This is a genomic window from Bacillus sp. SIMBA_031 (assembly GCF_046535225.1).
Taxonomy (GTDB): Bacteria; Bacillota; Bacilli; order Bacillales; family Bacillaceae; genus Bacillus; species Bacillus velezensis.
Map to the genome: position 1 here is coordinate 1 of NZ_JAWRXC010000004.1, position 230686 is coordinate 230686.

The 230686-nt window shown below is 45.2% G+C and carries 212 protein-coding genes, 4 tRNA genes, 5 pseudogenes and 4 riboswitches (1 of these 225 cut by a window edge); of the genes and pseudogenes, 159 read left to right on the forward strand and 62 right to left on the reverse strand.

Annotation, left to right across the window (positions count from 1 at the left end):
• Positions 1-287: 287 nt before the first annotated feature.
• The 7 genes from gyrA to dnaA form a co-directional block, all read right to left on the reverse strand.
• Positions 288-2747 carry a DNA gyrase subunit A gene (gene gyrA, locus SB724_RS12720; protein ID WP_032875298.1) on the reverse strand — a complete coding sequence of 820 codons (2460 nt, stop codon included), beginning with the start codon at positions 2745-2747 and terminating at the stop codon, positions 288-290.
• A 215-nt stretch (positions 2748-2962) separates the two neighbouring features.
• Positions 2963-4879, reverse strand: coding sequence for a DNA topoisomerase (ATP-hydrolyzing) subunit B (gene gyrB, locus SB724_RS12725; protein ID WP_007409911.1), 1917 nt, complete (start codon positions 4877-4879; stop codon positions 2963-2965).
• Positions 4880-4935: 56 nt separating this feature from the next.
• Positions 4936-5181, reverse strand: coding sequence for an extracellular matrix regulator RemB (remB, locus tag SB724_RS12730; RefSeq protein ID WP_004392908.1), 246 nt, complete (start codon positions 5179-5181; stop codon positions 4936-4938).
• Between the two features lie 17 nt (positions 5182-5198).
• Positions 5199-6311: a DNA replication/repair protein RecF gene (gene recF / locus SB724_RS12735; RefSeq protein WP_007409910.1), complete on the reverse strand. Its 1113-nt coding sequence runs from the start codon at positions 6309-6311 to the stop codon at positions 5199-5201.
• Positions 6312-6326: 15 nt separating this feature from the next.
• Complete coding sequence (rlbA, locus tag SB724_RS12740; RefSeq protein WP_004392910.1) at positions 6327-6542, reverse strand: ribosome maturation protein RlbA; 216 nt, start codon at positions 6540-6542, stop codon at positions 6327-6329.
• A gap of 134 nt (positions 6543-6676) precedes the next feature.
• On the reverse strand, positions 6677-7813 hold the full coding sequence (gene dnaN, locus SB724_RS12745) for a DNA polymerase III subunit beta (protein WP_069006958.1): 1137 nt from the start codon (positions 7811-7813) through the stop codon (positions 6677-6679).
• 184 nt (positions 7814-7997) lie between these two features.
• Positions 7998-9338 carry a chromosomal replication initiator protein DnaA gene (gene dnaA, locus SB724_RS12750; protein WP_007409908.1) on the reverse strand — a complete coding sequence of 447 codons (1341 nt, stop codon included), beginning with the start codon at positions 9336-9338 and terminating at the stop codon, positions 7998-8000.
• Between the two features lie 620 nt (positions 9339-9958).
• On the opposite strand from dnaA, the gene rpmH reads away from it, so the two are divergent.
• The 10 genes from rpmH (at position 9959) to SB724_RS12800 (ending at position 19328) form a co-directional block, all read left to right on the forward strand.
• Positions 9959-10093 (forward strand): 50S ribosomal protein L34, encoded by a 135-nt coding sequence (rpmH, locus tag SB724_RS12755; RefSeq protein WP_003178075.1) that lies wholly within the window; start codon positions 9959-9961, stop codon positions 10091-10093.
• Positions 10094-10247: 154 nt separating this feature from the next.
• On the forward strand, positions 10248-10598 hold the full coding sequence (gene rnpA, locus SB724_RS12760) for a ribonuclease P protein component (protein ID WP_004392944.1): 351 nt from the start codon (positions 10248-10250) through the stop codon (positions 10596-10598).
• 160 nt (positions 10599-10758) lie between these two features.
• Entirely contained in the window at positions 10759-11508 is a 750-nt protein-coding gene (spoIIIJ, locus tag SB724_RS12765) for a YidC family membrane integrase SpoIIIJ (protein ID WP_007409906.1), read from the forward strand.
• Entirely contained in the window at positions 11505-12146 is a 642-nt protein-coding gene (jag, locus tag SB724_RS12770) for an RNA-binding cell elongation regulator Jag/EloR (protein ID WP_017418434.1), read from the forward strand. Before spoIIIJ ends, jag begins: the two co-directional genes overlap by 4 nt.
• Before the next feature lie 289 nt (positions 12147-12435).
• Positions 12436-13815: a tRNA uridine-5-carboxymethylaminomethyl(34) synthesis GTPase MnmE gene (gene mnmE, locus SB724_RS12775; protein WP_007409903.1), complete on the forward strand. Its 1380-nt coding sequence runs from the start codon at positions 12436-12438 to the stop codon at positions 13813-13815.
• Between the two features lie 16 nt (positions 13816-13831).
• Positions 13832-15718, forward strand: a complete 1887-nt coding sequence (gene mnmG, locus SB724_RS12780) for a tRNA uridine-5-carboxymethylaminomethyl(34) synthesis enzyme MnmG (RefSeq protein ID WP_007615086.1) — start codon at positions 13832-13834, stop codon at positions 15716-15718.
• A 13-nt stretch (positions 15719-15731) separates the two neighbouring features.
• Complete coding sequence (gene rsmG, locus SB724_RS12785; protein WP_007409901.1) at positions 15732-16451, forward strand: 16S rRNA (guanine(527)-N(7))-methyltransferase RsmG; 720 nt, start codon at positions 15732-15734, stop codon at positions 16449-16451.
• Between the two features lie 121 nt (positions 16452-16572).
• Complete coding sequence (gene noc / locus SB724_RS12790; protein WP_007615083.1) at positions 16573-17424, forward strand: nucleoid occlusion protein; 852 nt, start codon at positions 16573-16575, stop codon at positions 17422-17424.
• Between the two features lie 298 nt (positions 17425-17722).
• Positions 17723-18484: a sporulation initiation inhibitor protein Soj gene (soj, locus tag SB724_RS12795; RefSeq protein WP_007409899.1), complete on the forward strand. Its 762-nt coding sequence runs from the start codon at positions 17723-17725 to the stop codon at positions 18482-18484.
• Complete coding sequence (locus tag SB724_RS12800) at positions 18477-19328, forward strand: ParB/RepB/Spo0J family partition protein (protein WP_265972459.1); 852 nt, start codon at positions 18477-18479, stop codon at positions 19326-19328. Before soj ends, SB724_RS12800 begins: the two co-directional genes overlap by 8 nt.
• 29 nt (positions 19329-19357) lie before the next feature.
• Here the strand turns inward: SB724_RS12800 and yyaC are convergent, their stop codons facing one another.
• Both yyaC and SB724_RS12810 read right to left on the reverse strand, forming a co-directional pair.
• Positions 19358-19972, reverse strand: coding sequence for a spore protease YyaC (gene yyaC, locus SB724_RS12805; protein WP_004392969.1), 615 nt, complete (start codon positions 19970-19972; stop codon positions 19358-19360).
• 173 nt (positions 19973-20145) lie between these two features.
• Positions 20146-20649, reverse strand: a complete 504-nt coding sequence (locus SB724_RS12810) for a GNAT family N-acetyltransferase (RefSeq protein WP_410571396.1) — start codon at positions 20647-20649, stop codon at positions 20146-20148.
• A 143-nt stretch (positions 20650-20792) separates the two neighbouring features.
• On the opposite strand from SB724_RS12810, the gene SB724_RS12815 reads away from it, so the two are divergent.
• The 12 genes from SB724_RS12815 to SB724_RS12870 all read left to right on the forward strand — a co-directional run bounded on the left by SB724_RS12815 (position 20793) and on the right by SB724_RS12870 (position 30144).
• Entirely contained in the window at positions 20793-21818 is a 1026-nt protein-coding gene (locus tag SB724_RS12815) for a YkvI family membrane protein (RefSeq protein WP_088005468.1), read from the forward strand.
• 85 nt (positions 21819-21903) lie between these two features.
• Entirely contained in the window at positions 21904-22110 is a 207-nt protein-coding gene (locus tag SB724_RS12820; RefSeq protein WP_004392973.1) for a DUF951 domain-containing protein, read from the forward strand.
• Positions 22111-22156: 46 nt separating this feature from the next.
• Complete coding sequence (locus SB724_RS12825) at positions 22157-24160, forward strand: molybdopterin-dependent oxidoreductase (protein WP_410571398.1); 2004 nt, start codon at positions 22157-22159, stop codon at positions 24158-24160.
• A gap of 126 nt (positions 24161-24286) precedes the next feature.
• The gene (gene ychF / locus SB724_RS12830) at positions 24287-25387 is read left to right on the forward strand and encodes a redox-regulated ATPase YchF (RefSeq protein ID WP_004392975.1); all 1101 of its coding nucleotides are present in this window, start codon (positions 24287-24289) and stop codon (positions 25385-25387) included.
• Positions 25388-25498: 111 nt separating this feature from the next.
• Positions 25499-25786, forward strand: coding sequence for a 30S ribosomal protein S6 (rpsF, locus tag SB724_RS12835; protein ID WP_004392977.1), 288 nt, complete (start codon positions 25499-25501; stop codon positions 25784-25786).
• 39 nt (positions 25787-25825) lie between these two features.
• Positions 25826-26344: a single-stranded DNA-binding protein SsbA gene (gene ssbA / locus SB724_RS12840; RefSeq protein WP_004392979.1), complete on the forward strand. Its 519-nt coding sequence runs from the start codon at positions 25826-25828 to the stop codon at positions 26342-26344.
• A 43-nt stretch (positions 26345-26387) separates the two neighbouring features.
• The gene (gene rpsR / locus SB724_RS12845) at positions 26388-26627 is read left to right on the forward strand and encodes a 30S ribosomal protein S18 (RefSeq protein ID WP_029325793.1); all 240 of its coding nucleotides are present in this window, start codon (positions 26388-26390) and stop codon (positions 26625-26627) included.
• Between the two features lie 188 nt (positions 26628-26815).
• Positions 26816-27397 (forward strand): bifunctional transcriptional activator/DNA repair enzyme AdaA, encoded by a 582-nt coding sequence (locus SB724_RS12850; RefSeq protein ID WP_410571401.1) that lies wholly within the window; start codon positions 26816-26818, stop codon positions 27395-27397.
• A complete protein-coding gene (locus tag SB724_RS12855) occupies positions 27394-27951 on the forward strand; it encodes a methylated-DNA--[protein]-cysteine S-methyltransferase (protein ID WP_088461949.1) in 558 nt (185 codons plus the stop codon). The genes SB724_RS12850 and SB724_RS12855 overlap by 4 nt, the downstream gene beginning before the upstream one ends.
• Positions 27948-28706, forward strand: a complete 759-nt coding sequence (gene xth / locus SB724_RS12860) for an exodeoxyribonuclease III (protein ID WP_038464547.1) — start codon at positions 27948-27950, stop codon at positions 28704-28706. The genes SB724_RS12855 and xth overlap by 4 nt, the downstream gene beginning before the upstream one ends.
• Positions 28707-28768: 62 nt before the next feature.
• The gene (locus SB724_RS12865; protein ID WP_410571403.1) at positions 28769-29707 is read left to right on the forward strand and encodes a LacI family DNA-binding transcriptional regulator; all 939 of its coding nucleotides are present in this window, start codon (positions 28769-28771) and stop codon (positions 29705-29707) included.
• Between the two features lie 56 nt (positions 29708-29763).
• Positions 29764-30144, forward strand: coding sequence for a VOC family protein (locus tag SB724_RS12870; protein WP_032875338.1), 381 nt, complete (start codon positions 29764-29766; stop codon positions 30142-30144).
• A gap of 31 nt (positions 30145-30175) precedes the next feature.
• Here the strand turns inward: SB724_RS12870 and SB724_RS12875 are convergent, their stop codons facing one another.
• Positions 30176-31507 carry an MFS transporter gene (locus tag SB724_RS12875; protein ID WP_032868218.1) on the reverse strand — a complete coding sequence of 444 codons (1332 nt, stop codon included), beginning with the start codon at positions 31505-31507 and terminating at the stop codon, positions 30176-30178.
• 214 nt (positions 31508-31721) lie between these two features.
• Between SB724_RS12875 and SB724_RS12880 the strand changes: the two genes are divergently transcribed.
• Positions 31722-32618 (forward strand): CPBP family intramembrane glutamic endopeptidase, encoded by an 897-nt coding sequence (locus SB724_RS12880; protein ID WP_410571406.1) that lies wholly within the window; start codon positions 31722-31724, stop codon positions 32616-32618.
• Here SB724_RS12880 and SB724_RS12885 read toward each other — a convergent pair.
• The gene (locus tag SB724_RS12885) at positions 32615-34684 is read right to left on the reverse strand and encodes a thioredoxin domain-containing protein (RefSeq protein ID WP_410571408.1); all 2070 of its coding nucleotides are present in this window, start codon (positions 34682-34684) and stop codon (positions 32615-32617) included. The genes SB724_RS12880 and SB724_RS12885 overlap by 4 nt on opposite strands.
• 149 nt (positions 34685-34833) lie before the next feature.
• Positions 34834-35745 (reverse strand): DMT family transporter, encoded by a 912-nt coding sequence (locus SB724_RS12890; protein ID WP_410571410.1) that lies wholly within the window; start codon positions 35743-35745, stop codon positions 34834-34836.
• A 128-nt stretch (positions 35746-35873) separates the two neighbouring features.
• Between SB724_RS12890 and pdxR the strand changes: the two genes are divergently transcribed.
• The 4 genes from pdxR (at position 35874) to SB724_RS12910 (ending at position 40149) form a co-directional block, all read left to right on the forward strand.
• Positions 35874-37322 (forward strand): MocR-like pyridoxine biosynthesis transcription factor PdxR, encoded by a 1449-nt coding sequence (gene pdxR / locus SB724_RS12895; RefSeq protein ID WP_410571412.1) that lies wholly within the window; start codon positions 35874-35876, stop codon positions 37320-37322.
• Between the two features lie 285 nt (positions 37323-37607).
• Complete coding sequence (locus SB724_RS12900) at positions 37608-39056, forward strand: NAD(P)/FAD-dependent oxidoreductase (RefSeq protein ID WP_410571414.1); 1449 nt, start codon at positions 37608-37610, stop codon at positions 39054-39056.
• 14 nt (positions 39057-39070) lie between these two features.
• On the forward strand, positions 39071-39499 hold the full coding sequence (locus tag SB724_RS12905; RefSeq protein WP_265972512.1) for an NUDIX domain-containing protein: 429 nt from the start codon (positions 39071-39073) through the stop codon (positions 39497-39499).
• 2 nt (positions 39500-39501) lie between these two features.
• A complete protein-coding gene (locus SB724_RS12910) occupies positions 39502-40149 on the forward strand; it encodes an HAD family hydrolase (RefSeq protein ID WP_265972513.1) in 648 nt (215 codons plus the stop codon).
• Positions 40150-40369: 220 nt separating this feature from the next.
• Here SB724_RS12910 and SB724_RS12915 read toward each other — a convergent pair whose 3' ends face one another.
• Positions 40370-41155 (reverse strand): 3-hydroxybutyrate dehydrogenase, encoded by a 786-nt coding sequence (locus tag SB724_RS12915; RefSeq protein ID WP_410571417.1) that lies wholly within the window; start codon positions 41153-41155, stop codon positions 40370-40372.
• A 118-nt stretch (positions 41156-41273) separates the two neighbouring features.
• Here SB724_RS12915 and SB724_RS12920 point away from each other — a divergent pair, with 118 nt between their 5' ends.
• Positions 41274-42182 (forward strand): LysR family transcriptional regulator, encoded by a 909-nt coding sequence (locus SB724_RS12920; RefSeq protein ID WP_410571419.1) that lies wholly within the window; start codon positions 41274-41276, stop codon positions 42180-42182.
• A 104-nt stretch (positions 42183-42286) separates the two neighbouring features.
• Complete coding sequence (locus SB724_RS12925) at positions 42287-42688, forward strand: carboxymuconolactone decarboxylase family protein (RefSeq protein WP_007615035.1); 402 nt, start codon at positions 42287-42289, stop codon at positions 42686-42688.
• Between the two features lie 181 nt (positions 42689-42869).
• Here SB724_RS12925 and SB724_RS12930 read toward each other — a convergent pair whose 3' ends face one another.
• Positions 42870-43736, reverse strand: coding sequence for a DUF1259 domain-containing protein (locus SB724_RS12930; RefSeq protein WP_012118923.1), 867 nt, complete (start codon positions 43734-43736; stop codon positions 42870-42872).
• Positions 43737-44092: 356 nt separating this feature from the next.
• Complete coding sequence (locus SB724_RS12935; protein WP_032875371.1) at positions 44093-44524, reverse strand: GNAT family N-acetyltransferase; 432 nt, start codon at positions 44522-44524, stop codon at positions 44093-44095.
• A 116-nt stretch (positions 44525-44640) separates the two neighbouring features.
• Between SB724_RS12935 and SB724_RS12940 the strand changes: the two genes are divergently transcribed.
• From SB724_RS12940 to SB724_RS12960, 5 genes are all read left to right on the forward strand, one after another.
• The gene (locus tag SB724_RS12940; protein WP_007615031.1) at positions 44641-45093 is read left to right on the forward strand and encodes a MarR family winged helix-turn-helix transcriptional regulator; all 453 of its coding nucleotides are present in this window, start codon (positions 44641-44643) and stop codon (positions 45091-45093) included.
• A gap of 168 nt (positions 45094-45261) precedes the next feature.
• On the forward strand, positions 45262-46140 hold the full coding sequence (locus SB724_RS12945; protein ID WP_265972516.1) for a YitT family protein: 879 nt from the start codon (positions 45262-45264) through the stop codon (positions 46138-46140).
• Between the two features lie 111 nt (positions 46141-46251).
• A complete protein-coding gene (locus SB724_RS12950) occupies positions 46252-46713 on the forward strand; it encodes a MarR family winged helix-turn-helix transcriptional regulator (RefSeq protein ID WP_169510223.1) in 462 nt (153 codons plus the stop codon).
• 13 nt (positions 46714-46726) lie between these two features.
• A complete protein-coding gene (locus tag SB724_RS12955; RefSeq protein ID WP_004393039.1) occupies positions 46727-47365 on the forward strand; it encodes a nitroreductase family protein in 639 nt (212 codons plus the stop codon).
• A 30-nt stretch (positions 47366-47395) separates the two neighbouring features.
• A complete protein-coding gene (locus SB724_RS12960; protein ID WP_265972517.1) occupies positions 47396-47764 on the forward strand; it encodes a DUF1304 domain-containing protein in 369 nt (122 codons plus the stop codon).
• Between the two features lie 183 nt (positions 47765-47947).
• Here SB724_RS12960 and SB724_RS12965 read toward each other — a convergent pair.
• Positions 47948-48072: pseudogene (locus tag SB724_RS12965) on the reverse strand (LysR family transcriptional regulator); the annotation flags it as partial.
• 226 nt (positions 48073-48298) lie between these two features.
• Between SB724_RS12965 and SB724_RS12970 the strand changes: the two are divergent.
• The 4 genes from SB724_RS12970 to SB724_RS12985 all read left to right on the forward strand — a co-directional run bounded on the left by SB724_RS12970 (position 48299) and on the right by SB724_RS12985 (position 52363).
• A complete protein-coding gene (locus SB724_RS12970; RefSeq protein ID WP_410571422.1) occupies positions 48299-49441 on the forward strand; it encodes a delta-aminolevulinic acid dehydratase in 1143 nt (380 codons plus the stop codon).
• Between the two features lie 102 nt (positions 49442-49543).
• Entirely contained in the window at positions 49544-50494 is a 951-nt protein-coding gene (locus tag SB724_RS12975; protein ID WP_095271394.1) for a DMT family transporter, read from the forward strand.
• Between the two features lie 91 nt (positions 50495-50585).
• Entirely contained in the window at positions 50586-51803 is a 1218-nt protein-coding gene (locus SB724_RS12980; RefSeq protein WP_410571425.1) for an MFS transporter, read from the forward strand.
• A 50-nt stretch (positions 51804-51853) separates the two neighbouring features.
• Positions 51854-52363, forward strand: coding sequence for a DinB family protein (locus SB724_RS12985; protein WP_410571427.1), 510 nt, complete (start codon positions 51854-51856; stop codon positions 52361-52363).
• Between the two features lie 77 nt (positions 52364-52440).
• Here SB724_RS12985 and SB724_RS12990 read toward each other — a convergent pair whose 3' ends face one another.
• The 5 genes from SB724_RS12990 to SB724_RS13010 form a co-directional block, all read right to left on the reverse strand.
• Positions 52441-53103 carry a GntR family transcriptional regulator gene (locus SB724_RS12990; protein ID WP_410571429.1) on the reverse strand — a complete coding sequence of 221 codons (663 nt, stop codon included), beginning with the start codon at positions 53101-53103 and terminating at the stop codon, positions 52441-52443.
• A 79-nt stretch (positions 53104-53182) separates the two neighbouring features.
• Entirely contained in the window at positions 53183-54727 is a 1545-nt protein-coding gene (locus tag SB724_RS12995; protein WP_410571431.1) for a glycoside hydrolase family 32 protein, read from the reverse strand.
• Positions 54728-54800: 73 nt separating this feature from the next.
• Positions 54801-56222 (reverse strand): glycoside hydrolase family 68 protein, encoded by a 1422-nt coding sequence (locus SB724_RS13000; RefSeq protein ID WP_032875393.1) that lies wholly within the window; start codon positions 56220-56222, stop codon positions 54801-54803.
• Between the two features lie 347 nt (positions 56223-56569).
• A complete protein-coding gene (locus tag SB724_RS13005; RefSeq protein ID WP_323054509.1) occupies positions 56570-57487 on the reverse strand; it encodes an EamA family transporter in 918 nt (305 codons plus the stop codon).
• Positions 57488-57669: 182 nt separating this feature from the next.
• Positions 57670-58599, reverse strand: coding sequence for a manganese-dependent inorganic pyrophosphatase (locus SB724_RS13010; RefSeq protein ID WP_004393053.1), 930 nt, complete (start codon positions 58597-58599; stop codon positions 57670-57672).
• A gap of 206 nt (positions 58600-58805) precedes the next feature.
• Here SB724_RS13010 and SB724_RS13015 point away from each other — a divergent pair, with 206 nt between their 5' ends.
• Entirely contained in the window at positions 58806-59177 is a 372-nt protein-coding gene (locus tag SB724_RS13015; protein ID WP_007615010.1) for a winged helix-turn-helix transcriptional regulator, read from the forward strand.
• Between the two features lie 36 nt (positions 59178-59213).
• Here the strand turns inward: SB724_RS13015 and SB724_RS13020 are convergent, their stop codons facing one another.
• Positions 59214-59699, reverse strand: coding sequence for a spore coat protein (locus SB724_RS13020; RefSeq protein ID WP_082998551.1), 486 nt, complete (start codon positions 59697-59699; stop codon positions 59214-59216).
• Between the two features lie 133 nt (positions 59700-59832).
• Here SB724_RS13020 and SB724_RS13025 point away from each other — a divergent pair, with 133 nt between their 5' ends.
• From SB724_RS13025 to SB724_RS13070, 10 genes are all read left to right on the forward strand, one after another.
• A complete protein-coding gene (locus tag SB724_RS13025; RefSeq protein WP_004393059.1) occupies positions 59833-59985 on the forward strand; it encodes a hypothetical protein in 153 nt (50 codons plus the stop codon).
• A 243-nt stretch (positions 59986-60228) separates the two neighbouring features.
• Positions 60229-61164 carry a YybS family protein gene (locus SB724_RS13030; protein ID WP_109567348.1) on the forward strand — a complete coding sequence of 312 codons (936 nt, stop codon included), beginning with the start codon at positions 60229-60231 and terminating at the stop codon, positions 61162-61164.
• A 30-nt stretch (positions 61165-61194) separates the two neighbouring features.
• The gene (locus SB724_RS13035; RefSeq protein WP_007407911.1) at positions 61195-63174 is read left to right on the forward strand and encodes a DHH family phosphoesterase; all 1980 of its coding nucleotides are present in this window, start codon (positions 61195-61197) and stop codon (positions 63172-63174) included.
• Entirely contained in the window at positions 63171-63620 is a 450-nt protein-coding gene (gene rplI, locus SB724_RS13040) for a 50S ribosomal protein L9 (protein ID WP_004393063.1), read from the forward strand. Before SB724_RS13035 ends, rplI begins: the two co-directional genes overlap by 4 nt.
• A gap of 6 nt (positions 63621-63626) precedes the next feature.
• On the forward strand, positions 63627-64325 hold the full coding sequence (locus SB724_RS13045; protein WP_410571434.1) for a kinase: 699 nt from the start codon (positions 63627-63629) through the stop codon (positions 64323-64325).
• 87 nt (positions 64326-64412) lie between these two features.
• On the forward strand, positions 64413-65069 hold the full coding sequence (locus SB724_RS13050) for a PIG-L deacetylase family protein (protein WP_007407908.1): 657 nt from the start codon (positions 64413-64415) through the stop codon (positions 65067-65069).
• Positions 65066-66400 (forward strand): glycosyltransferase family 4 protein, encoded by a 1335-nt coding sequence (locus SB724_RS13055; protein WP_410571436.1) that lies wholly within the window; start codon positions 65066-65068, stop codon positions 66398-66400. The genes SB724_RS13050 and SB724_RS13055 overlap by 4 nt, the downstream gene beginning before the upstream one ends.
• A complete protein-coding gene (locus SB724_RS13060; protein WP_007614989.1) occupies positions 66390-67577 on the forward strand; it encodes a carboxylate--amine ligase in 1188 nt (395 codons plus the stop codon). Before SB724_RS13055 ends, SB724_RS13060 begins: the two co-directional genes overlap by 11 nt.
• Complete coding sequence (locus SB724_RS13065) at positions 67570-68625, forward strand: phosphotransferase (protein ID WP_410571438.1); 1056 nt, start codon at positions 67570-67572, stop codon at positions 68623-68625. Before SB724_RS13060 ends, SB724_RS13065 begins: the two co-directional genes overlap by 8 nt.
• Positions 68626-68647: 22 nt before the next feature.
• Positions 68648-69940, forward strand: coding sequence for a glycosyltransferase family 4 protein (locus SB724_RS13070; RefSeq protein WP_410571440.1), 1293 nt, complete (start codon positions 68648-68650; stop codon positions 69938-69940).
• Positions 69941-70019: 79 nt separating this feature from the next.
• Here SB724_RS13070 and SB724_RS13075 read toward each other — a convergent pair.
• Together SB724_RS13075 and SB724_RS13080 are read right to left on the reverse strand one after the other, a co-directional pair.
• Positions 70020-70245, reverse strand: a pseudogene (locus SB724_RS13075) (mannosyltransferase YkcB-related protein); the annotation flags it as partial.
• An 81-nt stretch (positions 70246-70326) separates the two neighbouring features.
• Complete coding sequence (locus SB724_RS13080; protein ID WP_014306172.1) at positions 70327-70470, reverse strand: YycC family protein; 144 nt, start codon at positions 70468-70470, stop codon at positions 70327-70329.
• Between the two features lie 118 nt (positions 70471-70588).
• On the opposite strand from SB724_RS13080, the gene SB724_RS13085 reads away from it, so the two are divergent.
• Positions 70589-70798 (forward strand): hypothetical protein, encoded by a 210-nt coding sequence (locus SB724_RS13085; RefSeq protein ID WP_015418617.1) that lies wholly within the window; start codon positions 70589-70591, stop codon positions 70796-70798.
• Positions 70799-70828: 30 nt separating this feature from the next.
• On the opposite strand, the gene SB724_RS13090 is transcribed toward SB724_RS13085, so the two are convergent.
• The gene (locus tag SB724_RS13090) at positions 70829-71026 is read right to left on the reverse strand and encodes a DUF2188 domain-containing protein (RefSeq protein WP_007407900.1); all 198 of its coding nucleotides are present in this window, start codon (positions 71024-71026) and stop codon (positions 70829-70831) included.
• Between the two features lie 170 nt (positions 71027-71196).
• Between SB724_RS13090 and dnaB the strand changes: the two genes are divergently transcribed.
• The 20 genes from dnaB to SB724_RS13190 all read left to right on the forward strand — a co-directional run bounded on the left by dnaB (position 71197) and on the right by SB724_RS13190 (position 90672).
• Positions 71197-72561: a replicative DNA helicase gene (gene dnaB, locus SB724_RS13095; protein ID WP_004393100.1), complete on the forward strand. Its 1365-nt coding sequence runs from the start codon at positions 71197-71199 to the stop codon at positions 72559-72561.
• Positions 72562-72678: 117 nt separating this feature from the next.
• Positions 72679-73092 (forward strand): VOC family protein, encoded by a 414-nt coding sequence (locus SB724_RS13100; RefSeq protein WP_044802318.1) that lies wholly within the window; start codon positions 72679-72681, stop codon positions 73090-73092.
• 238 nt (positions 73093-73330) lie between these two features.
• Entirely contained in the window at positions 73331-74623 is a 1293-nt protein-coding gene (gene purA, locus SB724_RS13105; RefSeq protein ID WP_012118894.1) for an adenylosuccinate synthase, read from the forward strand.
• A 202-nt stretch (positions 74624-74825) separates the two neighbouring features.
• Positions 74826-74901, forward strand: a tRNA-Lys gene (locus SB724_RS13110).
• 8 nt (positions 74902-74909) lie between these two features.
• Positions 74910-74981: transfer RNA gene (locus tag SB724_RS13115), tRNA-Glu, on the forward strand.
• A gap of 84 nt (positions 74982-75065) precedes the next feature.
• Positions 75066-75142: transfer RNA gene (locus SB724_RS13120), tRNA-Asp, on the forward strand.
• Positions 75143-75178: 36 nt separating this feature from the next.
• Positions 75179-75251, forward strand: a tRNA-Phe gene (locus tag SB724_RS13125).
• A 337-nt stretch (positions 75252-75588) separates the two neighbouring features.
• Positions 75589-76296 (forward strand): cell wall metabolism DNA-binding response regulator WalR, encoded by a 708-nt coding sequence (gene walR / locus SB724_RS13130; RefSeq protein WP_004393104.1) that lies wholly within the window; start codon positions 75589-75591, stop codon positions 76294-76296.
• Positions 76297-76302: 6 nt separating this feature from the next.
• Positions 76303-78138 (forward strand): cell wall metabolism sensor histidine kinase WalK, encoded by a 1836-nt coding sequence (gene walK, locus SB724_RS13135; RefSeq protein WP_004393106.1) that lies wholly within the window; start codon positions 76303-76305, stop codon positions 78136-78138.
• Positions 78128-79486, forward strand: a complete 1359-nt coding sequence (yycH, locus tag SB724_RS13140; RefSeq protein WP_015418614.1) for a two-component system activity regulator YycH — start codon at positions 78128-78130, stop codon at positions 79484-79486. Before walK ends, yycH begins: the two co-directional genes overlap by 11 nt.
• Positions 79473-80312: a two-component system regulatory protein YycI gene (locus tag SB724_RS13145; RefSeq protein WP_160222781.1), complete on the forward strand. Its 840-nt coding sequence runs from the start codon at positions 79473-79475 to the stop codon at positions 80310-80312. Before yycH ends, SB724_RS13145 begins: the two co-directional genes overlap by 14 nt.
• A gap of 14 nt (positions 80313-80326) precedes the next feature.
• On the forward strand, positions 80327-81121 hold the full coding sequence (locus SB724_RS13150) for an MBL fold metallo-hydrolase (protein ID WP_007614969.1): 795 nt from the start codon (positions 80327-80329) through the stop codon (positions 81119-81121).
• 86 nt (positions 81122-81207) lie between these two features.
• Positions 81208-82404 (forward strand): S1C family serine protease, encoded by a 1197-nt coding sequence (locus SB724_RS13155; RefSeq protein WP_410571444.1) that lies wholly within the window; start codon positions 81208-81210, stop codon positions 82402-82404.
• 487 nt (positions 82405-82891) lie between these two features.
• Positions 82892-83104: a winged helix-turn-helix domain-containing protein gene (locus tag SB724_RS13160; protein ID WP_032875422.1), complete on the forward strand. Its 213-nt coding sequence runs from the start codon at positions 82892-82894 to the stop codon at positions 83102-83104.
• A complete protein-coding gene (locus tag SB724_RS13165; RefSeq protein ID WP_265972528.1) occupies positions 83101-84519 on the forward strand; it encodes a sensor histidine kinase in 1419 nt (472 codons plus the stop codon). The genes SB724_RS13160 and SB724_RS13165 overlap by 4 nt, the downstream gene beginning before the upstream one ends.
• A 231-nt stretch (positions 84520-84750) precedes the next feature.
• Positions 84751-85758 (forward strand): ThiF family adenylyltransferase, encoded by a 1008-nt coding sequence (locus SB724_RS13170; protein ID WP_410571447.1) that lies wholly within the window; start codon positions 84751-84753, stop codon positions 85756-85758.
• The gene (locus tag SB724_RS13175) at positions 85755-87077 is read left to right on the forward strand and encodes an ABC transporter substrate-binding protein (RefSeq protein ID WP_410571449.1); all 1323 of its coding nucleotides are present in this window, start codon (positions 85755-85757) and stop codon (positions 87075-87077) included. Before SB724_RS13170 ends, SB724_RS13175 begins: the two co-directional genes overlap by 4 nt.
• 18 nt (positions 87078-87095) lie before the next feature.
• A complete protein-coding gene (locus SB724_RS13180) occupies positions 87096-88286 on the forward strand; it encodes an MFS transporter (protein ID WP_014306161.1) in 1191 nt (396 codons plus the stop codon).
• Between the two features lie 27 nt (positions 88287-88313).
• Entirely contained in the window at positions 88314-89939 is a 1626-nt protein-coding gene (locus tag SB724_RS13185) for an ABC-F family ATP-binding cassette domain-containing protein (RefSeq protein WP_007614956.1), read from the forward strand.
• Between the two features lie 13 nt (positions 89940-89952).
• Entirely contained in the window at positions 89953-90672 is a 720-nt protein-coding gene (locus SB724_RS13190) for a cupin-like domain-containing protein (RefSeq protein WP_007407887.1), read from the forward strand.
• A 40-nt stretch (positions 90673-90712) separates the two neighbouring features.
• Here SB724_RS13190 and SB724_RS13195 read toward each other — a convergent pair whose 3' ends face one another.
• On the reverse strand, positions 90713-92128 hold the full coding sequence (locus SB724_RS13195; RefSeq protein WP_007614954.1) for a sigma-54 interaction domain-containing protein: 1416 nt from the start codon (positions 92126-92128) through the stop codon (positions 90713-90715).
• 174 nt (positions 92129-92302) lie between these two features.
• Between SB724_RS13195 and SB724_RS13200 the strand changes: the two genes are divergently transcribed.
• From SB724_RS13200 to SB724_RS13235, 8 genes are all read left to right on the forward strand, one after another.
• Complete coding sequence (locus tag SB724_RS13200) at positions 92303-92590, forward strand: autorepressor SdpR family transcription factor (protein WP_032875437.1); 288 nt, start codon at positions 92303-92305, stop codon at positions 92588-92590.
• Entirely contained in the window at positions 92587-93222 is a 636-nt protein-coding gene (locus SB724_RS13205; protein ID WP_326155455.1) for an SdpI family protein, read from the forward strand. Before SB724_RS13200 ends, SB724_RS13205 begins: the two co-directional genes overlap by 4 nt.
• Positions 93223-93451: 229 nt before the next feature.
• Positions 93452-94657, forward strand: a complete 1206-nt coding sequence (locus SB724_RS13210) for an ornithine--oxo-acid transaminase (RefSeq protein WP_004393130.1) — start codon at positions 93452-93454, stop codon at positions 94655-94657.
• Positions 94658-94880: 223 nt separating this feature from the next.
• Positions 94881-96281 carry an amino acid permease gene (locus tag SB724_RS13215; protein WP_012118885.1) on the forward strand — a complete coding sequence of 467 codons (1401 nt, stop codon included), beginning with the start codon at positions 94881-94883 and terminating at the stop codon, positions 96279-96281.
• A gap of 73 nt (positions 96282-96354) precedes the next feature.
• The gene (gene rocF, locus SB724_RS13220; RefSeq protein ID WP_007407883.1) at positions 96355-97245 is read left to right on the forward strand and encodes an arginase; all 891 of its coding nucleotides are present in this window, start codon (positions 96355-96357) and stop codon (positions 97243-97245) included.
• A gap of 130 nt (positions 97246-97375) precedes the next feature.
• Positions 97376-98491 carry a response regulator aspartate phosphatase gene (locus SB724_RS13225; RefSeq protein WP_265972533.1) on the forward strand — a complete coding sequence of 372 codons (1116 nt, stop codon included), beginning with the start codon at positions 97376-97378 and terminating at the stop codon, positions 98489-98491.
• Positions 98478-98612 (forward strand): hypothetical protein, encoded by a 135-nt coding sequence (locus tag SB724_RS13230; protein WP_007407881.1) that lies wholly within the window; start codon positions 98478-98480, stop codon positions 98610-98612. Before SB724_RS13225 ends, SB724_RS13230 begins: the two co-directional genes overlap by 14 nt.
• 47 nt (positions 98613-98659) lie before the next feature.
• A complete protein-coding gene (locus tag SB724_RS13235; protein WP_265972534.1) occupies positions 98660-99133 on the forward strand; it encodes a GNAT family N-acetyltransferase in 474 nt (157 codons plus the stop codon).
• A gap of 29 nt (positions 99134-99162) precedes the next feature.
• On the opposite strand, the gene SB724_RS13240 is transcribed toward SB724_RS13235, so the two are convergent.
• Positions 99163-100143, reverse strand: coding sequence for an aldo/keto reductase (locus tag SB724_RS13240; protein ID WP_265972535.1), 981 nt, complete (start codon positions 100141-100143; stop codon positions 99163-99165).
• 181 nt (positions 100144-100324) lie between these two features.
• On the opposite strand from SB724_RS13240, the gene SB724_RS13245 reads away from it, so the two are divergent.
• The 4 genes from SB724_RS13245 to rlmH all read left to right on the forward strand — a co-directional run bounded on the left by SB724_RS13245 (position 100325) and on the right by rlmH (position 103621).
• Positions 100325-101074 carry a hypothetical protein gene (locus tag SB724_RS13245; protein WP_410571454.1) on the forward strand — a complete coding sequence of 250 codons (750 nt, stop codon included), beginning with the start codon at positions 100325-100327 and terminating at the stop codon, positions 101072-101074.
• Between the two features lie 10 nt (positions 101075-101084).
• Positions 101085-102248, forward strand: coding sequence for a hypothetical protein (locus SB724_RS13250; protein WP_410571456.1), 1164 nt, complete (start codon positions 101085-101087; stop codon positions 102246-102248).
• Positions 102249-102890: 642 nt separating this feature from the next.
• Positions 102891-103061 (forward strand): CxxH/CxxC protein, encoded by a 171-nt coding sequence (locus SB724_RS13255; RefSeq protein ID WP_004393147.1) that lies wholly within the window; start codon positions 102891-102893, stop codon positions 103059-103061.
• 80 nt (positions 103062-103141) lie between these two features.
• Positions 103142-103621 (forward strand): 23S rRNA (pseudouridine(1915)-N(3))-methyltransferase RlmH, encoded by a 480-nt coding sequence (gene rlmH, locus SB724_RS13260; protein ID WP_062623600.1) that lies wholly within the window; start codon positions 103142-103144, stop codon positions 103619-103621.
• A gap of 141 nt (positions 103622-103762) precedes the next feature.
• Here rlmH and SB724_RS13265 read toward each other — a convergent pair whose 3' ends face one another.
• Complete coding sequence (locus SB724_RS13265) at positions 103763-104584, reverse strand: hypothetical protein (protein WP_410571458.1); 822 nt, start codon at positions 104582-104584, stop codon at positions 103763-103765.
• Positions 104585-105477: 893 nt separating this feature from the next.
• On the opposite strand from SB724_RS13265, the gene SB724_RS13270 reads away from it, so the two are divergent.
• Positions 105478-106332 (forward strand): hypothetical protein, encoded by an 855-nt coding sequence (locus SB724_RS13270; RefSeq protein WP_410571460.1) that lies wholly within the window; start codon positions 105478-105480, stop codon positions 106330-106332.
• Positions 106333-107117: 785 nt separating this feature from the next.
• Here the strand turns inward: SB724_RS13270 and SB724_RS13275 are convergent.
• Positions 107118-107405 (reverse strand): annotated as a pseudogene (locus SB724_RS13275) (fructose-bisphosphatase class III); the annotation flags it as partial.
• Positions 107406-107550: 145 nt separating this feature from the next.
• Here SB724_RS13275 and SB724_RS13280 point away from each other — a divergent pair.
• The 6 genes from SB724_RS13280 to SB724_RS13305 all read left to right on the forward strand — a co-directional run bounded on the left by SB724_RS13280 (position 107551) and on the right by SB724_RS13305 (position 113892).
• Entirely contained in the window at positions 107551-108567 is a 1017-nt protein-coding gene (locus SB724_RS13280; protein ID WP_410571462.1) for an FUSC family protein, read from the forward strand.
• Positions 108568-108636: 69 nt separating this feature from the next.
• Positions 108637-109653: an XdhC family protein gene (locus tag SB724_RS13285; RefSeq protein WP_410571464.1), complete on the forward strand. Its 1017-nt coding sequence runs from the start codon at positions 108637-108639 to the stop codon at positions 109651-109653.
• Complete coding sequence (locus tag SB724_RS13290; protein ID WP_410571466.1) at positions 109650-110270, forward strand: NTP transferase domain-containing protein; 621 nt, start codon at positions 109650-109652, stop codon at positions 110268-110270. The genes SB724_RS13285 and SB724_RS13290 overlap by 4 nt, the downstream gene beginning before the upstream one ends.
• Positions 110271-110275: 5 nt before the next feature.
• A complete protein-coding gene (locus tag SB724_RS13295) occupies positions 110276-112606 on the forward strand; it encodes a xanthine dehydrogenase family protein molybdopterin-binding subunit (protein ID WP_410571468.1) in 2331 nt (776 codons plus the stop codon).
• Entirely contained in the window at positions 112593-113435 is an 843-nt protein-coding gene (locus tag SB724_RS13300) for an FAD binding domain-containing protein (RefSeq protein ID WP_410571470.1), read from the forward strand. The genes SB724_RS13295 and SB724_RS13300 overlap by 14 nt, the downstream gene beginning before the upstream one ends.
• Entirely contained in the window at positions 113428-113892 is a 465-nt protein-coding gene (locus tag SB724_RS13305; RefSeq protein ID WP_265972548.1) for a (2Fe-2S)-binding protein, read from the forward strand. Before SB724_RS13300 ends, SB724_RS13305 begins: the two co-directional genes overlap by 8 nt.
• A gap of 52 nt (positions 113893-113944) precedes the next feature.
• On the opposite strand, the gene fbp is transcribed toward SB724_RS13305, so the two are convergent.
• Entirely contained in the window at positions 113945-115870 is a 1926-nt protein-coding gene (gene fbp / locus SB724_RS13310) for a fructose-1,6-bisphosphatase (RefSeq protein WP_095284508.1), read from the reverse strand.
• A gap of 298 nt (positions 115871-116168) precedes the next feature.
• Positions 116169-116249: riboswitch (glycine riboswitch) on the forward strand.
• Between the two features lie 145 nt (positions 116250-116394).
• On the opposite strand from fbp, the gene SB724_RS13315 reads away from it, so the two are divergent.
• Together SB724_RS13315 and SB724_RS13320 are read left to right on the forward strand one after the other, a co-directional pair.
• Positions 116395-117741, forward strand: a complete 1347-nt coding sequence (locus SB724_RS13315) for an amino acid permease (protein ID WP_265972550.1) — start codon at positions 116395-116397, stop codon at positions 117739-117741.
• Positions 117742-117880: 139 nt separating this feature from the next.
• Complete coding sequence (locus SB724_RS13320) at positions 117881-119113, forward strand: Fic family protein (protein WP_007407860.1); 1233 nt, start codon at positions 117881-117883, stop codon at positions 119111-119113.
• Between the two features lie 45 nt (positions 119114-119158).
• Here the strand turns inward: SB724_RS13320 and ahpF are convergent, their stop codons facing one another.
• Positions 119159-120688 (reverse strand): alkyl hydroperoxide reductase subunit F, encoded by a 1530-nt coding sequence (gene ahpF / locus SB724_RS13325; RefSeq protein ID WP_007614902.1) that lies wholly within the window; start codon positions 120686-120688, stop codon positions 119159-119161.
• Between the two features lie 13 nt (positions 120689-120701).
• Entirely contained in the window at positions 120702-121265 is a 564-nt protein-coding gene (gene ahpC / locus SB724_RS13330) for an alkyl hydroperoxide reductase subunit C (protein ID WP_004393188.1), read from the reverse strand.
• A gap of 590 nt (positions 121266-121855) precedes the next feature.
• Between ahpC and SB724_RS13335 the strand changes: the two genes are divergently transcribed.
• The 3 genes from SB724_RS13335 (at position 121856) to SB724_RS13345 (ending at position 124530) form a co-directional block, all read left to right on the forward strand.
• Complete coding sequence (locus SB724_RS13335) at positions 121856-122767, forward strand: restriction endonuclease (protein WP_265972551.1); 912 nt, start codon at positions 121856-121858, stop codon at positions 122765-122767.
• A 148-nt stretch (positions 122768-122915) separates the two neighbouring features.
• Complete coding sequence (locus SB724_RS13340; protein ID WP_022554016.1) at positions 122916-123806, forward strand: M48 family metalloprotease; 891 nt, start codon at positions 122916-122918, stop codon at positions 123804-123806.
• Positions 123807-123843: 37 nt separating this feature from the next.
• A complete protein-coding gene (locus tag SB724_RS13345) occupies positions 123844-124530 on the forward strand; it encodes a VOC family protein (RefSeq protein WP_410571474.1) in 687 nt (228 codons plus the stop codon).
• 36 nt (positions 124531-124566) lie between these two features.
• Here the strand turns inward: SB724_RS13345 and SB724_RS13350 are convergent, their stop codons facing one another.
• The 3 genes from SB724_RS13350 to SB724_RS13360 all read right to left on the reverse strand — a co-directional run bounded on the left by SB724_RS13350 (position 124567) and on the right by SB724_RS13360 (position 126648).
• Entirely contained in the window at positions 124567-125022 is a 456-nt protein-coding gene (locus SB724_RS13350) for an RDD family protein (protein ID WP_410571476.1), read from the reverse strand.
• 69 nt (positions 125023-125091) lie between these two features.
• Positions 125092-126258, reverse strand: a complete 1167-nt coding sequence (locus tag SB724_RS13355; RefSeq protein WP_410571478.1) for an MFS transporter — start codon at positions 126256-126258, stop codon at positions 125092-125094.
• A 78-nt stretch (positions 126259-126336) separates the two neighbouring features.
• Positions 126337-126648 carry an ArsR/SmtB family transcription factor gene (locus SB724_RS13360; protein ID WP_265972557.1) on the reverse strand — a complete coding sequence of 104 codons (312 nt, stop codon included), beginning with the start codon at positions 126646-126648 and terminating at the stop codon, positions 126337-126339.
• A 142-nt stretch (positions 126649-126790) separates the two neighbouring features.
• On the opposite strand from SB724_RS13360, the gene SB724_RS13365 reads away from it, so the two are divergent.
• Positions 126791-127210 carry a DUF5391 family protein gene (locus SB724_RS13365; RefSeq protein ID WP_265972559.1) on the forward strand — a complete coding sequence of 140 codons (420 nt, stop codon included), beginning with the start codon at positions 126791-126793 and terminating at the stop codon, positions 127208-127210.
• A 125-nt stretch (positions 127211-127335) separates the two neighbouring features.
• A complete protein-coding gene (locus SB724_RS13370) occupies positions 127336-128562 on the forward strand; it encodes an outer membrane protein assembly factor BamB family protein (protein WP_265972561.1) in 1227 nt (408 codons plus the stop codon).
• A gap of 37 nt (positions 128563-128599) precedes the next feature.
• On the opposite strand, the gene SB724_RS13375 is transcribed toward SB724_RS13370, so the two are convergent.
• Positions 128600-129937, reverse strand: coding sequence for an aldehyde dehydrogenase family protein (locus SB724_RS13375; protein WP_265972562.1), 1338 nt, complete (start codon positions 129935-129937; stop codon positions 128600-128602).
• Between the two features lie 141 nt (positions 129938-130078).
• Between SB724_RS13375 and SB724_RS13380 the strand changes: the two genes are divergently transcribed.
• From SB724_RS13380 to SB724_RS13395, 4 genes are all read left to right on the forward strand, one after another.
• Positions 130079-131236, forward strand: a complete 1158-nt coding sequence (locus tag SB724_RS13380) for a TetR/AcrR family transcriptional regulator (protein ID WP_265972563.1) — start codon at positions 130079-130081, stop codon at positions 131234-131236.
• A gap of 247 nt (positions 131237-131483) precedes the next feature.
• Entirely contained in the window at positions 131484-132533 is a 1050-nt protein-coding gene (gene desA, locus SB724_RS13385) for a Delta(5) desaturase DesA (RefSeq protein WP_265972564.1), read from the forward strand.
• A 118-nt stretch (positions 132534-132651) separates the two neighbouring features.
• Positions 132652-133794: a sensor histidine kinase gene (locus SB724_RS13390; protein WP_265972565.1), complete on the forward strand. Its 1143-nt coding sequence runs from the start codon at positions 132652-132654 to the stop codon at positions 133792-133794.
• A complete protein-coding gene (locus SB724_RS13395; protein WP_007614886.1) occupies positions 133791-134390 on the forward strand; it encodes a response regulator transcription factor in 600 nt (199 codons plus the stop codon). The genes SB724_RS13390 and SB724_RS13395 overlap by 4 nt, the downstream gene beginning before the upstream one ends.
• 56 nt (positions 134391-134446) lie before the next feature.
• On the opposite strand, the gene SB724_RS13400 is transcribed toward SB724_RS13395, so the two are convergent.
• On the reverse strand, positions 134447-135268 hold the full coding sequence (locus SB724_RS13400; RefSeq protein ID WP_014419300.1) for an SDR family oxidoreductase: 822 nt from the start codon (positions 135266-135268) through the stop codon (positions 134447-134449).
• A gap of 127 nt (positions 135269-135395) precedes the next feature.
• Between SB724_RS13400 and SB724_RS13405 the strand changes: the two genes are divergently transcribed.
• On the forward strand, positions 135396-135644 hold the full coding sequence (locus SB724_RS13405) for a hypothetical protein (RefSeq protein ID WP_105937126.1): 249 nt from the start codon (positions 135396-135398) through the stop codon (positions 135642-135644).
• Between the two features lie 171 nt (positions 135645-135815).
• Positions 135816-137696 (forward strand): molecular chaperone HtpG, encoded by a 1881-nt coding sequence (htpG, locus tag SB724_RS13410; RefSeq protein ID WP_007614881.1) that lies wholly within the window; start codon positions 135816-135818, stop codon positions 137694-137696.
• A gap of 42 nt (positions 137697-137738) precedes the next feature.
• Here htpG and SB724_RS13415 read toward each other — a convergent pair whose 3' ends face one another.
• The 3 genes from SB724_RS13415 to SB724_RS13425 all read right to left on the reverse strand — a co-directional run bounded on the left by SB724_RS13415 (position 137739) and on the right by SB724_RS13425 (position 141013).
• Positions 137739-139127, reverse strand: a complete 1389-nt coding sequence (locus SB724_RS13415; protein WP_032869301.1) for a sugar porter family MFS transporter — start codon at positions 139125-139127, stop codon at positions 137739-137741.
• A gap of 120 nt (positions 139128-139247) precedes the next feature.
• Entirely contained in the window at positions 139248-140180 is a 933-nt protein-coding gene (locus SB724_RS13420) for an aldo/keto reductase (RefSeq protein WP_044802350.1), read from the reverse strand.
• 77 nt (positions 140181-140257) lie between these two features.
• Positions 140258-141013, reverse strand: coding sequence for a DeoR/GlpR family DNA-binding transcription regulator (locus tag SB724_RS13425; RefSeq protein WP_007614879.1), 756 nt, complete (start codon positions 141011-141013; stop codon positions 140258-140260).
• Between the two features lie 445 nt (positions 141014-141458).
• Between SB724_RS13425 and iolA the strand changes: the two genes are divergently transcribed.
• The 10 genes from iolA (at position 141459) to iolJ (ending at position 152736) form a co-directional block, all read left to right on the forward strand.
• Positions 141459-142922 carry a methylmalonate-semialdehyde dehydrogenase gene (iolA, locus tag SB724_RS13430; RefSeq protein WP_045209395.1) on the forward strand — a complete coding sequence of 488 codons (1464 nt, stop codon included), beginning with the start codon at positions 141459-141461 and terminating at the stop codon, positions 142920-142922.
• Between the two features lie 73 nt (positions 142923-142995).
• Positions 142996-143811, forward strand: coding sequence for a 5-deoxy-glucuronate isomerase (gene iolB / locus SB724_RS13435; protein WP_265972570.1), 816 nt, complete (start codon positions 142996-142998; stop codon positions 143809-143811).
• A 23-nt stretch (positions 143812-143834) separates the two neighbouring features.
• On the forward strand, positions 143835-144827 hold the full coding sequence (gene iolC, locus SB724_RS13440) for a 5-dehydro-2-deoxygluconokinase (protein ID WP_410571485.1): 993 nt from the start codon (positions 143835-143837) through the stop codon (positions 144825-144827).
• Between the two features lie 24 nt (positions 144828-144851).
• Positions 144852-146765, forward strand: coding sequence for a 3D-(3,5/4)-trihydroxycyclohexane-1,2-dione acylhydrolase (decyclizing) (gene iolD, locus SB724_RS13445; RefSeq protein WP_410571487.1), 1914 nt, complete (start codon positions 144852-144854; stop codon positions 146763-146765).
• A 15-nt stretch (positions 146766-146780) separates the two neighbouring features.
• Positions 146781-147677 carry a myo-inosose-2 dehydratase gene (gene iolE / locus SB724_RS13450; RefSeq protein ID WP_410571489.1) on the forward strand — a complete coding sequence of 299 codons (897 nt, stop codon included), beginning with the start codon at positions 146781-146783 and terminating at the stop codon, positions 147675-147677.
• A 12-nt stretch (positions 147678-147689) separates the two neighbouring features.
• Positions 147690-148985: an MFS transporter gene (locus SB724_RS13455; RefSeq protein ID WP_039063850.1), complete on the forward strand. Its 1296-nt coding sequence runs from the start codon at positions 147690-147692 to the stop codon at positions 148983-148985.
• 22 nt (positions 148986-149007) lie between these two features.
• Positions 149008-150042, forward strand: a complete 1035-nt coding sequence (iolG, locus tag SB724_RS13460; RefSeq protein ID WP_410571492.1) for a bifunctional inositol 2-dehydrogenase/D-chiro-inositol 1-dehydrogenase — start codon at positions 149008-149010, stop codon at positions 150040-150042.
• Positions 150043-150061: 19 nt separating this feature from the next.
• The gene (locus tag SB724_RS13465; protein ID WP_032875540.1) at positions 150062-150931 is read left to right on the forward strand and encodes a sugar phosphate isomerase/epimerase family protein; all 870 of its coding nucleotides are present in this window, start codon (positions 150062-150064) and stop codon (positions 150929-150931) included.
• A gap of 87 nt (positions 150932-151018) precedes the next feature.
• Positions 151019-151861 (forward strand): 2-keto-myo-inositol isomerase, encoded by an 843-nt coding sequence (gene iolI / locus SB724_RS13470; RefSeq protein WP_012118841.1) that lies wholly within the window; start codon positions 151019-151021, stop codon positions 151859-151861.
• A 2-nt stretch (positions 151862-151863) separates the two neighbouring features.
• Positions 151864-152736 (forward strand): 6-phospho-5-dehydro-2-deoxy-D-gluconate aldolase, encoded by an 873-nt coding sequence (iolJ, locus tag SB724_RS13475; protein WP_410571494.1) that lies wholly within the window; start codon positions 151864-151866, stop codon positions 152734-152736.
• A 255-nt stretch (positions 152737-152991) separates the two neighbouring features.
• Here the strand turns inward: iolJ and SB724_RS13480 are convergent, their stop codons facing one another.
• From SB724_RS13480 to SB724_RS13490, 3 genes are read right to left on the reverse strand one after another with little or no spacing between them, the layout of a single operon-like run.
• Positions 152992-153726, reverse strand: coding sequence for an ABC transporter permease (locus tag SB724_RS13480; protein ID WP_410571496.1), 735 nt, complete (start codon positions 153724-153726; stop codon positions 152992-152994).
• Positions 153727-153742: 16 nt separating this feature from the next.
• Complete coding sequence (locus SB724_RS13485; protein ID WP_410571498.1) at positions 153743-154501, reverse strand: ABC transporter permease; 759 nt, start codon at positions 154499-154501, stop codon at positions 153743-153745.
• A complete protein-coding gene (locus tag SB724_RS13490; RefSeq protein ID WP_007614842.1) occupies positions 154498-155409 on the reverse strand; it encodes an ABC transporter ATP-binding protein in 912 nt (303 codons plus the stop codon). The genes SB724_RS13485 and SB724_RS13490 overlap by 4 nt, the downstream gene beginning before the upstream one ends.
• A 242-nt stretch (positions 155410-155651) precedes the next feature.
• Here SB724_RS13490 and SB724_RS13495 point away from each other — a divergent pair, with 242 nt between their 5' ends.
• From SB724_RS13495 to SB724_RS13525, 7 genes are all read left to right on the forward strand, one after another.
• Entirely contained in the window at positions 155652-156374 is a 723-nt protein-coding gene (locus SB724_RS13495) for a response regulator transcription factor (RefSeq protein WP_007614840.1), read from the forward strand.
• Entirely contained in the window at positions 156371-157810 is a 1440-nt protein-coding gene (locus tag SB724_RS13500; RefSeq protein WP_410571500.1) for a sensor histidine kinase, read from the forward strand. Before SB724_RS13495 ends, SB724_RS13500 begins: the two co-directional genes overlap by 4 nt.
• A gap of 149 nt (positions 157811-157959) precedes the next feature.
• Positions 157960-158649: a two-component system response regulator YxdJ gene (gene yxdJ / locus SB724_RS13505; RefSeq protein ID WP_032875556.1), complete on the forward strand. Its 690-nt coding sequence runs from the start codon at positions 157960-157962 to the stop codon at positions 158647-158649.
• Positions 158646-159623 carry a two-component system sensor histidine kinase YxdK gene (yxdK, locus tag SB724_RS13510; RefSeq protein WP_410571503.1) on the forward strand — a complete coding sequence of 326 codons (978 nt, stop codon included), beginning with the start codon at positions 158646-158648 and terminating at the stop codon, positions 159621-159623. The genes yxdJ and yxdK overlap by 4 nt, the downstream gene beginning before the upstream one ends.
• Before the next feature lie 144 nt (positions 159624-159767).
• Positions 159768-160541: an ABC transporter ATP-binding protein YxdL gene (gene yxdL, locus SB724_RS13515; protein ID WP_410571505.1), complete on the forward strand. Its 774-nt coding sequence runs from the start codon at positions 159768-159770 to the stop codon at positions 160539-160541.
• The gene (gene yxdM / locus SB724_RS13520; protein WP_410571507.1) at positions 160516-162384 is read left to right on the forward strand and encodes an ABC transporter permease YxdM; all 1869 of its coding nucleotides are present in this window, start codon (positions 160516-160518) and stop codon (positions 162382-162384) included. Before yxdL ends, yxdM begins: the two co-directional genes overlap by 26 nt.
• A 13-nt stretch (positions 162385-162397) precedes the next feature.
• Positions 162398-162745 carry a YxeA family protein gene (locus SB724_RS13525; protein WP_004393256.1) on the forward strand — a complete coding sequence of 116 codons (348 nt, stop codon included), beginning with the start codon at positions 162398-162400 and terminating at the stop codon, positions 162743-162745.
• 40 nt (positions 162746-162785) lie between these two features.
• Here SB724_RS13525 and SB724_RS13530 read toward each other — a convergent pair whose 3' ends face one another.
• Positions 162786-163748, reverse strand: coding sequence for an iron-hydroxamate ABC transporter substrate-binding protein (locus SB724_RS13530; RefSeq protein ID WP_410571510.1), 963 nt, complete (start codon positions 163746-163748; stop codon positions 162786-162788).
• A 129-nt stretch (positions 163749-163877) separates the two neighbouring features.
• Here SB724_RS13530 and SB724_RS13535 point away from each other — a divergent pair, with 129 nt between their 5' ends.
• Positions 163878-164270: a hypothetical protein gene (locus SB724_RS13535; RefSeq protein WP_007407824.1), complete on the forward strand. Its 393-nt coding sequence runs from the start codon at positions 163878-163880 to the stop codon at positions 164268-164270.
• 50 nt (positions 164271-164320) lie between these two features.
• Here SB724_RS13535 and SB724_RS13540 read toward each other — a convergent pair whose 3' ends face one another.
• On the reverse strand, positions 164321-164683 hold the full coding sequence (locus tag SB724_RS13540) for a hypothetical protein (protein WP_004393264.1): 363 nt from the start codon (positions 164681-164683) through the stop codon (positions 164321-164323).
• 160 nt (positions 164684-164843) lie between these two features.
• On the reverse strand, positions 164844-165230 hold the full coding sequence (locus SB724_RS13545) for a hypothetical protein (RefSeq protein WP_061861682.1): 387 nt from the start codon (positions 165228-165230) through the stop codon (positions 164844-164846).
• A gap of 111 nt (positions 165231-165341) precedes the next feature.
• On the opposite strand from SB724_RS13545, the gene SB724_RS13550 reads away from it, so the two are divergent.
• The 7 genes from SB724_RS13550 (at position 165342) to SB724_RS13580 (ending at position 171530) form a co-directional block, all read left to right on the forward strand.
• Positions 165342-165761, forward strand: a complete 420-nt coding sequence (locus SB724_RS13550) for a lipocalin family protein (RefSeq protein ID WP_038464446.1) — start codon at positions 165342-165344, stop codon at positions 165759-165761.
• Positions 165751-166275 carry a hypothetical protein gene (locus tag SB724_RS13555; RefSeq protein ID WP_038460439.1) on the forward strand — a complete coding sequence of 175 codons (525 nt, stop codon included), beginning with the start codon at positions 165751-165753 and terminating at the stop codon, positions 166273-166275. Before SB724_RS13550 ends, SB724_RS13555 begins: the two co-directional genes overlap by 11 nt.
• Before the next feature lie 68 nt (positions 166276-166343).
• The gene (gene yidA / locus SB724_RS13560) at positions 166344-167156 is read left to right on the forward strand and encodes a sugar-phosphatase (protein WP_326155495.1); all 813 of its coding nucleotides are present in this window, start codon (positions 166344-166346) and stop codon (positions 167154-167156) included.
• A 70-nt stretch (positions 167157-167226) separates the two neighbouring features.
• The gene (deoR, locus tag SB724_RS13565) at positions 167227-168168 is read left to right on the forward strand and encodes a DNA-binding transcriptional repressor DeoR (RefSeq protein ID WP_410571513.1); all 942 of its coding nucleotides are present in this window, start codon (positions 167227-167229) and stop codon (positions 168166-168168) included.
• Positions 168169-168258: 90 nt separating this feature from the next.
• Positions 168259-168927 carry a deoxyribose-phosphate aldolase gene (gene deoC, locus SB724_RS13570; protein WP_410571515.1) on the forward strand — a complete coding sequence of 223 codons (669 nt, stop codon included), beginning with the start codon at positions 168259-168261 and terminating at the stop codon, positions 168925-168927.
• 92 nt (positions 168928-169019) lie between these two features.
• Positions 169020-170201 (forward strand): NupC/NupG family nucleoside CNT transporter, encoded by a 1182-nt coding sequence (locus SB724_RS13575; protein ID WP_004393280.1) that lies wholly within the window; start codon positions 169020-169022, stop codon positions 170199-170201.
• A 27-nt stretch (positions 170202-170228) separates the two neighbouring features.
• Entirely contained in the window at positions 170229-171530 is a 1302-nt protein-coding gene (locus SB724_RS13580) for a pyrimidine-nucleoside phosphorylase (protein WP_007614811.1), read from the forward strand.
• Positions 171531-171568: 38 nt separating this feature from the next.
• On the opposite strand, the gene SB724_RS13585 is transcribed toward SB724_RS13580, so the two are convergent.
• The 6 genes from SB724_RS13585 to hutP all read right to left on the reverse strand — a co-directional run bounded on the left by SB724_RS13585 (position 171569) and on the right by hutP (position 179026).
• Positions 171569-172987, reverse strand: a complete 1419-nt coding sequence (locus SB724_RS13585) for an amino acid permease (RefSeq protein WP_007407815.1) — start codon at positions 172985-172987, stop codon at positions 171569-171571.
• A 70-nt stretch (positions 172988-173057) separates the two neighbouring features.
• Positions 173058-174008, reverse strand: coding sequence for a formimidoylglutamase (gene hutG / locus SB724_RS13590; RefSeq protein ID WP_410571517.1), 951 nt, complete (start codon positions 174006-174008; stop codon positions 173058-173060).
• Entirely contained in the window at positions 174001-175266 is a 1266-nt protein-coding gene (hutI, locus tag SB724_RS13595; protein WP_410571519.1) for an imidazolonepropionase, read from the reverse strand. Before hutI ends, hutG begins: the two co-directional genes overlap by 8 nt.
• Position 175267: 1 nt before the next feature.
• Positions 175268-176932 (reverse strand): urocanate hydratase, encoded by a 1665-nt coding sequence (gene hutU / locus SB724_RS13600; protein WP_410571521.1) that lies wholly within the window; start codon positions 176930-176932, stop codon positions 175268-175270.
• A complete protein-coding gene (gene hutH / locus SB724_RS13605; protein ID WP_410571523.1) occupies positions 176929-178467 on the reverse strand; it encodes a histidine ammonia-lyase in 1539 nt (512 codons plus the stop codon). The genes hutU and hutH overlap by 4 nt, the downstream gene beginning before the upstream one ends.
• A gap of 112 nt (positions 178468-178579) precedes the next feature.
• A complete protein-coding gene (hutP, locus tag SB724_RS13610; protein ID WP_004393292.1) occupies positions 178580-179026 on the reverse strand; it encodes a histidine utilization transcription antiterminator HutP in 447 nt (148 codons plus the stop codon).
• A gap of 241 nt (positions 179027-179267) precedes the next feature.
• On the opposite strand from hutP, the gene abnB reads away from it, so the two are divergent.
• The 3 genes from abnB to SB724_RS13625 all read left to right on the forward strand — a co-directional run bounded on the left by abnB (position 179268) and on the right by SB724_RS13625 (position 184138).
• On the forward strand, positions 179268-180674 hold the full coding sequence (gene abnB / locus SB724_RS13615; protein ID WP_410571526.1) for an arabinan endo-1,5-alpha-L-arabinosidase AbnB: 1407 nt from the start codon (positions 179268-179270) through the stop codon (positions 180672-180674).
• Between the two features lie 123 nt (positions 180675-180797).
• On the forward strand, positions 180798-183527 hold the full coding sequence (locus SB724_RS13620; RefSeq protein ID WP_410571528.1) for an AAA domain-containing protein: 2730 nt from the start codon (positions 180798-180800) through the stop codon (positions 183525-183527).
• A 221-nt stretch (positions 183528-183748) separates the two neighbouring features.
• Positions 183749-184138: a (deoxy)nucleoside triphosphate pyrophosphohydrolase gene (locus SB724_RS13625; protein ID WP_021494688.1), complete on the forward strand. Its 390-nt coding sequence runs from the start codon at positions 183749-183751 to the stop codon at positions 184136-184138.
• Here SB724_RS13625 and SB724_RS13630 read toward each other — a convergent pair.
• Positions 184127-187258: a DUF3427 domain-containing protein gene (locus SB724_RS13630; protein ID WP_410571530.1), complete on the reverse strand. Its 3132-nt coding sequence runs from the start codon at positions 187256-187258 to the stop codon at positions 184127-184129. The genes SB724_RS13625 and SB724_RS13630 overlap by 12 nt on opposite strands.
• Before the next feature lie 251 nt (positions 187259-187509).
• Between SB724_RS13630 and SB724_RS13635 the strand changes: the two genes are divergently transcribed.
• From SB724_RS13635 to SB724_RS13700, 14 genes and pseudogenes are all read left to right on the forward strand, one after another.
• Positions 187510-187956 (forward strand): universal stress protein, encoded by a 447-nt coding sequence (locus SB724_RS13635; protein ID WP_021494690.1) that lies wholly within the window; start codon positions 187510-187512, stop codon positions 187954-187956.
• A gap of 147 nt (positions 187957-188103) precedes the next feature.
• Positions 188104-189015, forward strand: coding sequence for a DMT family transporter (locus SB724_RS13640; protein WP_021494691.1), 912 nt, complete (start codon positions 188104-188106; stop codon positions 189013-189015).
• A gap of 141 nt (positions 189016-189156) precedes the next feature.
• Positions 189157-190221, forward strand: a complete 1065-nt coding sequence (locus SB724_RS13645) for a polysaccharide lyase family 1 protein (RefSeq protein ID WP_410571533.1) — start codon at positions 189157-189159, stop codon at positions 190219-190221.
• Positions 190222-190382: 161 nt separating this feature from the next.
• Positions 190383-197342, forward strand: a complete 6960-nt coding sequence (locus SB724_RS13650; RefSeq protein WP_410571535.1) for a DNRLRE domain-containing protein — start codon at positions 190383-190385, stop codon at positions 197340-197342.
• 14 nt (positions 197343-197356) lie between these two features.
• On the forward strand, positions 197357-197803 hold the full coding sequence (locus tag SB724_RS13655; protein WP_015418541.1) for a hypothetical protein: 447 nt from the start codon (positions 197357-197359) through the stop codon (positions 197801-197803).
• Positions 197804-197999: 196 nt separating this feature from the next.
• Positions 198000-198303, forward strand: a pseudogene (locus SB724_RS13660) (WapI family immunity protein).
• A gap of 51 nt (positions 198304-198354) precedes the next feature.
• Positions 198355-198762, forward strand: a complete 408-nt coding sequence (locus tag SB724_RS13665; RefSeq protein ID WP_410571537.1) for a YxiG family protein — start codon at positions 198355-198357, stop codon at positions 198760-198762.
• A 59-nt stretch (positions 198763-198821) separates the two neighbouring features.
• The gene (locus SB724_RS13670; protein WP_326150810.1) at positions 198822-199301 is read left to right on the forward strand and encodes a hypothetical protein; all 480 of its coding nucleotides are present in this window, start codon (positions 198822-198824) and stop codon (positions 199299-199301) included.
• A 42-nt stretch (positions 199302-199343) separates the two neighbouring features.
• Positions 199344-200171, forward strand: a complete 828-nt coding sequence (locus SB724_RS13675) for a hypothetical protein (protein ID WP_410571539.1) — start codon at positions 199344-199346, stop codon at positions 200169-200171.
• 102 nt (positions 200172-200273) lie between these two features.
• Complete coding sequence (locus tag SB724_RS13680; RefSeq protein WP_410571541.1) at positions 200274-200435, forward strand: hypothetical protein; 162 nt, start codon at positions 200274-200276, stop codon at positions 200433-200435.
• Positions 200429-200794 (forward strand): YxiJ family protein, encoded by a 366-nt coding sequence (locus SB724_RS13685; RefSeq protein ID WP_410571543.1) that lies wholly within the window; start codon positions 200429-200431, stop codon positions 200792-200794. The genes SB724_RS13680 and SB724_RS13685 overlap by 7 nt, the downstream gene beginning before the upstream one ends.
• A gap of 16 nt (positions 200795-200810) precedes the next feature.
• On the forward strand, positions 200811-201050 hold the full coding sequence (locus SB724_RS13690; RefSeq protein WP_410571545.1) for a DNA-binding protein: 240 nt from the start codon (positions 200811-200813) through the stop codon (positions 201048-201050).
• Between the two features lie 77 nt (positions 201051-201127).
• The gene (locus tag SB724_RS13695) at positions 201128-201352 is read left to right on the forward strand and encodes a hypothetical protein (protein WP_410571547.1); all 225 of its coding nucleotides are present in this window, start codon (positions 201128-201130) and stop codon (positions 201350-201352) included.
• 54 nt (positions 201353-201406) lie between these two features.
• Positions 201407-202846: a DEAD/DEAH box helicase gene (locus SB724_RS13700; protein WP_007407785.1), complete on the forward strand. Its 1440-nt coding sequence runs from the start codon at positions 201407-201409 to the stop codon at positions 202844-202846.
• Between the two features lie 30 nt (positions 202847-202876).
• Here the strand turns inward: SB724_RS13700 and SB724_RS13705 are convergent, their stop codons facing one another.
• Positions 202877-204127, reverse strand: a complete 1251-nt coding sequence (locus SB724_RS13705) for an MFS transporter (protein WP_410571595.1) — start codon at positions 204125-204127, stop codon at positions 202877-202879.
• Between the two features lie 155 nt (positions 204128-204282).
• Between SB724_RS13705 and SB724_RS13710 the strand changes: the two are divergent.
• Together SB724_RS13710 and bglS are read left to right on the forward strand one after the other, a co-directional pair.
• Positions 204283-204375 (forward strand): annotated as a pseudogene (locus SB724_RS13710) (CAT RNA binding domain-containing protein); the annotation flags it as partial.
• A 217-nt stretch (positions 204376-204592) separates the two neighbouring features.
• Positions 204593-205324, forward strand: a complete 732-nt coding sequence (gene bglS / locus SB724_RS13715) for a beta-glucanase (protein ID WP_032875626.1) — start codon at positions 204593-204595, stop codon at positions 205322-205324.
• 41 nt (positions 205325-205365) lie between these two features.
• Here bglS and citH read toward each other — a convergent pair whose 3' ends face one another.
• Positions 205366-206646: a citrate transporter CitH gene (gene citH / locus SB724_RS13720; protein ID WP_014419246.1), complete on the reverse strand. Its 1281-nt coding sequence runs from the start codon at positions 206644-206646 to the stop codon at positions 205366-205368.
• Positions 206647-206846: 200 nt separating this feature from the next.
• Between citH and SB724_RS13725 the strand changes: the two genes are divergently transcribed.
• From SB724_RS13725 to SB724_RS13735, 3 genes are all read left to right on the forward strand, one after another.
• Positions 206847-208898, forward strand: coding sequence for a catalase (locus tag SB724_RS13725; protein ID WP_410571549.1), 2052 nt, complete (start codon positions 206847-206849; stop codon positions 208896-208898).
• A gap of 251 nt (positions 208899-209149) precedes the next feature.
• Positions 209150-209458: a hypothetical protein gene (locus SB724_RS13730; RefSeq protein WP_015418528.1), complete on the forward strand. Its 309-nt coding sequence runs from the start codon at positions 209150-209152 to the stop codon at positions 209456-209458.
• Positions 209459-209598: 140 nt separating this feature from the next.
• Positions 209599-210273 (forward strand): DUF3298 and DUF4163 domain-containing protein, encoded by a 675-nt coding sequence (locus SB724_RS13735; RefSeq protein WP_265972627.1) that lies wholly within the window; start codon positions 209599-209601, stop codon positions 210271-210273.
• A 45-nt stretch (positions 210274-210318) separates the two neighbouring features.
• Here the strand turns inward: SB724_RS13735 and SB724_RS13740 are convergent, their stop codons facing one another.
• Positions 210319-211512 (reverse strand): NupC/NupG family nucleoside CNT transporter, encoded by a 1194-nt coding sequence (locus tag SB724_RS13740; protein ID WP_014419242.1) that lies wholly within the window; start codon positions 211510-211512, stop codon positions 210319-210321.
• Between the two features lie 135 nt (positions 211513-211647).
• Positions 211648-211748: riboswitch (purine riboswitch) on the reverse strand.
• Between the two features lie 362 nt (positions 211749-212110).
• Here SB724_RS13740 and SB724_RS13745 point away from each other — a divergent pair.
• Positions 212111-212992, forward strand: coding sequence for a methyltransferase domain-containing protein (locus SB724_RS13745; RefSeq protein WP_410571554.1), 882 nt, complete (start codon positions 212111-212113; stop codon positions 212990-212992).
• 35 nt (positions 212993-213027) lie between these two features.
• On the opposite strand, the gene SB724_RS13750 is transcribed toward SB724_RS13745, so the two are convergent.
• The 4 genes from SB724_RS13750 to pepT all read right to left on the reverse strand — a co-directional run bounded on the left by SB724_RS13750 (position 213028) and on the right by pepT (position 216969).
• A complete protein-coding gene (locus SB724_RS13750) occupies positions 213028-214164 on the reverse strand; it encodes a 5-methyltetrahydropteroyltriglutamate--homocysteine S-methyltransferase (protein ID WP_265972630.1) in 1137 nt (378 codons plus the stop codon).
• Positions 214165-214242: 78 nt separating this feature from the next.
• A riboswitch (SAM riboswitch) is annotated at positions 214243-214329 on the reverse strand.
• A gap of 84 nt (positions 214330-214413) precedes the next feature.
• Positions 214414-214890 carry an LURP-one-related/scramblase family protein gene (locus SB724_RS13755; RefSeq protein WP_012118790.1) on the reverse strand — a complete coding sequence of 159 codons (477 nt, stop codon included), beginning with the start codon at positions 214888-214890 and terminating at the stop codon, positions 214414-214416.
• A gap of 102 nt (positions 214891-214992) precedes the next feature.
• Entirely contained in the window at positions 214993-215160 is a 168-nt protein-coding gene (locus SB724_RS13760) for a hypothetical protein (protein WP_003150808.1), read from the reverse strand.
• 576 nt (positions 215161-215736) lie between these two features.
• Complete coding sequence (gene pepT / locus SB724_RS13765) at positions 215737-216969, reverse strand: peptidase T (protein WP_025285494.1); 1233 nt, start codon at positions 216967-216969, stop codon at positions 215737-215739.
• Between the two features lie 210 nt (positions 216970-217179).
• Between pepT and galE the strand changes: the two genes are divergently transcribed.
• The gene (galE, locus tag SB724_RS13770; protein ID WP_410571556.1) at positions 217180-218196 is read left to right on the forward strand and encodes a UDP-glucose 4-epimerase GalE; all 1017 of its coding nucleotides are present in this window, start codon (positions 217180-217182) and stop codon (positions 218194-218196) included.
• 46 nt (positions 218197-218242) lie between these two features.
• Here galE and SB724_RS13775 read toward each other — a convergent pair whose 3' ends face one another.
• Positions 218243-218782, reverse strand: a complete 540-nt coding sequence (locus SB724_RS13775) for a DUF4352 domain-containing protein (RefSeq protein WP_119834765.1) — start codon at positions 218780-218782, stop codon at positions 218243-218245.
• Between the two features lie 347 nt (positions 218783-219129).
• A riboswitch (guanidine-I (ykkC/yxkD leader) is annotated at positions 219130-219231 on the forward strand.
• A 65-nt stretch (positions 219232-219296) separates the two neighbouring features.
• Here SB724_RS13775 and SB724_RS13780 point away from each other — a divergent pair.
• The 4 genes from SB724_RS13780 (at position 219297) to SB724_RS13795 (ending at position 223352) form a co-directional block, all read left to right on the forward strand.
• Complete coding sequence (locus SB724_RS13780) at positions 219297-220133, forward strand: YitT family protein (protein WP_003150818.1); 837 nt, start codon at positions 219297-219299, stop codon at positions 220131-220133.
• 166 nt (positions 220134-220299) lie between these two features.
• Positions 220300-221193 carry a PucR family transcriptional regulator gene (locus SB724_RS13785; RefSeq protein WP_410571558.1) on the forward strand — a complete coding sequence of 298 codons (894 nt, stop codon included), beginning with the start codon at positions 220300-220302 and terminating at the stop codon, positions 221191-221193.
• Between the two features lie 116 nt (positions 221194-221309).
• A complete protein-coding gene (locus SB724_RS13790) occupies positions 221310-222410 on the forward strand; it encodes an ABC transporter ATP-binding protein (RefSeq protein ID WP_029325758.1) in 1101 nt (366 codons plus the stop codon).
• A 99-nt stretch (positions 222411-222509) separates the two neighbouring features.
• Positions 222510-223352 (forward strand): polysaccharide deacetylase family protein, encoded by an 843-nt coding sequence (locus SB724_RS13795; protein ID WP_061861669.1) that lies wholly within the window; start codon positions 222510-222512, stop codon positions 223350-223352.
• Positions 223353-223386: 34 nt separating this feature from the next.
• Here the strand turns inward: SB724_RS13795 and cimH are convergent, their stop codons facing one another.
• Complete coding sequence (gene cimH / locus SB724_RS13800; protein ID WP_410571560.1) at positions 223387-224730, reverse strand: citrate/malate transporter CimH; 1344 nt, start codon at positions 224728-224730, stop codon at positions 223387-223389.
• Between the two features lie 502 nt (positions 224731-225232).
• Between cimH and SB724_RS13805 the strand changes: the two genes are divergently transcribed.
• The 4 genes in view from SB724_RS13805 to cydC are tightly spaced (each overlapping or abutting the next) and all read left to right on the forward strand, a layout consistent with a single transcriptional unit that may run on beyond the window.
• Positions 225233-226639, forward strand: a complete 1407-nt coding sequence (locus tag SB724_RS13805; protein WP_410571562.1) for a cytochrome ubiquinol oxidase subunit I — start codon at positions 225233-225235, stop codon at positions 226637-226639.
• The gene (cydB, locus tag SB724_RS13810) at positions 226623-227639 is read left to right on the forward strand and encodes a cytochrome d ubiquinol oxidase subunit II (RefSeq protein ID WP_410571564.1); all 1017 of its coding nucleotides are present in this window, start codon (positions 226623-226625) and stop codon (positions 227637-227639) included. Before SB724_RS13805 ends, cydB begins: the two co-directional genes overlap by 17 nt.
• Positions 227639-229342 carry a thiol reductant ABC exporter subunit CydD gene (gene cydD, locus SB724_RS13815; protein ID WP_265972635.1) on the forward strand — a complete coding sequence of 568 codons (1704 nt, stop codon included), beginning with the start codon at positions 227639-227641 and terminating at the stop codon, positions 229340-229342. Before cydB ends, cydD begins: the two co-directional genes overlap by 1 nt.
• A protein-coding gene (gene cydC, locus SB724_RS13820) for a thiol reductant ABC exporter subunit CydC (RefSeq protein WP_039253327.1) crosses the window boundary here: on the forward strand, positions 229339-230686 show its 5' portion. 383 nt of this gene lie beyond the right edge of the window; the window shows 1348 of its 1731 coding nt (coding positions 1-1348); its start codon is at positions 229339-229341; the stop codon falls past the right edge of the window. Before cydD ends, cydC begins: the two co-directional genes overlap by 4 nt.

Sequence of the window (230686 nt, forward strand, 5' to 3'; positions counted from 1 at the left end):
GACTACGCACATCGCTGTGCGATTTATTTAAAACTTTGAATTAACAGGTACGTTTTGTCTTGTTTAGTTTTCAAAGAACTTTTTTCACTTCTCTCGAAGCGACCTCTTAATCATAACATTTTTAGTTTGCTAGGTCAATACTTTTTTAAAAAATATTTTCGCTAGGCTTGCCTTTCTATTAAAAAGACAACAAAAATGATTATATCAGCATCATCACTATGTGTCAAAGCTTTTTTTCATTTCTTTATATAGTAAAAGCGCAGCTGTAACAGGCTGCGCTTTTACGTTTATACTTCTTCCGTTTCTTCCGGCTCTTCTTCATTCTTTTCTACAAGCGCCACAGTGGCTACATGCTCTTGATCAGACATGCGGATCAGACGGACGCCTTGTGTTACGCGTCCCGTAGTGGAGATATCATTAATATCCATTCTGATTAACACGCCGCTTGCCGTAATAATCATTAAGTCCTCTTCGCCTTTTGTTGCTTTCACAGTTACTAACGGACCGTTGCTGTCAGTGATTTTACATGTTTTAAGGCCTTTTCCGCCCCGGCTTTGAACTCTGTATTCTGAAGCCGGTGTGCGTTTGCCGTAGCCGTTTTCTGTCACTATGAGGACGTGGGAGTCTTCTTCAAGAATCTCCATGCCTACAACGACATCATCGTCTGTCAGCGTGATGCCTTTAACACCCGCAGCTGTGCGTCCCATTTGTCTTACATCTTCTTCAGGGAAACGGATCAGCAAACCGTTCTTCGTTCCGATGATGATTTGTTTCTTGCCGTCAGTCAGGCGGACGGCCATCAGTTCATCATCTTCCCGGAGACCTAGGGCGATCAGCCCGTTATTCCGTATATTCGCAAACTGGGACAGTGCCGTACGTTTCGACACCCCTTGTTTGGTCGTAAAGAAGAGGTATTGCTCTTCATCAAACGTGCTGACCGGAATAATGGCATTAATCCATTCGCCTTTTTCAACTTCCAGAAGGTTAATAATCGGAATGCCTTTTGCCGTACGGCCGTATTCAGGGATTTCATAACCTTTAGAACGGTAGACCTTCCCTTTATTAGAGAAGAACAGGATCGTATCGTGCGTTGATGTGGAAATTAAGTGTTCCACAAAGTCATCTTCATTCGTTCCCATTCCCTGTACGCCTTTTCCGCCCCGTTTTTGGCTGCGGTATGTGGACGCCGGGAGACGTTTAACATAGCCGTTATGGGTCAGTGTGATGACGATATTTTCTCTCTCGATAAGATCTTCATCTTCAATTGTTTCAAGACCGGACGTCACGATTTCAGTGCGTCTCTCATCATTGAAACGCTCTTTGATTTCATTGAGCTCTTCACGGATGATCTCAAGAACTCTTTCTTCATTGGCTAAAATATCTTTCAGCTCGGCGATAAGCGCAACAAGTGATTGATATTCCTCTTCAATCTTTTCGCGCTCCAGACCGGTTAATCGCTGAAGGCGCATATCCAGAATGGCTTGCGCTTGTTTTTCAGTCAGTGAGAATTGTTCGATCAAACCTGTTCTCGCAATTTCAGCCGTCTGGGAACTGCGGATAAGAGAAATAACAGCATCTAAATGATCGAGAGCGATTCTTAAACCTTCCAGAATGTGAGCTCTCGCTTCCGCTTTGCGAAGTTCGTAAGCCGTTCTGCGCCGGATCACAATCTTTTGGTGATCAAGATAATGCTCCAGACATTGTTTCAGGCTTAGTACCTTCGGCTGTCCGTCAACGAGCGCCAGCAGGTTGATTCCGAAAGACGTCTGCAGGGCCGTTTGTTTGTACAGGTTATTCAAAATGACGTGAGCATTGGCGTCACGGCGGATCTCAATGACGATTCTCATTCCGTTACGGTCGGATTCGTCACGCAGATCGGTAATTCCTTCGATTTTTTTGTCCCGGACAAGATCTGCGATTTTTTCAATTAATCTCGCTTTGTTCACCTGATAAGGAAGTTCTGTGACAATAATTCTTTCTTTTCCCGATGATGTCTCTTCGATTTCAGCCTTAGCCCGGATTGTGATGGATCCCCGTCCGGATTCATATGCCTTGCGGATGCCGCTCCGGCCCAAAATCTGACCTGCAGTCGGAAAATCCGGGCCCGGGATGTATTCCATCAGCTCCTGGTTTGTAATCTCAGGATTCTCACTTACGGCAAGCACGCCTTCAATGACTTCCCCAAGCTGATGCGGAGGAATATTTGTCGCCATTCCGACCGCAATACCGGCAGCTCCGTTTACGAGCAGATTCGGAAATCTCGAAGGCATGACGACAGGTTCTCTTTCTGCGCCGTCATAGTTATCTTGATAATCAATCGTATCTTTCGTAATGTCCCGGAGGATTTCCATTGCGATTTTTGACATTCTCGCTTCTGTGTAACGCATCGCGGCCGCTGAGTCGCCGTCAACCGAACCGAAGTTGCCGTGTCCGTCAACAAGCATGTAGCGGTAGTTAAAATCCTGCGCCATTCTGACCATTGATTCGTAAACCGCTGAGTCACCGTGCGGGTGGTACTTACCGATAACTTCACCGACGATACGGGCAGATTTTTTATATGGTTTGTCACTGGTCATGCCTAAATCATTCATTGCGTACAGAATCCGCCTGTGAACCGGCTTCAGACCGTCACGCACATCCGGAAGCGCCCGGGATACGATAACGCTCATTGCATAGTCCAGGAAGGATGTCCGCATTTCCTGACTGATATTGACTTCACGTACTTGTGGTGTGTTTTGTTCACTCATTAAAAAAACCTCCCTGAAGTATCACATGAAATAATGTGGGAGTAGATTGTCCATTATGATCTTCAATACGATTTCACTATTCTCCATTATATCAATAAACTTGTGTTTATACACATTAATTTAGTAGAATATACGGGTTTTGCGGGTTTTCAGAGGCTTTAGAAGCCGCTTTGAGAAAAAAGCCTTATTTCTTAACGAAAATAAGGCTTTCTTGGTTAAATATCAAGATTTTTCACGTATCTGGCGTTTGCTTCTATGAAGTTTCTCCGCGGTTCTACTTTGTCACCCATCAGCATTTCAAAAGTCTCGTCAGCGTCCATTGCATCTTCAAGATTGACTTGCAGAAGCGTTCTGGTCGCAGGGTCCATTGTCGTTTCCCAAAGCTGAGTCGCGTTCATTTCTCCAAGACCTTTATAACGCTGGAGGCCGGGCTTAGGTGATTGCGGAAGTTCTTTTAACAGCTCATCAAGCTGCTTATCATTATAAGCGTATTCCACCCGTTTTCCCTGCTGCACTTTATAAAGCGGCGGCTGGGCAATGTAGACATAGCCGTTTTCGATGATTTCCCGCATGTATCTGTAGAAGAACGTTAATAAAAGCGTTCTGATGTGGGCGCCGTCAACATCGGCATCCGTCATGATGACCACTTTATGATAACGCGCTTTTTCAAGATTAAAATCTTCTCCGATTCCTGTTCCGAGGGCCGTGATCATTGATCTGACCTCATTGTTTGAGAGAATCTTATCAAGTCTGGCTTTCTCAACGTTCAGAATCTTACCGCGCAGCGGCAGAATGGCTTGGAAATGACGGTCCCGTCCCTGTTTAGCTGATCCGCCCGCAGAGTCACCCTCTACGATATACAGCTCGGAAATGCTCGGATCTTTAGAAGAACAGTCCGCCAGTTTGCCCGGCAGATTGGAAATCTCAAGCGCACTTTTGCGGCGGGTCAATTCCCGCGCTTTTTTCGCTGCCATCCGCGCTCTTGCGGCCATTAAACCTTTTTCAACGATTTTGCGGGCTGAGTCCGGATTTTCAAGAAGGAATGTTTCCAGCGCAGAAGAAAACAGCGTATCAGTGATCGTTCTCGCTTCGGAGTTGCCGAGCTTCGTTTTCGTCTGCCCTTCGAATTGCGGATCAGGGTGCTTAATTGAAATAATGGCAGTCAGCCCTTCTCTCACATCATCCCCGCTTAAATTCGGGTCATTTTCTTTGAAAATCCCTTTTCTTCTTGCATAGTCGTTTATGACACGGGTCAGACCGGTTTTAAATCCGGCTTCGTGCGTGCCGCCTTCGTATGTGTTGATATTGTTTGTGAAAGAATAAATATTGCTTGTATAGCTGTCGTTGTATTGCAATGCAACTTCAACCGTTATGCCGTCTTTCTCGCCTTCGATATAAATCGGCTCTTCATGAACGACTTCTTTGGAACGGTTTAAGTACTCAACATAGCTTTTGATTCCGCCTTCGTAGTGGTACTCGTTTTTCCGTTCTTGTCCTTCACGTTTGTCTTCAATCGTGATGTTTACGCCTTTTGTCAGGAAGGCCAATTCCCGGACACGGTTTGAAAGCAGGTCATAGTCGTATTCGGTTGTTTCTTTGAAAATTTCCGGATCCGGAACGAAGTGCGTAATCGTTCCGGTCTTATCAGTATCACCGATTACTTCAAGATCGGCCACAGGTACACCGCGCTCGTACGCCTGATAGTGGATTTTTCCATCACGATGAACCGTAACATCAAGAGTAGTCGACAAAGCGTTTACGACAGACGCCCCTACACCGTGAAGACCGCCGGATACTTTATATCCGCTTCCGTCAAATTTACCGCCGGCGTGGAGAACGGTCATGATGACTTCAACCGCAGGGCGGCCCATCTTCTCCTGGATACCGACCGGAATTCCGCGCCCGTTGTCCTTAACGGTAATGCTGTTATCTTTTTCAATCTCGATGTTAATATCTGTACAATAACCGGCCAGGGCTTCGTCAATACTGTTGTCGACGATTTCCCACACCAAGTGGTGAAGGCCTTTGCTGTTAGTTGATCCGATGTACATCCCCGGTCTCTTTCGAACAGCTTCCAAACCTTCTAATACCTGTATCTGATTCTCATCATAACTATTTTGCTGCTGTTCCATAGCCATGCACATTCACCTACACTTTTCTTAAACGATATATTCATTGTAAAGATCCGCTAAGAATCTATTTCTAACATAAATTGCGCACGTTTCTTCAGTGTGCCGGAAGATAAGGGAGAGTAATATATATTCTCAGTCGTGACTACGATAGACTTTGGCGTGCCGTTTACGGACGGCACTACTTTTTCTTTCTGTCTGTCCAGAAATTCTTCAACGATCGGCGATACATTGACCTTGCAGTCAAAAATGCCGACGATATCGCGTGTTGAAACGACAAAGTCGTCACCTAAATGAATATACAATCGCTCACCTCATTTCTTCACTTCACTAACGTACCGTTTTCCACACGGAACATTCCTGCTTGATGTAAGGTATCGTGGTCAATGCCATCCACGCTTGTCGTGGTGACAAATGTCTGCACACGGCCTTGGATCGTATGAAGCAAATGGGACTGTCGGTAATCATCCAGCTCGCTTAGTACATCATCCAAAAGTAAAATGGGGTATTCTCCGATTTCTTCATGAATCAAATCTATTTCGGCCAGCTTCAAAGACAAAGCCGTCGTACGCTGCTGTCCCTGCGAACCGTACGTCTGCACATCGCGTCCGTTCACATAAAAAAGGACATCATCCCGATGCGGTCCGAATAATGTGACGCCTCGTTCTATTTCTTTTTCTTTTAATTTCGAAAAAGACTCCTGGTAGCTGTTACCTATTTTCGACAAATCTTTGGGATCTGATACATCAAGCGCCGTGTGATACTTAAGCGTCAGTTCTTCAAGTCCCCGGGAAATGCCGGAATGGATCGGCTGCGCCCATTTTTCAAGCTGCGCCGTAAACTGCAGACGTTTGGCGACAACTTTTGCGGCTGCTTCAATCAGCTGATCAGTGAGAACGTCAAGCATGGTCCGGTCAGTCTGTTTCCGGCTTTGCAGCTGTTTCAGAAAATGATTCCGCTGTGAAAGGATTTTTTGATAAAGAGATAAATCATACAGATAAACGGCAGAAACCTGCCCGATCTCCATATCGAGAAATCTCCTCCTCACCTGAGGGCTTCCTTTGACGAGATTTAAATCCTCAGGGGCAAACATAATGGTGTTCAGCGCTCCGACATACTGACTGAGTTTTTGCTGCTCTATATGATTGACCTTGCCCTTTTTACCTTTTTTGGAGATGACAAGCTGCATCGGGATGTCCCCGTTACGCTTCATCACTCTTCCTTCTATTTTAGCATAGTCTTCGTCCCACCGTATAAGTTCTTTGTCATTTGAGGTGCGGTGTGACTTTGCCATCGAAAGGACATAGATGGCTTCCATCAGATTGGTTTTGCCTTGGGCATTTTCCCCGATGATCACATTCACCTTGTTTTCGAATTGAAGCTCAGCGCGCTCATAATTACGGTAGGATGTTAATTCTAAATTTTGGATATACAACCGCTGTCACCCGCTTTAATTGACGACTTGAAATGAACCAAATCCTTCAATCGCGACCACGTCTCCAACGTAAAGCTTTCTGCCGCGGCGATTGTCAGGTTCATTGTTGACAGTCACCTCATGCTCGCTCAGAAACCACTTCGCCATGCCGCCGGACTGAATCACATCGGCTAATTTTAAAAACTGGCCAAGCGTAATCATTTCTGTATCAATCGAAATCGGATTTGCCATATTATCGACCTCTTTCAAATATCACTAATATCTAATTGTACTAAAAAATCCTGAAATAAGGAAAGGGAAAACTTGAGGGAGCGGCTGATGAATAGAAAAGCTGCCGAACTAAGCCGGCAGCACATTCTGTTTGATTAATACGTTCTGACCGGAAGGATGAGCTGAACGATGGTTTCATCATTCGGCGTACGGATAAGAAACGGTCTCATCGCTCCCGTAAAGCTGATACGGATGTCCGCTCCTTCAAGTACTTTCAGTGCGTCCATCATATATTTTGGACTGAATGAAATATTTAATTCCTCGCCGTCAATCTGGTCAGCCATCACAGCTTCGACCACTTTTCCGATTTCCGGAGAATTTGATGAAATTTCAAGCGAATCCGCCGGTTTGGCAGAAAGCTTTACAACGTTGTTGCGGCCTTCTCTCGCCAATAAAGAAGCACGGTCTATCGCCTGTAAAAATTCCTTCGTGTTCACGACGATTTCCGTTTTGCTTTCCTGCGGAATTAAGCTGGTCGTGTCCGGATAGTTTCCGTCAAGCAATCTTGAGAAGAACAATACGTTTTTCGCTTTGAACAGCACTTGGGTTTCTGTAATCACGATATCAACCAGTTCTTGGTTGTCATCAAGAATTTTGCTCAGCTCGGTTAAGCTTTTCCCGGGAATGACCACGTTATAAGAGCTGTCTTCCGGAATATCAAGCTTCGCCTTTCTTAAAGCGAGTCGGTGGCTATCCGTGGCAGTGCATAATAATTCACCGTTTTCGACTTTCCAGTTTACACCTGTCAAGATAGGGCGTGTTTCTGAGGCGGACACAGCGAACACGGTTTGGCGGATCAGGTTTTTTAAAAGATCCGTCGGAATCTGAATGGCATGATGCTCTTCGATTTGCGGTAGATGCGGATATTCATCTGCATCAAGGCCGTTTAAATTAAATTCGGCTTTTCCGGAACGGATAATCGTTAAATATTGATTTTGAACTTCGATTTCAACAGTCGCCATCGGCAGTTTTTTAACGATTTCACTGAAGAAACGCGCTTGCAGTACGATACTTCCCGGCTGATCGATCGTCACGATTTCTTTATCATCATCTTCTTTCGGAATGAATGACTCGATTGAAATATCAGAGTCACTTCCTGTGAAAGATACACCTTCATCTGAGGCGACGATCTTAATACCAGTGAGAATGGGAATTGTGGTTCTGGATGAAACGGCTTTTAGAACGTCTTGTACACTTTCGACTAAACGATCTTTTTGAATCGTAAATTTCATGTTTATCCTCCTAACGGATAATATAATTAATATATTTTAAAAATAGCAGTAGTAATAGTAGGGCCTGTGGATTTGTGGATAAGTTGTGAAAAAGACAGGAAACACAGCCTATCCACGTGTGGACAGACTGTGTATGGCTATGAAAAAGTTATTCACACTTTCCCCGATTCATCCGAGGACACTATTATTTAAGAAGTTCTTTTATTTCTTTCACCTGCTGCTGAAGCTGCTCGTCATCAATCAGCAGTTTTGAAATCTTTTCATGGGCGTGAATGACGGTTGTATGGTCTCTGCCGCCAAATTCTTCCCCGATTTTAGGCAAAGAAGAATCTGTCATTTCTCTTGAAAGATACATCGCGATTTGTCTTGGGAACGCCACGGATTTCGTACGCTTTTTCGCTTTGAAATCTTCAAGCTTAATGTTGAACTGCTGTCCGACAATCCGCTGAATCTCTTTTATCGTAATGACCTTCGGCTTAGAAGACGGAATAATATCTTTCAATGCTTCTGCAGCCAGGTCTGCGTTAATGTCTTTATTGATTAAGGATGAATAGGCGACAACCCGGATTAATGCCCCTTCCAGTTCGCGGATGTTACTGTCAATCTGATTCGCGATGTAAAGCATGACCTCGTTCGGAATATCAAGGCCTTCCGCCTTCGCTTTCTTTCTCAGGATGGCAATCCGCGTTTCCAGATCCGGCGGTGTGATATCCGTAATCAATCCCCATTCGAACCGCGAACGCAGGCGGTCTTCAAGGGTCGGGATCTCTTTCGGCGGTCTGTCGCTGGAAATCACGATTTGTTTGCTTTCTTCATGAAGCGTGTTGAATGTATGGAAAAACTCTTCCTGTGTTTGTTCTTTTCCGGCTAAAAATTGAATATCATCTATCAAAAGTACATCAACGTTCCGGTAGCGGTTGCGGAAATCAACGGCTTTATTATCGCGGATTGAGTTGATGAATTCATTTGTGAATTTTTCAGAAGATAGGTACACCACTTTGGCTGAAGGATTATGATCAATGACATAATGGCCGATCGCGTGCATTAAGTGGGTTTTTCCTAAGCCGACTCCCCCGTATATAAATAAAGGGTTGTACGCTTTAGCGGGTGCTTCCGCCACAGCCAGTGATGCTGCATGGGCGAATCGGTTTCCCGATCCGATGACGAATGTGTCGAATGTATATTTCGGGTTGAGCATGCTTTGGGGAAAATCAGACGGTTCCTCTTTTGCCGCTTTTTTCACTTGCGGTTTCGGTAAAAAGTTTTCTTCGTCCTGATTTTGAGGAATGACAAATTTGACGCTCAATTCTTCCCCGGTTAATTCGTATATGGTATCTGCAATGAGATGTAAGTACCTGGACTCCAGCCAGTCTCTGGCAAATTCATTGGGAGCGGTGATGGTTAAGGTATCCCCTTGCAGCGAATGGGCTTTCGTCGACTTCATCCAAGTTTCGAAACTCGGTTTGCTTAGCTTTTTCTCAATTTGAGCTAGAGCTTGATTCCAAAGATCTAATATATTCTCCATTATCCGGCACAGCCCTCCTTTTCTTTAAAAATCAGCGCCCTTTCCCTGTTATAGAACACAAAAAAAGAGCATATGGCTCTGACCATTCGTACACACGAAATGTTGAAAACATATAGTATAGTAGAAAAACAGCTTTTCGACAAATTCCACAAGTTGTGGACAACAATCTACACAAGCTGTGTGAAAACAATCCACAACTTATCCACAGTTTGTGGATAAAGAGAATGGGCTGGATAAGTAATTAAGAGTTAAAACACAAATATAATATCAAATTAAGCGAGGACTTGCAATGGTTCTCGTAATCTTATCCACAAACCTGACAACTTGTTGAAAAATCTTTGTCCACAGGGGTTAGCAATGTGAAAATGTTGTCGATAACAACTGTGGATATTAAAAAAAGGCAAAAAAATTATCCACATGTCGTTTTTTCGGGGGAGCGCGGCTTTTTTTTGCGTTAAAAAAAGGAATATGAAAAATAAGGTTTCTAAACTGGTTAAGGTATGTTATCCTATTATGGTTGTAAGAAATAAAAGCACTGCTAAAGTTGACAATGAATAGGCAGCACAAATATAATAAGTAAGACTGTCTTTAACAGCTATTCCTCGAGGGAGGTGTCATAAATGAAAAGAACATTCCAACCGAATAACCGTAAACGCAGTAAAGTTCATGGCTTCAGAAGCCGTATGAGTTCAAAAAACGGTCGTCTAGTATTAGCACGCCGTCGCCGCAAAGGCAGAAAAGTATTATCAGCTTAGGCCACTGAATAATGTCAGTGGTCTTTTTTCACATTAAGAGAAAAGTGATGTCATGCGTCGCCCGGTACTGGAGAAATTTCTTCAGTATTCCGGCGGCCCGTTTTTTTTAGATAGAAATAAAAGTTTCTGCGAGTGAATATCGGAGTGAATTAAAGTGAAGAAGCGAAATCGGTTAAAGAAAAATGAAGATTTTCAAAAAGTGTTTAAACGCGGAACGTCTATGGCAAACCGCCAGTTCGTGCTGTATACGCTTGATCAGCCGAAACAGGAAGAGCTCCGGGTAGGGCTTTCTGTCAGTAAAAAAATCGGCAATGCCGTCGTGCGCAATCGGGTGAAGCGGTTAATCAGACAGGCTGTTCAGGAGGAAAAAGAGCTGCTCAAGCCGAAAGATTTTATTATTATCGCAAGAAAACCCGCCGGCGATCTCAGTTTTGAAGAAACGAAAAAGAGTCTGCAGCACTTATTCAGAAAAACCTCATTATATAAGAAATCTTCGTCAAAATAGCTCATATTTTGTTTTCTTCACGTTTTTAAAAGCGCTTCCTTTTATTTGGCGAAAAATGAACGCCATTTGAAACTGAAAGATGCTAAAATACATACAAGGTTCATAAAGATTGGTATAGGAGGAAACGTTCTTGAAAAGGAGAATATGGTTACTACTGAGTATGGTCGGTATGCTCGTGCTGCTGGCCGGGTGCTCGAGTGTGAAAGAGCCGATTACGGCGAATAGTCCGCATTTCTGGGACAAATATGTTGTGTATCCATTGTCAGAAGTTATTACGTACGTAGCGAAACTGACGGGCGATAACTATGGTTTATCGATCATCATCGTTACGATTTTAATTCGTCTGCTGATTCTGCCGCTGATGATCAAGCAGCTTCGAAGCTCAAAAGCAATGCAGGCGCTGCAGCCTGAAATGCAGAAGCTCAGAGAAAAATACAGCTCTAAAGATCAAAAAACGCAGCAGAAGCTTCAGCAGGAAACGATGGCCCTGTTTTCAAAGCACGGGGTAAACCCGCTGGCGGGATGTTTCCCGATCCTGATTCAAATGCCGATTTTGATCGGATTCTACCACGCCATTATGCGTACGCAAGCCATTTCACAGCACAGCTTTTTATGGTTTGACCTAGGAGAGAAGGATCCTTACTATATTCTTCCTATCGTTGCGGGTGTGGCCACTTTTGTCCAGCAGAAGCTGATGATGGCCGGAAATCCGACTCAGAATCCTCAAATGGCAATGATGGTATGGATTATGCCGATCATGATTATCGTATTTGCGATCAACTTCCCGAGCGCGCTTTCTCTGTATTGGGTAGTCGGAAACCTGTTTATGATTGCTCAGACATTCCTTATTAAAGGACCTGACATTAAACACGATCCGGAAACGCAGAAAGCGGGAGGAAAGAAAAAGTGAAGAAGGTGACTGCTGCGGGACGGAATGTCGAAGAAGCAGTTCAATCAGGCCTTCAGGAACTTCAACTGACGAAAGATCAAGTAGAAATAACGGTGGTGCAAGAAGAATATAAAGGGTTTTTGGGTATTTTCGGGAAAAAGAATGCGATCGTAGAACTGGAAGAGAAAAGAAATCCTGTTCAGGAAGCGAAAGCGTATTTGGAAGAAATCATCCATTCCATTGCCGGGCCTTCTGAGATTGTTACGGAAGAAAACAAGAAAACAGTCTGTTTTCACATTAAAGGTGAAAAAGCGGCGCTGCTTATTGGCAAAAGAGGACAAACACTCAATGCCCTGGAAACATTGACGCAGCTTGTTTTGAACCGCGGCTCCGGCCAGTATCGCCAAGCTGTTGTCGACGCTGAGAATTATCGGCGGAAAAGAAGAGAAATTCTGGATCAGCTGGCAAACAGGCTGGCCAAGCAAGTGTCGAAAACGAAAAAAGATGTGCATTTAGAACCGATGCCGTCAGGTGAAAGAAAAATCATCCATGACGCGCTGTCAAAGCATCCAAATATCAAAACGTTTTCTACCGGTGAAGGCCGGTACCGCCATCTCGTTATTTCCCATAAAGATAGCAGAAAACCGAAGTCCGGGTAAAATCGGAACTTCGGTTTTTTTATTGGTAAAAATGGCTCTATTCCTAAGCAGAATCGCATTTTTTGCGTTTAAGTTTTTTCTTTTTCGGTCTATGCTGTTGATAAAAAAGGTTTTAGGAAATAAAATTAATTGTTATTCACATGTGGATAAGTTAAAGTAATAAGGGATGAATTTCTGCCTTTGTGGATAACGTATCTTCCACTTCAAACCAAACTATGTTATCTTTTAATTTTGGCGTAAATAAAATTTTTTATATAGATGGAAACAGAGATAAAGAGAGGTGAACAGCATGGATACAATTGCAGCGATTTCAACTCCGATGGGTGAAGGCGCGATCGCGATCGTTCGGCTGAGCGGCCCGGAAGCCGTAAAGATCGCCGACAAAATGTACAAGGGTCCGAAAGGCAAAACGCTCAGTTCGGCAGAATCGCATACCATTCATTACGGGCATATCGCGGACAGCACGACGGGACGGATTATTGAGGAAGTCATGGTGTCTGTTTTAAGAGCGCCCAGAACATTCACAAGGGAAGATGTCATTGAAATCAATTGTCACGGAGGTATTGTGACGGTTAATCAGGTGCTCCAGCTTGCTTTAAGAGAAGGTGCGAGACTGGCAGAACCCGGTGAGTTTACGAAGCGCGCATTTTTAAACGGACGGATTGACCTATCACAGGCGGAAGCGGTGATGGATCTGATCAGGGCCAAAACGGACCGTGCCATGAATGTCGCCATGAACCAGATGGAAGGACGGCTTTCCGCGCTTGTCCGCCGTCTGCGTGATGAGTTGTTAGAAACACTTGCCCATGTTGAGGTTAATATAGATTATCCGGAATATGATGACGTCGAAGAAATGACGCATCAGCTTTTAGTGGAGAAGGCAAGCGGCGTGAAGAAAGAAATCGAGGCGCTGCTCCGTACGTCTGAGCAGGGGAAAATTCTGCGTGAGGGACTGTCTACCGTGATCATCGGCCGTCCGAACGTCGGAAAATCCTCTCTGCTTAACAGCCTTGTCCATGAAACGAAGGCGATCGTAACCGATATTCCGGGAACGACGCGTGATGTGATTGAGGAATATGTCAACGTGCGAGGCGTGCCGCTTCGGCTTGTCGATACCGCGGGAATCCGTGAGACAGAAGACATCGTCGAAAGAATCGGTGTGGAACGGTCACGGCAGGTTCTGAAGGAAGCGGATCTCATTTTGCTTGTGCTTAACCACAGCGAAGAGCTTTCTGAAGAAGATGTGAAATTGTTTGAAGCGGTTGAGGGAATGGACGTCATTGTGATTATGAATAAGACGGACCTTGAGGCTAAGATTGACGCTGAGCGCGTCAAGGAACTGGCGAAAGGCCGGCCTGTCGTCACGACCTCATTGCTGAAAGAAGAAGGCATTCAAGATTTAGAGGAAGCGATTCAGTCGCTATTTTATACAGGAGCGATCGAAAGCGGAGATCTCACCTATGTCAGCAACACCCGTCATATCTCGATTCTGCATCAGGCAAAGCAAGCGATTGATGATGCGCTGAACGGAATTGAACAGGATGTTCCGATTGATATGGTCCAAATTGATTTGACAAGGTGCTGGGAACTGCTGGGCGAAATCATCGGTGATGCCGTCCACGAAAGCTTAATTGATCAGCTCTTTTCACAATTTTGTTTAGGTAAATAAAAGGGAGGAAAAAACCATGGGGTATGAAGCAGGCCAATACGACGTGATTGTCATCGGCGCCGGGCATGCCGGTGTTGAGGCTGCCCTCGCATCCGCGCGCCAGGGAGCCAAAACGCTTGTTTTGACGATTAATCTTGATATGGTTGCGTTTATGCCATGTAATCCGTCTGTCGGCGGCCCCGCGAAAGGGATTGTCGTCCGCGAAATTGACGCGCTCGGCGGAGAAATGGCTAGAAATATAGATAAAACTCATATTCAAATGAGAATGCTGAATACAGGAAAAGGTCCGGCCGTACGGGCGCTGCGTGCGCAGGCGGATAAATTCCAATATCAGCACGAAATGAAGCATACGCTGGAAAAAACACCGAATTTGACACTTCTTCAAGGGATTGCCGAGCGTTTAATCATTGAAGACGGAGAGTGCCGCGGTGTCATTACGCAAACCGGTGCTGAATACAAGGCAAAAACGGTCGTGCTGACAACCGGAACGTATTTAAGAGGGCGGATCATTCTCGGTGATCTGTCTTACTCAAGCGGCCCGAATAACCAGCAGCCGTCTATTAAACTTTCTGAGCACTTAGAGGAGCTCGGTTTTGATCTCGTCCGTTTTAAAACGGGCACGCCTCCTCGTGTCTCAAGCGATTCCATTGATTACAGCAAAACAGAAATCCAGCCGGGGGACCCGGTTCCGCGCGCTTTCTCATATGAAACGGTTGAATACATTACCGATCAGCTGCCTTGCTGGCTGACTTACACGAGTCCTGAGACTCATGAGATCATCGACAGCAACCTGCATCGTTCGCCAATGTATTCCGGTATGATTAAAGGAACGGGACCGAGATACTGCCCTTCGATTGAAGATAAAGTCGTTCGGTTTAATGATAAACCGCGTCATCAGATTTTCCTTGAGCCGGAAGGCAGAAATACGCAGGAAGTATACGTTCAAGGTTTATCCACGAGTCTTCCTGAGGACGTGCAGCAGCGGATGCTGGCGACCATTCCGGGACTGGAAAAGGTGCAGATGATGAGAGCCGGATACGCGATTGAGTATGACGCAATTGTACCGACACAGCTCTGGCCTACACTGGAGACGAAAAAAATCCCTAACCTGTACACAGCCGGTCAAATTAACGGTACATCAGGTTATGAGGAAGCAGCCGGGCAAGGAATTATGGCAGGGATCAACGCAGGCCGCAAAGCGCTTGGAAAAGAAGAAGTGATCCTCAGCCGTTCCGATGCTTATATCGGTGTATTGATTGATGATTTGGTAACGAAAGGAACCAATGAACCGTACCGTCTGCTGACTTCACGGGCGGAATACAGACTGCTGCTCCGTCACGACAACGCGGATCTTCGTCTGACGGAAATCGGCCACGATATCGGCTTAATTTCTGATGAGCGCTATGAAGCGTTTGAGAAGAAAAAAGCGGCGATCGAGGCAGAGAAAAAACGTCTCTGGTCTGTTATTATCAAGCCGTCTCCTGAGAATCAGGAATATATCCGTTCACTCGGCGGAAGCGAGCTGAAAGACGGAGTGCGCGGCACAGATTTAATGAAACGTCCGGAAATGAACTATGAAACAGTGACAAAACTTGCGCCTGCAGATTCTCCGGTTCCGCAAGATGTGGCGGAACAAGTGGAAATTCAGGTGAAATATGAAGGATATATCGAAAAATCCTTGCAGCAAGTGGAAAAGCTGAAGAAAATGGAAAACAAAAAAATCCCTGATCGGATTGATTATGACGCCATTAAAGGAATTGCTACTGAAGCCCGTCAAAAGCTGAAAGAAGTGCGTCCTTTATCAGTTGCTCAAGCGTCCCGTATTTCCGGCGTCAATCCGGCAGACATTTCAATCCTGCTGGTATACCTGGAGCAGGGCCGTATTGCCAAGGTAGCTGAATAGAAAGGATGACGGCATGAATATAGAGGAATTTACATCCAGTTTAGCGGAGAAAGGGATTTCCCTTTCTGACCGCCAGCTGGAGCAATTCGAGTTGTATTACCGGATGCTTGTGGAATGGAACGAAAAAATGAATCTGACATCCATCACTGAGAAAAAGGAAGTTTATCTCAAGCATTTTTATGATTCGATAACGGCGGCATTTTATATTGATTTTGAAAAGGTCACCACTCTTTGTGATGTCGGCGCCGGCGCCGGTTTTCCAAGCCTGCCCATCAAAATCTGCTTCCCGCATCTGCATGTCACCATCGTCGATTCACTGAATAAGCGGATTACGTTTTTGGAAACTCTCTCTGATGCTTTACAATTAGAGCATACGACATTTGTCCATGACAGAGCGGAGACATTCGGACAGCGGAAAGACGTCCGGGAAAGTTTCGATCTCGTGACGGCCCGTGCGGTGGCGCGTCTGTCGGTCCTGAGTGAGCTTTGTCTGCCGCTGGCCAAGAAAAACGGCGTATTTGCGGCACTAAAAGCAGCAGCAGCTGATGAAGAGCTGAAAGCGGGGCAAAAGGCGATTAAAGTATTGGGAGGAGAGCTTGAACAAGTTCATTCCTTTACACTTCCTGTTGAAGAAAGTGAACGGAACATTATGATCATTCGCAAGACGAAAAGCACTCCGAAAAAATATCCGAGAAAACCGGGTACTCCAAATAAATCGCCAATTGAAGGGTAATTTAGACAGCCTGATGTGACAATTCCATCATATTTTCTGCAAAATTGATGAAGATACAGCAGGAAAAACCATGAGAAAATAGAATTATAAAAATGGCAGTTTTTAAAGGTGGTGTAGGTACATGAAGCATTCATTCTCTCGTTTCTTCGGGTTTGGTGAGAAGGAAGAGGAACCGGAGATAGCTGAGCATGATACAAACAAAGAAGAGATACTCGAAATACCGGTACATGCTATCGTTCCCAACCGTTTTCAGCCACGCACCATTTTCTCAGATGAAAAAATCAAAGAGTTAGCAATGACTATCCATACACACGGCATCATTCAGCCGATTGTTGTCAGACATACAGAAGATGAAGGACAATATGAGCTCATTGCGGGTGAAAGGCGCTGGAGAGCGGTACAGACGCTTGAATGGGAGAAGATTCCCGCAATTATTAAAGATTTTTCTGATACGGAAACAGCATCTGTCGCTTTGATTGAAAACCTGCAAAGGGAAGAATTGTCCTCCATTGAGGAAGCTCATGCGTACGCAAGGCTGTTAGAACTTCATGATTTAACACAGGAAGCCTTGGCGCAGCGCTTAGGAAAAGGCCAGTCAACGATTGCGAACAAGCTCCGATTGTTAAAGCTCCCGGAACCCGTCCAGGATGCGATTATGGAGAAAAAAATTACGGAACGTCATGCAAGAGCACTGATTCCGCTCAAACAGCCGGAGCTTCAGGTCACATTGCTTGCGGAAATCATTGAGAAAAGCTTAAACGTTAAGCAGACGGAAGACAGAGTGGTGAAAATGCTTGAACAGAATAAGCAGAAACCAAAGCCGAGACGCAAAGCGTTCAGCAGGGATACAAGAATTGCGATGAATACGATTCGTCAGTCACTGTCTATGGTAGAAGACAGCGGAGTCAGACTGAATACTGAAGAAGAAGAATTCGAAGAGTACATCCAGCTTACCATTCGGATACCTAAATAAAAACTCTCCTGATCAGCAGGGGAGTTTTTATTTTAATCAAAAAACTATTTTGAGATAATGATAGATTTATTGTGCACTATACATTGTATATGTAAAATTTTATCTTTTTGTGTCGTGAATTGTCTTTTCACAGTCAAAAAAGTCACTTTATCGGAGAACTTATATTAGAAAGTGTCTTTTTCGTTTACATTTTTTTCACTTGCTGATAAACAAATTATGAAAAAAATAAAACGCTTTACTCTTTTTTTGATAAGATAGAAACAAGACAGTACATGTTCATGTGAAGGTAGGTGACATCGTGGGAAAAATCATAGCAATTACGAACCAAAAAGGCGGAGTCGGGAAGACAACGACTTCTGTTAATCTGGGGGCTTGCTTGGCTTACATAGGTAAAAGGGTTCTTCTTGTTGATATTGATCCGCAGGGCAATGCAACGAGCGGATTAGGGATTGAAAAAGCCGATGTGGATCATTGTGTGTACGACATTTTAGTAGATGATGCAGATGTTACAGATATTATTAAACCGACTTCAGTAGAGAACTTAGATGTCATTCCGGCCACGATCCAGCTTGCGGGAGCGGAAATCGAATTGGTTCCGACGATCTCACGGGAGGTCAGGCTGAAAAGAGCATTAGAATCTGTGAAACAAAATTACGATTACATGATTATTGATTGTCCTCCGTCTCTCGGGTTATTAACGATTAATGCGCTTACCGCTTCAGATTCAGTCGTTATCCCGGTTCAGTGCGAATACTACGCTCTTGAAGGATTGAGTCAATTATTAAATACAGTTCGGCTTGTGCAAAAACATTTAAATACCGACTTAATGATAGAAGGAGTGCTTCTGACGATGCTTGATGCCAGAACGAATCTCGGCATTCAAGTGATAGAAGAGGTAAAGAAATACTTTAGAGATAAAGTGTATCAAACCATTATCCCTCGCAATGTCCGTTTAAGTGAGGCGCCGAGTCACGGCAAGCCGATCATATTATACGATCCGCGTTCGAGAGGTGCGGAAGTATATTTAGATTTAGCAAAGGAAGTGGCAGCGAATGGCTAAAGGCGGGCTCGGAAAAGGGATTAACGCGTTGTTTAATCAGGTTGATTTGTCTGAAGAGACAGTGGAAGAGATTAAAATCAGTGATTTACGTCCCAATCCTTATCAGCCAAGAAAACAATTTGATGATGAGTCATTAGCTGAACTGAAGGAATCCATCATTCAGCATGGCATTCTTCAGCCCATTATCGTGAGAAAATCATTGAAGGGCTATGATATTGTAGCCGGCGAACGCCGTTTCCGCGCCGCAAAACTTGCCGGTAAAGAGACAGTGCCGGCTATCGTGCGGGATTTATCTGAATCGCTGATGCGGGAAATCGCTCTTTTGGAAAACCTTCAGCGTGAAGACTTATCACCGCTTGAAGAAGCTCTGGCATATGACTCACTGCTGAAGCATTTGGATTTAACCCAGGAACAGCTCGCTAAACGGCTCGGGAAAAGCAGGCCTCATATTGCCAACCATTTAAGACTGCTGACGCTGCCGGAAAGCATCCAGAACCTCATTGCAGAAGGTACGTTATCCATGGGACACGGCAGAACCTTGCTTGGTTTGAAAAATAAAAACAAGCTTGAACCGCTTGTGAAGAAAGTGGTTGAAGAACAGCTGAACGTCCGTCAGCTTGAGCAGCTGATTCAGCAGTTAAACAGCAATGTTCCACGTGAAACAAAGAAAAAAGAACCTGTTCAAGATGTTGTGTTAAAAGAGCGGGAATCGTATTTGCAAAATTACTTCGGAACAACAGTAAATATTAAGAGACAAAAGAAAAAAGGGAAGATTGAGATTGAGTTTTTCTCCAATGAAGATCTTGAACGTATCCTGGAACTATTGTCTGAAAGAGAAGCGTAAAAACCATCTTTTTATAAAAAGATGGTTTTTTATATACGTCTTGTCAGCTTATGAAACGGACTGAGCCGTTCCTGCCGGCCTTCTGATTTATCTGTCAGCTGTAACCCCTCTGCTAAAACATTTGCCATGCTCATAACAAGATGAAGCCTCGTATTCTGCAGGACAAAATACTCCATAAACCCGCTGACATTGACGATTCCGTTGATATGGACGTCACCGATTTCAGGAAGGTCTTTTTGAACACCTGCTCCGGGCTTCAGCGGCCCATCGCCGATTTGAAATGACCCTACGCTTTTGACGCGGCCTAAACAAGCATCAACCGCTATAATAAACGGATTTTTATGTAGATGTTGAATATCTTTCAGCTTGTCTTTCATATTGACGGCGTGAACAGGATCTGACAGCGTGCCGTAAACGTGCAATCTGCCTAAATTCATTTTTTCTAACTTTGTTCCTACGAGCGGACCTAATGAATCTCCGGTCGACCGATCTGTACCGATACACACGGTGACTAACGGTCTGCCGGCTGCTTTACGTAAAGATGAAGTAAGGATCGCTTGTATTTGATTCGCAGCAGAAGAATCCGTATGAGAAACATATTGTTTTGCCCGTTCTTGAGAAAAAAGCCCGCCTTTTCGATTCATAAGGTTCACTTCCTTGTCATGTCATACGAGTAATACATTGTTGTTTTTGGTGTTGTATGGTTGTTTACAGTATATCCAGCGCTGCCTTTTTTTATGCTTATGTCATGATGCCATGCCGGTTGTTTGAAAAGAGCGGGATAGAAAAAAGAACTCAGAGCAGTTATTCTCTAAGTTCATGAAAGAAATAAGACCATTTGATCTACGTCGACATATTGCTGATGATCTAATTTCAGCGCTCTTTTTTCTGTAGAGAAGAGGATAAATCCTAACTGAGCGTAGAGTTTTTTTGCGGGTTCATTTGTTGAAGTAACAGAGAGATGGAGCTGTTCTGTGTCTTTCATCTTTTTTGCCTGGCTGATGGCTTCTGTCAATAAAGCTTTTCCCGCGCCTGACCCTCGGTGTTTGGGAGAAATATACATAGAACCGATAACCGCAATGTGTCTTAGTTTAAACAGCGGATGCTTGGAGATCTTGAGGATTCCTATCAGTCTGTCTTGTTCAAAGGCGCCAAGCACGATAGCATTGCCGGCTTCAAGCCTGGCTTTGAATTTTTCGGACGGCCATTCTTTCTCCTCCTCATAGCTGACGGCGAATGCGTCGGGGTGATCTTTTAAAGCTTTGAGCCTGATATCTGAGTAAGGCTGGGTATCACTTGCGGTTAAACGCCTGATGTACATGATTTGAGCTCCTTATATAAATAAAATTTTCTGAATAGTTAATCGTCGTTATCATACCATATTTGTCCCATTTGTATGAATGTTTGCCGCTGTCACTCAATATAGTAGCAATATGCGGAGATGATCAGAAATTTTATGAGGTGATGAGGGTGTGGAGAGCCGGGATGAAGTGGATGCTGCTCATATTAAGCAGCCAGATTGGGGCTGGATATGCAAGCGGGCAGGAAATATGGCAGTTTTTCGGTGTCGAAAGCGGACTGGCTATTGTATTGTTTACAGTCATGTTTACGATTTCGGCTTATATTGTGTTGAAGATCAGCTATCGGGTTCAATCAACGCACTTTTTACCTGTGCTTGAGCATCTGATGGGGCCGGCTCTTGCTAAAGTCTATGATGTGCTTATTATGTTTTATTTGTTTTCAATGACGATGGTTATGATTGCCGGCGGCGGTGTGACGCTGCAAATGTACAAGCTGCCGTTTTGGATCGGTATTTTTCTTCTTTGCATTGTGACCGTCGGTTTATTCTTTTGGGATATAAAAGGAATATTATCTCTGAATAGTATTTTGATACCGATTCTTGTAGCGGGGCTGTTATATGCATTGGTCTTTTTTCAGACAACCCATCATTACACCTGGACGATAGATTTGACCCGCCAGTATAATTGGCCGGCAAGCATTACCTTCACGTCCTTAAACATCCTTTCTGTTGTCGCTGTTCTTTCTTCAATCGGGAAAGATATGAAGGGACTGGGAGAAGCGAAAATCGCAAGCGTTGCAAGCGGACTGATTTTCGGTATGATTTCATTTGTTTACAATGAAACGCTTGTACAGCTTTCAGGCAGTCTTACACAATATGAGATTCCTCTTTTCGCCGTTCTTGAAGGCGCTCCTTATCCGTTATTTCTTTGTATGGCCGCCGTGCTTTTTTTAGCCATCTATACGACAACCGTGACCGGTCTGTTCGGGCTGTCCAGCCGCATGCTTGCATTTGTGAAATTGCCGAGATGGACGCTCGTATCTCTTCTTTTAGCTGTGATGGTGCCTTTTACGACAATCGGTTTTTCAGATTTGATCGCCATTTTATATCCCATTTACGGGCTTTTAAGTCTTTATTTGCTGGTATGTCTTCTTCTTTACCCTATTTTAGGGAGATGGAAAAAAGTATAATGCTCATTTTGAGTGCGGCCGTTGCTCTTATCCTGTCTTTTTTTGTACAATAAATAAAGCAGTCTATGGAGAGAGGTGAAGGGTCTTGGCGGATAAAGACTTTGGCCTGAATGATATTGTTGAAATGAAGAAACCGCATCCTTGCGGTGAAAACAGGTGGAAAATCATTCGGATGGGAATGGATATTCGGATCAAATGCACGGGTTGTTCCCACAGTGTCATGATTCCGAGAAGAGATTTTGAGAGAAAGCTGAAAAAAGTACTCGTCAAGCATGAGGAGCCTACATCATAAAGGCTGGCGCTCATGCTTTTTCATATAGAGGAGAGGAAGAGGCCCGATGAGCAAAGTGCATCAGTCAGCGTGCCCGCTGAATTGCTGGGACAGCTGCGGCTTTTTGGTGACAGTTGAGGATGGAAAGGTGACGAAAGTAGACGGAGACCCGAATCATCCCATTACAGAAGGGAAAATTTGCGGCCGTGGCAGAATGCTGGAGACGAAAACGAATGCGCCGGAACGGCTTCGTTTTCCTTTAAAAAAGAAAGACGGCGAATTTGTCCGCGTTTCCTGGGAGCAGGCGTTAGATGAAATCGCTGAAAAAATGGCGGTGATTAAGGAGACGTTGGGCACTGCCGCAGTGCTGCACAGTCATGATTACGCCAATAACGGTCTTTTGAAGGCGCTCGACCAGCGTTTTTTCAATGGATACGGCGGTGTGACGGAGATTGCAGGCAGCATTTGCTGGGGTTCCGGCATTGAAGCGCAGCGCTGGGATTTCGGGCGTTCTTACGGGCATGGACCGCTTGATATTTATCACAGCAAGCATGTGATCGTATGGGGCAGAAACGTGTCCCGGACGAATATGCACCTCTATCATCATCTGCAGCAGGTGAAGAAAAAAGGAGCGACACTGACGGTCATTGACCCTATTTTTAACCCGACTGCAAAGCTTGCCGATCGGTATATATCCGTCAAACCTGGTATGGATGGCTGGCTTGCGGCGGGTGTTTTAAAAATATTATGCCAAATCGGCAGAACCGATTCTGATTTCATTCAAAGGCATTCGGTCGGTTTTGAAGAAATAGAAAAGCTTCTGCAGACGATTTCTTTTGAGGAGATCATTGAGAAAACAGAAACGTCTTTAGAAGTGATTGAATATCTTGCTGATTTATATGCTGACGGTCCCGCCTCCACTTTTATGGGTCTTGGGATGCAGAGATATAAAAACGGGGGCGGGACGATACGGTGGATTGACGCTTTAGCTGCGGCGAGCGGAAATGTCGGTATCAAAGGCGGCGGCGCAAACTTCGGAAATGTGCAAGTCGGTGAAAGCTTTGCAAAGGCCGAGCTCACCCGTCCTGATCTGAAGAAAAGTTCGAGAACGTTTTCGATGATGACTCAAGCCGAAGAGGCGCTGAATGCAGCCGATCCGCCGATTGAGATGATCATCGTGACGTGCGGCAATCCGCTGACACAGGTGCCGAATACAAAAAAAGTGAAGGAAGCGTTTGAAAAAACACCGGTCACAGTGGCCATTGATTCGGTCATGACCGATACGGCGAAGCTCTGTGACTATGTGCTGCCGACGGCCGTTGTTTTCGAAGAGGAAGATATTTATTATTCCAGCATGTATCATCACTATGTTCAATATGGCAAGAAGCTTGCGGAACCGCAGGGAGAGGCAAAATCAGACCGCTGGATCTGGACGGAGCTCGCAAAGCGTCTCGGATTCGGGGAACTCTTTGATTACAGTACGGAAGATTTCTTGAAAATGGGGCTCTCTTCTTTGGAGAAAGAAGGAATCACCCTTGAGCAATTAAAGGAAAAAGGACATATGCCGCTTCCGGTCAAACAGGTTCCGTGGAGTGATTTTCAATTTTTAACCCCGAGCGGAAAATTTGAATTCGTCTCGTCACTGGCAGAAGAGAAAGGATACAGCGGCCACCCTCAATTGGAAGTGCCGGAGGAGTCTGTTTATCATGACGCCGGACTGGCCGGGAAATATCCGTATACGCTGCTGTCCATTCACCCGCAGCGCTCCAATCATTCACAGCACGTGCCGTTTATTGAAAAGCTTCAGCAGATTCAGGTGGATCTGTCGCCGGATATCGCCGAGGAGCTTTCACTTCAAGACGGAGATACGGCAGAGGTATACAATGACCGCGGCCGTCTGCGCGGCAGGGTAAAAATCATGAAGCAGGCTCACCCGAAGACGGTGAATATAGATGAAGGCATGTGGGCGGCATTCGGAGGCTCCGTCAACATGCTCACAAAGGATTCAAATTCCGATAATGGAATGGGAAGTACGCTTTTTGACTGTCTGGTAGCGGTTAAAAAAGGATAATCTAAGGAGAGAGAGGGCGGGAAATGCTTTTTTCTCAGCTTGTCTTTTCCTATGAACCTCCTTATAATTGCTCTAGGTTTACAATACGTTTATACGATGATGGTTTGATATAGAGGAGATGAAAGAATGGCTTTAACTGCTGGAATTGTCGGTTTGCCGAATGTCGGAAAATCGACGTTATTTAATGCAATTACCCAGGCTGGTGCCGAATCAGCCAACTACCCGTTCTGTACAATTGATCCGAACGTGGGGATCGTGGAAGTGCCGGATGAACGTCTGCAAAAGCTGACTGAATTGGTGAATCCGAAAAAAACGGTGCCGACTGCGTTTGAATTCACTGATATCGCGGGGATCGTAAAAGGCGCATCTAAAGGTGAAGGACTCGGAAATAAGTTTCTTTCTCATATCCGTCAGGTTGATGCGATCTGTCACGTTGTACGCGCGTTCGCTGATGACAATATTACGCACGTGTCAGGGAAAGTCGATCCGATTGACGATATTGAAACGATCAATCTTGAATTGATTCTTGCCGACATGGAGACAGTCGAAAAACGCATCACGCGTGTAAGCAAGCTTGCTAAGCAAAAAGACAAAGAAGCGGTTTTTGAATTTGACATTCTGTCTAAATTAAAAGAAGCTTTCGAACAAGAAAAGCCTGCCCGTTCCGTTGAATTTACGGAAGAACAGCAAAAGCTTGTGAAGCAGCTTCATTTGCTTACGTCAAAACCCGTGCTTTATGTGGCAAATGTAAGCGAGGATGAAGTGGCTGATCCTTCAGATAATGAATATGTTGCGAAAATCCGGGAGTACGCCGCGGGTGAAAACGCCGAAGTTATCGTCGTCTGCGCGAAAATTGAGTCTGAAATTGCTGAATTGGAAGGCGAAGAAAAACAAATGTTCCTTGAGGAGCTCGGCATCGAAGAATCAGGTCTTGATCAGCTGATTAAAGCGTCATACTCTCTTCTCGGCCTTGCGACATACTTTACAGCGGGCGAACAGGAAGTGCGCGCATGGACATTCAGAAAAGGCATGAAAGCTCCTGAGTGTGCGGGTATCATCCACACTGACTTTGAACGCGGCTTTATCCGCGCTGAAACGGTTGCTTATGAAGACCTTTTGGCAGGCGGCGGAATGTCCGGAGCGAAAGAAGCCGGAAAAGTGCGTCTGGAAGGTAAGGAATATGTAGTCCAAGACGGAGATGTCATTCATTTCCGATTTAATGTATAGGACACAGTTGTAAAGGGACAAGAGCTTTGGTATAATATAAACTTGTGAGTAATAGAATTATTGCTCCTTGCCCATTATAGGGCCGCTTAGACCAAAAGGAGGTGCAAACAGATGAAAAAGTACGAAGTTATGTACATTATCCGTCCGAACATTGACGAAGAGTCAAAGAAGGCAGTTATCGAGCGTTTCAACAACGTATTAACTTCTAACGGAGCGGAGATCACTGGAACAAAAGATTGGGGTAAACGTCGTCTTGCTTACGAAATCAACGATTTCCGTGACGGTTTCTACCAAATCTTAAACGTTCAGTCTGAAGCTGCAGCGGTTGCTGAATTCGACCGTTTAGCTAAGATCAGTGACGATATCATTCGCCACATCGTTGTTAAAGAAGAAGAATAAGCAATTTGAAATATATAATGTTAAAAGGTGGTCTTTCATATGCTTAACCGAGTTGTATTAGTCGGAAGACTGACAAAAGACCCAGAGCTTCGTTATACGCCAAGCGGTGCGGCTGTCGCCACGTTTACTCTTGCTGTGAATCGTACATTCACGAACCAGTCCGGAGAACGTGAAGCCGATTTCATTAATTGTGTCACTTGGAGAAGACAAGCCGAAAACGTTGCAAACTTTCTTAAAAAAGGAAGCCTTGCCGGCGTAGACGGCCGACTCCAGACAAGAAATTATGAAAACCAGCAGGGACAGCGTGTCTTCGTGACAGAAGTCCAAGCTGAAAGTGTTCAATTTCTTGAGCCTAAAAACAGCGGCGGTTCTGGATCAGGCGGATACAACGAAGGAAACAGCGGCGGAGGCCAATACTTTGGCGGAGGCCAAAATGATAATCCGTTCGGCGGAAATCAGAACAACCAGAGACGAAATCAAGGGAACAGCTTTAATGATGATCCATTTGCCAACGACGGCAAGCCGATTGACATCTCGGATGATGATCTTCCGTTCTAATAGATTATCGCTATATTCATAACGAGAAAGGTGGGAAATGACAATGGCAGGAGGACGCAGAGGCGGTCGTGCGAAACGCCGTAAGGTTTGTTACTTCACTTCTAACGGCATTACGCACATCGATTACAAAGATGTAGATCTTCTTAGAAAGTTTGTTTCTGAGCGTGGTAAAATCTTACCTCGCCGTGTAACTGGAACACATGCGAAATACCAACGTAAATTGACTATCGCGATCAAACGCGCACGTCAAATGGCTTTACTTCCATACGTAACTGGCGAGTAAGCCGAAAGAAAAGAGCAAGAGCCTGCGGGCTCCTGCTCTTTTTTTATATCAGTCTCCCTCCATCCTGCCGAAATGTTTCACATGAAACATGGAAGTGCTTCTTACACCTTTGTTATCTTGCTCCTCTATTCAAAAACGCGTACTTATGCAATGAATTTGTTTATACTGAAAAACAGGGGGTGGCTGAGATGGAGACAGACAGAAATATCCTGACTGATGAAAAGTGGAGCGCAATCATACACAATGATGCTTCTTATGACGGGGCATTTTATTATGCAGTAAAAACGACGGGAATTTTCTGCCGGCCTTCTTGTAAATCGAGAGTTCCGAATAAAGAAAACGTACTGGTGTTTGATACGGCTGATGCAGCGCTCGATAAACATTTTCGTCCCTGTAAAAGGTGCCGGCCGAACGGTCTTCGTCTTCCTGATGAAGAATGGATTGCTCAAATCATTGAATACATTGAACGCCATTATCACGAATCCCTGACTCTGAGTGTACTGGCCGAAATGTGTCACGGCAGCCCCTATCATTTACAGCGGACATTTAAAAAAATCAGGGGAATATCCCCGATTGAGTATATACAGAAAATAAGATTGTCGAAGGCGGAACACCTTTTAAAGCATACTGATATGACAGTCATGGAGATCGCTCTGACTGTCGGAACTCCAAACACAGCGCATTTCGCGACTCTTTTTAAAAAGAGAACCGGGAGTTCGCCCACAGAATACCGAAAAACCGCCAAAATGGGACAGGGAGGTTTAATATGAGTAAAGAGCCTATGATCTATTGGACACTCTTCACACGGAATGATTGGAGCCTGTATACAGCCGCCACATCTAAGGGGCTTTGCTTTATAGGTTCAAATCATGGAAGCTTTGAAGAGCTTGAGCAGTGGGCAAAAAAATCACTGCCGCAATACCGATTGGCACGTGATGATGAAAAGCTGGCGCCTTACACGGCAGAGCTGTCCGAGTACATTGAAAATGGCAGATCAGCTTTTTCAGTGCCGGTAGATCTTTACGGAACAGAATTTCAGCTTGCTGTATGGAAAGCGCTTATGGACATACCGTACGGCGAGACATACTCCTATTCGGATATAGCAGAAATGATTCAGAAACCGGCAGCTATAAGAGCCGTGGGCGCAGCGATTGGAAAAAATCCGGTATTGATTACGGTTCCGTGCCATCGCGTCATCGGAAAAAACGGGAAACTGACCGGATTCAGAGGCGGTTTAGAAATGAAAAAGCAGCTGCTGGCGTTAGAGGGCGGAAACATTGAAACACTGGAATACCGGCTGAGCCGGACAGGAGGGATCACATGAAACTGATTTCTTGGAATGTAAACGGCTTGCGTGCCGTGATGAAAAAGATAGATATCAATACTTACGTTCAGGAAACGGAAGCCGATATTCTATGTCTGCAAGAAACAAAAGTACAGGACGGACAAGTATCATTACAGCCTGAAGGATATCACGCCTATTGGAACTATGCGGTGAAAAAAGGCTACTCAGGCACGGCTGTTTTTTCGAAAGAAAAGCCGCTGCACGTGTTCTATGGACTGGGGATTGACGATCATGATCAAGAAGGACGGGTGATCACGCTTGAATTTGAGAACGTGTTTGTCGTCAACTGTTACACGCCGAATGCCAAACGCGGATTAGAGCGAATTGATTACCGTCTTCAATGGGAAGCCGATTTTAAGGATTATCTGCAGAAGCTTGACCGGAAGAAACCCGTGATCTTATGCGGCGATCTGAATGTCGCACACAGGGAGATAGACTTAAAAAACCCGAAAGCCAACCGGAAGAACGCCGGTTTCTCGGAGCAGGAGCGGGAAGCGTTCAGCGCCCTGCTGAACGCGGGATTTACCGACTCATTCCGCTATTTATATCCTGATCGGGAAGGCGCCTATTCCTGGTGGTCTTACAGGACGAACGCACGTGAGAAAAACATCGGCTGGCGGCTTGATTACGTCATTGTTTCAGACAGACTGAAGCCGCGGATCAGCGAAGCGGCCATTTGTGCCGATATCATGGGTTCTGACCATTGCCCGGTTGAAATGACAGTGGATTTATGATGAGATAGCAGTAAGAGAAATCCACTCTTGCTGCTTTTTTATCACCGAAAATGGAGGAGCACATGGCAAATATAAAAGAGATTGCGAAACTGGCGAATGTGTCGGTGGCCACCGTATCACGCGTATTAAACCGACACCCGTACGTATCTGAGGAGAAAAGGCGTCTTGTGAATCAAGTGATGAAGGAGCTGGATTATACCCCTAATCGAACCGCCATTGATCTGATTCGCGGAAAGACCAATACAATCGGTGTGATTTTGCCGTACAGCGACCATCCCTGCTTTGACAAAATTGTAAACGGTATCACGAAGGAAGCGTTTGCCCATGATTACGTGACAACCCTTCTCCCCACCAACTATGACCCCGCTATAGAGATGACCTATTTCGAACTGCTGAAAATGAAAAAGATTGACGGACTGATTGTCACGTCCCGCGCGAATGAATGGGAAACCACCGTGCCTTACCTGGAATACGGCCCCATTGTCGCTTGTGAATATACACAGCATCAAGAGATTCCCTGCGCTTATAATGACAGGCAGGAAGCATACAGAGAAAGCTTTTTGTATTTGAAAAACCGCGGACATCAAGACGTTGCTTTTACATGTGTACGGGAAGCGGAAAAAAGCCCGAGTACGGCCGACAAGGTAACTGCATATAAGGCCGTTTTCGGCTCTCTTGATGAAACCCGCATTCTTGTCGGGTGCCATGATATGGATGACGGAAAGCGGGCGGGTGAGCACTTCTGGGGTTTCGACAAGGCGCCGACGGCCATCTATGCCCACAGTGATGATGTGGCTGCCGGCTTGTACCAGTTTGCGAAAGAACAGAAATGGGACGCGGAGATCATCGGCGAGGGAAATCTGAGCGTCAGCCGGGCATTGAATATTCCATCTCTGGAACTTCATTTGGAACGGGTCGGAAAGGAAGCATTTTTATTGTTTTTTCACGAAGAAACGGCTAAAAAACAAATTATGCATCAATTTCAGCGGAAAAAGTCTTGAGCTGAAATGGGTTTCATGCTTTATAAATAGATTGAGAAAAAAAGGGAGGCGGACATATGCGAATTGAACATGCAGCGATATGGGTGAAAGATTTAGAACGAATGAAAGAATTTTATGAGAAATACTTCGGCGCCAAGGCCAATGACCTTTATCATAATGAGAAAAAAGATTTCAAATCGTATTTTCTGACATTTGACTCCGGATGCAGGCTGGAACTTATGAAAAAAGGCGGCATTGATGAAGTTCCGTCACAGAATATGACCGGATGGGCGCATCTCGCATTTTCTACAGGCAGCAAGGAGCGGGTGAATGAATTGACGGAGACGTTTAAAAACGACGGATTTCAGGTTGTAAGCGGCCCGCGCGTGACGGGTGACGGATATTATGAGAGCGTGATAGAGGATGGGGAAGGCAATTTGATAGAAATCACAGTGTAACAGTGCGGGGGAACCCGCACTGTTTTATTGATTAAATTTGCTGTGCATTTGTTTTCGGGCCGAAGAGGATTAACAAAACGGAACATAAAAGCCAGCAGCCGCCAATGAACAAAAAGACGCTGATGTAGCCGAGCTTAACGGCAATAAATCCGACGAGCAGGGAGCCGAATATATTGGAAAAACGGCCGAGCCCGTACGCCAGCCCGCTCCCGGCCGAGCGATATTCCGTAGGATACGGCTCCGATGTATATGCGTATAGATTTGAGGTGAAGATCCGTTCCGTGACGTTAACGACAAATCCAAACACAATAATCATGACGGGAATAAACGTCATGCCGTATAACAGTCCGGCAATGGCAGTCAGAAAAGCACTTGCGGCCAGAATCCATTTCCTTTGGAACGTCTCGGATATCATGGAACCGAGCAATGCGCCAAGCGGTGCGCCGACAGAGTGAAGCACATTATACCACAGCGTTTTTTCCATGGTGATGCCGTTGCTTTTCAGCAGGCTGGGCACCCATGAAGCAAAGCCGTAAAAGCCAAAGGTTTCAAGAATCCATACCGCTGACAGGATGATGGTGATCTTTAAATTCCTGCCCTGAAACAGCCCTAAGTAGCCTGCGCGCTTCACTGTATGTACTTCTGCCGCCTCTTTTGGCGCGGGAAGCGGGCCTTTTTCTTTCTCTGCACGTGCTTCAAGACGGTTCATAATGGCGTTTGCCTGATCATATGCGCCCCGATTTTCGTGCCAGCGCGGCGATTCCTCAAGCCGGCGGATAAAAAAGAAATAAATGAGACCGGCCGCCCCCCATACGAATACGAGCCGCCACCCCCATGAGCCTAAAGGGATGACAAAAGCGGAAACAACGTTTGTGACGGGAACGCCGATCAGTCCGATCATGGCGCAAAGGGAGATGTATTTTCCCCGTACGGAGGATGGAAAAAATTCCGCCAAATAGCTGTTGGTCACAATCATGGCGGCTGCGACGCCGAGCCCGGTCAAGAATCGGAAAATCATTAAGGACGGAATGTCCCATGCCAGCGCATTCAGAAAAGATGAGATCGAAAAGACAAGGACAAAACAATTCAGCGCTTTTTTCCTGCCGATCCGATCGGACAGCCTTCCGCCGATGGAGGCGCCTAAAAACATGCCCAGGAAGGATGCGGCCGTGATGTCGGCAATGGTGGACAGCTTCACGCCCCAATGCTCAATCAGCGCCGGAGCCACGTTGCTGAGCGTAAACAGATCAGCGAGATCAAAAAAATAGATGATTCCGAGAGCGGTTAATACTTGATAGTGCACACGTGAAATGGGGAGACGGTCTAATCGGTTCGCTACATTTGAGAATGTCTGATGTTTCATAAAAAACCCCCTGACTTTGCAATTGTGATCAGAAAATACTGTAAATTTATCTGACGAATACATTATAAAGGTCTTTTTTTGGCAAAAACAGAGTGTAAATAACCAGAGCCAAAGGAAACGGCATAGCGCTTTCTTCTTAAAATATATAACATTTCCTATATCTGTTTTTGTTTATATTGTAAAATGTTGAAGGAAAGGAAGTTGATGCATAAATATGAATACGTTTGTACGCCCAGCAGAGGGAAGAAATAGCGTATGGAGATATCTTCTTTCTCTGTTGGTCATTGTGGGTTTGTTCTTTTTCGGAAGCATACTGACCGTGTTTTATATGTTTCTCACGTCCGCTTTCAATCCTTCACTGACGATAAATTGGGATGAGGGGGCATTAAGTGACCCGCTGGCGGATATTTATTTACAGCATATCGTCTATTTCATTGCGATTCCGGGCATTTGGATAGCGGTTCGTTTCATTATGAAAAGGCGGTTTTTATCCATCATCACACCGAATCAGTCGCTGAACTGGAAGAGGATTTTCTTTGGATTCGGCACATATGTTGTGCTGATGTTTGTCGCGGGGCTGATTGATTTTACAATTCATCCGGATCGTTTCATGCTTCAGGAATTCCATGCTTCACGTTTTCTGCTGCTGTTAGCGGCGGCCGTCTTGTTGGTGCCGATTCAAACCTCTGCGGAGGAATTTCTCTTTCGCGGTTTTCTGCTTCAGTTCGCCGGAAAATTGACAGCAAACGCGGTAGTTCTGACGGTCATTATCGGCGGATTATTCGGCGCACTTCATTTCGGAAATCCGGAGATGGAAAATGGAGCTCTCTGGGCGGGAATCGGATATGTCACCATCGGCATGATCTGGACCTTTATCACGATTAAAACGGGCAGTATGGAGATGTCCCTTGGCGGTCACGCTGCCAATAATATGTTTTTATTTATCTTTCTCACAGAGGATCATTCGGTGTACGGCGGCATTCCGTCGATATTTACAACAGCAGCCGGCGGCTATGAAATATATGATTGCATATCGACTCTGGTGATCAATATCATCTTCGCATGGCTCGCGTTCCGTTTTGTGAAAAAAGAAAAGCAGCAGGCCGCCTAGGCTCTGCTGCTGATTTGTAAGGTGTTCATCGCTTCATCAATATCCGTCGTCGGCCTCCGGCAGGCGAAATTCTCGCAAATGTAGACCGTTGTCTTCCCATCGATCATTTGATAACCCGCGGCAAAGTCAGAAATGCCAGCAAGCTCTTCCGGATGTTCTGCGGCGAGAATCGTATAGGCGGGAGTGAAATGCTCCTGAAGCGCCTCAATGAAACGTTTTCTGTCCGGGTCATCTTTCCTTCCGAAAACAACAATTTCTTTTTGGGGCATTGTATGTGCCAGTACGCTTTGCATGAAGAAAGCGTTGCTGCTCGGATAGGCCTCTATTTCCCGTTTGAACACGGAAAACATCGCTTCGGCTTTTTCAATCAGTGATATGTCACCCGTCAGGCGGCCGAGCCGAAGCAGCTGTATGGCAGCCGCGCTGTTTCCGGAAGGCACGGCCCCGTCATAAACCTCTTTTTCCCTGACAAGAAGGGTCTCAGCATCATTCCCCGTAAAGAAGAAACCTCCGTGCCGTTCATCCCAGAACAGCTCCAGCATGCTTGTACATAACGTTTTCGCTTTCTGCAGATAAGACGGATTAAAACCCGCTTCATACAGTTCAAGGTAAGCCCAGATGAGAAAAGCGTAATCATCGATAAACCCTTTATTTTTCACTTCGCCCTCGCGATAGCGGACCATGACGCGCCCGTCCGGCATGAGGTGCCGTTCGAGAAAGCGGATCGCTGTTTCCGCCATGCTGAGAAAGTCAGGCTCGTGAAATACCTTTGCGGCTTTTGCCAGCCCGGCAATCATGAGCGCGTTCCATGAGGTCAGCACTTTGTCATCTGTATGCGGATAGCTTCTGTTTTCACGGGCCTCCAGCAATTTTGTTCTTGCCTCTTCAAGGCGTTCGGCCAGCTCATGTCCGGTGAGGCCGGTCTCTTCGAGGATGGCCTCACGCCGCGTGAAAATGAGGTGCGGGATGTTTTCGCCTTCAAAATTGCCTTGATCTGTAATGTTATACACCTTGCAGTAAAGCGGGCCGAGTTCATCACCGAGAAGGTTCATGATTTCTTTTTTAGACCATATGTAATATTTCCCCTCCCGGCCTTCGGTATCAGCGTCTAAAGCTGAGAAAAAGCTGCCGTCTTCGTGTATCATTTCCCGCTGAATAAACGTTACGATCTGCATCGCAATCTGCTTATAGCGCTCATTATCCGTGACTTGATAGGCTTCCGTATAGGCGGTCAGGAGAAGGGCGTTGTCATACAGCATTTTCTCAAAATGGGGCACGAGCCATTCATTATCAGTCGAGTAGCGGGCGAATCCGAACCCGATGTGGTCAAAAATTCCGCCGTTCGCCATGCCGTCAAGTGTCTTGGTTACGCCGGCCAAAGCCTGTTCCTTGCCCGTATAGCTGTAGTAGCGAAGCAGAAACATGAGCATATGCGGCATCGGAAATTTCGGAGCCTGGCCGAACCCGCCGTACACCGTATCAAACCCGCCGGCCAGCTGGCGATACGTGTCATGAACCGCCTGTTCGCCAAGCATGCCCTCAGCCGGGTGAACCTTGACTTCAAGATGAGCGGCGGCGTTTTCGGCGATATCCTCGACATGCTGCCGGTCATTCGCAAACGTTTCGGACAGATGTTCAAGCACATCGATAAAGCCCGGACGGTTAAATTTGCTCGTCTTCGGAAAATACGTCCCCGCATAAAACGGCTTTTGATCTGGTGTGACGAACACGTTCAGCGGCCACCCGCCCTGCCCCGTCATCAGCTGGCAGACTCTCATATACACGGAATCCACATCAGGCCGCTCTTCACGATCAACCTTGATGGCTATGAATTTATCGTTTAACATACCGGCGATCTCTTCGTCCTCAAAAGATTCGTGGGCCATTACGTGGCACCAGTGACACGTCGAATAGCCGATGCTGACAAGAACTGGCTTGTTTTCGCGTTTCGCTTTTTCAAAGGCTTCTTCTCCCCAAGGGTGCCAGTTTACGGGGTTGTAGGCGTGTTGAAGTAAGTACGGTGACTTCTCTGTGATTAAGCTGTTGGGTTTGCTATTGTTTGGCATGGGCTCACCTGCTTTCTATTCATATTTGTACGTTTAACATACCACAATCTTCTAAAAAAATTCAGACACTCAACTTTGTGAACCAAACCCAAGTCATTAAAAAGGAGAACTGCTTATGACTCTATTTTCAGGGTTAAACTTCATCTATCTTATTGCTTTTTAGATAAGAAGTAAGGATTTAAAATCTTTATCATTTTATTTACTGTTAGATAAGTGAAACACACCCCGGCGACTGTGACCATCCCGCCTGTCAGTGCAATAAACGTAGGTACCTCACCTAACCACACCCAAGAAATGACCAAGGTTATAGCGGGAGTTAGGTAAAGTGAAATGGCTGCTTCTGAAGCACCGACGAGTGAAGTGACGTATGCAAGTGCAAAGTAAGGCACAACCGTTGGTAATAAGCCTAAGTAAACGATAGACAATGTTGAGTTCATTGAAGCGTTCAAAAACTCTTCCCCTAAGCCAGGCAGAAATACAAGCATAGGTACTGTCCCGCCCCAAATAGTGAATGTAACGAATGGAATAAATCCATATTTTTTTATATAGCGGGTTTGAAAAACGAAATAAATACTCTCCGAAAAAGCTGCCAGCAGGATTAACAAAATGCCGTTCACTGAATTTGTATAGTTTCCTGCCCCAAATGAAATGATCGACACACCCAATAAACTTATGATAGAGCCAATCCATTTATAAAGCCCAAAATGTTCACCAAAAAAAAGACGAGATAACATTGCAGAAAAAATAGGTGTCATGGTCACGAGTAAGCTTGCTACCCCTGCGCTGACTGTTTTTTCTCCGATATTCAGCAAAATGTGATATAGTGCAAAACCTAAAAATCCTAAAGATAAAATAGCAGGGATATCCTTCATGTCAGGTAAACGCATATGAGTCAAAACAGCAAAAACCAGCAGTGCCATTGACCCAATCAACAAGCGAAACAAAGCGAGGTGTTCCGGCGTGTAACTCTCCAAACCCGCGCGAATTCCCGGGAAAGCTGATGCCCACAATCCAATCATCAGGCTGTAAGAAATGCCGATTCGAACTGTTTTCTTTCGCATCTTTCTCACTCCTCTTTACAAAAACCAACCAGTTATTTAATGTGTTTCTATATTAATAAAGATTTGATGATATGACTTCAACCAGTTAAATAGATTTTGACCCAACCACTTTAAGGAGGATACTTTTTATGAGCGCTCCAGAAGAAAAAAAGATGAGAAAGCTTCCTAAGTACATACAAATCATTCAATTTATAAAAGAGAAAATAGGAAATGGAGAATGGCCGATTGGAAGTAAGATTCCAAGCCAGCGCACGCTTGCCAAACACTTTGAGGTGAACAGGAGCACAGTCATTACAGCTTTAGAGGAACTGATGGCGGATGGATTAATCGAAGGCAGAATGGGCAAAGGGACAGTTGTTACGAACAATACATGGACACTTTTGGCTAAGAATTCCGCCCCTGATTGGGATCAGTATGTAACCTCCGGAATCCAGCAGCCAAGCCAAAAAATCGTTCAAGAGATCAATAAATCAGAATCAAACTCCGATCTTATACAGCTCAGTAAAGGAGAACTTTCAAAGGAGATTTTTCCTTTAGCTGCTATGAAAGAGATGATGGGAAAGGTATCTCAAAACATAGAGGCATTCGGATATGAGGAACCAAAAGGATATTTGCCTTTGAGAGAGGCATTAAGCGGCTATTTAAGAACAATCGGCATTCAAGCTTCTCCTTCTTCCATTCTTATTGTTTCGGGCGCACTGCAAGCCTTACAGCTGATATCAATGGGGCTTTTGCAAAGGGGATCGACCGTATTTCTCGATCAGCCGTCTTATCTTTATTCGCTGCATGTATTTCAGTCAGCCGGGATGAAGCTGACTGGAGTTCCTATGGATAATGATGGACTTTTGCCTGAACATATCCACATGGCAAGGGGGGAGCGGGGGAGGGCTATCTTATATACAAATCCCTGTTTTCATAACCCGACAGGCATTTTAATGTCAGAACGGCGACGAGAAGAAATCCTTGCGGCAAGTGAGAATGCACAGCTTCCCATTATTGAAGATGACATTTATCGTGAGTTATGGATAGATGAGATTCCTCCAGATCCTATTAAAACAATTGATAAAAATGGGCATGTGCTTTACATAGGCAGTTTATCGAAAACATTAAGTCCGGGTTTGAGGATTGGATGGATCGTCGGTCCGGAACCAGTGATTGAACGTTTATCCGACATAAAAATGCAAACAGATTACGGCTCCAGTTCGTTATCCCAGAGAGTAGCGGCAGAGTGGTTTACATCCGGTGAATACCAGCAACATCTAGAACAGGTGAGAAGTCAATTAAAGGTGAGAAGGCAATTGGTCATGAGTCTCTTAGAAACCAATTTGAAAAATGTCGCTACATGGAATATGCCGAAGGGAGGATTCTTTGTCTGGGTAAAAATATTGCCTTCACTATCTATGAAATTACTTTATACAAAAGCTTTGACAAAAGGGATACTTCTCAATCTCAGCAGTATCTATGCTCAAGAAAAAGGGAACTATATTCGCTTATCATATGCTTATGCATCTCTTGAAGACCTTCAAAAGGGAATTTATGAATTGGGTTTGATGATTAAGGAATTGGCAAGCAGATAAATATATAATGATTACTATCTTAATAAAATGATTCAAATTTAAAAGCAGCCGGAACGCGGTATAAAACTTAGCGGCATCACTTAGTAATTTACATATAAAGTAATTCAGTTCGTTTAAATCCTGACTTAAGTGCTTGTAAATAAGGCATCTTTATTCTCCAAAAAGAAGAAAATATGTCGATTTTAAGTCGAATATAATCCTCTTATGTAAAAATATAGAATTTAATAATCGTTTTTGGTATTATATGGTTTGTAAATTCTAAACATACAATCGGGAGGAATTTTCATGTGCAACGAACATTTTGATGTGGCTATTATAGGTGCAGGACCGGCTGGTTTGTTTTTGGCGAAAGAAATTCTGGAGAATTCAAATCAAAAAGTTGTTTTGATTGATAGCGGACCTTCTATCAAAAAAAGACATTGTCCTCTCATTCAAAAAGGTAACTGCACGAAATGTCCTACGTGTCATGTAGTAGAGGGAGTCGGGGGAGCGGGAATGTATTCAGACGGTAAATTATCTTCTTATCCTGCTGGAAGCGGCCTGGTTGAGCTATTAGGCAGTGAAGAGAAAGTAATTGAAATCAACAATTATGTATTAGAATCTTTTCTGTCAGGGATGAGTGCACAAAACATCAAAGAGACAAAGGCCGATAAAATCCAAAGCTCTGGAATGCAAAAAAATGCTGCAACTCAAAATTTAAATTGGAAAGGCTATGATGTCTATCATATTGGAACAGAAGGTATTATCGAATATTGTATTCAACTGGAAGAGCAGCTGCTGACCATGGGTCTACATCTTTTAACAAACCACAAGATGGTTAATATTGAGAAATTCCATAATATATTTACTTTAACTTTAGAAAATAAGAGAAAAGGGACATTTCATATCTCTTCAGACAAGGTAATTATGGCTACCGGGAAGGACTCAGGGACCTTTTTAAGGAATGTGATGAATAAGCTTGGTGTTAATTACGGATTTAATGAAATTGAGCTGGGTATAAGAGTGGAGACAAAGAGGGAAGGTATTATCGCATTATCAGAAACGCACCTGGATGCTAAAATTAAACAAAAAATAAGTGAAGATGTAGAAGCAAGAACCTTTTGTATGTGTAATGGAGGATTTTTGGTAAACTGTTATTATGATACTTATCTTCCAAACGAGAAGATTGCGACCATTAGCGGCTTTTCATATAGAGACAAAAAATCTCCAAACGCAAATTTTGGTGTATTGATTCGAAGAAAATTTCCTGATCATATTGATCCTATCGCTATGCAGCTGGGTATCATACAAGCAGTTAATCAAGCCTCCGGTCATGGGGGAACGATTGTCCAGCGTTATGAAGATTTCGTTGCCAGAATACCAACAATTGAAGAAAAATTGAAGCAGAATAGCATTAAATCTACTCTGCCGGATGCAGCGCCAACAAATCTGCATTGGGTTCTTCCTCAATATGTAACAGAAGCAGTGGAGGAATTTTTAAATCATTTGTCTTTATTATCTGAAGACCTAATTAATGGTGATACCTTACTGCACGCTCCGGTATGGGAACTATGCTGGGATCGTGTTCAAGCAGAAGAGGGTCTTCGTACCAATGTACCTGGATTCTATGTTGCCGGAGATGCCATTGGATGGGCACGCGGAATTATTCAAGCAGCGACTACTGGAATCGTTATTGCAAGAGATATTCTTAATGGTAAAAAACCTTGCGATAAGGAGCTGACATCTACTGTCTAAAAGGAGGACTAACAGTGGAAAAAACAGAGCACCCAAGAGTGGGAGTCGGAGCATTTATTCTGAATGAGGAACAGGAATTACTATTAGTTTTACGAAAGAAGGACCCTGAAGCTAATCATTGGAGTATACCCGGCGGTAAAGTTGAGTGGATGGAAAAGGCAGAAGATACAGTTATCCGTGAAATTAAAGAGGAAGTAGGGGTCACTATTCAGGTTGATTCTTTACTTTGTGTCACAAACCATATTTTACATGATGAGGAGACTCATTGGGTATGTCCGACGTATCAATGCAGTATTCAAACTGGGACTGTAAGAAACTGCGAGTTAAATGCAATAATTGATGTTGGCTGGTTTTCTCTTCAAAATTTACCTGCTCCCTTAACGTTAACTACTAAAAATGCTTTAGAGAGTTATCTTAATAAATTTGAAAGTCAGAGAAAATAAAAATGCATACAATTTTATTCGATTTAGATGGAACCTTGGTAAATAGTGAATGGTTGGCAAAAGAGGCTTATAATCATGGAATTGAAACAGTATTAAAGAGAAAATTAACGAATGAAGAGAGAGAGTCTCTTGTCGGTAAGCCTATTGCGGTTTTTTTGAGAAGATTTCCAAACGAGGCAGAGCAAATACGTTCCTCGATATTGCAGTATTTCGAAAATAAAATCCATCAAATCAGACCGTATCCGGGTGTTATCTCTTTGCTGGAAAGTTTAAGTGAAAGAGGATATGGTTTGGGGATTGTGACCTCACAATTGAAAAAATTTGCTTATGGCGAGTTAATCAATAATAAATTAGATGGGTTTTTTAAAGTCGTTCTCACGGCTGAAGATTGTGATGAGTACAAACCGAGTCCTAAGCCATTACTAACAGCGATAAATCACTTAAATGCAGATGTAAGCGATTGTTTATATATTGGAGATCAAATGACAGATATTGAGGCAGCTCATGCTGCTGAGATGAAAAGTGCGGGCACATTATGGGGAGAGGGGAATCTTACACACTTATCTGCAGCTTCACCGACATACTTTGTAAAAGAACCCCAACAACTTCTTCGCATTCTGCAAGACAACAACTATTCCGCTGCTTTTTAACATTCTCACATTTTAGGATTCAGGATAAAAAAGCCGCCAACAAAGCGGCTTTTCTTAAGTTAAGATGCAAAATGTTAAAAAAAGGTTAATCTTTGCCCTCCTTGTTTTATTCAAACTTCAATCTGTATGGCTATGTCTCTCCTAGAAGAACAGCGGCTTGGTTCTTGAAGAGTAAATCATTTAATCCAAAGCGCTATGACTCCTGCAGATGAAATTTAGATTATTGGGCTGTATAACCGCCGTCCATTACGACTGCCTGCCCTGTAACTCCTTTAGCTTTGTCACTGGCGAGGAATACTGCGTAATCAGCGATTTCTTGCACGGCTAACAAACGTTTTTGAGGAACCAAGGGGTAAATGACTTCTTCAAACACCTTTTCTTTAGAAATGCCTCTAGTCTCTGCAATATCTTTTAACTGGTTTTGCACCAATGGAGTGTCGATATATCCCGGACACAAGGCGTTCACAGTAATTCCGTATTCCGCTCCTTCTAATGCTGATACTTTAGTTAAACCGATCAAACCGTGTTTAGCGCTGCAATAAGCTGCTTTCCCTGCAAAACCAATTAAACCATTTATGGAAGCCATATTGATGATACGGCCAAATTTTTGTTTTTTCATCAAAGGGAATACTCTTTTTGTCGCACTAAAAGGAGCAGTAAGCATTAATTTCAGCATAAATTCAAATTTATCAGTCGGGAAGTTTTCTATATCCGACACATGCTGAATCCCCGCATTGTTTACCAGAATATCCAATCGTCCAAAGGTTTCAAGTGTCTTAGAGAAACTTTTTTCAACTTGTTCTTCGTTTGTTACATCACAAACCGCAGAGAGGACTTCATATCCTTGTCCCTTAAGTTCCTCAGCTGCATGATGCACGGCTTTTTCGTTCAAATCGGAAATTACCACTTTTGCGCCTTCTATAGCGAATTCACGTGCAATTTCTAACCCAATTCCGCTAGCCGCGCCTGTAACAAGAGCAACTTTACTTTCTAATAATTTACTCATAGTAACCCCTCCAGGAAACATTTTGGTCTCCTAAAAGTTTACACCCGGCAATTGTATAAGTAAAATGAATAAAAAGAATATAATGTATTCGTTAAACTTATGGAATGGAGATCATACGATGGATATACGCCAAATCACTTACTTTCTTGAAGTTGCTAAATCCAACAGTTTTACTAAGGCATCAGAAAATCTGCATTTGTCACAGCCTGCCTTAAGTAAGATGGTTAAAAGTTTGGAAGAGGAATTAAAGGTTGAGCTCATTGATCGATCCGCTAGACAGATCGCATTGACAGATGCAGGCGAAATTGTATTTGAACAAGGCCAAATGATTATGAAGTCAATAGATGACTTGTCGACGAACTTATACGATCTTTTACATTTAAAAAAAGGAAAAGTGAAAATTGGAATACCGCCGCTTATCGGTGTCTTGTTTTTTCCTAAAATCATTAAAGGATTTAAACAATTGTATCCTGATGTGAACATCAAGCTGATAGAACATGGGGGAAACAAGGTGAAACAGGAGGTTGAAGATGGAGTACTGGATCTTGGCGTGGTTATTGAACCAGTGGACAAAGAGCAGTTTGATATCATTCCATTGCTTAATGAAGAACTGATGCTCTTCGTTCATTCCGCTCACCCGCTTGTTCATAAAGAGATTGTGGAAATGCAAGACTTGAAAAATGAACCTTTCATCCTGTTTAGTGAAGACTTTTCTCTTCACGATCGGATTATTCAAGAGTGTATTAGAGCCGGTTTTCGTCCAAATATTGTTTATGAAAGTTCTCAATGGGATTTTATCAGCGAAATGATTGGAGAAGAGCTAGGTATCTCCATTTTCCCTCAGTCTATAGTGAAAAAGACTGATCAAAGTTTAGTTAAGGCAATTTCCATTGTCAATCCATCAATTCCTTGGAAAGTGGCGATTATTTTAAAAAAAGGTAAATACGTTTCACACGCAGTACGCGAATTTATCCGGTATATTTCATCTTTTTGTAAGAGTAATTACGTGAACCAAGATCACTCATGAAAAAAATGAATGGTTTTTATAGTTTTTATGTATTTTACGGTTAGAGAGGGCTGCGATATATTATCTTATGTCAGAAAATAAGTACCTTTCAGGAGGAAATTCAAATGGATCAGAGCCGTTACCAGCAAGGTTTAGACAAATTAATGGAGTACACTTTAACAAGCGATGATAAAATCTCTACGCATTTAAAGATTTCTGAAGACTTGAAAGATATCGCTCCAGATGTAAGTAAGTACATTATAGAATTTGCTTACGGAGATATATATTCACGGCCGGGATTAACCAATCAACAACGTGCGCTTGTTACCATTTCATCCCTTGTAACGCAAGGAACCGAGCCGCAGCTTGAACTTCATATCAATACAGGGCTTACATCCGGATTAACACCGACTGAGATTGTAGAGAGTATCACCCAATTGGTTCCTTATACAGGCTTCCCGCGTGTACTTAATGCTCTTTCAGTGGCTAAGAAGGTGTTTGCACAACGACATGTAGAAAGCCATTGAGAAATAAAGAGCTTGTATGGAATGCGGGGTGAAGTAGTATAAACTCATCAATAGAATATACGCAAAACGACAGCCTATAAGGCTGTTTTTTAACATTAAAATGTCTGACCTCTTTTTTGTTTTTCGGTTGATCATATGTAAAAGCGATTATATTAATCGCTTTTTGATACTTCAAAACATGCTAAGCTTTGACCTCTTTATCAGTAAGCACTTTTAAAGCATCTCTCACTTTTAAGGCGAAGTTGACAGGTTTATCAATCGCTTCGAAATGAATATACATCAGTCTCGGTTTGTCAAACAGCCAGTGATTGTGAAGTGATGTTACAATCAGATCATGTTTCCGAAGGACGCTGATAAATGGATTGATTTCTTTTTGCAGAATTACAGTTTCTCCGCTGCAAAGAGCACGGCCGTCTTTTGTCATTGATTCAAATGAAAACATTTGCGGAATGAGCAAAAATGATCTTCCGGGCCGTCCCAGTACAACCGGTTTTATATTTGTTCGTGATCTCATTACTGTACAAATTCCATTTTCAAACGTATGCATGGTTCCGCCTAGAATATCGTTGAATTCGTCACAAAGACCATGCCGTTCAATCATTTCCCCGTCAGTTTTTGGTACCGCACGCACAGTTTTAGTAGTTAGAACTCTCAGAGCCTCTCTCACTTTTCTTGCAAAATTGAGAGGTTTATCAATTGATTCAAAATGCATAAACATCAGACGCGGTTTATCAAACAGCCAATGGTTATGAACGGCCGTTACGATGATACCGAATTTGCGCAGCTCACTCATTAACGGGTTCACTTCTTCTTGCAGTAAAACAGTCTCACCTAAACATAAAGCTCTGCCTTCCCGATCCATGCTTTCAAATGAAAAGGCCTGAGGAATAAAAGGAAATGCCTCGGCTCTCCTCCCGAGTACCACCGGATGAATGTTGCTTCGAAATCTTGTCGCCGTACATACGCCATTTACGACACTGGGCGTTGAATTGAGAATTCTAGCAAATTCTTTGCAGAGCCGTGATGGCTCCATACTCGTTTCTTCCACTTCATATCTCCTCCTGGAATCTATTTATAACGTACTTAGTATTAAAGATATGTGAAGATAGAAAGAATGTAACGCGTCAGGAGTCCATATCAGAGAGAATCAGCTTTTTCCACAATCTCTTTAACTGTTAATTTTTAATAGATTAAAAGCTTTTGATCGGACTATTTAAGAAATGAAAACATTATAAATTGGTGGTTTTATTCCAGCTTTGATTTTTTTGTGGCGGCCATTTGTGACAAGCACCGGCTGCGCACACATACCTTTTAGTTGTGAGTTTCAGAATATGAAAAAAAGCCTTTATACAAGGCTTTCGGTAAATAATTCATACAGCCGTTTGGCAGCTCATTAGTGACAGCTCACAGCTCTTTTGTCATCAAGACATGCGGGATGCCGTCTTCCATAAATTCCGGTGAATCTGTCTGATAGCCCAGTTTGTGATAAAAGCCTTCCGCATGTGTTTGTCCATGCAGTTTACATTGGGTGATGCCTTTTTCTTTTACCATGTTTTCTAATTCGCTTATGATTACTTTGCCCAACCCGTATTTGCGGTAAGGCTTCAGGATGCAGATTCGTTCGAGCTTGCCTGTATGGTTTACAATGCGGACGCGTCCTGTGCCGGCAGGCTGACTTTCATGATAAACCAAGACATGCCCGCACTGTTCCCCAAGCGTATCGAACTGATCAAATTCATCGGATTCAGGTACTTGCTGTTCCTCAATGAATACTGCTTTTCTAATCTCAAGCGCTGCTTGCAAATCAATTTCCGTTGTTATTCTTTTTATCCTCATGATCAATCAATCCTTTTCACATATTAGTCTGGACTGCACGGCTTGCTTGTGGTCTTATAGAAGTAACGATAAAACAATTATATTGCAAATCAAAAATACGAAGGGTTTGAAAAGATATGACTGATATTTTGCGGGAAATCGGCATGATCGCACGGGCACTGGATTCCATCAGCAATATTGAATTTAAGGAATTAGACTTAACAAAAGGGCAGTATCTCTACCTTGTGCGTATTTGTGAAAATCCGGGAGTGATACAGGAAAAAGTGGCGGAAATGATTAAAGTTGACCGAACAACAGCGGCGAGAGCAATCAAAAAACTGGAAATACAAGGGTTTATTGAAAAGCGTCCTGATGATCAAAATAAAAAAATAAAAAAACTGTTCCCGACCGAAAAAGGGAGAAAGGTTTATCCGTTATTACAAAGAGAAGGAGAGCACTCTGCGGAAGTAGCCCTGTCCGGCTTTACGTCTGAGGAAAAAGAAACCATTTTCAGCCTTCTTCAGCGGGTGAGAAAAAATATAGAACATGATTGGGAATATGTGAAGAAGGGGAATAAAAGAGATTATTGATGGTTATTAATTCCTTTTGGTGAATGATTAAAGTCATAAATGGATACGTTATCTGTGAAATCTCCGTCCTCGGTTCCTGCTTCAACATAGCCGATAGGCTTATTTTTAACGAAAAGTATCAATTATGGTATATTTAAATAAGAAAAAATAATTGAAGCGGGGAATGATATGAGTACAATCGAAAAACAAAGACGTAAGAAATTCAGAGTGAAATCAATCGTACGGGCCATCATGGTCATCATCGGCGGAATTATTGCCGCGTATGGACTGGAAACCGTATTGATTCCGAATAGTGTATCTGACGGCGGTGTAACCGGACTCAGCATTGTCGGTTCACAGCTGTTTCATTTGCCTCTTGGGATCTTAATTGCGGTGATCAATATACCGTTTGTCTGGTTGGGATATAAGCAAATCGGGAAAGGTTTTGCGTTTCTATCCATTATCGGTATTGTCTCACTTGCCGCGGGCACGAGTTTTTTCCACCACACACCGGCTATCATCGAGGGAGACACCCTGTTAATCACCGTTGTCGGCGGGATTATTCTCGGCTTTGGAATGGGATTGGCATTGCGCAACGGCGGCGCATTAGATGGAATTGATATGCTGGCTGTGCTTCTGTCACGGAAATTGCCGTTTGGCACGAGCGACCTCATTTTATTTTTAAACATGTTTGTGTTTATTTTTGTTTCTTTTGTATTCGGGCTGCAAGGCGGATTGCTTTCCGTCATTGCTTACTACATTGCATCTAAGGTGATTCATGTGGTTGAGGAAGGCTTAAGCGGTTCTAAAACATTTCAGATTATCACCAATGAGCCTGCATTAATGGTAGAGACCATTCGTGAAGAATTGGGCCGGAGCGCTACTTATAAAGAAGCATACGGCGGTTTTTCTCATGAAAAATTCCAAGAAATCACATGTGTCATCAACCGTTTGGAAGAAACCAAACTGAAAGAAATTATTAATGACATTGATAAACAAGCCTTTGTGACGGTATATGATGTCGCAGAAGTAAAAGGCAGTAATTTCAGAAAAGTCCATAATCATTAAGAAGCGAGCTGCCGTTAATCGGCAGCTTTTTTTAAAAAAGGAGAAAAAACTTGCAAAATTAGAATGAAGGCTGTATATTGTTGATATATCAAACGTTGACTAGTCAATTAATTGCGCAAAAGAAAGTGGGGATGGGTTTTGACAGCATGTTGTTCAGAGGAAGGCGAGATTTTATATCAGCTCCAATCACTGCATAAAGTGATCGGCACGAAGTTTGAAGCGTGCACCGGAATCAGCCAATCCCGCCTTGAGCTTCTCGCCGTGCTTTTTTACGTCGATGAGATCAGCCAAAGCGATCTTCAGAAAAAGGTGAATATTGATGGCGCAGCCGTGACAAGACACTTGAAACAGCTTGAAGCCAAAGAAATGGTCACAAGAAGGCGGAAGCCCGAGGACAACCGAATTATACTTGTCCGGCTTACTGAACAGGGGCGGGAGAGAATTGAGGCTTCCAAAAAGGAGAAGGAGCGTTTCATAAAGGAAATGCTTGCCGGTGTCAGCGAAGAAGAACGCAGTATGTTAAAAAACGTATTGTCACAGATGCAGAATAATATAGAAAATATGAAAGCATAGGAGTGTTTTACACATGAAAACAGAACTGAAAACAAACGACTTTATGGACATTATGAAAGGCCGCCGTTCCATTCGGAATTACGATCCGGCTGTTAAAATCAGCAAAGAAGAAATGACTCAAATCCTGGAAGAAGCAACGACAGCGCCGTCTTCAGTCAACGCGCAGCCGTGGCGTTTTCTCGTCATTGACAGCCCTGAAGGAAAAGAAAAACTCGCGCCGCTTGCCAGCTTTAACCAAACACAAGTCAGCACATCATCTGCGGTGATCGCGGTTTTCGCAGATATGAACAGTGATGACTATTTAGAAGAAATTTATTCAAAAGCGGTCGAACTGGGCTACATGCCGCAGGAAGTAAAAGACAGACAAATCGCTGCGTTGACGGCGCATTTTGAAAAACTTCCGGAGCAAGTGAACCGTGAAACGATTCTGATTGACGGAGGACTCGTTTCCATGCAGCTGATGCTTACGGCACGCGCGCACGGCTATGACACAAACCCGATCGGCGGCTACGATAAAGAAAAGATTGCCGAGGTTTTCGGAATGGATAAAGAGCGTTATGTACCGGTCATGCTGTTATCAATCGGAAAAGCGGCAGACGAAGGATATGCGTCCTACCGTCTTCCTATCGAAACAATCGCACAATGGAAATAAATTTGAAGTGAAGCTGAGAGGAGAGGGACAGTGGACATGATAGCAGCTGTTTTCGTCGGAATTGTAGCTTTAGAACATATAGTTATCATGATACTTGAAATGTTTTTTATTAATTCGAAGGCAGCCAAGCGGTCCTTCAAATTGCCGAAGCATTTAGAAGGTGATCGGAATGTAGCGGTCATGTTTGCAAACCAGGGTCTGTATAATGGATTTCTGGCTGCCGGCCTCATTTGGGGGCTGATCCTCGGAGCTGATCCGATTGGCCATATGATTCAAATGTTTTTCGTCATCTGCGTGGTCATCGCGGCCATTTTCGGAGGCTTTACTTCAAACAAATCAATTATCGTAAAACAAGGACTTCCGGCTGTTTTAGCGCTTATTTTTCTTTTATTGGCGTAGGCAGAACGGAGTGAGGGCTTCCGGAATGGGAGCCCTCTTTTTTTATTCTGTTTTGAAAAACAGTTTCGGCCGCCGCGGCTTTTGTATCCCTTGTTCTTAGTCGTTTGATATTTAATGATGTTTAGTTTAGTTTGAAAGCCGATGCTTGCACGCATCGGCTTTTTTTCGTCAAGACGGCATTGTTCAGCCGAAATGTTCAATCACATGCTGTTTGAACGTTTCAGCAGCAGGAGATAAAAATCTGCCCCTTTTATCCAGGCGATGCCCATCACGCGCTGGCATTTTGGCCAGCTGATGCGTATTTTGCTATGACGCTGATTTCTTTATTTCATTGAAGCCCGGAAGCTCTTTAAGCAGCATGAGTATTTGCTGATTTGCCTGAAAACAATAATGCCACTGACTAAATGCTCTTAGGGAATACCTTATACCCAAAAAGGACTTGCACTAATAAAATTCATACCATTCATCGGTTATTATTTTTTCGAATAATTCTATAATTTGTTTTATCAAATACGTAGAGAGGGTGCTTTAACCATGATAGAATTATTTGAACACTCGGAATTTGGTAAATGGGATCAAAGGAGAACATCGAGAAGATTGACTCAAGATTTTGAGGTTGAGGTAAGTGCGGATAAATTATCACAACCGATTGATGTTGATGTTTATTTACAGGGCGACACCACCAGGGAAATGAAAAATATGGATGATTATCCTTATCGTTCTGTTGAAAATTCAATTGAATTTATAAAAGAGGTAAGATCTCATGGGATTTATTCGATAACTCTCCGTCTTGTCGGAAAGCCCTCTGATAACTGCTGGGATATATATGATGTCTTAAAGGACCATGTTGATGCGTTTAAGACAATACGAGCACGTTATCCTAAGGGGACTCTCCATATCACAGTGGATCCATTCAGTATTGGATTAAATGAGGACGGAACATGGGGGATTAAACACAGTTCCGGTCAATTAGATTACCTGCAGACCATTGAATTAATTTCTAATATTACTATGAGTTTCAGTCAAGCAGGAACTGACTCTATTTTAACTTTGGGAAGAATTGAAGGTGAGGTCGAAGTAACAAAAAGAGTATTAGAGAAAGTTGGTGCAGACACCACAATCACCTCGTTTTCACAAAATACAGAAACCAAAAATGCTTATATGTATTTAGAAAATACACCAGCACGCTTGGACACGGGTCAAAAAATTTTAGTCGGAAACATCACAGAGATGAACTTACATACGCTTATTGATATTTACGAAGGGACAAATACAGTTATTATAAAACCTATCGAGAATTTCCATTTAATCACATTTACATCTTTGTTTTTGAAAGATAAATATGAAATCATAGATTTTCTAACCGCTGAAAAAGTAAAAAAAGCACTAAGTAGTCATCCTTCTATGAGAGAGAAAGTTGTAGACATTCTTTTTAATATTGATGATTTTTTTGCAAAGTGCAAGAAAGTCAAAATAGGCGGTTACACTGTTTCAGGAACCTATTATTTACAAAAAAACTTTGAAAATGAGAAAGGAAAGTATTTTTCATTTGGCGTTATTGATGAATTGTTAAAAAATGCTGTTTCCGCTTCAGACTCCAGTATTTCTAAAATTATTGATAGAAATGCATTATGGTATATAAAACAAAAAGGGAAACTGCTTACAGAATCGAAATAAATAATATTAAATTAAATGTATGATAAAAAGAATAACCTTGAGCACCTTGCGCTATGAGCCAGGGTGTTTCATTTCTTTCATACTAAGGAAAGGTGTAAATCTATGAGCAAAATCGAAGTGAATACTCCGCCAAAACTAAACCATCCGTTTCTCGCCGGAATGTTGTTTATGATTGTTGGTACGCTGTGTTTTGCCTCAAAGTCGATCTTTATTAAGTGGGCTTACACATTCGGAGCCACCCCGGAGTCAACGCTATTTTTCAGACAAATGATTGCAACCCCTCTTTTTTGCATCATTTTTCTTATGTATCGTGCAAAATTATCTGAAAAACCGGCAAAGGCTGATATAGTCAGAGCAGGGATCACGGGTCTGCTCGTTTTTTTTCTATCACCGCTGTTGGACTTTATCGGGCTGCATTATGTTTCAGCTATTGTAGAAAGGATGCTCGTTATGAGTTATCCGATTTTTGTCATGATTATCTCTTTTTTTGGAAAAATGGAGAAAATCACCGCTTCAGACATCATTTCAGTCGTTGTGGTCAGCATAGGAATCTTTTTTTCCATTGGCGGCTGGAATCTGCACGAATTGAGTGCTAATATATTTGGCGCTTTTCTCGTTCTTCTGTCGTCCGCGGTTTACGGACTTTATTTGGTCTTATCCGGTCAGCTTGTTCGCAAAGTAGGGAGTATCCGTATGAATGCATATGGGATGTCCTTAGCAAGCATTGCTATGGTGCTTTTTTTAATCGCAAGAAAGGGTTTTGGCTATCAGACAGAGCTATGGTCGTTTCAGCCACCCGTATATTTCCTTTTTTTAATCATTGCTGTATTTACAACAGTCGTTCCTTTTTTATTTATGCTGGAAGGTATCAAACGGATTGGGGCAGTAAGAGGGTCTTTGATTTCAATGATGGGCCCGATCATCACAATCATCTTTGGCGCTTTTTTCTTGGGAGAGCGCTTAACATGGATACAGTGGATAGGCTGTTTCATTGTCCTAAGCATGATTACTTTTTCGGAAGGCAGGAAGATCAAATTAAAGGTGAGAGCCTGACATACGAAAGCCTCCCACTAAGGAGAGAAAGTAAACGAAAAAATAAGCCGATGCCTGCACGCTTCGGCTTTGGGGAGTGAGGTTGCAGAGGATGAATATGAAGAGGGCGTATTATGCTATTTTATACAGCCAGACCGCTATCAACTTGGGGTTCTCACTATATACGATGGCTGTCATCTTGTTTTTGTTTACAAAAACCGGTTCGACGGCGATGGCCTCTCTTATGACGTTCGTCAGCATTGTATGTCGTGTATTGGGCAGCGCCGTTTTGCCGCTGGTCACCGGCCGGTTCACGCTTCGTTCTTTGTTAATCGGTTCTCAATTGATACAGATCACACTGTTAGTCTGTTTGTTTTTTGTCATCCAAACCGGTTCATCCGCATTCTTTTTTCTGCTATTTTGTCTGATCGGAGGCATTTCTTTTTGCAACGGATGGTTTGCTCCGATAAAAAGCGCGCTGATTGGGGAAATCATTCCTCCTGATCGAAGGGCGAAAGCGAACGGTTTATTATCTGCGGCGGATCAGACCGTTCAGTTTGCGGGGTGGTCTCTCGGCGGCGTCATCATAGCGTTCTTGGGAGAGAGCGATACAATGATCATCACTGTCATGTTATTGGTTTCTTCGGTTTTGGGCATCATTCTGTTTCTTCAAGTACGCATGTGTGCGCCGGCAGCAGTCAGGGAACGTTCCTTTTTTGCAGATGCGGCAAGCGGCTGGGTGTATTTATTTCAGCAAAAACAGCTCAGGGTTCTCATTGTGATGGATGTGATCGAATCGTGGGCAGGCATGATATGGATCGGGTCTGTGTCCTTGACTTATGTGCATGAGGTCCTTCATAAAGGAGAGGCTTGGTGGGGGTATGTCAACGGAGTCTATTATGCGGGGACGATGATCGGCGGACTGATCATCTATAAGTTATCCGGTAAGTTTCAGCATCATCTCATTCCGCTTATGCTGACGGGAGCCTTGGCATATGGAATGTTCACGTTTATTTATGGGTTGATCACAAGCGCCGTTACGGCCCTTTTTCTGGTGCTGTGTATGGGGCCGGCTTGTGTATTACGAGATCTCACGCAGGAAACATTACTGCAAAACATCACGACCGAAAAGACACGGGTCAATATATTAGCGGCGAGATCAGCTTTAGTTCAGTTCATTTTTATGTTTTCCATTATTGGAACGGGGGTCATCTCGGATGTATTCGGCGTGCGGTTTATTTATATTGGCGCAGGCCTTCTCTTATTAATTTCGGCTTTTATCGGATTTTCTCAGCTGCGAATGAAGAAGATGGTACAAAGCCGCATGTAGTGTAGTATAATTAGGAACATACGTTCTATATCGAGAGAGGAGAGGGTTATGTGGAACATCTGGCACTGCAATTGTATGATTATCATCTTTGGGCAAATCAGCAAATATTCACCCGGCTTAAAGAGCTTCCGGGGGATGTGTACCGTAAGGAGATTCAAAGTGTCTTTCCGTCGATAGCCGGTGTATTGACTCATGTGTATCTGTCGGATAAGGGGTGGTTTGATGTGTTCTCCGGAGAGCGTCTGGAGGATACGCTGAAATCAGCTGAACAGCAAAAAGAGGACATCTTGTCTAAAGAGATAGAAGAGCTGGAAGATATGTTCTCGGAATTATCAGACCGGTATCAATTATTTTTGCAAAAGGAAGAAAATATCAGCCGCCCCCTTGAAATAGAGCATCCGTCAGGTGACATCATGAAAACCGCAGCGGCCGATATGATCCTCCATGTTGTGAACCACGGAACGTATCATCGCGGGAATATAACAGCCATGCTCAGACAGATGGGGTATGCTTCTGTGCCGACGGATTACGGTATGTATTTATATATAAACAAAAAGTAAATAAGACAGCCAACGCGGCTGTCTTGTGATATCAGTAAAAAAGCCAAATCATATGAGTGATTTGGCTTTTTCGTTTGCTATGCCATGTTCTGCAGCCGTTCTAAACTGTTTTTCCAATTCGCTTCAAGCGCTGTAAAAGCAGCGGCGGCATCTTGCTGTTCTAATGCGTGAATGATATCAGAGTGTTCATTATATGATCTGTTTAAAGCGCCGTTTTCACTGAAATAGCGGATTTCCATTCTCTGAATTTTGACTTTCAGGCTTACAAGCAATTTGTGAAGTTCGGCGTTGTCCGCAAGCAGAATGATGCGATGGTGAAATGCATTGTCCGCTTCCAGGATGGCCGGTTTATCGCCCTCTTTCATTGTTTGAAGAAGATTTTCATTCAGTTGTTTCAATTCCTGAATCACGGCATCGTCCACATGCGGGAGAGCTTGCTGCAATGCGAGTTTTTCAAGCGTCCAGACGATGGAATACAAGTTTTCCGCTTCTTTTAACTCAATCGGAGCGACAAGCGTCCATCTGTTCGCTTTTGTTATCACCAAGCCGTCATCTTCCAGCCGCAATAAGGCTTCCCGTATCGGGGTGCGGCTGATTCCCAATGTTTCCGACAAATCCTTGTCCTTTAACTTTGTTTCCGGTTTGAGCTTGCCCGTTATGATCCAATTTCTGAGTGTGCGATACACTTCGTCCCGCATGATGGTTCTTTTCAGCACAGGTTCTTTGTTTTGATTATCCAATGGAACACCTCATGAATCGTAGTATACATATTTGCATTTTACCACAGTCCGGGCGCCGGTTAGAAATGAAGAGGGACGTCTAAGAATGAATCGAACCGAGATGCTTCATCTCAATATGCTGAAAGTCAGCGGAGCCGCCTTCAGAAAAGAGCGTGATTCCCTGATCTTCGTGTTTTGGGAACACTTCATTTGTCAGAACGGTTTTTCCGTCGTCTGCAAATACTTCAATACTTGTTTTGTCCACGAGAATTTTCAGGTGGACGCGCCCTTTGTCTCCGTCAAATGGGGCTTTGCTTTCGGCGTATGCGCCGGTTTTATCAGGCTGGTCTGTAAACGATCTGTTCACATAGGCATTGCCGTCTTCTGCTGAAATACCGACATCAATATGCCGGCTTTGGTCTGCTGATTCTCTGAGTCTGACGCCTGCATTTTTGATATCTGACCAAGCGATGTCCATATCAAGCTGATATATATCACCTTTGATCGGCAGTGTCTCTGAACCGTTCACCTGTTTGTGTTCTATGCTGTCAGTTGAAGATGTTAATTGGTTCAATGCTACAACCGGCTCTGACACAAGGCTGTATGTGCCGCCGTCCTGCTTCTGAAGGCGGATTTCACGGACGATAGAATCCGTACCGTTAAAGCCGTTTTTTAGTGTCGGTGTTTCATTCGGATAATCCCAATTGTTCATCCATGCCAGCGCATAGCGTTTTGTCAGCGGATCTTCGCTATTACCGTCTTCAAATGTGACGCCGCCGTACCAGTCAAAGCCGTAATCGAGCCATTGCGGTTCTTCTTGATCGGCGGTAAATTCCTTCCCGTCAAAGTTTCCGGTCCAATACGCGTACGTATTCGGTTTGCCTGCGGGTTTGCCGTTTGCGCTTGCGCCTAGAACCCACTTGGCTGTTCCGTCATCTGCACGCATCATATAAAGGTCGGGGCATTCGACGAGGCCGATCTGCTGAGTGATAAAACCGCCCGTGTATGTCCAATTTTTTAAATCGGGTGATTCATAAAAACCGATTTTTTCGCCTTCGGCCATGGCCATCACCCATTTGTCATCCTGTTCATCCCAGATCACTTTCGGGTCCCGGAAATCCTTAGTTCCCGGGTTTTTCATCACGGGCTGATCACTATAGGAAGTAAACGTTTTTCCTTTATCCGTGCTGTACCATAAATATTGTTCCTGGGCTTTTGTTTTGGCTGTCGGCTGCGTTGTGACGGCGACCAGCGCGTTTTTGCCGAAGCCCGCGGTGTTGTGTTTATCAATGACGACAGAACCGGACCATATATCGCCGTTTTCGTTGGTGTATTTCGGAATAGCCGTGCTTTCGTCCGTCCAGTGCACCAAGTCCTCTGATACGGCGTGCCGCCATTCTGTGCCGTTGCCGTTTGGGTAATCCCGATTATAAAGATAGTAGTAATGATATTTCCCCTCGAAAAAAATGGGCTTTTGAGGGTCGTTTTTCCATTTGTCCGGGGTCGTAAAATGATACGCCGCCCGGTAATCTTTCTTATGCTCCGTGTATGTGTCAGAGGAATTGTGGCTTTTGTGCGGCAGTAAGCCGACAAACAGGAACGCACCCAAAAAGATCAATATTACAATGGGCCATTTTCGTGCCATGATTGAATTCACCATCTTGTTTAGAAATAAAAGAAAATGCCAATGAAGTATCGGCATTTTCTTTTTGTTGTTATTAGTTGTTAACCGTAAGCTGTCCTTGTTCAAGGATGCTGTTTTTAACAACGGATGTTTTCTTGTTTTTGATGTTCAATAAGAAGCTTGGCGCAAATGTTGCCTTTTTATCCTCAAAGAAGCCTCTGTTTGTCATGTAGCTTGTGATCACGACATTGTTGCCTTTGGCTTGCGGCACTGCGAAGTGAGAGTAAGTGAACGTCACATCGTTAGGATCAAGACCCATTTGCAGTACAAGACCAGTTTTGTTCAGCGGCTTGTAAGGACCTGTTAAAGAGTTTGATACATAACCAAGCATGTAAATATCGTTTGAGTTAATACCGTCGATCGTCATTTTTGAACCGCGTGAATCAGTGAACAGGTACCATTTGCCGTTCATTTTGAAAACATTCGCGCGCTCGATTTCATCAGTTACCGTGTTTGAAGTGATCAGCGGCTTCATGACTTTTTTCAATGTGTAGTCATTGTTTAATTCTACGATACCGAGGGCGCCGTTCGCTAATTCAGCATCGCGTTTTTTAGCACTTTGCTGAAGCTTCTGACTTTCTTTACGGAAGAAGTTTGTGCTGCCGCCGTAGTATGCTTTGTTAAATAAAGATTCTTCGCCTTGGTATCCGTTATCTGTTCCCGTGTTGGCTTCGAATACAAGGTATTTATGGCCTTTGTCTTCAACGTAGTGAGGGTCTCTCAGCGTATGGTTGTCGCCGGATGTATAGTTCCCTTCATCGATAAACTGCTGAACGTTTTGGTATGTTTTTCCGTCACCGTCAAAAATCGTTTTATGATCTTCCACTCCGTTGATCTTGAGCGTGTCATCAGATTTTGACACATTTACCTGCGCCGTTGTCAGGCTTTGTTTGCCGTAATGTGTACCGGAAAAGTCAGTGTAGAATAAACGGATTTTTCCGTCAGATGTAAAGGTTGCAGAACCGGACCATTCTTGTGTCTGTTCTTTCAGGATTTCATCGTTGGCGTCGAACTTATCGCTGTCTTTAAAGACACGGCCCGCGTTTTTCCAGCTGTCGATCGAGTTGTCGCCGACTTTTTGATAAAACATGTAGATGGATGTGTCATCAGCGTCTTTCGGGCTTCCGGCAAGAGCAAACACGACGTGATAGCCGTTGTATTCAGCTACTGTTCCGTCAGCGTTTTGGAGCGGCCAGCTGTCCCACACATCCAGTCCTTTTGCGGACTCGATATTTTTAATTGTTGATTGGTCGAATTGAGGCACTTGGTATTTTTCACTTTGCTGCTGTTTAGGGATCTGCAGCATATCATGGCGTGTGATGTGAGAGACGCCGTACGTTTCTTTGTAAGGTTTTTGGGTATTTTCTTTCGCGAAGGCTTGAGTCGCTCCTCCTGCCAGAAGTGCAGTCGTAAAAGTTAGAACTGTGGCTCGTTTTGCAAATTTTTTGATGTTCATGTTCATTTCTCCTTTTGTATGTACCTTTTTTTGCGATCTGCCGATTCGATCCTCCTGCATTCATGGATGGCAGGTTTGTTACAGAAAAAAAGACCTAAAATATGTAAGGGGTGACGCCAAAGAATACACTTTGCCCTTAACACATTTTAGGTCTTGCCTGCTTTATCAGTAACAATCCTGCATGATTTACTTGTCGACATCATTCTATTAGACTCTGATTCTATTGACAACTGGTCTATTTTCCTCTTTTGGATGATAGTAAAATGAAAAAAGACCTTTTAATATATGGGTAATTGAGACTAAGGGGTGCTCTGGGCCTAGGAAAAAACCTCTCTAAAAAAGAGAGGTTATTTTTTCTTGATAGATAATAAAGCGATGGTGGCTAAAATCAGCAAAGTACCCAGCCATTCTGATATTCCGAAGGGAACATGCAGCCAGATAACAGCTAAAAAAGCTGCCGACAGCGGCTCTGCACAGGCGAGCAGGCTGGTTTCAGAGGCACTCAGATATTTCAGGCTTTCCAAGTAGCAATAAAAAGCGATGAGCGTTCCGAAAATGATGATAAACACAATCGCGGCGTATGCCGGCAAGGACCACTCGCCTTCAAATGTCCAGGGCGGGCGGATCAAGCTGAGGGCGGCCCCGCCGATCAGCATGCCCCATCCGACAATAATGGCCGATCCCCATTTCTTCAGCAGACGATGCGGCTGAAGGGTGTAAAACGCCAGTGCAAACGCCGAACTGATGCCCCAAAAGACGGCCAGACCGGATATGGACAGGCTTCCGACATTCCCGTGCGTGACCAAAATGAATGTGCCGGCAACCGCCAATAAGACGGCCAGAAGCTCTTTTGCTGAAGGAATTCTCTTTGCGCGAATCGCTAAAAAGCATGTAATGATCGCTGGCCCTAAATACTGAAGAACGGTAGCAGCGGCCGCGTTGCCGTACTCAATTGCCGCGAAGTAGGTGTATTGAACGCCTAACATTCCGAAAATCCCGAATAAAAGAAGGGGAATTCTGTCCTGTCTGTCTTTCCAAACAGCCCATATCCGTCCTTTTTCTTTACGGTACGCGATGCTGAGCAGAAGCGCCCCTGACACCAGAAGGCGCACCGAAGTCAGCCATTCTGTATTAAAATGGCGGTGCTGAAACAGATACTGGGCAACCGTTCCCGCGACCCCCCATAAGATAGCTCCTGTCAGCACAAGCCAAATGCCTGTTGTTCGTGAATAAGAAAGAGCAGCGTGTTTTTCCAGGATAGACACCCCCGATTCTGATGTTGCGACATTAACTTACAATAATTAGAAAATGAACGTCTTCCATGTGATATATTATATATTACATATTAGTTTTCGTCAAAATGATTTTCGTAGAAAGCGCTTACGAAACGGCCGTCTGATGAATGAGCAATAAAAAAACACCCCGGCGGGTTTCCGGGGTGTGTTGGTTATTCTGCAATCGCGTCTGTTAAAACAGGAACGACTTGTTTCTTTCTGGATACGACGCCTTTTAAAAGAGCCGTGTTGTTTTCTAAAGTCACGTTGAATGCTTTTTCCACTTTTGACGCTTGATCACCGATGGCAAGCGCAAGGGAATCGTTTTCCAGAATATCCGTAATCACGAGAAGGAACAGGTCAAGGTTCTTCTCAGCAATTACTTTTGAAAGAGCCGCTTCTAATTCCGGCTGCCGCTTTTTAACATCTTCAATATCAACTGTGTTGACTTGGGCGATTTCGACTTTTTTGCTGCCGAGCGTGAACTCTTTCGCATCAAGAGAAATCAGTTCTTCCACAGTTTTTTTGCTTAAGTCGGCGCCCGCTTTCAGCATGTTTAAGCCGTACTCTTCCGCATCTACGCCGGCAATTTCAGCAAGCTCTTTTGCCGCTGCGATATCTTGCTCCGTGCAAGTCGGAGATTTAAATAACAGAGAGTCAGAAATGATTGCTGACAGCATGAGGCCCGCAATTTCTTTCTCGATTTTCACGTTATTTTCTTTGTACATTTTGTTTAAGATCGTAGCCGTACAGCCGACCGGCTCAGCACGGTAGTAAAGAGGTTCCGCTGTTTCGAAGTTGGCGATACGGTGGTGGTCGATAACTTCAAGAACCTGAACGTCTTCGATATCCTTGATGCTTTGCTGGCGTTCATTGTGGTCAACAAGGATGACGCCGTTTACTTCGTTTGCGGCTGTTTCCACCAAACGCGGGCTTTCCTGTTTGAAATAATCAAGCGCGTATTGTGTTTCGCCGTTGACTTGTCCAAGGCGGACGGGCTCAGCATTGAAGCCGAGTTTATTTTTTAGATCAGCGTAGGCAATGGCAGAGCAAATGGTATCTGTGTCTGGGTTTTGATGTCCGAAAATAAGAATTTTTTCCATAATAACTCCTTGTCCTTTTTTGTAGTGTAAACAATCTTTTTATAGTTTAACACGTCTTGAGGAGGGTGTAATCTTCAAAACCTTAAAAATTGATGTGAAAAAGAAGCATTTTTGTTGAGAGTTGGGGAGGGTTGCGAGTAAAATACTGGGTAAGTCAGATGCTAATCAGCATATAGTATCAAAAAAGGTACTATGGAGGATGAAAAATGAACATATATCCGAATAAAGAAGGTTGTCCCGTTGAACTGACGCTTTCCGTTATCGGCGGAAAGTGGAAGGGTATTTTGTTTTATCATATGATCGGCGGAAAAAAGCGGTTTAATGAGTTTCGGCGCATTTGCCCCAGCATTACGCAGCGTATGCTGACGCTTCAGCTTCGCGAGCTTGAGGCGGACGGCATCGTGCATCGCGAGGTATATCAGCAGGTGCCTCCAAAGGTGGAGTATTCTCTTACCGAATTCGGCAGGTCGCTGGAACCGATCGTTTTGCAAATGAAGAAATGGGGAGATGCCAACCGGGAGTTTCTCGAGGCATACCGGGAAAAAACGTCTCCTCAAGATCAGTCCGCTCAAAAATAAGAAGCAGCAAAGGATTAAATTCCTTGCTGCTTTTTTTTATTTCATCGCGATGGCCTTTCTGGCGTTGCGCACGTCATTCTTCAGCAATTCGCTCAGGTTGTAAGCCGGATATTGACCGCGTTCTTCCATATACTCAAAGACCATTTGATGCCACTTGATGGCCGTGTTTAAGTGCTTGACGAAAACGTGTCTTAATTGAGGTGTGGCCGTCTCTGTAATGGCTCCGGCGTAATTGCGGACAGATGTTTTGGCCAGGATGAGCAGGCCGCCGCTGTAAAAGGAGGAATCAGCGCGCTCTTCTGTTTCATCCTCACGAAAAGCGGGAGCTTCAGGGAAGAAAGGAAGCAGTTCACGCAGATTTTGTTCCAGCGAATGGATGGAAAATCTGTAAAGCTGTTTTAATCTGGCATCGCTTACGTCCCGCTCTGTTCTTTTTAATTTCACAAGTCCGTTTGCCTGGAAAGCGACTAACTCATGCAGTTCTAACGTTTCATGCCATGCTAATGTTCTCCGCTCAGTCATGGTGTAAGAATCTCCTTTATCCTTCATTTTCACTTTCAGCATATGCCCCGGTCCCGATGTTGTTCCTGATGTTTTGAAGTTTCCAGAAAGGGAAACTCAATGTAAAGGAAATACGAAATAGAGGTGAAACTATATGTGGGACATGATAAAGAACTTCTTCCTTTTCAGCAGCGGGGTTTTGCAGGCGACCACTCTCTTACTTATCGTTATCGTCTTGTTATATGTACGAAAAACCAAAAAGAAAAACAGAGATACTTCTGGTTTCATGGATGATCAGGATCACTGATACAACGGGCATTCTTTCACTGGGATGTCCGTTTGTCTGTTTTCATGTTTCACATGGAACATTGCGGCTGTCCGCGCTCATTTTACTTGCGATTTCGACTTATGTTAAAATATATACGTGTATTTTGGAGAGTTTATGGAAAATTCAGGTCTTGAAAGAGACATTGCGGCGTCAAAAGAGCAGTCGTCTAAGCTGCTCTTTTCTATTCGTATGTTCGAATGATACAAGGTTTGAGGTGAGTAAGTGAAAAATACAAGGGCTCTAATAGAAGGCGCCATTTTGATCAGTATTTTTGCAATCATTTCCCTTTTGGTCGTGTACCTCCCTTTACTGGGGGCAATTCTTCTCTTTGCTTTGCCGCTGCCGATCATTCTTTACACCATTCGGCACGGTCTGAAGCCCGGGGTATGGATGGGGCTTGCCAGCCTTCCTGTCAGCTTTATTGTAGGTTCGTTTACCGGGCTTACAGGCGCTTTTACGGCAGCCTGTACGGGAATCGCCATGGGATATTATTTTAAAAAGAAACAGCCCGGCTATGCGGTTGCTGCCGGCGCTATGGCGTATGTGCTGTGCGGCGTCGTTTTTTTTGTGGTCAGCATCGTGTTTCTTAATATGAATGTGGTTGATACCGCCATGTCCCAGCTTCGGGAGTCGCTGTCTTTAGCAGAAACCATGTCAAAGCAGCTGGGTTATGGAGACCAGTTCGGGAAGCAGATCAAGCTGATGGAAAGTCAGCTGAGCACGGTTCAATATCTTTTTCCGACAGTGCTCGTATTGACCGGCATCGTTTTTTCTTTCCTCAGTTATGCTATGGCAAGGCCGCTTTTACGGCGATTTTCCCCTGATCTTCCGAAGATGAAGCCTTTTAGAGAGCTCAAACTCCCGCAAAGCGTTGTCATTCTGTATTTTATTGTGACGATATTAGGGTTTCTGCCTTTAGAAAAAGGGCATATGCTGTATTCGGTTTCATTGAATGGGGGATTTATTCTCAGCTTGCTGATTTGTATTCAAGGATTAGCGTTTATTTTTTTCTATTGCCGCGAAATGGAGATGCCGAAAGCCGTTCCTGTATTAGCAATTGTGCTGGGGGTGCTTTTTCCGCTTATCTTGTCCGTGTATCTCCTCTTAGGCATCATTGACATAGGCTTTAACATAAGAAATAAGGTGACGCGAAATTGAGTGTGACTTACAGGTGGGGAGTTGATAGAAATGCCTAGTTTTTATGAAAAACCGTTGTTTCGGTATCCCATCTATGCATTGATTGCATTGTCAATCATCATAATCCTCATCAGCATTTACTTTAACTGGCTGATAGGAGCCATCGGCGTTGTGCTGCTCGCCGTGATCTTGTTTTTCATTAAGCGTGCGGATTCTCTGATCAGAAAAGAAATTGACGATTATATCTCCACGTTATCGTATAGATTGAAAAAAGTAGGCGAAGAGGCATTAATGGAAATGCCTATCGGGATTATGCTGTTTAATGATCAATATTACATTGAGTGGGCGAATCCGTTTTTGTCTTCCTGTTTTAATGAAAGCACGCTCGTCGGACGCTCGCTGTATGACACATGCGAGGCCGTCGTGCCGCTGATCAAGCAGGAGGTCGATTCGGAAACGATCACCTTGAATGAGCGGAAGTTTAAAGTAGTGATTAAAAGAGATGAGCGCCTGCTTTATTTCTTTGATGTGACAGAACAGATTCAGATTGAAAAGCAGTACGAAAATGAGAGAACCGTGCTGGCATATATCTTTTTAGATAACTATGATGACGTCACACAGGGGCTGGACGACCAAACGAGAAGCACGATGAACAGCCAGGTCACCTCATTATTAAATGCGTGGGCGCAGGAGTACGGCATTTTTCTGAAACGGACGTCCTCGGAGCGGTTTATCGCGGTGTTAAATGAACACATTTTAACGGAGCTTGAAAACGCGAAATTTTCGATTTTGGATGAAATCCGAGAAAAAACATCCGTTCACACTGTATCTTTGACCCTCAGCATCGGGATCGGCGCATCGGTTTCTTCCTTGAAGGAGCTTGGAGATCTGGCGCAGTCCAGCCTCGATTTGGCTCTCGGCCGCGGAGGCGACCAAGTGGCGATCAAAATGCCGAACGGCAAGGTGAAATTTTACGGCGGCAAAACGAATCCGATGGAGAAGCGCACAAGGGTGCGCGCCCGGGTGATTTCTCACGCGCTCAAGGAAATTGTCTCAGAAAGCAGCAATGTCATTATTATGGGGCACAAATTTCCTGATATGGACGCGGTCGGAGCCGCAATCGGAATATTGAAGGTGGCGCAGGCCAACGGCAAAGAAGGCTACATCGTCATTGATCCGAACCAGATCGGATCAAGCGTTCAGCGCCTGATTGAAGAAATTAAAAAATATGAAGAGCTGTGGTCGCGGTTCATCACGCCGGAAGAGGCGATGGAAATTTCAAATGATGACACGCTGCTTGTCGTCGTTGATACACATAAACCATCCCTTGTGATGGAAGAGCGTCTCGTGAACAAAATCGAGCACATCGTTGTGATTGACCACCACCGCAGAGGCGAGGAATTTATTAAAGACCCGCTGCTCGTTTATATGGAGCCATACGCTTCATCCACCGCAGAACTCGTGACGGAGCTGCTTGAATACCAGCCGAAGCGGCTCAAAATCAATATGATTGAAGCGACGGCCCTGTTAGCTGGTATAATAGTGGATACGAAGAGCTTTTCCCTTCGCACGGGCTCGCGGACGTTCGACGCCGCTTCTTATTTGAGAGCGAAAGGCGCAGATACGGTTCTGGTGCAGAAAGTTCTCAAAGAATCCGTCGGTTCTTATATCAAACGGGCGAAGCTGATCCAGCATACGTCTCTTTATAAAGAACATATCGCGATTGCTTCTCTTCCTGAGAACGAAGAGGAGTACTTTGACCAGGTGCTGATTGCGCAGGCGGCTGATTCCCTCTTATCGATGAGTGAAGTGGAAGCTTCATTTGCGGTAGCCAGACGGGATGAGCATACGGTGTGCATCAGTGCGAGATCGCTGGGCGAGGTCAATGTGCAGATTATTATGGAGGCGCTGGATGGCGGAGGGCATTTAACCAATGCGGCAACCCAGTTATCGGGCATTTCTGTCTCAGAAGCGCTCGTCCGGCTGAAGGAAGCCATTGATGAATATTTTGAGGGAGGCGTTCAGAGATGAAGGTTATTTTCTTACAAGATGTAAAAGGTAAAGGAAAAAAAGGCGAAATGAAAAACGTAGCAGACGGTTATGCACATAACTTTCTCATTAAAAAAGGCCTCGCTGTCGAAGCAAATGCGACAAACATCAGCGCATTGAAAGGACAGAAAGAAAAAGAGAAAAAAGAAGCGATTGCCGAGCTTGAAAGAGCGAAAGATTTGAAAGAAACGCTTGAACAGCTGACTGTTGAGCTGAGTGCCAAATCCGGTGAAGGCGGCCGTCTATTCGGATCTGTCACAAGCAAACAAATTGCAGAAGCGCTGCAAAAAACGCATAAGATTAAAGTGGATAAACGGAAACTGGAGCTCCAAGACGGTATCCGCACACTGGGATATACAAACGTCCCTGTAAAGCTGCACCCTGAAGTTCAGGCTGTGCTGAAGGTTCACGTAAAAGAAGAAGCGTAATACCCAATGAAAAACCCGCCGATCCGGCGGGTTTTTTTCATGTCAGCAGACGGTGCAGCGCAAGAAAATGATGAGATTGTTTCATTGCCGATCATCACCAGAGTGCATATTATATTACATCATAACGAAGGATGTGTCGGTATGAAACGATTTTTTTCTGAAACATATTTTAATAATCCGGAGAATAAAAAGGCGCTGGAGCACTATCCGTTGATCGGTGACGGAAAAGACGGGGAAGTCTATCGCTTAACACACAACAAATGCGTAAAGTACTTCTTTGAAAAAGGGACATGCAAGAAGGAATTGGCAGCTTTAAAGACCGGACAAGGTTCCCCGGTGATTCCAAGATTGTATGAATACGGAGATCGTTATATTGTGATGGAATATGTCCAAGGCACCTCTCTTGCCCGCCATATCAAACAAGAAAAATCCCTGTCCGTCAAGCTGACTGCTGATATTTTAAATATGCTGGATGAATTAAAGAAAATCGGTTTTACCAGATGGGATGCCGAAATCAGGCACATTCTGATCAATGAATACGGCAATCTTAAAGTTATCGACCATAAAAGAGCTTTTTCCGCCATTACCCGGTTTCCCGTAAAACTATTAAAAGGACTGGACAAATACGGCTTGGCGGATGAGTTTTTGAACACTATAAAAAAATTAAATCCGTCACGTTACCTGGAATGGCAGCCGCACATGTAAGTTTCTGAAAATCCGCACATGTAAGTTTCCTTTTTTTAGGGTCGTCATATGATATTTGTAACATTTGTTTGGTGGAGTGTGGAAAAAATGGCAGAATACATTATGGTTATCGGCGCTCATCCCGATGATGAACTATTGGGATCAGCGGGCACCATAAAACGGCTGATCAATGAAGGATATAAAGTGATTTCCGTTATTACGGCATTAGGAAGAAAAGAAGAAGCTCATCATATTAAACAATTAGGCGAACGCGCGAATCAAGAGCTTGGAATTGAGAAAGTCATCTTTTTGGAGCACACGAATTTAGAGCTGGAATGTATCCCTCTTCATAAGCTTGTTAAAGAATTAGAGCAGCTCATTCGCGTCTATCAGCCTGATAAAATCTTTACACATCATTACGGCGATATCAATATGGACCACCAGAGAACATTCCAAGCAGTTTTAACAGCCGCCAGACCGCTTCCGAATCAAAAGCCTATCGAACTGCTTACGTTTGAAACGCTATCTTCAAGCGAGTGGGAGAGAAATACGGCTGATAAACTCTTCAAGCCTAATTACTTCGTTAACATCACAGACACAATGGATGCCAAACTCGCGGCGCTTCACCACTATGACGTAGAAATGAGGGATTACCCTCATCCCCGTTCATATGAAGGCGTAAAACATTTAGGAAAAGTCAGAGGGATGACGGCGGGTGTGGAATACGCTGAAGCTTTTGAAGTCGTGCGGAGGATCTGGAAATGAACAAGACATTTTCCGTCCCCTACCCGTATATGATCCAGACGCTTGACCGCTACTACGGGGTCAAAACGCGCCCGCAAAAACAGAAAGCCATAAAGACACAGATGAAACATGCAGATCAAATTCCGCCGGTATACAGGAAAAAAAAGAAGTTATCCATTTTGATTGCCACGTTTTGGGACTACCCGCACACGGGCGGTTTATCAAACTATATTAAAACGCTTAGTGAAGGCCTGAAAAAGAGAGGTCATAAGGTGGATGTCATATCCCCTAATCTGTTTCCGTCCGCACAGGTAAAAGAACTGCGGGCGGCTGTTGTTCCGAAATTAAAAGATTTCTTTAAAGACAGATATGGGGATTATAACGATCATATTTTGAAAAATAGTCGGCTGATGTTTATATACGAGCAAATGCTTCAGAAGATTCATTTGGAAAGATATGATGTGTTCCACGCTCAAGATTTATTTACAGCCAATATGTTAGGCAGGTTCAATCAAATCTATAAAAAACCTTTATTTTTCACACCGCATGGCATGTTCACTTTCAACAGACTTAAATTTCACATCTTTAAAAAAGGCTCGGTAGAAGAGATTTATTATAAAAAATTAGAGATGAAAGCGATTGAATACGCAGATCGCCTGATTATTATCAGCGATACGTTCCGCAGCCCGCTCATGAAGCTCGGAGCCGAACAGGAAGACATGACAACGGTGATCACAGGAATCGATTACGATGCCAAAACAGGCGGGAAAAGAAAAATCCCGGTACCGAAAAATAAGCTCATCATCTCGTGTATTGCAAGATTAGGCCCGAGAAAAGGTCACAAATATTTACTGGACGCACTTTCGAGAATTCCATCTGATGTACTTGAGCATGTTGAAGTGCTGATCGCGGGCGACGGAGAGATGAGGAGCGCCTTAGAGGAACAGGCTCGAAAGCTGAATCTGTCTATGGTTTCCTTTTTAGGAAAAAGAGATGATGTTCCCGCTATTTTGAATATGACGGACATATTCGTACTGCCGACCATTAATGATAGTCTGCCTATTTCGATTATTGAAGCGATGTTCAGTGGCACGGCTATCATCGCGACCGATTGCGGGGGTATTCCGGATCTGATCCGCCATAACAAAACGGGGCTTATTGTCGAGCCGGGAAATGCAAAGGTTCTTGCCCGGGCTTTAGCGTTTTTTATCACTAACAAATCTGCGCGGAAGATAGCTGCTTCAAACGCAAAGGCCTACGCGGAGAAATATTTAAGCAGTGAGACGATGATAAAAAATATCGAATCGATTTATCAAAATACCAACAGCTCGGAGGGAGATCATGAAACATGAACATGCAGCCGTTGTACTTGATTTCAGTGCAAACGGGATTGGGATCATTCGCAGTCTGGCCCGAAGAGGAATCGATGTTTACGCATTTGACACGGAGGGACCTTATCGTATCGGAAAATCAAGATTGGCAGATTGCGGGATATGTCCCAGCCCTTTAACACAAGAGGAAGAACTGCTGACATTTCTGACTGATTTCGGGAAGCGATTCCAAGCAAAGCCGGTTCTGTACGCAGGATCTGATGATTATGCGGGATTTATATCTAAATTCCGCGAGACATTAGCCGGTTTTTTTTTATTTTTGCTTCCGAGCCACTCTCTGTTAGAAACGGTTTTAGATAAAAGCAAAGCATATGAATTAGCGGTCAAGCATAACATCCCCTGCCCGAAAACCTTTTTTCCGAACAACCAGGATGAGCTGGAAGAGGCCATCGCCAATATTGACTTCCCGTGTATTTTAAAACCGGTGGCCGGCCATGAATACAGAAAAAAAGTAAACAAAAAAGCAATTGTAATGAAGGATGCCGCACAATTGCGCAAGGAGTTCAGCTCCTACAGAGAAAATGGAGAACTGCTCGTGCAGGAGATCATCCCCGGAGACAACCAGTGTTTCTATAAAGTCGCCACTTTTTATGATGACCAAATGAAATTAATGGGCTTATTCTCTCTGCAAAAGAACCATCAATTCCCTGCAGATTTTGGCGCGGGGGCCCACGTCGTCAGCAAACGGCTTCCTGATTTAATCGAGAAGACCCTGCCGTTTTTTGAAGCGATTCAGCTGAAGGGAGTAGGCATGGCGGAATTTAAAAAGGATCCCCGGGACAATGTTTACAAGTTTATCGAAATTAATCCGCGCTTTTGGCTCAGCCATAGCCTGACAGAACCGGCAGGCGTTCATTTCGTTTACATGTACTATCTGTATTTGACCGGACAACATGTGAAGCCCCAGCTCGAACAAAAAGACGGAATCAACTGGATTTATGAGGTGCGTTACTTCTTAACGTTTTTGAAGAAACGAAAAAGAGGAGAAATGACGTTCCGGGATTTTTGGAAAGGGTGTAAAGGAAAAAAAGAGTACGCTCTTTTTGCTTGGAATGACCCGATGCCATTTATCAGAAACACTTGGTCTCATCTCAAAAACAGCTGGAAACGGAAGCGGAAGGAAGATCGGCATGTATGAAAAGGAGATTTTGTATGGCGCATTTCAAAAAATGAGAATTGACGAAAAACTGTCGTATTCGTTCGGTGAAAGGGCCGCGGTGAATCCGGATGACATCACGTGCCTGAAATCGACGGACAGAAGCGCCATTTATAAACTGTCTGTAAAGAAAAAATCCGGCACTGTTCCGCTGATATTGAAGGTATATAAATCTTCCCGTGAAAAAAATAAGGTCGAGATTAATATATACGGGAAAGCCCGTTCTGTTTTAGGGGATTTGCTGCCGGACATCTATCATATAGAAGAAAGTGACCATGAAACGTGGATATTTATGGAGTTTGTCAGTCAGATCAGGGGACAGCTTACATTTCACCCGAAGCATTTCAAGTATATTATTCCTTCTGTCGCAGAACTGCACAGCCGCACCTTTGAAAACAAGAATATTTCTGACGGTAAATGGCGGTCGTGGCTGCCGGTATACAAATCGGAAACCATGAGAAAAGGGAGTAAAAAGCAGATCAAAAAGACAGCGGAATTTTTGGATAGAGCTCTTAAAGATGAGCGTACAAAAGATATCGTGAAGCCTCATTATCGGCAAATCACAAACTTGCTTGAGCAGGAGGGGCCGGATTTTTTCCCTGAATTGATACAAAACGGCTCAGCCATCACACACGGTGATCTTCATATGCAGAATATCTGCACCCACGATGCGTCCGGACATGAACCGTGGGATATTCAATTCATCGATTGGGAATCCGCAAAATACGCGCCGGTTTGGTTTGATATGACGGTGCTGGTCGAAATTCTGCTTGGCTTCAGAAAAGATTGGAGCCGGCATGCAGAAGATATTCGGACGTATTGCGTAAAAGTGTATACGAAAGAAATGAAAAAGCGGGGCATTCATTTTCAGACCCCTCCTATGACGCTTTATAAAATGGCTTATTTGCAGAGAACACTTGAGAAAGGGCTTCATACCCAATTGCGGAGAATCTTCGACAATCGGGGAGGGGAACTGCTGCCGTATCATGTTGACAAAGTGTCAAAATGGGGACGGGAATTAGGATTATAAGTTTGAGAGAGGGGGAGCGGATTTGAGAGAAGAGATCGGCAAGCCGAACGGTCTGGTGCCTCCAGCCTTATTGCGCGTCATGGATCAATTTTACGGGATCGAACATCAAAGTGAGCCAGAGATGCTGTATTCGTTCTGTGCGGAAGGAAAAAGCTCCCCCAAACGAAAAAAGCCATTGCGTATTCTGTACGCAACCTTTCTCCGTTACCCGAATGTCGGAGGGTTGGCGAGTTATATCACGTCAATTAAGACCGGTTTTGAGCGCATCGGTCATCAGGCGGATGTCATCTCGCCGCTCCAAATGCCGCCAACTTTTTTTCAGGAAGATATCCCGCGGGCCGCTGACGAGATCAGAGCGTTTCTTGTTGGCAGATACGGCGCCGTAAATGAAAAGTTTGTGAAGAATCTCAGCTATTTACATGTCTTTCAAAGATTTTTGAAGGAGAAAGACTTAGAACAATATGACCTGTTTCACGCGCAGGATTTATTTGCGGTATTTTTGCTGGGATACCTTAATCAAACGTATCGGCGTCCTCTTTTTTTCACGCCGCACGGACATTTTACGAAAAGCCGGATGAAGTTTCATAAAATCCAAAAGGGTTCAATAGAAGAGGCATATTTCAGTGAAATAGAAAGGCAGGGTATTCGGGCTTCGGATAAAATCATTACAATCAGCAACTCCTTTCACGAGCCCTTGCTGGAGTACGGAGCGAAGGAGACTCAGCTGACGACTGTTCATACCGGTATTCACATTCAGGATGCCCCTGAGCCAAAGCGTGCTGAAAAGCTCGTGATTGCGTGCGTTTCCCGTCTGACCGAGCGAAAAGGACATGATGTGCTGCTGGACGCTCTCGCACACATCCGGCACCATTTATCCGGAGTCGATATATGGATCATCGGAGACGGCAACATGAGAGGGTTTCTGGAAGAAAAGAAACGGAAACTGGGCCTCTCGAATGTGTTTTTCCTCGGAAAACGACGTGATGTGCCGGCGCTTTTGGCTGAATCATCTATATTTGTCCTGCCGACATTGAATGATAATTTCCCTATAGCGATCATTGAAGCGATGTTCTCAGGTCAAGCCATTGTTGCAACTGACTGCGGAGGAATCCCTGAGATGATCCGGCATGAGGACACAGGGCTTATCTGTCAGCCCGGCAACAGCCGCGAGCTTGCTGATGCTCTCGTAATGCTGATTACGGATCAGTCTCTCAGGGAACGGCTTGGAAAAGAAGCGCGCTCTTATGCGGGCCGGCATCTGCGTCAGGAACTGATGGTTTCAAAAATAGAAAGGATTTATCAATCATTTTTCTGAATGATACCTGCGCCGCATGGCAGGTGCTTAAAGAGCAAAATAAAGAGGCCGGTGTTTAACTATCCAGCCTCTTTCCGAGCTATTTTTTCATCTCATACAGAGTCTGCTGACTTTGTCCGCCCGGGCCGCCTGTCATTCCTTGCCGGGCTGAGCTTGTTTTTTTCGGTGCTGTATTGGTCAGCTGAGATTTTTGTGCCGTTCTTTTTAATCCATGAGACAAGCTTTGTGTTGCCTGAATTGTTTCCGGATAATAAGAAATATTTCACTTTTCCTTCGTCAACAAGTTTTTTCAGCTGTGAGACTGTTTTACCAAAAATTTCTCCACGAAAAAAGAGGCGGAAAGCCATCGCTTCCGCCTCCCGCACATATATATGAGAGAGCAGCCTTTATTTGTGATCGTTCTCTTTTTGGATTTCAGCTAATTTGGCAAGCAGAATGTGCTGAGGCATGTGCATGATTCTCTCAAGCGGCATATTCAGTGATTCTGCGAGTTTTTGCGCCGTTTCGGCGGAAATTTGCAGCGGTTTCATGTGATCACTCCTTCCGTTTCTTTATTGTACTAAAATCAGAAATCTATCGTAAGAGGATATGACAAAGGAATGGAGGTTTGAAAAGCGGGGCTTTATAACAGAATGGGGGAGGTTTTTTATGCAATCGCCATTGATGTTATTACAGCTGAAGCTGGCTGATTATCAGAAAAAAGCCGCAGAACTGCGGACAATTGACGAATTTATCATACTGAAACAGACATTGCAGGACATGATGAAAGTATTCGCCGCCTGTGAAGAATGGGAGCTGTATCAAAAAACGGCCGATCTCATGGCGCAGACGGTGCTGCACATCCGTTTCATTGAATAAGAAAAGCCCTCGCTCGGGCGAAGGCTTTTCTTAAAAGGACCGTTCTTCTTCAATGTTTTTATGCTGATCATAAATGACAAGCTTAGACGGGCTGTTCTCTTTAGCCGTCTGCTCCGCTTTCTCGATCGCCGCGTCCTTCGATGTATAAAGAGCCGTCGGCGCCACATTTTCCACCTTCACAAACCATCCGTCCGCATCAACACTGGGTGTTACTGCATATGTTTTCATCCTTCTTACCTCCCGGTTTCGATTTATTTATCAGTTTCCCGGCATTCGGAATGGTGAAACACGCAGCCGCCGTTTGACAAATACAGGGAAAGTGATATTTTTCTATTCTTTTTCATGAGAAATGGTAAAATGGAGTTTGGATATTTTTTAAGGAGAGGACGGTGCTTAGCATGACAGACCTTCTGAATGATCGGCTGCCGCCGCAAAACATAGAAGCTGAGCAGGCCGTGTTAGGTGCTGTTTTTTTACAGCCGTCTGCGTTGACACTGGCTTCTGAAGTGTTGATTCCGGATGATTTCTACAGAATGTCACATCAAAAAATTTACAATGCCATGCTCGTGCTCGGAGACCGCGGTGAACCGGTTGATTTGGTCACGGTAACGTCAGAGCTTGCGAATACCGATTTGTTAGAAGAGGTGGGAGGCGTCTCTTACCTGACGGACATCGCGAATTCCGTTCCGACAGCGGCTAATATAGAATATTACGCGAAAATCGTTGAGGAAAAATCCATTCTCCGCCGTTTAATCAGAACGGCGACCTCGATTGCTCAAGACGGGTATACGCGCGAGGATGAAGTTGAAGATTTATTAAGCGATGCGGAAAAAACGATTATGGAGGTCGCGCAGCGAAAAAATTCGGGCGCCTTCCAAAATATTAAAGACGTGCTTGTGCAAACATACGACAACATTGAGCAGCTTCACAACCGGAAAGGCGATATTACCGGGATTCCGACCGGTTTTATCGAGCTTGACCGGATGACAGCGGGGTTTCAGCGGAATGATTTGATCATTGTCGCGGCCCGTCCGTCTGTGGGGAAAACGGCGTTCGCCTTAAATATTGCGCAAAACGTGGCCACCAAAACGGATGAGAGCGTCGCGATATTCAGTCTTGAGATGGGTGCCGAGCAGCTTGTCATGCGTATGCTCTGCGCCGAAGGGAATATTAATGCCCAAAATCTCAGAACGGGAAATCTGACGGAAGAAGATTGGGGCAAGCTGACGATGGCGATGGGAAGCCTGTCAAACAGCGGTATCTTTATAGATGACACCCCCGGCATCCGCGTCAGCGAAATCCGTTCAAAATGCCGCCGGCTGAAGCAGGAAAACGGATTGGGCATGATTTTAATTGACTACTTGCAGCTCATTCAGGGAAGCGGCCGTTCAAGCGACAACCGCCAGCAAGAGGTATCGGAAATTTCACGGGCGCTAAAAGCGCTGGCGCGGGAGCTTGAAGTCCCGGTCATCGCTCTGTCTCAGCTCTCCCGGGGTGTTGAGCAGCGGCAGGATAAACGTCCGATGATGTCAGATATCCGTGAGTCGGGAAGTATTGAGCAGGATGCCGACATCGTCGCCTTCCTGTATCGTGATGATTACTATGATAAAGAATCCGAAAACAAAAACATCATCGAGATCATTATCGCCAAACAGCGTAACGGCCCGGTGGGCACCGTCTCACTGGCTTTTGTGAAAGAATACAATAAGTTCGTAAACCTGGAAAGGCGCTTTGATGACGGCGGTGTTCCGGCAGGTGCGTAAAGCCTCAAGCAATGTCTTGAGGCTTTTTTTCATTCGAAAGAATGAGAGAATGCCGTCCGTTCGGCAGACGAAAAAAAGAAAGCGCTTTTATATAATGGGATTAAGGGAGGGATGATGATGACAATTGAATTTCCGCAATTTCAAGCGGCGCAAATCCGGATTGCCCGGCCGACCGGACAGCTCAAAGAAATCATCAGGTTTTATGAAGAGGGCCTCGGGCTGAAGAGGGTCGGCAGCTTTTCCGGACATAGAGGCTACAGCGGTGTCATGTTCGGCCTGCCCCATACGCAATATCACTTAGAATTCACCGAAGAAACCGGCGCGTCTCAGCCGGCGCCCGTTCCGCACGGCGACAGCCTGCTTGTCTTTTACATCCAGGATCAGCAGGAGGTCATTCGCATCAGCACGAAATTAAAGCAGATGGGATATGAGGAGAAAGCACCCGAAAACCCGTACTGGGAAGAAAAAGGCGTGACCATCGAAGATCCTGACGGCTGGCGGGTCGTCCTGATGAATACAAGCGGCATATAAATGACTGTCTGAAGAACCCTGATTACGGGTTCTTTTTCTTGTTAAAGCATGAAAGTTTCAGGAGTAATAGATAGTAAATGAAAGAGAAAACGCTTTTAATCATGTTTAAGGCGAACAAATATAGATTGATAAGATTTTAATGTTCGGATTTACGATTGACTTTCTGTTTCGGCACTGATACACTTAATTTGTTTGAATGAGATATCGTTTTGAAAGGTTAACGGAGGTGCACGGATATATGTCTTCAGTAGTCGTAGTAGGTACGCAGTGGGGCGATGAAGGAAAAGGTAAAATTACAGACTTCCTATCAGAAAATGCAGAAGTGATCGCACGTTATCAAGGCGGAAACAATGCAGGACATACCATCAAGTTTGATGGCGTCACGTACAAGCTTCATTTAATCCCATCAGGAATTTTTTATAAAGAAAAAGCGTGTGTCATCGGGAACGGAATGGTTGTTGATCCGAAAGCGCTCATAACGGAGCTTGCGTATCTTCATGAACGCAATGTGAGCACGGATAACTTGAGAATCAGCAACAGAGCCCACGTCATTCTTCCATACCATCTGAAACTGGATGAAGTAGAGGAAGAACGCAAAGGGGCCAACAAGATCGGCACAACGAAAAAAGGCATCGGACCTGCTTATATGGACAAAGCGGCGCGGATCGGCATCCGGATCGCAGACCTGCTAGATCGTGACGTGTTTGCAGAAAAGCTTGAACGGAACCTTGAAGAGAAAAACCGTCTGCTTGAAAAAATGTATGAAACGGAAGGCTTCAAAATTGAAGATATTCTGGATGAGTATTATGAATACGGCCAGCAGATTAAAAAGTATGTATGCGATACATCCGTCGTCTTAAATGACGCGCTGGATGAAGGCCGCCGCGTTTTATTTGAAGGCGCTCAAGGGGTTATGCTTGATATTGACCAAGGGACATACCCGTTTGTCACTTCATCCAACCCGGTCGCCGGAGGGGTGACGATCGGTTCAGGCGTAGGCCCGACAAAAATCCAGCACGTCGTCGGTGTATCTAAAGCGTACACAACCCGTGTCGGTGACGGTCCTTTCCCGACTGAGCTGAAAGATGAAATCGGGGATCAAATCCGTGAAGTCGGACGCGAATACGGCACAACGACAGGCCGTCCGCGCCGTGTCGGCTGGTTTGACAGCGTTGTTGTCCGCCATGCCCGCCGCGTCAGCGGAATCACAGATCTTTCTCTGAATTCAATCGATGTGCTGACTGGCATTGAAACATTGAAAATCTGTGTCGCTTACCGCTACAAAGGTGAAGTGATTGAAGAATTCCCGGCAAGTCTGAAAGCTCTCGCAGAGTGTGAACCGGTATATGAAGAAATGCCTGGCTGGACGGAAGATATCACAGGCGCAAAAACATTAAGCGATCTTCCTGAAAATGCGCGCCATTATCTGGAACGCGTATCTCAGCTGACAGGTATTCCGCTTTCTATTTTCTCTGTCGGTCCCGACCGTTCACAAACGAACGTCATCCGCAGTGTATACCGCGCTAACTAAGAATTTGCAGCAAACAAGCCTCCGGTCACGGAGGCTTGTTTTTTTATGTAGGAAAAAAATAATAGATTTTTTTCAAAAAAGTAGTTGCCACTTTCGAATGTTCTATGATATTATAAATCTCGTTGTTACGGAACAGCTTCAATAGAGTACTGCAAGAAAGCTTTTGTCTGAATGCTCTATGATACATAATCCGACACATCAAGAGCCATTAGCTCAGTTGGTAGAGCATCTGACTTTTAATCAGAGGGTCGAAGGTTCGAGTCCTTCATGGCTCACCACTTTTTATGGCCCGTTGGTCAAGCGGTTAAGACACCGCCCTTTCACGGCGGTAACACGGGTTCGAATCCCGTACGGGTCATTGATTTACTTTAGCGTTATTGCTAACTCCTTATTTGTCCTCGGAGGGCCGCCACGATACGGCTCTCCGGACAAATTACTGTAAGGTCCGGTAGTTCAGTTGGTTAGAATGCCTGCCTGTCACGCAGGAGGTCGCGGGTTCGAGTCCCGTCCGGACCGCCATTTTACTTTACTTTATAGTATAGAAAAGAAACATCTGGCTCGGTAGCTCAGTTGGTAGAGCAACGGACTGAAAATCCGTGTGTCGGCGGTTCGATTCCGTCCCGAGCCACTTACCCAAACGCATCTGCAATAGTAGGTGCGTTTTTTCTTTTGTTATAAAAAAAGGGAGAGCCGGCTTTTCAGCCGGCCCAGAAGAAGACGTCAAACACTAGACGGCGTTTTTTTTCGTGAGGTTTCAAAAAAATATTATTTTTTAAAAGAAAATAAAAAACATGACAAAAGGATGGCAGTTCAATACGTTTTTGCGCTGTTCTCTTTAATTTTTTTATCTTTTGACCTGAAACCGTTATAATAGACGGGGAACGTTTTTCACGATCCGAATTGTGATCATCATGAAACATCAATAGATGAAATGAAGTCATTCTGGCAGGAGGAAAATCAAGATGATGGATAAGAAAATCCTTGTAGTCGATGATGAAAAACCGATTGCAGATATATTAGAGTTTAATTTAAGAAAAGAAGGCTATGACGTGCATTGTGCGTACGACGGAAACGAAGCCGTGGAAATGGTGGAGGAGCTTCAGCCTGATTTAATTCTTTTAGATATTATGCTTCCGAATAAAGACGGAGTTGAAGTGTGCCGGGAAGTCCGGAAAAAATATGATATGCCGATTATTATGCTGACGGCAAAAGACTCGGAGATTGACAAAGTCATCGGGCTTGAAATCGGAGCGGATGACTATGTCACGAAGCCTTTCAGCACGCGTGAGCTTCTGGCTCGCGTCAAAGCGAACCTGCGCCGCCAGCTTACGGTTGCGCCGGCTGAGGAAGAATCAGCTTCTAATGACATTCATATCGGTTCTCTCGTCATCTTCCCTGACGCTTATGTCGTATCAAAAAGAGAAGAAACGATCGAGCTGACTCATCGTGAGTTTGAATTGCTTCATTACTTAGCCAAACATATCGGACAGGTTATGACGCGTGAGCATCTGCTGCAGACTGTGTGGGGCTATGACTATTTCGGTGACGTGAGAACGGTGGATGTAACAGTGCGCCGCCTTCGCGAGAAAATCGAGGATAATCCGAGCCATCCGAACTGGATCGTCACAAGACGGGGTGTCGGTTATTACTTGAGAAACCCTGAACAGGACTAACCGGCGATGAATAAGGTTGGTTTTTTTCGGTCGATTCAGTTTAAGATCACGCTGATCTATGTGCTTCTCATTATCATCGCCATGCAGATTATCGGCGTGTACTTTGTGAAACAGGTGGAGAATTCTCTTCTCAAGTCCTATGAATTATCGTTAAATCAGCGCATTGACAATCTATCCTATTATATTGAGCAGGAATATAAAGGAGATAATGACAGCACCGTCATTAAAGATGACGTCAAACGGATTTTGAATGATTTTACGAAAAACAATGAAATACGGGAGATTACATTTGTTGATAAAAGCTATGAGGTCGTCGGTTCTTCGAGGCCTTATGGCGAGGAAATAGCGGGGAAACAGACGACTGACCCGATTTTTAAACGGATTTTCTCAACAAAACAGGCCTATTCAAAAAAATATTATGATCCTAAAAGCAAAAACAGAGTGCTGATTTCAGCAAAACCTGTCGTCACAGAGAATCAGGAAGTTGTCGGCGCGATTTATGTCGTGGCCAGTATGGAAGATACCTTTAACCAGATGAAAACCGTCAACTCGATTCTTGCTTCAGGAACAGGCTTAGCCCTTGTTCTGACGGCTCTTCTCGGTATATTTCTCGCCCGTACCATTACCCATCCGCTCTCAGATATGCGTAAGCAGGCGATGGAACTGGCAAAAGGGAATTTCTCCAGAAAGGTGCGGAAATACGGGCATGATGAAATCGGTCAGCTCGCAACGACGTTCAACCATCTGACGAGAGAGCTTGAAGATGCCCAAGCCATGACGGAAGGGGAGAGAAGAAAGCTTTCTTCCGTTATCGCGTATATGACGGACGGTGTCATCGCTACGAATCGCAACGGGGCTATTATTCTTTTAAACAGCCCTGCGCTTGAGCTGCTGAATGTTTCACGTGAAACGGCTTTAGAGATGCCGATTACGTCTTTATTGGGCATAAAAGAGAACTTTACATTTGAGGATTTAGTAGAACAGCAGGATTCAATGCTGCTGGAGATCGAACGTGACGATGAGACGACTGTACTGCGGGTGAATTTTTCCGTTATTCAGAGAGAGCACGGAAAAATCGACGGTTTAATCGCGGTTCTTTATGATGTCACCGAACAGGAAAAACTCGATCGGGAACGCAGAGAGTTCGTTGCCAACGTGTCTCATGAGCTGCGGACACCGCTGACGACCATGCGAAGCTATTTAGAGGCGCTTGCAGAGGGCGCGTGGGAAAACAAAGATATCGCTCCGCGTTTCTTAATGGTGACCCAAAATGAGACTGAGCGCATGATCAGATTGGTGAACGACCTGCTCCAGCTTTCTAAATTCGACAGCAAAGATTATCAGTTTAATCGGGAGTGGATTCATATGATCCGCTTTATGTCACTGATTATCGATCGTTTTGAAATGACGAAAGAACAGCATGTCGAATTTATCCGCGAGCTTCCGGACAGAAATCTGTACGTGGAGATTGATCAGGATAAAGTGACGCAGGTTCTCGATAATATCATTTCTAACGCACTGAAATACTCACCGGAAGGCGGACATGTGACTTTCTCAGTCGATGTGAATGAGAAAGAAGAGCTGCTTTATATCAGCGTAAAAGATGAAGGTATCGGCATTCCGAAAAAAGATGTGGAAAAAGTCTTTGACCGTTTCTACAGAGTGGATAAAGCGCGCACAAGAAAACTCGGCGGCACCGGGCTCGGCCTTGCGATTGCAAAAGAGATGGTTCAGGCTCACGGCGGAGACATTTGGGCCGACAGTGTAGAAGGCAAAGGAACGAAGATTACATTTACTCTTCCATATAAAGAAGAGCAAGAGGATGATTGGGATGAGGCGTGAAAATATAAAAACAGTCATACTGTCAGTGCTGGTCGTCATTAGTCTTGTTTTAACATGGGGAATTTGGACATTCCAGCCCAATTTTTCAGAAGGCACGGCCTCAACCAAATCGACTGTCCGGGAAAAGCATAAAATTGATAAAACGAGCCAAAAAGTGTCGCAAACGGTAAAACCCCGGGATATGTTTATTCATACAAACGGCTCTCATTATAAAGTGGATGATGAGACGCTCTTTAATGACCTGTGGGCGGATTTGCCGCAATGGGAAGTAAAAGGGATGAAGGATATTTCCGATCAATACGACAAGCTCGGTTTTAAAAATTGGCTTTACGGCAGAAACGGCAACTCGGCAAAGCTCGATCTGCAATTCAATGACACTATTCCGATTGATTTCTTCCAAACGATGTTTAAATGGTCGAATCCGTCAATGGAATACAGCTCCTTTGACCATATTGTCATTCCGTTTAATGAGAATAAGACAAATAAGAAGATTTACATGGTCTCATACAGCAAGCAGCTGATTTTGGAAGTGACTGTGGAATCGGCGAATTACCGCAATCTGATGAATGAGCTGTACAGCAAAAAGTCGAGTATGCCGTTATACCACCTCTATTCGGTCGGAAAAAGCAAAGAATTTCTCATGCCGAATGCGCGGTTTAATATGAAGGAAAAAGAATTTATCACTGAAACCATTAAGACGAACCTGTTTAAGCAGACGCTTTTTAATGATCCGAGCACGGTCAGAGAAGACCCGAATTACAATCGGAATGTGCTGACTGACGGAATCAGCCGTCTGGAAATCAATTCGACACAGCGGCAGATTCAATTCCAGCATCGGAACCTGGCACAAAGCGCTTCTTATCAAACAGGGGAGCTGATTAAGAAAAGCTATAAATATTTAGAGGATACGGGAAGCTGGACGGATCATTATCAATTTTTCAATGTGAGTGATAACCAGCAGCTGAGTTTCTACATGTTTAAAGACCAAATGCCCGTGATCAACAGCACGTCTAAGCCTTTCGGATCCGGACCTGTTTTGACCCTTCAATGGGCCAATGACGAGGTTCTCAGCTACAAGCGGCCGAACTATGTTCTCGGACCGAATCCGATTAAAACAAAAGACGTAAAAATGATGAACGGCAATGAGGTTGTGTCTCTGCTGGAGCAGCAGGATAAATACGACGTGAATAAAATCGACCAGATCTTCCTGTCCTATCAAATGGTCTCTTCATCAACGAATGATCTCGTTGAGCTGGAACCCGTCTGGAGTATGAAAATCAACGGGAAGATCGTCCCGATTACGAAAGATCTGCTGGGGAAGGAGGAGGACGATAATGGAGTGGAATAAGACAAAAACGATCTTCATCATTGCCTTCCTCATCCTCGATATTTTTCTCGGCTATCAGTTTTTTGAAAAACGCTCGAGCAGTGAATACGAAGTGATTAAAAATTCAAATGTGGAAAAAGACATGGAGATGGATCATATCACTTTCGGCAACCTGTCTTCTGATTCCGCGACGGGCTACCGGCTGACGGCGGGCCAAAAGGTATTTACCGCTGAAGATATTGATGCTTTGAAAGATCAAAAGCCTTTAATGGAGATGCCGGCGGATGATCACAAGGTTACGACGCTGAAAATGAAATTTACCGATCCGGTCGGTTTATCGAAGCAAAAACCGCAGGAGGATGCGGAATCGCTCGTCAGCTCTAAAATAACCGGCGGTGAAAAATATAAACTGTGGAAAGTCGACAAGGATAAAAAACAGATCATTTTTTACCAGATGTATGACGGCCAGTTGATTTATCAGGATTTTGACTCGTCCACGGATGCGATCGGACAGGTGATTCTGCATCTGAACGATAAAAACGAGGTCGTATCTTACGAGCAGACCATGCTGGAGTCATTCAAGCGAATCCAGACGGAGAGCCTGATTCCTGAGCTTGATGCGGTCGAATTATTGTATTCTCAAAATTACTTAAAAGCGAATTGCGCCGTTAAAAGCGTTAAGTTCGGCTATATTGCCCAATATCCGCTGACAAGTACGCAGGTGCTGGCGCCGGTATGGAGAATTACAATCGAAGATAAGTCAAAAGGGACGAAGAAAAAGACACTGCAAACGTACACTGTGAATGCATTGGAAAGTACAGTCATTGATAACAATCAAAATAAATAATGGAGTGAGACACAATGGGCTTGCAATTTAGCGTGCTTGCGAGCGGGAGTACCGGAAACGCGTTTTATCTGGAGACAGATGAGCACTCTTTTCTGGTGGATGCCGGCCTGAGCGGTAAAGCGATGGACGGGCTGATGGAGAGAATCGGCCGCAAGATAGACGACGTCGACGGCATTTTTGTCACTCACGAGCACAGCGACCATATTAAAGGGCTCGGCGTCATTGCGAGAAAGTACGGACTTCCCGTCTACGCCAATGAAAAGACGTGGAAAGCGATGGAAAATCAGATCGGCAAGCTGGATACCGGACAAAAGTTTTTGTTCCCGATGGAAAGCGTGAAATCCTTCGGCGGGCTTGATGTTGAGTCATTCGGCGTCTCTCATGACGCGGCCGAGCCGATGTTTTATGTTTTCCACTACCAAGGCAGAAAGCTCGCGCTGATGACGGACACCGGGTATGTGAGCGACAGAATGAAAGGCATTATCCGTTCGGCCAATGTGTTTGTGTTTGAAAGCAACCATGATGTCGGCATGCTGCAAATGGGCAGATACCCATGGAGCATTAAGCGGCGGATTTTAAGCGATGTCGGCCACGTCTCCAATGAAGACGCGGCGCTCGCCATGACTGATGTCATCGGCGACGGCACATCGCGCATCTATTTGGCGCATCTGAGCCAGGACAACAATATGAAGGAACTGGCGAGAATGTCCGTGCAGCAGACATTGGCTGCGAAAGGATTTGTCGCCGGGGAAACGTTTCAGTTATTTGATACCGATCCGAAAATCCCGACGCCGCTGTGCGCCGTGTAATTTTTCCAAATGAATCATGATTATTAATCCGCGATCTGACCCACACTATAAGCAAATCGAGTACTCTTGAAAGGATTTGAGATAGGGTGGATTATAATCGCGATGATGAACAGTACGCCTCCGAACAGCCCCGCTGCAGCAAGAGAGGGTACTTTCTATCAAGTCTGATCGGCGTCATCGTCGGGGCCGCGCTCATGGCATTCCTGCTGCCGTACTGGACAGGCGGAGACCATGGGGAAAGCAGCAAAAGCACCAGCCAGCGTCTCGGCAGCGAACAGGTGAAAACAGTCAACGTAAATGTCAATGACGCTGTCACGAATATGGTCAGCCGTGTATCGGATTCGGTAGTCGGCGTTCTCAATATCCAAAAGACCGATATTTGGGGAGAGGGCGGCGAAGCGGGAAGCGGGTCCGGCGTCATTTACAAAAAGAACGGAAACACTTCTTATATCGTAACCAATCACCATGTCATTGAAGGTGCGACTGAGATTGAGATCAGCCTGAAGGATGGCTCACGCGTGCCTGCTGAGCTGATCGGGAGCGACCGTCTGATGGATCTCGCCGTGCTGAAGGTGAAATCTGATAAAATCAAATCGGCCGCCCAGTTCGGCAATTCCGATCAAGTCAAAGTCGGAGAACCGGTCATTGCGATCGGAAATCCGCTCGGGCTTGAATTTGCGGGATCAGTGACACAGGGGATCATTTCAGGCACGGAAAGGGCGGTGCCCGTTGACTCAAACGGCGACGGACAGCCGGATTGGAATGCGGAAGTGCTGCAGACCGATGCCGCGATTAACCCCGGCAACAGCGGCGGCGCTTTAATGGATATATCGGGCAAGGTGGTCGGCATCAACTCAATGAAGATCGCTGAATCCGCCGTTGAAGGAATCGGCCTGTCCATCCCGTCAAAGCTTGTCATTCCCGTTATTCAGGATATAGAAAAATACGGAGAAGTCAGACGGCCTTTTCTCGGTATTGAGATGAAATCCTTAACGGATATTGCGAGCTACCATTGGAGCCAGACGCTGAAACTTCCGAAAGGCGTTAAAACCGGGGCGGTCATTATGGGTGTCGACGCGTTTTCACCGGCGGGAAAAGCGGGTTTGAAAAAACTCGACGTGATTACCGGGTTCGACGGACATAAGGTCAATGACGTTGTGGATCTCCGTGAGCGCCTGTATCGCAAAAAGATCGGCGACCGTGTGAACATCACGTTCTACCGTTCGGGAAAGAAAAAAACAGCGGAAGTCAAACTGACAGAAGCGGATCGATTACAGAAATAAAAAAACAGCCCGGACATCCGGGCTGTTTTTTATTGATTTATTTGTTAATATTATACTATTATGAAACAGGGAGGTGAAACACATGAAAACGGCTGATGTGATCATCGTATTGAATGAAATTGAAGGTGAATGTGAAGGAAGAATTATTTTAGAATGCAGAATTTAAGAACATGAAACATGTCATATCAAACGTCCTTTTTCAGGGCGCTTTTTTTATGCCTTTTTTCAGAAGCCATAAAAAAGAACTGAACGCGGGTCACAACACGTTCAGTTGGAAATGGGTATATTTAGAAAAAGGCAGACATGAACTTAGAACTTTGTGATTGAAACAGACTGGTGCTGCTGAATTGAAGCGGCAGATGAAACTGCTGGCAGCTTTTTGTTGTTATTTGCAGATGGCTCCGTTTTGTTTCAGATAAAAGCGAATAATAGAAGGGGAAGCGAAAAAAATAAACACAGGCTGATACATCTAAGGAGAGACTGCATCATGGAGAAGTTGAAAGGCATCAAGCTGCTGAGTGCAGACGGCGAGTCTGCACTCATTGATTCTTTAACGATGGGGCTTCATCACGGAACGGTCCTCGGAGAAGACAATATCGTCGAGGTGTACATCCGTTCTTTGCGCGAAAAGCTGAAGGACAAAGAACACAAGGTGATTCGCACGGTTCGGGGAGCCGGGTACAGGGTGGATCTGGCATGAAGCGGCTGTACAGAACCCTGCGATTCCAGCTCCTGTACAGGTCACTGGCGATTTTGGCTTTGCTGTTATGTTTTATCGGCGGCACTCAGTACATGTTTATGACACGGACGATGTATGAAAATCAGGCGATCAGCATTCAGAGTGATATCAATTCAATGGATCAAAGCGTATGGAGGTCAATCAAAACCCTTGCCCGTTCCGAAACACCGGCTCATCCGAATTTGATTTACCCCGGGGTGACGGTTGCTTTTATCAATCCATCATACAAGATGTCTGTTTTATCAGAAGACCCGCACGCGGGGGCCGCTCCTTCTTTTCCGAAAAACGTGTATCAGGATGCGCTGACAGATACAACGGCGCTTCACTATCAGGTGGCTCACAATAAGGCGGGTGAGGAAATCATCGTCGTGTTTCAGGCGATTTCCGTTGACGGAAGGCCGGCGGGAGTTGTGCAGATGAGCACGCTGACCCAGCCTCTGAATGATTCGCTTTTCCGCCAGATCAGCATTTTCGCGGTACTTTCCTTTGCGGCTTTGGTCATCGGACTGTTTGTTTTCCTGCCGGTGATCCGGCTCACACTCAAGCCGCTGTCCCGCATTGTGCATATGATGGGTGACATTCATGCCGGCAGTCTCGATAAACGGCTGCCGATCGATAGGAAGCAGGCCGAAATTGAGTCATTGGGCATCTCTATCAATCAGATGCTGGAACGGATTGAAACCTCTTTTCAGGCGGAAAAAGAAGCGAAGGAACGAATCCGGCAGTTTGTATCAGACGCATCACATGAGCTGAGAACGCCGCTTACCTCCATTCATGGCTTTATCGAAATATTAATGCGCGGAGCGGCGGAAAAGCCGGAGCAGAAAGAAAAAGCGCTTCAAAGCATGTACGCGGAATCCGCCAGGGCGAATAAGCTGATAGAGGATCTTCTGTTTCTCGCGAAGATTGACCGGGTGCCGAGCTTTGAAATGAAAAAAGGCGCATTGGGAGACGTCATTTTGGAAATGGAGGCTCAGCTGAAGCTGCTCGCGAGAAACCGGAAGCTCGAGTTCTTTGTCGATCAAAAGATAGAAGCCATTTTTGACAAAGACAAAATGAAGCAGGTCATTCTCAATCTCTTTTACAATGCGGTGCAGCATACGGATGAAGACACGGGTGTCATCACCGTCTCCCTGCAGAAAGACGGAGGAATCATGCTTATGATTGCGGATAACGGAACGGGAATCGCTCCGAAGCATGTGCCTCATTTGTTTGACCGGTTTTACAGGACGGAAACCTCCCGATCCCGTCAATCCGGCGGCGCGGGGCTGGGTCTTGCCATTACAAAAACCATTATCGACAGCCACAACGGAACAATTGAAGTGAAAAGTGAGCAGGGAAAAGGCTCCGTGTTCATTATCCGGCTGCCGGGATAAACCGGGAAGCAGGAAGAAATATCACAATTTATATGTAAATTCTAAATTTTCAAAAAATAACTTGTCCTTTTCCAGTATTGGTGATAATATCTAATTATTGGTAAAGGGGGTGTGTACTGATGAAGATTGAAGAACTTGATCTTGATACAGAAACAGCAAGCTTGGTGCATCGCTGCTAGTAAAGCCGTGACTCCCCTCATTGGGGAGTTATTATCTTTCAGGGGGTATGTCATGATGTCAACGGACTGTAAGCGCTGGAAGTTTAAAGACAGCGTGCAGGTGCTGACCTACACGGCGCATATTATCATTCAATATCGGAAGGCGATTAAGCTTACGCATACGAGTGAGATCAAAGAGGCGGTTGAACGGCTGATCACCGGCTGTGAAAAACAAGAGCTTTCTGATCTTCTGGGAGAGGAAGCGGGAAACCAGTTTTTCGATGCGTTAATGAAATTGGATGCTTTAATAGAACCATGGCAAAACGGCCGTGAAGGCCGCATCACTGAAAAGCAGCTGTACCATTTTGAGAAATACAACCAAAACCCCAATCTGATCCAAAAGAGATTAGACGGCAGCAGGGCAGCGATCGTGGGTCTGGGGGGCGTCGGAACGATCATTCTTCAAAACCTTCTGGCGGCGGGCATGCAGCATTTTATTCTCATTGATTTCGATGCCGTATCAGTACATAACCTGAACAGACAATTCGTCTATAATAAATCTTCTGTAGGCAAATTAAAGATCTCAGAATGCAGAGATTATATTGCGGGTATCAATCCCCATGCGGACGCAGCACTTTACCATCAGGAAATTACACAGCCGCAGGACCTGCGTGTGTTAGATCCGTATGAAATTGATATCGTCATAAATGCCGCTGACAAACCCCATAACATTTCTGAATGGGTTTACCGGTATTGTAAGGAGCGGAATATCGCGTTTATGACCGGGGGTGTCGGCAGCTTCAGCGGCCAATGGGGGCCTCTGCTTACGCCTGAATCCTATCAATCCGGCGTCACTTATGAAAAAAACATGCCGGCCGGACTTCTGAACTGTTACCCCGATGAACCGATCAAAGGTTCCTTAGGAGCGACAAACGGTATTATATCCTCGTTTATGTCTCATGACATTATCACATATCTTGCAGGCGGAAGCCCGAAATCCCTGAATACCCGCATCGGCCTGGACTTTGACGGACTTCATATTACAGAAACGAAGCTTTCTCAAAAGGAAAGCGCTTTATGAAGACGATGCATCGTACGGCGAGAAAACCGGGCGACCCTCTGAAAATAGAAATCGACACAAGCCCGATACGCTTGAACCCATTAGATACGCAGGATTACACAAGCAAGATGATTTGCAGCATTATGTATGAAAGCCTGCAGGACGGCTATAACTGCCGGATCATCCGCAAAGATCCCCGCACCTGTCAGGTGGACATTCACCCGGACTATTTAGGTGACGCCGAGGGTGTGGTTCAAACGATCATCTATCATCTGACGAAAGAAAATCAAAGCCCCCATCTCGGCAGTTTCCTGAACATAAAACAGGCCGTTCCGTATGTAAAAGGCCTCGTCTCATCCGATCAGCTCGGGGTGAACGTAACGGGCGAAAAACGCTTTGAAGTCACCTTGGACAAGCCGTCTGATGAAATAGAAGCCGTTTTGCAGAGCAGCTTTCTGATTCCGGGGACCGCCGGGGGCGGCGTGCCGGAAAACGGCCCGTACCGATTCAAGCGTACGTTTGAGAAGGGGCTGGAATTTGAGCGGAATCCGCAATATAAAATGACGCCCGCGGATCACCGCACGGTTCAGACCATCCAATTTATTTTGAATGATGATCTGGAAAAAAGCATCGGTCTGTACGAAGCGAATCAAACGGACGTGACCTGCCACACCCAGTTTCATCATTCAAACATGAGGTATCGGCAGTATGCTGATTTTAAAGAAAGTCATTTGCCGATGTTATTTACCTTCAAGGTAAAGGACGACATGCTGAGAACTTTCATTCAGCATTATTTTGATAAACAAAAGCTGGCCGGCGATTTGGGGCATATCATCACACCGACTGATTCACTGATCGGTATATGGGAAAGCGGGAGGACACCGCAGAAAGATCCGCCCCTTTTGACAAGAGAAGAGCCGATCCGAATCGTTTATGCCGATTATTATCCCAACGGAGAGATCATTGAAAGGCTGGCTGATCTGTTTCGGCGGGCCGGAGCGGACGTATCCGTCTCCCGCGTCAGTCATTTCAATGATTATTACCATATGGATAAAAGCGGGTTTGATATTGAGCTCCATTTGTTCCTGCCGGCTTACATGCATGAGCTGAGCTATATCAAGTATTTCATCCGCGACATCAGCGATCCAGAGAAGAAAAAAACGATCATTGATGCCATAGGAACTGAAAAAAAGAAGGAACTTTTTGGGTTATTCGAGAATACAACTCATTATTGCCCAATTTGTTTTGGGAAAAGTCTGTATCTGCAAGATCCATGTATAGAGGGTTTTAGTGTAAAGACTGACGGGCTCCTTTCTGTTCATGATGTTAAATGCAGATAGCTGGAAAGGGGTATTCATTTGCGGAATCGAAATTTGCTTTACTTCTCCGGTTTTTTCGGAAACTTCTTTTTCGAACGGGGAATTTGGATTTTATATTTAACAAGCATGAATTATTCATTGTTTCTAGTGGGCATCCTGCAATCGGTCCTGAATTTGGCGATGTTTCTGGCGGAAGTGCCGAGCGGCGTCATCTCGGACAGAATCGGGAGAAAAAAATCGCTCTTGCTCGGCCATTTTATGGTCATTGTCTATTTGGTGATGTTCCTGAGCTTCCATAACTTCATTGCCCTCTTCATCGCCCATATTATATACGGTATCGGGCTGACGTTTATATCAGGAACGGACCACGCCTTTTTGTTTGATTCACTGAAAGAACAAGGGAAAGAAAAGTGGTACGGCAAATCCATCGGAAACTATAACGGACTTGTCATACTCGGTCTTGCGATCGCCATGGGCATCGGCGGCTACTTGCAGGAAATATCATGGTCGTATGTGTTTATCGCCGGGATTGTCACTCAGCTGATTGCGATGGCGGTCATTACACAGCTGACGGAAATCAAATTTGAAAACAGTGAACACGAAACGCAGACGGTCGGTGACATCTTAAAAGAAGTCAAAGATTTCTTCAGGCTGAACAAAGCCTTTAAATATCTGGTGCTGTCACTCTCCGTTTTCTTTGCGATTACATCGGTTTTTTATATGTACGGACAGGATTTGTTAAGTCAGGAAGGGCTGTCCGTGCGCAATATATCCATTATTTTTGCGGGACTGTCCATCTTGCAGGCGCTGTGCTCCATCTTTTCTTCAAAGCCGGCGGAAAAATTCACGCCGAGGCGCGTGCTTCTGCTGACATTCTGCATCATCGGGGCGGCTTATCTGTTTATACCTTCGGGCAGTCTGTACGTGACGATTGCAGCTTTTGTCGTCATTAACGCGCTCTATGATGTGATAGAACCCGTATCCAGTCAGGTGGTGAATAATGAGATTCCGTCCAGAACGAGAGCCACGCTGCTGTCCATTATCAGTTTGATGACCTCGCTCTTCATGTTCATTGCCTTTCCGTTTATCGGATTCTTAACGGACTATTTTGATTCAGCTTTGCTGCTGACCGCAATCGGGGTATTATCCATCTTATTGTCGCTGTTTATGATGCTCAGCTTTTACAAACTGAAAGCGAGCGTCGCCATCCAGAATAAAGTCGAGCTTTGAACCAGATTGACAAAGGGATGATGTGAGTTGCTGAATATTCATAATCTTACGGTAAATTTAGCGGGAGATACGATTTTCAAACAAGTATCTTTTTTCATCAATGAAGGCGAGAAAGTGCTTGTGGCCGGGCCGAACGGTTCCGGCAAAAGCACGCTGTTCAGGGTGCTTTCCGGAGAGCTTGAGGCAGATGAAGGAACGATTGCGATTAACAAAGGGGCGAAGGTCGGTTTGCTGAAGCAGATCGCTGATCCCCATGAAGATCTGACGTTGTATCAATATCTGGAAAAATCATTTGAAGCTCTCGCGGCGATCCAGAAGGAAATGAAGGCCATTGAGCTGAAGCTTTCGGAACCGATGAGTGATGACGAGCTGACTGCTTTATTGGAAAAATACAGTCAATACACGGAAACATTTGAGCGGAACAACGGCTACCAGATGCATGCGATGATTGACGAGGTGTGCAACGGGCTCAGCCTCAGCGAATTAAAGGATCAGCCGTTTTCAAAGCTGAGCGGCGGCGAAAAAACAAAAGCCGGCCTTGCCGAAATTTTAATCCGCAACGACGACGTTATATTGCTGGACGAGCCGACCAACCATTTGGACGTCCATGCGATTGAGTGGCTTGAAGGGTTTATTAAAAAATCGAACAAAACCATTCTGTTTACGACCCACGATAAAACGTTTGCCGACCAAACGGCGATGAAGGTGCTCGAGATTGACGATACCGAGGTGAAGATTTGGCCTTACGGGTTCAGCGAATACTTGAAAAAGCGGGAAGAATTCATCATCGCCCAGTTTGAGAAATATGAAGAACAGCAGAGAAAAATACAGAAGATGAAGGAATCCATCGCCCAGCTGAGAGATTGGGCCAACCGCTCGAATCCGCCGTCTGTCGGCCTGCACAGACGCGCGAATAATATGGAAAAGGCGCTGAAAAGGATTGAGCTGATTAATAAGCCGGTCCGGACGGAGCAAAAATTAAAAAACGCATTTCAGGAAGCGGGCGCCGGTTCAAAAGATATTGTGTTCATTGAAAACGGAAAGGTGACCAACGGATCTTCCCTTTTATATCAAAATGTGAACCTGCGCATAAAGCATAAAGACAGAATCGGCATCGTCGGCAGAAACGGCGTCGGCAAAACAACGCTGATCCGCTGCATCATCGGGGAAAGAGAACTGTCGGACGGCACCATTAAAGTGGGGGAGAATCTTAAAATAGGCTACATTGATCAAAAGAGCCACGTCGGAGATTCGAGCCAGACGATTCTGCAATTCTTTAAAGAAAATCTGCTGACTGAAGAGGGCATGGCCCGGAATATGCTGGCCAAGTACGGATTTTACGGGTCGTCGGTCTTTAAAAAACTTTCCGTCCTGTCAGGCGGTGAGAGAATCAGGCTGAAGCTGTCCATCTTAATGGAAAAAAAGCTGAATGTCCTGATCCTGGATGAGCCGACCAACCACTTGGATATTGAATCTCAGGAAATTCTCGAAAACAGCCTGATGCAGTTTCAAGGCACCATCATCTGCGTTTCTCATGACAGAAACCTGCTGGAGAAGTTCAACAAGATTTTCTGGCTTGAGAATCAAAACGTCACCATCTTTTCAGGTCCATACAGTTACGCCAAACAAAAAAAACGGCAGATTGCCGAATAAAAGGGGAATGGATATGACCATTGACAGACTGACAATCAATGAGTTATCGTACGATCTTTTTGTAAGCGAGTATGCTGATAAAAAACCTTTTATTTTGACGGGGGCAATGGATCACTGGGAATGCAGGCCGTGGACGCTTGAATACATTGATGAACACTATGGAGATAGAATGGTCACCATCCGGAAATCAGATATCGAAGGGGTCAAAACGTTTAAACAAGTAAAGCTTTCCAACTATATCGAGTACATTGATCAGAATGATGACAAATGGTACTGTGACTGGAATTTTACGCAGCTGAACCAAAATGACTTAGACCTTGTCTATTCGGCACCCGAGTATTTTACAAAAGACACATTGAGAGCGGATGAAGAAACGGGACGGGACTGGAAATGGTTCTTTCTCGGTTCTAAGCAGACAGGCACACCGCTGCATCAGGATTTTAACAACACGCACGCGTGGAACGGCGTCATTTTCGGGGAGAAGGAATGGATCTTCTATCATCCGGACGATTCTCCGTATTTGTACGAAGGAAATATCAATGTCTTTGATGAAAAAGATATAGAGCAAAAACCGTTGGTGCAAAAGGCGTCTCCGATCCGCTTCAGACAAAAGGCGGGAGAAATCATTTACGCGCCGCGCCATTGGTGGCATCAAGTCGAGAATACGGAACATACATTGGCAGTGAGTGAGAACTTTTGGTTTACCGGAGAGCGGCTTGCCAATCAGATATAAACGAAAGGCTGAGGAGCATCTCAGCCTTTTTTGTATGGATTCATTTCATCCGGTCCAGACCGAATTTTTTCAGGCGGTATTGCAGGCTTTGTCTGCTGATTCCGAGCTCGTTTGCCGTTTTGGATATGTTATTGCCGTGTTTTCTCAGGGTTTTTTCGATCATGTATTTTTCGAAGTTTTCCATTTTGTCTTTTAAATCTGTGCCGGGCTGGGTGCTTGCGGCGGCTTTGCTTTCCGTGTCAGCGGGTTTGATTTTCATCCGGTATTGATAAGGCAGGTGGGCCGCCGTAATCGTCGTTTCATCCGTCATAAAGTTCATGGCGCCTTCAATCATATGTTCAAGCTCGCGAATGTTGCCCGGCCAGTCATATTCCAGGAAGAATCGCTGCACATCGTCACTGATCGAATCGACATGCATTTGGAACAGGTGATTGTTTTTCTGGATAAAGACTTCGGCCAGAGGCAGAATATCCTCCTTGCGCTCCCGGAGCGGGGGAATGATCAGCGTGACAACGCTTAAGCGGTAGTATAAATCTTTGCGCAGCCGCTCTTCTGAAATGGCGGTGATCGGGTCTTCATTCATCGTGGCGATGATGCGGACGTCAATCGGTTTGTCCTGAGCTGATCCGATGCGCCTGATTTTCTTTTCCTGCAGGGCGCGGAGCAGTTTTGCCTGCAAGCTGAGATTGAGCGAGTTGATCTCATCAAGGAGCAGGGTGCCTCCCTGCGCCTGCTCAAATAAGCCGGGCTGGTCGATGGCTCCGGTAAAGGCGCCTTTTTTCGTGCCGAATAAAATACTTTCGACCAGGCTGTCCGGCAGGGCGGCGCAGTTTTGTGAGATGAACGGGGCGCCTGAGCGCTGGCTGCCGTTGTGAATACTTTGGGCGAACAGTTCCTTGCCCGTTCCCGTCTCGCCGGCCAAAAGCACCGATGATGATGTGCGGGTTGCCCGTTTCGCGTTTTCGATGACTTCCCGAATAACCGAGCTGTTGCCGAGAATACTGTCAAACGTGTAGCTGTTCTGTTCTTTCCTGTGCATGTTCTCCCTGATCAGCCGTTCGAGCTTGGTGACGTCCTTGGCGATTTCCACGGCGCCCTTGATCTCGCCGTTTTGCACAATCGGGAAGGTGTGGTTGATCGTCGTGATTTCCTGGCCTTTGTTATTGAAATAGCTTTGCTTTACGTTTTTAATCGTTTTGCCTTCTTGAAGGGCCTGAACGAGCGTACTGTCCTGCTGATTGGAAAACATAAATACATCAGTCAGGTTTTTATGCAGGACGTCCCGTTCATCCATATCTTCAATCTGCATCATTTTCTTATTGTAAATGACGGTGCTGCCCTTCTCGTCCACCACATGCAGCCCGACATCAATCTCTTCCAGAATGCTTTGTAACACGAGTGTGTAAAATTCGCTGGTTGTGTGCAGATCAATTCCCCCTCTCAATCGTCTTAACATTCATTATTTTAAAATAAATCGAACGGGAAACGCAAAAAAATTTTGCGCTTGGACGATGTTTAAAAATAAATGGAAATTGAGGTAATAAAACCATTGACTTTTTTAGGGAAATGATTGATATTTAGATATATACTTAAATATCTAAATCATGTACGTATGAGAGGGGGAAAGTTTTTGAATAAAGCTTTTAAAGCACTGGCCGATCCTACAAGGAGAAAAATTTTGGATTTGTTAAAGAAACAAGACATGACAGCTGGCGAAATTGCGGAACACTTCGACATGTCAAAACCCAGTATTTCTCATCACCTTACCATATTGAAAAATACTGATTTGGTTCACGATGAGAGGAAAGGCCAATTTATTATGTATTCATTAAATACCACTGTATTACAGGATCTTATAGGCTGGTTCTTTTCTCTGACTGATTCAGAACATGATAATAAGAAAGGCGGGGAATCATGAAAAAATATCTCTTTTCAGCAGGAATCATAGTTTTAACTGTTTTCACATGGGTTTTCACATATTCATCTTTACCGGACAATTTGGCGACACACTGGGGATTAAACGGAAGTGCAAATGATTACCAAACGAAAGCTAATGCGATGACGATGCTTATTGGCATCATGATTATTCTATATATTTTAATGGTTCTCATCCCTAAGATTGATCCTAAAAATAACTACAAAACATTTACCCGGCCATATATGGCTATATTTAATACAATGTTTGCGGTTCTGTTTGTCATTAATCTGATGACCATCTTGACCGGCCTGGGATATGATCTCCCTATATCTTATTTAGGAAACTTTATAGTGGGAGTCATTTTCATGGTGTTTGGAAACTTCATTCAGATCGTTAAGCCTAATTTCTTTTTAGGGATAAGAACACCTTGGACGCTGAGCAGTGAAAGAGTTTGGAAGGATACACACAGGGTTAGTTCGAAAATTTTTGTCTTAGCGGGCATACTCATGATGCTTGCAGCTTTTTTGCCGCCGGTATATAGAGTGTCAGTCATTTTCATTGCGGCAATCGGCTGTATCATATTATCTTTACTATATTCTTACATTGTATATCAGAGACAATTGAATAAATAATTGTTGGATAGGAGCAATCTAATTGGATTGCTCCTATTTTGTCAGCGGGAAACGCAAAAAAATTTTGCGCTTGGCTGAAGTTTGCACGCAAACTGCCGGAAAATTTTGCGGGAAAAGAAAGAATGCTGGCGAAACATCCCGTTTTTTCGGATTGGCACGGAACTTGCTTTATAAAAAGGGAAAGCAAGATCTAATGTTGAATGATTACAAAACAAGGGGGAATCAGATTATGTCAGCTTTCACAAAATCTCAAGAAATTATCAGCCAAACTTCACATTACGGCGCGAACAACTATCATCCTCTGCCGATTGTTATTTCCGAAGCGCAGGGTGTTTGGGTAAAAGACCCTGAAGGCAATCAATATATGGATATGCTGAGTGCTTATTCTGCGGTGAACCAGGGGCACAGACATCCGAAGATCATTCAGGCGCTGAAGGATCAGGCGGATAAAATCACTCTGACGTCACGCGCGTTCCATAATGATCAGCTCGGTCCGTTTTATGAGAAAACAGCCAAGCTGACCGGAAAAGATATGATTCTGCCGATGAATACGGGGGCGGAAGCCGTTGAATCCGCTGTCAAAGCGGCGAGACGCTGGGCATATGAGGTCAAAGGAGTAGCGGATAATCAGGCGGAAATCATTGCGTGTATCGGCAACTTCCACGGCAGAACGATGCTTGCGGTATCCCTTTCTTCAGAAGATGAGTATAAACGCGGTTTCGGACCTATGCTTCCGGGTATAAAATTAATTCCATACGGAGACGCAGAAGCGCTGCGCCGGGCGATCACGCCGAACACAGCCGCTTTCTTATTCGAACCGATTCAGGGAGAAGCGGGCATCGTCATTCCGCCGGAAGGATTTTTACAAGAAGCGGCCGCCATTTGTAAGGAAGAAAATGTACTTCTGATCGCTGATGAAATTCAGACGGGACTCGGCCGCACAGGGAAAACATTCGCGGTTGACTGGGAAAATATCGTACCGGATATGTTCATCTTAGGCAAAGCGCTCGGCGGGGGCGTCTTCCCGATTTCGTGCATCGCGGCGAACCGTGACATTCTCGGCGTGTTTAACCCGGGCTCCCACGGCTCGACATTCGGCGGAAACCCGCTCGCTTGCGCGGTATCGCTCGCATCTCTTGAAGTCCTTGAGGAAGAAGGGCTGGCAGAGCGTTCCCTTCAGCTTGGCCGTTATTTTAAAGAAGAGCTTGAGAAAATTGATAACCCGATCATAAAAGACGTGCGCGGTCGCGGCCTGTTTATCGGCGTTGAACTGACAGAAGCGGCCCGCCCGTACTGTGAAAAGCTGAAAGGCGAAGGGCTTTTATGCAAAGAAACACATGATACCGTGATCCGTTTTGCACCGCCGTTAATGATTTCCAAGGAAGACTTGGACTGGGCGATCCAAAAGATCACAAACGTGCTTCAAAACGCGTAAAACCTTGATGCGGCAATGCTTTCCCTCGGCTTGTATGGAATTTACAAATAAAAAATTCAGCACACTCTATTTGCGCGGCGACAGTATTTTAGTATAATGTATCTTTATGTACGAAAATGAATTTCATATAACATTCATATACAAATAGAGGCTCTTTGGACAGCAAATCGGTTTCAAAGCACCGGCTTGGTTCCAATACAAGTTGCTGAAGGGGTGCAGAATAGTGAATACAAATCAAAAAGAGAATCAGCTTCAGCGCACAATGAAATCACGCCATTTGTTTATGATTTCTTTGGGCGGAGTGATCGGCACCGGGTTTTTCCTGAGTACCGGATTTACAATTAACCAGGCGGGACCGCTGGGCGCGGTTCTGTCTTATCTGGTCGGCGGTTTTATTATGTTTTTGACCATGCTCTGCTTAGGCGAGCTTGCGGTTGCCCTTCCTGTATCAGGGTCGTTTCAGACGTACGCAACCAAATTCATCAGCCCCGCTTTCGGTTTCGCATTCGGCTGGCTGTACTGGCTCGGCTGGGCGGTAACATGCGCCATTGAGTTTTTATCTGCGGGACAATTGATGCTCCGCTGGTTTCCGCATGTTCCCGTATGGGTATGGTGCCTCGTGTTTGTCGGACTGATGTTTCTTTTGAACGCCATTACCACAAAAGCGTTCGCTGAGTCGGAATTTTGGTTTTCCGGCATTAAAATTTTAGTCATTCTGCTGTTTATAATTTTGGGCGGCGCCGCTATGTTCGGCCTGATTGACATGAAACACGGCGAGCAGGCTCCTTTCTTCTCTCATTTTTATGAGGATGGATTGTTTCCGAACGGCATTAAGGCTATGCTTATTACGATGATTACCGTAAACTTCGCGTTCCAGGGAACGGAGCTGATCGGGGTTGCCGCGGGAGAAAGTGAAAATCCCGAGAAAACGATTCCGCGCTCTATCCGGCAGACGGTATGGAGAACGCTTGTCTTTTTCGTTCTCTCCATCATCGTCATTGCCGGGATGATTCCGTGGAAGCAGGCGGGAGTGGTCGAAAGCCCGTTTGTCGTGGTGTTTGAACAAATCGGTATTCCATATGCGGCCGATATTATGAATTTTGTTATCTTAATTGCGCTGCTCTCAGTGGCCAACTCAGGCCTGTTTGCATCGACGCGTATCCTATATGCCATGGCGAATGAAGGACAAGCCTTTAAATCGCTCGGCAAAATAAATAAACGCGGCGTGCCGATGAACGCTCTGATCGTGACGCTGGCCGTCGCCTGCCTGTCCCTGCTGTCTAAGGTGGCTGCGCCGGAAGTCGTTTATATGTTTCTCTTATCATTAGCCGGACTAAGCGCGCAGGTCGGCTGGATTACGATTTCCCTGTCACAGCTGATGTTCAGACGGAAATACATCCGCGAAGGCGGCAAAGTGGAAGACCTGAAGTTTAAAACACCGCTGTACCCGGTGCTGCCTATTATCGGGCTGACGTTAAACACGGTTGTTCTGATCAGCCTCGCATTTGATTCAGAACAGCGGCTCGCCCTTTATTGCGGCATCCCGTTCATGGCGGTGTGCGTTATCGTCTATCATCTGTATGTAAAAAAGCATAAGCAGTCAGAAAAACAGATAGAGCTTTAAATCTTTTCGTGTCCAAGTCATCTTTGAGAAACCCGCACAGGACAACATACAACATGTTGAGGTGGAAAAACGGATGAACAAGAATATCTCAGTTATTGGAATGCCGATGGATTTAGGACAAGCACGACGCGGAGTGGACATGGGCCCGAGCGCCATCCGCTACGCGCATCTCATTGAACGGTTATCTGACATGGGGTATGCGGTGGAAGACTTAGGCGACATCCCCGTCAATCGTGAAAAACTCAAAAATGATGAAGAGCTGAAAAATTTGAACTCTGTGCTCTCGGGGAACGAGCAGCTCGCCCAAAAGGTGGACAGCGTCATTGAGAATGAGCGGTTCCCTCTCGTCTTGGGCGGCGATCACAGCATCGCGATCGGAACGCTGACAGGAACGGCAAAGCACTATAAACAGCTCGGCGTCATCTGGTACGACGCGCACGGCGACTTAAACACCCTGGAAACATCGCCGTCAGGCAATATTCACGGAATGCCGCTGGCCGTCAGCCTTGGCGTCGGACACGACACGCTGGTGAACCTGGGCGGGTATGCCCCGAAAATCAAGCCGGAGAACGTCGTCATCATCGGCGCGAGATCACTTGATGAAGGCGAGCGTGAATACATTAAGGAAACAGGCATGAAGGTCTATACGATGCATGAGATTGACCGCCTCGGCATGACAAAGGTCATTGAAGAGACCATTGACTACCTGTCAGACTGTGACGGCGTTCACCTCAGCCTTGACCTCGACGGCCTTGATCCGAGCGACGCGCCCGGCGTAGGCACGCCTGTCGTCGGCGGCATCAGCTACCGTGAAAGCCACTTGGCAATGGAAATGCTGTATGATGCCGACATCATCACTTCAGCTGAATTTGTCGAAGTCAACCCGATTCTCGATCACAAAAACAAAACCGGCAAAACAGCGGTTGAGCTGGTGGAATCTTTGTTAGGAAAAAAACTATTATAAAATATGCGCCTCCGCACTTGCGGGGGTTTTTTTGTTGCCCCGAGGAAACTAGCAGGCTTTCACCCTCTTTTCAGGACTGTAAATATGATATATTTATTACACAAAATGGGAAAGGGAGGTGTCCTGACAGATGGCTGAAGTGATGGCCCACGAAACAGTTGCGAAAAAAATCAGTGACTGGTATGAGGAAATCAAAAAGCACAACACTGAATCGGCTGAGGCGTTAAGAGAACAACTGCTTACGGATCTGCAAAATATGACACAAAATCAAACGGTGCTCCTTTATTTTAATTTAATTGATTCCCGCTATAAGCTTTTGATGGAAGAGTATGAGAAAACAGACGGCATTTTAAAAACGATCCAGCTGAACGCCGATAAAGAAAAGACAGACCAGATGATTCAATACTATTATTATTTCTTTTCCGGAATGCACGAGTTTTACCGTAAACGGTTTATGAACGCCATTAATTTTTACCGGATTGCTGAAAGCAGGCTCCGGCACATACCGAATGAGATTGAAAGAGCCGAGTTTAATTATCAAGTGGCGATTGCCTACTATGAAATCCGCCAAAACTACTTTGCGATGAACCACGCGGAAAAAGCGTTGGAGATCTACAAAGCCAATGAAATGTACGCGGTCAGAGAAGCACAGTGTTTAATGGTGATCGGCTGTAACAGAATGGACTTGTTTCACTATCAGAAAGCCGAAGAGCTCCTGCAGACGGCGGTTCATCAAGCCGCCAAAGCGGGCGATCCGCATATTGAGGCGCTCGCCCACTTTAACGCAGGTATTTGCTATGAAAGACAGGAAAAGCTTGAGGAGGCGCGGATCGAGTTTGAAACGGCTCTCGATCAAAAGGAGCATTTGCAATCAGCATATTCGGTGCGGAGTCTGTACATGCTGGCCAGAGTGTTATTGAAACAGGAACAGACGGATGAGGGCCGGTTTTGGCTGCACAAAGCGCTGAATGCCGCTAAAGAAAAAAACGAGCCCGTATACACCCAAAAGCTGCGCATCTTACAGCATGTCTTTATTGACCGCAATGAAGAAGCGCTTGAATCAGCTTTCGCCGAGTTAAGAAGGAAAGAGCTGTGGAGTGACGTTTCCGATTTGTCGTATCAGGCCGCGGCGCATTTTAAAAAACAGGAGAATTACAAACTGGCGGCGAAGTATTTTCAAGAATCAATTGATGCCAATGACCAAATTTTGAGATTGACGGAGGGGATTCGTAATGAAAACATGTAAATTCATTGTACTCTCAGCAGCCTTGGCAAGTCTCATTTCGATTGGATTATTTGCGCAAACTGGTTCAACGGCACAAGCCGAACAAATCATAAAACCGGCGGAAAACGGAGCCTTCGGATAATACTTCATGATACCGCTTTCAGTCTGTGTTTTGTAAGGAGTGATTCAATGGCTATCACGCTGCAGCCGATGACAGGACAAGAATTTCAGTCCTATCTCGCCCATTCAACCAAGCATTACGCTGAAGAAAAGGTAAAAGCGGGAACGTGGCTGCCTGACGAAGCGCCGGAGTTAGCGAAGCTGGCGTTTGAAGACCTGCTTCCTGACGGCTTGGAGACGGCCGACCACTATTTATGGACGCTGACATTGGACGGAAAGGAAAATGCCGGCTGGCTGTGGCTGCACGCCGATTCGGACCACCCGCAACGGGACGCATTTATTTATGATTTCGGCCTTCATCCGCCTTTCCGCGGCAAAGGCTATGCGAAAGAGGCACTCGCAAGGCTGGAGGACAAAGCCAAAGACCTGGGTGTCCGCAAGATTTCTCTCCATGTGTTCGCTCATAACGAAACGGCTCGGAAGCTGTATGAGAAGACGGGATTTCTGGAGACGGATGTCATCATGAGCAAAAAGCTGTCATGAAAAGGGGCCCGCACGATGGGCCTCTTTTGTTATTCATCTAACAATGTCATCATTTGTTCCGGATAACGCTCGCCGGCCGCCGTGCCGATCGGAAACATCTCATCCAACCGCGCCTTCAAATCCTCGGGAAGCACAATGTCGAGAGCGGCGAGGTTCTCTTCCAAGTAGTGTTTCTTTTTTGTGCCCGGGATCGGAATGAGATCATCGCCGTTTGCGAGAACCCATGCGAGCGCAAGCTGAGGCGCGGTAATATTCATTTCCCGGGCAATGGCGGTAAGTTTTTGGACGAGCCCTATATTCACCGCCAAATTGTCTCCCTGGAATCTCGGCGTTCTTCTTCTGTAATCATCGGCATCCAGCTGCTCGGTCGACGTCATCTTTCCGGAAAGAAAACCTCTGCCGAGCGGACTGTAAGGCACAAATGAGATGCCGAGCTCACGGCAGGCGGGCAGCACATGTTCCTCCGCTTCCCTGCTCCATAAAGAATATTCCGATTGAAGCGCGGCAATCGGGTGAATGCGGACGGCGCGCCTGATCGTTTCTGCGGAAGCCTCTGACAATCCGATATACCTCACCTTTCCTTCGTCTATCAGCTCCTTCATGGCGCCGACGGTTTCTTCAATCGGCACCCGCGGATCAACCCGGTGCAGATAATAAAGGTCGATATAATCCGTCCCAAGGCGTTTCAGACTGGCGTCACACGCTTTTTTCACATAATCGGGCCGGCCGTTGATTTCGATAAACTCACCCTTTTCGCTTCGGACATAACCGAATTTCGTCGCGAGGCACAGCTCCTTTCTGAATGGGGCGAGCGCTCTGCCGACAAGTTCTTCATTCGCACCCAATCCATATTGATCAGCCGTATCAAACAAATTCACGCCGAGATGAACGGCATGATGCAGTGTGGAAATCGACTCTTCCTCACTCTGGCTGCCATAGTATTCCGACATGCCCATGCACCCTAACCCCATTGCGGAAACCCGCATCGAACCGATCGTTCTGTCCTTCATATGTCCTCCCCCTTTCTTGTATGATAACCGTATTTCCTGATATTTGAAAATGATTTATGCATATGATTTACATATTGTTATAAAATTTTTAAAAATCTGTAAATTGTATATTTTTTTATCACAATTTCGTCATATAATGAAAATGTGGAAAAATTATACTCGAAGAAAAGAGGCGAAGTCAATGTGTAAAAAGCTGTTCAAAGCCGTCCTCCCGTTTGCCCTGTCATTCACCATGGTTCTGTCGTTCTCCGGTATGAATGTAAAAGCGAAAGAAACAGAAGCAGCCCGCTACGCAAAAGAAATCGCAGACCTTCAGCAGGGCACGACTCCTCAAGACGTTCTCCAATCCGCCAAAGAGCTTGCCAAACAGAAGCACGTTTCAACAGAAGCAATTCTCAAGCAGTTTCATCAAGAAATCACGGCAGACAAGGTGCAAGGAAATGTAATCGCTTCCAAAGAAGGACTCTCTGCAATGGGCGGATCATCAGGCACAAAAAAACTTCCGAAAAGCACAAAAGGCAATATTTATTACACGAACTCATACACGGCTTATTACAACCACGGGCATGTCGGCATGTATTCATCCGCTGACAAAATTGTTGAATCCGTGCCGGGAGACGGCGTCCGCCAGATTGCTTATAACGGCAGAGAAGTCGAAGACAATTCAATCGTTCAGACCGTGAAAGTCACCGACTCTCAAAAACAAGCCGCCGCTGACTGGGCCGTATCAAGAGTCGGTGATGAGTACTCCTTCAACTTCGTCAATAACAGAAATACGGGCCATGAAGGCGCCAAAAACTGCTCAAAACTGCTGTGGTCGGCATTCCTTTTAAAAGCCGGGATTGATATCGACTCTAACGGCGGCTTAGGCGTATATCCGCGCGACATCACAAGCTCGTCCTACACAACCACGATTCTGACCATTCACTAAGGAGAACAACGTGAAAAAAATCATCTGGATACCCTTAGTGATCATCGCCGCCGCAGCGGTCTTATGCTTCTTCTATTTCCGCACGGAAGATCCTGCGGAGGTTGCGAGAGACACATTAAATGACCCTGATTTTCTGAAAGATAAAGAGGCGCTGCTGTATTTCTCCACTGCGGCTGACCAAGACACGTTCGGCGGCGGAAAAAGCTACGCCCTCTTCGCCGATGAAAAAGGACGGCTTTCTTCTTATCACATGAAGGGGCTTGAGCTCGGATCGGCCAAAGTGCATGACGAAAGCGTGCTGCTGGAGGACAAAAAAGGAATCTACACCGTTCAGGGCGGCCTTCACACGTATAAAAGAGCGTACCAGCATACGGGAGACAGCGCGGGATATATCGAACGGGCGAAAGGCTTTTACACGCTGTATAATTCGGGCTACGACAAGAGCGGCGGCAGCTATCGCTCAGAGCTGTACCGCCAGATTGACGGCAAGTGGAAGCAAGACGTCATCCCGCACTATATCCGCGCTTCAGGCTTTTTTAAAGATCATCTTTTCGCACTCACGCCGACAGATGACGAAAAAGGCTATCACGTCCAAGACATTCAGGCCGATAAAGAAAAGCTCCATACAAAATCAATCGCGACATGGACGTATAAAGAAGGCACGTCTGTCGAATCCCAGCTCGCCGCGGACGACAGCGCCGTCTGCTTTGTCACCAGAGGGGAAAAAGCAGATCACATCTATCAAATGGTGAAAGTCATGAAAAACAGCGGCGCCATCAAAACGTATGACATCGCCGCTTATAAAAATGACGAACAGACGATCTATGACTCCATGCCGTTCAGCTTCAAAAAAAGCTTTTTCATGGAGCGGCGCAGCTTCTATTTCGTTGACGGCTTCGGAAACGTGTACCGCATCAACCCTGAGACCGGGAAAAGCAAAAAAGCCTTCAAGCTCCCCGCATCACGAATGAAAGCCGACTTCAAGGAGCTGACCCATCAAAACGGAAAGCTGTATCTGTTTACGTACAGCTACAAAAAGCCCGCCAAAATCGAATCTTTCGACCTGAAAACGGGCAAAAAGCTGAACGACCTGACCATTCCAAATTTAAAAAACATCGTCACGCCGAAAAGCCATCTCAAGCTGTATGATGTGCAGGTGATGGGTGGTTTTTGAAGAGTATAAACATTTCGGAAGAGCTTGCCGCTTTTGGTAAGCTTTTTATAATGAAACGTTACTGCAAGAAAGAAGGTGGTCATTTGAAATCATTCAGTATCTTCTTATTGTTGTCCGTCATTTGTATAACCATTGTTTTTGTCATAATGAATATGTTGATTGGATACCCTGATGTGAGTAACGGGGCATTGATGATGATTGTATATATCGTTGTGACCCTCATGATAAGGCGATATAGCAAGAAAAAAGCCGACCGAACATAGAAATAGAAGAATTTGCACCGTAAAAGCAGAAGACAGTCAGATGAAGGAGGGAGCCGATGAAGAAAAAGCTTGCCGCGGTGACCGTCACCATCTCCTGGTTTCCGTAATAACCAACTCTTTTTTAAACGGCGGAAAGCCGGACTGGATTGATGTTTGCTCTACACTGCTGGCGTGTCTATTAGGAATTCTGTTCGTCCTTCGCTTAGAAAAAAGAGAAAACACGTAAAGAGCCGGATGCTGAAAACACCGGCTCTTTTTGCGCGTGATTTGCCGAATTGTGGATAAAACTCAGCCCGAAGCACTACTAACATGTGTATAAATAGGTTATATTGAAAAGAGAACAATTGCCGCGTGCAATAGAAAACCGGAGGACGTAACGATGAAAACCGCTTATTATTCTTGTGAAGAACATATCGAAACCGTGCTGGACATGTACATAGATGATCATGAGCTTCCGCCCGAAATCAGAAAAATCGAACATACTAACAGTTTATCCACAGCCTGTGAATTATGTGGGGACACTGCAACATATCTAGTAGGGAACGAATGATCCTACACAAAATACAGAAAAGATATCCACAATTGTGGGCAATATATATGAATAACTTGTTTCTAAAGTGGGGATGACCTGTGAATATCAATATTGTGACCATCGGAAAACTAAAAGAAAAATACCTCAAGCAAGGCATTGAAGAATACAAAAAACGACTCTCAGCCTACGCAAAAATCGACATCATCGAACTCCCGGACGAAAAAGCTCCGGAAAACCTGAGCGACCAAGACATGAAAAACGTCAAAGACAAAGAAGGCGAACGCATCCTGGCCAAAATCAGCCCGGACACCCACGTCATCGCCCTTGCCATCGAAGGAAAAATGAAAACATCCGAAGAACTGGCCGATACAATAGATAAGCTGGCGACATATGGAAAAAGCAAAATCACCTTCGTCATCGGCGGCTCACTCGGCCTAAGCGACGCCGTGATGAAGCGAGCGGATGAAAAGTTGTCTTTCTCGAAAATGACGTTTCCTCATCAGCTGATGAGGTTGATTTTAGTAGAGCAGATTTATCGGGCTTTTCGGATTAACCGTGGGGAGCCTTATCATAAGTGAGTGAGGTTTTGATTAATTATATAAAGTGATTATGAAAGAAAGAGTCACTCAGCTATTGAACGACTCTTTCTACACGAAATAAAAACTGATTTTTTTACCATGCATTTATTAATCGTACTAACTTGTAATAATTCTTTTTTATTAGATGTCCTCTACACCAAAATACTTATACAAGCCTTTTTCAATGCAATCTTCCAATGTTCCACCACAAAGTTCTGCAACTGACATTATATCAATGTCTTTAAAGCGAAATTTATTTGAATAACTATTAATAGATATGCTTATTTTTAATCTATTTGCATCACTTAAAATCTCTTTTTTTACTGCATTATTGCTATGTACAATATTATTTCTGACATTCAACCAAAACCTTATTAATTCATACTTTTTTGTCCCAACAATAAAGTGTTTTTCTTGCTTTTCAATGTATTTTTCGAAATATTTAAGGTATTTAACTATACCATTATCACTTCTATTCATAACATCTTTCATTTCAGGAAGTGATGGTTCAGTTTCAATGAGTTTCTTGGTCAGGCTAAATAAAGTCGATTCCAATAAACTTAGAAACATTACAATAGATGCTAAAGAATTCATTTCACCCTCTAATTCTATTTGTTTTAATTTGAACTCCCTTTCGGACACATGACGAGATTGAATAACATCTACCCATTCCAATTCATCCGGGTCTTTCGTCTGTTCTCTTAATCTTTGATACTTTTCCAACATTTCTCGAGATTCTTTTAATTTCGAATCAATTTCAAATTTAAGTCTACTACCATTTTTTTTTGAAGACCTTAATATTGATAAAGATTCTAAGTAGTAGGTATCTACAATACTATATAAATCTCTTATCAAAAGTGACGGTAAATTATCTTGTACTTGGCTTATATGAGAAAGATGCGACATTGAAAAATAAAATTTCTGTATTGGAAGTTCCTCGATATTTTCTATCTCCATAAGCATTAAGCACCTCCGCAATTCCTTATATATTTTATTATCTAATTTTCTCGTGCGAATCTATACTAATTTGCATTACTTATAGAATAATAGGTAAGTTCCAGGTATAATATACTCTCATGTAAATACAGTTCTTAAAAGAAATACTCATTTCATCATTAGAGATTCTAAAAAAATCACTAATATTTTCTTATTAACATGCTTTTTAAAAAAGAAAATGAAACTGGACATCACCTAAATGTGTAAAAAGTTATAATATAAATTGATTAAATTTTAAAAGAATTCATATTACTACTAATCTTTCCTTAAAGGTATATTGATACAATACCTGATATATTCGATATTAGTAATGTACACCATCTTTAGCCAATGAGTACTTAGGAGAAGAAAACACTAAAAAACGGAAAATTAGAAGATTGCTTTTTAAAAGAAATCTTTCTTGTTGCACATGGAAGGTATGAAAATAAATGGAGTAATCCCCACTTAGATACTTTAAAAGTAATATTAAAACGAAAATTTATTTATTTGTTAATGGATTTTGTGTTGTAATCTGATGATTGAGAGAATTAAAATGGGAAATGTTTGCTAAACAAATAGACCTATGCTATAATTTAGAAAAGGTCGAAAATTGTAGAAGTATGGGGCTGTGTTATTAATTGAATTTTCTTTCATTTAAAAATGTTGCCGCATTTTAAATGAAAATATCTTTTAGTCTTACTCTATAACTAATTGACTTTTAAAAGAATAACATAGTGTGGTAAAAAAATCAACATCTATTAAGTCTGTTTAAAATATAGTAAAAATTACAGGGATAATAATATTAATTTGGAGTAAGGCAAACTTAGACCTCTATCTTTTATTTCTTCGGCTTAATAACCAACAAGAAAGCAGGAGATATATTGGCAATATTAACAGCAAGGTTTATTAAAGATGGAATAGAAAAGGAATATGAAAAGAGTGATATCACACCCGACTTATATAATGAAACCTTAAAAGGTTATCTCTATTGTCCTACTAAGAATTGCGATGCAAGGGTTATTTATAATTCTGGTGTAAAAAGCTTTTTAAGAACATGGAATATGGATAACCATATTGACGATTGTATTCATGGTTTTACGAGAGCTAAAAAAAGGGTAGGTGTTGATACTACTCAATTTATTAATGTTGAACTCACTGCTGAGAGGAAAAAAAGGGCTTTAAAAGAAGCTTATAAGCTATATACTATGTCTGATGATGAAAAGACAATAGAGAAAACAAAGAAACCAACCAGAAAAAATAATCCGACTACTGTTGGAAAGGAATCTGTTCCCGTGACTCACGCTGTTTTACAAGATGGAGATCAGCCTGAAGAGGTAACTAATCGAAGGATAGGTATTAGAGGACCAAACCTCCCCAAAAGGACAGTGGATATGTTAAAGGATATTGATAATGGAAAACCTCGTTTAGTAATGGGAAAAGTAAAGAGTGTGAAATTAATAGAATCGATAGCTGATATCATTGTGGTAGAGGGTAAAACAAATATCCATGTTAAGTTTGAAGAAGTATTCATAAATAATAGTCCAGCTTATTTAGGGTTATTTCATCACATTTTAAAGTATCAAAAAGAAAACAAAAATCAGGATATTGTATTCACTGGGATTGGAGAAGTGAGGAGATCCAAAGTTAATGGAGATTTAGAACTTTCTGTTTTTTATGGAACTGATTTTTCTATAGACGGAATGGATTTAATAAAGCTATCAATGAGGAAATCTTAAAGTAGAATTATTAAGAAAGTCGTTCAACTATTCAATGGGCGACTTTTTTAATTATCTTTCCATGATAATGTGAGGAAAACATTCTCAGATGCCGGAGCAACCTCAAATTTTAAATCTAAAGAAGGAGTAACTCATTTATTGATCACTCGATAAAATGCAATTTACATTTAGAGGAGTATGAATAAAAATCAGTTAATCCATATATTGTGAAATTTTAGAATCTTAGTTTAATGGAGAGTTTTTTAATGAAGAGGGAGGACGCATTTGGTATTTTATGGAGTTAAAGGTATTGTCCCTTGTCGGCTGTAAGTCATCGTACCTGTTTCACGATTAGCCCGTGTAAAAATGAAAAGGGCACGAACATGTTGATTTCTATAAAAATAAAATTGAATTCAATTTTATTAGTCATACCTTAAACGTCTTTTTATTTACTCAATCGACATTTTATGAGCAGATGAAATAAGTATTTCTTGAAGTCTCCCAAGCATGATTTCGATTAGTTCAATTTGTAGGTAAGCTTCTATTATCAATTCTAAATGCAAAGATGTAAATGTATAACAGACCCATCTCTAGAAATGCGATTCTACCTAAAAAAACAGCGTTTGTATTGGTTTTCATTCTTCTTTTACATATTAATAACGTCATGGTTATCTTCCGCGGAATTTAGTTTGTTTGCTGATCATTCATTTTTCAAAATTTGTTTTCATTTAAAATAATGTTCGCGGTTTGCAGTGCTAAATGAAATAAAAAAAGAGCTCAAGGAATCACCCCTAAACCTCATACCCTCACTTCATATACCGATACTCCCGCAACCTCTCCAAAATCCACTTCCTTCAGCAGTTCTTCACCGACGTTTGTTTTTTCACTTCCTTCCACTCCAGCTCTTTGTCGTCTAATCGTTTCACTGTTAAGACGTCGGTTCCGGTGCTCAGCACTTCAGCCTTGGAGTCAAAGTGTCTATAGGTGACGAGCTGCATGCCGTAGGAGTTGTACAGTAACGTGTAGCCAGCAATGCCTGTTGTCGGTTGGCACGCTTTGGAGAAGCCGCCGTCGATGACGATGATTTTTACGTTCCCAATGTTTCCCCAACCCCAAAAAGAAGCTGTCATTCAAGAATCCCCCTTGAATCACAGCTTCTTTCACATTTTCCATACAACAGTATAAATCCCTTTCCGTCACGGAAACCTAGTGGAAAAGGTTTCTGAAAGGAGGGGGCGTATGATGAAAAGTGAAAAAATTCAAAACAAAACATCTTTGGTTTGGAAGATGGCGATTGCATCTGCGGTTTCTTGGGAAGCGGCAAAACTGGCGGGCTCTGATCACCCGTATTTAGCGCCGCTATCTGTTATCTTATGTTTGCAGCCAACGATAGATCAGTCGATTCGCTTTTCTTTTCATCGTATTGCGGGAACTGCGATTGGGATCATGTTAACGTCCTTTCTTGTCAGTCACTTGCCAATGAATGGCTGGATGCTGGGGCTGTTCCTGTTAGGCGGGACCTACATTGCAAAGTGGTTACGAATAGATGTAACGGTTTTACATCAGGTAGCGCTCACCATTTTGTTGGTCTTTACGTTTGAACGAAACTCTAAAGATTATGCATTCGACCGAATCATCGATACGGTGATCGGCGTCATCATCGCCATTCTGGTTCACATGTTCCTTTTTCCGCCGGACTACACAAAAAAGGCAGCGGACTCTTTTCAAACATTGGCTCGTCAGCTTTCCGGCACACTTTCAGACCTTTCCAAATGGGTTCAATCAGAGTGGGGACAAGGAAAAGGGAACCTTATGGAATATAAAATGAACAATCTTCTGCAGGAGCTGCATACGGCAAAAGAGATGCTGCAAACAGCCTCTGACAGCTTAAAATTCAACCCCGTCAGAAAAAAACATAAAAACATCATTTCAAGCTATCAAATAGAGATGCAAAAGTTGAACGCCGGATTTGAGTATCTATCAAATATAGTGAAAACGTTAAAAGAATGGGAAAAAGAGGGGGAGTTATCTTCAAGTGACAAAATAGAGCTGGGGAATGATTTACAAGTGTTAAGTGAATACTTTGCGGGTTTTAAAGGCATACAGCAGGGTGAAACAGACAATTGGAAACAGAAGGAACAGAGCGTGTTATTGGAATCTCTCCGTTCCGACATGCTGTCGCACCCGCCGCCCGGTCATAAGGTCTATAAAGACTCTTTTTTTTTAGAAACGAAGAAATTGCTGAAGCGTTTGTAATGTTTTCCGGAAATAAAGAATACGGATATACAGATGCAGATATGATCAGGTAAAAGCGGGGGACATGAAATGGATGATATACACGGGATTTTGGATGTCATCGCCACTTCTAAAAAAACTAAGGTACTGGCTACCATCATTAAAACAGAGGGGTCCGCTTATAAGAAAGAAGGGGCCTCCATGCTGATTTTAGGGGATAAAACAAGAGTCGGAATGTTATCCGCCGGCTGTCTGGAAGAAGACCTCGTTGAACGGTCAGAACAGGTCTGGACTGCAGGAGAGCCGGTGATTGTCCGCTTTGATATGAGCGCGGAAGACGATTTATCTTGGGGACAGGGCGTTGGCTGTAATGGTGTTTTGACGGTTTTACTTGAGCCTGTAAAAGGGGAATTGGAACGAAATCTGATGACAGTCAAGACATGCTTAGATGGAAAAAAGTCTGTGACCCGAGTGAAACGATTCACTAAAACGTTAGAGCCGAAGGAAGATCTGTATATAGCTGAAGACGGCAGCGTGTTTGGAACCGGGGATGTTATGGAACAAGGCCGTATTCAAAAACTGAGACAGACGGAAAAGGGAATCATGAGGGATGAACATACATCTGATTTATTTTTTATCCATCAGATGGTGCCAAAACCTTGTTTATATGTCTTCGGAGCAGGGGAAGATGCGAAGCCGTTAGTTTCGTTGGCGGCTCGTGCGGGTTTTCATGTGACGGTAATTGACTGGCGCCCCGCTTTATGTCATCACGGCCATTTTCCTGAAGCCGGCCATTTGATAACGGGAGCACCGGAAGAAGTCATGAAAGGTCTGAGCATCACAAAAAGGGATTTTGTTGTCATTATGACGCACAGCTTTCAAAAAGATCAGATCATTTTACATACATTAAAAAACGAGAATGTGTTTTATAAAGGCGTATTAGGCCCCAGAAGGCGCACGGAGCGGCTATTAGGCGGGGCTGAGATTCCGGAAGATATTCATTCCCCTATTGGGCTTCCCATCGGGGCACAAGGGCCTGAAGAGATTGCTGTAAGTATTGTCGGCGAGATGATTAAAAAAATGCGAAAACAAAGGTCAGCTTTATGAAAACAGCAGCCATTTACCTGGCAGCCGGTACAAGCAGACGCATGGGAACGGATAAGCGAAGTTTATTTCTCAATGGCGTCTCCCTCGGAAGTATGGCTCTTAAAAATGCCTTGTTGTCTGAAGTAGATCATATTTTTGTTATTACGAGAAAGGGAGATTCACTGCATTGGCTTTCGGATTTTTTCTTTTTAGATCCCATATCAAATAAGTGGAGCCAGGCAGAATGTGAGCAAGCGGGTAAAGGCCAAGGCCATTCTATACAATGCGGTGTAAAAAAAGCGGCAGAGTATGAGGCTGACGCCGTTATCATTCTCCTTGCAGATCAGCCGTTTGTCACCGCAGATATCATCAATACGTTAATTGATTCCTATCAAAAGGAGCGCAGTTATTCATTTATCGCCGCTGAAAATCAACATCTTCCTATGCCCCCCATTTTATTCTCCAATCAATGTTTTCCGGTATTGCATCAGTTAAAGGGAGATCAGGGCGCCCGGCATGTGATCCGTGAAAGTATGATCAATACGGGAAAAATGATCAGCTTTCAAGACCCTTTGCTTTTTTATGACGTCGATACAGCTGAAGATTATACGCTGCTGCTGAATAAATTCGGGGAGTGAATGAGTTGGAGTATATCGGGAAGAGTGTCATTCGGAAAGAGGCCTTTGAAAAAGTGACGGGTAAAGCGAAATATACGGATGATTTTCAAGAAACAGGCACATTACACGCAAAAATGCTGACCAGTCCATATGCGCATGCCGATATTGTGTCTATGGACTTTTCAGAAGCTTGGAAGATTCCCGGAGTGAGAGCGATATTGGGGGATGAACCTTTTCCGCTTGCAGGTGAGGAAATTAAAGACAGGTCGCCGATTGCTTATAAAAGGGTCAGATACCATGGTGAGCCGGTTGCTGTTGTTGTTGCGGAAAATCCGATTACAGCTAAAAAGGCAGCGGATGCCATCAAAGTATCCTATAAACCTCTTCCCGTCGTCAATTCCCCCCGTGAGGCCTTTCAAAAGGATGCGCCACTCGTCCATGAAAATGCGGACCGCTATGAGAAGACAAAAGGTGTATTCCCGGTTCCGAAGACAAATATCGCAAACCTGGATAAGGTTAGAAAAGGAAATATTGAAGACGGGTTTAGGGAAAGTGATGTGACAGCAGAATTCCAGATTTCCTTTAACCCTTCTGATCACGCTGCGATGGAGACAAGATGCTCGATTGCTGAAATTCGCGCGGATGAGGAGATTATCATTACCACATCTTCTCAAGCTCCTTTTGCCATTAAAAAATTAATGCAGTGGTATTTTGGAATCGAACCCGGAAAGGTTATCGTCAAAACGCCTTTAGTAGGAGGAGCGTACGGGGGAAAAGCAGCCGTTCAGTTAGAGGTGATTGCCTATTTGGCATCAAAAGCAGTCGGAGGCCGGCCCGTCAAATTATTTAATACGAGAGAAGAGGATCTGATCACATCTCCCGTTCATATAGGGTTGGATGCCATTGTCAAATTAGGGGCTGCAAAGGATGGAATCTTAAAGGCGGCAGACATTCAGTTTTTATTTGATGGCGGAGCGTATTCTGATAAAGGAGTGGACATCAGCCGGGCTGCGGTGGTTGATTGTACGGGTCCGTACGCTATCGACCATATACGGTGTGATTCATATTGTATGTATACGAATCATCCATATCCAAGTGCATTCAGGGGCTACAGCCATGCTGAAGTGTTATTCGCCTTTGAGCGGACGATGGATGTATTGGCGGAAAAGCTGAACATGGACCCGTTAGAACTCCGCTATAAAAATGCCATTCGCCCAGGTGACACCACACCGACTCAAGTTCTTCTCAATTCAAGCACGGTCGGAAATGTGCCGAAATGCATTGAAAGATTAAAGGAATTAATGAATTGGGACGAAGGACAGCGAATTGAAATCGACGGCCGGAAGATACGGGCGAAGGGAATCAGCTGCATTTGGAAAACTTCAACATTTGATACAAATGCAACGTCCGGGGTTCTTTTAACCTTTAATCCCGATGGAAGCATTAATTTGATGTCAGGCGTAGTGGAAATTGGAACAGGGACAAAAACAGTGCTAGCCCAAATCCTGGCGGAACGAATGAAAATGGATATAAGCAAAATTCATGTAAAAATGCTTATAGATACACAAACAACACCCGAGCATTGGAAAACCGTGGGGAGCAGAGGGACGTTAATGGCCGGAAATGCCGTACTGAATGCAGCGGAGGAAGCCATTCGAAAGCTTAAGGACGTGGCATCATGTGTGTTGCGGGTTCCTGTCGAGGAATTGGAAGTGGCCGACGGAAAGGTTTATTTTATAGATCATCCTTCTGTACATGTTGAAATAAAAGACATTGCTTACGGATATACGTTTCCAAATGGAAATACCATTGGCGGCCAAATCATTGCGAGCGGCAATTACACATTAACCCGGATGACGAATTTAGACCGGGAAACGGGAAGAGGAAAGCCGGGACCCGAATGGGCTGTCGGTGCTCAGGGAATTGAAGTTGAGTTGGATAAACGGGATTATACGTACCGAATTACAAAAGCCTATTCTGTTGTGGATATAGGAACTGTACTGAATGAAAAAGCTGCAAGGGGTCAAGTGATGGGGGGGATGAGTATGGGAATCGCATTTGGAGGAAGAGAAACCTTTGTCTTTGATTCATATGGCAGAGTATTAAATCCTCAGCTTAGAACATACCGCCCCCTTCACTATGGAGAGCAGCCTGAATATATCATTGAATTTGTTGAAACCCCGCATGTGATCGCGCCTTATGGGGCGCGCGGAGGCGGGGAACACGGACTGTTGGGGATGCCGGCAGCATTGGGAAATTGCCTTTCCGCCGCTTTAGGTGTCCAATTGAATCAACTTCCTCTCATTCCCGAACAACTATGGAGAACGCAAGAGGGGTGGAAAGATGATACCGTTTGATTTCGACTATTTTAAACCGAAGACCATTAAAGAAACAACCCGCCTGTTTCACTCGCTTGCGGCCGAAAAGAAAACACCAATGTATTATTCCGGCGGCACGGAAATTATCACGTTAGGAAGGCTGAATATCATCTATACGGATGCGGTGATAGATATGAACGCGCTTCCGGGATTTCAAACCATCCGCTTTTATGAACATGATCTGGTGATCGGAGCAGGCGTATCATTAACGAAACTGGAGGAAGAAAATCCATTTCCGCTATTAAGTAAAACAGTAAGTGAAATAGCCGATCGGACGACTCGAAATAAGATCAGCCTGGGCGGAAACATTTGCGGGGGCATCTATTACCGTGAGGCCGTGCTGCCATTGCTGATTTCTGATAGTTTGCTAGGGATTGCAGGGAGAGCGGGGATTCATTACCATCCTATAAATAAAGTATTTAACAGGGAAATACAATTGCGAAAAGGAGATTTTTTATTTCATGTCGTTGTCGATCGAGCGTATGTTGACCTGCCATTTGTCAGTATCAAAAGAAGACAGCAGTGGAATGTCGGGTATCCATTGGTGACAGTCTGTGCGCTGAAAAAAGATGATGAGATCAGAATGGCCTTCAGCGGCGTATGTCCATTTCCGTTTCGTTCTGCTGAAATGGAGGCTGTGCTTAACGATAAAAGCTATTCATTAGAAGATAGAGTGCACCGGTCTTTACAGTATGTACCCAAACCCGTTCTTGATGACGCAGAGGGCTCAAGTAAATACCGAATATTTGTCTTGCAAAATACAATTTTAGATGCCTTACGGGAATTAGAAGGAGGTCCAAATGTCTGATCCTATTACGTTGAAAGTAAATGGCGAGGAAAGACAGATTACGGTCAGACCGGCTGATACTTTATTATTTGCTCTTCGTCTTCGTCTCGGATTAACTGGTGCAAAGCCGGGCTGCTTAAATGGGGATTGCGGCGCCTGTACGGTATTAACGGACGGGGTGCCGATGAAATCTTGCTTAATGCTTGCGGCAGAAGGGGAAGGAAAGGACATTACGACAATTGAAGGACTGATCAATACACCGATTCAAAAGGCCTTTATTGAAAAATTCGCGTTTCAATGCGGTTATTGCACACCGGGGTTTCTCATGAATTGTCATGCTTTAGTGAATACTGAGCCGGATGCAAGCGATGACACGATAAAAAATTGGCTGGAGTCCAATATTTGCAGATGTACCGGTTACAGGGAGATTGAAGAAGCGGTTAAATCCGTTTTACATACAGGGAAAGGGACTTCTTAGTTCGCAACCGTAAAAAAAGAGCCCAGAGAATCATCCCTGAACTCCATATTCTTCACTTCATATACCGATACTCCCGCAGTTTCTCCAAAATCGCCACTTCTTTCATCAGTTCTTCACCGACGTTTGTTTCTTTCACTTTCTTCCGCTCCAGCTCTTTGTCGACTAATCGTTTCACTGTTAAGACGTCGGTTCCGGTGCTCAGCACTTCGGCCTTGGAGTTAAAGTGTTTATGGGCGACGAGCTGCATGCCGTAGGAGTTGTATAAGAGCGTGTAGCCGGCGATGCCTGTTGTGGATTGGTAGGCTTTGGAGAAGCCGCCGTCGATGACGATCATTTTTCCGTTTGCCTTGATCGGATCTTCGCCTTCGATTTCTTTTACCGGTGTATGGCCGTTGATGATATGGCCATGATCCGGATTAAGGCCGAATTCCTCCAGGATGTTTCGGCAGGCTGCTTCGTCTTCACGCAAATAGTAATACGGGTTTTTCTTTTCTTTATGCGTTTCCTTCTCTTTAATGAAGTACCGCTCAAAGGTTGTCATGGCGCGTTTTCCGAAGAGGGAGGAGTATTCGCCTGTCCATAAGTACCACGTCATATCTGTCGCCAGATCATCGGTTTCTTCCGGATGGGCAAACGCTTCTCGTAAGAACCGTTCAAATACATCTAGCAGCTCTCGGCCCGCATAAGCTTTATCCTCTATCATCATCGTTTCCATGCTGCCGTTTTCATCGACGGGAATACAGCCGTGAATCAGCAGGTTGCCGTTATATTTCAAATAAAGGCTGCCTTTTTTCATCATAAAATTCATATGGCGGCCCAGCTTTTCGGAGTTCTGAACAGAGAACAGCAGCTTGTCCATGACTTCTGCTTCTTCTTCTAACAGCTCGTCAGGCTGTTTAGGATTCACCGTCGCAAAGCAGGTGTTTTCCAGCTGATATGTTTTTCCGTTCAGCGTGATTTCATTGCGGTCATAATCGATCTTTTCCAGTAACAGCCGTTCCTCCATATTAAAGTTCGGCCGTCTCTTAATAATCGGGCTCTCAAGCTTGAATTGGATCATCGCGATCGCCTGATGAATTTTTGTGATTTGTTTAATCTCATCTTCCGGTCTGTTTTCGTCCGCTTTCGGGCGGAAAGACGGGTTATCATCGTAATACTTTTCGGCAAGGTTCAATAGCGGTCTCAGATTGATGCCGTAAACGTCTTCAATAATATCCAGATTGTCATAGCGGGCACAGATGCGGATAATGTTTGCCAGGCATACTTTTGAGCCGGAATAAGCGCCTATCCAGAGAACATCATGATTCCCCCATTGAATATCCACTGAATGATAGTTGATCAGTTCTTCCATGATCTTATCCGGCTGCGGTCCGCGGTCGTAAATATCGCCGACAACATGCAGATGGTCGACCACCAAACGCTGCGTGCTGTAGGCAAGGCCGGTGATCAGCTTATCGGCCTGACCGAGCGCAATGATCTGTTCTATGATTTCGGAATAGTATTGTTCTTTGTTGGCGGCTTGTTCTGTTTTGTACAGCAGCTCTTCAGAAATATAAGCAAATTGGGCGGGCAGTGCTTTGCGTAATTTGGAGCGGGTGTACTTGGAAGAACAATAAGAAACGAGCTTAATCATCCGATGAATCGTTTCTTTATACCACTCGTTTAATGCCTCTTTCGTATCAAAGTCATGTTTGATCAGCTTTAGTTTGTCCTCAGGGTAATAGACCAAAGCCGCCAGTTCATCAATTTCTCTATCGTAAATGACGCCGCTGAAAATATCGCGGATCTTCTCTTTTACTCTTCCTGAACCGTTCCGCAGCACGTGCTGGAATGCCTGATACTCCCCATGCAGATCACTGACGAAATGCTCGGTTCCTTTCGGCAGGTTCAGTATCGCTTTCAGATTAATGATTTCCGTGACCACTTTTTCTTCACAATCGTATTTTTGTGCGAGCAGATCTAAATATTTGGTTTCCAATCTCGTCCATCCCCTTTTTATTTACGAGCCATTGTATGGTAAGGTGAATTTAAAGTATGACATAATGTTTACATCATTAGACCTTATATGATAGTACCGCATAACGCCTTTTTGAGACAATGAAAACGGAAAATACGGCGCTTCAGGCATCGAAAATTGGACCGGGATAACGCCGTGAGCTCATCCCCCTATTGACAATGAATTCAACTTCCATTAAAATAAAAAGTTAGCTGATAGGTATTTCTATCAGAAACTCAATACGTAGCAGGCTATGATTGCTGTGGGTCGCACTACAGCAGGAGCGGCTTCTGGAGAGACCGCGGGTTTTCCGCGGCGCCGAAGGGTTCACAATCTCAGGCAAAAGGACAGAAGAGTACCGAATATGTATTTGTCATGCTGTTGATTGTCAGCGGCGCAGATATAATTTGATATTCTTATGACCATGAGATTGGAGGGCATCCAATCTCTTTTTTTATTGGCTTTTTTTGCTCGTCGTTCACTAGAGAGGTAAGGAGGAGTCAGATGTGGAGCAGCGAGAGCTAAAGAGGGACTTATCGAATCGGCACGTGCAGCTGATCGCCATTGGCGGCACGATCGGCACCGGATTGTTTTTAGGATCTGGTAAGGCGATTCAGCTGGCGGGTCCTTCTATCATCTTTGCGTATTTTATTGTAGGTATTGCGCTTTTTTTCGTCATGCGGGCGCTGGGAGAACTGCTGTTATCTAAAGCGGGCTACCAATCATTAACGGATATTGCCGAGGCGTACTTAGGGCCGCGTGCAGCGTTTGTCACCGGCTGGACCTATTGGTTTTGCTGGATTATGACGGCTATGGCGGATGTGATCGCCGTCGGTGTATATGTGAAATATTGGTTTGACATTCCGCAGTGGGTTCCTGCACTTATCTGTTTGCTCATTTTATTAGGGCTTAATCTGTTAACGGTCAAGATTTTTGGAGAATTGGAGTTTTGGTTCGCCTTAATTAAGGTAGTCACGATTCTCGCGTTAATTGTCATCGGGGTGGTTCTGCTGGTGATTGGGTTCAAAACGCATACCGGAACGGTTTCAGCGGCGAATCTGTGGGAGCACGGCGGCTTGTTTCCGAACGGATTTTCAGGCTTTTTGCTTTCGTTCCAGATGGTGATCTTCGCCTATGTCGGTGTGGAATTAGTGGGTGTGTCGGCGGCGGAAACGTCAAATCCGAAAAAAAATATTCCGTCCGCTATCAATAAAATTCCTTTACGGATTTTATTTTTCTACGTCGGGGCATTGCTCATTCTTTTATGTATTAACCCGTGGATGCAGCTGAATGCGGCGGAAAGTCCTTTTGTAAAGACCTTCAGTCTGGTCGGCATCCCGTTAGCCGCGGGAATCATTAATTTTGTCGTATTAACGTCTGCCGCTTCTGCTTGTAACAGCGGGATGTTTTCAACAAGCCGGATTTTGTATAACTTAAGCAAAACGAAACAAGCGCCTGCAAGTTTTGCGAAGCTGAATAAAAATCATGTGCCGAGCCGCGCATTATGGATATCGGTTATTGTGCTGTCAGCTGGCGCTCTTTTAAGCAAATTGATACCGGAAGCGGCTTTTGGCATCGTGACAACCATCAGCGCGATTTGTTTCATATGGGTGTGGGGCGTGATTCTGGTCTGTCATATCAGATACAGGAAAACCCGTCCGGACTTACATGCAAGCTCGTCTTTCAAGGCGCCGTTTGCACCGTTTATCAATTACGCCGTGCTGGCGCTGTTTGCCGTCATTCTGGTGATTATGCTGTTTGCGGATACAACGCGCCCGGCTTTGCTGCTGACGCCGCTGTGGTTTATTGGACTGTTTCTTATCTATCGGGCGAGAGGGAGAAAGACAGATTGAATTGCTTCAGACGGTGTACTGCCATGCAGTATGCCGTTTTTTGTTTTGATTGGAAAGCGAGAATATTTGTTAGAATTCAGGCTATAATGGTTGTATAATTTAAAAAAGTGTATAATTTTAAATCAAGCGAGGTGATAATATGAAGTATGAGAAGTTATCTAAGCTTTTTTATAAAATGGATGCTGATTCATATGAGAAAGAATTTAAAAAGAGAACAAGCAGCTATGGCAGTTATTCAACATCATTAAACATACGGGGGTTCCGAAAAGGCCGACCCACGGACGATTCATTTGAGCTATTTTATGTGAATACACATAAACTCATGAAGCTGAATAATGAAGTGTTGTTAAACAGTTCCAAAATTTCATCCCTTATCAGTCAGCTCCCCGAATTTGCCGTCAAACCTTATTTTGATAAATTAATTATTAATGAAGCACAGAGTAATAATGAAATTGAAGGAATCCGCAGTACAAAAAAAGAATTGAAAGAGGCTCTTAAAGCGTTAGAACAATCCGAGCCCTCACATAAGCGGTTTGTTGGATTGATGAAAACATATCAATTTATAGACCGAATTCCGTCGTTTACAAGCATTCATGACTTTAGGGAATTATATGACGAGCTGGTCGCAGATGAAATCGGAGCAGAAGATGCGCCGGATGGTGAGCTATTCAGAAAAGGCTATGTTGAAGTGAACGATGGGAACATGACCACCCATATCGGCGTTAATTCTGAACAGAAGATAACAGAAGCGCTTGAGGCTTTAATTGCTTATCTTCATGATGAAACACATCCCCAGCTGTATCGTTACATGACAGCTCATTACTACTACGAATACATTCATCCTTTTTATGACGGCAATGGAAGAACAGGACGCCTTATCGTTGGGAGTTATTTGTCCCGATACTTAGAAAAATATTCAGCCATCACTTTTTCTTACGCAGTTAATAAGAACAAAGATAAGTATTATAAGGCATTAGAGGAAATTCCCGCACCTTTAAACCGGGGAGAGCTGACTTTTTATTTAATGGATATGCTGGAATTGCTTCTGTCAGGACAAAAAGGGATTATTGAGGATCTTGAATTTAATTTAATGAAACTGAAACGAATTAGGAACTATATTGATAGCGATCAATGGGCTGATTATAAGGATGAACGTGATATTTTTAATATCATTATCACGATTAATGTATTTGTAAATGATCAGGTTACGCTGTCGGTGCAAGATTTAATGGAGCTCTCAAATAAATCGAGACATAAAATTAACAGAGTAATGGATTATTTAGAACAGCAAGGATTTGTTGAGCTGGTAAGCAGAAGGCCAAAATCTTATAAAATCAGCGAGGATTGTTTAGAGGAAATACTGCCTTCTTAATTAGTATATTTAAAAAAGCCGCCATTCATATGGCGGCTTTTTACATTAATTCCGGATCAAATAATCAAATGCGCCTAAAGCGGCAGTTGCACCTGATCCCATGGAGATAATGATTTGGTTGTACGGGCCGTCTGTGCAGTCCCCTGCGGCAAATAGGCCGGGAACGCTTGTCGCGCCGCTCTTATCGACGATGATTTCGCCGATGCGGTTGCGTTCGACAGTTTCGTCTAACCATTCTGTATTAGGCACGAGACCGATTTGGACGAATACACCTTGAAGTTCAACGTGTTTTTCTTCGCCTGTTTCACGGTCAACGAACGTAATGCCGTTTACGTTTTGGTCGCCTGTGATTTCTTTCGTTTGTGCATTTTTGTGCACAGTGACGTTTGGCAGGCTGTAAAGACGTTTTTGCAGGACTTCGTCTGCTTTCAGTTCAGGCGCGAATTCCAGCACAGTCACGTGATTGACGATACCTGCAAGGTCAATCGCCGCTTCGATTCCGGAGTTTCCGCCGCCGATAACCGCTACGTCTTTGCCTTCAAACAATGGTCCGTCACAGTGCGGGCAGTAAGCGACACCTTTGTTTTTGAACTCTTGCTCACCAGGTACGTTGACATTGCGCCAGCGGGCACCTGTTGAAAGGATCACTGTTTTACTTTTCAGTACAGCGCCGTTTTCGAGTTCAAGTTCGAAGAGGTCTTTTTTCTCAAGGCGTTTTGCGCGCTGAAGGTTCATGACGTCAATATCATAATCTTTCACGTGCTCTTCAAGGCTTGCGGCGAGCTTCGGTCCTTCAGTCGCTTTGACGCTGATGAAGTTTTCGATGCTCATGGTGTCGAGTACCTGGCCGCCGAAGCGTTCAGCGACAACACCGGTGCGGATGCCTTTACGCGCCGTGTAGATCGCCGCGCTTGCGCCGGCAGGTCCGCCGCCGACAACAAGAACGTCAAACGGCTCTTTGTCGGCAAACTCAGACGCATCTGCGCCGCTGCCCATTTTCGCGAGAATCTCTTCGATGGTCATACGGCCGCTTCCGAAAGATTCACCGTTTAAGAAAACAGTCGGAACAGCCATAATGTTTTTGCTTTCTACTTCTTCTTTGAATGCCGCGCCGTCAATCATTGTATGAGTGATATTCGGGTTGAGCACGCTCATCATGTTTAATGCTTGGACGACATCAGGGCAGTTGTGGCACGTCAGGCTGATATAAGACTCGAAGCGGTATTCTCCGCTGATGTTCTTAATCTGGTCAATGACCTTTTGATCAGCCTTAGGCGCTCTGCCGCTGACTTGAAGCAATGCCAGCACTAATGATGTAAATTCGTGGCCGAGAGGAACACCGGCGAATGTAACGCCTGTGTCTTCTCCGGTACGATTAACGCTGAAGCTCGGTGTTCTGTTTAATTCAGTTTTTTCAACTGAAATTTTAGATGACATGGAAGCCAGCTCGTCAACGAGAGCCAGCATGTCCTTAGAAGTGTCATCGTCACCGGCGCTTACTTTGAGAACAATGTCGTTCTCAATTAGCTGCATGTATTGATTTAATTGTGCTTTGATATTTGCATCAAGTACCAATGGAATGCACTCCTTAGATTTTACCTACCAAATCAAGGCTAGGTGTAAGTGTTTCGCCGCCTTCTTCCCATTTAGCCGGGCAGACTTCACCTGGGTTTTGACGAACATATTGAGCCGCTTTTACTTTGTTTACAAGGTTGCTTGCGTCACGGCCGATACCGCCTGCATTGATTTCAACTGTTTGGATGACGCCATCAGGATCGATGATGAATGTTCCGCGGTCAGCAAGACCAGTTTCTTCGTCAAGAACGTCGAAGTTGCGGGAGATCGTTTGAGATGGGTCACCGATCATTGCATAAGTGATTTTACCGATTTTTTCAGAGCTGTCATGCCAGCCTTTGTGTACGAAGTGAGTATCTGTAGAAACAGAGTATACTTCAACACCTAATTCTTTCAGTGCAGCGTATTGTCCTTGAAGATCTTCAAGTTCAGTCGGGCAAACGAAAGAGAAATCCGCTGGATAGAAGCAGAAAACGCTCCATTGACCTTTCAAATCTTCGTTTGTTACATCGATGAATTCACCGTTTTTGAAAGCTTTTGCTTCGAATGGCAGTACTTCTTTTCCGATTAAAGACATAATATCTTCCTCCTGAAATGTGATTTGAAATATATTAAAAAGACAAAGCATTCACTTTATCTTTCAATAATAATTCTAATTATATATAGATTATTAAATAACATTTATTTTTTGTCAAGCTATATGGGGTATTATTTTCTGCTTTTTTTTGCTTTAGACATTTAAAAATGCCTGGTATAAGCGGTTTGGCGCTGTTTGTCATGTTTAGCGCCGGGCGAAAGGGGGATTCTCAATTGGTGCAGAATAATATCAAGAATCCACCCTCTATATGGTAGTATAAACCAAAGAGGGGACGGTCATGCAAATAAAGTAACTTTGTTCAGGAACACTTTTATGAATGGGTGTTAGGTTTTTAAAAAAATGATGAGTCCGGTGACTGGAATTTAAAGATATATATTTGTTTTGAACTTATTCAATTATGGATAGCGGATGTTCTTATATTAGCTTTACCTCATATATCATCATGAGTGATTTTTTGAAAGAGATTTAAGTGTGAAATGAAGATGGTTTTACGCAGGGGTGTTAGGAACGCAAAAATAATATAAATATCAAGCCAGTTTTAACAAAGACGTTAAATAGGAGTGTAGAAGTTGACCATACCAGGATATCAAGAATTTATGTACCCTTTTTTAAAGATTCTTTCAGATAAAAAGGAGCACAGATTACAAGACTTATACGTGAAATTAGCAAAAGAGTTAAACCTGTCAGAGGAAGATGCAGAAAAATTATTACCCAGCGGAAACCAAAAAGTACTTCATAATCGAATCGGTTGGGTAAGAACATATTTAAGTAAAGCCGGTTTAATCGACATTGTCAGACGGGGTGTTTTTCAGATCACCAGCGAAGGCTTAGAAATAATTAATGACCCGAGTGTCGCCAGTATAGATAATAGATTTCTAATGAAGTATAAGAGCTTTCAGAGATTCAAACAGACGGGTAAAGACAGCAATCAACAGGAAAGTGAGCCGTCGATTACTTCAGAGCCCAGAACTCCCAATGAAATCATTGAACAGAATTATAATGCTGTTAAAAATGAGATTAAAGAAGAGTTACTGAACCAAATATACAAATGTTCTCCTGCCTTTTTTGAAAAACTAGTCGTAGAATTGCTTGTTGCTCTTGGATACGGCGGTTCATTAACAGATGCAGGCACGGCTATAGGGAGATCTGGAGATGGCGGCATAGATGGAGTTATCAAAGAAGACATTTTAGGGCTGGATATGATTTATCTTCAAGCCAAGAGGTGGAAAGATTCTGTTTCAAGGCCGGAAATACAAAAATTTGCGGGCAGCCTGGATGGGAAAAAAGCGAAAAAGGGTGTGTTTATTACTACATCTGTATTTACTGATGGCGCAAAAGAATATGTTAAAGTGATCGATAAAAAAATTATATTAATTGATGGAGAGAGGCTAACGGATTTAATGTTCAACTATAATGTCGGCGTTAGTTTAGAGAGTACTTTTGTTATCAAGAGAGTTGACCTGGATTATTTCGAAGAGTGATTAAAAAGAGGTGCTGTTAAAAACAGCACCTCTTTTTCGGAAAAAAATGGATGAGCATCTTTACAATGCTATTTTCGGAACCGATAATAAAAAGACAGTTTAAGTAGTGGTAAATCATTCAAACATAATAAAAAAAGGGTGATCAAAAATGGAAGTTAGAAAAACAAAGTTCAATTATTTATACATTGTTTGGTCTGGGCTGACAGTTTTGATTTCAATTATGATCTTCAGAACATTATTTCCTTTGGCGCTTTTTCCAACGGTTCTTCTTTTTTTATCCGTTTACGGATTGTTATTCTTTATGAATTACGGACTTTTTGGGGACTGGAGAAATAGAATAAGGGCCGGGTTAAGGCGCCCGGCAACCATTGGAGAAAAGGAGTACCTTGAAAGGTTAAACGATGAAGTTTTTATAAGCGTACAAAGACATTATCCTCATGTGAAAAAAGCGGATCTTTTTTTAATAGATGATGAGGGTATTAATGCATTTGCACTGGGGTTTAAAACGATAGGATTGACTTCGGCGGCTATGAGAAATTTAAGTGATGGTGAGCTAAAAGCGGTACTGGCCCATGAGTATGCGCATCTTGCTTTTAAAGACACATTACACCTTGTGATGTTTAATTCCAGTTTTACTATTTTGAGTATCGCACTGTTGCCGCTGTATGTGATGGGATTCTTTATATGTTTTATTCTGGGGTGTATTGAAGGGCTTCTGAACGGCGGATCAAATCCTTCTGTGTCTGGGGGGTTATTAAATATATTCTTCAGGCTGGTCGGATGGTGTTACATAACGTACTGCCGTTTGGGATTTTATTTTGTGAATATCGGAAGCAGAGATTTTGAATATCGGGCAGACGAAGTAGCTGCGAAAGCGGGTTTCGGAGATGAGCTGTTAGAATTTTTCTATCGGATTGAACGTGAACATATTGACGTTCGAAAAGGTTTTATCGCTTTATTAGCTTCCACTCACCCCTATACTGCTTACCGAATTGAGAATATTGAATCATTTTTGAACGGAGTCAGACAAGAATATTGATATATTCATTGTCTTTATAACCAAAGGGGGTATGATCATGCAAATAAATAACATTACTCTGTACAGTTGTGCGTTGGAGGAGACGAAACACTTCTATGAACGGGTGTTAGGTTTTCCTTTAATTGATGAGTCCGGTGATTCGTTTACCATCAAGGCGGGAGAAAGTGAGTTGGAATTCAGGCGCGCCGATTCTCACTCTCATCCGACGTATCATTTCGCGTTTAACATTCCGAATAATCGTTTTGATGAGGCGAAGGCGTGGATAAAGGATAAAGTCGTTTTTCAAACGGAAGATGGGGAGGATGAGGTGTATTTCTCTCATATTCAGGCGCGTTCCTTTTATTTCAAAGATCCGTCCAACAATCTGGCGGAATTCATCGCGAGAGACACATCGCCGCCAAGCGCGGAACGTTTTTCGATTGAGTCCGTTCTGAATATCGGCGAGGTGAATCTGACGGCTGCCGAGGTCGTATCAACCGGGAGGGAGCTGCAGCGTTTCGGCATTCCGGTGAGAAAGCATGCGCCCCTTAGGGAAGACGGGTTTCATTTTATGGGTGATTACAATGATGGGGCGTTTTTGCTTTTAGGGGCGAGCGGCCGCCGCTGGATTTTTTCTGATCAGCATGCGGAGTTCCATCCGCTGTCTGTCGTTGTGAACGGGACGATCCGCATTGAGGCTGACGGAAAGGGCGGCATTGACATCAGGCGGGCACAGCCGTCATAAAAAAGCCCGGGCTCAAAAGGCCCGGACTTGGAGACATTATTTATAGACAACACGGGTGCTGCACATGATGTCGTGCAGCGTTTTTTTCTCACCGAAGGCGCCCATGATGAATCCGATATAAAGAATGAGCTTAGATATGATATATGCGAAAGCGCGTCCGAAGGCCTGGCCGATGGAAATGCGTCCGCCATCTTCATTGACGACCTTAATGCCGAGCAATGCTTTTCCCAGGGTCCCCTGCATCTTTGAGGCCGTGAGCAGGCTGAAATATAAGATACTGATCACAAAAGAGCTCACAAGAATCGGGATGACGCCGAACACCAGAAAAGAGATGTTAAACTGATTTTCGGTCATGAAGGGGTCAGCCGCCGCAACGCCTGCCGCAAATAAAAAAGAGACCATAAATTGAATGATAAAAATCGGAATTCCTATGATGATTTGATCAATGACGTAAGCCAGAAACCGAATCCAAAATCCTGCCGGTCTTTCCATGTATCTTTTTCTCTCCCTTGCTTTAATCTGGAATATTATACGTAATCATTCCGGATTTTGCAACGGAGCTTAAGCTTCTGCGAGCAGCCTCTTTCCCCATGCCAAGCGTCCCATGATCAGCCCGAAAGCCAGAAGGGCAAACATGATGCCGCACCACATCAGCTGATGGACTCCCAAATGTGAAATAAACCAGCCGCCCGCCGCCGTTCCGATGGTGATGCCGAGGTTGGAAAAAGAGACAAACAGGCTGTTGCCGAATTCGGGGGCCTCCTTTGCTTCCGCAGTAAGCCATGTCTGGCTGACAATGAGCCCGCCGGAATGAACGGCGCCCCATACGAAGACGAGGACGGCCATCGGCGCGAAAGACGTCCCAAACCCGTATATGAGCAAGTAGGCGGCTGTATAAAGAAGAGGAAACAGGATGACGGTCTTTTTCATATTTTTATATAACAAAGCGCCGAAGACGAAATTTCCGGCTATCATAATCACCCCGAAGCTCATCAGCATGAAGCTGACCCATGTACCATTCATATGGGACACCCGTCCGAGGTACTCCGCAAAATAGCTGTAGACAGAAAACATGGCCGCAAAGAGACAGGTGACGGCAGCGATATTGAGCCACAAAGCCGGTTTGCGAAGGATACCGAGCTGGTTTCTGAAAGACATGTTTTCTGTGACCGGCATGGATGGCAAAAAGAGAAGAATGCCCGTGAACGCGATGAGACTGATGATAGCGCCGAATAAGAAGGCGGCTTCAAGGGAGAGATGATCCGCCAGATAAGACGTGAAAGGCACGCCGAACGCAAAGCCGGCGGTGATGCCTGAAAAGACTTTCGTTACGGCTTTTCCGGATTGGCCGGCGGGGACAAGCCGGGCCGCGGCCGCAAGCGCTACAGAAAAGAACACCGGGTGGCATAAAGCCGGAATGATCCGAAACGCCAGCATGACACTGAAATGCGCCGTATACGCGTAGACCGCATTTGAAACGGCAAACATCAGCACCGCTACAAGCAGAATGTATTTTCGGTTTATATCTGAAGCAAGCAAGGTCAAAAACGGTCCCGACACAGCGACGATGAACGCGAAAATACTGACAAGCCACCCCGCTTTTGAAGCAGAAATATGAAATCTGTCCGCTACTTGCGGAAGAACGCCGATAATGCCCATTTCGGTCGTGATAATTCCGAAAACCCCTAATGCCAAAAACAGAATGAAGATGGAACTGCTTTTTTTCATTGTTATGTATGCCTCCTTTTATAACTACATATACAGATAAATAGATATGTTAGAACAAAAAAAGCCCTCCTTTCATGGTTATAGATGGTGCTGAACATAGTCAGCAAAGGCTTTAATTTGTTTTTCATTCCTTCTGTAATAGGTCCACTTTCCGATCCGTTCAGATTCCAGCAGGCCGGCTTTTTGCATGGTCAGCAGGTAGCTGGAGATGACGGACTGCGCAAGCCCCGACTTTGCCTGAATGTCACCGACGCAAATGCCGGTGCGGAAACTGAGTCCCTGCTCAAGATAAGGTCTTTCATCAAAATGGTCCTCCGGGTGTTTAAGCCACGTCATAATATCACTTCGTGTTTTGTTAGATAGCGCTTTATGAATCAATATTGGTTCCATAACGTTTATTATATCTATTTTTCTGGATTTGTAAATTCGTTTTTAACAAAACATTCTCAAATTAAGTAAAAATCGTGCTAAAATATAACATATTATCAGATTACCGGTAAAAAAGCCGGGTTATTGTCAGGAGGATATTCACATGAATCAAAAGAAAAAAGGTGCGGTTGCGGTGACCTTGCTTTCCGCTCTGCTGTTTTGTTTATTGCCGGTCCTCGTCTCGCTTTCTCCGCTTGCGGAAACGGGGCCGAACGCGAATCGTTTTAATTCCGCGGGCATGTGGGCCGCCGTCGGCCAGATCCTTGTGATATATGCGGTCCCGCTCATTTTGTATATTCTCGGTATTCGTGTCATGAAAATCATCATGGCCGTTTTTTGCGGAATCGGGCTTATCATTTGCGCGGCTGTCTTGTTGGTGACGTTATTGACCGCAATTTCCTTAGGGCAGGAGCTGTCTCTTTATTACGGCCTTTTCGTTTGGTCAGGCGCGGCTTTTATCGTCAATGTGGTGTGGTATATTGCCGCGTTTCGACCATCCCCGAAGCATCAGCAGGCTATGTGACATTTGTTCTATAAATCTACCGAAAATACAAATATTTCATAGGTTAATTATAGTATGATCATAGTGATATAGCAGCTTTTAATAGAAACGGGAGGAACTGACATTGAAAAAAAAAGACAGCTTCATTGCGAGTGAAAACATTGGCGGCCGGCGCTGCGGTTGCTGCGGCTTTATCTGTGGGAGCGGTTTCTGATCTGCCGGGGGCAAAATGGCTGCATCCGGCGGCTGCTCAAGCCGCGGAAACGGTATTTAAACAAAATCATGCGGCATCCGGTTTCTTGGCGGGACGGTATGACGCGCAGGCGATGTCTCCGACGATGTTCAACTGGTCAAGAGAAAGCCGGTTTGCAAGCACTGCCGATGGCGCATTAAAATGGGAAAAGAATGTTCCGGCCAATCCTCAAAACGGTGCGGGAGCCGCGGTTGATGGGGACGGCACCGTATTTATTCAATCAAAAGACGGGAAGCTGACGGCGTATCATCCGGACGGTACTGTGAAATGGGTGACGGAAAACCTCGGGACGACCTATACGCTGACTCCGGTGCTCGGAACAAACGGTGTCATTTATCTTCCTTCTCACGATAAAAAACTATATTTCATCGACAAAGAAACCGGAAACATTTTAACATCGGTTCCGCTGAGCGGAGCGCCTAGTTCCGATGCGGCTATCGGCTCTGACGGCACGCTGTATGTGTCGACGCTGGATAACTATATCTATGCGATTAAACCGACGTCACCTTCGACATGGACGCAAAAGTGGAAGTTTAAAACAAACGGCGTGGTCGGCTCCGCTCCCGTGTTAGCATCAAACGGCACGCTGTATACGGCAACGTACAATAATATCTTTTACGCGATCAATTCCGGAACGGGCCAAGTGAAATGGTCAAAAACGACGTCCAACGGGTTTAAAGGCTATCCGGTTATTGATAGAGACGGCACCGTTTACGCCGGAAACCAGGACGGCAACTTATACGCCTATACATCAACAGGTGCTGTAAAGTGGACGTTCCCGTTAAACGGTTTCTCCAGCTCTTCATTAGCGATCGACCATAACGGCAATGTGTATATCGGTTCCGGAAGCGGGGAGCTGTTTTCCATCAGCAAAACCGGTAATATGAACTGGTCTTTCTATACGGACGGGCCTGTGAGAACGGCACCGCTGATTGATGCGGACGGCAATGTGTACTTTGGCTCTGACGATAAAAACGTCTATGCGGTCGACGCTGACGGTAATGAAAAATGGCGCTATCAAACAGACAGCAATGTCATTTCCTCCCCGGTTCTGGCTGAAGACGGCACGCTCTATGTCGGCACTTATACGAAACTGCTCGCATTCGGAGCAAAAAAATAATAAAAAAGAATCCGCGTCATCTGCGCGGATTCTTTTTTTATTTAGAGGCTTGAATGAATACGCCTTTTTCATGAGAGAATTCTTTAAAGCCGTACACACCGTGATATGAACCGATCCCGCTCGTATTGACACCGCCGAACGGAAGGTTGACGTCAGTGAAATGAACGACGACATCATTGACAGAAGCATTGCCGGACGTCGTATGCTGCAGCACATAATCGATCAGCTCCTGATTATGGCTGAATACATACAAGGCAAGCGGCTTGTCCCGTTCAGTGATGTAATCAACGGCTTCACTGATATCTTCGTAATTCATAATCGGCAGAATCGGTGCGAAGATTTCTTCCTGCATGATCTTCATATCAGGCGTGACGTTTGTCAGCACGGTCGGAGAAATCGTGCGGTCATGCGCATCGAATACGCCGCCGAACGCCGTTTTCGCCCCTTTTTCAATGGCATCATCATACAGGGCTTTGACACGGTTAAAGTTGCGGTCGTTGACAATCTGCGTGAATTTGTTGCGGTCAACCATATGATCATCCTCCATAAAACCTGCATTGACAATGGTTTGCAGGAGATCTGTAAAGGTGCTCTGCACTTCTTTCTTCATAAGGAGATAGTCAGGTGCGATACATGTTTGCCCCGCATTGACAAATTTGCCGACGGCGATTTTTTTCGCCGCGTCCATCAAATCATAGCCGCTGTCGATGATCGTCGGGCTTTTTCCGCCAAGCTCAAGCGTGACGGACGACAAGTGCTTCGCGGCTGCCGTCATGACGATTTTACCGACATTCGTGCTTCCGGTGAAGAAAATGTGGTCAAACGGCTGGTCGAGCAGTTCTGTCGCGACATCGACCTCACCTTCAAAAATGGCGACTTCTTCTTCGTGAAATGCCTCGCGAATAACTGTCGCGGCGATATGGCTCGTCTCCATCGTAAAATCAGAAAGCTTCACAATCGCGCTGTTGCCGGCCGCAATGGCAGCCGCAAGCGGAGCCATCGTCAGCATAAACGGATAATTCCATGGGCCGAGAATTAAGGTGACGCCTTTTGGCTCATACATTAATACGCCGTCAGCGTCGGGGCTGACGGATGAGCCGACGCGTTTCGGCGCCATCCAGGTGTCGAGATTGTTCATATTATCTTTAATCGCCTTGATCGTTCCCTGCGTTTCCGCTCTTTTCACCTCATGATAAGGCTTGCGGACGTCCCGTCTGATCGCCTCGATGATTTCTTCTTCATGTGCGGTGACGGCATCTAAAAAGCGCTGAAGCTTTTCTCTGCGCTGCCCGGCTGTTGAAGCACGCAGCGTTTTTTGATTTTTTTTCTGAAGCTCAAAGACGCGTTTGATGTCTGCTTTTATATGCTGATCCATCGGTCTTCCTCCTCTGGTTGCTTTTTTGTTTCTTCAGGGCCTATTATAATGTGATGTGTTTTTGCGGCAAAGACAGCGTAAACACATCTATACGTTACCGTACAAATTGCGGTGATCTGTCTAATGAAAGGAGTGTCTCTTATGCCGGATTCTGTGACAACTGACATCAAACAAGCGCTTTTGGCCATGCTTGGAGAGCGGGATATCCGCCGTGTGACCATGAAGGACATCGCCGGACGGTCGCATGTGAGCCGGGGGACACTGTACCTTTATTACGAGGATAAATATGCGATTTTAGAAGATATAACGGAAGAAATGAAAGACGGGCTGAGCGAAGCGCTTTATGATTCGCTGAAGAATAAAGATGTGCTTCATTTACATGGCGGATGGCAAAAAGTGCATCCGACCCTGTCTTTTGTTGACCGGCATCGGGAGTTTTTTCAAACGATGATGGACCGTCATAAAATGCCGTATTTTCACTTTCATGCTTTTTTAAAAGATGTGTTCCGGCATGATGTGCTGCTGTCACCGGTCAATGCGGATTTCTCACCGACCGAACAGGATATGTACATTCATTACCGCGCGTTATACACATATGCCATTGTGTTGTACTGGCTGAATGAGGAGCCCGGGGCATCCCCGGAAGCGATCAGCGGACAGGTGTGGGATTTGATTTCTCAAAAACGGTTTTACTGGCTGTTCGGCCGCCGGGTGCCGGAACAAGAAGAAAAAAAGCCCGCCGACCGCCGGGTGACCCGAACGAGGCAGGCCTTGCAAGAAGCCATGATCAGCTTAATGGCGGAAAAAAAAGAGTACGCGGCGATTACGATTTCCGATATTGCCCGTCAAAGCAACCTCCGCCGTGCCACTTTTTATGACCATTACGCCAACAAAGAAGCATTGCTGAAAACGATCATCCATCAATCATGCCGGGATCTGATCGGATTATTGACGGTAAAAGGAGAGCCAGCCGATTGCTCCATGGAAGAAGCGGAAGCCGCGCTCGTCCGTCTCTTTTCGGCACTGTCGGACGGCCTGCCGCTCGTCCATTTTTTGAGAGAGGGTTCCGGAGTGCCTGACGTCATCCCGGAAATGTTCAGAGCGCTGCAATCGTTTTATCTTCATCAGCCTCTGCACATTCAGGCGGGCAAAAAGCTCTATGCATACTATGTCGCGTCCATGCTCGTCGGTTTGATTCAATATCGTCTTCATGAAGGAAAAGACCACGCGCCGGACATGCTGGCCCGGGAGTTTCTGCAGTTTTTGGATGTAAAGAAGTATCGGGTGATTTTGCTGTGAGGATGATGAAAAAGAACTCGGCCGAAAACAGGCCGGGTTCTTTTTTGCTGTTTTCTTTGAGAAGTGCCGATATGAAGTGTCCGGCTTTATCCCTTATAAAAAAGATACCTTCCATATGACGCCTGATCAGCATTCTGCCGCTAAACATGACAAATGTCATATTCGGGGCATGATGGCTGCTACTACAAAAGCGTCTGGCGCCTCGGTATACTTGGAATCATAATAAATAAAAGGGGATATGACATTCATGACCAATCACACCGCAACTCAAAAACAAGCATCTTTAAAAAAGCAGGTTGCTGCATTTTCCGGTGCCGATACAAAGCATAGTGTCAATCAGCTTTTCAACACGTTTGTGCCGTTTTTTGCCCTTTGGTTTCTTGCTTACTTCAGCCTTGATGTCTCCTATCTTCTGACCCTCGCCTTTACTGTTATAGCAGCGGGATTTTTGACAAGAATCTTTATTATTTTCCACGACTGCTGCCACCAATCCTTTTTCAAACAAAAGAAACTGAACCGGCTGTTCGGGTTTATTTCAGGTGTGCTGACACTGTTTCCGTTCCTTCAATGGCAGCGCAGCCACTCCATTCATCATGCGACAAGCAGCAACTTAGATAAACGGGGCACCGGCGATATTTGGATGATGACCGTCAAGGAATACAACGAAGCGTCAGCTTGGACAAAAGTACGCTACAGACTTTATCGCAATCCGTTTATTATGTTTATTCTCGGACCGATTTACGTATTTCTGATTCAAAACCGTTTTAATGTAAAAGGCGCCCGCCGCAAGGAGCGCTGGAACACCTATTTCACGAACGCGGCGATTGTCTTATTGGCTGCTGCGACGTGCCTGCTTGTCGGCTGGGAAAACTTTTTGCTTGTTCAGGGTCCGATTTTCCTTATTTCGGGGTCAATCGGCGTCTGGCTCTTTTATGTTCAGCACACGTTTGAGGATTCTTATTTTGAAGCAGATGAGCATTGGGATTATGTGCAGGCCGCGGTAGAAGGAAGCTCCTTTTACAAGCTTCCGAAGCTTTTGCAATGGCTGACGGGCAATATCGGCTACCATCATGTCCACCACTTAAGCCCGAAAGTGCCGAACTACAAGCTGGAAGCCGCTCATGAGGGGCACGAGCCTTTAAAAAACGTACCGACCATTACGCTTAAAACAAGTCTTGAATCCATGAAATTCCGTCTGTGGGATGAGGACGAAAAGCAATTTGTCACCTTTCGGGAGGCGCGGAAAACACCGCTGCCCCAACCGGTACCGAAAGAACCTTTAAAGAAAAATGCCTGATATGGCGCGCGGCTCTTTCTCTTATCAGAAAGGGCCTTCTCTTCATGCGTGAGGATGCAATGAAGGCGGTGTTTTGATAAAGTGATGGTAGACACAAGCAGCAGAAGGTGGAACAAAGATGAAGAAGTATTTTAAATTTCAAAAACTGAATGGGATTTCTCCTTATATATGGACGATTTTTTTCATCTTGCCTTTTTATTTTATTTTTAAAAGCTCTTCTACCTTTGTCATCGTGGCCGGCATCATTTTCACACTTGTTTTCTTTGGCGCATACCGCTTCGCATTTGTTGCAAAAGGCTGGCCGCTTTACTTATGGGCGCTTCTTCTGATCGGCATTTCGACCGGCTCAGTTATGCTGTTCAGCTATATTTATTTCGCCTTCTTTATCGCCTACTTCATCGGCCATATCCGAGACAAAGTTCCTTTTTACATCTTATATTACATTCATATCATCAGTGCGGCGGTGGCGGTTGCCGTCAACTTCAGCCTTGTTCTGAAAAAAGGGTGGTTTTTGACACAAATTCCGTTTATCGTCATTACACTGATCAGTGCCATCCTGCTCCCGCTCACCATTCGAAGCAGAAAGGCAAGAGAGCGCCTTGAGGAGAAATTAGAATATGCAAATGAACGAATCGCCGATCTTGTGAAGCTGGAAGAAAGGCAGCGCATCGCCCGGGACCTTCACGATACACTTGGACAAAAGCTCTCCTTAATCGGACTGAAAAGCGACCTCGCCCGAAAGCTGATTTACAAGGACCCTGAACAGGCCCGCACTGAGCTGAAAAGCGTGCAGCAGACGGCCCGCACCTCCTTAAATGAGGTCAGAAAAATCGTCTCATCGATGAAAGGCATCCGATTGAAGGATGAGCTCGGCAATGTTCGGCAAATTCTTGAAGCGGCAGGAATTGAATTTGTGTATGAAGAAAAAGAAGCGCCAAAACATATCTCTCTGCTGAACGAAAACATCGTCAGCATGTGCATAAAAGAAGCCGTCACCAATGTCGTGAAACACAGCGGTGCCAAAGTATGCCGCATCACCATTCAGCAGCTTTGGAAAGAGGTTGTCATTACGGTGGAAGATGACGGCAGCTTTCAATGCAAAGAAGACCGCTTTTTTTCAAAGGGGCACGGCCTGCTTGGAATGAGGGAACGTCTTGAATTCGCAAACGGCAGTTTAGCCATCGATACAGCCGCCGGAACAAAGCTGACCATGAGAATCCCGAATGATTCAAAATCAAAAGAAAAGGATGGTAGCAGATGATCAACATCTTCATTGCCGAGGATCAGCAAATGCTGCTCGGCGCACTCGGTTCACTGTTGAATTTAGAAGAGGATATGACGGTTGTCGGCCAAGGCACAAGCGGCCAGGATGCCATCGATTTCGTGGAAAAACATGCGCCCGACATCTGTCTGATGGATATCGAAATGCCCGGGAAATCAGGTCTTGAAGCGGCAGAAGAACTCAAGGACAGCGGTGTGAAAATCATCATTTTGACGACCTTTGCCCGCTCCGGCTATTTTCAGCGGGCGCTAAAAGCAGGCGTCAGCGGGTACATGCTCAAGGACAGCCCGAGCGATGAGCTCGTCAGCGCCATCCGCAGCGTCATGAAAGGAAGACGCGTCTACGCACCTGAATTAATGGAGGACATCTATAGTGAAGAAAACCCGCTGACCGAACGGGAAAAAGAGGTGCTCGAGCTTGTGGCAGACGGAAAAAACACGAAAGAAATCGCAAACGCCCTCAGCATTAAAAGCGGCACAGTCCGTAATTACGTTTCGATGATCCTTGATAAATTAGAAGTGAAAAATCGAATTGAAGCCATTACCCGATCAAAGGAAAAGGGCTGGTTTAAGTAACCCGCCCTCAGCTTGTTCAGCCAGTGTTTTTGCACTGGCTTGTTTCTTTTTCACCGTCACTCCGTCTCTTCCTTCCACTTCTTATCAATCAGCATTTTTCCCGGCCAAGTGTATGCCATGATGCCGCCGTCTGCGGTGATGTCTTCTCCCGTGACGTAAGAGCTGTCGTCTGAAGCGAGGAAGAGCGCGACGGCTGCCATTTCTTCCGGTTTTCCGAGCCGGCCGAGCGGCGTGATCCATTTGTTGGCTTCACGGAACGCTTCGCCCATTTCGTCTTCTGTCGTGCCTGCCAATTTATCAATGAGCGGCGTTTCAATCGTCCCCGGCGATAAGGAATTGACGCGGATTCCGCTTCTGGCGTAATCGATGGCCATCGCTCTCGTCAGGTTCGTGATTCCGCCTTTTGCGGCGTTATAGCCTGAGCGGTCAAGGTCTGCGGCCCGGCCAGACATGGAGGAGGTGTTGATGATGGAGCCTCCTTTTTCGAGCATGAGCGGAATCAGGTATTTGCTGCACAGAAATGTGCCGCGCAGATCGACGGCGATGATCCGGTCAAACAGGTCGACCGGGTATTCATGGACTTTTCCGCCCTCTTGGTCAACACCGGCATTGTTAAACAGAATATCAATTGTTCCGTACTTTCGCTGAATGCCGTCTGCAAAAGACTTTACGTTTTCTTCGTCTGATACATCAAGGTGAAAGGCTTCTGCTTCTCCGCCGTTTTTTCTGATGGCGCTGACGGTTTCATTCAGTTCGCTTTCATTGATGTCACCGCAGATCACGCGGGCGCCTTCATCGGCGAAAACCCGTGCCGTCGCTTGTCCGATGCCTGTCGCGGCCCCTGTGATGATTGCGGTTTTGTCTGTTAATCTTCCCATATTGCGATTCCTCCTTTTTTTTATCTGTTCCCGCTGAATAGGGGGATAAACATATGGAGGTCTATTTCTAAATACCTATTAAATATGTTAATATTATGTATATACACCATTGGGAGGTTTACATATTTTGAAGATACAGCATAAGAAGGAGATAGCGTTTTATTGTTATGCCATTGTTCCTATGGGATTTGTGATTTACACCGTTATCTCTATTCTATTTCAGGACATCATATTTCCTCTCACTGTAAGAAATGTTTTGCATGAGTCTTTGCGAAACTTGGGATCTCTTATCTTATTTAGTTTGTTTTTCTACCCGTCATACATATGGATGAAGAAGGAATTCGGCCGCCGGAAAGAAGCAGAGGGGAGAGGATGATCAACATTCTCTCTTTTTTATTAATAAAATGGGTGAAATGAATCCATTAACATGTTAAATTTACAATATATGCATCTGCTAATCCTAGTTGACAATTGTCACTGTATATGATAAATAGATGCTGAAAAGATTTTACATAACATCAAAGCATAATTAAAGGAGAGATCTGAAGTGCGGAAAAAAAAGTTTAAAGCAGAATCCAAGCGATTGCTGGACATGATGATTAACTCCATTTACACGCAGAAGGAAATTTTTCTCCGCGAGTTAATTTCCAACGCGAGCGATGCGATTGACAAAATCTATTACAAGGCGTTAACCGATGATTCATTAACGTTTGATCAAGACAATTACTACATAAAAGTGACGGCGGACAAAGAAGCAAGAACGCTCACCGTCACAGACACCGGTATCGGGATGACAAAAGACGAGCTTGAACAGCATCTCGGCACGATTGCGAAAAGCGGTTCACTCGCTTTCAAGCAAGAAAATGACTCGAAAGACGGCCATGACATTATCGGCCAGTTCGGCGTCGGGTTTTATGCGGCGTTTATGGTGGCTGATAAAGTCACGGTGAAAAGTAAGGCGCTCGGCAGTGACGAGGCGTATGTATGGGAGTCGGAAGGGGCTGCCGGCTACACGATCGCGCCGTGTGACAAGGAAACCGTCGGTACGGAAATCACCTTGAAAATAAAAGAAAACACAGAAGATGAAAGCTATGATGAGTTTTTAGAAAACTACCGCATCAAAGCGATCGTGAAAAAGTACTCTGATTTTATCCGCTACCCGATCAAAATGGAAGAGACGGTCAACAAGCCGAAAGAGGGCAGCGAGAACGAATTTGAAGAAGTTCAGGAAGAACAGACGGTCAACAGCATGGTGCCGATCTGGAGAAAAAACAAAAGCGAGCTGACGGATGAGGATTACGAGGCTTTTTACGCCGAGAAGCATTACGGTTTTGATAAACCGCTGACCCATGTGCATATCAGCGTCGATGGAGCGGTGCGCTACAATTCGATTTTGTTTATTCCGGAAAACATGCCGTTTGACTATTATACGAAGGAATTCGAAAAAGGATTGGAGCTGTATTCCAACGGCGTGCTGATCATGAACAAATGCGCCGACCTGCTTCCGGACCATTTCAGCTTTGTAAAAGGCATGGTGGATTCTGAGGATCTGTCGCTGAACATTTCCAGAGAGATGCTGCAGCACGACCGCCAGCTGAAGCTGATTGCGAAAAACATCAATAAAAAAATCAAAGCCGAGCTGAAGAGCCTGCTGAAGAACAAAAGAGAAAAATACGAATCTTTCTATGAATCTTTCGGCAGACAGCTGAAATTCGGCGTCTATAATGATTTCGGCGCGAATAAAGACGTATTAAAAGATCTGCTTCTCTTCTATTCATCTAAGGAGAAAAAGCTCGTCACTCTGGACGAATATGTGTCCAGAATGCCTGAGGATCAAAAATATATCTATTACGCGTCCGGCGATTCATATGAGCGGATTGAAAAGCTGCCGCAAACTGAAATGGTGGCGGACAAAGGCTACGAGATTTTATATTTCACGGAAGATATTGATGAATTCGCGATCAAAATGCTGACAAGCTATGAGGAAAAAGAGTTCAAATCCGTATCCAGCGCCGACTTAGGCATCGACAGTGATGAGGATGAAAAGCAGACTGAAGCCGAAGAAAACGAATATAAAGACCTGTTCGAAAGCATGAAAGAGATTCTTGCGGATAAAGTAAAGAACGTCAGAGCATCGAAACGTTTAAAATCCCATCCGGTATGCTTTGCGACAGACGGCGAAGTGACGATCGAAATGGAGAAAGTGTTAAACGCCATGCCTGACAGCCAGCAGGTCAAAGCGGAAAAAGTGCTGGAAATCAACCCGAACCACGAAGTGTTTGAGACGTTAAAGAACGCCCACGGACAAGATCGGGAAAAGCTGGCATTATACACAAACCTGCTGTACAATCAGGCGCTTCTGATTGAAGGGCTGCCGATCCATGATCCGGTCGAATTTACGAATGACATCTGCAAAGTCATGGTTTGACGCTAAAAAGGAATCGCCCGGCGGGGGCGATTCCTTTTTTTATTACAATGTGCGCTGTTTAAGAATTTGATTTTGTTTGCTGCGCTTCTTTAAGGAGAACCGTTTTTTTAAGTGCGTTTCGATTTCTTCTAAACTTCTGCCCTTCGTTTCAGGAACGATGTAAGCGGCGAAGAAGAAGGATGAGAGGCAAATGACTGAGAATATTCCGAATACCCAGCCGATGCCCATGGCGCTCAGCATAAGCGGGAATACCAGTGAAACGATCAGGTTGGTTGCCGACAGAATCAATGTCGTAAATCCGGTTGCGGCACCGCGTGCGTTTGACGGGAACAGCTCCGGCATCAGAACCCATACGACGGGACCCCATGTCGCCTGGTAGAAAACGATATAGATGCCGAGAAACAGCACGGTCAGCCATGCCGTTGAAGCTGACAGGCCGGCCAGAAGGAGAATGGCTGATAGTGACGCCAGGCTCAAGGTAATGCCGACACTTCCCCACATCAGCAGTTTTTTCCGGCCGATCCGGTCAATTAAGATCATGGCGGTGATACACATGATGACGTTTAAGACACCGATGCCCATCGTGCCGAGAACGGACGCCGAAGTGCCGAGTCCGGCCTTCGTAAAGATGGTCGGCGCATAGTAAATCACCGTGTTGATACCGACCGCCTGCTGGAAGATGGCGAGGCCGATCCCGATCAGCAGCATAGGGCGGATCCATTTGGCTTTCAGCAAGCCGAGTGTAGATTCTTTTTTCTCGGCTTCACCTTGTTTCATTTCCGCCAATTCAACGGCGATATCCTCTTTGTCGTGGGTCATTTCCATGACTTGTCTGGCTTCCTTCTCACGGCCGCGTTTGACGAGCCATCTCGGAGATTCCGGCATAAACGCGATTCCGATTAATAAAAGCGCCGCCGGTACTGCGGCGAGACCGACCATCCAGCGCCAAGCTTCAAACGGGGTGAATATGTAATTCACAATATATGCGAGTAAAATTCCGGTTACAATCATTAAGTTATTCAATGTGCCGAGCGTTCCGCGTATTTTTGTCGGCGCCATCTCAGATAGATAAACGGGAACCAGCGCCGTTGAGCCGCCGACGGCTAACCCGAGTATGACACGGGAGATAATCAGCATAGTGACGGTTTGCGAAGCCGCACAGGCAAGCGCGCCGATAATAAAAATGAGTGAAAGGACGAAAACCACTTTTCTCCGGCCCCATCGGTCAGAGCATGTCCCGCTTAATGCGGACCCGAAAATCGCACCGAGCAGCAGCATGCTGACGACCAATCCTTCGGTCAGCGTGTTTAAAGGAATATCATTGTTAATAAATAACAAAGCCCCTGAAATCACACCGGTGTCATAGCCGTAAAGCAGCCCGCCTAATGCTCCGAAAAAGTAAATCAGGTATTTTTTGGTGTTTTTCTTCACAGATGATCCTCCTCATCTTTTGGAACGCATAATAGTTTATTTAGATAACTATTTCATTCCCCGAAGAGAAAAATATAAACATAAAAAAACACGCCCCTTTTAAAAGGCGTGTTTTTTTTCTTAGGAAAACAGCTTGTCGATAAACGCGATTTCTTCAGCAGATAGCGTAATGGAGGCTGCTTTCATGTTGTCTTTTAATTGATCCGCGCGTTTGGCGCCCGGAATCAGGATATCGATTTCAGGTCTCGCCAAGTACCAGGCAAGCACGATATGCGCCGTATCGGCATTGTGCTTTTCGGCAATCGGTTTGAGCTGGTTGACTTTTTTGATGTTTTCTTTAAACTGCTCCCCTTGGAAATGCGCCTGGTCATTGCGCAGGTCGCCTTCAGGGAAGGTTGTGTTCTCGTCGTATTTGCCGGCCAGCAGTCCGGATACGAGCGGGAAGTACGGAATGAATGAGATGCCGTGTTCTGTCGTATAAGGGAAGAAAGTCTTTTCCGCCTCACGGTTCAGCAGGTTGTATTCTCCTTGAATCACGTCGACTAAGCCGTCTTTATTGGCTTCTTTCAGCTGCTCCAAAGAGAAATTGGATACGCCGATGGAACGGATTTTTCCTTCTTTTTTCAGCTCATTCAACGCTTGAACGGCTTCGTCCTTCGGCGTGTGCTCATCCGGGAAATGGATGTAGAATAAATCGATGTAATCAGTCTGCAGGCGTTTCAGGCTGTCTTCGACCGATTGTTTCAAAAAGGCCGGTGAGTTGTCGAAAACAAAGTCATCGCCTTCTTTTCTGTGAGCGGCTTTTGTGGCGATGAAGACATCCTCGCGGTTAAAGTCTTTCAGCACCTCGCCGATTAATTCTTCAGAACGGCCCACACCGTAAATATAGGCGGTATCTAACATGGTAACGCCGCTTTTAATCGCTTCCCGAACCAATTCTTTTCCCGTTTCTTCATTCAGATTCGGATAGAGATTGTGTCCGCCGACCGCATTTGTTCCCAAACCGATCGGAAATACCTTTAGGTCAGTTTTGCCGATTGTTACTTTGCTCATGTTTTCGCCCCCTGAAAAAATTGGATATCATAGCGACTGCCGGAAAAATACGGCAGCGTTCTCTATTAACTATAACGCTATGCCAAGTGAATGTCGATTTGATGCTCTTGGCAATACTTCGTATATTCCTCATCGAGCTGCTGAGAAGTGACGATGCTGTGAAGCCGGTCGAAAGGCGCGTATGTCAAAAGCGTGGATTTGCCGAATTTGGAATGATCCGCGAGCAGATACACTTCGTTCGCCTTTTCGGAAATTCTCTTTTTCACCTCGTATTCCAGTAAGTCGGAATTCGTCAGGCCGTGGGTGATCGTTGTCCCGGTAGCGGACATGAACGCCTTGTTAATGTTGTATTTATTGAGTGTGCTCGGATCATCAATGCCGACAAACGACCTTGTCTTCCGTTTGTAGTTATTGCCGATGATGATCAGGTCGATATTTTTCATGGATGAAGCCGCGTTAATAATATCAAGGCTGTTCGTCAAAACCGTTACATTCTTATCGGGATCAAGCGTCTCCAGCATCGATTTGGTCGTCGTGCCGGAATCAATAAACACAAGATCGTGATCCTCGATAAACCGTGACGCATAGCGGGCGATTTTGATTTTTTCATCCTGATGTTGAATAGTGCGGTTTTCAAAAGGGACGAGCACAGATTTTTCAGCTGACGTCACGCCGCCGTACACCTTTTTGATCACCCCTTTTTCCGCAAGCTTATTAATATCGCGTCTGACCGTGTTTTTAGAGACGTTGAATACCTCGCACAGCTCATCCAGCGAAGTGGCTCCGTGTTTGAGAATGTATTCTTCCATCTCCTGAATCCGCATCAGTTTCATAAAAAAACTCCTTCTAGAATTCTTAAAGTAATTAAAATATATAATAAACACCAGAAGTTAATCAATAGTTACTTAACAAATGATAAAAAAGAGGGTTCACACCGTACGATTCGACACGGTTCTCCAAGTTCCTGTTTTCCCGTTCAAAAAAAGTATGATAAGAATAATGAAAAAATTTTGATTTTTTAGATTGACTTGAAGGTGTGTTGGGCTTACAATGTAACCAAGAAATGACCAAAATATAACCTGCAAAATCAAAAGTTAAAGATGTAACCGTTTGCTTTTTTTCGTCACATGATCAACTTTTACATGGAAAGATTGGGAGTCACCATCATTTTAGCATTTGTAAGCGTTTAATTCATGTCTTTTATATGTAAAAGATGAATATATTCATCCGTTATTACCCAGTTGAACAGGATGTTTACTATTTAAGGAGGCAATGAGAATGGCAGAGATCAGAAAACTGAAAAACTACATCAATGGTGAATGGGTTGAAAGTAAGACAGATCAATATGAAGACGTTGTCAATCCGGCTACAAAAGAAGTGATGTGCCAGGTTCCGATTTCTACGCGGGAGGATGTGGAATACGCCGTCCGCTCAGCGTCAGAGGCGTTTCAAACATGGTCAAAGACGGCAGTGCCGCGCCGTGCGAGAATTCTATTTAACTATCAGCAGCTTCTCCAGCAGAACAAAGAAGAGCTTGCCCGTCTGATCACTTTGGAAAACGGTAAAAACACGACGGAAGCACTCGGTGAAGTGGGACGCGGAATTGAAAACGTCGAATTCGCAGCGGGCGCGCCGTCACTCATGATGGGCGATTCACTCGCCTCCATCGCGACGGATGTAGAGGCAGCGAACTACCGCTATCCGATCGGGGTGGTCGGCGGTATCGCACCGTTCAACTTCCCGATGATGGTTCCGTGCTGGATGTTCCCGATGGCGATTTCATTAGGAAACACTTTCATTCTGAAGCCGTCTGAGCGTACGCCGCTGTTAACGGAAAAACTGGCAGAGCTGTTTGAACAGGCCGGTCTGCCGAAGGGCGTCTTCAATGTCGTGCACGGCGCGCATGACGTCGTAAACGGCGTTCTTGAACATCCGGAGATTAAAGCCATCTCATTCGTCGGTTCAAAACCTGTCGGCGAGTATGTTTTCAAAAAAGGCAGCGAACATTTGAAACGCGTGCAGGCGTTAACGGGCGCGAAAAACCATACGATCGTGTTAAATGACGCCCACCTTGAAGATACGGTGACAAACATTATCGGTGCGGCATTCGGTTCGGCAGGAGAGCGCTGCATGGCATGCGCGGTTGTGACGGTTGAAGAGGGAATCGCCGATGAGTTTATGGCGAAATTACAGGAAAAAGCAGCGGACATCAAGATCGGAAACGGACTGGATGACGGCGTGTTCTTAGGCCCGGTCATCCGCGAGGACAACAAAAAACGCACGCACAGCTATATTGAAAAAGGCATCGAAGAAGGAGCGAGACTTCTTTGTGACGGGCGTGAAAACGCAACGGAAGACGGCTATTTCGTCGGACCGACAATTTTTGACAACGTGACGACGGATATGACGATCTGGAAAGATGAAATCTTTGCGCCCGTTCTGTCGGTCATCCGCGTGAAAAACTTAAAAGAAGCGGTGGACATCGCCAACCAGTCTGAATTTGCGAACGGCGCGTGTCTGTTCACTTCAAATGCGAACGCGATCCGCTACTTCCGTGAAAATATTGACGCGGGAATGCTCGGCATCAACCTTGGCGTGCCGGCGCCGATGGCATTCTTCCCGTTCTCTGGCTGGAAGTCTTCTTTCTTCGGCACATTGCACGCAAACGGAAAAGACAGCGTCGACTTCTATACACGTAAAAAAGTCGTGACGGCACGATACCCGTCTCCTGACTTCAATTGATCTGGCAGCCGGCCCGGACGGCTTTGTGATTTCGTCCGGGTTTTCTTTTACCATCAATTAAGGAGGAATATACATGAGTCATTTGCTGCGCAAACCGCAGGCCGATGAGATTTCTCAAGGCGTGAACATCATACATGACGTCACTTCAGCCAATTCAGACCTCAAATACGTCGGATTTAAAGTCGTTGACCTCACTCCCGGTTCCGCATATACAGAAGATTTGAAAAAGACGGAGTGCTGCATCGTTGCGGTAACGGGAAAAATCACCGTCACTGATTATGATCAGACATTTGAAAGCATCGGCACCCGTGAAAGCGTATTTGAAAGAAAACCGACGGACAGCGTTTATGTGTCCACTGACCGCTCTTTTGGAATCACAGCGGTCAGTGGGGCGAGGGTCGCGCTGTGCTATTCTCCGTCCGAACACCAGCTTCCGACAAAGCTGATTAAAGCGGAAGACAACGGTGTGGAACATCGCGGCAAGCTGGCAAACAAACGAACCGTTCATAATATTCTCCCCGATTCAGATCCATCGGCAAACAGCCTTCTCGTTGTTGAAGTTTACACGGACAGCGGCAACTGGTCGAGCTACCCGCCTCATAAACATGACCAAGACAATCTGCCGGCTGAATCCTTTTTAGAAGAAACCTATTACCATGAAACGGACCCGCCGCAGGGGTTTGTCTTCCAGCGTGTGTACACCGACGACCGCTCGATTGACGAGACGATGACCGCAGAAAATGAAAACGTTGTCATTGTCCCGGCGGGCTATCACCCGGTTGGTGTTCCGGACGGGTATACCTCTTACTACCTGAATGTAATGGCGGGACCGACACGAAAATGGAAGTTTCATAATGACCCGGCCCATGAATGGATCCTGGAACGCTAACAAGTGAGGAGTGGCAGATAACGATGAAATATACGTTTAATGAAGAAAAAGAGTTTGATATTGTCGCGATCGGACGCGCGTGTATTGATTTGAACGCGGCGGAATACAACCGGCCGATGGAAGAAACGATGACGTTTTCTAAATATGTCGGCGGCTCCCCGGCAAATATTGCGATCGGCAGCGCCAAGCTCGGATTAAAAGCCGGTTTTATCGGCAAAATCCCGGACGATCAGCACGGCCGATTCATCGTTTCCTATATGCAGGGAAAGGGCGTTGATACGTCACAAATGACCGTTGACAGAGAAGGGCGCAAAGCCGGGCTCGCTTTTACGGAAATTCTCAGTCCCGAAGAGTGCAGCATTCTGATGTACCGGGATGACGTGGCGGATTTGTATCTTGAGCCGTCCGAAGTCAATGAAGGCTACATCGCAAACGCGAAAATGCTGCTCGTGTCAGGCACGGCGCTTGCGAAAAGCCCGTCGCGCGAAGCCGTCTTAAAAGCGGTGCATATCGCAAAAAAACATGACGTAAAAGTCGTGTTTGAGCTCGACTACCGTCCGTATACATGGCAATCGGCAGAAGAAACAGCCGTGTACTACACGCTGGCGGCGGAACAATCCGATATCGTCATCGGTACGCGTGACGAATTTGACGTAATGGAAAACCGCAGCGGCAGAGATAACGATGAAACCGTCCGCCATTTGTTTGCGCACTCCGCTGACCTTGTCGTCATTAAGCACGGCGTTGACGGATCATACGCATACAGCAGATCGGGAGAAGTTTTCCGGGCGCATGCCTATAAAACAAAGGTGCTGAAGACCTTCGGAGCGGGTGATTCCTATGCGTCAGCCTTCATCTACGGACTTGTCAGCGGCCGGGATATTGAAACGGCTTTAAAATACGGGAGCGCTTCCGCTTCCATCGTCGTCAGCAGACACAGCTCCTCAGAAGCAATGCCGGCTGCCGGTGAAATCATCGAACTGATTGAAGCGCAGCACAGTCTTAACGGTAAATAGAACGTATAAAAGGTGGGATCGTTTGTGGGTAAGACAATTCGCTTAACGACAGCACAAGCGCTGATTCAATTCTTGAACCGGCAGTACATTCAGGTTGACGGAAAAGAAGAGCCGTTCGTTGAGGGCATCTTCACGATTTTCGGCCACGGAAATGTGTTGGGGATCGGGCAGGCGCTTGAGCAGGACGCCGGGCACCTGAAAGTCTATCAAGGCAAAAACGAACAAGGCATGGCGCATGCCGCGATGGCATACAGCAAGCAGATGCTGAGAAGAAAAATTTACGCGGTATCGACATCGGTCGGTCCGGGTGCCGCTAACTTGACGGCTGCCGCGGGTACGGCGCTGGCCAATCATATCCCGGTGCTGCTGCTTCCGGCCGATACCTTTGCGACGAGGCAGCCTGACCCGGTGCTTCAGCAGGTGGAGCAGGAATACAGTGCCGCCGTCACGACAAACGATGCGTTAAAGCCCGTGTCCCGCTATTGGGACCGCATTACCCGCCCCGAGCAGCTGATGAGCAGCTTAATCCGGGCATTTGAAGTGATGACAGATCCGGCAAAAGCGGGCCCGGCGACCATCTGCATTTCTCAGGATGTAGAGGGAGAAGCATTTGATTTTGATGAAAGCTTCTTTGAAAAACGCGTTCATTACATTGATCGGATGCAGCCGAGCGAGCGTGAGCTGAAAGGCGCCGCGGAGAGAATTAAGGAGAGCAGCCGTCCCGTCATTTTAGTGGGCGGAGGCGCGAAGTACTCCGGCGCGCGTGAGGAATTAATCGCGCTTTCTGAAACATACGGCATTCCGCTTGTCGAAACGCAGGCCGGCAAGTCAACGGTTGAAGCCGATTTCGCCAACAATCTGGGCGGCATGGGCATCACGGGCACCCTCGCTGCAAACAAGGCCGCCCGCCAGGCTGATCTGATCATCGGTGTCGGCACACGGTACACGGACTTTGCGACATCCTCGAAAACGGCGTTTGATTTTGACAAAGCAAAATTTTTGAATATCAACGTCAGCCGCATGCAGGCTTATAAGCTTGACGCGTTTCAGGTCGTAGCCGATGCGAAAGTGACGCTCGGCAGGCTGCACGGCTTATTAGACGGATATAAAAGTGCATTCGGCACGGCGATTAAAGATTGGAAAAGTGAATGGCTTGCTGAACGGGACCGGCTCGGCAAGGTCACTTTTACACGTGACGCGTTCAAACCGGAAATTAAAAACCATTTCTCACAGGACGTGTTAAACGAGTATGCCGACGCGCTCGAGACTGAGCTGCCGCAGACAACGGCGCTGTTGACCATCAATGACACGATTCCTGAAGACAGCGTCGTCATCAGCTCGGCGGGATCTCTTCCGGGAGATTTGCAGCGGCTGTGGCATTCCAATGTCCCGAATACGTACCACCTCGAGTACGGCTATTCCTGCATGGGGTATGAAGTATCAGGCACGCTCGGCCTCAAGCTGGCCCATCCCGACAAAGAAGTCTATTCACTCGTCGGCGACGGAAGCTTTTTGATGCTGCACTCAGAGCTGATTACCGCGCTTCAATATAACAAAAAAATCAATGTCCTGCTCTTTGACAACTCCGGATTCGGCTGTATCAACAATCTGCAGATGGATCACGGGAGCGGCAGTTATTTTTGCGAGTTCCGCACAGAGGACAATCAGATTTTAAACGTTGATTACGCGAAGGTGGCAGAGGGCTACGGCGCTAAAACATACAGAGCCAATACGGTTGAAGAACTGAAAGCGGCGCTTGAAGATGCGAAAACGCAAGACGTATCCACTTTAATTGAAATGAAGGTTCTGCCGAAAACGATGACGGACGGCTATGACAGCTGGTGGCATGTCGGCGTGGCGGAAGTGTCGGAGCAGGAAAGCGTTCAGCGGGCATATGAAGCGAAAGAGACGAAGCTGAAGTCTGCGAAGCAGTACTAGAGGGGAGGCATCACGATGGGCAAACAAGATATTCTGTGGGGCATCGCTCCCATTGGGTGGCGCAATGACGATATGCCGGAAATCGGAGCCGGGAATACGCTGCAGCATTTGTTAAGCGATATTGTTGTCGCCGGCTTTCAAGGTACGGAAGTGGGAGGGTTTTTCCCTGAACCCTCCGTCCTCAATAAGGAGCTGGCTCTCCGGAACTTGCGGATTGCGGGGAAATGGTTCAGCAGCTTTATCATACAAGCCGGTATTGAAAAAACGGCTGAACAATTTACAGAACACTGTGATTATTTGCAGAAAGTCGGAGCGGATGTCGCCACTGTTTCTGAACAGACGTACAGTGTTCAAGGCTTGGACATTGATGTATTTAAGGAAAAACCGCACTTCTCAGATGAAGAATGGGATACGCTGTGCCAAGGCTTGAACCGTCTCGGGAAAATCGCTGGCGAATACGGGCTGGATCTCACATTTCATCATCATCTCGGCACAGGCGTCCAGACGGCGGAAGAAGTTGACCGGCTGATGGATGGAACGGACCCGCGGTATGTCCATTTACTATATGATACCGGCCATGCCTATATCTCGGACGGAGACTATATGACGATTCTCAACAAGCATATGGATCGGATCAGACACGTTCATTTCAAGGACGCGCGGTTTGACATTATGGAGCGGTGCAGACAGGAAGGCAAGTCATTCAGGCAGTCGTTTTTACAAGGCATTTTTACGGTTCCCGGAGACGGATGCATCGATTTTACCAAAGTGTACCGAGCGCTCGTCCGTCATGATTATTCAGGCTGGATCGTCATCGAAGCCGAACAAGACCCGGCAGTCGCCAATCCGCTTGAGTACGCGCTGATTGCGAGAAAGTACATCGACAGTGAACTGCTTGATCCTGCAAATTAGAGGGGGACTTATATGAATAGTGCCAAGGCGGAATCAGCTTTCAGCAAAAGGACCATCGCCGCAGCATTAGCAAATTACATTGATGCAGGTTCCATCGTGGCAGGATCAGCGGGTTTATCTATGTGGGTCAGCTATTTAAAGCTGTCCGACAGCCAGATCGGATTGCTCGGCGCCTTCAGCGCAAATGCGATATCAGCGGCCATCGGAGCGCTGCTCGGCGGGTATTTGGCTGATAAAGTCGGCCGAAAAGCTGTATACACAAACAGTATGCTCGTCTACGCCTTAGGAATTTGTTTGGTTTTGTTTGGATTCAACTTTCCCATGCTGTTATGCGGATACATGATTATCGGGATTTCTGTAGGCGCGGATATTACGGCTTCATGGACCATTATCGCGGAAAACGCCCCCGAGAAAAACCGGGCGAGGCATTGCGGAGTGGCGCAGGTGGCGTGGGCCGCAGGAGCCGTTGTGGTTCTGCTGTTATCCGTTTTGGTCGGTGACCTCGGGCTTTTAGGAAATAAAATTGTCTTTGCGCATCTATTGGTGATCGCCCTGATCACATATGTGATAAGAAAGCGTTTACCGGAGTCGGATGCCTGGAAAAACAGTGAAGAGCGGCCTGCCGCCGTGAAAAAAACATCTTATTTTGACCTGCTTCAGCCGAAATTTTTCAAGAACATTTTGTTTTTAATGGGTGTGTTTCTCGTATGGAATCTCGCAGCGGGCGTCATGGGATTCTTCATGCCGTACATCTACCAGCAGGTCGGCGGCGTATCCGCAAATACGGCCAACATTCTGCAGATGGCCCTGTTTATCTTCACCGGGCTCGGCGTCGCCTGTATCTTCATGCCTTTTGCAGATAAATATCGGAAAACGGTGTTCGGAATCTGCGCATGTATGGCCGTTGTCGGCTGGTCGCTGTTTTTGCTGCCGTTTCAGGGGCTTCCGATGCTGCTTTTGTTTGTTTTAGCGATCGGCATCAATAACGGAGCCGGCCAGCAGGCGAACTACCAGCTGTGGGCAAGCGAGCTGTTCCCGACAGAACACAGAGCGTCAGCACAAGGGCTCATGTTCTTTCTCGTCCGTATTTCAATCGGCATTTGGAGTTTATTTGTGCCGGTCATCATGTCACAATTCGGCATCGGTTTTATGGCCGGTATTCTGCTCATATGTGTGACGGCCAGTATGATCATCGGGCTTGTCTTCGCACCGAATACGTCCGGCAAGTCGCTTGAACAGATACAGGAGGAACTGTACGGCGCTCCTCAGGACGGCAGCGGGAAAAGAAAGACGAGAACCATTATTTGATTATCAGAAGGAGTGGCGATCATTGAATTTACGTATAGGTGTTATCGGAACCGGTGCTATCGGAAAAGAACACATCAACCGCATCACAAATAAGCTGTCCGGAGCGGAAATTACCGCTGTCACAGATGTGAATCAGGAGGCCGCGCAGCAGACCGTTCAGGATTTCAATTTGAACGCCTCCGTTTATCCTGATGACGACAGCCTCCTCGCTGCTGAAAATGTGGATGCCGTCTTAGTGACAAGCTGGGGCCCGGCTCACGAGTCCAGCGTTTTGAAAGCGATTCAGCACGGCAAGCACGTGTTTTGTGAAAAGCCGCTTGCGACAACGGCAGAAGGCTGTATGCGCATTGTCGAGGAAGAAATGAAGACGGGAAAACGATTGGTGCAGGTAGGTTTTATGCGCAGATATGACAGCGGTTACGTTCAGCTGAAAGAAGCGATTGACAACCGCGTGGTCGGCGAGCCGCTGATGATTCACTGTGCGCACCGCAACCCGACAGTCGCATCGAATTATTCAACGGACATGGCCGTCGTCGATACGCTCGTTCATGAAATTGATGCCCTCCACTGGCTCGTCAATGACGACTATGAATCCGTACAGGTCATCTATCCGAAGAAATCAAAAAATGCGCTGCCGCATCTGAAAGATCCGCAGATGGTCATCATCGAAACAAAAGGCGGCATCGTCATCAATGCCGAAATCTACGTGAACTGTAAATACGGCTATGACATTCAATGTGAGATCGTCGGGGAAGACGGCGTCATCAAGCTTCCGGAACCGTCAAGCATCAGCTTGAGAAAAGAAGGGACATTCAGCACCGATATCCTGATGGACTGGCAGCGCCGATTTGTGGCTGCGTATGATGTGGAAATTCAAGACTTCATTGATTCGATCCGGAATAAAGGCGAAGTCAGCGGTCCGACGGCATGGGACGGTTATATTGCCGCGGTGACAACTGACGCGTGCGTAAAAGCTCAGGAATCCGGCCAGAAAGAGCCAGTGGCGCTTCAAGAGAAACCGGCATTCTACCAATCATTTACGACTGTGAACAAATAATAGATCGGGAGTGAAAGAAATGAAACTGGCCTTAGATCCATCCATGTACCGCGATGATTTAACTTTGGAGGAAACGGTCTATAAAACGGCGGAACTCGGATACGAATATATCGAACTGTCTCCGCGCGAGGATTTTTGTCCTTTCTATAAATATCCGAAAGTCGATTCAGCAAAAATCAAACAATTGAAGCGCCTTTTAAAGGATACAGGTGTGAAGCTGTCTTCTCTTCTTCCGCTTTACCACTGGGCGGGTCCTGATGAAGACCGCCGACAGGCCGCCGTGCGCAACTGGAAACGGGCGATCGAAATTGCGGTTGAACTTGAAGTGGATTTGATGAACAGTGAATTCAGCGGTTCAAAATATGATCCGTTGACAAGTGAAGAAAAATTCATAAAATCCATGGATGAACTGCTGCCCGTCTTTGAAAAAGAAGGCGTTAAACTCAATCTCCAAGCCCATCCATACGATTTTATCGAAACGCACAAAGGCGCGATGGATATGATCCGCGCGCTTGACAAGGATTGGATCAATCTTGTCTACTCGACTGCGCATACGTTCTTCTATGATGACGGAAAAGGCGATATTGCGACCATGTTTGATGAAGCCGGCGACCGCCTCACACATGTTTTATTTGCAGATACTTTTAATCATAAAGCGGCGCACGGCCTGCGCTACATCGTCAACCCGCCTGACGCGAAAGTAACGGTTCACCAGCATTTGGACATCGGGCAAGGCGAGGTCGATTTTGAGACGATTTTCAGAAAGATGAGAGAGATGAAATTCGACGGAATTGCGACGAACGCCGTTTTTGCTTGGGTCGGCGAAAGAGCGGATGAATCAAGCCGGACCACGCTTAAGAAATTAAAGGAAGAACTGGGTATGGCATAAGCTGAGTATGGGGTTCGGCGGAGCGGGGCAAACAAGCCCTCCAGCCGGACTCCCTTCATATCGAAAACGCGGATGGGAGAGGCTGACATGAAACTTTGCTTTAATGAAGCGACTACGCTGGAGAATTCAAACCTGAAACAGGATTTAGAACTGTGCGAAAAGCACGGCTATGATTATATTGAAATCCGCACAATGGATAAGCTGCCGGAATACTTAAAAGACCATTCACTGGCCGATCTGGCGGAATATTTTCGAACCCATCACATTAAACCGCTTGCCCTGAACGCACTGGTTTTCTTCAACAACCGTGATGAGAAGGGCTATAGGGAGATCATTTCGGAATTCAAAAGCATGATGGAAACCTGCAGAACGCTCGGCGTGAAATATGTGGTGGCCGTGCCGCTTGTGACAGAGCGGAAAATCTTGAAAGAAGAGATCAAAAAGAGCAGCGCAGAGGTGCTGACTGAGCTTTCGGACATCGCGGAGCCGTACGGCGTAAACATTGCCCTTGAATTTGTCGGCCACCCGCAATGTACGGTCAATACATTTGAACAGGCGTATGACATCGTGAACGCTGTCGGCCGCGATAATGTCGGACTGGTGTTTGACAGCTTCCATTTCCACGCGATGGGCTCCAATATTGAGAGTTTGAAGCAGGCGGACGGAAAGAAAATTTTCATCTATCATATCGACGATACAGAAGACTTTCCGATCGGCTTTTTAACGGATGAAGACCGCGTCTGGCCTGGGCAGGGTGCGATTGACTTAGACGCCCATCTGTCAGCGTTAAAAGAAATCGGATTCAATGATGTTGTCTCCGTAGAGCTGTTCAGACCTGAATATTATAAGCTGACTGCGGAGGAAACGATCAAAACGGCAAAGGAAACAACGGAAGCCGTCGTATCAAAATACTTCATGAAGGAGGCGTGAACATGGCTTTTGTCACCATGAAACATCTTCTTGCAGAAGCGAAACGGGAGCATTATGCAGTCGGCCAGTTTAATATCAACGGCCTCCAATGGACGAAGGCGATTCTGCAGGCGGCGCAAAAGGAGCAATCGCCGGTCATCGCCGCGGCTTCCGATCGTCTGGTCGACTATTTAGGCGGATTTAAAACGATTTCCGCCATGGTCGGCACGTTAATGGAAGAAATGGCGATTACCGTTCCCGTCGTGCTCCATCTTGATCACGGAAGCAGTGCGGAACGCTGCAGACAGGCCATTGACGCGGGATTCAGCTCAGTGATGATTGATGGCTCCCATCATCCGATTGATGAGAACATCGCGATGACAAAAGAAGTCGCCGCTTATGCCGCTAAGCACGGCGTCTCAGTAGAAGCAGAAGTCGGCACGGTCGGCGGCATGGAAGACGGGCTGGTCGGCGGTGTCCGCTATGCCGATATCACGGAATGTGAGCGGATCGTCAAAGAAACCAATATCGACGCGCTGGCCGCCGCCCTCGGCTCCGTCCACGGCAAATATCAAGGTGAACCGAATCTCGGATTTAAAGAAATGGAGGCTATCTCCCGCATGACTGATATTCCTCTCGTTCTCCACGGAGCATCCGGGATTCCGCAGGATCAGATCAAAAAAGCCATCACGCTCGGCCACGCGAAAATCAATATCAATACGGAATGTATGGCAGCCTGGACAGACGAAACACGCCGCATGTTTCAGGAAAACGGCGATCTGTACGAACCGCGCGGCTACATGACACCCGGCATTGAAGCCGTGGAAGAGACAGTGCGAAGCAAAATGAGAGAGTTCGGATCAGCCGGTAAAGCCGTAAAGCAGCAGGTCGGCTGATGAAAAGCACTCACAACATCGTGAGTGCTTTCGTCTTTCCGTTTATTTCCTTCTCGCGTTTCACCAAAGTATACAGCTTGCCCCCTCGTTTACTATAGTTATGAAAACTAGAATTTGTTCTTTTCCTTTTCTTATCGATGACGTCGGTAACTTTCTTTTTTGTTAAAATAATCTATAAGTCATGTATTTTTGGCTTTCGCAGTGATTTCATTATTACCTTGTCTCGAATTCTCATAAGTTTATACCGCATATACCCTACGTAAGGTCTCGTTTAGTAAAAGTTCTTATTCCGTAAACCAGGAGACCGAGACATGTTATTACCATAATTGAGTAAAATAGGAAGTTTGATTGAATCGGTGATTCATCTTCGGGTGACATTGCTAACATAGGCTGTGTCCATGGATATACTTGACCTAATGGTGTACTGGCAATAATAATGGCCGGTAATGTAAAAACAATGCTAACAGCGAGTGGTATGCCAAATGTTTTAGACCTGATTGAAACAATAAGCTGCAATAAAATTAATGGTAAACAAGCTAAGATCCCTCTAATTCCATAACCTAGAATTGTAAGTAAAGGAAGAGTCCCGCTTATGCCTAACATATAACCGAATCCAATAAATAAGAGGATTAAAATGAACATACTAATGAATATCATGCGGACCACTGTCAGAAACTTTCCCAGAAAGATATCTGAGTGTTTGACTGGTAAGGCTAGAAGCTGTTTCCAACCGCCTCCTACATGTTCCCCCCTGCAAACAAGGGCGGCGAAAATTCCCACTACGATAGGCAATACAAAAGGGCCCATAAATAAGGCAACTTGTGTCCAAGCCTCTACCCAGGGATTGTCTCCAGGATTCATAAAAAGGTTATAGTTTTTAATAAAGTTAGTGTATGCCAGGGATACACCTAACAAAGGCCCTAATAAATAGATGATCCATAACTTTGATCGCTTAAGCTTTAAACGTTCTATAAATAAAATGTTTTTCAAGTATTTCGCCTCCTTTTTACAAAGCATCCCGTTTAGCAAAATGAATAGAGCCTAGAAATAATATAATTACCCCTAAGAAAAGGCTAATGCAAAGGTAAGATGAAAGATCTGGGTTATATCCTATCCCTTCATACTGCAGAATGACTGTCGAAGATTGACTAGGATAAGCAAGCGGAAACCATCTCGTTGATTGAGCAGCTGCCAAAAACAAACCCATTATAGATGATACTGATCCTACAAGAATTGAGAATGCTTGGTTGCTAAACACCATAGATAACCATATCTGGAATGCCATTATAGGCAGTACTGTAACTAACATGCTGTAACTATCTCCAAACAAAAGTCCCCAAGGTACACTACCTTCGAATCCTATCAGTTTGCCCAGCAGTACCATGCCGAGCAAGAAGATTGTTGACGAAATAAATAAACTGACTACTAAGCAAATAAATTTACTTACATAAATTCGCATTCTAGATACGGGAAAAGAAAGGGTTTGCTTCCATCCGTTTGCTTGATGCTCTATATTTGCTATTATTGACGCAGAAAGTGTGGCGGCTAATGGAAAACCCAGACCAAATAACAAACTGTTATCATACAGTAAATACATCCACATTGATCCAGCATGGAACATTTCAGCTTGTTTTTCCACGTATTCAGATCGATAAGTAAGATTTACCAACTCATATGCTATAATGAGTAAGGGAACCAATAAGACTACAATCAATAACGACGAACGTTTCAGTTTTAATTGATCTGCCCATAATAACTTTTTCATAGACTTCCCTCTGTACCGGTTAATTCTAAAAAAATATCCTCAAGCGATCGTGTCTTTTCTTCAAGTCGAAATACAGACAGCCCTGAATGAAGAAGTATGGAATTGATTTCTGAAACAAATTCCGGTTCTGTTTGAGACAGCCACAAATAATTTTTTTGTAAATCAACCTTTAATCCTTTCCTGTTTAGTATTGTTTTTGCTTCGATTACGTCACTAACACCGACTTTTAATAGTGGTTTTCGTTTTTGATGTAAACTTGCAATCGAGTCCTGAAAAATCATCCTTCCATTGTTGATAATTCCCACTTGAGTAGCCATTTGATCTATTTCACTCAATAAGTGGCTGGATACAATAACACTCATTCCCGATTTAGGCAATTCTTTAATTAGCTCTCTTATTTCTTGGATACCGGATGGATCTAAACCGTTTGTCGGTTCATCCAGAATTAATAAATCAGGACTGCTTAACAGGGCAACTGCAATTCCCAAACGTTGTTTCATTCCAAGGGAATACTCCTTAGTCAGTCGATTTGCTACTTTAGATAACCTTACAGTTTCCAATACTTCATTGACCCGTTGTTCCGGAAGTCCTCGTAACCTCCTAACAGCTTCTAAGTTTTCGTAACCTGTTAAATTACCATAATAAGTTGGAGATTCTACCAGTGACCCGATTCTTTGCAATATCTGCAAACGATTCTTGTTTAGGTTTTGGCCAAAGATTTCAATGTTTCCTTTTGTTGGTTTAATTAAACCTAATAACATTCGGATGGTTGTTGTTTTACCAGCACCATTCGGTCCAAGAAAACCATAAATTTCACCGCGCCTCATCCTTAAGTTTAATCCATCAACAGAAGTATGCTTTTTATACTTTTTAGTTAGATCGTGTGTTACCACTATTTGATCATTCATTTGTCTCTCACCTCACTTTTATCATAAGCGATGTTCTTTAAACACAAACGAAACTCTTCCTAAACATTCACTTAACGACATCCCTGGTTTATTTTCTGTATGTAGTTATATTGATACCTGAATATCAAGGTTAAAAATTCGAAAGAATATTCTGAACACTTAACAAAAGTTAAATTCTTTCCTTTTCTGACCTTTATGTCATTGATCTCATATAAAATAAGAAATAAAAAGGAGGGTAACTTATGACGTTAGAAGAGAACAAAATCCTCATGGTGGATGATGACGAACATATCTTAAACTTATTAATAACTTGCTTTGAAAAGGAAGGTTTCAGCAATATTTCCACAGCTATGACAGGGAGTGAAACCCTTCTGAAAATCGATCAGGAACTTCCAAATATTATTTTGTTAGATGTCATGCTTCCGGACACTGATGGCTTCACCTTATGCAGCAAAATACGCTCCCATACAAATGTGCCGATACTCTTCTTAACGGCAAAAACAACAGATTTAGATAAATTGCAAGGGTTTAGTTTTGGGGGAGATGACTATATTACTAAGCCATTTAATCCACTGGAAATTGTAGCTCGTGTAAAAGCCCAATTAAAGAGAACGACTCAGATCTCTTCTTCTTACCATCTAAAACAGGTATACGATTATGAACATTTTAAAATAGATCCCAATACCGGAAGACTTGTTGTTAACGGGACAAGAATAGATTGCCCTGCTCAGGAAATGAAACTTCTGATTTATTTCTGTGAACATCCCAATCAAATTTTAAGTAAACACCAAATTTATAAAGATGTATGGGGGGAGTTTTATGGCGGAGATAGTACTGTAATGGTACATGTAAGACGATTACGTGAAAAATTAGAGGAAGACCCGAGCAGACCAAGATGGATTAAAACGGTTCGAGGACAGGGCTATATATTTGAAGCAGAGCCTATAGATGAGGATTTATTTTGAAGCTGAGAAATAGGATAGCATTTTACTTCGTATCGAGACTTTTTTTACTCATGTTTATTTGGGGTCTGCTCATTGTGGGCAGTATCATATTTTTCAGCCTCGTCTTAGGTCAGAATAAAATGGAAACGCCGCACTTATCCTTAAAAAAAATTGTTGACCAAACAGTTGTTGCAGATAAACAATTTTCAATAAATACGAAAGCAAAAGAAGATTTATTAGAGAACCGAATGTGGATTCAAATTTTAGATGAACAAGGAGATCAGGTTTTTTCTTTTAATAAACCTCAAAATATACCTAAGCATTATATTCTTGGAGAGTTAATATCAGATTACATGTATCCTGCCAAAAAAGGTTATCAATTATCTACGTGGTACGAAACGAAAAACAATCAGGATTTAACATGGGTATTGGGAAAGCCGATGGAAAAAAATAACCCTTTTTTCTATTGGGTGAATAACTTGTGGATAGTTTCTATTATTATGGCAGGGATTGTAATTGCAATATTTTACGGAAAAAAACTAGGTGCTCCCCTGCTGTTTATTGTATCTTGGATTGAGAATTTGTCTAAAGAAAAATATGAAGAACCTTATGATTGGAAGTTTCATTCAAGCAAATATAGACATAATAAATCTGGATATAAGACCTATCAAGAATTAATGCAGGCTCTGTCTGAACTTACCTCAACGCTTCAAAGGAATAAGGCTGAGCGAGAATTATTGGAAAAGACACGAGAAGAGTGGATGGCCGGTGTCTCACATGATTTAAAAACCCCTCTTTCGGTTATTAAGGGATATACGGTTCTTTTATCTTCAAATGAATATGATTGGGAAAATCAGCAAGTGCGTGATTTTTCCTTAATAATGGAAGAACGTGTAGAATATATGGAAAAGCTGATTGAAGATTTCAACTTAACTTTTCAATTGAAAAATGAGTCGCTTCCAATCCATCTTGAAGAAAAAAACGTAGTGAAAGTAATTCATGACACTTTAGAAAAAATGAAGCTGCTACCGGAGTCAGAAAATAAGAGATTCGCTTTAGAATCCAGTCACAATAAGATACTTTTTAATATGGATGAAAGGTACCTAAAGCGCGCAGTTGAAAACTTGATTGCTAATTGTATTAAACATAATCCTCCGGGCACTAAAATAAAGATCATATTATATCAGGACGTGTTACATGACAATGAAATACAAATTATAATAGAAGACGATGGGATAGGAATGGACGAAGAGACGGTCGAATGTTTATTTGATCGGTATTTCAGAGGGACAAGCGCTACGTCAAATAACTCAGGGACTGGATTAGGAATGGCTATTGCTCAACAAATTATCAAGGCACATGGGGGAAATATTGATATATATAGTCAGCCGGGAATTGGCACAAGATTTAAAATTACCTTTCCGAGTCCGCCATCTAAGTATAACAATGTCAATTAGAAATAATCGATCTTACATTGAGAAAGGGAGAAGCGGGTCTTTTATAAAGGCCCGCTTTCTCATGTTGCAGAGAACCGATGAAAGCATTATGATGGGGGCATCAAATAATGAGGGCTCAGAAAAGCCGTATCCTTTTGGAGGATGGTTGCATGAATAAAATCATGATTGTGGAAGATAGTGAAGACATTCGCGGACTATTGCAGAATTACCTTGAAAAATACGGATATCAAACCGTGGCCGCCGCGGATTTCACGGCTGTTCTTGATGTTTTTTTGCGGGAAAAGCCTGATGTGGTGCTGCTTGATATCAATCTGCCGTCTTATGACGGCTATTATTGGTGCCGCCAGATCCGCCAGCATTCTACAAGCCCGATCATTTTCATCTCAGCCAGAAGCGGGGAAATGGATCAGGTGATGGCGATTGAAAACGGCGGAGATGATTATATCGAAAAACCGTTTTCTTATGATATTGTGCTGGCGAAAATCAAAAGCCAGATCCGCAGGGCATACGGAGAGTACGCCGCCAAGCAGGGAGAGAAAGTGGTTGAATATGCCGGTGTGCAGCTCTTTGTGGAACGGTTTGAACTGCGCTTTCAGGACGAAAAAAGCGAGCTTTCTAAAAAAGAAAGCAAGCTTTTGGAAGTGCTGCTGGAGCGGGGAGAAAAGGTGACGAGTCGGGACCGGCTCATGGAAAAAACGTGGGACACCGACATTTTCGTCGATGATAATACACTTAACGTGTATATCACGCGGCTCAGAAAAAAACTGCGGGAGCTGAATGCGCCTGTTTCCATTGAATCGGTGCGGGGCGAAGGCTACCAGCTGAGGGCGCTGTCATGAAGCTGTTTCTCCGGTCTCATGCCGTGCTGATTCTGCTTTTTCTCCTTCAAGGGCTGTTTGTCTTCTTTTATTACTGGTTTGCGGGTCTTCATTCTTTTTCTCACTTGTTTTACATATTGGGCGTGCAGCTTCTTATTTTGGCGGGCTATCTTGCCTACCGCTGGTACAAAGACCGCGGCGTGTATCATTGGCTCAGCTCGGAGCAGGAAGGGACGGACATCCCGTATCTCGGTTCTTCAGTGTTTTGTTCAGAGCTGTATGAAAAGCAGATGGAGCTGACCCGAATGCAGCACCAGAAGCTCCATGAGACCGAAGCCAAGCTTGACGCGCGGGTGACGTATATGAACCAATGGGTGCACCAAGTAAAAACGCCGCTGTCGGTCATTAATTTAATCATTCAGGAAGAGGATGAGCCCGTCTTTGAACAAATCAAAAAAGAGGTCCGGCAGATTGAATTCGGGCTGGAGACGCTTCTTTATTCATCAAGGCTCGACCTGTTTGAGCGGGATTTTAAAGTCGAAGCGGTTTCCTTATCAGAGCTTCTCCAATCGGTCATTCAAAGCTATAAACGATTTTTTATTCAATACCGCGTCTATCCGAAAATGGATATTCGCGATGATCATCAGATTTACACCGATGCCAAATGGCTCAAATTTGCGATCGGCCAAGTGGTCACAAATGCGGTCAAATATTCGGCAGGCAAGAGTGACAGACTTGAGCTGAATGTCTTCCGCGATGAAGACAGGACGGTGCTTGAAGTCAAAGATTACGGTGTCGGCATTCCCTCGCAAGATATCAAGCGGGTGTTTGACCCTTATTACACCGGAGAAAACGGGCGGCGTTTCCAAGAATCTACGGGGATCGGCCTCCATCTCGTCAAAGAAATTACGGGCAAGCTCAATCATACGGTGGACATCACTTCGTCCCCCGGTGAAGGGACATCGGTCCGATTTTCATTTCTTACAAAGATGTAAGACTGCGTTAAGAAAACAACATAGCTCGTTCTGTTTCCCCTTGATAACATGGATTTATGTCAAGGGGATTTTTTATGCTGAACGCCCCGGCGCTACATGAAAGCAGCCCAGATCAACAAGAATAAAACCATAAGGAGGATTCTCATGGCGAATATGCTTGAAGTCAAACATATAAATAAAACCTATAAAGGACAAGTATCTTATCAAGCCTTAAAGCAAATTTCATTTTCAATAGAAGAAGGCGGGTTCACGGCAGTGATGGGACCGTCCGGCTCCGGAAAAACAACGCTTTTGAATATCATTTCAACGATCGACCGGCCGGATTCAGGCGATATCCTGATTCACGGAGAAAACCCGCACCGGCTGAAGCGGACAAAGCTCGCTCATTTCCGCCGCAAGCAGCTCGGATTTGTGTTTCAGGATTTCAACCTTCTGGACACACTGACCGTCGGTGAAAATATCATGCTGCCGTTAACGCTTGAAAAAGAAGCGCCGTCTGTCATGGAAGAAAAACTGCACGGCATCGCGGCAAAGCTCGGAATTGAAGACCTGCTCAACAAACGGACGTTTGAAGTATCCGGCGGACAGCGCCAGCGGGCCGCCATCGCAAGGGCGGTCATTCATAAGCCGTCACTCATTCTGGCCGATGAACCGACGGGAAACCTTGATTCCAAAGCGTCAAAAGACGTCATGGAAACGATGCAGAGCCTGAACCAGGATGATCATATCACGGCTTTGATGGTGACCCACGATCCGGTTGCGGCAAGCTACTGCCGCCGCGTCATCTTTATAAAAGACGGCGAACTGTTTAATGAGATTTACCGCGGGGAAAACCGCCAAGTCTTTTATGAGCAGATTCTTGATGTGCTGTCTATGCTGGGGGGAAACGCAAATGACCTTTCTTCAGTTCGCTTATAAAAACGTCACGAGAAACAAAAGGGCCTATCTTGCTTTCTTTTTAAGCAGCGCTTTTTCCGTTTTGATTTTCTTTACCTTTGCGATGTTCCTGTTTCATCCGGCACTAAAGGAAGGCTACCTGAATAACATCGCCAGAAAAGGCTTAACCGCCGCGGAATGGATGATCTTTGTTTTTTCTTTCTTATTTGTTTTGTATTCGGTTAACGCATTTTTGAAATCGAGAAATAAAGAATTCGGCATCCTGCTGATGCAGGGTATTACGCCGGTGCAGCTGAGAAAGCTCATTACGGCGGAAAATATGATCATCGGCGTCATGTCGATCGCAGCGGGGATTATCGGAGGCTTCATTTTTTCGAAAACGTTCTTTACGGTCGGCGCTTATATTTTAGAAATGGACGCGCTGCCTCTGTACATGCCTTGGAAAGCGCTCGGCATTACGGCCGGCGGATTTCTGCTCTTATTTTTCCTTTTATCGCAGTTCACGATCCTTTTTGTCAGATCAAATACGGTGATCAAATTAATAAAGGGCACTGACAAGATCAAGCCGGAGCCGAAGCCGTCCGTGCTTCTGTCTATATTCGGCATCGCCTGCCTGTGCGGCGGGTACGGCATGGTTTTAAAAGGCAATGTCCACGGGACTAAACCGTTTATCATTTTACTGCTTACCGTCATCGGCACGTATTTCTTTTTCAGCCAAAGCAGCATCTGGATTCTGCGCGCGCTGAAGAAGTGGAAAACCTTTTATCTGCGCGGGAAAAATGTCATTTGGGTTTCTGACCTTGTCTATCGTTTAAAAGACAACGCCCGCCTGTTCTTTATCGTCAGCATTATTTCCGCGGTAGCGTTTACTGCGACAGGCGTGCTCGCGATGTACAAATCGACCGTCGGGGCGGAAGAGTCCGCCTATGAGATGGAGTATGTATCTTTCAGCAATAATCCAAAAGAACAGACTCATTTGAAAGATATTGACCATGAACTGAAAACACACGGCTTTACGTATAAGAAAGACAAAATAAATGTTTCCTATGTCCGCTATCAGGAAGGGGATACTGTTCCGCCTGTTTACATGATCAGCGAATCGGAGGCGGCGAAGTACTTCCATGTTAATCTAAACGGCCTGAAACATGATGAGGCTGTCTATTTCCCGGGCACGTATGACCGCAATTTCAAAAACGAAGCGCCGGATCAGCTGAAGCTGCTGAACCAAAAAGGCAAGCCGTCCGGCCAAAAACTGTCGGTAAAAGAAGTCAAAAAACCGCTGATCTCATTGAATGCCATCATCGCGGTGAACGATCAAACCTTTGATCAGCTCAAATCACTCGGTGAGAAAGCGTCATTATACGGCTACAGCTATGATCATTGGAAAGACAGTCTTGGGATCAGCCAATCCTTGAAAAATGAGATTTACGGCAACTATATCGACGTGCATTCTGATTTTATGGCAAAAGCCGGGACGTACTATGATACGGTGCAGCTGCCGAGCCTGAGTTTATTTATCGGCCTGTTTATCGCAATTGTATTCTTTGTCGCGGCAGCAAGTTTCTTATATTTCAGGCTGTTCACCGATGTAGATGAGGACCGGGAGCGCTACCGTTCACTGGCTAAAATCGGCCTGAGTGAGCGTGAAATGGCACAAAGCGTGACGATACAATTGGCGATTCTTTTCTTCTTTCCATTTGTCATTGCCGTCATGCATACGCTGTTCGCTTTGAGAACATTAGCCGTGGAAGGCTATTCCGATGTAGCGGGGCCGCTCAGTCTGACCATCGGAGGATTTTTCATCTTTCAGCTTCTGTTCTTCCTCGCGGTGCGGACAAGCTATTTGAAAAAAATGAACAAGTAAGGGGAGTGCACAGATGAAAAAAGCATTGGCAATCCTGGCCGTCTTGGCGGCCGCTGCCGTCATATACGGACTTCTCTTTTTTCATAACGATGTTACAGACAGATTTAATCCGTTTATTCACCAGCAAGATGTTTATGTACAGATTGATCGAGATGGCAAACATCTTAGCCCGGGCGGTACTGAGTATACATTAGACGGATATAACGCATCCGGGAAAAAAGAAGAAGTGACCTTTTTCGCCGGGAAAGACCTTCGAAAGAACGCGTATTTGAAGGTGAAGGCGAAAGGAAAGTATGTCGAGACCTGGGAAGAAGTCAGATTTGAAGATATGCCGGGCTCCGTACAGTCAAAATTAAAGTGAACATGAAAAACGGCACAGTGTCATGACTGTGCCGCTTTTTTTATTTTTTATTTTCTTCAGCCCGTTTGATCAGCATGTCGGTGATAATATCCATCTGTTTGCTGACGGCAATCGGGTCATACGGATAGAAGGTGTTGAAATCGTTGATAAAGACACGATTGTGTTTTACGGCATCGAGATTTTTCCAAACGGATGAATCTTTCAGACGCTCAAATGTTTTGCTTTTTCCATTCAGATTGTAATCGGTAATGAACATATAATCAGCCGCATATTGAGGGATGACCTCTTGGGAAACCTGTTTCATGGCGCCCGTTTTCATGATGTCTTTTTCAATTTTGGCCGGCGCTTTCAATCCGAGCGCGTTATAAACGGCTTGGCCGCCGCGGCCGGAATTGTCATTGAAAACCCAGATTTCGCCTTTATCCGTCGTTTCATAAAGGCCGACTGTCTCGTCTTTGCCGATCACGTTTTTGAGGCGCTTTTGATTCGCTTCGGCTTTTTTGTTGAAGTCTGCCATAAAGCTTTTGGCTTTATCCTTCGCCCCGGCAATGTCGCCGAATAGGCTGACCGTATCTTTCGTATTCTTTGCGGTGTTAAAAGGAATGACAATCGTCGGCGCGATTTTTGATAGTTTCTCGTATTGGTCTTCCTTCATCAGCACGATTAAATCAGGCTTAAGCTGCATCACTTTCTCCACATTGACGGGATTGCCGATGTCAGTAATGTTTTTCAGCTGTTTTTTGATAAACGGATTTTTGAAAGTCCATGAGCCCGCCCCGACGACATTTGCGTCAACGGACAGCAGCTCACCCGCATAAAAGTCAGTGACGATCCGTTTCGGATGTGCGGGTATGTCAATATTTCCTTTTGTTGATTCATATGTACGCATGTCTGTCTTTCCTTTGCCTGATGCCGATCCGTTGTTTTCCTTCGCGCCGCTGCAAGCGCTTAATGCGAAAACAAGCAGAAGTGCCAGGCCGATCAGCCATGATTGTTTCTTCATAATGATCCCCCTATTTCAGTGATAATGATTATCATTATTAATATAGCAGGAAGACGACATTCCGTCTATGCTTTTTATAGAAAACCTTCCTTGATTATCCATGTTATAGTAGTAAAGGAGGAGGAATGAATGTTGATTACGAAAAGAGGGACTTGGTGGGAAGTGCTGCACAGCTGGTGGCTGCTGCTGACTTTTGCGCCGTTTGCGCTGACCGCTTTCTTGGCCTTTTTCTATATCGGCTACCGGGCCAAGAACAAAAAATGGCTGAAATACGGACTTATCTATTTTATTATTTTAGCAATTGCTTTTGTGCTGCCGAGCACGCCGGGCGTGTATATCGTGCTGCCATTATGGGTCATCTCCATCATCCACGGGCTGAAAGTGCGGGCGGCTTATTTAATACAGCTTGATGTGTTTAAACAAAACGTCGAAGCAAGAGCGTTTGAAGCGGTAAGGCATGAGGCTGAAGCAAAATTCGGCGGAAAACCCGCTCATCGCATTGATCTGACAAAACAGAGATAAAAACAAATGACAAAGCCGGTATCTCGCGCTTTGTCATTTGCATGACCGGCCTATTGCTGGTATGAATGCTGCTGAAACGGTGTGTGATGCTGTGTTTGCGGGAATGAAGAAACATTAGCGTTCGCCATCGGTGCAGGCATGTGCCCGCTTACTTCCTGCTGAAGCTGATTGCACACATTCACGATTTGCTGGCATTTCTGAATGGCCAGTTCATGCCCCTGAAGCGCTTGCTGAATGGTATGAACGGCATGCTGTTCATGGTTAAGCATCTGCTGAAGCATTTGAATGTTTTGCTGTTCCTGCTGGAGCATTTGCTTGTACTGCTGACTGCTTTGCTGTGTCTGCTGAATAAGCTGCTGTGCTGTTTGGCGGCATTGCTGCAGCTGATTTCCGCTGTATTGGTTTTGATACATCATGAAGACCTCCTGAAGTGATTGATTTTACACATTTATCATGTGAAAGAATAGGAGAGGCATTCATGCAAGAATGGGATTCAATTATTTACCTGTTATGTACAGAGCGGAATACAAGGCTCGGGATGGCCTGTCGAGCTTTGTATTCCGGCCCTTTTTCTCAGAAGCCGCCTTCTGTAGCGTGAAAAGGAATATTGAGTCTGTTTTCGACTGCGCGCAGGCGCTGATTCAAACGGTTTAAGCGGCGGGTATGGATTTCAATGGACTGGCTCAGCCGTCTGATCTGCTCATTCATACGCGTGATTTCCCGGTTTTGGCGCTGGTCTTCTTGTGAGAGGCGGGTGAGCTCTCTCGTTTGCTGGGCGTTTTGTCTTTCAAGCTGGGCAACTCTCCGTTCTAAACCTGTCGGCTGCCGCTCTTCGGACTGAGGGGGCGCATAATAATAGCTTTCCTGCTGCTGATACGGCTCATACTCAACGCGGCTCACTTCGTATTCCTGCTGCTGAGGGAAATAGGCAGATGGGGTGTAGTACTGATATGGGTTCATTCATCATTCTCCTTATCTAGTGAAGTCTTTATACACTATGTAGTCAATTGCACAGTGCCACGGCATCCGCCTAACTTACAGACGTAAAAAAAGCTTCAAAGGAAGGTGATCATGTTGCGGAACATACGGATTTTCATCATGACGGTTCTTGTTTTCGGATGCGTCATGATAACAGGCTGCTCGCAAAAGAAAGCAGACGAACCTCCTTTTTATTACGGGACATGGGATGCGGGGCTGAAACCGGGACCGATGGACGGGGTCAGATCTGAAACCGTCACGTTTACGAAAGACAGCGTGCTGACAAAGCAGGTCATTAAAGGCCGCGGCGAGGTTCCCATGCCCTCGGATGTGTACAAGGTGATCTCACAAAACACGGACGGAACGATCGAGATTGAATACCTCGGCCATCCGCACCCCGTCAAAAGCACGTTGAAAAGAGGAAAAAACGGTACGCTCATTTGGAAGATATACGGAGAAACAAAAACAATGACAAGAATAAAAACCGGCGGGGAGGATGCACATGAGAAATAAGGCTGCCGACAGACTCGTTTTGACGGGTGTCATCGTACATATCATTCAATGGTTTTCACTGTTATGGTTATTTTTTATGCTTTTTGATCAGTTCGGGCGTTTTACCATTTACAATCCCAATGTCGTCAACGGCAGCATGCAGTCTTTTTCATTCTTTGATATGATGCGCGCTCTTCTGTTTTCCGGCACGCTGCGGAATACGCTCCTGCTGTTTCTGTTTGCGGCGATGCTCATTTACTTGTGGGTGAACGCTCTGTTTATCCTGCTGGAAATCGTTTCTTATATCATGATCAGGCGGAACAGCCGTTCATTATGGGCATACTTTCCCGCAGCGATGGGAATAAAGCTTGCCCTTCTGGACATAGCGGCCGTCCCTTTCTTTGCGGCGGGGCTGATGCTCTTGAAGCAGAAAACAGATGACGGCGGCGAACAAGCTGACAAGAGGAAAAGACGGCCCCGCATCCGGAGGCAGGCCCGGTATACGAAGAGAAGGCGGAGAAACTTGTCCGTTTGATTTTTCATTGAAACGAAAAAACGATATGATGAAAGCATAAGTAGAAAAGGATACAAAGGAGATGCAGGATGTACAAGTTAATCGCAATAGATATGGACGGAACACTATTAAACGATCATCATGAAGTGACGGCTGAAGTCCGCGGGGCGCTTGATGCCGCCAAAGCGGAAGGGGTCAATATCGTCCTGTGCACGGGCCGGCCGATCGGCGGCGTGCGTCGGTATTTGGAAGAGCTGAATTTACAGGAAGAAGGCGACTTTGTGATTGCCTATAACGGCGCACTCGTCCAAAATACGTATACAAACGGTGTCGTGGCCGAGCAGTCATTAGGCTTTGAAGATTTGGAGTCGCTTTACGAGCTGAGCTTACAGCTGGATACCCCGATGCATTACTTTGACACAGCCAATCTGTACACGCCGAACCGGGATATCAGTGAATACACGGTATACGAATCATACATTACGAAAGTGCCGCTTCATTTCCGCACGATCGATGAAGTGCCGAAGGATATTCTGATTCCGAAAGTCATGTTCATTGACGATCCGGACAAGCTGGAGAAAGCGATCGCTTCCATTCCGGAATCATTCAAGGAAACATACACAATGGTCAAAAGCGCGCCATTCTTCCATGAGATTCTTCACCCGAAAGTCAGTAAAGGAAACGCGGTCAAGCTGCTGGCCGAAAAACTCGGCATTGAGCAGAAAGACGTCATGGCAATCGGCGATAACGGCAACGACATGTCCATGATTCAGTGGGCCGGCTGCGGTGTGGCAATGGCCAATGCCATCCCGGAAGTAAGGGAGATTGCCGATTTTGAAACGAAATCAAATAACGAACACGGCGTGGCGCATGCGATTCAGGAGCTTGTGCTGAAAAAATAGGCACCCCATCAGAGGGTGCTTTTTTACCGCGTGTTTTGGTGATATGATAAGCGGAGAGGGGAGGCGCGACATGGATCGTGAAAAACAGCAGCTCAGCATAGAAGCGGCAAAACTATATTATCAATCAGATTACAGCCAGCAGCAGATCGCCGAACGGCTTAATCTGTCACGCCCCACCGTTTCAAGGCTGCTTCAGTACGCAAAGGAAAAAGGGTATGTGCAAATTCGCGTCATGGACCCGTTTGAGGATCTGGACGAACTCGGTGCGAAGCTGGAAGAAAAATACGGGCTGCTTGAGGCACACGTCGTCTTTTCTCCAAGCGACGATTACCAGGCCATTACACATTACTTAAGCCGCTATGGCGCAGACTATATGCATAAAACCGTAAAGGACGGCGATATACTCGGCGTAAGCTGGGGGACGACGATGTACCAGATCGCAAGCCGCATGGAGCCGAAGCAGGTAAAGAGCGTTGAAGTCGTGCAGCTGAAAGGCGGCATCAGTCATTCCAATGTCAATACGTATTCGTCAGAAACGATTCAGCTGTTCGCCGAAGCATTTCAGACGATGCCGAGGTATTTGCCGCTGCCGGTTATATTTGACAGCGCCGATGTGAAACAGATGGTCGAGCGGGACAGACATATTAAGCGGATCATTGAAATGGGCAGACAAGCCAATATCGCCCTGTTTACGGTCGGAACCGTCCGGGATGAGGCGCTGCTTTTCAGACTCGGTTATTTCCGGGAAGAAGAGAAACAATTGCTGAAAGCGCACGGGGTCGGCGATATTTGTTCGCGCTTTTTTGACGCGGAAGGCAGGATTTGCAGCAGCAGCATTAACGGCCGGACGATCGGAGTCGAGCTCAGCGACTTGAAAATGAAAGAGCGTTCGATTCTGGTGGCGGGCAGCAGCAGAAAATCCAAGGCCATTCACGGTGCCCTGAAAGGAAAGTACGCCAACGTTTTGATTACCGATCAGCATACGGCCAAAAAACTCATTCAAGAATTGTGACAATTCATGAACATAATTTCAATTACCAATTTACATATGTTCAAAATTCGGTTATTCTAAACGTATCCTAGGAAAAAGGAAGTGCATACAATGTCAATTGCAAGTCAAATAGACCATACTGCTTTGAAACCGCATACACAAAAAGCGGATATTTTACAACTGATAAATGAAGCAAAAGAATATAAATTCGCTTCCGTTTGTGTAAACCCGACTTGGGTCAAACTCGCAGCTGAGGAACTGAAAGGCACGGGAGTTGACGTTTGCACCGTTATCGGATTTCCTCTCGGCGCAACGACATCGGAAACAAAAGCATTTGAAACGAAGGATGCCATCTCAAAAGGGGCAACTGAGGTTGACATGGTCATCAATATCGGCGCATTAAAAGACGGCGATGATGAAGCGGTTGAAGCTGATATCCGCGCGGTAGTTGAAGCAGCTGATAAAAAAGCGCTCGTCAAAGTGATCATCGAAACATGCCTTTTGACAGATGAAGAAAAAGAGCGTGCGTGCCGCTTGGCGGTATCAGCAGGCGCCGATTTCGTCAAGACGTCTACCGGTTTTTCTACAGGCGGGGCAACGGCTGATGACATCGCTCTTATGAGAAAAACAGTCGGACCGGACATCGGGGTCAAAGCATCAGGCGGCATCAGAACAAAAGCTGATGTTGACAGCATGATCGCTGCGGGCGCGAGCCGGATCGGCGCAAGTGCGGGCGTCTCTATCGTGAGCGGCGGAGACAGCGGCAGCAGCGACTATTAATCAGCAGTGCGGAAGCTGAAAGCTTCCGCCATCCCCTTTCTTTGTTGATGCATAAAAAATTGTAAGCGAATACAAATAAAAGGAGAACACATATGAAGTATCTCATCGGAATTATCGGAATCATTGTGTTTTTAGGTCTTGCCTGGCTTGCCAGCAACGGCAAAAAAAGAATCAGAATCCGGCCGATCGCCGTCATGCTCGTGCTGCAGCTGATTCTCGGTTATATTCTCCTCAACACCGGTATCGGGAATTTTCTTGTCGGCGGTTTTGCAAAAGGATTTAACTACTTGCTGGAATATGCATCAGAAGGGATTAACTTTGTATTCGGCGGGCTTGTGAATGCGAAACAGACGACGTTCTTCATGAGCGTGCTTCTGCCGATCGTCTTTATATCCGCTTTAATCGGAATTCTGCAGCATTGGAAGGTCCTTCCCTTCATCACGAAGTATATCGGTCTTGCGTTAAGCAAGGTGAACGGAATGGGGAAAATCGAATCTTACAACGCTGTTGCATCCGCGATTTTAGGGCAATCAGAAGTCTTTATCAGTTTGAAAAAACAGCTCGGTTATCTTACTGAACAGCGCTTATATACGCTTTGCGCGTCCGCAATGTCGACGGTCTCAATGTCGATCGTCGGTTCTTACATGATGATGCTGAAGCCTGAATACGTCGTGACGGCGCTTGTGCTGAACTTATTCGGCGGATTTATCATCGCTTCTATCATCAACCCGTACACCGTCAGCAAAGAAGAGGATTTGATCGTCGTTCCTGAAGAAGAAAAGCAATCCTTTTTTGAAGTGCTCGGTGAGTATATAATGGATGGATTCAGAGTCGCCGTCGTCGTAGCGGCGATGCTGATTGGATTTGTCGCACTCATTGCCCTGGTCAACGGCGTTTTTAACGCGGTCTTCGGCATTACATTCCAGGCGCTGCTCGGATATGTATTCGCGCCGTTTGCGTTTTTAACCGGTATTCCGTGGAATGAAGCGGTGAGCGCCGGAAGCATTATGGCGACGAAAATGGTATCGAATGAATTTGTGGCGATGCAGACACTCTCATCCGGCGATTTCCATTTCAGTGCGCATACACAGGCAGTGGTATCTGTATTCCTTGTCTCATTCGCGAATTTCTCCTCTATCGGAATCATTACCGGTGCGGTGAAAGGGCTGCATGAAAAACAAGGAAACGTCGTCGCGCGGTTCGGTCTGAAGCTGCTGTACGGCGCAACGCTCGTCAGCTTCTTGACAGCGGCGATCGTCGGATTGATTCACTGAACATAAATGAAGGACAGGTGATAGATCATGAGAATGGTAGATCTTATTGTAAAAAAACAAAATGGAAAAGAACTGACAACAGAAGAAATTCAATTTTTCGTAAAAGGATACACGGACGGAAGCATCCCTGATTATCAGGCAAGCGCACTGGCTATGGCGATTTACTTTCAGGATATGACAGATCAGGAGCGCGCAGATCTGACAATGGCGATGGTGAATTCAGGGGAAACGATTGATCTCTCCGCCATTGAAGGCATTAAGGTCGACAAGCACTCTACGGGCGGGGTCGGCGACACGACAACTCTCGTACTCGCACCGCTTGTCGCGGCGCTCGGCGTTCCTGTCGCTAAAATGTCCGGCCGCGGTCTTGGCCATACGGGGGGGACCATTGATAAGCTGGAAGCGATCGAAGGCTTCCATGTGGAATTGTCAAAAGATGAATTCATCAAGCTTGTGAATCGCGACAAGGTAGCCGTCATCGGACAAAGCGGCAATTTGACGCCTGCCGATAAAAAGCTGTATGCGCTGCGTGATGTAACGGGTACGGTGAACTCTATCCCGCTGATCGCAAGCTCAATTATGAGTAAAAAAATCGCCGCCGGAGCAGATGCCATCGTGCTTGACGTCAAAACGGGCGCCGGCGCGTTTATGAAAACGGATGAAGACGCCGTGAACCTCGCCAAAGCAATGGTCCGCATCGGAAACAACGTCGGCCGCCAGACGATGGCCGTGATTTCTGACATGTCGCAGCCGCTCGGTTTTGCGATCGGGAATGCTCTGGAAGTACAAGAAGCCATTGATACGTTAAGAGGGGAAGGGCCTGAAGACTTAAACGAACTCGTCCTCACGCTCGGCAGCCAAATGGTCGTATTGGCGAAAAAAGCTGAGACATTGGAAGAAGCGAGAACAAAGCTTCAGGAAGTCATGAAAAACGGCAAAGCGCTTGAAAAGTTCAAAGAGTTCCTGAGCAATCAGGGAGGAGACGCTTCCGTTGTTGACGATCCGTCCAAACTTCCGCAGGCGGCGTACAAAATTGACGTTCCGGCGAAAGAAGCGGGTGTCGTTTCAGAAATCGTCGCCGACGAAATCGGCGTCGCAGCGATGCTGTTGGGCGCGGGACGTGCGACAAAAGAGGACGAAATCGATCTTGCCGTCGGCATTATGCTCCGCAAAAAAGTCGGTGACAACGTCGAAAAAGGCGAGCCGCTCGTCACCCTTTACGCCAACCGCGAAAACGTTGACGACGTGACCGCCAAAGTTTATGACAACATCCGCATCTCAGAAAAAGCGGAAGCGCCGAAGCTGATTCATACGCTGATTACGGAATAAGAGAAGAAAGGCACATACCTCATCAGTATGTGCCTTTTTTATGGCATGGTTTTATCCAAATGAATGTCACGGACGGATTGTTTCGGCTGTTTCTTTCTCAAAAAACGAATGAGATAGCACAGGATCATACAAGGAATTCCGCAGAAGAGGGCGATTCTTTGATTGGGATCAAATGCAAGGCCTACGCATGAAGCGAAACATAAGATCACAGCGGCGATCGGAACGAGAGGGTATAACGGTGTGCGGAAGGTCAGATCCGAGACGCGTCCGCCGTTTTTCACATAATGTTTTCGAAATAACAGCTGAGACAGGGCGATGCTCATCCATACCACGACGCCGGCAAATCCGGCTATTGCCACGAGCACCACGTAGACCGTGCCCGGGGCGGCGATGCTTGAGATCAAGGATATGCAGGAAACGGCCATGCTGGCGAGCAGGGCATTCAGCGGAATGCCTTTCGGCGTGACTTTTTTGAACCGGGCGCTGATCATGTTTTCATTCGCAAGGGACCACAGCATCCGGGTGGAAGCATACAGTCCGGAGTTGGCGACCGAAAGCAAAGCCGTTAAAATCACGAAGTTCATGATATCTGCGGCGTATGGGATACCGATTTGGGAAAAGACCGCGACAAACGGACTTTCAATCACACCGGCTTCCTTCCAGGAGATCAGTCCGGACAGCACAAAAATGGCGCCGATAAAAAAGATGACCGTTCTCCAGGCGACATTTCGGATCGAACGCGGAATATCTTTTGCCGGATTGGCGGTTTCACCCGCGGTGATTCCGATCAGCTCCGTCCCTGAAAAGGCGAAGCTTACGGAAATCATCGCGATGAAAACCGCAAGAAAGCCGTTCGGAAACAGCCCGCCGTGTGAGGTGAAATTCGACAGCATTGGAGCTTCACCCGAACCGTGCAATGAAATCAAACCGAACATCGCGGCGCCGCCTAAGATGATAAATAAAAGGATGGTAACGATTTTGACGCTGGAAAACCAAAACTCTGTTTCTGCAAACAATTTAACGGAGAATGCATTGGCGGCAAAAAGGAGAGCCGCGAAAATCGCGCTCCACATCCAGACGCTGCTGTGGGGAAACCAGCGCTGCATGAGGATACCGGAAGCTGTAAACTCCGATCCCACCGTCACCACCCAATTCACCCAATACATGATACCGACCATAAAACCCGTGGACGGCCCGATAAACGTTGTCGCATACGTTTGAAATGAACCGGTCACAGGCATGGCTACTGACAATTCTCCGAGACACTGCATGACAAGATACATCATCAAGCCGCCGATCAGGTAAGCGGCGATCGTCCCGCCCGGCCCGGCCTGGCTCAATGTATACCCTGTGCTCAAAAACAGCCCCGTGCCGATGACCCCTCCCAATGAAATCATAAATAAGTGCCTGCTTTTCATCGTGCGCTTTAGTTGATTGCCGCCTTGATCAACATCCATCGTGATCTCCCCCTTTTTGCGTGGCGTGAGAATCTTCCGGCAGCCGAGAGCACGCGTGCCGGATTTGACTTTAACGTGACAATTTAAATCCCTTTAATGCATGTAAAATGACGTGTGCGGCTGCCCGGCTTGTCATATCGCGAAAATCAAGTGTCGGATCAACCTCAACGATCTCAATACCCGAGATGTCAGCCTCACTGGCTAAAAACCTGACCGCCTGAAGCAGTTCTTCGGTATACAGGCCTCCGGGGCCGATCGCGGGGCAGCCGGGCGCATGAGCTTGATCCAGCACATCCATATCAACCGAAATAAAAATGGTGTCGGCTCTTTTTTGAACGGCCGGCAAGACCTCTTGTATCGTTCGGAGGAGCCCTTTCTCCCGGATCATCTCCATTGTATGCACGTCTGCCTGCCGCTCTTTTACATATTGTTCATATGCCAAGCTGTTGCTGAACTCCCTGATTCCAAGCTGAATCAGGTTTTGTCCGCTTATGATATTTTCATCTAACAGCCGGCGGAATGGCGTGCCGTTTGTCGGTCCTCCGTCTTCTGTGTTGCGGACGTCGTGGTGGGCGTCGAATTGAAAGACGGCTGTTGTTCCTTTCGCTTCCGCAATGGCTTTAATGGTGGAATAACTGATGGAGTTGTCGCCCCCGAGAATGACGGGCACCCAGTCAGGCTGGTCCGTCAGAATGTCATGAATGGTCCGATAAATGTGTTCGTGAGATGTGACGACATCCGTGACGTGAATCTGAATATCGCCGATATCGTACAGATGGTCAATGACATGCTCCCGCAGCTCTGCGGAATATGCGGAAATCCCGCCGAGCGCCCGGCGGATCGCACCGGGGGCAAAGCAGGCGCCGGAATGGCTGATTGACGACTTAGAAAGCGGAGCGCCGATTAAAGCCGGCCCTTTGATCGTTTGTCCCGCCCACGCTTCCGTCACATCGCCGACCCTTGTCACATGGCGGTCGTTGAAGAGGGAGCCGGCTTTTTGCAGAAACGGATACTTATCCAAGAGCGGCTCCCTCCCTTGAAACGACCGTCTTTCCGTTCTTGATGACACGGCGGACATGATTGACGCCGTAATGATACGGGATATACATGTAATTCGGCGCTTCCCAAATGACAATGTCAGCCGCCCGTCCGGCTTTGATTTGTCCGGCCTCTTCGCCTTTTCCGATCGCATACGCGGCATTAACGGTGACAGCGTGCCAGATTTCTTCTGCGGTCATTTTTAAATGAAGCGCGGCAATCGACATAATGAGCTGGAGATTTTCCGTCGGTGAGCTGCCAGGGTTGAAGTCAGTCGCCAAACTGACCCGTACGCCCGCATCGATCATCTCCCGGGCTCTCGCATAAGTGTGTTTGCCGAGATAGAAAGTCGTGCCCGGCAGCAGGACGGCGATCGTTCCGGACGCCGCTAGCTTTTCGATGCCTTCGTCAGACGCCCCCACCAAATGATCGGCAGAAACAGCATGCAGCTCTGCCGCCAATTCCGCGCCGCCGAGCGGGTCAATCTCATCAGCATGGATTTTCAGGCCGAAACCAGCTTCAGCCGCCTTTTTCAGGTAGTCCCGTGACTGGCTGACGGTAAAGACGCCTGTTTCTGTGAAAATATCGGCAAATTGCGCGAGGCCTTTTTCTTTTATTTCAGGCAAAAGCTGCAACATGCGATTCAGAAATTCGTCAGGGCTGTTCCGGTACTCAGGCGGAATGGCGTGTGCCCCCATAAAGGTCGTGACAAGGTCGACCGGCTGGCGCCCGCCCAGTTTTTTCGCCGCGGTCAGCTGTTTCAGCTCCGTGTCTTTGTCGAGTCCGTACCCGCTTTTTACTTCCGCGGTCGTGATGCCGTATGACAGCATGCGTCCGAGGTGGAAAAGCCCTTTTTCAATCAGTTCTTCTTCGGAAGCGGCTTTCGTGTCTTTGACCGTTGACAAAATACCGCCGCCTTGCGCCAGAATATCCAAATAGGACATGCCCTGAATTTTTAAATTCAGTTCTTTTTCCCGGGACCCTCCGAATACAAGATGGGTATGGGGATCGACGAGGCCGGGGGTGACGAGCCGTCCCCCGCAGTCGATGATGTCTCGTGCCTCGTATCCTTCCTCCGCTCCTTGATGTCCGGCAAAAACAATGCGCCCGTCGTGAATGCCGATGACGGCATCTTCCGTGACACGAAGATCCTGCATGCTTCCGCCTGATCGGGGGCCGCCGGATTCCATCGTCAGCAGCTGGCCGATGTTGGTGAGTATGGTATCTATTTGTTTCGGCATGTTACCGCTCCTTTTTCATCGGTATCATAATGTCTTGTTCCTCGGCGACTTGAGCCGCTTTTTCATAACCTGCGTCCGCATGGCGGATGATGCCCATTCCCGGATCGCTGGTCAGAACGCGGGAAAGCCGTTGTTCCGCAAGGATGCTGCCGTCAGCGACCGCGACCATTCCCGCATGAAGGGAATATCCCATGCCGACGCCCCCGCCGTGGTGAAAAGAAACCCAGCTTGCGCCTGAGGCGGTGTTGATCAGCGCGTTCAGCACCGCCCAATCGCCGACCGCGTCGCTTCCGTCTTTCATCGCTTCTGTTTCCCGATTCGGAGAGGCGACAGATCCGCAGTCTAAATGGTCTCTTCCGATGACGATCGGGGCTTTCAGCTCGCCGTTTCTGACCAATTCATTGATGGCGAGCCCCATCTTTTCCCGTTCACCGTAGCCGAGCCAGCAAATACGGGACGGCAGGCCTTGGAATGTGACTTTTTTCTGTGCCATGTCAATCCAGCGGTGAAGGGCTTGATTTTCTGGAAACAGCTCTTTTAATAAAGCGTCCGTGCGGTATATATCTTCAGGATCGCCCGACAGCGCAGCCCAGCGGAACGGCCCTTTTCCTTCACAAAATAACGGCCGGATGTAGGCGGGAACGAATCCCGGGAAATCAAAAGCATCGACGAGCCCCTCATCTTTGGCAGCCTGGCGGATATTGTTGCCGTAATCAAAGACGATAGCCCCTTTTTTCTTGAAGGCGAGCATGGCTTCCACATGCTTTTTCATACTTTGCTTGGATAGCCTTACGTATAAATCGGGCTGATCCCGGCGCAGGCAGTCGGCCTCTTCAAGTGAGTATCCTGCCGGAATATAGCCGATCAGCGGGTCGTGAGCGGAAGTCTGATCGGTCACGATATCAATATGGACGCCGCGGTCCAAAAGCTCATGATGCACCTCAGCCGCATTGCCGAGAAGACCGATCGATAAAGGTTCTCCGGCTTGTCTGGCTGCTTCAGCCCAGCGCAGCGCTTCGTCAATTGATGCGGTTTTACGGTCGCAATAGTTTGTTTCCATCCGTTTATCAATCCGTGTTTCATCCGCTTCAACGGCGATGACGACGCCATCATTCATCGTGACGGACAGCGGCTGGGCGCCTCCCATTCCGCCAAGACCGGCCGTCAGCGTAAGGGTTCCTTTCAGACTGCCGCCGAAATGCTGTCTCGCAAGCTCCGCAAAGGTTTCATAGGTGCCTTGCAAAATGCCTTGTGAGCCGATATAAATCCAGCTGCCGGCCGTCATCTGCCCGTACATCATCAGTCCTTTTTTCTCAAGGTCATGGAAATGCTCCCAATCCGCCCATTTCGGCACGAGAACCGAATTAGCCAGCAGGACGCGGGGCGCGCGGCTGTGCGTGCGGAACAGTCCGACCGGTTTTCCGGATTGGATCAGCAGTGTTTCATCATCTTTTAACGTTTTGAGGGAACGCTCAATCGCGTGAAAAGCATCCCAGTTTCGAGCGGCCTTGCCTATGCCGCCGTATACGATCAGATCCTCCGGCTTTTCGGCAACCTCCGGGTCAAGGTTGTTTCGGAGCATGCGGAGCACGGCTTCCTGCTCCCATCCTAAGCATTCAAGTTCGGTGCCGCGGCCGGCGCGGATTGATTTCTTTACATCAGTCATCTTGTAAGTCCCCCTTCATTGGTCATCAGTTTTTGGTGATGCTCATTCGGCAGAAAAGACTCCTTCTTCAGCCAGTCACTCAGATGCTCGATGTCATAAGAAAACACGCGGTCTTCTTGTATGGACGGCACGATGTTTCTCATTTCGTGATAGAGCTGTTTTGTGTACGAGGCGCAATGTTCCGCACCCCGGTATTCCACGGCCTGCAGCGCGCAAATAGCTTCAACGGCAAGCACCCGCCTCGTATTCGCAATGATCTGGTAGGCGTGTCTTGAGGCGATGGTTCCCATGCTGACGTGATCCTCCTGGTTTGCCGATGAAGGAATTGAATCGACACTGGCGGGATGGGCCAGGGTTTTATTTTCTGACACGAGGGAGGCCGCCGCATATTGCATGATCATCGCTCCGGATTGTAAGCCGGGCTGAGGGCTCAGAAAGGGCGGCAGGTCATTCAGCTGCGGATTCACAAGCCGTTCGATCCGGCGTTCAGAAATATTCGCAAGTTCGGCCGCCGCCACTTTGAGAAAATCCATGGCAAAGGCGATCGGCTGTCCGTGAAAGTTTCCGCCTGAGATGATTTTGGCGCCGTCTTCGAAAATGAGCGGGTTATCTGTCGCGGCATTCATCTCAATTTCTAATTTTTCTTTTACATACGCTAATGTCTGCCATGACGCGCCGTGAACTTGAGGAATACAGCGGATCGAATAGGCGTCCTGGACACGCAGCTCCCCTTGGATGGTCGTCAGCTTGCTGTCTGACAAGTAATAGCGGATTCGCTCTGCGACATCCATCTGTTCCTGATATCCGCGGGCGGCATGAATGTCCTCGTCGAACGCATCGATAATGCCCTGAAGGCCTTCGATCGTTAAGCTCGCGATCCTTTCCGACTGATAGGCCAGCTTTTCGGCTTCGAGGTAAGCGATCAGCCCCATCGCGGTCATGGCCTGCGTTCCGTTGATCAGCGCGAGCCCTTCCTTAGAGGTCAGGACGGCCGGCTGAAGGTTTGTCTTTTCTAAAGCATGAGCTGTCGGCATCCGGGCCCCTTCGTAAAAGACTTCGCCTTGCCCGATAAGCGCCAGTGCGAGATGAGAAAGCGGCGCCAAATCTCCGCTCGCCCCCAGTGACCCTTGCTGCGGGATGACCGGGTGAATGCGATGATTGAGATACGCGAGCAGTTGATCAATCAGCTCAGTCCGCACGCCGGAAAAGCCTTTCAGCAAGGCATTGGCTCGCAAAAGCAGCATGGCCCGCGATACAGACTCCGGAAACGGATCACCGACGCCGCACGCGTGAGAAAGAATCAGATTCAGCTGCAGATCCGCGGCGTCTTCTTTTTGAATCAGCACATCGCTGAACTTGCCGAATCCCGTCGTAATCCCGTAAATGGTCTTCTCTTCCTGAACGATCCGTTCAACCGCCGCCCTGCTTTTTTTCACACGTTCCATGCTTTCGGCAGATGCCTGAACCTCTTCAAAATCAAACAGCACACGCTGGGCATCTGCGGTTGTCAGTGAGGAACCGTCTAACGTCACCATCATTTCAACCCCTTTTCCTTTACTTTGGTAAAGCGCCCATACAAAAAGGAGCTATGCCATGAAAATGATATTTCACGCATAGCCCCCTATCATCTGAAATCTATGGGCTGATTCATATGTGATTAATTCCGACTCCGAATGTTTCGTGCTCAAGCCCCTTAATCGGAGCTCCGATCGTGCCGTAAAGGGAAACGGCGATCCAATCGCCTTCCGCCTCGCTTTCATACGGATTTCCCCGCAAGACGGCAAACTTCAGGCCCACGGTACGAAGCAGCGAGCCAAGCAGCATTTCGCCCCGCGTCACTCCGTGCAAAGCTTCCATTGTGGCATGATACAGCGCATGTGATTCGCGATAACCCTCAGATTGAATGACGCCGCTCTTTTTGGAAGCGGTTTCAATTGCGGCTACTACCTTATGCGCATCCATTGAACCCACCCTGCCGAGACAGACTTTCCAGCCGTCCCGTTCCAGCCGGCTGATCTGCTGGTTTTCTTCAGTCTCATGAAGCAGAAGAAGGACGGACAATCGCCCGATGCGGCGGTCTTTGTGTAAGGTCATATATGCTTCACTCAATTCTTAAATATTCTGATAACTAGTAACTGTTTTTTATATTAAGTGTTTGCGAATCAGAAGTCAAAACTTTTTTTCCAGTCTTTCACAAATCAGATTGCTATCGAAGTAAAGCGGTACATCGTGAAGCCGGCGCTGTTGATCACATATTTCCGCCAGCCGCATCATAAAATGGAGCGTTGTCTTGAAAGCGTTTTAAGAAAAGAAGAGAGCGAGGAGATTTCAGAAAATGAAAACCAGTTTCTTTCGTGTGTGCCTGGTCTCAGCAGCGGTCATCGGGTTCACTCTGCCGCAGGCAAAAGCCCAGCATTCGGTTTTTTCAGAGGTCAGCGTGCATGATCCGTCCGTCATCAAAACAGGAGATACATATTATGTATTCGGCTCGCATTTGGCTTCCGCCAAGTCGAAAAACCTGATGCAGTGGCAGCAGATATCTTCAAGCGTCAATCCCAATAATCCCCTGATCCCGAACGTCTACACCGAATTAAAAGAGACATTCGACTGGGCCCAGTCTGATACGCTGTGGGCGCCGGACGTCGCCCAGCTGTCTGACGGAAAATATTACATGTACTATAACGCCTGTAAAGGAGACTCGCCGCGATCCGCTCTCGGTGTCGCCGTGAGTGACAAAATCGAAGGACCCTACAAAAACAAAGGCATCTTTTTGAAATCAGGTATGGAAGGAAAAAGCGAAGACGGCACGACGTATCATGCAAACGTTCACCCGAACGTCGTAGATCCGCAAACGTTTTTTGACCATAAAGGCAAGCTCTGGATGGTGTACGGCTCTTACTCCGGCGGAATTTTCATACTGGAAATGAATCCGAAAACCGGTTTCCCGCTCCCTAACCAAGGCTACGGAAAAAAACTGCTCGGCGGAAATCACAGCAGAATCGAAGGCCCGTACATCAGCTACAATCCGGAAACGAAATATTACTATCTGTATCTGTCATTCGGCGGACTTGACACAGCCGGCGGTTACAATATGCGTGTGGCGCGCTCTAAAAATCCGGACGGTCCGTACTATGACGCCGCAGGTCATAACATGCTTGATGCTAAAGGAAAAGACGGCAGTTTCTTCGACGACAAAGCAATTGAACCGTACGGGGTTAAACTCATGGGCGGCTATAGCTTCGCCTCACAATCTGAAAAAGGCACGGGCTACGTCTCACCGGGACACAACTCCGTGTTTTACGACGGGAAAACGAAACGATCATACCTCATTTTCCACACCCGTTTCCCGAACAGAGGAGAAGAGCATGAAGTCAGAGTGCATCGGCTGTACATGAACAAAGACGGATGGCCCGTTGCAGCGCCATACCGCTATGCGGGAGAACCGGATTCACACATATCGGCGGTCTCCGCATCCGGAACCTACAAACTCATCCAGCACGGAAAAGACATCACAGCTACGATCAAAACCCCAAAAAACATCCGGCTTAACAACGACGGCACCATTTCCGGGGAAATGACCGGAACCTGGACAATAACGGACAGCAGCAAAGCCCGAATCAACCTGAACGGCACAAATTATGACGGCGTCTTCCTGAAAGAATGGGACTCGGCGAGAGAGAAAGAAGTTGTGACGTTTAGTGTGCTGAGCGGTGATGGGGAGGCTGTTTGGGGAGTGGAGTGAAACTTTTTTAGAACCCTCCTGCTTCTAGAGGGTTCTATTTTTGCACTATTTTGTAAACACCTCATTAATTTTGTATACTATAACATAAATTAACATACATTTTTGGGACACGGGGGTACTCAATTGGTACGAACAATCATTCAGATAGAAGACGCAATATACTCTGAACAAATTAAAACATGGAAATTGAACAGTCAAAATGGCGACCTCATTATACATATGGTGTTAAATGATAAAACGAAAATAGTCAAAAAGCTAGATTATTGCAAAGTATATCCATTTGAACAACTTACGTTAAGTGAAGATGAAGTTTTTGAATTAAATGGTGAGATTAGTAAGAACATTGAGTCTTCTGTTATTTATGGAGATAAATATGCGGTTGTTTCTTTCAGGGGTGGTAAGCACAGATATATTTATAAAAAAGATGCGGTTAAGAAAGTAAGGCTGAAGAATACTAAATTCAAAAACCTGTTAAATTATTTTTCTTTCATAGCTGGGGTAAAGGATAGAACAGTTAATGGTATACCTGCTATTTTAGAAGGGCAAATTCATAACCTTCCTCTAAGAACAGAAAGTGCTCTTCATGCTTATTTTACAAAAACTAGTCAATCCTTCAATAAGGAAAAAAAGCTTATATATCCGTTTGGTTTGAATCTTAGTCAAATTCAAGCGGTTGAATCTGCTTTTTCTTCTCAGGTTAGCGTAATTGAAGGACCGCCAGGAACCGGTAAGACACAAACTATCCTAAATATTATTTCTAACATTGTGATGCAAGGAAAAAATGCTGCTATTGTATCGAGTAATAATTCTGCCGTCGCAAATGTCAGTGAGAAATTAATGAAGTCAGATCTAGGTTTTTTTCTTGCATCATTAGGGAGTCAGGTGAATCAGAAGAAATTTTTTGAGAATCCTCCAAAGCTTCCCCAAGACTTCAATAGCTGGGAAATTAATATGGATGTTGAAGTAGAAATGGAACAAATTTTGTGGAACAATATTAGATCAATGAAAGAGTTACTTGAATTACAAAACAAACAAGCAGTCATAAAGCAGCAAATAAAAGATCTTGAAATGGAACAGAAATATTATACAAAACATTTTGAATCACTAGAAGCTGTTCAACCAAAACTTCTACCATTTTACAAATTCACGAAAAGTAAGATCATCGACTTTTTGGTTGATGAGGCATTAAATCATAAGAATAGAATGACATTGTTTAAACAAACAAAATATCTTTTTTATTATGGCTTATACAGCCCGAAACAAATAAAAGATCAATCTCATAAAGAAAAAATCATTACACAGCTTCAATATCATTTTTATCGACTGAAGCTTGAGGAATTAAAAAGTGAATTAAAAAGAATCGAAGACATTCTGGAAATGAAAAACTTCAATGATTTAATGGAAACAATTCAATTAACCTCAAAACAACTTTTTAAGAGTTATTTGAATAAAAAGGGGAATTTCGATAGAAAAACGCATTATACTCAGGGGAATTTCAAAAAGTCTAAGTATTTTTCATCGTTTATAGATCAATTTCCCATTATATTGAGTACTGCTTTTTCTTTGCAAAAGTCTATACCTGCGGGTTTTTTGTTTGATTACTTAATTATAGATGAAGCCTCGCAATTAGAATTAATGCCAGGGATACTTGCTCTTGGGTGTGCTAAGAATGTGGTTATAGTAGGAGATAGGAATCAGCTCCCCCACATTCCCGATACATCAGCCGAGCTTTCCCAATTTGAAATAGAATCATGCTTTAATTATATTAAAAATAGCATGCTTGATTCGATTATAAAAGTATATAAGAATCGAATACCGATTACTCTTCTAAAAGAACATTATCGTTGTGAGCCGATGATAATTAAATTTTGTAATGAACAATATTATGATGGGAAACTTATTCCTTTGACAAAACAAAAAAGTGATAATGAACCTTCCATCGTACTCATTAAGACTGTTAAAGGTAATCATATGCGGTTTCAGGGTGGGAAACATAATATTCGTGAATTAGATTCTCTTGATGAGGATGCGATTAAAAGTCTTGTGTTTCCTGAATCTTATGAAACAGGCTTTATTGCTCCTTATAGAGAACAGATTAATCATGCCGAACAGCGTTTACCTGAGGAGATTTTGAAAGATACAGTTCATAAATTCCAGGGAAGAGAATGCGATGGTATTATTTTTTCTACTGTGCTTGATAAAAAAGGAAGTAAGAATGATGTTCAATTCGTTGATAGCGCAAATTTAATAAATGTTGCTATATCACGAGCTAAAAAGCGTTTTGTTTTAGTATCAGATGTTGAAGTATTTAAAAAAAGCAACAAAGAAATTTCCGAACTTATTAGGTATATGGAATACTATACTGAATCGAGTTTATACCATGAAAGCAAAGTAATTTCAGTGTTTGACTTACTTTATAAAGAATTCTCTGAAGTACTTATTGAAAGAGAAAATAAACTTCGGAAAAGTGATTCAAAATACAAGACAGAAAGAATTATAGCCAGCTTACTTAGGGATATTCTTTCAGAAGAAAAATTTAAAAAAATCAACTTTAAAAGAGAGTATCGTTTGAAAGATCTGGTGAATGATACAAGTCACCTACATGAAGACGAAAAACAATTTATTAAAACAGCGGCAAGAGTTGATTTTCTTCTTCACTATAAGATGGGTAATGAACCTCTTGGAGTAATTGAGGTAGATGGTGTTGCATACCATCACTCAAAAGATCAAAAGAGACGAGATAGAATTAAAAACACAATTTTAGATAAAGCAGGAATACCCATCCTCAGATTGAGAACTAACGAAAGTAGAGAGCCTGAGCGTATAAAACAGTTTTTGAATAAGCATTTATAAGAAAACGACCTTGACAAATGAGGATAATCACATTTTTAATCTCCTTATAAAAAGTGCTATTTTTTTATATAATAAAAGTGAACTAACAAGATATTTCAGATGTGAGAATTTTGTTAACCAACTGAAGTCTTTCAGAAAATAGAAAAAAGCTTTCCTAACATGATTATAATTAAATAGTAATTTAACTGATCTACCGACTAAGAAAGAAAGGAAGTTTAATTTTGAAAAAAACAATAAAAGTAGCCGCCGCAGTCATACAAAATGAAAACAATGAAATTCTATGTGCTCTACGTTCTCCAACAATGTCTCTGCCTAATCTGTGGGAGTTTCCTGGTGGGAAACTTGAAGAAGGGGAGAATGCACGAGAAGCACTTGTAAGAGAAATTGAAGAGGAACTTGACTGTAAAATTGTGGCGGGCGATGTGATAGCCGATATTCATCATGAATATGAGAAGGTCATCGTAAATTTAATTTCAATAAAAGCGAAGATTGTATCAGGAGAGCCGGTAGCGAAAGAGCATGCGGAATTCAGATGGGTGCCTATACGTGAGCTAGAATCACTAGAGTGGGCACCCGCTGATCTTCCGACCGTATCTGCTTTAATTCGTTAAATCCACATACAAGTTTTCTGGGACAGGCTGATGGAGCTTCCATTTGACATTCATTGGCTTGTCTCCGTGGCTTGATACGTAATCCGCTTCTCCTACATAAATAAATGGTAAAGTGATGTTGTGCATTTCGGTGAATTTCCTCACAAATAAATGAATATGGTATCCTTTTTCCTTATGGTGAATAAAGTTTTGCCCTACGCTTGATGTATGTGAGGTTTGATTTTGACTTTGCCAGTGAAAATGGCTAGGATCAATAAAATAATCTTTATATAGCAAATGATCTTCTACTTTTTCTGACTTATTCAAATTGATAAAGATTAAATAGTGATTTTTAACTCTACGTACACCCTCTCGCCAAGTCCCTTCCTGATCAGTTGACTGAAAAAGATAAATGAGCTCATTTCTTGTATAGGTCTGATACAATGTTAGCTTAATCTCTTTTGAAGCAAGGGCTTCTATATTGTTCATACGTCTAAATTCAATCAGTCCATAGTGGACGCGCTCCTTAATATACGGTCCGAATAATGGATCGTTTAAAATCTCGCTCACTTCTGGATCTAACTTGAATGTATCACCTTGTAATGTACCAAAGCGCCAATTCTGTTTTTGATCTGATTTCGTTAAACGCTCCATTGCTCGTTGAATGAGGTCATCATGTGTATCTGTTGTGATTTGAATATGAAACTGTTTTTCTAACGATTCTTTTACATCTTCTATTGTGATGATATTTTTGTGAAAACCGCTCTGTAAAATTAACCATTCATAAGGCCATTTAATAGGTAATTGCTGTTCTAATTTTGCTACTATCCCTACAACCAAGGGGTTATTGAGAATTCCTTCATCTGTAACATTCAAATCGTCCATTTTCTTTTTGGTCTGTACCCACGATTTGTATTTCTTTATAAAAAAGGTAAGCCCAGGTGCCTGTTCAGAGTATAGAAAATCAATTAATTCTGGAGAGCGTCCTAGCTCTTGTTTAAATTGCTTGTATAACGTTTTCAGCATGGCATCTGAATTTAGTTTAATATGATCGATCTTATTTAAAATTTCTTTCTTCGTTACGGCTGAAAGGTCAACATAAGATCCTCCAGGTAAATCTGAAAACTCATGCGTCACGGCCACTCGGAGGGAATCTTTATCAAACGATTTTTGGCTTGTTTGTCCAGATAGTGCGAGTGGAATAACGAATGACTTTTGATAGTTTCCGATAAAATCCAGTATCGTTACAAACTCTTTGTCGTCAGTTTTTCTAAGTCCCCGTCCTAATTGCTGAATGAAAATCGTTGGTGATTCTGTTGGTCTAAGGAACAATAGTAGATTGAGTTTTGGAATATCTATTCCTTCGTTGAAAATATCTACTGTAAATATAATTTCTAAACTGTGGTGAGGGTCCTCTAGTTGACGAATGACCTCTTGTCTTTTTGCAGGAGAATCATTTCCTGTTAAGTAAGTTGTATAAAATCCCAATTTGTTAAATTCATCACTCATGTATATTGCGTGTTCGACGTTTGTACAGAAACCTAAGCCAACCATTTTCTCGCCGTGGAATCCATACATGTTGATCATCTTAATGATATATTCTACTCGTTTATGAGTTTTTAAATGATCTACTAGCGATTTCTCTTCGTACATTCCATTTTTCACTTTTACTTTTTCGTAATCTACAGTATGATCTGAAATTCCAAAATAGTGAAATGGTGCAAGTAGCTCTGCCTTTAGAGCATCACGGAGTCTAATTTCGTAAACAACATTATGATCACAAATCTGAAGGACGTCTTTACCGTCAAGGCGCTCTGGAGTTGCAGTTAAACCTAATAAAAACTTTGGTGTAAAGTAGTTTAATACAGCTTGATAGGTAGATGCTTCTGCATGATGGAATTCATCAATCACAATGTAGTCAAATTCATCTGTTGAAAAGGATTCCAACGTTTCTTTTTTATGTAGCGTTTGTACTGTGCTAAATAGAAAACGTTTATCTCTTTCTTTTTTCGTTCCAGTCAATAAACCAAAATCTTCATGATTATTGGTGACTTTCTGAAATGTTTCGATTGCTTTTGTAAGTAATTCTTCCCGGTGGGCAAGAAAAAGATATTTATTTGGTTTAAATTGCTCAAAATCAAATGCTGCTAAAAATGTTTTTCCGGTTCCAGTGGCGGCGATGATGACTGCTTTTGTCTCCCCTTCGTTTCTTGTTTTTTTAAGGTTTCGTAACGCTTCCTTTTGCATGGCATTCGGGGACATTTTCGTTTTGTAAAGAGAGTTTTGAGCAGCAAAGGAAGCACTTACCTTTTGGCTTCCTGCTTGGAATTCCTCATAGGCTTGTAAAAATTGTTCGTCAACAGGCTGTGTCTTTTCATTCCAAACCGTGTCAAACAAATCTTTTGTTTGTTGATAAACAGGAAGATATCTGGTTTCGGGTAGTCTAACATTTAACTCATACCCTGTCGTAAGTGCAGCTTGTGATAGATTTGAAGATCCTACAATGACACTATGCTGTCCAGAACAGCGTTCAAATAAGTATGCTTTCGTATGGAAAGATTTTTTATATTCATTTACAATTCTCAACTCAACATTTTCAAATTGAAGAAGATGTCTTAACGCCTTTGGTTCTGTAATACCCATATAGGTTGATGTAATGATGCGTACAGGGACATGTCTTTTCGCAAGCTCCTGAAGCGGAGGGATCAAAAGCTGAACACCAGACCACCTTGTAAAACTAACCATAAAGTCTACCCGATCCGCCGTTAACATCTCGTGTTTTAATGCTTTGAAAAAGTTATCATGAGTTTGATGATTTCCTAGCAGTTTCAGACGATGTAGAGAAAATTCCTCTGAAATAGGAAGTTCCACTTCGTTTAAACTATAAAGCACTGTGGAAAGTGGTAATGAAAAATTCGTATGTTGTCCAAGCTGAGAAGCAACCCTCTCGCTCAGCTGAATCGCTTGTTCATATTGATCTTGATCCACAAGTGTTTGAAATGTCTCGCTCAGTTGTTTTGCCGTATGTAAAGTCAAAACCTCTGCATATTCTTTTGGGCTGACCGGTTGAATGCGATGTGATGTTGGATAAAGTTTTTGTTGTTGCTGAATTTCCTCATGGAAGCCTCTATGATTTCTCATCATAATCTCCTTTTTTATATCAATAATTCCATTTTATCACTACTCTTACCAATAGGTAATACTAAAAAAGAAGAGAATAAAGTCCTATTTATTAAGCGCTTAAAAAATAACGCTGAGGTAGTTTGGTTTCGTATAAAGACGTCATCGCCACAAACGGAGAAAGTCTGTAAGCGCAATGTTCCGGAGAAAGCCGGCAAAATTGACATTCAGCAAAGAGAGGAGGACAATAAAAGCAGAAAGGCGGGATTCATATGTTTAAAAAAATTCTTGCAGCAGTAGACGGTTCAGACATGAGCGGCAAAGCTTTGGACGCAGCGATCCATCTGGCGAAAGAACAGCAGGCTGAACTCACCATTCTCTATGCGGGACGTGAAGCCGTTGTCTCCACATCAGCCTTAACAGGGATTGTCTATGTTCCGGAAAACTTCATTGAAGACATCAAACATGAAGTCGAGCAAAAAGGAGCGGCCATTCTGGAAGATGCCAAGCAGAAAGCGGCTGAAAGCGGAGTAAACGCGGAAAGCCTGTACGTCCAAGGCGAACCTGCGCATCAAATTTTAAACATAGCGAAAGAACAGCATTTCAATCTGATTGTCGTCGGAAGCCGCGGAATCAGCGGATTTAAAGAAATGATGCTCGGAAGCGTGAGCCATAAGGTCTCACAATTGTCTCCTTGTCCTGTACTGATCGTTCATTAAACGGAAGACCCTGCTGATGCGGGGTTTTTTTAATGAGAAAAGACCGCCGTCTTTCGAAAAATAGGATGAAATCTTCCTCTGAATCAAGTAAAATGGCTGTTAGTATTTGTCTGAATAAACAGTCAATGATATGGGGGAAGCAAATCAATGCAAGCTGAACAAACATCAAATGCCGTCATCAAAATGGTCATTTCCATGGTCATTTTCGGATCAATCGGCTTTTTCTCGGAACATACGAATGTGCCTTCAATTGAACTGGTCTTTGTGAGATGTCTGTGCGCCTCATTGTTTCTGGGCGTTTGCTGGTTTGGTTCCGGACGGTACCGCACCGAACAATGGAACCGGCGTGAGGTGCTGCAGACACTGGCCTGCGGATTTTTTCTCGTGCTGAACTGGGTGTTTTTATTTAAATCATTTGAGGAGACATCAGTGACGATAGCGATTTCCGTTTATCATCTGGCTCCGGTTCTCGTCCTTCTCCTAGGGAGCCTTATATACCGGGAGAAACTGCATATTGTGTCCGTCACTTCCATCGTGATTTGTTTTCTGGGCACCGCCCTGATTTCCGGCATCAACGGAAGTACATCATTTTCTCAGCTGATGGGATCGGGTATTATTTGGGCCGTGCTGGCCGCCCTTTTTTATGCTTTTACGACACTGGCCGGGAAAGGCATCAACAGCCTCAGCCCATACGCCGTCACCTGTTTGCAGACCGGATTGGGCGTTATCATTCTTCTCCCGTTCGTCCGTTTCGGCGCTTTTTCTGATTTGTCGCATGTGAACTGGATCATGATTGTGTCGACCGGCATCATTCATACGGGAATTGTGTATTTGCTCTTTTTTGACAGCTTGCGGTTTTTATCCACCCGGTTTATTTCAATCATCGTATTTCTTGATCCGGCGGTGGCGATTGTGCTTGACACCGTATTTACGGGATTTCGCCCCGACCTTTATCAATCTTTGGGGATTGTATTGATTTTTGCGGGAATGGCGCTGTCCCTGATTCGAAAGCAAAAAGCCGTGCCGGCGGAAACTCAGGCAGACAGCACCCGTATATAGGCGGCCGTACCGGCTGCTTTTTTTATTTTGGGGCTATTCAGCCATAACGAAAAAGCAGACAAACAGATCATGGAAAAAGAGGATAGTAATTGTATAATACTTCTTGTGTTTACAATTTAAGAGATTAAAGGAGTGAAGGGCATGATAAACAAGACGCGTCATCTCGCTTTCTTGGCTGCACTCGGCTTTGCGCTTTGTCTGGCCATCGTATGTTCCGTATCAAAGCAGGCAGAAGCGGCAGCGGCTTATCCGGATGTGATGCAGGGACTTACCGGATTCGCGGGAAATGCGAAGGACCATAACGGAAAAGCAAAATCCGCCGTATCGGGAGGCCAAGGCGGCCCCGTCGTCTACGTCAGCAATCTCAATGATTTGAAAAACAATGCGGGCGGAACGGACCGCAAAACCATCGTCATCACAAGTGATATTTCTTCCCCGGGTAAAGCCGTTGTGACAGTCGGCGCCAATAAAACCATCGTCGGCTCTTATACCAGCCACAGGCTGACCAACATCTATCTGACCACCGGCTCCGGCTCAAACAATGTGATTTTCAAAAATCTCATTATCAGCCATAGTGCCGCCATTACAGGCAACAACGACATTCCGATGTACATAGCGAACGGACAGAATTACTGGATTGACCACGTGTGGTTTGAAGGACACAGCTACAATCCGAACAGCCACAGCGATTTGGGAAAGCTTCTGTATGTCGGCGCCAAAGCGGATTTTGTGACGCTGTCTAACTCTAAATTCACAGACCATCTGTACGGCCTGATTCTCGGTTATCCGAATGATGATAACGAAGGACGCAATTATATCGGCTATCCGCATATGACGATCACCAACAACTATTTTAATAACGTCTATGTGCGTTCACCGGGTCTGATGAGATACGGCTATTTTCACGCGAAAAACAACTATGTAACCAATTTCAATTTAGGATTCACCATTCATACAAACGCGACTGTCTTCTCAGAAGCCAACTATTTCGGCAACGGAAATGAAAAAGGCGGAATGATAGACGACTACGGGACGGCCCAATTCACCGACACCGGTTCATTCCCGTCGCTCAAAGCCCCGAAATCACCGCGCACCGACTGGAATCCGAGATCAAATTACAGCTACGGCACCCTTTCAGCCCAGGACGCCAAAAACTTCGCCCAATCCTACGCGGGAGCGCAAAATACAAATCTCCGCTATCCATAATACGAAAACCGCCGGCAGCCGGCGGTTTTTTTTTATGAATAAAAGGTTCAAAATACCTATAATCCTTAAAATAACCTTAAATACCTAGGAAAATATTGATAAACAATTTCAATAATATTACTATTGTTAAGCCTATATTACAAAAGAAGGAGGAGAACCCTATGAAAATAGGAAAAAAGAACAAGTGGAAAAAATGGCTGGCCGGCACTCTTGCGGCAACGCTTATGATTTCCATTGCGCCTGCCGATGTATTTGCGGCAGAAACGCGTGAAAAACAAGATCAAGCGAAAACCGCCGCCATTCCGGCCGCAGACCCGGAAAAAGATCTTCCGGCGGAAAAAGCATCTGAGCAGATGCCTTTTGATCAAAAAGATATCAATCAAGACGGTGAGATCACGTCTGAAAGAACTGAGAATTCAAAGCTTTACTATGAAGGCGAGGGTGTGTACAAACAGGAAATCTACACAGACCCCATTCATACGAAAGAAACCGCCAATGCGGACTGGGAAGACGTTTCCCCTGAATTGAAAACCGGCTCAAAGGAAGTCGGAACGGAAAATACAGTGCTGAATTCCGATTTTCTGAAGCAAATGAAAAACGGATTATACGCCACATTTGAACATGATGATCATAAGCTCACATACTCATTAACCGGCGCAAAAGGCCCCGATCAGGCTGCAATCACTCCGACAGATGCCTCAGCAAAAGTCAAGGAAGACAGCAACGAGCTTACGTATCAGCAAGTGTTTCCTGCTATTGATTTACAAACCTACACATTTAACGAAAACATAAAAGAAGACCTTGTGCTTCACAAATATGAAGGCTACAATTCCTTCACCTTTCAAATCAAAACCGACCTTCAGGCTAAAAAACAGGAAGACGGCTCGATCGCGTTTTCTGATGATAAAGACAATGTCGTCTATACCGTGCCGAAGCCTTTTATGACCGACTCAGATCTCGATGAAAAGTCAGGTGAAGTCAGCAGGTCAGAAGATGTCAGCTTCAAGCTTGAAAAAAACAGCGAAGGCTACTTGCTCCATGTAACGGCCGATGAAAAATGGCTGAAAGATCCCAAGCGGGTTTATCCGGTATCTATTGACCCTTCAACATCAGTATCTGTGTCATCCGATACCTTTGTCATGAGCGCGTATCCGACGACAAACTACTCTGCCGCTTCGCAGAAATGGGACGCCGGATTGAAAGCGTACGTACTGAAAACGGGCTATTATGACGGCACAACCGGAACGAACTACGCATTTATGAAGTTTGATAATTTAAAGCCGATCAAAAATATGACGGTGACAAAAGCGACGCTTAAAGCATACACAGCCCACTCCTATTACGGATCAAAGGCGACGGGGCTTTGGCTCGACACCGTAAACAGCAATTACGACAATGCCAAGGTCACGTGGAAAAACAAGCCGGGCTCCAAAAACATCGGCAAAGCCGAGGTCTATAAAGGCCAATGGGCAAGCTTCGATGTCACCTCCGCAGTCAAGTCGTGGAACAGCGGCGGCGCCAATTACGGCTTTAAGCTTCACGCAAACGGCAACGGAAAAGAATATTGGAAGAAGCTGATGTCATCAGCAAACTCTGCTAAAAAACCATACATTGAAGTGACATACACGATTCCGAAGGCGGACACGCCGTCTGTCAAAGCGTATCATAACGGAGATTCGACAGGATTTTTCAATATCAGCTGGAAAAAAGCTGAAGGCGCCAAAAGCTATAAAGTCTGGCTTTATAACGGGAAAGAATATCAGGCCATTCCGGTCGGCAATGCAACCTCTTGGAGCACAAAAGGAAAAAACATCTGGCCGACAAAAGCGGAAATCGACTCCGGCAAATATAAGCTGCATACAGACGGAAAAGGCGGAAGTGAATTAGCGCTTAATCCTTCGCCGGTCTATAAAAACTCCGGCGGCAGCTATCCGGCAAGTAAAAATTACTGGGTCGCGGTCAGCGCGGTGTTTGACCAGGGAGAAGGCGCCATGTCTGCGGCCGCCAAGCCCGTCATTCCGAATATTGGCAGAGTTCAGAAACCAAGTACGAAAGGCTTTAATAACAACAACGCCACAGGCTGGTTTGATCTTTCCTGGAAAGCCGTATCAGGCGCAGCCGGGTATAAAATGCAAGTCTTTAACGGCAAAAGCTTTGAAACGCTTGACCTCGGAAATAAAACATCCTGGTCCACAAAAGATCAAAACATCTGGCCGACAAAGGCGGAAATCAGCGCCGGAAAATATGCGCTTCACCTGAAAGACAAAAAAGGCGCGGAATTGCCGATCAACCCGGGCCCCGTTTATAAAAACGCCGGCGGAGATGCGAACCGGAAAACCTACGGATTTAAAGTCATTGCCTATAACAAAGACGGAGAAGCGATCGCCTCACCGGAAGCGAGTCCGGCGCTGCCTGATATCGCAAAGCCGAAAAACCTGACAGGCTACGTCTATACGAACACGAAATCCAGCCAAACGGGTTATGTCAATCTCATATGGGATAAGGTGAAAAACGCGAAAGGCTACAAAATCAACATCTACAACGGAAAAGACTATCAATCATTCGATATCGGTGATACCGATCATTGGACGACCCAAAACAAACACATCTGGCCTTCAGCCGATGAAGTGAAAGCGGGAAGATTCCAGCTTCACACGGACGGAAAGGGCGGCGAACTGGCGCTTGACCCTTCACCTGTTTACGAAAACGCAAACGGCAATTACAAAGGGAAGAAGAACTATTCCTTTACGCTGACCGCCTATGACGCAAACGGTGACAGCATACCGACGGCACCTTTTAACCCTGTTTTCCATGAAGGGGCGGAATTCCTCGGAACGGAAGAATTCTGGTCCATTATTGACATTCCGGACGGACAGCTGAACGGCGCAACGGGAAATGTCATCGTCAATGAAGAAGATATGTCAATCGACGGACGCGGACCGGGGCTCGGACTCTCCCGGACCTTCAACAGCCTTGACAGCTCTGACCATATGTTCGGCCAAGGCTGGTATGCCGATGCGGAAACGTCGATTCTTTCTGAAGACGGCAGAGCCGTTTATATTGATGAGGACGCGACAACACATGTCTTCACGAAAAAATCTGACGGCACGTATCAGCCGCCGACAGGCGTTTATCTCGAACTGACGGAAACAAGCGATCAATTTGTATTAAAAACAAAAGATCAGACGAACGCTTATTTCAGCAAAAAAGGCGGAAAGCTCCAAAAAATCGTTGACGGACACAACAACACAACCGTATACGAGTATAACGACAGCAATCAGCTGACCGCCATAACAGACGCATCAGGGCGCAAGCTGACATTTACCTATGATGAAAACGGCCATGTCACATCTCTTACAGGGCCGAAAAACAAAAAGATTTCGTATTCATATGACAAAGACCTTCTCAAAAAGGTGACGGATACTGACGGCAGCGTCACAAGCTATGACTACGATGACGAGGGGCGCCTCGTCAAGCAGTATTCTGCAAACAGCACGGATGACAAACCGCTGTTCACTGAATACCAATATAGCGGCCACCGCCTGACCAAAGCCGTCAATGCGAAAAAAGAAACGTACGACTACAGCTATGACGCGGACAAAAAAACGCTGCTCATGACGCAGCCGAACGGCCGCAAAGTGCAGTACGGCTATAATGAGGCGGGCAACCCGATTCAAATAATCGATGATGCCGAAGGGCTGAAAATCACGACCAACACTGTATACGAAGGCAACAACGTCATTCAGGACACCGATCCGAACGACGCGGATGCGGGCAAAGCGACAGAAAGCTATCAATATGATAAAGACGGCAACGTCACAGCCGTAAAAGACAACTACGGCACCGAAACGTATCAGTACAACAAAAACAATGACGTAACGAAAATGAAGGACACCGAGGGGAACGTCACTGATATTGCGTACGACGGACTTGATGCCGTTTCTGAGACGGATCAAAGCGGAAAATCCTCATCCGCCGCCGTGTATGACAAGTATGGAAATCTCATTCAATCAAGCAAAGAGCTGGCAGCTTCGGCAAGCCTGCTGAAAGACGGCAGCTTTGAAGGAACAAAGCTGGGCTGGAATCTCACCGCTACGAGAGACAGCGGAAGTATTGCATCTGTAAAAGCAAGAAGCGGCGCGCTGTCCGGACAAAAAGCACTGGAGATCTCCTCACAATCCGCTTCAGCCGGAACAGAGCACGGCCATGCGTCCGCAACGCAGGAAGTGCAGCTTGAGCCGAATACGACGTATACACTCAGCGGCCAGATCAAAACGGATCTGACAAAGGCAAGAGCGTATTTCAACATTGATCTGCGTGACAAAGACCAAAAACGCATTCAATGGATTCACAATGAATCAGGCGCATTAGCCGGAAAGAATGACTGGACGAAACGGCAGATCACCTTTACAACACCGGCCAATGCAGGAAAAGCCATCGTCTATATGGAAGTGGACCATAACGACAAGGACGGCAAAGGAAAAGCGTGGTTTGATCAGGTTCAGCTGGAAAAAGGGGAAGTCTCTTCAAGCTATAACCCGGTGCAAAACAGCAGTTTCACGGCTAAAGCAGACGGCTGGAGCACAAGCGGAGCCGCCGCTGACCTTGATGAAGGCTTCGATGATGACAGCTCATTAAAAGCGTCCCGCACAAATGCATCACAAGCCAATGCGGCCGCAAAACAAACCGTTACATTAGGCCAAAGCGCGGACGATAAGCCGGTATATATCACGCTGACAGGGATGTCCAAGGCTGACGGCGTAAAATTAACGAACGACAATGATTACGCGCTTCAGGCTGACGTCACTTATGCGGACGGCACGACAGGCGTATACACCGCCAAATTCCCGCAGGGGACACAGGAATGGAACCGGGCAGCGGCAGTCATCCCGAAAACAAAGCCGATCAATAAAATCGAAATCAGCATTCTGTTCCAAAAAAGCGCCACAGGAACGGCGTGGTTTGATGATATCCGTTTAATCGAAGGAAGCATCCTGACGAAAAACACCTATGACGAAAAAGGAAACTACGTCACAAAAGAAGAAGACGAACTAGGGTATGCAAGCACTGCTTCATATGACGAGACTGGAAAGAAAATGTCTGAAACCGACGCGAAAGGCGAAACAACCGCCTACGAATACGATCAGGCCGACCAGCTGACAAAGCTGACCCTGTCAAACGGCACATCCATCCTTCACAGCTATGACAAGGAAGGAAATGAGCTGACAAAAACGATTCGGGCCGGCGCAGATCAGACCTATCAATATGAATATGACGTCATGGGCAAGCTCGTCAAAACAACCGACCCGCTCGGCAATGTACTGAAGAGTGAATATGACGCCAACAGCAACTTGACGAAAACCGTTTCCGCCAACGGAAATGAAGTGTCGCTGACCTATGACGGCACCGATCGGGTTAAGTCAAAAGCGTATAACGGCACTGAAAAATATAACTTTACCTATGACAAAAACGGCAATGAAACGTCTGTCACAAACAAAGAACAAAATATAACGAAAAAACGCACCTTTGACAACAAAAACCGCCTGACTGAATTAACCGACCGCGGCGGCAGCCAAAGCTGGACGTACCCGGCTGATTCGGATAAGCTGAAAACTTTCTCATGGAGCCACGGCGGCCAAAAAGGAACAAACAGCTTTACGTACAACAAACTTGATCAAATGATTGAAATGAAAGACGGCACTTCAGCCTATACATTTGATTATGATGAAAACGGCAATGTTCAGACATTCATCAGCGGCAATGAAGTCGGCACGAGTTTTTCATATGATGAGCGGAATCTCGTCAGCTCTCTTCATATCGGAACGAAAAACGGCGGCAGCATCTTCCGGGAAAGCTATGAATATGACGCCAACGGCAACCGCACGGTCATCGACAGCTCAGCGGGCGGAAAGGTGCAGTACGAATACGGCAAGCTCAACCAGCTCGTCAAAGAAACTCATGAAGACGGCACCGTCATTCAATATACGTACGACGGCTTCGGCAACCGGACAAACGTCACCGCCACAAAGGACGGCGCAAGCAAATCAGTCAACGCATCCTTCAACATCATGAACCAGCTGACGAAGGTGAATGACGAAGACCTGTCCTACGATAAAAACGGCAATCGCACATCCGACGGCAAATACACATATACGTGGGACGCGGAAGACAACCTGACCGCCGTCACGAAAAAAGGCGAAGACAAGCCGTTCGCAACATACAAATACGATGAAAAAGGAAACAGAATCCAAAAAACCGTCAACGGAAACGTCACGAACTACTTCTACGACGGAGACAGCTTGAATGTCCTGTATGAAACAGACGCAGACAACAACGTCACAAAATCATACACGTACGGTGACAGCGGCCAGCTGTTATCCTATACAAAGAACGGCAAGAAATATTTCTATCACTACAACGCACACGGCGACGTCATCGCCATCTCAGACAGCACCGGAAAAACTGTTGCCAAATATCAATACGATGCGTGGGGAAATCCGACAAAAACCGAAGCGAGCGACGAAGTAAAAGACAATCGCTACCGCTACGCAGGCTACCAATACGACGAAGAAACCGGCCTGTACTATCTCATGGCCCGCTACTACGAGCCAAGAAACGGCGTATTCTTATCACTAGACCCAGACCCGGGCAGTGATGGGGATTCATTGGATCAGAATGGATATGCATATGCCAATAACAATCCGGTGATGAAGGTCGACCCAGATGGGCACTGGGCCAGAATTCTATGGGAAGTAATAAAAAGGTCATGGAATGGTGCTCCAGGAAAGTGGGCAAAGAGGAATGTTGGTAAGGCATATAATGCATCAAAGAAATGGACTAAATCAGTTATTAAAAAAGGCGCAAAAAAAATCGCGAAAAGGATTCCATATAGAATTCATAAAGTAGGCCGTATAAAAGGGGATAGAGAAAAAGGAAGAGGTTATTGGGGAATAATCTATTCGAGAAAGAAAAAGACTGGGAGGTCTATATATAGATCTCTAGAGTGGCATACACCACATAATAATCATGGTTATCATTTACAAAGCAATAAGTTTTCTATATATAAAGGGAAATGGAAAAGGGGCAGTGCACAATGGCGGTTTACAGTGTATAAAAGATAGAAGGAGAGAATTAAATGTACTATTTTTATGAAATATCAACTCTCAATGACTATGATTGGGTTGAAAAAGAGTATAAAACAATAGAGGATTTAATATTTGTTATATTAAAAAATATGGAAAATAAACAATACGCAATGTATTCTTACTCTGTTTCAAATAAAGATAGTGATACTTGTATATTCTCAGCGAGCTTAAAAACAAATACTTTGTTTAATAAAAAAATCTCATTTATAAAAACCTCAGCAGAAGAGTACAAGAATACAATAATTGCGCATGAAAATATAATCTTATTGGAAAAAGATGTTGAGTTAAAAGATATATTAAATGGAGCCCCTTTAGCAGAGAAAACAATTATTAAAGATTTACTGGATTATGTTCTTTATCATATAGAAATAACAGATTCCGAGACAATCAGAATAGGATCTAGACATAGAGAAAATATTATAAACATTATTAAATAAAAAATAGATGAGCCTGTTGATCATCTTTTGGTCAACAGGCTTTTTTTTAAAAAATTATAGATAATAAGTGGGTAGGTGATTAGAACTGAGACAGTAAAAGGTGAACAATCGATTGAAACTTAGCTTGAATTCCAGAGCGTCATTCAAATCATTTACTACTAAATTAAAGCTATTAAGTAGAGAACGAGGAGACAGCATGGCCAAAATCGGAGACGGTTGTCTGGAACTTGAAATAACACCGAGAAGGTATCAAGAAGCAGAGGATGATCCTTTTATCTCAACAATGTTTGAACTGTTGGAACATAATAAAGCAATCGCCCGCGATTACTCTGCCGTTTTATTAGAAAGTGAATTTAAAATGCTGATATCAGGGATTGAAGCATTATTAGCGGGGAAACAAGACAGGATACGTTTAGAAACAATTGAACCATTTTTTATTTTGAGTATAGATAAAGAAAACGAATATTCGTAATGAAGAGAAGCTAGAACTTTTCGTGTAGACTTTAAAATCAGATCTCAAAGACTCCAAAACTTCATTAGGGAGATAAACGGTGTACAAGACAATTAATGAATGGGTAGATTATATAGACGGAGGGTGCGCTGTCCTTCATTTTGACTTTCATGTGTTTAAAAAAGAGCTTTCACTTAAGATTCAGGTCGTTGAAAATAAAGCCGAATTTACGCATAACATTCTTTTTCAAAATGCAGCATCTGTTTATTTTAGTGCAGATATTGGTGATATGAGATTAGAAAAAATAGATCCGGAAGAATACAATTGGCAAGTATTTGAGATGAGTTACCACCCGGAAGGAATCGGTAATCTATCAAATGCTGTAATTCCGGAGTATCAATCAAATGCTAATTTTCTTATAAATATGAACAGCATGCTGATTGCTGTAGAAGCTGAAACAGTTCGCTTTGACGACCAATCATTTTATGCGTATCATTCGAAATCATAAATAAGAGAGGTTCCCAGCCTCTCTTTTCTTACATAACGAAACCGTTCGCGGAGGCAAACATGAGCAGTCCTTTAAATATACAAAAAGAATCATTGAAGGCTATAGGGAATCTGGATGTGATTAACCCGCTTAAATACAATTCGATTTATTCATGTGATCTAGTGAGTAAAGATACTTTTTCTCAATTAATGAATGACTTAGAGTTCGAAACAGCTCTAATAGAAGTAATGGCATTTCCTTCTTTTATTGAAGAATGGAAGAAGAAGGTTGAAAAGAAAATGATACATATGAATACTGTATCGAAAAAGTTCATTCATATTGAATGTGCCCTAACCAAAGAAGAATTGATGGCAGATCACTTATTAGATGAATTATATTTTTTAGCATCGATCAATGACTTTGTTGTTATAATAGCAAATCCTGCCAAAAATAAGTCCTATATGAACCTGAACACTCAAAAGGTTGATGTAACTACTGAAAATAATGAAAAAATCATTTGGTTTGAATACGATGCAGCAGATTTATATATCATTGATTAATTTAATATAAATTTCAGGTTCCTAATCAACGGAGTGTTGCTGATGTTAGAACTTACCGCGGAGCGTGTTGGGTCATATGAAAGGGAAAATATCATTTATTTCAATGCGGGTCGGGATGATCAAGTGTTTATTGTGTCCGTGCACGATCACAAAGTAATATTGGAGGTTATGAAAGGCAGCTCTCTTTTAATCAAAAAAGAGTTACACGGATTTTCTGAAGATGCCCATTTCTATCTGGTTGATTCGTATGATAACACAATCGTTATCGTTTACCTGGAAAATCATACGTGTCAATTAGCCGTATACTGCGTAAACAGTAATAAAATCAATCCGATTTGTTCTTTTCTATTAAGCGCCAATGTATTTCATCTGGGTGAGGATGGATTATTATGGATCGGATTAACGGACGAGGGTATGTATGATGAGAGAAATCCTCAAGGAAAAGCGATATTTGCTTTTCATGCAGAAGACAGAACGTTTTATTTTGAAGACGATTTTAAAGAAATGATGCATGAATGCTATGCCGTACAATCGATCAAATCTGATTTGTATGTATGTTTCGAGGGAGAGGATTGCTGTGTCATCGGGCATTATCAGATTGGACGGGATAGAATTCGTACTGTTGCAGAATATGTGCTGGACGGCGATCAATACTCCTATTGTGATCAGCTATCCGTTTCGAAAAAAAGGGTGCTGCTGATTCAGAGTCACGAGGATACCCTATTTACATTTCATGAAGAGCACAAAGGCTTATCAGAGACTGACGTCATGATACACGGTATTGATAGAAAAGGAGAAACAACGTACAGAGCCGTACAGGACCGCATGTTTATCTTTAGTGATAACGATTTATATCTGGTGAAGTATTGATTAATCCTATGCAGATGGCTTTTTTCAGCCATCTGCATATCATTTTACAGAGTGAACGATCGATATAAATAAAATACCATCCAAGACTCAAGGGGTAATTACATGAAAATAAAAATGAATAAGATAGTCGAAGAATCAGTAAAAGGATGTTTTTGTAATTTTGATTACTGCGGGCATCTGTATCTCGGACGGCATCAGAATGACGGGCTTTCGTTTACGATCATCGATGAATCAGGTGATATTCGAGTGATTCTGAGATGTTAAGATCCAACAGATATTCTTTAAATGATGACGTCATCCGAAACCTGAAATTATACAAAAAAGAATTAGAGGGTCCGCTGCCTTCAGATACAGGGAGATTCGAAGAAGACTTTGAGGGGGTTGCCTGCGCGGGGGATTTTTATGAGTATTTCGCGCTTATCTGCGGCAGCTTAGATTTTGTTTTGGAGAATAAACAAATGCCTGCGAGGCAGCGTAAAGCCTTATATAAATCCTTTTTTGAGCTGTATCCGCAATATGCGCAGCTGAAAAATGCTTTAACGGATTATCCGGAGCTCAGCCGGGAAATCGGGCGGCACGAACGGGCCAGGAGGCTGTTAGTCAGCATTTTAAACAAGAAATGAAAGGCAGGCTTTTGACGTGAAAGAACCAACAATAGCAGAATGTTTGAAAAAGGCTGGTCTGATCCTGAACGGTCAATCGACGAGGGGAGAAGTGTCGGATTGGGCGTCTGAGTATGTGGCTGCAGATGATCCGGCGGTTGAGGACGAAACCGTTTGGGAGATGCTCGTATATTTGAGCGGGTTTGATCTGAAAGATTCGCCTGATTCGTATCTGCATACGTTAGAAGAATTAAGAGATTGGATGCAGACATATTAAAGAAATTCATGGGGGTTTGTAAGAAAAATTCATTTGAGTCAGACATGCCAATTCAGCTGAAAAAAAGGAGGCACAAAATGGAGTGGCACAAACATGAGAAAGCAGTTCTACTGAGGCCGGATGATCTTGAAAGCATCACCGACATCCATCTGGATATCAGCCCGGTCGACGGCGGCTGGGAATCAATCCGCTACTATGTCGATGACGGGGAAGGAAGCATGAGTTTTTATTGCGCCAAATGGGTCGTGCTTGACATGAAGAAAAAGCAGTCCTCCGAATGGCCCGGCAAAACGTCAGGGTAAAGCGGCGGCATTTCGCGTATAATGAGGGGAGCCGGACAGAGAAGGAGTTTAGTCATGAATGAGTTTAATGAATATGCGATCAGCCCCGAAATCCGACGGGCGCTGAATGGCTTGCAATACACCGAGCCGACTGAAGTGCAGCGGCGCGTCATCCCCGCCGCGCTGCAAAAAAAAGACCTCGTCGTCAAATCACAGACGGGCAGCGGCAAAACCGCGGCTTTCGGCATTCCGATCTGTGAGCTTGCGGAATGGGAGGAAAACAAACCGCAGGCGCTGATTTTAACGCCGACCCGCGAGCTTGCGGCGCAGATTAAAGAAGATATCACGAATATCGGCCGTTTCAAACGGATAAAAGCCACGGCGGTTTTCGGAAAAGCGTCTTTTGACAAACAGAAAACCGAACTGAAGCAAAAAAGCCACGTCGTTGCCGGAACGCCGGGGCGTGTGCTTGATCATATAGAGAAAGGGACGCTGCCGCTTGAACGGCTGGCGTATGTAGTGATTGACGAAGCGGATGAAATGCTGAATATGGGATTTATTGAACAGGTGGAAGCCATCATTCAGCATCTGCCGAAAAACAGAGTCACCATGCTGTTTTCAGCGACGCTGCCGGATGACGTCGAGAAGCTGAGCCGCACATATATGAAAGACCCTGAATTGATTGAAGTAAAAGCGGAAGGCCTGACGACAAAAGACATTGAGCATTTTGTCACCAGAACAGAAGAAGAGGACAAAACATCTTTGCTGCGTGATGTCCTGATCACCGAAAACCCGGACAGCTGCATCATATTCTGCCGGACAAAAGAAAGGGTCATCCAGTTAACCGATGAGCTGGACAGGCTGGGCTATCCTTGCGATAAAATTCACGGCGGCATGGTGCAGGAAGACCGCTTTGACGTCATGAATGAATTCAAACGCGGCGAGTTCCGCTATCTCATTGCGACCGACGTTGCCGCCAGAGGAATTGATATTGAAAACATCAGCCTCGTCATCAATTATGATATTCCGCTTGAAAAAGAAAGCTATGTGCACCGCACCGGCAGAACGGGCCGCGCCGGACACCGCGGACGGGCCGTTACGTTTGTGACGCCTTCTGAATCGCGGTTTCTGAATGACATTGAGACATATATCGGTTTCCGCATCCAGAAGCGGGAGGCGCCGTCTGAGAAAGAAACAGCGGAACGGAAAGCAGCTTTTGCGGAAAAATTGAACGCCCGCCCCGATGTCAAAACAGACAAAAGCGAACAGTTAAACAAAGACATCATGAAGCTGTACTTTAACGGCGGGAAAAAGAAAAAACTCAGAGCGGTCGATTTTGTCGGAACGATTGCGAAAATCGACGGCGTTTCAGCCGATGATATCGGGATTATCACGATTCTGGACAACGCATCGTACGTAGAGATTCTGAACGGTAAAGGCCCGCACGTTCTTGACATCATGAAAAATACGACGGTCAAAGGCAAAAAACTGAAAGTCCATAAAGCCAAGAAATAAAAAAGAAAGCCTGCCGCGCGCAGGCTTTTTTTACGCCGTCTCCTCAGGCACAAACGCAAGGATGCCTATCCCGATCACAAATAACAAAATCAGGCTGAACACGGCGGCTGACGAATTTCCGGTCAGCTGGGCGGTCACGGCAATCAAAAGCGGGCCGATAATCGAAGCGAACTTGCCGAAAATATTATAAAAGCCGAAAAACTCATTGGCGTTCTGTTTGGGGACAAGCTTGGCAAAGTAAGAGCGGCTCAGCGCCTGAATGCCTCCTTGGGAAGTGGCGACAAGCATAGCCAAGACCCAGAAATCAAAAGCGGAATCCATAAAATAAGCATACGTGCAGACAATCATATACACGCCGATTCCGGCATAAAGCATCGTTTTTCCTTTAAATCGTTCGGCCAGCCGTCCGTACAAAATCGAAAAAGGCGCGGCGACGACCTGAGTGACAAATAAAACAATCAGCAGATTTGCCGCGCTGATGCCGAGGTCAGCCCCGTAGGACGTGGACATCGTAATGATGGTGCCGACCCCGTCGATGTAGAAGAAATAGGCGAGCAGAAACAAAAACAGCGCCCGATGCTTCCTGATCTGCTTCAGCGTGCCGGCCAGCCGTATAAAACTGCTGAGTACAAGCCGCGGCTCCCTCTCGATATAATAGCGCTGGCGGACGCGGAGAAGGAGCGGGATCGAAAACAGCCCCCACCATGCCGCCGTAATCAAAAAGGCAATGCGGCCGGCAGCCTGGGCGGACAGCGGAATCACCTCCGCTTGTGCTGAAAGAATCACGGCAATGCTGAGGAGAAAAGGGATCGTGCTGCCGATATAGCCCAGTCCAAATCCCCTGGCGGACACCATATTCATCCGCTCCTTTGCGGCCACATCAACGAGAAACGCATCATAAAACACATTAGACCCGGCAAAGCCGATCGTGGAAATCGTATAACAAATTAATAACAGCATCCAAGATTCGCCGGGAATCAAAGCCAGCGCGGCTGTGCCCGCCACACCGATCAGAAGAAAGAAGGCAAAAAACCGTTTCTTGCATCCTTTGTAGTCGGCAATCGTTCCTAAGACGGGGCCGAGCATCGCCAAAATAAAAGTCGCGGCGGCAATCGTATAGCCCAAATAAGCGGTAGAATCAGCCGCGCTGACACCGTTTTCCGCCGCCGCGGCTTTAAAAAACAAGGGGAAAACAGCCGTCATAATAATGACCGAATAAGCTGAATTGGCCCAATCATACAGCATCCAGCTGCTTTCTTCTTTCGAAAACCGTTTCATCACACACGCTCCTTCCCAAAAACCGGTTCTCTGCATTATATGCGCCTCATCCGCATCGTTGGACAAAGATTTCTGAACGGCGTTTTCTGATTGACCTGGAGATATTGAACTAGTTCAAAGGTGTAGCAGGTAAATGGTCAGGCGGGAGGGAGACAGAATTGAAGATTGCGAAAGTCATTAGTAATAATGTCGTCAGTGTGCTCAAAGAAGGCAATCAGGAATTGGTCATCATGGGCCGGGGCATTCCATTTTAGTTTCCTTGTATTTATTTTGTCTTACATTCACATATGACTTGGTTAAGGCAGGCAAAACCTAAATTACAATGAGCGCGGATCATCTCTGTTTGTGCTGATGGTAATTTAGGTCTTTTTAAGTTTCGTTTTTATCATTATTCTGACTGATGTTCCCTTTTACAGAATCATGTATGATCGATAAAGAAATCGCTTTCAAAGAAAGGGGAATGCCGACATGTTTTATCGTATGAAACGAGTGCTGCTGCTTCTTGTCACTGGATTGTTTTTGAGTTTGTGTGCGATCACTTCTACTGCATCAGCTCAAACAGGCGGATCGTTTTTTGAACCTTTTAACAGCTATAACTCTGGATTATGGCAAAAAGCAAATGGTTACTCCAATGGAGATATGTTCAACTGCACGTGGCGTGCAAATAATGTGTCCGTGACGTCATCAGGTGAAATGCGTTTGGCGCTGACAAGCCCGTCTTATAACAAGTTTGACTGCGGGGAGAACCGCTCCGCTCAAACCTATGGCTATGGACTTTATGAAGTCAGAATGAAGCCGGCTAAAAACACAGGGATCGTTTCATCGTTCTTCACTTATACAGGTCCAACGGATGGTACTCCTTGGGATGAGATTGATATCGAATTTTTAGGAAAAGACACGACAAAGGTTCAATTTAATTATTATACAAATGGAAAGGGAAATCATGAGAAGGTCGCGGATCTCGGATTTGATGCGGCCAATGCCTATCATACGTATGCGTTCGATTGGCAGCCAAACTCTATTAAATGGTATGTCGATGGGCAATTAAAACATACTGCGACAAGCCAAATCCCGACAACACCGGGAAAAATCATGATGAACTTATGGAATGGGATAGGTGTCGATGACTGGCTCGGTTCCTACAATGGTGTAAATCCGCTATACGCTCATTATGACTGGGTGCGCTATACAAAAAAATAATGTACAGAAAAGGATTTCCGCCAGCGGAAATCCTTTTTTAATTAAAACGAAATAATTCCAATCAAAAGCGCCGCAATCGTCATCACAATCGTTGTTCCCACGGCCCATTTAATAGTGAATTTTTGATGGTCGCCAAAGCTGACACCCGCCATTCCGACCAATAGATAGGTGGATGGCACAAGCGGGCTGAGCAGATGCACCGGCTGGCCCAGCAAGGAGGCTCTTCCGATTTCAGCGGCGTCTATTCCGTAAGCGGAAGCGGCTTCGGCAATGATGGGAAGGACACCGAAGTAAAAGGCGTCATTCGACATGAAAAAGGTGAAAGGCATGCTGGCAATCGCAGTGATCAACGGCAGATGCGGGCCCATGGCATCAGGGATGAGGGATACGAGAGAATGCGCCATCGCATCGACCATTTTTGTGCCTGAGAGAATGCCTGTAAATATGCCTGCCGCAAACACCATTGAGACAACGTTTAACGCATTACCCGCATGCGCTGAAATCCGTTTTTGCTGCTCTTTGACATTTGGATAGTTGACCATCAAGGCGATGGCGAACGCGATCATAAAAAGAACAGGGATGGGAAGCAGGCTGGTGATCAGCGCGGCCATCAGGGCGACAGTCAGCAGCAGGTTGAACCATTGGAGAGCCGGACGCTTCAGCGGCGCTGCCTCCGGATCAGAGGACGGTGCGTGTTCAATCGAAATGATGCCGAGCCGCTTCCGTTCTTTTTTTCCGAGGAGATAAGCAACGGCGATCACCCAGAGAACGCCGGCGATCATAGCGGGAATCAGCGGCGTAAAGACTTCCGACGTGTCCAATTTCAAGGAAGCCAAAACCCTCGCCGTCGGCCCGCCCCACGGAATAATATTCATGACCCCCGAACCGAGCATCGCAATTCCCGCCAGCACCAAACGGTTCATGCCGAGCCGTTTGTAAAGGGGCAGCATTGCCGCAATCGTAATCATGTACGTTGTTGTCCCATCACCGTCCAGCGAAATGGTCATCGTCAGAACCGCTGTGCCGATGGCGATTTTTAACGGGTCCCCTTTGACAAGCGATAGGATTTTGGCAATGAGGGGATCAAACAGACCTGAGTCAATCATAATGCCGAAATACAGGATGGCGAATAACAGCATAATCCCGGTAGGAGCGAGGTCTGTAACGCCTTGAATCATCATCTCGCCGAGATCTTTGCCAAATCCGCTGATCAGGGCAAACACAACAGGAACGACAATCAAAGCAATAAGAGCGGAAAGCCGGTTAGACATAATAAGGTACATAAAGACAATCATCATCACAAAACCGAGTATGGCAAGCACGATATGACCTCCCCTGTTCAACATCTGTATTAGTAAGCGCTTTCACAATTTATTTCTGTGAAAATGGCTTATTTCAAAATGTGTATGATCGCATATGTAAATACAGACCTAAAATCCTAATGAGCGGATCAGCAGTTTATATGAAGAACGCCGCGGGTAAATGTGCTGTAGAATGTTTCGTTTTAAAAGGGGGAACTGACATGAGTGATGATCAAAACAAACGAGTAAATGAACACTCAAAGGACGAACAGCTGGAGCAGTACCGGTCTGATAACAGCGGCAAAAAAATGACGACCAATCAGGGGCTTCGCGTGTCTGAGGATGAGCATTCTTTAAAAGCGGGCGTCCGCGGCCCCACGCTGATGGAGGATTTTCATTTTCGTGAAAAAATGACGCACTTTGACCATGAGCGGATTCCGGAACGGGTCGTTCATGCGCGCGGGTACGGCGTTCATGGGCATTTTCAGGTGTACGAACCGATGACGGAATATACACGGGCGAAATTTTTGCAGGACCCGTCCGTCAAAACGCCTGTTTTCGTCCGTTTCTCAACAGTGGCGGGCTCCAAGGGGTCAGCCGACACTGTCCGTGACGCCAGGGGATTTGCGACGAAGTTTTATACTGAAGAAGGGAACTATGACCTCGTCGGAAACAATATTCCGGTGTTCTTCATTCAGGACGCGATCAAATTCCCGGATCTCGTTCACGCCATAAAACCGGAACCGCACAATGAAATGCCGCAGGCCGCGACGGCTCATGATACGTTCTGGGATTTTGTCGCAAACAATCCTGAATCCGCGCACATGGTCATGTGGACGATGTCTGACCGCGGCATCCCGCGAAGCTATCGGATGATGGAGGGCTTCGGCGTGCATACGTTCCGTTTCGTCAACGAGAAAGGAAAAGCGCGCTTTGTAAAATTCCACTGGAAACCCGTGCTCGGCGTTCATTCCCTCGTATGGGATGAAGCGCAGAAAATTGCCGGGAAAGATCCCGATTTCAACCGCCGCGACCTGTGGGAAACGATTGAAAACGGCGGCAAAGTCGAGTATGAGCTCGGTGTTCAGATGATAGACGAAGAAGACGAGTTCAAATTTGATTTTGATATCCTTGATCCGACAAAACTGTGGCCGGAGGAGTTGGTTCCCGTCAAGCTGATCGGAAAAATGACCCTCGACCGCAATCAGGACAATGTCTTTGCGGAAACGGAACAGGTCGCCTTTCACCCGGGAAATGTCGTGCCGGGCATCGATTTTACCAATGACCCGCTTCTTCAAGGCCGGCTTTTCTCTTATACGGATACACAGCTCATCCGTCTTGGCGGGCCGAATTTTCACGAGATTCCGATCAACCGGCCGGTCTGCCCGTTCCATAACAACCAATACGACGGCTACCATCGGATGACGATTAATAAGGGTCCCGTCGCCTATCATAAAAATTCTCTGCAGAACAATGATCCGTCGCCGGCCTCAGAAGAAGAAGGCGGATACGTTCATTACCAGGAAAAAGTAGAAGGCAGAAAAATCCGCCAGCGCAGTGAGAGCTTCAATGACTATTTTTCTCAGGCCAAGATGTTCTGGAACAGCATGTCTCCCGCCGAGAAAGAACATATCATCTCCGCGTTCTGTTTTGAGGTCGGAAAAGTGAACAGCAAGGATGTGCAGCAGCAGGTGGTTGATGTCTTCAGTCACGTCGACGCCGGGCTTGCCGAGCGTGTTGCGAAAGGAATCGGCGTGAACCCGCCGCCGAAGGATCGTGAATCCGATGAAACGTTCACTTCCCCGGCCTTAAGCCAGGAAAACACGGTGAAAACGGCAGCGACAAGGCAGGTTGCGGTTTTAACCGATCACGGATTTTCTGATGAGAAAGTCAAACAAGTGCTTGACGTATGCAAACAGGCGGGAGTCAGAGCCGATATCATCAGCCCCGCGCTGGGAACCGTCAAGGGAGAAAACGGTACGGAGCTGGAAGCGTCAGCCACTTTCCTGACAGTGGATTCCGTCCTGTACGACGCTGTTTTCATTCCGGGCGGAAAACAAAGCACAGACAGCCTCAAAGTCCAAAAATCGGCCAGAGACTTCGTCAACGAAGCTTTCAGCCATTACAAGGCGATCGGCGCCTCCGGTGAAGGAAAAGAACTTCTCGCCCTCGCCGCCGGAACCGAAAGCGGCCCCGGTCTTGTTCCGGACGGAAACTGCGAACAATTTCTGAAAGCCGTGGCTGAGCATCGGCATTGGGACAGAAACATATAAGAATGAAAAAGCGCCTTTTATGAAGGGGGCGCTTTTTTCTTGTGAAAGTGAAATATCTGAGGAGAAAACGAAAATTGCTTCCGTGCAAATCCGTACCTTCCGCTGTCCGGGACATTCAGACAACAGTTTTAGAGAGTCAGGGCATGCGCCATTTAAAGCAGGCGGGTTGATGAAATAATATGTTTCACCCTCTTTGGTTTACTTCCGCTCTGTGTTTGTGTATCTTAGGGGTAGATTTTCTGGAGGAGCGAATGATAGTGAAGCCGTTTACCGAAAAACAACTTGAAGAATATTACCGGCGTGACGAAAACATGATGATTTTGGTGTTTGCCCAATGGTGCGTCAATCATGACCTTGATCCGATGGCCATTTACAGCAAGGCTTACCCCGGACAGCCTTTAAACGAAGAGCTGCGAAAAACGGCTGAAGAACTTGTCGTGCCGAAGGAGGAATCAGAACCGATTCCTGATCAAACCGTTATCGGCGTTTTGGAGATGTTCGGCAACTCCGATTTGGCGGAAGCCGTTTATGAAGCCATTGCGCAAAGACCTTCACGGTAAAAGAGGCGTGGATTTTCCATGTCTCTTTTTTTCATGGAGAAAATGTGAAAGAAGGCCCAGAAACAATTTGCTGATCTGCGCTGTCTATAGAGTGTAACCCGTTTTCAAAAAGGGAACGGTAATGAAAAGGAGGAGTTGTGATGAAAAAGGCATTCAAAATGATGGCGGCCGTGCTCTTAACCGTGCTGACAGCCGCGCCGTTCGGAGGTTTCACGCCTTCAGCCGAAGCCGCGCAAACCGCAAAGCCCGTTGTCAAAAGCCATACGTATAAGCATGTAAAGCAGCTGACATACCCCGAGGTCACAAATACGGGAAACGCATCTTTTGAAAAGAAATTCAATCAGGACTTCAAGCGCTATATTGAAAACTCGTACCAAGAATATGTAAAAAACAAAAAAGACGGTGAGAAACAAGGCTACAAAGCGGAATACCAGGCAGATTTCAAGGTGAAGTATAATCAAGACGGCAAGCTCAGCATTCAGACGGAAGACTACAGTTACACAGGCGGCGCACACGGGCTGACATCCGTTCAGACCTTTAATTACGACTTGGCCGCAAAAAAACGGGTCACACTCGATAATGTGCTGAATACAAAAACGAAAGCTAACAATACGAGAGACTATCTTTACGGCTACATCAAGAAACATGATAATCTGTTCGATCAGGACGTCAAAAAACAAGAGATCATCCTGAATAACGAAAGACCTTTCTTCTTTACGAAAAACGGCATTGCCGTTGTGTTCGGACAATATGATCTCGGACCGTACGCGGCAGGAATCCGGGACGTTTTCGTACCTGCATCCGTCTATCAATAAAAAAAGCGATATCACTCCAAAACGGAGCGGTATCGCTTTTTTCTTTTACCAGACAAACAATCCGACAATCGCCGCGCTCAATAAGGAAACGGCAATCCCGCTGACAAGCAGCTTCCAGACGTTTTTTCCGATGATGGCTGATTTTTCACCATCAAGCAGAGATTGATAAGATCCGTAGATCATACCGATGGTGCTGAAGTTTGCGAATGATGTCAGGAATGTCGTAGCCACGGCAATCGTGTGCGGCGGAAGTGAATTCAGCTGCCCTTTCAGATCGGCCATTGCCACAAATTCATTTGTCGCGAGCTTGATGCCCATCAGCTGTGCGACATACATCGCGTCATGTCCGCCTAATCCGAGAAGGAAGGCAAACGGACTGAAGATGTATGAGAAAATCTTTTGAATGGTCAAACCGTGCATGAACAGTCCGAGTACGCCGTTTAACGCGGCCGTTAACGCCACATATCCGATCACCATCGCTAAAATGACAATGACCATGTTCATGCCGACAAGCATACTGTTAGAAATCGTGGAGAAGAAGTCTTTTTTCTCCGCTTTTGAAGGAACGTATATAATATCATCCTCTTTAGAAACGTCCACGGGATTCAGCATATTGGCGATTAAAAGCGCGTTTAAGCAATTCAGCGGGATGGCTGTAAACACATAAGTGGACGGAACCATCGTCAAGTACGATCCGATGATCGAGCCGCTGATGCTGCTCATGCTCATCAGCCCGAATGTCAAAAGCCGATTGTTGCTGACGGCGGCAAGCTGCTGGCGGATGACGGCTAAAGCTTCCGTATTTCCTAAAAACATCATCTGGATGGAGAAAAAGCTCTCCAGCTTCGGCAGACGGGATATTTTAGAAATCAGCCAGCCGATTTTATCAATGAGCCACGGCAGAATACCGAAATACGACAGCATATCAAAGAAGGTCACGACGAAGATAATCGGCAGCAATGCGCTGAAGAAAAAATCAACCGTCGGATTGGCCATAACAGACGGAAAAGCGAACGCAATCCCTTGACTGGCGCAGGAAATCAGCCATGTAAAGAACGCGCCGATCTTCCCGATGACAAAGCCGCCGACTTTTGTCCCTAACATAAACCAAGTAATCAGAAACTCAAAGACGAGGAGCATGACAATCGGACGCCATTTAATCTTCTTCTTGTTGGGAGAGCATAAGAAAACAACAGCCATGACAACAATGAGACCGACAATGTTCAATAAAAAGTACATGTGAGCAACTCCTATAAGGGTATTATGGAAATAAAAAAAGCTCTTATTCGTCACAAATTCCTGAAAGCCAGAAAGTGTGATAAATAAGAGCCAAAAGAAAAGAATAGACAGCGTCATATGCTTTTCACTCGTTCAAATTTATGCAAACTTTCTTGTAGTCTAGTCTTTTACGGCACTAGGTAGAAACAATCAGACCATATTACTGATCATATACAAGAATAACGATATTACATGAGATAGCAGTATTTTATCGTTTCAATTTTTGAAAATCAACCTTTTTAGATATTTTCAAAATAATAAATTTATATTATAAATAAAGAAAATAAAGGATATGTATAAGTAATTGGATAATAAAGGTATAAAATACCCCCGAAAACCGTTCCGGTTCATTGTAAAGACGGGATGCAGCTGATAAAATGGATCTGAGGACACAGCCTTCAAAAGACGGCAGAAAAGGGGTCATTTTCGTGATCATCCAGTTCATTCGTTACAGATAATGAGAGGTATAGATAAATAGGTTAAACCTTCCAATTTGGCGAGGTTTATTTGTCTATGCCTTTTTCATTTCATCGGAATAACGAATGAATGAGGTGTTTTTTTGACGTCTATAAAAAGAAAACGCGCGGAATTACTGCAATCATGCCAGTCCGTGTTCAGGTGTCCGCTATGCCGGTCGGCCATGGAGGTCTCACAATACCGAAGCTTGATTTGCGGACAGGGGCATACATTTGATATATCAAAACAAGGATATGTGAATTTCCTCAATAAATCGGTCAAAACCCGCTATGACAGGCAGCTGTTCGAAGCGAGACGCGAGCTTTTTGACAGCCAGGAATTTTTTGGGCCGGTTCAAAAGGAGATCGCCGCCATCATCACCCATATTCAACCTCCGCAAAAACCGGCGGCGATATTGGATGCGGGATGCGGAGAAGGCTCTCATTTAGCCGCCGTATGCAAATTGCTTCAGCCCGCTTTTTCCGTGACGGGAATCGGCATTGATCTCTCGAAAGAAGGTGTGCTGCATGCCGCAAAGGCCTTCGGGAATCATTTGGTTTTTGCCGTCGCTGATGTGGCGGATGCGCCGTTTGCCGACAGCTGTTTTGATGTCGTGATGTCTGTTTTATCACCTTGGAATTACAAGGAATGCAGCAGACTTTTACGAAAGGGCGGCACAGTCATTAAAGCGGTGCCGCGGCGTGATTATTTGAAGGAGGTAAGGGAATTTTTCTTCGGAGACAGCCCTCGGCGGAAAGACACCGCCGATTCTGCGGCCGGACGATTCCAAGCGGGCTTTCAAACCTTTGAGCGCAAACGGCTGTGTTACATGAAGACCTTAGCGCAGCCTGACCTCGAGCGGCTTGTGAAAATGACGCCCTTAACATGGAAATGTACTGATGACAGCATCCGGCGGTTTATCAGCCGGAAAGAGGCTGCTGTCACGATAGATATCGATATTTTAATTGGAACCGATCCGCTGTAAAACGGAAAAGACACGCTAATCGCGTGTCTTTTTTTTTATTTCCAGACTTCACCGGCAATGTTGACGACATGGCGCAATTTCGCCCATTGCTGTTCTTCTGTGATCAGGTTTCCTTCCTCAGTGGAGGCGAATCCGCATTGCGGGCTGAGGCAAAGCTGGTCCAGGCTGACATATTGTGAAGCTTCTTCAATCCGGCGTTTAATCGAGTCCTTGTCTTCAAGTTCGCCATGTTTCGACGTAATCAAGCCAAGCACAAGCTGAAGATCAGAGCGTTTGACATAACGGAGCGGTTCAAAGCCGCCGGAGCGGGAATCATCATATTCCAGGAACAATCCGTCAAGATCAAGCCCGTCAAAAATCGTTTCAGCCGCTGCATCATAGCCGCCTTCAGCCGTCCATGTGGATTGGAAGTTGCCGCGGCAGATATGCATCGTAACCTTCAGATCGTCAGGGCGGTCCTTGATGGCGTCATTAATGGATGCGGCAAACAGCTTGCGCAGCTCATCCGGCGTTGTGCCGAAAGCTTCAATCTGACGAAGCCCCGCTTCTGATAAGAAAACGGCCCATGCGGTGTCATCGAGCTGAAGGTAGCGGCACCCGGCGTCATAGAAAGCTTGAATTGCTTTTTTATACGCCTTTGACACATCGTGCTGAAATTGTTTGTAATCATTCTGGTAAGACGCTTTTTCCAATTTTCCGCGGAAAAACAGCATATTCGGACTTGGGATGGTCATTTTCGGAACAGCATCGCCGGCAATGCTGTGCAGGAATTTATAATCTTCGAGCATCGGATGCTGAGAAAAATCAATATCTCCCGTTACTTTAATGCCGCGTGCTTTCGTCTGTACGTTGTGAAACTGAATGCCGCTTTCAGGCGTAAACGCTTCAACGCCGTCTAAATTTTCGAGAAAATCAAAATGCCACCAGGCCCGGCGGAATTCGCCGTCAGTCACGACATTGAGGCCGGTTTCTTTCTGCTTTTTCACGCTGCGGATGATTTCTTTGTTTTCGATTTCGCGCAGCTGTTCTGCCGAAATCTCACCCGCCGCTCTTTGCAGGCGGGCTTGCTTCACAGCCGCCGGCCGCAGCAGGCTTCCGACTTGATCCGCGCGAAACGGCGGGTTTTTTCTTAGAAGCGTATGCAATGGTTGTTCTGTGTTTTGCTGTGACATGAACGATTCCTTCTTTCCTGATGAAATATAAAAAAACTCTTCCCTCGGATAGGGAAGAGCTTGCGTCCGCAAATCTCAACCTTATCTTCAGGATTTAGCACCATTCTGCTGAACAGCGGTTGCCGGGTATCATAGGGCCAGTCCCTCCACCTCTCTTGATAAGGAAATATGCTATTTTTCAGAATAAACTGTAATACTCTTAATCTTAGTATATTATCTTATATTGTCAATATATTTCGATAAATATTTTTATTTATCACCCTCAAATAGAATCATATCTATCACAATGGCGATCGCGAGACAAAGAACGATATCCTCTTCCTTTTCAATCTGCAAATGATAGGAATCGCCCCAGCTCATCCATGATTTGGTGACGGTCATCCGGTTTGATTTTCCGTCTGTCACTTGAAAATTCCGGCCCCACACATCGCCGGTAAGATCCCAGCCGAGTCCGGAAATTTCAAATTTCGGTTTGAAAAACGTGACTTTCTTGATGACTTGGCAGACGGGTTTGCCGCTGACGGAAATTTCGTAACGGGGAACGAGCGACATCAGTTTCTGATTGACGCTGGCGAGCGTGCGGCCGTCCAAATCAGTCAGCTTCAGTTCATCACCGAATGAAAACAGCTTTCCTTCAACATTGTAAACTTCTTTTCCGCTTTCAAGAAACACTTGAAAACGATTCTTAAACGTAAACATTCGCTCTTTGATGTAAAAATGGTACATAAAAAAACTCCTTTTTTATGTTGTACGAAAAAAGGAGGCGGTTGGTTTCATATCGGCCGGGTGCATAAAAAAAGGCTGCCGATTTTGCGGCAGCTGTCGTTTTTATGATAGCGGCATCCGGCGTTTTTGACGGATCGCATTTAAATCAATGATGTTATTCGTGTCGGCAGCTGTCACCAGCGGGCTTGTCTTTGGCGTTTTCCGGCGGTTGTCCTTACTGAAAGAGAAAACAAGATACCCTGTCAAAGCAGCAAAAATAAGTAGCATCATTTTACATACCTCCCAAAAAAAGTTTTGGTATTATTATTGTACGAAAAAACAAACGAAAAGTATTCAAACAATTGTCACTTTTTTAAAAAATAACGTCATTTTCCGTAAAAATAACTATGGGTTGAAGAAATTTTGCTCTTGTTGTGGTTCTATAGATTGTATCGGCTGATGAATGATGATCGTTTATATAACTTTTTCACTATTTTTTGTAAGTGTCTAAATAACTATTTCGGTGTTTTCGTTTGCCTTGTGTTATTCAGTACCCTAAAAAACCTTATGATATGCAAAATAACTGCTTCTAACAGATGACTGCAAGTTGACAGCGCTTTCTTTATTTTTTTAAAGAAAACGAGATGTTATCTTAAAAAAATCGTTTGAACATTTTCCGCAGTTTTTTAAAAGGGTTTGATTTTGTCTCCAGAACACGCGGGTCTTTTAAGGTTTTTTTCAATTCTTTCGCTACAGTCCCTCTTGCCATAGTCTTCACTCCTTCTTTCCAATTCATACCTTATATACGGAAAGAAAGAAGGAAAGGTTTCATGTGAAAGAAAAAAACCAAAGCAGGGGGCTTTGGTTTTAAGCGCGCTCTTCAAAGAGCCTGGCGATTTCAACAATGACGTTTACCGCCTTTTCCATATGATCGACGGAAATGTATTCATATTTTCCGTGGAAGTTTTGGCCGCCCGTAAAAATGTTCGGTGTCGGCAGTCCCATGTAAGAGAGCTGTGATCCGTCGGTTCCGCCCCGGATCGGTTCGATAATCGGTTCGATGTCGAGGTTTTTCATGGCTTGATAGGCGACATCGACTATCTCTTTGACCGGTTCGATTTTTTCTCTCATGTTGTAATATTGATCACGCAGTTCAAGCTTGATGCTTTCGTTGCCGTATTTGGCCGCCAGCGCATCGGCGGTTTTCTGCATATATTCTTTTCGTTCTGCAAAGCGGTCTCTGTCAAAGTCTCTGATGATGTACGACAGGGCGGCTTCAGAAACGTCTCCGTTCATGGAAAGTAAATGATAGAAGCCTTCATACCCTTCCGTATATTCCGGCGCTTCTTCTTTCGGCAGCGCGTGATGAAATTCCATCGCGATTTTTGAAGCGTTGACCATTTTGTTTTTCGCCGTTCCGGGGTGGACGCTTTTTCCGTAACAAGTAAGCTTTGCGGCTGCTGCGTTAAAGCTTTCATATTGCAGTTCGCCGAGGGGGCCTCCGTCTATCGTGTAGGCGAATGCGGCGTTGAAGCGGCCGACATCGAATTTGTGAGGGCCTCTGCCGATTTCTTCATCAGGCGTGAACGCGACCCGGATCGTTCCGTGTTTGATGTCCGGATGTTTGATCAAGTACGCCATTGCCGTCATGATTTCAGCAATGCCCGCTTTGTTGTCGGCTCCGAGCAGCGTCGTGCCGTCTGTTGTGATCAGCGTCTGGCCTTTATAGCGGGAGAGCTCCGGGAATTGCTCAGGCGACAGGACGACATTGAGTTTGTCATTCAGAACGATATCATGTCCGTCGTAGCTCTCAATAATCTGAGGATTCACATTTTTTCCGGTAAAATCGGTCGCGGTGTCCACGTGAGCCAGAAAACCGACAGTCGGCACGTCTTTATCCGTATTCGCCGGCAGAGTCGCCATGACGTACCCATTGTCATCGACTGTGATGTCTGTCATGCCGATCGACTTTAATTCATCTGCCAGCATGTTGGCCAATGTCAGCTGGCCGGGGGTTGAAGGGCAGTTTTCATTGTTTTCGTCAGACTGTGTATCGACTTTTACATAAGAGGTAAAGCGTTCAATGATTTCATTTTTCATACCGTCATCTCCTTTGTCTTATCTTACCATGCGCGGGGGAGGGATTTCTATTTCGCAACCGTTTTGAATCGAGGGCTCTGTGTTTTACGCGAATGAAAATAAATTATGAAGAAACGATGACTAAACGATTAAACTTTTTGGAAATGGATGATTGAGGAAGAAAAAACCGATATAATATGGTCAATTCATTCAATAGGGGAGGCTTTCTTCATGGCGATTTTAGTGACAGGCGGAGCGGGTTATATCGGAAGCCACACATGTGTCGAGCTGTTAAACGGCGGCTATGACATCGTGGTTCTGGATAATCTGTCAAATAGTTCACCGGAAGCATTGGAGCGTGTGAAAGACATTACCGGAAAAGGGCTTGTGTTTTATGAAGCGGATCTCCTTGACCGTGACGCCGTTCACCAGGTGTTTGCTGAAAATGAGATTGAAGCCGTCATTCATTTTGCGGGATTAAAAGCTGTCGGTGAGTCTGTGGCTGTTCCGCTCCGTTATTATCATAATAATCTGACGGGAACGTTTATTTTATGTGAAGCCATGCAGGCACACGGTGTGAAAAAAATCGTCTTCAGTTCTTCAGCGACGGTTTACGGCGTTCCGGAAACAACGCCGATCACTGAGGATTTTCCATTAAGCGCCACCAATCCTTACGGGCAGACAAAGCTGATGCTGGAACAGATTTTACGCGATCTGCATAAAGCGGACTCTGAATGGAGCATTGCGCTGCTCCGTTACTTTAATCCGTTCGGCGCGCACCCGAGCGGGCGGATCGGAGAAGACCCGAACGGCATTCCGAATAATTTAATGCCGTACGTCGCACAAGTCGCTGTCGGCAAGCTTGAGCAATTGCAGGTGTTCGGCAATGATTATCCGACAAAGGACGGCACCGGCGTGCGGGATTACATCCATGTCGTTGACCTTGCCGAGGGCCACGTCAGAGCGCTTGAGAAGGTGCTGAACACAACAGGCGCGGATGCCTATAATCTCGGCACGGGAAGAGGCTACAGCGTTCTTGAGATGGTCAAGACGTTTGAAAAAGTATCAGGAAAAGAAGTGCCGTACCGTTTTGCCGCCCGGCGCCCGGGAGACATCGCCGCATGCTTCGCAGACCCGGCAAAAGCGAAGGCTGAATTAGGATGGGAAGCAAAGCGCGGGCTTGAAGAAATGTGCGCCGACTCTTGGAAGTGGCAGTCCTCCAATGTGAACGGGTACCAAAAGGTGTAAAAAGAAAGAGACCTTCAAATGATGAAGGTCTCTTTTATTACGGTCATTATTTAATTTTCACTTCAACATCGTTGCTGAACTTTAATTTCCAAGTGCCTTTAGAGTATGCGTTTTTATCAACTTCAAAAGCTTTTACGTCAGTAACTTTAATGTTCGGGTTCAAGTCACTTAAAATTTTACTGTTGTCTACTTTTGTTTCTGTTGCATAGCTTGAAGAAGCATCAATATCTGAATCATAGGATGTTCCTTTAGAATCTACTAATTTCGCTCTTGGAATGGAGAAAGAGCTTAACGGCTTGTTTGAAACATTTTTAACTGTGTATTGAACAGCTACGATAACGCCGCCGTCAGACGCTTTTTTCTCGACAAATTGAGAGCCTACTGAATCTCTTTTTTCCACTTTGGTAACAGTCACTTCAGTTTTCTCAGTCTTAACAGTGTCACCGATGTTATACAGTTTTTCCTTGGATTCCGCAGCTTTTGAAGACGCGGTTTTAGATGATGAAGATCCGCCTCCGCCGCCGATGTTTACGAGAATGATAATAACCACTACTGCCAGAAGCAATGTGATAATTTTATGTCTCATAAAAAAGTTTCTCTGATCTTTACCGCAGTTTGGGCATTTTTTAACGCCTTTAGCGATTTCTTTGCCGCATGCCTTACAAGACACCAGGTTGCCTGCCATAATATTTCCTCCTATGTAAACTATTTCTTGAAAACTACATACTATAATGCCTGTAAAATAACCTATAGTCAATGATATTTTGAGAAAAAAAGTATTTTAATGATTTTTTAGTCATGTATTTTAAGGAGCTTTTTTAGTATCGGCAGATCGTTCGAATTTTTTATATGTTTAATGAAAAAAAGAGTGGTTGAACATGTTCGTGATTTCCCGTATAATCTTGAAAGATATACAAAAACTGAACATAAAAAACAGTGGTTTTCTAGGGTTCCGCAATGCTGAATTGGTCTGGACCGAGAGAAAACACACAGCAGGTTCCTGCTGTGACACGTTGGGATAAAAGCCCGGGAGTTTCTGCTCTTTTAATGAAGAGTGCTCTCCCGGGTTTTTTTGATTTTATATAAAGGGAGTGTCTGGGATGAAAAAGAGATTGCTGGATGTGCTGATGCTGATTATTGGGGCTTTTATCTTTGCTTTGGCCGTTAATTTATTCGCCATTCCGAATGATCTTGGAGAGGGCGGGGTAACGGGAATCACACTGATCTTGTACTATGTGTTTGAATGGTCGCCCGGGGTGACGAATATCATTTTGAACGGGATCTTATTGATTATCGGATATAAATTTTTAGACGGAAAAACAACGCTTTATACGATCATTACCGTTGTTGCCAACTCACTGTTTCTGCATCTGACGCATGATTGGCACTCGCCTTCACATGAACTCATTATTAATACTATTTTTGCGGGTGTGTTTGCCGGTGTCGGAATCGGGATCATTATTCGAGTCGGAGGCACGACTGCGGGTTCTGCCATTTTGGCGAGGATTGCGAACAAATATCTCGATTGGAATATCAGCTATGCGCTTTTGTTCTTTGATCTGATTGTCGTCTTCAGTTCTTATTTCATCATCGGTGCGGAAAAAATGATGTTTACCATTGTCATGCTGTACATCGGAACGAAGGTGATGGACTTTATCATTGAAGGCCTGAATACGAAAAAAGCGGTGACGATTATATCTGAGCATAAGCACGAAATCGCTGAACAGGTCAACACGCTTATGGACAGAGGGGTTACGCTGCTGTCGGGTAAAGGAAATTACACGGGGCAGTCGAAGGAAATTTTATATATCGTCATCCAGAAACAAGAGCTTTCCATGCTCAAAAAAATTATTAAAAGCTGTGATACAAAAGCGTTTGTCATTGTTCATGATGTGCGTGACGTCTTTGGTGAAGGCTTCGTCGATATCTCTAAATAAAAAAGGATCCCTCTGCCGGCGCGGAGGGTTTTTTCTTATGCCGGCAGAAGCTGTTATGATCCGTTTCCCGGGAAATAGCCTGAAAGCTGTTTCTTAAAACGAAGTGGATACAATCGGCCGGACGTTTTATACTGAAAATATGATAGAGCGATAGAGAGGAGCGCATATGAACCCGTTATTGGCAATTTACCCGAGGGCTGTGTTGTCTGATACGTGCTGTACGGCGGAGGATGTCTTTTGCTTTTATGATGAGAAAAGGCGGGTCTATGTCGCCATTCCGAAGGAGGATATCACCCCGAAGGAGAAACTGCTTCTGGAATCATTTTTGACGCCCGCTGAAGAAAAAGGCGACTTTTTTCCGGAGACGGCGGCAGCAAAGAGGTGGCGGCGGTTTCTGCTGGAAGAGGGTCCGGTGCCTGATGTCAAGGAGCCTCGTGTCCGTTTTATCCATTATGACTTATTGGGAGAACGGGACTGGGAGGCATTTACGGAAGCGCTGCGCCATTTCTGGCCGGTTTCATATACAGTTGTCCGGACGGGAAGGGATCAAGGTGTGATTGTGGAGGAAGAAAAGCTGGAAGCGCCAGATTCGGATGACATCGCATCTTTTGTGAAGATTCTCGAAGGCGATTTTTATTTCAGTGTCCGTTTTTTCATCGGAAGGTATTACGGCGCGGGGGAACGTCTGCGCCATCATTATCGGAGAGAACAGCAATATTGTCAGATTGGCCGGCGTCATCTCCCGCAGCTGAGCACGCTGACCGCGGAAACGGTATTTCCGGCCATGCTCACGGAAGAAAGCAGAGAAAAGCTCTCAGCCTTGCTTCACGAAGAGGCGGCGCTGCTGTTTCAGAAAGAACCGGAGCTGAAGCATACGATTCAGACTTTTATTGAACATAACTCGAACATGTCGCTCACATCGAAAAAACTGCATTTGCACCGCAACAGTCTTCAATATCGGATTGATAAATTTGCGGAACGCTCGGGTATTGATATTAAGACATATCGGGGCGCCCTGCTGGCTTATTTCATTTGCCTCCAGTATGAAAAATCACATTAAATGGGAAATGTGCACGAAGGCAGCGGACTTTTTTTATGAACATTGCCTATATCCGCCGCCGCCTGACGCTGTTACAATCCTATTTAAGAAAGCGTTTACAAAAAAGGGGAGATGACATGGCGGAACTTCGGCTGGAGCATATTTATAAGTATTACGATCAAAAAGAAGCGGCTGTCGATGATTTTAACCTTCATATTAAAGATAAAGAGTTTATCGTGTTTGTCGGTCCGTCGGGTTGCGGCAAGTCGACAACTTTGCGGATGGTTGCCGGGCTGGAGGATATAACGAAGGGTGATTTCTATATCGGTGACACGAGAGTGAATGACATCGCTCCTAAAGACAGGGATATCGCCATGGTGTTTCAAAACTATGCGTTATATCCGCACATGACGGTCTATGATAATATTGCTTTCGGTCTGAAGCTGAGGAAGATGCCGAAACCGGAGATAAAAAAACGGGTCGAAGAAGCGGCGAAAATGCTGGGGCTCACAGAGTATCTGCACCGCAAACCGAAGGCGCTCTCCGGCGGGCAGCGGCAGCGGGTTGCATTAGGACGGGCGATTGTCAGGGACGCCAAAGTGTTTTTAATGGATGAGCCGCTGTCAAATCTGGACGCAAAGCTTCGGGTGCAGATGCGGGCAGAAATTATTAAGCTGCATCAAAGGCTGCAAACAACCACAATCTATGTGACGCACGACCAAACAGAAGCACTGACGATGGCGACACGCATCGTCGTCATGAAGGACGGAAAAATTCAGCAGATCGGCACCCCGAAAGACGTGTATGAACATCCGGAAAACGTATTTGTCGGCGGGTTCATCGGCTCCCCGGCGATGAACTTTTTCAAAGGAAAGCTGACGGACGGCGCCATTCAGATCGGTTCAGCCGCTCTCAGCGTGCCGGAAGGGAAAATGAAAATGCTACGGGAAAAAGGGTATGCCGGCAAAGATGTTATCTTCGGCATCCGCCCGGAAGACATACATGACGAGCTGATTGTGGTGGAATCCTATAAGAATTCATCCATCACAGCTAAAATCAATGTCGCGGAATTGCTCGGGTCAGAAATTATGGTCTATTCCCGGATCGGGGATCAGGATTTTATCGCCCGGATTGACGCTCGCCATGACATACGTGCCGGTGAGGAATTGACCGTCGCTTTCGACATGAATAAGGCTCACTTTTTTGACAGTGAAACAGAAATCAGAATCCGCTCATAACGCAAAGCCGGACAGCTGGATGTCCGGCTTTTTTGATGTAACAATTTATGACGCATAACCGATATAAAAAGTAAATAGAAGACAGAAAGCAGGAAAACGATGAAACGCATGATCATGTGCATGTGCCTTTTGGCTGCCGTGTTTACGCTTGCCGCCTGCTCGGGCCATGAGGCAAGCGCCGAACAAAGCATTCCGAAGGCAGAAGCGCACCACGATAAAAAATCTGTAAAGCGCCAAATCAAAAAAGAGCCGGATACGTCCGCCTGGGTTAAAACGAAAGGAACGGCAAGACTGCCGATTCTGATGTACCACAGCATTTCTGAGGGAAACAGCCTGCGTGTGCCGAAGGAAGAATTCAGGCAGCATATGAAGTGGCTTCATGATCACGGCTATTATACGATGACTCCTGAAGAGGCCTATCTGATGCTGACGGAGGATAAGGAGCCGCGTGAAAAATGTGTTCTGATCACATTTGATGACGGCTATACCGACAATGTGAAAGCGGCCTATCCCATTTTAAAGAAATACAAGATGAAAGCGACAATCTTTATGATCGGAAACTTTATCGGGCATAAGAATCATTTGACTGAGAAGCAGATGAAGGAGATGGCCGCCCACGGCATTTCCATTCAGAGCCATACGATGAACCATCTCGAATTGAACGGGCTCACACCGCAGCAGCAGCGACGTGAAATGAAGGACTCTAAACGTTTATTTGATCAAATGTTCGGGCAGCGGACGTCTATGATCAGCTACCCTGTCGGACGATATAATAAGGAAACATTAAAAGCCGCCGCCGCGTCAGGCTACCGTATGGCGGTTACGACGGAGCCGGGAGCGGCGTCAAGAGATCAGGGGCTTTACGGGCTTCACCGCGTCCGTGTGTCGCCGGGCATGTCCGGCGCGGCATTCGGCTCTTATATTCAAAATGTGATGAAATAACAGAGCCTCCGCATATGCGGAGGCTCTTTTCAGTTTAATAGAATTGATGAAGCAGCAGAAGGGTGACACTCACGGTAATCGCTCCGCCGATTCTGGTCGACACTTGGGCGAACGGCATAAGCTCAAGCCGTTCAGCGGCGCTCAAGATCGCGACGTCGCCGGTGCCGCCCTGGCCGGAATGGCAGGCATTAATAACCGCCGTCTCAATCGGATACAGATTCATCCATTTTCCGGTCAGAAAACCGACGGCCATCATCGTGACGACGATTGATAAAATGGTAATGATGTTGCTGATCGTAAACGCCGCAATCAGCTTGTCCCACGGTGTCATTGAAACGCCGATCGCAAATAAGAGCGGATAGGTCACGGCTGTCGAGAAAAAGCGCGAGACGCCGAAGGCTCCGTTTTCAATCGAAGCCGGCGCCAGCCTGAACAGCTTAATGAGAACGGCAAGGACGAGCATCACGACAGGAGCCGGAAGCTGAAAGAAATCATGCGCCAGCATGCCGACCAAATAGAGGGAAACCGCTAAAATACCGCCCGAAGCGAAAAATGACAAATCAAACGTTTTATCATTGGCCGGCTGTTCCAATGCGGGAGCGGAATGATCAGACTTATCAACCTTCCCGTTGCCCGTCCATTCCGGTTTGCGTTTCCCGATGACATTCAGCAAACCCGATAACATAATGGCGCACAGGCTGCCGAGCATGATGGACGGCAGCACAAGCGCAAAGGCGTCTCCCTGGGACATCGGCATAATATCGGAGTAGCCGATGGATAAAGGAATCGCGCCTTCACCGACACCCCCCGCCATAATCGGAACGACAATATAAAGCAGCGTGTGCTGAAAGCCGAGCCCGAGCAGCGTCCCGACGCATAAGCCGACGATGGCGGCCGCGATCGAGCCGGTGATCAGCGGAATAAAAATTTTGACGAAAGCTTTGACGAGCGTCTCTCTTTTCATCCCGAGAATACTGCCGACGACGATACCGGCAATAAATAGATAGAGAAAGTTGGAGCTTTCCGTAAATTTTGTTGTTGAAGTAATAATGTCTTTCGGAAGCAGGTGGTAGTAGACGACAGCGGATGGAATAAAGGTTGCGAGAATCGCAGGGCCGCCGATGGACCGCACGATCGGAATGGATTTTCCGATCTGGCCGAAGGTAAATCCGAAAAAACTCATGACGGCAATTGATGTCAGAATGTCGCTTTTTACATCATGGCTCATGACAAACACCGTAATAAGCAAAAAAAGCAGGATATAAATAGGAAGAGGAATAATGCCGATTCTTATATTCATTGCTCTGGCAAACCAGTTATCAGTCCGTTCCTGTTTTTGGATTGAATCCGTTTGCAATTTTGGTTGAAGTTCTCCCATGCTTGTTCCCCCAGTCGTTATGTAGTGAAAAAATATCCCCATTTAAAGTATACTAAAAAATTTAAATTGTTGATATATTATGAATTTACTAGAGAGCATGCTTTCTTCACATTTTCTTTCTCGAAATGGCGATTTGGCGGGCTTTTTCACCGAGAAAAGCATTTTGTTCGCCACACGAATAAAAAAGAGGTACGATATCAAAGGGACAAATATCCTAGGTGCTGACATAAAATCTCTACAAATCCGACAATAATCGGTCACAATTTCAGCCTTATTTTAGGTATATTGATCTTTTTTTTTAGGCTGAATCGTTGTAAAGTAATGATATTGAATCATTTCTATGACAGCCGCTGTCCCCCAGGGTGTACAGGCTGATATTTCAATAGTTTTGACGAATTTGTGAAACATTGAGCAAATATATCATTTTTTGTGAAATACCGAGCAATGATTTCGCTATGTTTGTGAAATGTTGAGCAATTTACCAGATTGGAGGAAAAACATCATGAGTGAGTTGGTATTAGCCCGCATTCAATTTGCATCTACAACATTGTTTCACTTCTTGTTTGTGCCTTTGTCTATCGGGCTTGTGTTTATGGTTGCTTTGATGGAGACGCTTTATGTTTTCAAAAAACAAGAGACCTATCTCAAAATGGCTAAATTTTGGGGGCATCTCTTTTTAATTAACTTCGCTGTCGGCGTCGTCACAGGGATTCTTCAGGAATTCCAGTTCGGATTGAACTGGTCTGATTATTCCCGTTTTGTCGGAGACGTATTTGGAGCTCCGCTTGCGGTTGAAGCGCTTTTGGCGTTTTTTATGGAGTCTATTTTTATCGGATTATGGATTTTCGGCTGGGACCGTTTATCTAAAAAAGTGCATTTGCTTTGCATTTGGCTTGTGTCCTTCGGAACGATTATGTCATCTTTCTGGATTTTGACGGCAAACTCATTCATGCAGGAGCCGGTCGGCTTTGCGATTAAAAACGGCCGCGCGGAAATGAATGATTTCGGGGCGCTTTTGACAAACCCTCAGCTTTGGGTTGAATTCCCTCACGTCATTTTCGGAGCGCTTGCGACGGGTGCTTTCTTTATCGCCGGTGTCAGCGCATTTAAATTATTGAAGAAAAAAGAAGTGCCTTTCTTCCATAAATCTTTCAAGCTTTCGATGATTGTCGGTCTGATCGCCGGTATCGGCGTTGCGTTCAGCGGACATATGCAGGCTGAGCATTTAATGGAATCGCAGCCGATGAAAATGGCTGCCAGTGAAGCGCTTTGGGATGACAGCGGTGATCCTGCCGCGTGGACGGCTTTTGCAAATATTGATACGAATAAAGAAAAAAACACATCAGAAATTTCAATTCCTTACGCACTCAGCTACTTGGCTTACCAGAAGTTCAGCGGCAGTGTGAAAGGGATGAAAACACTTCAAAAAGAATACGAAAAAACGTACGGAAAAGGCGACTATATCCCGCCTGTTAAAACGACGTTCTGGAGTTTCCGCATTATGGCGGGAGCGGGCGCGCTTATGATTTTTGCCGCGATTGCCGGTTTTATTCTGAACCGCCGCAAAAAGCTTCATACGAGCAAGTGGTATTTACGGGGCATGATCGCACTGATCGCATTCCCATTCATTGCGAACTCTGCCGGTTGGATTATGACTGAAATCGGCCGCCAGCCGTGGACGGTCATGGGGCAATTGACGACCGCACAATCCGTTTCTCCTAACGTAACGACGGGATCTCTGCTGTTTTCAATTATCAGCTTCGGCGTCATGTACTTGATTTTAGGCGCGCTGCTTGTTTTCCTATTCGTTCGTGAAATTAAAAAAGGTGCGGACCATGATGATCATAAGGATGTTCCTGTATCAACAGATCCGTTCAGTCAGGAGGTCTACCATGGGGTCACTTCATGATCTTTGGTTTATACTCGTTTCAGTTTTGTTTGTCGGATTTTTCTTTTTAGAGGGTTTTGATTTCGGTGTCGGCATTTCGACCCGATTTCTTGGCCATAATGAATTAGAACGCAGAGTGCTGGTTAACACCATCGGTCCGTTCTGGGATGCGAATGAGGTGTGGCTTATCACAGGTACGGGAGCGATCTTCGCGGCATTCCCGAACTGGTATGCGACGATGCTGAGCGGATATTACATTCCGTTTATCATCATTCTTCTTGCCTTGATGGGGCGCGGCGTGGCATTTGAATTCCGCGGCCAAGTGAATAATCTGAAATGGGTCAAAACATGGGACTGGGTGATTTTCTTCGGCAGCCTTATCCCGCCATTTGTATTCGGACTTATTTTCACAAGCTTGTTCCGCGGTGTGCCGATTGACGGACATATGAACATTCACGCAGGTTTTTCAGATATTGTGAACGTGTATTCCGTTCTTGGCGGAGCAGCCGTCACCCTTTTTTCATTCCTGCACGGTTTAATGTTTATCACCCTGCGCACGATCGGTGATTTACAAGAGCGTGCGAGAAAAATGGCGAAACGCGTAATCGGTATTATCTTTCTTGTTGTACTTGCTTTCTTTGCGATGTCTGCATACGATACGGATATGTTTACACGCCGGGCAAACATCACGATTCCGGTATTCGTGCTGATTGTCATCTGCAACGTTCTTGCCGTTGTGTTCATGAGCAAGAAAAAAGACGGCTGGGCATTCGGTATGACCGGCGCGGGTCTTGCTTTGACAGTTGCGATGATTTTTATCTCTCTGTTTCCGCGCGTCATGGTCAGCTCGCTGACAAGCGCGTATGACTTAACAGTAGCTAACGCGTCTTCCGGTGATTATTCACTTAAGGTCATGACAATTGTCGCACTGACTCTGCTGCCGTTTGTCATCGGCAGTCAGATCTGGAGCTATTATGTCTTCCGGAAACGCGTCAGCCATAAGGAGCCTATGACTTATTAATGGGAAAAGACCTGTTTCTTTATAAAGGAATGAAGCGGATTCTTGCGATCATTACGGGATTAACGATTATACAAACGGCTGCCATCATCTTGCAGGCGGAATGGCTGAGCCAGGCGGTAACCGGATTATTTAACGGGAAGCGGATTGCTTCTCTTTATCCGGTTATCGGCTTTTTCCTGCTTGCGTTTTTGGTCCGGCATGCGGTGACAACGGCCCGGCAGAAAATCGTGTACCAATATGCCGCGCAAACCGGCGCAGACTTAAGAAAAAGATTTCTTGAGCAATTGTTCCGTCTCGGCCCCCGCTTCGCGAAAAAAGAGGGGACGGGCCGGATGGTGACGCTGGCGATGGAAGGCATCAGCCAGTTCCGCCGTTATTTAGAGCTGTTTCTGCCGAAAATGGTCAGCATGGCGATTGTGCCGGCGGCCGTTGTTATTTACGTGTTTTTTCAGGATAAAACGTCGGCATTGATTCTGATTCTTGCGCTTCCGATTTTGATTGTATTTATGATTCTGCTCGGACTTGTCGCACAGAAAAAAGCCGATCGCCAATGGAAGTCTTATCAGACGCTTTCCAATCATTTCGTGGATTCGCTCCGCGGACTGGAGACATTGCGGTTTTTAGGATTAAGCAAATCACACAGTAAAAACATCTTTCATGTCAGTGAGAGATACCGCAAGGCGACGATGAGCACGCTCCGGGTCGCGTTTTTATCATCATTCGCCCTGGATTTCTTTACGATGCTGTCGGTGGCGACAGTGGCGGTGTTTCTCGGCTTGCGGCTGATAGACGGACAAATTCTGCTCGGGCCGGCATTGACCGCGCTGATTCTCGCGCCTGAATATTTTCTCCCGGTCCGCGAAGTGGGGAATGATTACCACGCGACGTTAAACGGGCAGGAGGCGGGGAAAACCATTCAAGCGATTTTGGCGCAGCCCGGTTTTAAAGAAGAAAAGCCGCTCGAACTTGATACGTGGACTGACGGGGATGAATTACAGCTTACGCGTTTGTCCGTCCGAGAATCGATGTCTGAATTTCATCTGTCCTTTAAAGGGAAGAAGAAAATCGGAATTATCGGGGAAAGCGGTGCGGGAAAATCGACACTCATTGATGTGCTGGGCGGCTTTTTAGAGCCTGCGTCCGGTGAGATCAAGGTAAACGGTGAATCCCGCTCGCATCTGCAGTCGGACGGCTGGCAGAAGCAGCTGCTTTATATTCCGCAGCACCCGTACATTTTTGATGACACGCTTTTGAATAATATCCGGTTTTATCATCCTGATGCTTCCCGTGAGGAAACGGCGCAGGCCGCTGCTTCGGCGGGTCTTTCCGAACTGATCCGTGATCTGCCCGGCGGTCTTGACGGCCGGATCGGCGAGGGCGGACGGATGCTCAGCGGAGGACAGGCTCAGCGTGTCGCGCTGGCCAGAGCCTTTTTAGGAAACCGGCCGATTCTCCTTTTGGATGAGCCGACCGCTCACCTTGATATTGAAACAGAATATGAAATAAAAGAAACGATGAAAGACCTGTTTGAAAACAAACTTGTCTTTCTGGCCACTCACCGTCTTCACTGGATGCTTGAGATGGACGAAATTATCGTGCTTGATGACGGCGCGGTGGCGGAAATCGGCACCCACGACGAATTGATGGAGAAACAAGGCGTATACGCCAAACTTGTAAAGGCGCAACTGGGGGAAAGAACATGAGAAAAGAAGAATGGATTCTGCCGTATATGAAGCAAAATGCCCGTTTGTTTGTTCTTGTGATTTTTTTAGGCGCGGTGACGATTTTTTCGGCGGCCTTTCTCATGTTCACTTCCGGTTTTTTGATCTCTAAGTCGGCGACCAGGCCTGAGAATATCCTGCTGGTGTACGTTCCGATTGTGGCCGTGCGCACCTTCGGGATTGCCCGTTCAGTTTCACGGTACGCCGAGCGTCTGACGGGGCACCATATCATTTTGAAAATCGTGTCCGACATGCGGGTGCGGCTTTACAATATGCTGGAGCCGGCCTCGCTCATGCTTTCATCCCGTTTTCGGACGGGCGACATGCTCGGCATTTTGGCTGAGGATATTGAGCATTTGCAGGATGCGTTTTTAAAAACGATTTTCCCGGCGGTTTCCGCTTTGCTGCTGTATGCGGCATCCGTTATCGGACTCGGCTTTTTTTCCTGGCCGTTTGCCGCTTTTGCGGCGATTTACCTGTTTATATTGGTTGTATTGTTTCCGGTTGTGTCGCTTCTTGTGACGAGAGCGAAAAACATGAGGCTGAAAAGCGGCCGGAATACGCTCTACAGCCGGCTGACAGATGCCGTGCTCGGCGTGAGCGACTGGATGTTCTCGGGACGCCAGGCGGCCTTTATTTCCTCATATGAAGAGAAAGAGAAGGCGTGGTTTGACCTTGAAAGCAAACGTCAGCGGTTTACGAGATGGCGTGATCTCGCCGCGCAATGTCTTGTCGGTGGCTTCATATTGATCATGCTGTTCTGGACGGCGGGTCAGTATGCGGACGGCAGCATCGCCAACACGATGATTGCGGCCTTTGTGCTTGTCGTATTTCCATTGACGGAGGCGTTTCTGCCCCTTTCGGATGCGCTGACGGAAGTGCCTTCTTATCAGGATTCCATCAAAAGAATGAGTAAGGCGGCTCCGGAGCTGCGAAGTCGTGAGGTGAAGCAGACAGATGAGAAACTGGATGTATCGGATGTGACACTTACATTTGATAACGTGACGTTTTCTTATGATCAGCACAGTCATGTGCTTGACCGTTTTTCCTTCACTCTCCGCCAAGGTGAAAAAATGGCGCTGCTCGGCAGGAGCGGCTCCGGTAAGTCGACCTCTCTCGCTTTAATTGAAGGCGCCTTAGTTCCCGATTCGGGCAAAGTGATGCTGAACGGGCTGGAAACTGCGGCCGTGCAGGAGCAGATTTCCTCAGCGGTGGCCGTTTTGAATCAGAAACCTCATCTCTTTAACACGAGCATTATGAACAATATCCGGCTCGGAAACGGCAAGGCGAGTGATGAAGATGTTAAGCGTGCGGCTCGGCAAGTGA

What these genes read in the sequence shown, in the direction of transcription:
- iolI (WP_012118841.1), top strand. Translation starts at nt 151,019, where the DNA reads ATGAAACTTTGCTTTAATGAAGCGACTACGCTGGAGAATTCAAACCTG.
- rpsF (WP_004392977.1), top strand. Translation starts at nt 25,499, where the DNA reads ATGAAAAAGTACGAAGTTATGTACATTATCCGTCCGAACATTGACGAA.
- SB724_RS13080 (WP_014306172.1), bottom strand. Translation starts at nt 70,470, where the DNA reads ATGAAACCGCTGCAAATTTCCGCCGAAACGGCGCAAAAACTCGCAGAA.
- gyrB (WP_007409911.1), bottom strand. Translation starts at nt 4,879, where the DNA reads ATGGAACAGCAGCAAAATAGTTATGATGAGAATCAGATACAGGTATTA.
- SB724_RS13375 (WP_265972562.1), bottom strand. Translation starts at nt 129,937, where the DNA reads ATGGATCAGCATATAAAAGCAGACATCAAACGCGTCTTTGAGCTTCAG.
- SB724_RS13420 (WP_044802350.1), bottom strand. Translation starts at nt 140,180, where the DNA reads ATGAGCAAAGTAACAATCGGCAAAACTGACCTAAAGGTATTTCCGATC.
- SB724_RS12885 (WP_410571408.1), bottom strand. Translation starts at nt 34,684, where the DNA reads ATGCCAAACAATAGCAAACCCAACAGCTTAATCACAGAGAAGTCACCG.
- SB724_RS13265 (WP_410571458.1), bottom strand. Translation starts at nt 104,584, where the DNA reads ATGCTTATGGAGATAGAAAATATCGAGGAACTTCCAATACAGAAATTT.
- SB724_RS13320 (WP_007407860.1), top strand. Translation starts at nt 117,881, where the DNA reads ATGAAGTATGAGAAGTTATCTAAGCTTTTTTATAAAATGGATGCTGAT.
- SB724_RS13020 (WP_082998551.1), bottom strand. Translation starts at nt 59,699, where the DNA reads ATGACTGAGCGGAGAACATTAGCATGGCATGAAACGTTAGAACTGCAT.
- ychF (WP_004392975.1), top strand. Translation starts at nt 24,287, where the DNA reads ATGGCTTTAACTGCTGGAATTGTCGGTTTGCCGAATGTCGGAAAATCG.
- SB724_RS13225 (WP_265972533.1), top strand. Translation starts at nt 97,376, where the DNA reads ATGGCTGAAGTGATGGCCCACGAAACAGTTGCGAAAAAAATCAGTGAC.
- ahpC (WP_004393188.1), bottom strand. Translation starts at nt 121,265, where the DNA reads ATGTCTTTAATCGGAAAAGAAGTACTGCCATTCGAAGCAAAAGCTTTC.
- SB724_RS13585 (WP_007407815.1), bottom strand. Translation starts at nt 172,987, where the DNA reads ATGGATGTTGATCAAGGCGGCAATCAACTAAAGCGCACGATGAAAAGC.
- SB724_RS12890 (WP_410571410.1), bottom strand. Translation starts at nt 35,745, where the DNA reads ATGCGAAAGAAAACAGTTCGAATCGGCATTTCTTACAGCCTGATGATT.
- cydB (WP_410571564.1), top strand. Translation starts at nt 226,623, where the DNA reads ATGGGGTCACTTCATGATCTTTGGTTTATACTCGTTTCAGTTTTGTTT.
- SB724_RS12850 (WP_410571401.1), top strand. Translation starts at nt 26,816, where the DNA reads ATGGAGACAGACAGAAATATCCTGACTGATGAAAAGTGGAGCGCAATC.
- SB724_RS13645 (WP_410571533.1), top strand. Translation starts at nt 189,157, where the DNA reads ATGATAAACAAGACGCGTCATCTCGCTTTCTTGGCTGCACTCGGCTTT.
- xth (WP_038464547.1), top strand. Translation starts at nt 27,948, where the DNA reads ATGAAACTGATTTCTTGGAATGTAAACGGCTTGCGTGCCGTGATGAAA.
- SB724_RS13195 (WP_007614954.1), bottom strand. Translation starts at nt 92,128, where the DNA reads ATGTTAAGACGATTGAGAGGGGGAATTGATCTGCACACAACCAGCGAA.
- iolJ (WP_410571494.1), top strand. Translation starts at nt 151,864, where the DNA reads ATGGCTTTTGTCACCATGAAACATCTTCTTGCAGAAGCGAAACGGGAG.
- SB724_RS13060 (WP_007614989.1), top strand. Translation starts at nt 66,390, where the DNA reads ATGAAACATGAACATGCAGCCGTTGTACTTGATTTCAGTGCAAACGGG.
- iolC (WP_410571485.1), top strand. Translation starts at nt 143,835, where the DNA reads ATGAAATATACGTTTAATGAAGAAAAAGAGTTTGATATTGTCGCGATC.
- SB724_RS13230 (WP_007407881.1), top strand. Translation starts at nt 98,478, where the DNA reads ATGAAAACATGTAAATTCATTGTACTCTCAGCAGCCTTGGCAAGTCTC.
- SB724_RS13650 (WP_410571535.1), top strand. Translation starts at nt 190,383, where the DNA reads ATGAAAATAGGAAAAAAGAACAAGTGGAAAAAATGGCTGGCCGGCACT.
- SB724_RS13680 (WP_410571541.1), top strand. Translation starts at nt 200,274, where the DNA reads ATGAAAATAAAAATGAATAAGATAGTCGAAGAATCAGTAAAAGGATGT.
- SB724_RS13685 (WP_410571543.1), top strand. Translation starts at nt 200,429, where the DNA reads ATGTTAAGATCCAACAGATATTCTTTAAATGATGACGTCATCCGAAAC.
- yxdK (WP_410571503.1), top strand. Translation starts at nt 158,646, where the DNA reads ATGAAGCTGTTTCTCCGGTCTCATGCCGTGCTGATTCTGCTTTTTCTC.
- spoIIIJ (WP_007409906.1), top strand. Translation starts at nt 10,759, where the DNA reads ATGGTCGGTATGCTCGTGCTGCTGGCCGGGTGCTCGAGTGTGAAAGAG.
- SB724_RS13790 (WP_029325758.1), top strand. Translation starts at nt 221,310, where the DNA reads ATGGCGGAACTTCGGCTGGAGCATATTTATAAGTATTACGATCAAAAA.
- SB724_RS13285 (WP_410571464.1), top strand. Translation starts at nt 108,637, where the DNA reads ATGGATGATATACACGGGATTTTGGATGTCATCGCCACTTCTAAAAAA.
- rsmG (WP_007409901.1), top strand. Translation starts at nt 15,732, where the DNA reads ATGAATATAGAGGAATTTACATCCAGTTTAGCGGAGAAAGGGATTTCC.
- SB724_RS13175 (WP_410571449.1), top strand. Translation starts at nt 85,755, where the DNA reads ATGAAGACGATGCATCGTACGGCGAGAAAACCGGGCGACCCTCTGAAA.
- SB724_RS12920 (WP_410571419.1), top strand. Translation starts at nt 41,274, where the DNA reads ATGGATATACGCCAAATCACTTACTTTCTTGAAGTTGCTAAATCCAAC.
- deoC (WP_410571515.1), top strand. Translation starts at nt 168,259, where the DNA reads ATGTCAATTGCAAGTCAAATAGACCATACTGCTTTGAAACCGCATACA.
- SB724_RS13390 (WP_265972565.1), top strand. Translation starts at nt 132,652, where the DNA reads ATGAAGAAGTATTTTAAATTTCAAAAACTGAATGGGATTTCTCCTTAT.
- SB724_RS12855 (WP_088461949.1), top strand. Translation starts at nt 27,394, where the DNA reads ATGAGTAAAGAGCCTATGATCTATTGGACACTCTTCACACGGAATGAT.
- yycH (WP_015418614.1), top strand. Translation starts at nt 78,128, where the DNA reads ATGAGGCGTGAAAATATAAAAACAGTCATACTGTCAGTGCTGGTCGTC.
- cydD (WP_265972635.1), top strand. Translation starts at nt 227,639, where the DNA reads ATGGGAAAAGACCTGTTTCTTTATAAAGGAATGAAGCGGATTCTTGCG.
- SB724_RS13165 (WP_265972528.1), top strand. Translation starts at nt 83,101, where the DNA reads ATGAAGCGGCTGTACAGAACCCTGCGATTCCAGCTCCTGTACAGGTCA.
- hutI (WP_410571519.1), bottom strand. Translation starts at nt 175,266, where the DNA reads ATGCCGAAACAAATAGATACCATACTCACCAACATCGGCCAGCTGCTG.
- abnB (WP_410571526.1), top strand. Translation starts at nt 179,268, where the DNA reads ATGAAAACCAGTTTCTTTCGTGTGTGCCTGGTCTCAGCAGCGGTCATC.
- SB724_RS13580 (WP_007614811.1), top strand. Translation starts at nt 170,229, where the DNA reads ATGAGAATGGTAGATCTTATTGTAAAAAAACAAAATGGAAAAGAACTG.
- SB724_RS13035 (WP_007407911.1), top strand. Translation starts at nt 61,195, where the DNA reads ATGCCTAGTTTTTATGAAAAACCGTTGTTTCGGTATCCCATCTATGCA.
- SB724_RS13775 (WP_119834765.1), bottom strand. Translation starts at nt 218,782, where the DNA reads ATGAGACATAAAATTATCACATTGCTTCTGGCAGTAGTGGTTATTATC.
- SB724_RS13025 (WP_004393059.1), top strand. Translation starts at nt 59,833, where the DNA reads ATGTGGGACATGATAAAGAACTTCTTCCTTTTCAGCAGCGGGGTTTTG.
- SB724_RS13045 (WP_410571434.1), top strand. Translation starts at nt 63,627, where the DNA reads ATGAAAAACCCGCCGATCCGGCGGGTTTTTTTCATGTCAGCAGACGGT.
- pepT (WP_025285494.1), bottom strand. Translation starts at nt 216,969, where the DNA reads ATGAAAAATGAAATCATTGAACGCTTTACCTCTTATGTAAAAGTCGAT.
- SB724_RS13280 (WP_410571462.1), top strand. Translation starts at nt 107,551, where the DNA reads ATGATGAAAAGTGAAAAAATTCAAAACAAAACATCTTTGGTTTGGAAG.
- SB724_RS13545 (WP_061861682.1), bottom strand. Translation starts at nt 165,230, where the DNA reads ATGAACCCATATCAGTACTACACCCCATCTGCCTATTTCCCTCAGCAG.
- dnaA (WP_007409908.1), bottom strand. Translation starts at nt 9,338, where the DNA reads ATGGAGAATATATTAGATCTTTGGAATCAAGCTCTAGCTCAAATTGAG.
- SB724_RS13015 (WP_007615010.1), top strand. Translation starts at nt 58,806, where the DNA reads ATGAACATATATCCGAATAAAGAAGGTTGTCCCGTTGAACTGACGCTT.
- SB724_RS13575 (WP_004393280.1), top strand. Translation starts at nt 169,020, where the DNA reads ATGAAGTATCTCATCGGAATTATCGGAATCATTGTGTTTTTAGGTCTT.
- SB724_RS13675 (WP_410571539.1), top strand. Translation starts at nt 199,344, where the DNA reads ATGTTAGAACTTACCGCGGAGCGTGTTGGGTCATATGAAAGGGAAAAT.
- SB724_RS13695 (WP_410571547.1), top strand. Translation starts at nt 201,128, where the DNA reads ATGGAGTGGCACAAACATGAGAAAGCAGTTCTACTGAGGCCGGATGAT.
- yxdM (WP_410571507.1), top strand. Translation starts at nt 160,516, where the DNA reads ATGACCTTTCTTCAGTTCGCTTATAAAAACGTCACGAGAAACAAAAGG.
- SB724_RS13540 (WP_004393264.1), bottom strand. Translation starts at nt 164,683, where the DNA reads ATGTATCAAAACCAATACAGCGGAAATCAGCTGCAGCAATGCCGCCAA.
- purA (WP_012118894.1), top strand. Translation starts at nt 73,331, where the DNA reads ATGTCTTCAGTAGTCGTAGTAGGTACGCAGTGGGGCGATGAAGGAAAA.
- SB724_RS13670 (WP_326150810.1), top strand. Translation starts at nt 198,822, where the DNA reads ATGAGCAGTCCTTTAAATATACAAAAAGAATCATTGAAGGCTATAGGG.
- desA (WP_265972564.1), top strand. Translation starts at nt 131,484, where the DNA reads ATGACCAATCACACCGCAACTCAAAAACAAGCATCTTTAAAAAAGCAG.
- SB724_RS13425 (WP_007614879.1), bottom strand. Translation starts at nt 141,013, where the DNA reads ATGAAACTGATGCGGATTCAGGAGATGGAAGAATACATTCTCAAACAC.
- walK (WP_004393106.1), top strand. Translation starts at nt 76,303, where the DNA reads ATGAATAAGGTTGGTTTTTTTCGGTCGATTCAGTTTAAGATCACGCTG.
- SB724_RS13730 (WP_015418528.1), top strand. Translation starts at nt 209,150, where the DNA reads ATGATAGTGAAGCCGTTTACCGAAAAACAACTTGAAGAATATTACCGG.
- SB724_RS13700 (WP_007407785.1), top strand. Translation starts at nt 201,407, where the DNA reads ATGAATGAGTTTAATGAATATGCGATCAGCCCCGAAATCCGACGGGCG.
- SB724_RS13085 (WP_015418617.1), top strand. Translation starts at nt 70,589, where the DNA reads ATGCAATCGCCATTGATGTTATTACAGCTGAAGCTGGCTGATTATCAG.
- deoR (WP_410571513.1), top strand. Translation starts at nt 167,227, where the DNA reads ATGGATCGTGAAAAACAGCAGCTCAGCATAGAAGCGGCAAAACTATAT.
- rpmH (WP_003178075.1), top strand. Translation starts at nt 9,959, where the DNA reads ATGAAAAGAACATTCCAACCGAATAACCGTAAACGCAGTAAAGTTCAT.
- SB724_RS12815 (WP_088005468.1), top strand. Translation starts at nt 20,793, where the DNA reads ATGAGGGTGTGGAGAGCCGGGATGAAGTGGATGCTGCTCATATTAAGC.
- SB724_RS13340 (WP_022554016.1), top strand. Translation starts at nt 122,916, where the DNA reads ATGGAAGTTAGAAAAACAAAGTTCAATTATTTATACATTGTTTGGTCT.
- hutP (WP_004393292.1), bottom strand. Translation starts at nt 179,026, where the DNA reads ATGACCTTACACAAAGACCGCCGCATCGGGCGATTGTCCGTCCTTCTT.
- yxdL (WP_410571505.1), top strand. Translation starts at nt 159,768, where the DNA reads ATGGCGAATATGCTTGAAGTCAAACATATAAATAAAACCTATAAAGGA.
- SB724_RS12900 (WP_410571414.1), top strand. Translation starts at nt 37,608, where the DNA reads ATGTGCAACGAACATTTTGATGTGGCTATTATAGGTGCAGGACCGGCT.
- SB724_RS13755 (WP_012118790.1), bottom strand. Translation starts at nt 214,890, where the DNA reads ATGTACCATTTTTACATCAAAGAGCGAATGTTTACGTTTAAGAATCGT.
- SB724_RS12810 (WP_410571396.1), bottom strand. Translation starts at nt 20,649, where the DNA reads ATGTACATCAGGCGTTTAACCGCAAGTGATACCCAGCCTTACTCAGAT.
- SB724_RS13345 (WP_410571474.1), top strand. Translation starts at nt 123,844, where the DNA reads ATGCAAATAAATAACATTACTCTGTACAGTTGTGCGTTGGAGGAGACG.
- SB724_RS13750 (WP_265972630.1), bottom strand. Translation starts at nt 214,164, where the DNA reads ATGTCACAGCAAAACACAGAACAACCATTGCATACGCTTCTAAGAAAA.
- hutU (WP_410571521.1), bottom strand. Translation starts at nt 176,932, where the DNA reads ATGACTGATGTAAAGAAATCAATCCGCGCCGGCCGCGGCACCGAACTT.
- SB724_RS13400 (WP_014419300.1), bottom strand. Translation starts at nt 135,268, where the DNA reads ATGGGAAGATTAACAGACAAAACCGCAATCATCACAGGGGCCGCGACA.
- SB724_RS13530 (WP_410571510.1), bottom strand. Translation starts at nt 163,748, where the DNA reads ATGAAGAAACAATCATGGCTGATCGGCCTGGCACTTCTGCTTGTTTTC.
- SB724_RS13725 (WP_410571549.1), top strand. Translation starts at nt 206,847, where the DNA reads ATGAGTGATGATCAAAACAAACGAGTAAATGAACACTCAAAGGACGAA.
- SB724_RS13495 (WP_007614840.1), top strand. Translation starts at nt 155,652, where the DNA reads ATGACGTTAGAAGAGAACAAAATCCTCATGGTGGATGATGACGAACAT.
- SB724_RS13010 (WP_004393053.1), bottom strand. Translation starts at nt 58,599, where the DNA reads ATGGAAAAAATTCTTATTTTCGGACATCAAAACCCAGACACAGATACC.
- walR (WP_004393104.1), top strand. Translation starts at nt 75,589, where the DNA reads ATGGATAAGAAAATCCTTGTAGTCGATGATGAAAAACCGATTGCAGAT.
- SB724_RS13305 (WP_265972548.1), top strand. Translation starts at nt 113,428, where the DNA reads ATGTCTGATCCTATTACGTTGAAAGTAAATGGCGAGGAAAGACAGATT.
- SB724_RS12800 (WP_265972459.1), top strand. Translation starts at nt 18,477, where the DNA reads ATGGCTAAAGGCGGGCTCGGAAAAGGGATTAACGCGTTGTTTAATCAG.
- SB724_RS13550 (WP_038464446.1), top strand. Translation starts at nt 165,342, where the DNA reads ATGTTGCGGAACATACGGATTTTCATCATGACGGTTCTTGTTTTCGGA.
- SB724_RS12875 (WP_032868218.1), bottom strand. Translation starts at nt 31,507, where the DNA reads ATGAAACATCAGACATTCTCAAATGTAGCGAACCGATTAGACCGTCTC.
- SB724_RS13290 (WP_410571466.1), top strand. Translation starts at nt 109,650, where the DNA reads ATGAAAACAGCAGCCATTTACCTGGCAGCCGGTACAAGCAGACGCATG.
- pdxR (WP_410571412.1), top strand. Translation starts at nt 35,874, where the DNA reads ATGAGCGCTCCAGAAGAAAAAAAGATGAGAAAGCTTCCTAAGTACATA.
- cimH (WP_410571560.1), bottom strand. Translation starts at nt 224,730, where the DNA reads ATGGGAGAACTTCAACCAAAATTGCAAACGGATTCAATCCAAAAACAG.
- yxdJ (WP_032875556.1), top strand. Translation starts at nt 157,960, where the DNA reads ATGAATAAAATCATGATTGTGGAAGATAGTGAAGACATTCGCGGACTA.
- galE (WP_410571556.1), top strand. Translation starts at nt 217,180, where the DNA reads ATGGCGATTTTAGTGACAGGCGGAGCGGGTTATATCGGAAGCCACACA.
- SB724_RS13000 (WP_032875393.1), bottom strand. Translation starts at nt 56,222, where the DNA reads ATGAACATCAAAAAATTTGCAAAACGAGCCACAGTTCTAACTTTTACG.
- SB724_RS12955 (WP_004393039.1), top strand. Translation starts at nt 46,727, where the DNA reads ATGAAAACAGAACTGAAAACAAACGACTTTATGGACATTATGAAAGGC.
- SB724_RS12975 (WP_095271394.1), top strand. Translation starts at nt 49,544, where the DNA reads ATGAGCAAAATCGAAGTGAATACTCCGCCAAAACTAAACCATCCGTTT.
- SB724_RS12970 (WP_410571422.1), top strand. Translation starts at nt 48,299, where the DNA reads ATGATAGAATTATTTGAACACTCGGAATTTGGTAAATGGGATCAAAGG.
- SB724_RS13465 (WP_032875540.1), top strand. Translation starts at nt 150,062, where the DNA reads ATGAAACTGGCCTTAGATCCATCCATGTACCGCGATGATTTAACTTTG.
- SB724_RS13640 (WP_021494691.1), top strand. Translation starts at nt 188,104, where the DNA reads ATGCAAGCTGAACAAACATCAAATGCCGTCATCAAAATGGTCATTTCC.
- rpsR (WP_029325793.1), top strand. Translation starts at nt 26,388, where the DNA reads ATGGCAGGAGGACGCAGAGGCGGTCGTGCGAAACGCCGTAAGGTTTGT.
- SB724_RS12995 (WP_410571431.1), bottom strand. Translation starts at nt 54,727, where the DNA reads ATGGCACGAAAATGGCCCATTGTAATATTGATCTTTTTGGGTGCGTTC.
- SB724_RS12865 (WP_410571403.1), top strand. Translation starts at nt 28,769, where the DNA reads ATGGCAAATATAAAAGAGATTGCGAAACTGGCGAATGTGTCGGTGGCC.
- rplI (WP_004393063.1), top strand. Translation starts at nt 63,171, where the DNA reads ATGAAGGTTATTTTCTTACAAGATGTAAAAGGTAAAGGAAAAAAAGGC.
- SB724_RS12880 (WP_410571406.1), top strand. Translation starts at nt 31,722, where the DNA reads ATGAATACGTTTGTACGCCCAGCAGAGGGAAGAAATAGCGTATGGAGA.
- SB724_RS12910 (WP_265972513.1), top strand. Translation starts at nt 39,502, where the DNA reads ATGCATACAATTTTATTCGATTTAGATGGAACCTTGGTAAATAGTGAA.
- SB724_RS13490 (WP_007614842.1), bottom strand. Translation starts at nt 155,409, where the DNA reads ATGAATGATCAAATAGTGGTAACACACGATCTAACTAAAAAGTATAAA.
- SB724_RS13785 (WP_410571558.1), top strand. Translation starts at nt 220,300, where the DNA reads ATGAACCCGTTATTGGCAATTTACCCGAGGGCTGTGTTGTCTGATACG.
- SB724_RS13100 (WP_044802318.1), top strand. Translation starts at nt 72,679, where the DNA reads ATGACAATTGAATTTCCGCAATTTCAAGCGGCGCAAATCCGGATTGCC.
- SB724_RS13360 (WP_265972557.1), bottom strand. Translation starts at nt 126,648, where the DNA reads ATGGAACCAATATTGATTCATAAAGCGCTATCTAACAAAACACGAAGT.
- SB724_RS12925 (WP_007615035.1), top strand. Translation starts at nt 42,287, where the DNA reads ATGGATCAGAGCCGTTACCAGCAAGGTTTAGACAAATTAATGGAGTAC.
- SB724_RS13355 (WP_410571478.1), bottom strand. Translation starts at nt 126,258, where the DNA reads ATGAAAAAAAGCAGTTCCATCTTCATTCTGTTTTTGGCATTAGGGGTT.
- SB724_RS12940 (WP_007615031.1), top strand. Translation starts at nt 44,641, where the DNA reads ATGACTGATATTTTGCGGGAAATCGGCATGATCGCACGGGCACTGGAT.
- SB724_RS13160 (WP_032875422.1), top strand. Translation starts at nt 82,892, where the DNA reads ATGGAGAAGTTGAAAGGCATCAAGCTGCTGAGTGCAGACGGCGAGTCT.
- SB724_RS13740 (WP_014419242.1), bottom strand. Translation starts at nt 211,512, where the DNA reads ATGTACTTTTTATTGAACATTGTCGGTCTCATTGTTGTCATGGCTGTT.
- SB724_RS13055 (WP_410571436.1), top strand. Translation starts at nt 65,066, where the DNA reads ATGAACAAGACATTTTCCGTCCCCTACCCGTATATGATCCAGACGCTT.
- SB724_RS13145 (WP_160222781.1), top strand. Translation starts at nt 79,473, where the DNA reads ATGGAGTGGAATAAGACAAAAACGATCTTCATCATTGCCTTCCTCATC.
- ssbA (WP_004392979.1), top strand. Translation starts at nt 25,826, where the DNA reads ATGCTTAACCGAGTTGTATTAGTCGGAAGACTGACAAAAGACCCAGAG.
- SB724_RS12870 (WP_032875338.1), top strand. Translation starts at nt 29,764, where the DNA reads ATGCGAATTGAACATGCAGCGATATGGGTGAAAGATTTAGAACGAATG.
- hutH (WP_410571523.1), bottom strand. Translation starts at nt 178,467, where the DNA reads ATGGTGACGTTAGACGGTTCCTCACTGACAACCGCAGATGCCCAGCGT.
- SB724_RS13090 (WP_007407900.1), bottom strand. Translation starts at nt 71,026, where the DNA reads ATGAAAACATATGCAGTAACACCCAGTGTTGATGCGGACGGATGGTTT.
- SB724_RS13455 (WP_039063850.1), top strand. Translation starts at nt 147,690, where the DNA reads ATGAATAGTGCCAAGGCGGAATCAGCTTTCAGCAAAAGGACCATCGCC.
- SB724_RS13255 (WP_004393147.1), top strand. Translation starts at nt 102,891, where the DNA reads ATGAAAACCGCTTATTATTCTTGTGAAGAACATATCGAAACCGTGCTG.
- yyaC (WP_004392969.1), bottom strand. Translation starts at nt 19,972, where the DNA reads ATGAATCGAAAAGGCGGGCTTTTTTCTCAAGAACGGGCAAAACAATAT.
- SB724_RS13760 (WP_003150808.1), bottom strand. Translation starts at nt 215,160, where the DNA reads ATGATGCTACTTATTTTTGCTGCTTTGACAGGGTATCTTGTTTTCTCT.
- SB724_RS13150 (WP_007614969.1), top strand. Translation starts at nt 80,327, where the DNA reads ATGGGCTTGCAATTTAGCGTGCTTGCGAGCGGGAGTACCGGAAACGCG.
- SB724_RS13525 (WP_004393256.1), top strand. Translation starts at nt 162,398, where the DNA reads ATGAAAAAAGCATTGGCAATCCTGGCCGTCTTGGCGGCCGCTGCCGTC.
- iolA (WP_045209395.1), top strand. Translation starts at nt 141,459, where the DNA reads ATGGCAGAGATCAGAAAACTGAAAAACTACATCAATGGTGAATGGGTT.
- SB724_RS13300 (WP_410571470.1), top strand. Translation starts at nt 112,593, where the DNA reads ATGATACCGTTTGATTTCGACTATTTTAAACCGAAGACCATTAAAGAA.
- SB724_RS13655 (WP_015418541.1), top strand. Translation starts at nt 197,357, where the DNA reads ATGTACTATTTTTATGAAATATCAACTCTCAATGACTATGATTGGGTT.
- noc (WP_007615083.1), top strand. Translation starts at nt 16,573, where the DNA reads ATGAAGCATTCATTCTCTCGTTTCTTCGGGTTTGGTGAGAAGGAAGAG.
- SB724_RS13380 (WP_265972563.1), top strand. Translation starts at nt 130,079, where the DNA reads ATGCCGGATTCTGTGACAACTGACATCAAACAAGCGCTTTTGGCCATG.
- SB724_RS13635 (WP_021494690.1), top strand. Translation starts at nt 187,510, where the DNA reads ATGTTTAAAAAAATTCTTGCAGCAGTAGACGGTTCAGACATGAGCGGC.
- SB724_RS13210 (WP_004393130.1), top strand. Translation starts at nt 93,452, where the DNA reads ATGTCAGCTTTCACAAAATCTCAAGAAATTATCAGCCAAACTTCACAT.
- SB724_RS13240 (WP_265972535.1), bottom strand. Translation starts at nt 100,143, where the DNA reads ATGAAGGACAGAACGATCGGTTCGATGCGGGTTTCCGCAATGGGGTTA.
- SB724_RS12935 (WP_032875371.1), bottom strand. Translation starts at nt 44,524, where the DNA reads ATGAGGATAAAAAGAATAACAACGGAAATTGATTTGCAAGCAGCGCTT.
- SB724_RS12945 (WP_265972516.1), top strand. Translation starts at nt 45,262, where the DNA reads ATGAGTACAATCGAAAAACAAAGACGTAAGAAATTCAGAGTGAAATCA.
- bglS (WP_032875626.1), top strand. Translation starts at nt 204,593, where the DNA reads ATGTTTTATCGTATGAAACGAGTGCTGCTGCTTCTTGTCACTGGATTG.
- dnaN (WP_069006958.1), bottom strand. Translation starts at nt 7,813, where the DNA reads ATGAAATTTACGATTCAAAAAGATCGTTTAGTCGAAAGTGTACAAGAC.
- yidA (WP_326155495.1), top strand. Translation starts at nt 166,344, where the DNA reads ATGTACAAGTTAATCGCAATAGATATGGACGGAACACTATTAAACGAT.
- rocF (WP_007407883.1), top strand. Translation starts at nt 96,355, where the DNA reads ATGAACAAGAATATCTCAGTTATTGGAATGCCGATGGATTTAGGACAA.
- dnaB (WP_004393100.1), top strand. Translation starts at nt 71,197, where the DNA reads ATGACAGACCTTCTGAATGATCGGCTGCCGCCGCAAAACATAGAAGCT.
- SB724_RS13245 (WP_410571454.1), top strand. Translation starts at nt 100,325, where the DNA reads ATGTGTAAAAAGCTGTTCAAAGCCGTCCTCCCGTTTGCCCTGTCATTC.
- SB724_RS13555 (WP_038460439.1), top strand. Translation starts at nt 165,751, where the DNA reads ATGAGAAATAAGGCTGCCGACAGACTCGTTTTGACGGGTGTCATCGTA.
- SB724_RS12980 (WP_410571425.1), top strand. Translation starts at nt 50,586, where the DNA reads ATGAATATGAAGAGGGCGTATTATGCTATTTTATACAGCCAGACCGCT.
- SB724_RS13050 (WP_007407908.1), top strand. Translation starts at nt 64,413, where the DNA reads ATGGCAGAATACATTATGGTTATCGGCGCTCATCCCGATGATGAACTA.
- SB724_RS13780 (WP_003150818.1), top strand. Translation starts at nt 219,297, where the DNA reads ATGAAAAAGAGATTGCTGGATGTGCTGATGCTGATTATTGGGGCTTTT.
- SB724_RS13235 (WP_265972534.1), top strand. Translation starts at nt 98,660, where the DNA reads ATGGCTATCACGCTGCAGCCGATGACAGGACAAGAATTTCAGTCCTAT.
- SB724_RS13535 (WP_007407824.1), top strand. Translation starts at nt 163,878, where the DNA reads ATGTTGATTACGAAAAGAGGGACTTGGTGGGAAGTGCTGCACAGCTGG.
- SB724_RS13395 (WP_007614886.1), top strand. Translation starts at nt 133,791, where the DNA reads ATGATCAACATCTTCATTGCCGAGGATCAGCAAATGCTGCTCGGCGCA.
- SB724_RS13365 (WP_265972559.1), top strand. Translation starts at nt 126,791, where the DNA reads ATGAATCAAAAGAAAAAAGGTGCGGTTGCGGTGACCTTGCTTTCCGCT.
- SB724_RS13630 (WP_410571530.1), bottom strand. Translation starts at nt 187,258, where the DNA reads ATGAGAAATCATAGAGGCTTCCATGAGGAAATTCAGCAACAACAAAAA.
- SB724_RS13350 (WP_410571476.1), bottom strand. Translation starts at nt 125,022, where the DNA reads ATGGAAAGACCGGCAGGATTTTGGATTCGGTTTCTGGCTTACGTCATT.
- iolB (WP_265972570.1), top strand. Translation starts at nt 142,996, where the DNA reads ATGAGTCATTTGCTGCGCAAACCGCAGGCCGATGAGATTTCTCAAGGC.
- gyrA (WP_032875298.1), bottom strand. Translation starts at nt 2,747, where the DNA reads ATGAGTGAACAAAACACACCACAAGTACGTGAAGTCAATATCAGTCAG.
- rlbA (WP_004392910.1), bottom strand. Translation starts at nt 6,542, where the DNA reads ATGGCAAATCCGATTTCGATTGATACAGAAATGATTACGCTTGGCCAG.
- mnmE (WP_007409903.1), top strand. Translation starts at nt 12,436, where the DNA reads ATGGATACAATTGCAGCGATTTCAACTCCGATGGGTGAAGGCGCGATC.
- SB724_RS12915 (WP_410571417.1), bottom strand. Translation starts at nt 41,155, where the DNA reads ATGAGTAAATTATTAGAAAGTAAAGTTGCTCTTGTTACAGGCGCGGCT.
- mnmG (WP_007615086.1), top strand. Translation starts at nt 13,832, where the DNA reads ATGGGGTATGAAGCAGGCCAATACGACGTGATTGTCATCGGCGCCGGG.
- SB724_RS13485 (WP_410571498.1), bottom strand. Translation starts at nt 154,501, where the DNA reads ATGAAAAAGTTATTATGGGCAGATCAATTAAAACTGAAACGTTCGTCG.
- iolE (WP_410571489.1), top strand. Translation starts at nt 146,781, where the DNA reads ATGGGCAAACAAGATATTCTGTGGGGCATCGCTCCCATTGGGTGGCGC.
- SB724_RS13170 (WP_410571447.1), top strand. Translation starts at nt 84,751, where the DNA reads ATGATGTCAACGGACTGTAAGCGCTGGAAGTTTAAAGACAGCGTGCAG.
- SB724_RS13735 (WP_265972627.1), top strand. Translation starts at nt 209,599, where the DNA reads ATGAAAAAGGCATTCAAAATGATGGCGGCCGTGCTCTTAACCGTGCTG.
- SB724_RS13205 (WP_326155455.1), top strand. Translation starts at nt 92,587, where the DNA reads ATGAAAAAATATCTCTTTTCAGCAGGAATCATAGTTTTAACTGTTTTC.
- SB724_RS13805 (WP_410571562.1), top strand. Translation starts at nt 225,233, where the DNA reads ATGAGTGAGTTGGTATTAGCCCGCATTCAATTTGCATCTACAACATTG.
- SB724_RS12825 (WP_410571398.1), top strand. Translation starts at nt 22,157, where the DNA reads ATGAGCAAAGTGCATCAGTCAGCGTGCCCGCTGAATTGCTGGGACAGC.
- SB724_RS13795 (WP_061861669.1), top strand. Translation starts at nt 222,510, where the DNA reads ATGAAACGCATGATCATGTGCATGTGCCTTTTGGCTGCCGTGTTTACG.
- SB724_RS13190 (WP_007407887.1), top strand. Translation starts at nt 89,953, where the DNA reads ATGACCATTGACAGACTGACAATCAATGAGTTATCGTACGATCTTTTT.
- SB724_RS13065 (WP_410571438.1), top strand. Translation starts at nt 67,570, where the DNA reads ATGTATGAAAAGGAGATTTTGTATGGCGCATTTCAAAAAATGAGAATT.